This is a genomic window from Actinocrispum sp. NPDC049592, from assembly GCF_040675465.1.
Classification (GTDB): domain Bacteria; phylum Actinomycetota; class Actinomycetes; order Mycobacteriales; family Pseudonocardiaceae; genus Kibdelosporangium.
The window spans coordinates 57,672-285,926 of sequence record NZ_JBFAPA010000017.1; the positions used below are offsets into that span (position 1 = coordinate 57,672).

At 68.7% G+C, this 228,255-nt stretch carries 221 protein-coding genes and 4 tRNA genes (1 of these 225 cut by a window edge); 58 read left to right on the forward strand and 167 right to left on the reverse strand.

All coding sequences use genetic code 11. The annotated features are described in order from the left end of the window. Positions 1–132: 132 nt before the first annotated feature. From AB0J95_RS35185 to AB0J95_RS35195, 3 genes are all read left to right on the forward strand, one after another. Positions 133–933 (forward strand): hypothetical protein, encoded by an 801-nt coding sequence (locus tag AB0J95_RS35185; RefSeq protein ID WP_364767950.1) that lies wholly within the window; start codon positions 133–135, stop codon positions 931–933. Positions 934–1,660: 727 nt separating this feature from the next. Further along, entirely contained in the window at positions 1,661–3,049 is a 1,389-nt protein-coding gene (locus AB0J95_RS35190; RefSeq protein WP_364767952.1) for a serine/threonine-protein kinase, read from the forward strand. A gap of 130 nt (positions 3,050–3,179) precedes the next feature. Further along, positions 3,180–4,784, forward strand: coding sequence for a serine/threonine-protein kinase (locus AB0J95_RS35195; protein ID WP_364768575.1), 1,605 nt, complete (start codon positions 3,180–3,182; stop codon positions 4,782–4,784). 3 nt (positions 4,785–4,787) lie between these two features. On the opposite strand, the gene AB0J95_RS35200 is transcribed toward AB0J95_RS35195, so the two are convergent. After that, entirely contained in the window at positions 4,788–5,690 is a 903-nt protein-coding gene (locus AB0J95_RS35200) for a LysR family transcriptional regulator (protein ID WP_364767955.1), read from the reverse strand. 83 nt (positions 5,691–5,773) lie between these two features. Between AB0J95_RS35200 and AB0J95_RS35205 the strand changes: the two genes are divergently transcribed. Further along, positions 5,774–6,712, forward strand: coding sequence for a DMT family transporter (locus AB0J95_RS35205; RefSeq protein WP_364767958.1), 939 nt, complete (start codon positions 5,774–5,776; stop codon positions 6,710–6,712). A gap of 96 nt (positions 6,713–6,808) precedes the next feature. Here the strand turns inward: AB0J95_RS35205 and AB0J95_RS35210 are convergent, their stop codons facing one another. Both AB0J95_RS35210 and AB0J95_RS35215 read right to left on the reverse strand, forming a co-directional pair. Continuing rightward, on the reverse strand, positions 6,809–7,489 hold the full coding sequence (locus AB0J95_RS35210) for a response regulator transcription factor (protein ID WP_364767961.1): 681 nt from the start codon (positions 7,487–7,489) through the stop codon (positions 6,809–6,811). Then, positions 7,486–8,763, reverse strand: a complete 1,278-nt coding sequence (locus AB0J95_RS35215) for a PspC domain-containing protein (protein ID WP_364768578.1) — start codon at positions 8,761–8,763, stop codon at positions 7,486–7,488. Before AB0J95_RS35215 ends, AB0J95_RS35210 begins: the two co-directional genes overlap by 4 nt. A gap of 117 nt (positions 8,764–8,880) precedes the next feature. On the opposite strand from AB0J95_RS35215, the gene AB0J95_RS35220 reads away from it, so the two are divergent. Together AB0J95_RS35220 and AB0J95_RS35225 are read left to right on the forward strand one after the other, a co-directional pair. After that, on the forward strand, positions 8,881–10,146 hold the full coding sequence (locus AB0J95_RS35220) for a PspC domain-containing protein (protein ID WP_364767964.1): 1,266 nt from the start codon (positions 8,881–8,883) through the stop codon (positions 10,144–10,146). Next, entirely contained in the window at positions 10,139–10,348 is a 210-nt protein-coding gene (locus AB0J95_RS35225; RefSeq protein ID WP_364767967.1) for a hypothetical protein, read from the forward strand. Before AB0J95_RS35220 ends, AB0J95_RS35225 begins: the two co-directional genes overlap by 8 nt. Before the next feature lie 185 nt (positions 10,349–10,533). On the opposite strand, the gene guaA is transcribed toward AB0J95_RS35225, so the two are convergent. Then, entirely contained in the window at positions 10,534–12,087 is a 1,554-nt protein-coding gene (gene guaA / locus AB0J95_RS35230; RefSeq protein WP_364767970.1) for a glutamine-hydrolyzing GMP synthase, read from the reverse strand. A gap of 137 nt (positions 12,088–12,224) precedes the next feature. Between guaA and AB0J95_RS35235 the strand changes: the two genes are divergently transcribed. From AB0J95_RS35235 to AB0J95_RS35245, 3 genes are all read left to right on the forward strand, one after another. After that, on the forward strand, positions 12,225–13,670 hold the full coding sequence (locus tag AB0J95_RS35235) for an aldehyde dehydrogenase family protein (RefSeq protein WP_364767973.1): 1,446 nt from the start codon (positions 12,225–12,227) through the stop codon (positions 13,668–13,670). Between the two features lie 199 nt (positions 13,671–13,869). Next, the gene (locus AB0J95_RS35240) at positions 13,870–14,190 is read left to right on the forward strand and encodes a hypothetical protein (RefSeq protein ID WP_364767976.1); all 321 of its coding nucleotides are present in this window, start codon (positions 13,870–13,872) and stop codon (positions 14,188–14,190) included. Positions 14,191–14,269: 79 nt separating this feature from the next. Continuing rightward, complete coding sequence (locus AB0J95_RS35245) at positions 14,270–16,927, forward strand: CHAT domain-containing tetratricopeptide repeat protein (RefSeq protein WP_364767979.1); 2,658 nt, start codon at positions 14,270–14,272, stop codon at positions 16,925–16,927. On the opposite strand, the gene AB0J95_RS35250 is transcribed toward AB0J95_RS35245, so the two are convergent. Continuing rightward, on the reverse strand, positions 16,909–18,372 hold the full coding sequence (locus tag AB0J95_RS35250; RefSeq protein WP_364767981.1) for an FAD-binding oxidoreductase: 1,464 nt from the start codon (positions 18,370–18,372) through the stop codon (positions 16,909–16,911). The genes AB0J95_RS35245 and AB0J95_RS35250 overlap by 19 nt on opposite strands. Before the next feature lie 62 nt (positions 18,373–18,434). Further along, entirely contained in the window at positions 18,435–19,028 is a 594-nt protein-coding gene (locus AB0J95_RS35255) for a TetR/AcrR family transcriptional regulator C-terminal domain-containing protein (protein ID WP_364767984.1), read from the reverse strand. Positions 19,029–19,097: 69 nt separating this feature from the next. Here AB0J95_RS35255 and AB0J95_RS35260 point away from each other — a divergent pair, with 69 nt between their 5' ends. Beyond that, complete coding sequence (locus tag AB0J95_RS35260) at positions 19,098–19,535, forward strand: ester cyclase (RefSeq protein WP_364767987.1); 438 nt, start codon at positions 19,098–19,100, stop codon at positions 19,533–19,535. A 975-nt stretch (positions 19,536–20,510) separates the two neighbouring features. Next, entirely contained in the window at positions 20,511–20,690 is a 180-nt protein-coding gene (locus AB0J95_RS35265; RefSeq protein WP_364767990.1) for a hypothetical protein, read from the forward strand. On the opposite strand, the gene AB0J95_RS35270 is transcribed toward AB0J95_RS35265, so the two are convergent. From AB0J95_RS35270 to guaB, 4 genes are read right to left on the reverse strand one after another with little or no spacing between them, the layout of a single operon-like run. Further along, complete coding sequence (locus AB0J95_RS35270; RefSeq protein ID WP_364767993.1) at positions 20,664–22,331, reverse strand: GMC family oxidoreductase; 1,668 nt, start codon at positions 22,329–22,331, stop codon at positions 20,664–20,666. The two genes, AB0J95_RS35265 and AB0J95_RS35270, sit on opposite strands and share 27 nt — an antisense overlap. Then, positions 22,318–22,875, reverse strand: coding sequence for a GNAT family protein (locus tag AB0J95_RS35275; protein WP_364767996.1), 558 nt, complete (start codon positions 22,873–22,875; stop codon positions 22,318–22,320). Before AB0J95_RS35275 ends, AB0J95_RS35270 begins: the two co-directional genes overlap by 14 nt. A 23-nt stretch (positions 22,876–22,898) precedes the next feature. Further along, the gene (locus tag AB0J95_RS35280) at positions 22,899–24,032 is read right to left on the reverse strand and encodes a GuaB3 family IMP dehydrogenase-related protein (RefSeq protein WP_364767998.1); all 1,134 of its coding nucleotides are present in this window, start codon (positions 24,030–24,032) and stop codon (positions 22,899–22,901) included. Positions 24,033–24,066: 34 nt separating this feature from the next. Continuing rightward, on the reverse strand, positions 24,067–25,578 hold the full coding sequence (gene guaB / locus AB0J95_RS35285; protein WP_364768001.1) for an IMP dehydrogenase: 1,512 nt from the start codon (positions 25,576–25,578) through the stop codon (positions 24,067–24,069). 120 nt (positions 25,579–25,698) lie between these two features. Here guaB and AB0J95_RS35290 point away from each other — a divergent pair, with 120 nt between their 5' ends. Beyond that, entirely contained in the window at positions 25,699–26,085 is a 387-nt protein-coding gene (locus AB0J95_RS35290; RefSeq protein ID WP_364768004.1) for a DUF5319 domain-containing protein, read from the forward strand. Between the two features lie 518 nt (positions 26,086–26,603). Here the strand turns inward: AB0J95_RS35290 and AB0J95_RS35295 are convergent. The 5 genes from AB0J95_RS35295 to AB0J95_RS35315 all read right to left on the reverse strand — a co-directional run bounded on the left by AB0J95_RS35295 (position 26,604) and on the right by AB0J95_RS35315 (position 31,032). Beyond that, positions 26,604–27,608: an anti-sigma-D factor RsdA gene (locus tag AB0J95_RS35295; RefSeq protein ID WP_364768007.1), complete on the reverse strand. Its 1,005-nt coding sequence runs from the start codon at positions 27,606–27,608 to the stop codon at positions 26,604–26,606. A 93-nt stretch (positions 27,609–27,701) separates the two neighbouring features. Beyond that, positions 27,702–28,274, reverse strand: coding sequence for a sigma-70 family RNA polymerase sigma factor (locus tag AB0J95_RS35300; protein WP_364768009.1), 573 nt, complete (start codon positions 28,272–28,274; stop codon positions 27,702–27,704). 244 nt (positions 28,275–28,518) lie between these two features. Continuing rightward, complete coding sequence (locus tag AB0J95_RS35305; RefSeq protein ID WP_018682728.1) at positions 28,519–29,115, reverse strand: response regulator transcription factor; 597 nt, start codon at positions 29,113–29,115, stop codon at positions 28,519–28,521. Next, positions 29,112–30,092, reverse strand: a complete 981-nt coding sequence (locus AB0J95_RS35310; protein WP_364768012.1) for a hypothetical protein — start codon at positions 30,090–30,092, stop codon at positions 29,112–29,114. Before AB0J95_RS35310 ends, AB0J95_RS35305 begins: the two co-directional genes overlap by 4 nt. Then, on the reverse strand, positions 30,085–31,032 hold the full coding sequence (locus AB0J95_RS35315) for a MerR family transcriptional regulator (RefSeq protein WP_364768014.1): 948 nt from the start codon (positions 31,030–31,032) through the stop codon (positions 30,085–30,087). The genes AB0J95_RS35310 and AB0J95_RS35315 overlap by 8 nt, the downstream gene beginning before the upstream one ends. 220 nt (positions 31,033–31,252) lie before the next feature. Here AB0J95_RS35315 and AB0J95_RS35320 point away from each other — a divergent pair, with 220 nt between their 5' ends. Beyond that, positions 31,253–31,558, forward strand: a complete 306-nt coding sequence (locus AB0J95_RS35320) for a WhiB family transcriptional regulator (protein WP_364768017.1) — start codon at positions 31,253–31,255, stop codon at positions 31,556–31,558. A 347-nt stretch (positions 31,559–31,905) separates the two neighbouring features. Here the strand turns inward: AB0J95_RS35320 and groL are convergent, their stop codons facing one another. Further along, a complete protein-coding gene (gene groL / locus AB0J95_RS35325; RefSeq protein ID WP_364768020.1) occupies positions 31,906–33,528 on the reverse strand; it encodes a chaperonin GroEL in 1,623 nt (540 codons plus the stop codon). Between the two features lie 73 nt (positions 33,529–33,601). Next, entirely contained in the window at positions 33,602–33,895 is a 294-nt protein-coding gene (groES, locus tag AB0J95_RS35330; protein WP_125728378.1) for a co-chaperone GroES, read from the reverse strand. A 263-nt stretch (positions 33,896–34,158) separates the two neighbouring features. Here groES and AB0J95_RS35335 point away from each other — a divergent pair, with 263 nt between their 5' ends. From AB0J95_RS35335 to AB0J95_RS35345, 3 genes are all read left to right on the forward strand, one after another. Further along, positions 34,159–34,794: a hypothetical protein gene (locus tag AB0J95_RS35335; RefSeq protein WP_364768023.1), complete on the forward strand. Its 636-nt coding sequence runs from the start codon at positions 34,159–34,161 to the stop codon at positions 34,792–34,794. Positions 34,795–34,888: 94 nt separating this feature from the next. Beyond that, positions 34,889–35,332: a hypothetical protein gene (locus tag AB0J95_RS35340; protein ID WP_364768026.1), complete on the forward strand. Its 444-nt coding sequence runs from the start codon at positions 34,889–34,891 to the stop codon at positions 35,330–35,332. A 126-nt stretch (positions 35,333–35,458) separates the two neighbouring features. Continuing rightward, positions 35,459–37,387: an N-acetylmuramoyl-L-alanine amidase gene (locus AB0J95_RS35345; RefSeq protein ID WP_364768581.1), complete on the forward strand. Its 1,929-nt coding sequence runs from the start codon at positions 35,459–35,461 to the stop codon at positions 37,385–37,387. Positions 37,388–37,390: 3 nt separating this feature from the next. On the opposite strand, the gene tsaD is transcribed toward AB0J95_RS35345, so the two are convergent. Genes tsaD through tsaB form a run of 3 tightly spaced genes read right to left on the reverse strand, consistent with a single transcriptional unit; the run spans position 37,391 to position 39,536 of the window. Continuing rightward, complete coding sequence (gene tsaD, locus AB0J95_RS35350) at positions 37,391–38,440, reverse strand: tRNA (adenosine(37)-N6)-threonylcarbamoyltransferase complex transferase subunit TsaD (RefSeq protein WP_364768029.1); 1,050 nt, start codon at positions 38,438–38,440, stop codon at positions 37,391–37,393. Further along, positions 38,437–38,898 carry a ribosomal protein S18-alanine N-acetyltransferase gene (rimI, locus tag AB0J95_RS35355; protein ID WP_364768032.1) on the reverse strand — a complete coding sequence of 154 codons (462 nt, stop codon included), beginning with the start codon at positions 38,896–38,898 and terminating at the stop codon, positions 38,437–38,439. The genes tsaD and rimI overlap by 4 nt, the downstream gene beginning before the upstream one ends. Then, entirely contained in the window at positions 38,895–39,536 is a 642-nt protein-coding gene (gene tsaB / locus AB0J95_RS35360; RefSeq protein ID WP_364768035.1) for a tRNA (adenosine(37)-N6)-threonylcarbamoyltransferase complex dimerization subunit type 1 TsaB, read from the reverse strand. The genes rimI and tsaB overlap by 4 nt, the downstream gene beginning before the upstream one ends. A gap of 65 nt (positions 39,537–39,601) precedes the next feature. Here tsaB and AB0J95_RS35365 point away from each other — a divergent pair, with 65 nt between their 5' ends. Together AB0J95_RS35365 and trxA are read left to right on the forward strand one after the other, a co-directional pair. After that, entirely contained in the window at positions 39,602–39,979 is a 378-nt protein-coding gene (locus AB0J95_RS35365; RefSeq protein ID WP_364768584.1) for a MerR family transcriptional regulator, read from the forward strand. Further along, positions 39,967–40,302: a thioredoxin gene (gene trxA, locus AB0J95_RS35370; protein WP_364768038.1), complete on the forward strand. Its 336-nt coding sequence runs from the start codon at positions 39,967–39,969 to the stop codon at positions 40,300–40,302. The genes AB0J95_RS35365 and trxA overlap by 13 nt, the downstream gene beginning before the upstream one ends. A 171-nt stretch (positions 40,303–40,473) precedes the next feature. Here the strand turns inward: trxA and AB0J95_RS35375 are convergent, their stop codons facing one another. Further along, the gene (locus AB0J95_RS35375; protein ID WP_364768041.1) at positions 40,474–41,040 is read right to left on the reverse strand and encodes a TetR/AcrR family transcriptional regulator; all 567 of its coding nucleotides are present in this window, start codon (positions 41,038–41,040) and stop codon (positions 40,474–40,476) included. A gap of 116 nt (positions 41,041–41,156) precedes the next feature. On the opposite strand from AB0J95_RS35375, the gene AB0J95_RS35380 reads away from it, so the two are divergent. After that, positions 41,157–42,086, forward strand: coding sequence for an SDR family NAD(P)-dependent oxidoreductase (locus AB0J95_RS35380; protein WP_364768044.1), 930 nt, complete (start codon positions 41,157–41,159; stop codon positions 42,084–42,086). A gap of 46 nt (positions 42,087–42,132) precedes the next feature. Further along, positions 42,133–43,533 carry an acyl-CoA synthetase gene (locus AB0J95_RS35385; protein ID WP_364768047.1) on the forward strand — a complete coding sequence of 467 codons (1,401 nt, stop codon included), beginning with the start codon at positions 42,133–42,135 and terminating at the stop codon, positions 43,531–43,533. Here AB0J95_RS35385 and AB0J95_RS35390 read toward each other — a convergent pair. Continuing rightward, on the reverse strand, positions 43,530–44,897 hold the full coding sequence (locus tag AB0J95_RS35390) for a DHA2 family efflux MFS transporter permease subunit (RefSeq protein WP_364768050.1): 1,368 nt from the start codon (positions 44,895–44,897) through the stop codon (positions 43,530–43,532). The genes AB0J95_RS35385 and AB0J95_RS35390 overlap by 4 nt on opposite strands. Before the next feature lie 94 nt (positions 44,898–44,991). Between AB0J95_RS35390 and AB0J95_RS35395 the strand changes: the two genes are divergently transcribed. Then, positions 44,992–45,951: an AsnC family transcriptional regulator gene (locus AB0J95_RS35395; RefSeq protein ID WP_364768053.1), complete on the forward strand. Its 960-nt coding sequence runs from the start codon at positions 44,992–44,994 to the stop codon at positions 45,949–45,951. On the opposite strand, the gene tsaE is transcribed toward AB0J95_RS35395, so the two are convergent. From tsaE to AB0J95_RS35415, 4 genes are read right to left on the reverse strand one after another with little or no spacing between them, the layout of a single operon-like run. Continuing rightward, positions 45,948–46,391 carry a tRNA (adenosine(37)-N6)-threonylcarbamoyltransferase complex ATPase subunit type 1 TsaE gene (tsaE, locus tag AB0J95_RS35400; protein WP_364768055.1) on the reverse strand — a complete coding sequence of 148 codons (444 nt, stop codon included), beginning with the start codon at positions 46,389–46,391 and terminating at the stop codon, positions 45,948–45,950. The two genes, AB0J95_RS35395 and tsaE, sit on opposite strands and share 4 nt — an antisense overlap. A gap of 20 nt (positions 46,392–46,411) precedes the next feature. Next, complete coding sequence (locus AB0J95_RS35405) at positions 46,412–47,497, reverse strand: alpha/beta hydrolase (protein ID WP_364768058.1); 1,086 nt, start codon at positions 47,495–47,497, stop codon at positions 46,412–46,414. Further along, positions 47,494–48,576, reverse strand: coding sequence for an alanine racemase (gene alr, locus AB0J95_RS35410; protein ID WP_364768587.1), 1,083 nt, complete (start codon positions 48,574–48,576; stop codon positions 47,494–47,496). The genes AB0J95_RS35405 and alr overlap by 4 nt, the downstream gene beginning before the upstream one ends. Before the next feature lie 30 nt (positions 48,577–48,606). Continuing rightward, on the reverse strand, positions 48,607–49,494 hold the full coding sequence (locus AB0J95_RS35415; protein ID WP_364768061.1) for an SMP-30/gluconolactonase/LRE family protein: 888 nt from the start codon (positions 49,492–49,494) through the stop codon (positions 48,607–48,609). Between the two features lie 84 nt (positions 49,495–49,578). On the opposite strand from AB0J95_RS35415, the gene AB0J95_RS35420 reads away from it, so the two are divergent. Beyond that, complete coding sequence (locus AB0J95_RS35420; RefSeq protein ID WP_364768064.1) at positions 49,579–50,040, forward strand: MarR family transcriptional regulator; 462 nt, start codon at positions 49,579–49,581, stop codon at positions 50,038–50,040. Between the two features lie 287 nt (positions 50,041–50,327). Next, on the forward strand, positions 50,328–50,960 hold the full coding sequence (locus AB0J95_RS35425; RefSeq protein WP_364768066.1) for a helix-turn-helix domain-containing protein: 633 nt from the start codon (positions 50,328–50,330) through the stop codon (positions 50,958–50,960). Here AB0J95_RS35425 and AB0J95_RS35430 read toward each other — a convergent pair. The 12 genes from AB0J95_RS35430 to rplM all read right to left on the reverse strand — a co-directional run bounded on the left by AB0J95_RS35430 (position 50,947) and on the right by rplM (position 61,316). Further along, positions 50,947–52,335: an NAD(P)H-hydrate dehydratase gene (locus AB0J95_RS35430; RefSeq protein WP_364768069.1), complete on the reverse strand. Its 1,389-nt coding sequence runs from the start codon at positions 52,333–52,335 to the stop codon at positions 50,947–50,949. The genes AB0J95_RS35425 and AB0J95_RS35430 overlap by 14 nt on opposite strands. A 10-nt stretch (positions 52,336–52,345) precedes the next feature. After that, the gene (locus AB0J95_RS35435) at positions 52,346–53,116 is read right to left on the reverse strand and encodes an alpha/beta hydrolase (protein ID WP_364768072.1); all 771 of its coding nucleotides are present in this window, start codon (positions 53,114–53,116) and stop codon (positions 52,346–52,348) included. Positions 53,117–53,209: 93 nt separating this feature from the next. Next, the gene (locus AB0J95_RS35440) at positions 53,210–53,524 is read right to left on the reverse strand and encodes a hypothetical protein (protein ID WP_364768074.1); all 315 of its coding nucleotides are present in this window, start codon (positions 53,522–53,524) and stop codon (positions 53,210–53,212) included. A 37-nt stretch (positions 53,525–53,561) separates the two neighbouring features. Beyond that, positions 53,562–53,864, reverse strand: a complete 303-nt coding sequence (locus AB0J95_RS35445) for a hypothetical protein (RefSeq protein ID WP_364768077.1) — start codon at positions 53,862–53,864, stop codon at positions 53,562–53,564. Then, positions 53,861–55,279, reverse strand: coding sequence for a WXG100 family type VII secretion target (locus AB0J95_RS35450; RefSeq protein WP_364768080.1), 1,419 nt, complete (start codon positions 55,277–55,279; stop codon positions 53,861–53,863). Before AB0J95_RS35450 ends, AB0J95_RS35445 begins: the two co-directional genes overlap by 4 nt. Positions 55,280–55,281: 2 nt before the next feature. Next, on the reverse strand, positions 55,282–55,614 hold the full coding sequence (locus AB0J95_RS35455) for a hypothetical protein (RefSeq protein WP_364768083.1): 333 nt from the start codon (positions 55,612–55,614) through the stop codon (positions 55,282–55,284). 19 nt (positions 55,615–55,633) lie between these two features. Beyond that, positions 55,634–56,182 (reverse strand): hypothetical protein, encoded by a 549-nt coding sequence (locus AB0J95_RS35460; RefSeq protein ID WP_364768085.1) that lies wholly within the window; start codon positions 56,180–56,182, stop codon positions 55,634–55,636. Positions 56,183–56,198: 16 nt separating this feature from the next. After that, the gene (locus AB0J95_RS35465; protein WP_364768088.1) at positions 56,199–58,493 is read right to left on the reverse strand and encodes a hypothetical protein; all 2,295 of its coding nucleotides are present in this window, start codon (positions 58,491–58,493) and stop codon (positions 56,199–56,201) included. Further along, positions 58,493–58,819, reverse strand: a complete 327-nt coding sequence (locus AB0J95_RS35470; protein ID WP_364768091.1) for a hypothetical protein — start codon at positions 58,817–58,819, stop codon at positions 58,493–58,495. Before AB0J95_RS35470 ends, AB0J95_RS35465 begins: the two co-directional genes overlap by 1 nt. Positions 58,820–58,948: 129 nt before the next feature. Beyond that, positions 58,949–60,280 carry a phosphoglucosamine mutase gene (gene glmM / locus AB0J95_RS35475; protein WP_364768094.1) on the reverse strand — a complete coding sequence of 444 codons (1,332 nt, stop codon included), beginning with the start codon at positions 60,278–60,280 and terminating at the stop codon, positions 58,949–58,951. An 89-nt stretch (positions 60,281–60,369) separates the two neighbouring features. Continuing rightward, complete coding sequence (gene rpsI / locus AB0J95_RS35480) at positions 60,370–60,858, reverse strand: 30S ribosomal protein S9 (protein WP_364768590.1); 489 nt, start codon at positions 60,856–60,858, stop codon at positions 60,370–60,372. A gap of 14 nt (positions 60,859–60,872) precedes the next feature. Beyond that, complete coding sequence (gene rplM, locus AB0J95_RS35485) at positions 60,873–61,316, reverse strand: 50S ribosomal protein L13 (protein ID WP_364768097.1); 444 nt, start codon at positions 61,314–61,316, stop codon at positions 60,873–60,875. A 239-nt stretch (positions 61,317–61,555) separates the two neighbouring features. On the opposite strand from rplM, the gene AB0J95_RS35490 reads away from it, so the two are divergent. Then, positions 61,556–62,542 (forward strand): hypothetical protein, encoded by a 987-nt coding sequence (locus AB0J95_RS35490; protein WP_364768100.1) that lies wholly within the window; start codon positions 61,556–61,558, stop codon positions 62,540–62,542. 50 nt (positions 62,543–62,592) lie between these two features. Here AB0J95_RS35490 and AB0J95_RS35495 read toward each other — a convergent pair whose 3' ends face one another. The 7 genes from AB0J95_RS35495 to eccCa all read right to left on the reverse strand — a co-directional run bounded on the left by AB0J95_RS35495 (position 62,593) and on the right by eccCa (position 72,153). Next, entirely contained in the window at positions 62,593–62,886 is a 294-nt protein-coding gene (locus AB0J95_RS35495; protein WP_364768103.1) for a WXG100 family type VII secretion target, read from the reverse strand. A gap of 60 nt (positions 62,887–62,946) precedes the next feature. Continuing rightward, complete coding sequence (locus AB0J95_RS35500) at positions 62,947–63,261, reverse strand: WXG100 family type VII secretion target (RefSeq protein WP_364768106.1); 315 nt, start codon at positions 63,259–63,261, stop codon at positions 62,947–62,949. Positions 63,262–63,450: 189 nt separating this feature from the next. Beyond that, a complete protein-coding gene (locus AB0J95_RS35505; RefSeq protein ID WP_364768108.1) occupies positions 63,451–63,651 on the reverse strand; it encodes a hypothetical protein in 201 nt (66 codons plus the stop codon). After that, positions 63,652–65,367 (reverse strand): type VII secretion-associated protein, encoded by a 1,716-nt coding sequence (locus AB0J95_RS35510; protein ID WP_364768111.1) that lies wholly within the window; start codon positions 65,365–65,367, stop codon positions 63,652–63,654. Between the two features lie 51 nt (positions 65,368–65,418). Then, the gene (locus AB0J95_RS35515) at positions 65,419–66,078 is read right to left on the reverse strand and encodes a response regulator transcription factor (protein WP_364768114.1); all 660 of its coding nucleotides are present in this window, start codon (positions 66,076–66,078) and stop codon (positions 65,419–65,421) included. Further along, positions 66,075–67,124 (reverse strand): histidine kinase, encoded by a 1,050-nt coding sequence (locus AB0J95_RS35520; protein ID WP_364768117.1) that lies wholly within the window; start codon positions 67,122–67,124, stop codon positions 66,075–66,077. The genes AB0J95_RS35515 and AB0J95_RS35520 overlap by 4 nt, the downstream gene beginning before the upstream one ends. Positions 67,125–68,157: 1,033 nt before the next feature. After that, positions 68,158–72,153: a type VII secretion protein EccCa gene (eccCa, locus tag AB0J95_RS35525; protein WP_364768120.1), complete on the reverse strand. Its 3,996-nt coding sequence runs from the start codon at positions 72,151–72,153 to the stop codon at positions 68,158–68,160. 161 nt (positions 72,154–72,314) lie between these two features. Between eccCa and eccD the strand changes: the two genes are divergently transcribed. Genes eccD through AB0J95_RS35545 form a run of 4 tightly spaced genes read left to right on the forward strand, consistent with a single transcriptional unit; the run spans position 72,315 to position 76,515 of the window. Next, positions 72,315–73,712 carry a type VII secretion integral membrane protein EccD gene (eccD, locus tag AB0J95_RS35530; protein ID WP_364768123.1) on the forward strand — a complete coding sequence of 466 codons (1,398 nt, stop codon included), beginning with the start codon at positions 72,315–72,317 and terminating at the stop codon, positions 73,710–73,712. Next, a complete protein-coding gene (gene mycP, locus AB0J95_RS35535) occupies positions 73,712–75,106 on the forward strand; it encodes a type VII secretion-associated serine protease mycosin (RefSeq protein ID WP_364768126.1) in 1,395 nt (464 codons plus the stop codon). The genes eccD and mycP overlap by 1 nt, the downstream gene beginning before the upstream one ends. Positions 75,107–75,163: 57 nt before the next feature. Beyond that, positions 75,164–75,460 (forward strand): hypothetical protein, encoded by a 297-nt coding sequence (locus AB0J95_RS35540; protein ID WP_364768129.1) that lies wholly within the window; start codon positions 75,164–75,166, stop codon positions 75,458–75,460. Then, the gene (locus AB0J95_RS35545; RefSeq protein ID WP_364768132.1) at positions 75,457–76,515 is read left to right on the forward strand and encodes a WXG100 family type VII secretion target; all 1,059 of its coding nucleotides are present in this window, start codon (positions 75,457–75,459) and stop codon (positions 76,513–76,515) included. The genes AB0J95_RS35540 and AB0J95_RS35545 overlap by 4 nt, the downstream gene beginning before the upstream one ends. A gap of 7 nt (positions 76,516–76,522) precedes the next feature. On the opposite strand, the gene eccB is transcribed toward AB0J95_RS35545, so the two are convergent. Beyond that, positions 76,523–78,139, reverse strand: a complete 1,617-nt coding sequence (gene eccB, locus AB0J95_RS35550) for a type VII secretion protein EccB (RefSeq protein WP_364768135.1) — start codon at positions 78,137–78,139, stop codon at positions 76,523–76,525. A 356-nt stretch (positions 78,140–78,495) separates the two neighbouring features. Here eccB and eccE point away from each other — a divergent pair, with 356 nt between their 5' ends. From eccE to AB0J95_RS35570, 4 genes are all read left to right on the forward strand, one after another. Then, positions 78,496–79,674 (forward strand): type VII secretion protein EccE, encoded by a 1,179-nt coding sequence (gene eccE, locus AB0J95_RS35555; RefSeq protein ID WP_364768593.1) that lies wholly within the window; start codon positions 78,496–78,498, stop codon positions 79,672–79,674. A gap of 32 nt (positions 79,675–79,706) precedes the next feature. Further along, on the forward strand, positions 79,707–80,402 hold the full coding sequence (locus AB0J95_RS35560; RefSeq protein ID WP_364768596.1) for a hypothetical protein: 696 nt from the start codon (positions 79,707–79,709) through the stop codon (positions 80,400–80,402). Positions 80,403–80,616: 214 nt separating this feature from the next. Further along, positions 80,617–81,798, forward strand: a complete 1,182-nt coding sequence (locus tag AB0J95_RS35565; protein ID WP_364768138.1) for a S8 family peptidase — start codon at positions 80,617–80,619, stop codon at positions 81,796–81,798. Between the two features lie 82 nt (positions 81,799–81,880). Beyond that, on the forward strand, positions 81,881–82,705 hold the full coding sequence (locus tag AB0J95_RS35570) for a GNAT family N-acetyltransferase (RefSeq protein ID WP_364768140.1): 825 nt from the start codon (positions 81,881–81,883) through the stop codon (positions 82,703–82,705). Position 82,706: 1 nt separating this feature from the next. On the opposite strand, the gene truA is transcribed toward AB0J95_RS35570, so the two are convergent. The 40 genes from truA to rpsL form a co-directional block, all read right to left on the reverse strand. Next, positions 82,707–83,489, reverse strand: a complete 783-nt coding sequence (gene truA, locus AB0J95_RS35575) for a tRNA pseudouridine(38-40) synthase TruA (protein ID WP_364768599.1) — start codon at positions 83,487–83,489, stop codon at positions 82,707–82,709. A gap of 59 nt (positions 83,490–83,548) precedes the next feature. After that, on the reverse strand, positions 83,549–84,205 hold the full coding sequence (locus tag AB0J95_RS35580) for a L17 family ribosomal protein (RefSeq protein WP_364768142.1): 657 nt from the start codon (positions 84,203–84,205) through the stop codon (positions 83,549–83,551). Between the two features lie 36 nt (positions 84,206–84,241). Then, a complete protein-coding gene (locus tag AB0J95_RS35585; RefSeq protein WP_364768145.1) occupies positions 84,242–85,306 on the reverse strand; it encodes a DNA-directed RNA polymerase subunit alpha in 1,065 nt (354 codons plus the stop codon). 85 nt (positions 85,307–85,391) lie between these two features. Further along, positions 85,392–85,997, reverse strand: coding sequence for a 30S ribosomal protein S4 (gene rpsD, locus AB0J95_RS35590; protein ID WP_364768148.1), 606 nt, complete (start codon positions 85,995–85,997; stop codon positions 85,392–85,394). Between the two features lie 23 nt (positions 85,998–86,020). Next, positions 86,021–86,431, reverse strand: a complete 411-nt coding sequence (gene rpsK / locus AB0J95_RS35595; protein ID WP_364768151.1) for a 30S ribosomal protein S11 — start codon at positions 86,429–86,431, stop codon at positions 86,021–86,023. A 15-nt stretch (positions 86,432–86,446) separates the two neighbouring features. After that, entirely contained in the window at positions 86,447–86,641 is a 195-nt protein-coding gene (locus AB0J95_RS35600; RefSeq protein WP_364768153.1) for a hypothetical protein, read from the reverse strand. Beyond that, positions 86,641–87,021 (reverse strand): 30S ribosomal protein S13, encoded by a 381-nt coding sequence (gene rpsM, locus AB0J95_RS35605; RefSeq protein ID WP_364768155.1) that lies wholly within the window; start codon positions 87,019–87,021, stop codon positions 86,641–86,643. The genes AB0J95_RS35600 and rpsM overlap by 1 nt, the downstream gene beginning before the upstream one ends. A 155-nt stretch (positions 87,022–87,176) precedes the next feature. Then, a complete protein-coding gene (gene rpmJ, locus AB0J95_RS35610) occupies positions 87,177–87,290 on the reverse strand; it encodes a 50S ribosomal protein L36 (protein WP_010148647.1) in 114 nt (37 codons plus the stop codon). Positions 87,291–87,325: 35 nt separating this feature from the next. Then, on the reverse strand, positions 87,326–87,547 hold the full coding sequence (gene infA, locus AB0J95_RS35615; protein WP_005166804.1) for a translation initiation factor IF-1: 222 nt from the start codon (positions 87,545–87,547) through the stop codon (positions 87,326–87,328). Positions 87,548–87,710: 163 nt separating this feature from the next. Further along, the gene (locus tag AB0J95_RS35620; protein ID WP_364768158.1) at positions 87,711–88,118 is read right to left on the reverse strand and encodes a DUF1707 domain-containing protein; all 408 of its coding nucleotides are present in this window, start codon (positions 88,116–88,118) and stop codon (positions 87,711–87,713) included. Positions 88,119–89,231: 1,113 nt separating this feature from the next. Then, entirely contained in the window at positions 89,232–90,005 is a 774-nt protein-coding gene (map, locus tag AB0J95_RS35625; RefSeq protein ID WP_364768602.1) for a type I methionyl aminopeptidase, read from the reverse strand. Between the two features lie 41 nt (positions 90,006–90,046). Then, on the reverse strand, positions 90,047–90,607 hold the full coding sequence (locus AB0J95_RS35630; protein WP_364768161.1) for an adenylate kinase: 561 nt from the start codon (positions 90,605–90,607) through the stop codon (positions 90,047–90,049). Next, positions 90,604–91,908 (reverse strand): preprotein translocase subunit SecY, encoded by a 1,305-nt coding sequence (secY, locus tag AB0J95_RS35635; RefSeq protein WP_364768164.1) that lies wholly within the window; start codon positions 91,906–91,908, stop codon positions 90,604–90,606. The genes AB0J95_RS35630 and secY overlap by 4 nt, the downstream gene beginning before the upstream one ends. Before the next feature lie 189 nt (positions 91,909–92,097). After that, the gene (gene idi / locus AB0J95_RS35640) at positions 92,098–92,649 is read right to left on the reverse strand and encodes an isopentenyl-diphosphate Delta-isomerase (protein WP_364768167.1); all 552 of its coding nucleotides are present in this window, start codon (positions 92,647–92,649) and stop codon (positions 92,098–92,100) included. Positions 92,650–92,658: 9 nt separating this feature from the next. Beyond that, the gene (locus tag AB0J95_RS35645) at positions 92,659–93,255 is read right to left on the reverse strand and encodes a hypothetical protein (protein ID WP_364768170.1); all 597 of its coding nucleotides are present in this window, start codon (positions 93,253–93,255) and stop codon (positions 92,659–92,661) included. A gap of 283 nt (positions 93,256–93,538) precedes the next feature. Then, entirely contained in the window at positions 93,539–93,982 is a 444-nt protein-coding gene (gene rplO / locus AB0J95_RS35650) for a 50S ribosomal protein L15 (protein WP_364768173.1), read from the reverse strand. Beyond that, complete coding sequence (rpmD, locus tag AB0J95_RS35655) at positions 93,982–94,167, reverse strand: 50S ribosomal protein L30 (protein WP_054297492.1); 186 nt, start codon at positions 94,165–94,167, stop codon at positions 93,982–93,984. Before rpmD ends, rplO begins: the two co-directional genes overlap by 1 nt. A 2-nt stretch (positions 94,168–94,169) precedes the next feature. Next, entirely contained in the window at positions 94,170–94,814 is a 645-nt protein-coding gene (gene rpsE, locus AB0J95_RS35660; RefSeq protein ID WP_364768177.1) for a 30S ribosomal protein S5, read from the reverse strand. Positions 94,815–94,851: 37 nt separating this feature from the next. Continuing rightward, a complete protein-coding gene (gene rplR / locus AB0J95_RS35665; protein ID WP_364768179.1) occupies positions 94,852–95,253 on the reverse strand; it encodes a 50S ribosomal protein L18 in 402 nt (133 codons plus the stop codon). A 1-nt stretch (position 95,254) separates the two neighbouring features. Continuing rightward, positions 95,255–95,794: a 50S ribosomal protein L6 gene (rplF, locus tag AB0J95_RS35670; RefSeq protein ID WP_364768182.1), complete on the reverse strand. Its 540-nt coding sequence runs from the start codon at positions 95,792–95,794 to the stop codon at positions 95,255–95,257. Positions 95,795–95,806: 12 nt separating this feature from the next. Next, the gene (rpsH, locus tag AB0J95_RS35675; RefSeq protein ID WP_364768185.1) at positions 95,807–96,205 is read right to left on the reverse strand and encodes a 30S ribosomal protein S8; all 399 of its coding nucleotides are present in this window, start codon (positions 96,203–96,205) and stop codon (positions 95,807–95,809) included. Positions 96,206–96,301: 96 nt separating this feature from the next. Further along, a complete protein-coding gene (locus AB0J95_RS35680) occupies positions 96,302–96,487 on the reverse strand; it encodes a type Z 30S ribosomal protein S14 (protein WP_364768188.1) in 186 nt (61 codons plus the stop codon). A 2-nt stretch (positions 96,488–96,489) separates the two neighbouring features. Further along, positions 96,490–97,053 carry a 50S ribosomal protein L5 gene (gene rplE, locus AB0J95_RS35685; protein WP_364768191.1) on the reverse strand — a complete coding sequence of 188 codons (564 nt, stop codon included), beginning with the start codon at positions 97,051–97,053 and terminating at the stop codon, positions 96,490–96,492. Between the two features lie 2 nt (positions 97,054–97,055). Continuing rightward, positions 97,056–97,370: a 50S ribosomal protein L24 gene (gene rplX, locus AB0J95_RS35690; protein WP_364768194.1), complete on the reverse strand. Its 315-nt coding sequence runs from the start codon at positions 97,368–97,370 to the stop codon at positions 97,056–97,058. A 76-nt stretch (positions 97,371–97,446) separates the two neighbouring features. After that, positions 97,447–97,815: a 50S ribosomal protein L14 gene (gene rplN / locus AB0J95_RS35695; RefSeq protein ID WP_033384214.1), complete on the reverse strand. Its 369-nt coding sequence runs from the start codon at positions 97,813–97,815 to the stop codon at positions 97,447–97,449. A gap of 105 nt (positions 97,816–97,920) precedes the next feature. Continuing rightward, on the reverse strand, positions 97,921–98,205 hold the full coding sequence (gene rpsQ / locus AB0J95_RS35700) for a 30S ribosomal protein S17 (protein WP_364768197.1): 285 nt from the start codon (positions 98,203–98,205) through the stop codon (positions 97,921–97,923). Continuing rightward, positions 98,202–98,444 carry a 50S ribosomal protein L29 gene (rpmC, locus tag AB0J95_RS35705; RefSeq protein WP_364768200.1) on the reverse strand — a complete coding sequence of 81 codons (243 nt, stop codon included), beginning with the start codon at positions 98,442–98,444 and terminating at the stop codon, positions 98,202–98,204. Before rpmC ends, rpsQ begins: the two co-directional genes overlap by 4 nt. After that, complete coding sequence (gene rplP, locus AB0J95_RS35710) at positions 98,444–98,863, reverse strand: 50S ribosomal protein L16 (protein ID WP_364768203.1); 420 nt, start codon at positions 98,861–98,863, stop codon at positions 98,444–98,446. The genes rpmC and rplP overlap by 1 nt, the downstream gene beginning before the upstream one ends. 3 nt (positions 98,864–98,866) lie before the next feature. Continuing rightward, entirely contained in the window at positions 98,867–99,697 is an 831-nt protein-coding gene (gene rpsC / locus AB0J95_RS35715) for a 30S ribosomal protein S3 (protein ID WP_364768206.1), read from the reverse strand. Next, positions 99,697–100,149 (reverse strand): 50S ribosomal protein L22, encoded by a 453-nt coding sequence (gene rplV / locus AB0J95_RS35720; RefSeq protein WP_364768209.1) that lies wholly within the window; start codon positions 100,147–100,149, stop codon positions 99,697–99,699. The genes rpsC and rplV overlap by 1 nt, the downstream gene beginning before the upstream one ends. 40 nt (positions 100,150–100,189) lie before the next feature. Beyond that, positions 100,190–100,471, reverse strand: coding sequence for a 30S ribosomal protein S19 (gene rpsS / locus AB0J95_RS35725; RefSeq protein ID WP_033384221.1), 282 nt, complete (start codon positions 100,469–100,471; stop codon positions 100,190–100,192). Between the two features lie 17 nt (positions 100,472–100,488). After that, a complete protein-coding gene (rplB, locus tag AB0J95_RS35730) occupies positions 100,489–101,322 on the reverse strand; it encodes a 50S ribosomal protein L2 (RefSeq protein ID WP_364768212.1) in 834 nt (277 codons plus the stop codon). A 21-nt stretch (positions 101,323–101,343) separates the two neighbouring features. After that, a complete protein-coding gene (rplW, locus tag AB0J95_RS35735) occupies positions 101,344–101,643 on the reverse strand; it encodes a 50S ribosomal protein L23 (protein WP_364768215.1) in 300 nt (99 codons plus the stop codon). Further along, the gene (gene rplD / locus AB0J95_RS35740; protein ID WP_364768218.1) at positions 101,640–102,323 is read right to left on the reverse strand and encodes a 50S ribosomal protein L4; all 684 of its coding nucleotides are present in this window, start codon (positions 102,321–102,323) and stop codon (positions 101,640–101,642) included. The genes rplW and rplD overlap by 4 nt, the downstream gene beginning before the upstream one ends. Positions 102,324–102,325: 2 nt before the next feature. After that, complete coding sequence (gene rplC, locus AB0J95_RS35745; RefSeq protein ID WP_364768221.1) at positions 102,326–102,976, reverse strand: 50S ribosomal protein L3; 651 nt, start codon at positions 102,974–102,976, stop codon at positions 102,326–102,328. A gap of 39 nt (positions 102,977–103,015) precedes the next feature. Then, positions 103,016–103,321 carry a 30S ribosomal protein S10 gene (gene rpsJ, locus AB0J95_RS35750; protein WP_003938093.1) on the reverse strand — a complete coding sequence of 102 codons (306 nt, stop codon included), beginning with the start codon at positions 103,319–103,321 and terminating at the stop codon, positions 103,016–103,018. A 389-nt stretch (positions 103,322–103,710) separates the two neighbouring features. Continuing rightward, a complete protein-coding gene (gene tuf / locus AB0J95_RS35755; protein WP_364768224.1) occupies positions 103,711–104,904 on the reverse strand; it encodes an elongation factor Tu in 1,194 nt (397 codons plus the stop codon). A 143-nt stretch (positions 104,905–105,047) separates the two neighbouring features. Further along, entirely contained in the window at positions 105,048–107,147 is a 2,100-nt protein-coding gene (fusA, locus tag AB0J95_RS35760; protein ID WP_364768227.1) for an elongation factor G, read from the reverse strand. A 42-nt stretch (positions 107,148–107,189) separates the two neighbouring features. Continuing rightward, a complete protein-coding gene (gene rpsG, locus AB0J95_RS35765; RefSeq protein ID WP_364768230.1) occupies positions 107,190–107,660 on the reverse strand; it encodes a 30S ribosomal protein S7 in 471 nt (156 codons plus the stop codon). Position 107,661: 1 nt separating this feature from the next. Further along, positions 107,662–108,036, reverse strand: coding sequence for a 30S ribosomal protein S12 (gene rpsL / locus AB0J95_RS35770; RefSeq protein ID WP_025361387.1), 375 nt, complete (start codon positions 108,034–108,036; stop codon positions 107,662–107,664). 448 nt (positions 108,037–108,484) lie between these two features. Between rpsL and AB0J95_RS35775 the strand changes: the two genes are divergently transcribed. From AB0J95_RS35775 to AB0J95_RS35800, 6 genes are read left to right on the forward strand one after another with little or no spacing between them, the layout of a single operon-like run. Further along, on the forward strand, positions 108,485–109,006 hold the full coding sequence (locus AB0J95_RS35775; protein WP_364768234.1) for a YbaB/EbfC family nucleoid-associated protein: 522 nt from the start codon (positions 108,485–108,487) through the stop codon (positions 109,004–109,006). Positions 109,007–109,026: 20 nt separating this feature from the next. Next, complete coding sequence (locus AB0J95_RS35780) at positions 109,027–109,332, forward strand: WXG100 family type VII secretion target (protein ID WP_364768237.1); 306 nt, start codon at positions 109,027–109,029, stop codon at positions 109,330–109,332. Position 109,333: 1 nt separating this feature from the next. Then, positions 109,334–118,138, forward strand: coding sequence for an ADP-ribosyltransferase domain-containing protein (locus AB0J95_RS35785; protein ID WP_364768240.1), 8,805 nt, complete (start codon positions 109,334–109,336; stop codon positions 118,136–118,138). Continuing rightward, positions 118,135–118,713, forward strand: coding sequence for a hypothetical protein (locus AB0J95_RS35790; RefSeq protein ID WP_364768243.1), 579 nt, complete (start codon positions 118,135–118,137; stop codon positions 118,711–118,713). The genes AB0J95_RS35785 and AB0J95_RS35790 overlap by 4 nt, the downstream gene beginning before the upstream one ends. Before the next feature lie 58 nt (positions 118,714–118,771). After that, complete coding sequence (locus tag AB0J95_RS35795; RefSeq protein WP_364768245.1) at positions 118,772–120,625, forward strand: hypothetical protein; 1,854 nt, start codon at positions 118,772–118,774, stop codon at positions 120,623–120,625. Position 120,626: 1 nt separating this feature from the next. Continuing rightward, a complete protein-coding gene (locus AB0J95_RS35800) occupies positions 120,627–121,679 on the forward strand; it encodes an ADP-ribosylglycohydrolase family protein (protein WP_364768248.1) in 1,053 nt (350 codons plus the stop codon). 22 nt (positions 121,680–121,701) lie between these two features. Here the strand turns inward: AB0J95_RS35800 and AB0J95_RS35805 are convergent, their stop codons facing one another. Beyond that, positions 121,702–122,301: a response regulator transcription factor gene (locus AB0J95_RS35805; protein WP_364768251.1), complete on the reverse strand. Its 600-nt coding sequence runs from the start codon at positions 122,299–122,301 to the stop codon at positions 121,702–121,704. After that, entirely contained in the window at positions 122,298–123,437 is a 1,140-nt protein-coding gene (locus AB0J95_RS35810) for a histidine kinase (protein ID WP_364768254.1), read from the reverse strand. The genes AB0J95_RS35805 and AB0J95_RS35810 overlap by 4 nt, the downstream gene beginning before the upstream one ends. A 93-nt stretch (positions 123,438–123,530) precedes the next feature. Between AB0J95_RS35810 and AB0J95_RS35815 the strand changes: the two genes are divergently transcribed. Together AB0J95_RS35815 and AB0J95_RS35820 are read left to right on the forward strand one after the other, a co-directional pair. After that, positions 123,531–124,418, forward strand: a complete 888-nt coding sequence (locus AB0J95_RS35815; RefSeq protein WP_364768257.1) for an ABC transporter ATP-binding protein — start codon at positions 123,531–123,533, stop codon at positions 124,416–124,418. Beyond that, complete coding sequence (locus tag AB0J95_RS35820) at positions 124,418–125,110, forward strand: hypothetical protein (RefSeq protein WP_364768260.1); 693 nt, start codon at positions 124,418–124,420, stop codon at positions 125,108–125,110. Before AB0J95_RS35815 ends, AB0J95_RS35820 begins: the two co-directional genes overlap by 1 nt. On the opposite strand, the gene AB0J95_RS35825 is transcribed toward AB0J95_RS35820, so the two are convergent. The 18 genes from AB0J95_RS35825 to AB0J95_RS35910 form a co-directional block, all read right to left on the reverse strand. Continuing rightward, positions 125,054–125,929 (reverse strand): alpha/beta hydrolase, encoded by an 876-nt coding sequence (locus AB0J95_RS35825; RefSeq protein WP_364768263.1) that lies wholly within the window; start codon positions 125,927–125,929, stop codon positions 125,054–125,056. The two genes, AB0J95_RS35820 and AB0J95_RS35825, sit on opposite strands and share 57 nt — an antisense overlap. A 730-nt stretch (positions 125,930–126,659) precedes the next feature. Then, the gene (locus tag AB0J95_RS35830) at positions 126,660–126,842 is read right to left on the reverse strand and encodes a DUF6247 family protein (protein WP_364768266.1); all 183 of its coding nucleotides are present in this window, start codon (positions 126,840–126,842) and stop codon (positions 126,660–126,662) included. Between the two features lie 75 nt (positions 126,843–126,917). Then, positions 126,918–130,817, reverse strand: coding sequence for a DNA-directed RNA polymerase subunit beta' (locus tag AB0J95_RS35835; RefSeq protein ID WP_364768269.1), 3,900 nt, complete (start codon positions 130,815–130,817; stop codon positions 126,918–126,920). Between the two features lie 94 nt (positions 130,818–130,911). Then, complete coding sequence (locus AB0J95_RS35840; protein ID WP_364768272.1) at positions 130,912–134,397, reverse strand: DNA-directed RNA polymerase subunit beta; 3,486 nt, start codon at positions 134,395–134,397, stop codon at positions 130,912–130,914. A gap of 283 nt (positions 134,398–134,680) precedes the next feature. After that, positions 134,681–135,229 carry a hypothetical protein gene (locus AB0J95_RS35845; protein WP_364768275.1) on the reverse strand — a complete coding sequence of 183 codons (549 nt, stop codon included), beginning with the start codon at positions 135,227–135,229 and terminating at the stop codon, positions 134,681–134,683. A gap of 1,367 nt (positions 135,230–136,596) precedes the next feature. Further along, the gene (locus tag AB0J95_RS35850; RefSeq protein WP_364768278.1) at positions 136,597–137,160 is read right to left on the reverse strand and encodes a DUF2017 family protein; all 564 of its coding nucleotides are present in this window, start codon (positions 137,158–137,160) and stop codon (positions 136,597–136,599) included. Positions 137,161–137,254: 94 nt separating this feature from the next. Next, the gene (locus AB0J95_RS35855) at positions 137,255–138,250 is read right to left on the reverse strand and encodes a hypothetical protein (RefSeq protein ID WP_364768281.1); all 996 of its coding nucleotides are present in this window, start codon (positions 138,248–138,250) and stop codon (positions 137,255–137,257) included. 22 nt (positions 138,251–138,272) lie between these two features. Beyond that, positions 138,273–138,803, reverse strand: coding sequence for a hypothetical protein (locus AB0J95_RS35860; RefSeq protein ID WP_364768284.1), 531 nt, complete (start codon positions 138,801–138,803; stop codon positions 138,273–138,275). Beyond that, a complete protein-coding gene (locus AB0J95_RS35865) occupies positions 138,803–140,059 on the reverse strand; it encodes an MCE family protein (protein ID WP_364768287.1) in 1,257 nt (418 codons plus the stop codon). The genes AB0J95_RS35860 and AB0J95_RS35865 overlap by 1 nt, the downstream gene beginning before the upstream one ends. Then, positions 140,053–141,231 (reverse strand): MCE family protein, encoded by a 1,179-nt coding sequence (locus AB0J95_RS35870; RefSeq protein ID WP_364768290.1) that lies wholly within the window; start codon positions 141,229–141,231, stop codon positions 140,053–140,055. Before AB0J95_RS35870 ends, AB0J95_RS35865 begins: the two co-directional genes overlap by 7 nt. Then, the gene (locus AB0J95_RS35875) at positions 141,228–142,397 is read right to left on the reverse strand and encodes an MCE family protein (protein ID WP_364768293.1); all 1,170 of its coding nucleotides are present in this window, start codon (positions 142,395–142,397) and stop codon (positions 141,228–141,230) included. Before AB0J95_RS35875 ends, AB0J95_RS35870 begins: the two co-directional genes overlap by 4 nt. Further along, complete coding sequence (locus AB0J95_RS35880) at positions 142,394–143,377, reverse strand: MCE family protein (RefSeq protein WP_364768296.1); 984 nt, start codon at positions 143,375–143,377, stop codon at positions 142,394–142,396. Before AB0J95_RS35880 ends, AB0J95_RS35875 begins: the two co-directional genes overlap by 4 nt. Next, positions 143,374–144,399, reverse strand: coding sequence for an MCE family protein (locus tag AB0J95_RS35885; RefSeq protein ID WP_364768299.1), 1,026 nt, complete (start codon positions 144,397–144,399; stop codon positions 143,374–143,376). Before AB0J95_RS35885 ends, AB0J95_RS35880 begins: the two co-directional genes overlap by 4 nt. After that, on the reverse strand, positions 144,396–145,727 hold the full coding sequence (locus AB0J95_RS35890) for an MCE family protein (protein WP_364768302.1): 1,332 nt from the start codon (positions 145,725–145,727) through the stop codon (positions 144,396–144,398). The genes AB0J95_RS35885 and AB0J95_RS35890 overlap by 4 nt, the downstream gene beginning before the upstream one ends. Further along, positions 145,724–146,548: an ABC transporter permease gene (locus AB0J95_RS35895; protein ID WP_364768304.1), complete on the reverse strand. Its 825-nt coding sequence runs from the start codon at positions 146,546–146,548 to the stop codon at positions 145,724–145,726. Before AB0J95_RS35895 ends, AB0J95_RS35890 begins: the two co-directional genes overlap by 4 nt. A 6-nt stretch (positions 146,549–146,554) precedes the next feature. Beyond that, positions 146,555–147,349, reverse strand: a complete 795-nt coding sequence (locus tag AB0J95_RS35900) for an ABC transporter permease (protein WP_364768307.1) — start codon at positions 147,347–147,349, stop codon at positions 146,555–146,557. Further along, entirely contained in the window at positions 147,346–148,506 is a 1,161-nt protein-coding gene (locus tag AB0J95_RS35905; protein ID WP_364768310.1) for an ABC transporter ATP-binding protein, read from the reverse strand. Before AB0J95_RS35905 ends, AB0J95_RS35900 begins: the two co-directional genes overlap by 4 nt. A gap of 182 nt (positions 148,507–148,688) precedes the next feature. Beyond that, entirely contained in the window at positions 148,689–149,600 is a 912-nt protein-coding gene (locus AB0J95_RS35910) for a YafY family protein (RefSeq protein ID WP_364768313.1), read from the reverse strand. Between the two features lie 43 nt (positions 149,601–149,643). On the opposite strand from AB0J95_RS35910, the gene AB0J95_RS35915 reads away from it, so the two are divergent. Beyond that, complete coding sequence (locus AB0J95_RS35915) at positions 149,644–150,081, forward strand: VOC family protein (RefSeq protein ID WP_364768316.1); 438 nt, start codon at positions 149,644–149,646, stop codon at positions 150,079–150,081. A gap of 251 nt (positions 150,082–150,332) precedes the next feature. On the opposite strand, the gene rplL is transcribed toward AB0J95_RS35915, so the two are convergent. Continuing rightward, positions 150,333–150,719: a 50S ribosomal protein L7/L12 gene (gene rplL, locus AB0J95_RS35920; protein WP_364768319.1), complete on the reverse strand. Its 387-nt coding sequence runs from the start codon at positions 150,717–150,719 to the stop codon at positions 150,333–150,335. Positions 150,720–150,758: 39 nt separating this feature from the next. Beyond that, positions 150,759–151,319, reverse strand: coding sequence for a 50S ribosomal protein L10 (gene rplJ / locus AB0J95_RS35925; protein ID WP_364768322.1), 561 nt, complete (start codon positions 151,317–151,319; stop codon positions 150,759–150,761). A 248-nt stretch (positions 151,320–151,567) separates the two neighbouring features. On the opposite strand from rplJ, the gene AB0J95_RS35930 reads away from it, so the two are divergent. Beyond that, complete coding sequence (locus AB0J95_RS35930) at positions 151,568–152,362, forward strand: hypothetical protein (RefSeq protein ID WP_364768325.1); 795 nt, start codon at positions 151,568–151,570, stop codon at positions 152,360–152,362. Between the two features lie 60 nt (positions 152,363–152,422). On the opposite strand, the gene rplA is transcribed toward AB0J95_RS35930, so the two are convergent. The 5 genes from rplA to AB0J95_RS35955 form a co-directional block, all read right to left on the reverse strand. Continuing rightward, entirely contained in the window at positions 152,423–153,142 is a 720-nt protein-coding gene (rplA, locus tag AB0J95_RS35935) for a 50S ribosomal protein L1 (RefSeq protein ID WP_364768328.1), read from the reverse strand. A gap of 122 nt (positions 153,143–153,264) precedes the next feature. Further along, the gene (gene rplK / locus AB0J95_RS35940) at positions 153,265–153,696 is read right to left on the reverse strand and encodes a 50S ribosomal protein L11 (RefSeq protein WP_364768331.1); all 432 of its coding nucleotides are present in this window, start codon (positions 153,694–153,696) and stop codon (positions 153,265–153,267) included. A gap of 87 nt (positions 153,697–153,783) precedes the next feature. Continuing rightward, positions 153,784–154,542, reverse strand: a complete 759-nt coding sequence (gene nusG / locus AB0J95_RS35945) for a transcription termination/antitermination protein NusG (protein WP_364768334.1) — start codon at positions 154,540–154,542, stop codon at positions 153,784–153,786. 53 nt (positions 154,543–154,595) lie between these two features. Next, complete coding sequence (gene secE, locus AB0J95_RS35950; RefSeq protein ID WP_364768337.1) at positions 154,596–155,039, reverse strand: preprotein translocase subunit SecE; 444 nt, start codon at positions 155,037–155,039, stop codon at positions 154,596–154,598. Positions 155,040–155,079: 40 nt separating this feature from the next. Then, positions 155,080–155,152: transfer RNA gene (locus AB0J95_RS35955), tRNA-Trp, on the reverse strand. Positions 155,153–155,335: 183 nt separating this feature from the next. On the opposite strand from AB0J95_RS35955, the gene AB0J95_RS35960 reads away from it, so the two are divergent. Then, complete coding sequence (locus tag AB0J95_RS35960; protein WP_364768340.1) at positions 155,336–156,562, forward strand: pyridoxal phosphate-dependent aminotransferase; 1,227 nt, start codon at positions 155,336–155,338, stop codon at positions 156,560–156,562. A 96-nt stretch (positions 156,563–156,658) separates the two neighbouring features. Here AB0J95_RS35960 and AB0J95_RS35965 read toward each other — a convergent pair whose 3' ends face one another. From AB0J95_RS35965 to AB0J95_RS36000, 8 genes are all read right to left on the reverse strand, one after another. Beyond that, positions 156,659–157,066: a MaoC family dehydratase gene (locus AB0J95_RS35965; RefSeq protein WP_364768343.1), complete on the reverse strand. Its 408-nt coding sequence runs from the start codon at positions 157,064–157,066 to the stop codon at positions 156,659–156,661. Further along, positions 157,063–157,530, reverse strand: a complete 468-nt coding sequence (locus tag AB0J95_RS35970) for a MaoC family dehydratase N-terminal domain-containing protein (protein ID WP_364768346.1) — start codon at positions 157,528–157,530, stop codon at positions 157,063–157,065. Before AB0J95_RS35970 ends, AB0J95_RS35965 begins: the two co-directional genes overlap by 4 nt. A 10-nt stretch (positions 157,531–157,540) precedes the next feature. Then, complete coding sequence (rpmG, locus tag AB0J95_RS35975; RefSeq protein ID WP_033384328.1) at positions 157,541–157,705, reverse strand: 50S ribosomal protein L33; 165 nt, start codon at positions 157,703–157,705, stop codon at positions 157,541–157,543. 158 nt (positions 157,706–157,863) lie between these two features. Next, a tRNA-Met gene (locus tag AB0J95_RS35980) sits at positions 157,864–157,936 on the reverse strand. Between the two features lie 47 nt (positions 157,937–157,983). After that, positions 157,984–158,056, reverse strand: a tRNA-Thr gene (locus tag AB0J95_RS35985). Between the two features lie 54 nt (positions 158,057–158,110). Continuing rightward, a complete protein-coding gene (locus AB0J95_RS35990; RefSeq protein ID WP_364768349.1) occupies positions 158,111–160,714 on the reverse strand; it encodes an EAL domain-containing protein in 2,604 nt (867 codons plus the stop codon). Positions 160,715–161,283: 569 nt separating this feature from the next. Further along, a complete protein-coding gene (gene rfbA, locus AB0J95_RS35995; protein WP_364768352.1) occupies positions 161,284–162,171 on the reverse strand; it encodes a glucose-1-phosphate thymidylyltransferase RfbA in 888 nt (295 codons plus the stop codon). Beyond that, positions 162,168–162,659, reverse strand: a complete 492-nt coding sequence (locus AB0J95_RS36000; protein ID WP_364768355.1) for a YajQ family cyclic di-GMP-binding protein — start codon at positions 162,657–162,659, stop codon at positions 162,168–162,170. Before AB0J95_RS36000 ends, rfbA begins: the two co-directional genes overlap by 4 nt. A gap of 115 nt (positions 162,660–162,774) precedes the next feature. Here AB0J95_RS36000 and AB0J95_RS36005 point away from each other — a divergent pair. Next, positions 162,775–162,855: transfer RNA gene (locus AB0J95_RS36005), tRNA-Tyr, on the forward strand. Positions 162,856–163,124: 269 nt separating this feature from the next. Here AB0J95_RS36005 and htpX read toward each other — a convergent pair. The 3 genes from htpX to ddaH all read right to left on the reverse strand — a co-directional run bounded on the left by htpX (position 163,125) and on the right by ddaH (position 165,653). Further along, positions 163,125–163,979, reverse strand: coding sequence for a zinc metalloprotease HtpX (gene htpX, locus AB0J95_RS36010; RefSeq protein ID WP_364768358.1), 855 nt, complete (start codon positions 163,977–163,979; stop codon positions 163,125–163,127). 76 nt (positions 163,980–164,055) lie between these two features. Further along, positions 164,056–164,823 (reverse strand): siderophore-interacting protein, encoded by a 768-nt coding sequence (locus tag AB0J95_RS36015; protein ID WP_364768361.1) that lies wholly within the window; start codon positions 164,821–164,823, stop codon positions 164,056–164,058. Between the two features lie 23 nt (positions 164,824–164,846). Beyond that, entirely contained in the window at positions 164,847–165,653 is an 807-nt protein-coding gene (gene ddaH / locus AB0J95_RS36020) for a dimethylargininase (protein ID WP_364768605.1), read from the reverse strand. 117 nt (positions 165,654–165,770) lie between these two features. Between ddaH and AB0J95_RS36025 the strand changes: the two genes are divergently transcribed. The 3 genes from AB0J95_RS36025 to AB0J95_RS36035 all read left to right on the forward strand — a co-directional run bounded on the left by AB0J95_RS36025 (position 165,771) and on the right by AB0J95_RS36035 (position 169,381). Then, entirely contained in the window at positions 165,771–166,223 is a 453-nt protein-coding gene (locus tag AB0J95_RS36025; RefSeq protein ID WP_364768364.1) for an Lrp/AsnC family transcriptional regulator, read from the forward strand. A 198-nt stretch (positions 166,224–166,421) separates the two neighbouring features. Beyond that, positions 166,422–168,329, forward strand: coding sequence for a 2-oxoacid:acceptor oxidoreductase subunit alpha (locus AB0J95_RS36030; RefSeq protein ID WP_364768367.1), 1,908 nt, complete (start codon positions 166,422–166,424; stop codon positions 168,327–168,329). Beyond that, a complete protein-coding gene (locus AB0J95_RS36035) occupies positions 168,326–169,381 on the forward strand; it encodes a 2-oxoacid:ferredoxin oxidoreductase subunit beta (protein WP_364768370.1) in 1,056 nt (351 codons plus the stop codon). Before AB0J95_RS36030 ends, AB0J95_RS36035 begins: the two co-directional genes overlap by 4 nt. A 54-nt stretch (positions 169,382–169,435) precedes the next feature. Here AB0J95_RS36035 and AB0J95_RS36040 read toward each other — a convergent pair whose 3' ends face one another. The 23 genes from AB0J95_RS36040 to AB0J95_RS36150 form a co-directional block, all read right to left on the reverse strand. Next, the gene (locus AB0J95_RS36040; RefSeq protein ID WP_364768372.1) at positions 169,436–170,191 is read right to left on the reverse strand and encodes an ESX secretion-associated protein EspG; all 756 of its coding nucleotides are present in this window, start codon (positions 170,189–170,191) and stop codon (positions 169,436–169,438) included. Further along, a complete protein-coding gene (locus tag AB0J95_RS36045; RefSeq protein WP_364768375.1) occupies positions 170,191–171,762 on the reverse strand; it encodes a hypothetical protein in 1,572 nt (523 codons plus the stop codon). Before AB0J95_RS36045 ends, AB0J95_RS36040 begins: the two co-directional genes overlap by 1 nt. Before the next feature lie 65 nt (positions 171,763–171,827). Continuing rightward, on the reverse strand, positions 171,828–172,406 hold the full coding sequence (locus AB0J95_RS36050) for a DUF3558 family protein (protein WP_364768378.1): 579 nt from the start codon (positions 172,404–172,406) through the stop codon (positions 171,828–171,830). Between the two features lie 41 nt (positions 172,407–172,447). Then, positions 172,448–172,855, reverse strand: a complete 408-nt coding sequence (locus AB0J95_RS36055; RefSeq protein WP_364768381.1) for a hypothetical protein — start codon at positions 172,853–172,855, stop codon at positions 172,448–172,450. A 111-nt stretch (positions 172,856–172,966) separates the two neighbouring features. Next, a complete protein-coding gene (locus AB0J95_RS36060; RefSeq protein WP_364768384.1) occupies positions 172,967–174,232 on the reverse strand; it encodes a GGDEF domain-containing protein in 1,266 nt (421 codons plus the stop codon). Between the two features lie 217 nt (positions 174,233–174,449). Then, a complete protein-coding gene (locus tag AB0J95_RS36065) occupies positions 174,450–175,829 on the reverse strand; it encodes a hypothetical protein (protein WP_364768387.1) in 1,380 nt (459 codons plus the stop codon). A gap of 62 nt (positions 175,830–175,891) precedes the next feature. Then, positions 175,892–176,917 carry a polyprenyl synthetase family protein gene (locus AB0J95_RS36070; protein ID WP_364768390.1) on the reverse strand — a complete coding sequence of 342 codons (1,026 nt, stop codon included), beginning with the start codon at positions 176,915–176,917 and terminating at the stop codon, positions 175,892–175,894. A gap of 169 nt (positions 176,918–177,086) precedes the next feature. Then, complete coding sequence (gene nuoN, locus AB0J95_RS36075) at positions 177,087–178,652, reverse strand: NADH-quinone oxidoreductase subunit NuoN (protein WP_364768607.1); 1,566 nt, start codon at positions 178,650–178,652, stop codon at positions 177,087–177,089. Positions 178,653–178,668: 16 nt separating this feature from the next. Beyond that, complete coding sequence (locus AB0J95_RS36080; protein WP_364768393.1) at positions 178,669–180,261, reverse strand: NADH-quinone oxidoreductase subunit M; 1,593 nt, start codon at positions 180,259–180,261, stop codon at positions 178,669–178,671. After that, positions 180,261–182,171, reverse strand: coding sequence for an NADH-quinone oxidoreductase subunit L (nuoL, locus tag AB0J95_RS36085; protein ID WP_364768610.1), 1,911 nt, complete (start codon positions 182,169–182,171; stop codon positions 180,261–180,263). The genes AB0J95_RS36080 and nuoL overlap by 1 nt, the downstream gene beginning before the upstream one ends. Before the next feature lie 56 nt (positions 182,172–182,227). Further along, entirely contained in the window at positions 182,228–182,569 is a 342-nt protein-coding gene (locus AB0J95_RS36090) for a hypothetical protein (protein ID WP_364768396.1), read from the reverse strand. Next, positions 182,569–182,868 (reverse strand): NADH-quinone oxidoreductase subunit NuoK, encoded by a 300-nt coding sequence (gene nuoK / locus AB0J95_RS36095; protein WP_042182552.1) that lies wholly within the window; start codon positions 182,866–182,868, stop codon positions 182,569–182,571. Before nuoK ends, AB0J95_RS36090 begins: the two co-directional genes overlap by 1 nt. Further along, complete coding sequence (locus tag AB0J95_RS36100; RefSeq protein WP_364768399.1) at positions 182,865–183,704, reverse strand: NADH-quinone oxidoreductase subunit J; 840 nt, start codon at positions 183,702–183,704, stop codon at positions 182,865–182,867. Before AB0J95_RS36100 ends, nuoK begins: the two co-directional genes overlap by 4 nt. Then, positions 183,701–184,231 (reverse strand): NADH-quinone oxidoreductase subunit NuoI, encoded by a 531-nt coding sequence (nuoI, locus tag AB0J95_RS36105; protein ID WP_364768402.1) that lies wholly within the window; start codon positions 184,229–184,231, stop codon positions 183,701–183,703. The genes AB0J95_RS36100 and nuoI overlap by 4 nt, the downstream gene beginning before the upstream one ends. Further along, a complete protein-coding gene (gene nuoH / locus AB0J95_RS36110; RefSeq protein ID WP_364768405.1) occupies positions 184,218–185,513 on the reverse strand; it encodes an NADH-quinone oxidoreductase subunit NuoH in 1,296 nt (431 codons plus the stop codon). The genes nuoI and nuoH overlap by 14 nt, the downstream gene beginning before the upstream one ends. A gap of 43 nt (positions 185,514–185,556) precedes the next feature. Beyond that, the gene (locus AB0J95_RS36115) at positions 185,557–188,019 is read right to left on the reverse strand and encodes an NADH-quinone oxidoreductase subunit G (protein ID WP_364768407.1); all 2,463 of its coding nucleotides are present in this window, start codon (positions 188,017–188,019) and stop codon (positions 185,557–185,559) included. Further along, entirely contained in the window at positions 188,016–189,305 is a 1,290-nt protein-coding gene (nuoF, locus tag AB0J95_RS36120; RefSeq protein ID WP_364768410.1) for an NADH-quinone oxidoreductase subunit NuoF, read from the reverse strand. Before nuoF ends, AB0J95_RS36115 begins: the two co-directional genes overlap by 4 nt. Positions 189,306–189,312: 7 nt before the next feature. Continuing rightward, positions 189,313–190,071: an NADH-quinone oxidoreductase subunit NuoE gene (nuoE, locus tag AB0J95_RS36125; protein ID WP_364768612.1), complete on the reverse strand. Its 759-nt coding sequence runs from the start codon at positions 190,069–190,071 to the stop codon at positions 189,313–189,315. A gap of 101 nt (positions 190,072–190,172) precedes the next feature. Then, a complete protein-coding gene (locus AB0J95_RS36130; protein ID WP_364768615.1) occupies positions 190,173–191,546 on the reverse strand; it encodes an NADH-quinone oxidoreductase subunit D in 1,374 nt (457 codons plus the stop codon). After that, positions 191,543–192,232 (reverse strand): NADH-quinone oxidoreductase subunit C, encoded by a 690-nt coding sequence (locus AB0J95_RS36135; protein ID WP_364768618.1) that lies wholly within the window; start codon positions 192,230–192,232, stop codon positions 191,543–191,545. Before AB0J95_RS36135 ends, AB0J95_RS36130 begins: the two co-directional genes overlap by 4 nt. 67 nt (positions 192,233–192,299) lie before the next feature. Beyond that, positions 192,300–192,857 carry an NADH-quinone oxidoreductase subunit B family protein gene (locus AB0J95_RS36140; protein ID WP_364768413.1) on the reverse strand — a complete coding sequence of 186 codons (558 nt, stop codon included), beginning with the start codon at positions 192,855–192,857 and terminating at the stop codon, positions 192,300–192,302. Between the two features lie 16 nt (positions 192,858–192,873). Next, positions 192,874–193,281, reverse strand: a complete 408-nt coding sequence (locus AB0J95_RS36145; protein ID WP_364768416.1) for an NADH-quinone oxidoreductase subunit A — start codon at positions 193,279–193,281, stop codon at positions 192,874–192,876. 759 nt (positions 193,282–194,040) lie between these two features. Then, on the reverse strand, positions 194,041–195,330 hold the full coding sequence (locus AB0J95_RS36150; RefSeq protein WP_364768419.1) for a geranylgeranyl reductase family protein: 1,290 nt from the start codon (positions 195,328–195,330) through the stop codon (positions 194,041–194,043). Between the two features lie 104 nt (positions 195,331–195,434). On the opposite strand from AB0J95_RS36150, the gene AB0J95_RS36155 reads away from it, so the two are divergent. Further along, entirely contained in the window at positions 195,435–197,420 is a 1,986-nt protein-coding gene (locus tag AB0J95_RS36155; protein WP_364768422.1) for a hypothetical protein, read from the forward strand. After that, a complete protein-coding gene (locus tag AB0J95_RS36160; protein ID WP_364768425.1) occupies positions 197,413–198,873 on the forward strand; it encodes a hypothetical protein in 1,461 nt (486 codons plus the stop codon). Before AB0J95_RS36155 ends, AB0J95_RS36160 begins: the two co-directional genes overlap by 8 nt. On the opposite strand, the gene AB0J95_RS36165 is transcribed toward AB0J95_RS36160, so the two are convergent. From AB0J95_RS36165 to AB0J95_RS36180, 4 genes are read right to left on the reverse strand one after another with little or no spacing between them, the layout of a single operon-like run. Continuing rightward, on the reverse strand, positions 198,820–199,785 hold the full coding sequence (locus AB0J95_RS36165; protein WP_364768428.1) for a hypothetical protein: 966 nt from the start codon (positions 199,783–199,785) through the stop codon (positions 198,820–198,822). The two genes, AB0J95_RS36160 and AB0J95_RS36165, sit on opposite strands and share 54 nt — an antisense overlap. Next, positions 199,782–200,489, reverse strand: a complete 708-nt coding sequence (locus AB0J95_RS36170; RefSeq protein WP_364768431.1) for a demethylmenaquinone methyltransferase — start codon at positions 200,487–200,489, stop codon at positions 199,782–199,784. The genes AB0J95_RS36165 and AB0J95_RS36170 overlap by 4 nt, the downstream gene beginning before the upstream one ends. A 9-nt stretch (positions 200,490–200,498) precedes the next feature. Beyond that, positions 200,499–201,608, reverse strand: a complete 1,110-nt coding sequence (locus AB0J95_RS36175) for a glycosyltransferase family 1 protein (RefSeq protein ID WP_364768434.1) — start codon at positions 201,606–201,608, stop codon at positions 200,499–200,501. Further along, positions 201,608–202,711, reverse strand: a complete 1,104-nt coding sequence (locus tag AB0J95_RS36180) for a glycosyltransferase family 1 protein (RefSeq protein WP_364768437.1) — start codon at positions 202,709–202,711, stop codon at positions 201,608–201,610. Before AB0J95_RS36180 ends, AB0J95_RS36175 begins: the two co-directional genes overlap by 1 nt. Before the next feature lie 154 nt (positions 202,712–202,865). Between AB0J95_RS36180 and AB0J95_RS36185 the strand changes: the two genes are divergently transcribed. Then, entirely contained in the window at positions 202,866–203,699 is an 834-nt protein-coding gene (locus tag AB0J95_RS36185) for an inositol monophosphatase (RefSeq protein ID WP_364768440.1), read from the forward strand. 22 nt (positions 203,700–203,721) lie between these two features. Here the strand turns inward: AB0J95_RS36185 and AB0J95_RS36190 are convergent, their stop codons facing one another. From AB0J95_RS36190 to menD, 3 genes are all read right to left on the reverse strand, one after another. Continuing rightward, positions 203,722–204,186 (reverse strand): DUF3592 domain-containing protein, encoded by a 465-nt coding sequence (locus AB0J95_RS36190; protein WP_364768443.1) that lies wholly within the window; start codon positions 204,184–204,186, stop codon positions 203,722–203,724. Between the two features lie 189 nt (positions 204,187–204,375). After that, positions 204,376–205,887 carry a M1 family metallopeptidase gene (locus AB0J95_RS36195; RefSeq protein ID WP_364768446.1) on the reverse strand — a complete coding sequence of 504 codons (1,512 nt, stop codon included), beginning with the start codon at positions 205,885–205,887 and terminating at the stop codon, positions 204,376–204,378. 97 nt (positions 205,888–205,984) lie between these two features. Continuing rightward, positions 205,985–207,658, reverse strand: a complete 1,674-nt coding sequence (menD, locus tag AB0J95_RS36200) for a 2-succinyl-5-enolpyruvyl-6-hydroxy-3-cyclohexene-1-carboxylic-acid synthase (protein WP_364768448.1) — start codon at positions 207,656–207,658, stop codon at positions 205,985–205,987. A gap of 18 nt (positions 207,659–207,676) precedes the next feature. On the opposite strand from menD, the gene AB0J95_RS36205 reads away from it, so the two are divergent. The 4 genes from AB0J95_RS36205 (at position 207,677) to AB0J95_RS36220 (ending at position 211,825) form a co-directional block, all read left to right on the forward strand. Beyond that, positions 207,677–208,588, forward strand: coding sequence for a 1,4-dihydroxy-2-naphthoyl-CoA synthase (locus AB0J95_RS36205; RefSeq protein WP_364768451.1), 912 nt, complete (start codon positions 207,677–207,679; stop codon positions 208,586–208,588). Beyond that, positions 208,588–209,685, forward strand: coding sequence for an o-succinylbenzoate--CoA ligase (gene menE / locus AB0J95_RS36210; protein ID WP_364768453.1), 1,098 nt, complete (start codon positions 208,588–208,590; stop codon positions 209,683–209,685). Before AB0J95_RS36205 ends, menE begins: the two co-directional genes overlap by 1 nt. Before the next feature lie 71 nt (positions 209,686–209,756). Beyond that, positions 209,757–210,938, forward strand: a complete 1,182-nt coding sequence (locus AB0J95_RS36215) for a hypothetical protein (protein ID WP_364768456.1) — start codon at positions 209,757–209,759, stop codon at positions 210,936–210,938. Positions 210,939–210,955: 17 nt separating this feature from the next. Further along, on the forward strand, positions 210,956–211,825 hold the full coding sequence (locus tag AB0J95_RS36220) for a 1,4-dihydroxy-2-naphthoate polyprenyltransferase (protein ID WP_364768459.1): 870 nt from the start codon (positions 210,956–210,958) through the stop codon (positions 211,823–211,825). Between the two features lie 5 nt (positions 211,826–211,830). On the opposite strand, the gene AB0J95_RS36225 is transcribed toward AB0J95_RS36220, so the two are convergent. Continuing rightward, the gene (locus AB0J95_RS36225) at positions 211,831–212,919 is read right to left on the reverse strand and encodes a PLP-dependent cysteine synthase family protein (protein ID WP_364768462.1); all 1,089 of its coding nucleotides are present in this window, start codon (positions 212,917–212,919) and stop codon (positions 211,831–211,833) included. Between the two features lie 63 nt (positions 212,920–212,982). On the opposite strand from AB0J95_RS36225, the gene AB0J95_RS36230 reads away from it, so the two are divergent. Continuing rightward, on the forward strand, positions 212,983–213,981 hold the full coding sequence (locus AB0J95_RS36230) for a DUF2330 domain-containing protein (RefSeq protein ID WP_364768464.1): 999 nt from the start codon (positions 212,983–212,985) through the stop codon (positions 213,979–213,981). A gap of 114 nt (positions 213,982–214,095) precedes the next feature. Further along, positions 214,096–215,730, forward strand: coding sequence for an MFS transporter (locus tag AB0J95_RS36235; protein ID WP_364768465.1), 1,635 nt, complete (start codon positions 214,096–214,098; stop codon positions 215,728–215,730). Here AB0J95_RS36235 and AB0J95_RS36240 read toward each other — a convergent pair. The 3 genes from AB0J95_RS36240 to AB0J95_RS36250 are packed head-to-tail and all read right to left on the reverse strand — an operon-like array spanning position 215,678 to position 217,476. After that, positions 215,678–216,697, reverse strand: coding sequence for a mechanosensitive ion channel family protein (locus AB0J95_RS36240; protein WP_364768468.1), 1,020 nt, complete (start codon positions 216,695–216,697; stop codon positions 215,678–215,680). The genes AB0J95_RS36235 and AB0J95_RS36240 overlap by 53 nt on opposite strands. 46 nt (positions 216,698–216,743) lie before the next feature. Beyond that, a complete protein-coding gene (locus AB0J95_RS36245) occupies positions 216,744–217,013 on the reverse strand; it encodes a DUF4229 domain-containing protein (RefSeq protein ID WP_364768470.1) in 270 nt (89 codons plus the stop codon). Between the two features lie 10 nt (positions 217,014–217,023). Beyond that, entirely contained in the window at positions 217,024–217,476 is a 453-nt protein-coding gene (locus AB0J95_RS36250) for an Lrp/AsnC family transcriptional regulator (protein ID WP_364768473.1), read from the reverse strand. Between the two features lie 170 nt (positions 217,477–217,646). On the opposite strand from AB0J95_RS36250, the gene AB0J95_RS36255 reads away from it, so the two are divergent. Together AB0J95_RS36255 and AB0J95_RS36260 are read left to right on the forward strand one after the other, a co-directional pair. Continuing rightward, the gene (locus tag AB0J95_RS36255) at positions 217,647–217,847 is read left to right on the forward strand and encodes a BldC family transcriptional regulator (RefSeq protein WP_364768620.1); all 201 of its coding nucleotides are present in this window, start codon (positions 217,647–217,649) and stop codon (positions 217,845–217,847) included. Positions 217,848–217,939: 92 nt separating this feature from the next. After that, positions 217,940–218,134, forward strand: coding sequence for a hypothetical protein (locus tag AB0J95_RS36260; RefSeq protein WP_364768623.1), 195 nt, complete (start codon positions 217,940–217,942; stop codon positions 218,132–218,134). 353 nt (positions 218,135–218,487) lie between these two features. Here the strand turns inward: AB0J95_RS36260 and AB0J95_RS36265 are convergent, their stop codons facing one another. From AB0J95_RS36265 to AB0J95_RS36305, 9 genes are all read right to left on the reverse strand, one after another. Further along, complete coding sequence (locus tag AB0J95_RS36265) at positions 218,488–219,828, reverse strand: AAA family ATPase (protein ID WP_364768626.1); 1,341 nt, start codon at positions 219,826–219,828, stop codon at positions 218,488–218,490. A 636-nt stretch (positions 219,829–220,464) separates the two neighbouring features. Beyond that, complete coding sequence (ccsB, locus tag AB0J95_RS36270) at positions 220,465–221,439, reverse strand: c-type cytochrome biogenesis protein CcsB (RefSeq protein WP_364768629.1); 975 nt, start codon at positions 221,437–221,439, stop codon at positions 220,465–220,467. Further along, positions 221,436–222,926, reverse strand: a complete 1,491-nt coding sequence (locus AB0J95_RS36275) for a cytochrome c biogenesis protein ResB (RefSeq protein WP_364768632.1) — start codon at positions 222,924–222,926, stop codon at positions 221,436–221,438. The genes ccsB and AB0J95_RS36275 overlap by 4 nt, the downstream gene beginning before the upstream one ends. A gap of 38 nt (positions 222,927–222,964) precedes the next feature. Next, positions 222,965–223,735, reverse strand: a complete 771-nt coding sequence (locus tag AB0J95_RS36280; protein WP_364768476.1) for a cytochrome c biogenesis CcdA family protein — start codon at positions 223,733–223,735, stop codon at positions 222,965–222,967. Positions 223,736–224,005: 270 nt separating this feature from the next. Continuing rightward, positions 224,006–224,584 (reverse strand): TlpA disulfide reductase family protein, encoded by a 579-nt coding sequence (locus AB0J95_RS36285; RefSeq protein WP_364768478.1) that lies wholly within the window; start codon positions 224,582–224,584, stop codon positions 224,006–224,008. Then, complete coding sequence (locus AB0J95_RS36290) at positions 224,581–225,210, reverse strand: histidine phosphatase family protein (RefSeq protein WP_364768481.1); 630 nt, start codon at positions 225,208–225,210, stop codon at positions 224,581–224,583. Before AB0J95_RS36290 ends, AB0J95_RS36285 begins: the two co-directional genes overlap by 4 nt. Next, positions 225,207–226,517, reverse strand: a complete 1,311-nt coding sequence (gene hemL, locus AB0J95_RS36295; RefSeq protein ID WP_364768483.1) for a glutamate-1-semialdehyde 2,1-aminomutase — start codon at positions 226,515–226,517, stop codon at positions 225,207–225,209. The genes AB0J95_RS36290 and hemL overlap by 4 nt, the downstream gene beginning before the upstream one ends. Positions 226,518–226,644: 127 nt before the next feature. Then, positions 226,645–227,181 carry a hypothetical protein gene (locus AB0J95_RS36300; protein WP_364768486.1) on the reverse strand — a complete coding sequence of 179 codons (537 nt, stop codon included), beginning with the start codon at positions 227,179–227,181 and terminating at the stop codon, positions 226,645–226,647. Between the two features lie 10 nt (positions 227,182–227,191). Next, positions 227,192–228,255, reverse strand: partial view of an ABC transporter permease gene (locus tag AB0J95_RS36305; RefSeq protein WP_364768489.1) — the 3' portion only. Its footprint extends 133 nt past the window's final position; 1,064 of the gene's 1,197 nt are visible here — the last part of the coding sequence; its start codon lies beyond the right edge, outside the window — the gene reads right to left on this strand; it ends in the stop codon at positions 227,192–227,194.

Here is a 228,255-nt window from a genome sequence, read left to right on the forward strand (position 1 = left end):
GAGCTACAGGCTGCGCCGCTACTCAACCCGAACGGGTGAAGCACCGGTCACCGGGTACTCGACACCAAGCGCAGCAGACACACGAGCAAGGAAGTACTACCAGTGGAGCGTCCGACGTCTGGTCGCCGGCACATGCGAGCCGGGTCGATCACCGTTGCGGAGCTGATCAAGAACCGGCCGACCCCGGTTCGCCTGCCCTCCCGTGACGACGAGCCGCAGACCGAGGAAATGGTCATGCGCGAGCCGGAGCCGTCACGCCAGGACCCGGCTCCCAACACGCACCGGCGCACGCCCGCCCGCACCAAGCAGCTGGCCAAGCTGGCCGGCCTGGGCGTGGCGGCCGCAGTGCTCTGCGCGTCCGTCGCCGCGGCCTCGATCATCACCACCAAGCGCCAGGCCGCGACCGACGCAGCCGCCCGGCCCGCCATCGAGATGACCGATGAGCAGGCCATGCTGCCGAACCTCTTCACGCTGGGCACGGCCACCGGTCCCGAGCGCAAGGTGACCACCGAGCTGCCCGCCCCGAACACCGGCTCGGCCGCCGCGTCGGTCGACAGCCCCGGTGCGGGCCGGGTGGCCCAGCCGGAGCCCAAACGGCCGGTCACCGGCCACCAGGTGACCCAGGAGCCGGTGAACGCCGAGCTGGTCCGCCGCTACTACGACCTGCTGGCCAGCCAGCCGAGCCAGGCGCTCGGGCTGCTGGACAGCGTGCTGCGCACCAGCGACCTGTCGCACTTCGTCGACTCGTGGACCCAGGTCCGCGGCATCAAGGTGCTGGACGTCCAGCAGCGCACCGACGGCACCCTGCTCGCCGTCGTGTCGATGGTCCTGCCCAACGGCGGGACCGCGCGGGTCCAGCAGCTGCTGCGGCTGACCGAGACCATGCCGCAGCGCATCACCGGCGCCGAGATCATCTCCGCGCAGCAGAGCTGAGCTTCTCCCCTGGTGGAGGCCATCCGGATACGAACCGGGTGGCCTTCACCACATTTATTTGTCCTCGCTCGCTCGGACGGGCTTGGCCGCCGGGAGCCGGTCATTCCGGCCCGCGCTGTGCTGGATTGCCCTCGCTCCGCTCGGGCGCGGCTTGTCCGCCAGAAGCCGGTCATTTCCGGCCCGCGCCACGCGGCCAGCCTCGCTGCACCAGCGTGTGATGGTTCTCGGCGGGGCGAGGCTGCGCGTGTCGCGGCCGGAAACGACCGGCGCGGCCAAGCCAGGCGCAGCGGGGTGAGGCGGAGTGGACGGGGCGTCAAGCGGGCGGCGGCCCAGGGGGAATGAGGGCCGCGGCCGAGTCAGGGCGTAGTTGGAGTTGGTGGCCGGGGCCAGGTGGGTGAGGCTGGAATATGGGGTCATCCGGATCGGTGGTCCTCTCACCCGACGTGGGGGCGACTTGGGCGGAATGGGTACCTCGCGTCACCACCGCTCCCCCCGTTCGGGCTAAGCTGGGCGCGCTCGAGCGATCGGGCCCGTGTGGCGTTGGTCTCATCTCGTGGCCAGGGCGCTACGTGACCCCGATGTGCTTCGTATCCAGGTAACGGTCTTCTGGCCGCGCGCGAAGAGTGAGCGCATAGCCTGGAGGCCCGTTGCCCGCATCCGGGGCGCAACGGGGAGTCAGCCTGTCTGGGAAGATCGCCGGCGAGCTGTTCGCGGGCAAGGAGGTGTCGTGAGCGACGAAGGCCGACTGGTCGCCGGTCGCTACCGGCTACTGCACCGCATCGGCACCGGCGCGATGGGGGTGGTCTGGCAGGCGCGCGACGAGCGGCTGAACCGGGTCGTCGCCGTCAAGCAGGTGCTGCTGCAGTCGGGCCTGTCCGCCGACGAGATCGACGAGGCGCTGGAACGCACCCAGCGTGAGGGCAGGATCGCCGCGAAGCTGCACCACCCGAACGCCGTCACGGTGTTCGACGTCGTCGACGAGGACGACGCCCCGTGGCTCGTGATGGAGTACGTGCCGAGCCAGAGCCTGGCCGCGGCGATGAAGGAGCGCGGGGCGCTGGCGCCGCAGGAGGTCGCCGCGATCGGCGCGCAGATCGCCGCCGCGCTGGCCGCCGCGCACGCCGCCGGGATCGTGCACCGGGACATCAAGCCGGGCAACATCCTGCTGGCCGACAACGGCGCGGTGAAGCTCACCGACTTCGGCATCTCCCGGGCCAGCGACGACGTCACGGTCACCAAGACCGGCCTGATCGCGGGCACGCCCGCCTACCTGGCCCCCGAGGTCGCCTACGGCAAGGACCCGACCCCGCCGACGGACGTGTTCTCCCTGGGCTCCACGCTTTATGCCGCGGTCGAGGGCGAGCCGCCGTTCGGCCTGTCCGAGAACACGCTGGGCCTGCTGCACGCGGTGGCCGCGGGCAAGATCAACCCGCCGCGCTACGCGGGACCGCTGGCCCCCGTGCTGATCTCGTTACTCGCGACCGAGGCCGAGGAGCGCCCGACCGCCGCGCAGGCCCGCGACATGCTGGCCGCGGTGGCCCGGGGCGACCACCCGGAGGTGCCCGAGACCAGGACGTTGTTCGCCGCCGGACCCGGCACCGACCCGAGGACCAGAGCGATCAACCCGGGTTCGCAGCGGTCGCGTCCCGCGGTCCGCCCGGCGTCGCCGAACTCACGCACGGGCGTCCGGCCCGCCGCAGGACCTGGTTCGCGGACCGGTGTCCGCCCGGCCGCGGCGCCGCCGCCCACGTCGTCGAAGCGTCCGCTGATCATCGGCGGGGTGGCGCTGGCGCTGGTCATCGCGATCAGCGGTTACCTGATCGCTGCCCGGCCGGGCAAGAGCGAGAACAACGGCCCGTCGCCGGTCAACAGCAGCCAGACCACGACCAGCCAGCTGCCGACCTACACCACTCCGGAGTCGACGACCGAGACGACGTCCACCACCACGAAGGCGCCGCCGAAGTCCACCTCGTCCAAGACGACCACCACAACGACGACCACCACAACGACAACGACCACCACAACGACGACGACCACGAAGTCCACTCCGACGTCGTCGGGAGCTACCTCGTCGTCCGGGCCTCCGCCGGGTGGCGGCAATCCTGGTGGCGGCTGACACGGTGGCCGACCCAGGGCAACCTGGACCCGATCTCAAACGACATACTGATAACCGAGTTATCCAGCCGTACAGGAGTTAGGCGTTGCCCTCCGACGAACACCGCCTGGTGGCGGGTCGATACCGACTGGTGCAGCGCATCGGCAGCGGTGCCATGGGCGTCGTGTGGCAGGCACTTGACGAACGGTTGCATCGCACGGTCGCCGTCAAGCAGCTGCTCACCCAGCCCGGTTTGACCGCCGCTCAGGCGGAGGAGGGCCGGCTGAGATCGATGCGGGAGGGCCGGATCGCGGCCCGCCTGCAGCACCCCAACGCCATCACCGTCTACGACGTGGTGGACGAGGACGGCCAGCCGTGGCTGGTCATGGAGTACTTGCCGTCCCGCAGCCTGGCCGCCGTGCTGGACGAGCGGATGACGTTGCCGCCCCAGGAGGCCGCCCGGATCGGCGCCGAGGTGGCGACCGCGCTGGTGGCCGCGCACGCCGCCGGGATCGTGCACCGGGACATCAAGCCCGCCAACGTGCTGCTCGGTGACGACGGCAGCGTGAAGATCACCGACTTCGGCATCTCCCGCGCGGTCGGCGACGTGACCGTGACGGCCACCGGCATGCTCGCCGGGACCCCCGCCTACCTGGCCCCCGAGGTCGCCAAGGGCATGGAGCCCTCGTCCGCGTCGGACGTGTTCTCCCTGGGTTCCACGCTGTACATCTGTGTCGAGGGGCACTCCCCGTTCGGGTTGAGCGAGAACACGCTGGCGCTGCTGCACGCGGTCGCCGCGGGCAAGATCACCCCGCCGCGCCAGGCCGGGCCGCTGACCGCGTTGCTGATGCGGTTGCTGCGCACCGACCCCGAGGAGCGGCCGTCGATGACCGCGGCCCGGGAGGCGCTGACCGCGATCGCCGCGGGCCGTCCCGTGCCACCTGGCCTGCTGTCCGGCAGCTACGACGGCCCGACCGTGGCGCACCGCCCGAACCCGATCCCCGCGCCGATGCCGCCGCCGGTCCCGCCGCAGCCGTCGGCGAAGCACCCGGTCACCCGGCTGGACGCGAACCCGCTGGCGGAGCCGCGAAGAACACCGCCCGGCGGGTTCGGCCCGGTCAACGCGAGCGGCACCGGCCGCCCCGTGCCGCCGGTGAGCCACGAGCCGCCGCAGCAGCCCGGCTCCGACCAGAAGTCCACGGACATCCGCAAGATCCTGTTGACCGTGCTGGCGATCGTCGCCGCGGCCGCGTTGGGTGTGCTGGTGGCCAGCCTGTTCACCAACTCGTCGAACACGAACGCGTCGACCGGCGCCACGACGCCCACGCAGCAGACGGTCACCCAGACGCTGCCGCCGTCGACGCCGAAGAGCTCGACCAAGACGACGACGTCCTCGACCACCACGACGACCAGCTCCACCACGACGACGACCGAGGACGAGGACGCGTTCGCGGACGGCGAGAACTTCGTCAAGCGGTACTACGACAAGCTTCCGGAGGACCCCGACTCCGCCTGGGCCGACCTCAGCCCGAAGGCCCAGGCCAAGAGCGGCGGCAAGAAGGCGTTCTTCGACTTCTACGCCAAGTTCGACGACGTGCGGATCAGCGACACCAGCCAGAGCGAGAACACCGTCACCGGCACGCTGCGGTTCCACGGCAAGGACGGCTCCGAGGAGAAGCCGCGGTACAAGTTCTTCCTGGTCAAGCAGGGTGACAAGCTGCTGATCGACGACTGGCAGATCCTCAGCCAGGGCTGAGCCTCAGGCAGGCACCGCCTTGGCGACCTCCTGCAACGCGGTCAGGAACGCCCGCACCGCAGGCGTTTCCGCGTTCGCCTCGCGCACCGCGGCGTAGATCTCCCGTACCGGCTCCGGTTTGCGCACCCGTCGGACGATGACACCCGAATGTGTGGTGTCCAGCCCCAGCCGGGGGATGAGCGCCAGGCCAAGCCCGGCGGCCACGAATCCTTGCGCGGTCGCGTAGTCCTCCGCGTCGACGACGACATGCGGCGCGAACCCCGCCGCGGCACAGGCGTCCGAGATGATCTCGTAGCAGGGCCCGGCCTGCCCTTCCGCGCTGATCCACGGCTCTTCGGCCAGGTCGGCCAGGTCGAGCACGCGCTTGGCGGCCAGCCGGTGCCCGCGCGGCAACACGGCCCGCAGCGGATCCCGCAACAGGTGCACGAGCCGCAGCGAGCTGGACGTCTTGAGCCGGGGGTGCAGCACGATGGCCACGTCCGCGTTGCCCGCCTCGACCTCGGGCAACGGGTCCTCGGGGTCGATCAGCTTGAGGTCGATCTGCACGCCCGGGTGGTCCTTGCGCAGGCGGGCGAGCGACGGCGGCACCAGGGCGACACCGGCCGTGGCGAAGTAGCGGACCGAGAGGCGTCCGGTGCGGCCCGCCTTGAGCTCCTTGAGCGCGGTCTCGGCGTCGCTGAGGTTCCGGCTGAGGATCTCGGCGTGCTCGGTCAGCAGCCGGCCCGCGGCGGTCGGCCGCACACCCCTGCCGACGCGTTCCAGCAAGGGCGTCCCGGCTTCCCGTTCGAGCACGGCCAGCTGCTGGCTGATGGCGGACGGGGAATAGCCGAGGTTGCCCGCGGCCGAAGTGACCGAACCGCTGGTCACGACGGCTCGGAGCAGCTGCATGCGGCGAACGTCGAGCATGACCTGATCGTACAGTTCTGCTTAAAGGTTAGTGCACTTATATTCACTTGTCCTGCGTAGTTAGCTGCGGCACCGTTGGTGCCATGGGCAGCAGGGGCACCTTGATCCGGATGATGGTTCTGGCGTTGGTGTGGGGATCCAGCTTCTTGTGGATCAAGTTCGCACTCCAGTCGTTCGCGCCCGCGCAGCTCGCGCTGCTGCGGATCGCGCTGGGTACCGCGGTTCTGCTGGTGATGTGCTGGATCAGCCGCGACCGGCTGCCCAGGGGCGGCAAGGTCTGGGCGAAGCTGGCCGTGGCCGCGTTCTTCGGCAACTCGCTGCCGTTCTTCCTGTTCGGCGTCGGTGAGCAGACCGTTGACTCCGGGGTCGCCGGGGTGCTCAACGCCACCACCCCGCTGTGGGCGGTGCTGATCGCCGTACTCCTTCGCGACGAGCGCAAGCTGTTCTCGGTGCGGATGCTGGGCCTGTTGCTCGGGTTCGCCGGCACCCTCTTGATCTTCGCGCCGTGGCAGTCGCACGGCCTGGCGAGCTGGGGAGCGCTGGCGATCCTCGCCGCGGCGGCCAGCTACGCCGTTGCCTACATCTACATCGCGCGGCAACTGTCCGGCCGGGGCAGCACGCCGATCGCGTTGTCCGCGGCGCAGTTGGTGCCCGCGACCGGGTTGAGTGTGCTGGCGCTGCCGATCGGCGGCTTCGCCCCGGTCACGCTGCACCCGTGGAGCGTCATCGCGGTCGTGATCCTCGGGGTCTTCGGTACCGGCGTCGCGATCGCGGTGAACTACCGGCTGATCGCGGACGAGGGCCCCGTCACCGCTACGACTGTTGGCTACCTGCTGCCTGTGGTGTCAGTGCTGCTTGGTGCCGTCGTGCTACACGAGCCTGTCACGCTGCGGGTGATCGCCGGAATGGTGGTCGTCCTGGTCGGCGTCGGCCTGACCCGCTGGCAGCCGAAGCCGCGCCCGGCCGACCTCGTGCCGGAGCAGCCCATGGTGGGCGCCCAGGTCGACGCCCACCAGAGCTGACGGCTCAGCCGCCGATGTTCTGCCGCACCCACGCGGCCGGCGCGGACACGTCGACGTAGATCGACGGGCCGGTCGCGTTCGCTTGATCAACGAGCACTACACCAAACGGCGATCCGACGCCCACCGGGACAGCTCGTACCGGTTCGACAGCTGCGTCTTGCGCAGGACGCTGGACACGTGCGTCTCCACCGTCTTCACCGAGATGTACAGCTCGGACGCGATCTCCTTGTAGGCGTAGCCGCGCGCGAGCAGCCGCAGCACGTCCCGCTCGCGCGGGGTCAGCAGGTCCAGTTCGGGGTCGCTGATCGGGGCCGCGCCGGGCCGGTCGGCGAACGCGTCCAGCACGAACCCGGCCAGTCGCGGCGAGAACACCGCGTCGCCCTCGGCCACCCGCACGACCGCACGGACCAGTTCCTGGCTGGAGATGGTCTTGGTGACGTATCCGCGGGCGCCGGCGCGGATGACCGCGATGACGTCCTCGGCGGCGTCGGACACCGACAGCGCCAGGAATGTGATGGCCGGGTGGGTCTGCCGCATCTGGCGCAGCACCTCGGCCCCGCCGCCGTCGGGCATGTGCACGTCGAGCAGCACGACGTCGGGCAGCTTCGCGGAGATGCCGGCCACCGCCTCACCGACCGTGCCCGCCTCGCCGACCACCTCGACCTCGTCGGTGATCGAGTCCAGCTCGGTCCGGACCCCGGCCCGGAACAACGCGTGGTCGTCCACCAGGAAGACCCGCACCCGCCTGGTGCCGCTCTCGGTCTCGGTCTCGCTCACGCCTTGGCCTCTCTTCCCGCGGTCCGCACCGGGCTCCTGGGCATCTCCAGGTGCACCTCGGTGCCCTCACCGGGGGCGGTACGCAGCCGGACCGATCCCCCGTTGCGGTCCATCCTGCCCCTGATCGAGTCGGCCAGGCCATGCCGGTCCTCACCGACCGCCTTCTCGTCGAAGCCCTTGCCCCGGTCCCGGACGAAAATGTTCACCCGATCGTGTTCGACCTCGGCGTACACGCTCACCTCTGGCACCCCGGCGTGCTTGGCCGCGTTGACGGCCGCCTCCCGGGTCGCCTGCACCATCGCGGTCAGCGCCTCGTCCAGTTCACAGTCGCCCACGACCACCTGCTGGACCTTGACCGCGAAGGTGTCCTCGACCTCGCCGCAGGCGATCTCGATCGCCTCGGACAGCAGGCTCGGCCCGTTGTTCACGTTCTCGTCGCGGCCGTACCCGGAGGGGCCGTAGAGCCAGGTCCGCAGCTGGCGTTCCTGGCCGCGGGCCAGGCGCAGCACCTCGCGGGGCGCGTCGGCCTGCTTCTGGATCAGCGCGAGCGTCTGCAACACCGAGTCGTGCAGGTGGGCGGCGATCTCGGCGCGTTCCTCGGTGCGGATGCGGCGGCGGCGCTCGTCGCTCAGGTCGCGCATCAGGCGCAGCCACCACGGGACTGTGATCACCGCGACACCGACCAGCACGGTCAGCACCACCACGATGAACAGCTGCGGCGTGTTCAGGTTGCCGGCGGCCTCGAGCAGGAACCCGACCACACCGGTGATCACCAGGGCGACCCCGGACAGCACGCGCACCAGCACGGACCGGCCCGCGCCGGAGAACATGTGGCCGTCTTTGTCCTTGCGGCGCTGGGCCTCGTCCGCCTCGCGCCAGATGATCGCGCCACCGACGACGGTGATCACCAGCGCGGCCGCGGCCCAGCCGCTGACCGTCCCGCCGAACGAGCCGATCGCCAGCGCCGCACCCACGGCCAGCGCGATCAGGCCGATCGCCTGCTGGCGTTCCCGCGTCGACACCGGCGCGGACTCGACATCGGGGTCCTGCTGCCGCACGAACGCCCAGAGCAGCCCGTAGGCGATCACCCCGGCGCCGCCCGCGATCGCCGCGGCGGCGAACACCAGGCGCACCCAGAGCACGTCGACACCCAGGTGATCGGCCAGGCCACCGGCGATCCCGGCCACCGTCCGGCCGTTTCTCCTGCGGTAGAGCCGTTGGATCTCCGGGACCGTGGGGTCCGCGGCCAGGTTGGTGTCGCGTCGGAGCTGCAAAGCCACATGTAGATGGTCACACGCCGGGGCAACCCGGTCATCAGGGAACGCCCCGGGGACAAGCTCAGGGGCGTGCCCTGATGTGGTCAGCGGGCCTTTCGCTGCATCCTGGCTACCGTGAGTGGAACGCAGCGACAGCAACCCCATCCGCTGGCCGGCGCGGAGGACACGCTGAAGGACTTCTGGAACAGCCGGCCGCGCAGGCCGCGCCGCGGCCGGAAGCTGGCGGGTGTCGCGGCGGCCATCGGCAACCGGTACGCCATCGACCCGGTGATCGTGCGGGTCGCGTTCGTAGTGACGGCCTTCTACGGCGGTGCGGGCATCCTGCTGTACCTGGCCTGCTGGCTGTTCTTCCCGGAGCAGAACGACGAGGAAGCGCCCTTCATGGGCATGATCAACCAGGGTCGCAGCAGCACGTCGACGTTCTTCACGGTGCTGTTGTGCCTGACCGCGATCGGGTTCTCGTTCTGGACGTTCAGCGGCACGGGAACCGGCCTGGTGGGCCTGATCCTGTTGCTCATCGCGCTGTACCTGTTGCACCGCAGCCGTTCCTCGCTCGGCCAGCAGACCTCCGCGCGGCCCACGGACCCGGTGCCACCCCAGCCGACCCTGCCGTTGGGGATGCCACAGACGGACGCGCCGACGGTCACCCTGCCGGAGCCGCCGCGCACCAGCCCACCCGCGTGGGACCCGCTCGGCGCCGCGCCGTTCGCGTGGGACCTGCCCGAGCCTGCCCCCGCCACACCAGAACCCGAGCCGCCCGTTAAACGGCGCCGCTCGACGAAGGTCGGCGGGATCACCCTCGGCGCGGCACTGGCCGTCGGCGGCGGGCTGTGGCTGGTGTCCCCGTACACCGGTTACCTGACCGCGCCGCACATCGTCGGCATCGTGCTGGCGGTGCTGGGGATCGGGATGGTGTTCGGGTCGATGGTCGGCGGCGGCCGGGGCCTGATCGGTCTCGCGGTTCCGTTGGCGCTGGCCGGGTTCGTCCTGACCAACACCACCGGCCCGGACGGCCGCAACGTCCTGGACGAGCGCTGGGGCAACATCTCGTTGCGCCCGACCACCGCGCAGGAAGTGCTGCCGTCGTACGACATCGGCGGCGGCTCCATCGACCTCGACCTGACCAACATCACCATGGGCACGGTCGTCACCGACCTCAACGTCGGCCTGGGCAACGTCTCCGTGCGCGTGCCGGCCAACGCGGACGTCCAGGTGATGTGCGACACCAGCTTCGGCTCCGTCGAATGCCTCGGCCAGGAGCAGAACGGCGCGGACATCCACTTCAGCACCCAGGACAACGGCACCGACGGACTCGGAGGCCCGACAATCACCATCAACGCCCGCGCCAGCTCAGGAACCGTGGAGGTGCACCGTGGCTGACCCCGACGAGACACCGGAGCGCAAGCGCCTCGACCTGCTGACCCTGCTGGCCGGCGTGGCGACCTTGCTGATGGCCGCCTACGTGTTGACCGACGGCCGGACCTGGCTGCCCTCGTTCGACCCCCGGTGGCTGCTCGCCGGCGGTGCGGTCCTCGTGGGCCTGCTCCTCCTCGGCAGCTCCGTCCGCCGCCGAAACCGCTAGTACACAAGCAAAAGACCCCTGGTGGCACCGCCACCAGGGGTTTTGCTTTGCCATCGCGGAACACACACGCCCCCACCCACCTCGGGCGGGCGCCCCGGTGCCAGTCTATCGAGGTGGGAGGGGGTGGAGGGGGAATGAGGCGTGCGAGTGGGCCGTTCGCACGGGGTTCGCTCGGATGGGCGAAATTATTCCCATTCGATGGTGCCGGGGGGTTTGCTCGTCACGTCGAGGACTACGCGGTTGACTTCGGGGACCTCGTTGGTGATGCGCGTGGAGATGCGTTCGAGGACGTCGTAGGGCAGGCGCGTCCAGTCGGCGGTCATGGCGTCCTCACTGGACACCGGCCGCAGCACGACCGGGTGCCCGTAAGTCCGCCCGTCTCCTTGCACGCCAACGCTTCGCACGTCGGCCAGCAGCACAACGGGGCACTGCCAGATGTCCCGGTCGAGGCCCGCGGAGGTCAGCTCCTCGCGCGCGATGGAGTCGGCGGCGCGCAGGATGTCGAGGTTGTGCTGGGTGACTTCGCCGATGATGCGGATGCCGAGGCCGGGGCCGGGGAACGGCTGGCGGTGCACGATGGTCTCCGGCAGCCCGAGTTCCAGGCCGACGCGGCGCACCTCGTCCTTGAACAACGTCCGCAGCGGCTCGACCAACTGGAACTTCAAGTCGTCCGGGAGGCCGCCGACGTTGTGGTGCGACTTGATGTTCGCCGCGCCCGCGCCGCCGCCCGACTCGACGACGTCGGGGTACAGCGTGCCCTGCACGAGGAAGTCGACGCCGCCCTCGGCCTTGATGTCCCGCGCGGCCTGTTCGAAGACGCGGATGAACTCGCGGCCGATGATCTTGCGCTTCTCCTCGGGGTCGGTCACGCCCGCCAACGCGGTGAGGAACCGCTCCCGCGCGTCGACGGTCACCAGGTGAACCCCAGTGGCCGCAACGAAATCACGCTCGACCTGAGTCCGTTCGCCGGTCCGCAGCAACCCGTGGTCGACGAACACGCAAGTCAACCGGTCGCCGATGGCCCGCTGCACCAATGCGGCCGCCACCGCCGAGTCGACGCCACCAGACAGACCGCAGACCGCGCGCCCGGAACCCACCTGCTCCCGGATCGCGGCGACCTGATCCTCCACAATAGACGCGACAGTCCACTGTGGCCGGATGCCCGCGATCTCGTGCAGGAACCGCCGCAGCACCTCCTGCCCGTGCGGCGAGTGCCCGACCTCGGGGTGGTACTGCACCCCGGCGAACTTCCGCGAGACGTCCTCGAACCCGGCCACCCGGGCGCCGTCCGAGGTCGCCGTGACCGTGAACCCCGAAGGGACCTTGGTGACGCTGTCGTTGTGGCTCATCCACACCGGGTGCTTGCCGGGCAGGTCCTCGTGCAGGACCCCGCCGGACACCGTCAGCTCGGTCCGCCCGAACTCGCGGATCCCGGTCGGCTCGACGGTGCCGCCCAGCTCGCGGGCCATCGCCTGGAACCCGTAGCAGATGGAGAACACCGGTATGCCGGTCTCGAACAGGGCCGGGTCGACCGCGGGCGCGTCCTCGGCGTACACGCTGGCCGGCCCGCCGGACAGGATGATCGCCGCCGGGTCGCGGGCGACCAGCTCCTTGACCGGCTCGGTGTGCGGCACGACCTCGGAGTAGACCTGCGCCTCACGCACCCGGCGGGCGATCAACTGGGCGTACTGGGCGCCGAAGTCGACCACGAGCACGGGCCGGGCGTTGGCGTCGGACACTGCACCACTCCTCCGCGGAAAACTGGATGTACGCAGGTCAAGCATCCCAGCCTGGGCAAAAGATCAACCGTGTGGGGGGTAAGCGTTTACTGGGAGTGCCTGAAAGAGCACTCGGTGGAGTGACTACCGTGCACATTATGGATGCGTACACGCCCACGCCCCGCCCGTGTTGGATCGCCGGACACCCTGAGCAGGGCGTTCACGCATTGACCGTCACCCACCCGTTCGATGGATCGGAAGTGGCGTCCGTGGCCGTGCCCGGACCCGACCAGATCGAGCGGGCGGTGGCCGCGGCGGACGCGGTCGCCAAGGAGTTCCGCGCCACCCCCGCGCACCTGCGTGCCGAGGCGTTGGAGCACGTCTCCCGTGGTCTGGCCGCCCAGGCCGAGGAACTCGCCGAGCTGATCACGGCCGAGAACGGAAAACCACTCAAATGGGCGACGGTGGAGGTCCGCCGGGCGGTGTCGACCTTCCGGTTCGCCGCCGAGGAGGCCCGCCGGTCCGGCGGTGACCTGCAGCGGCTGGACACCGAGCCGGGCGCCGAGGGCCGGGTCGCGCTGGTCCGCCGGTTCCCGTACGGGCCGGTGCTGGGCATCGCGCCGTTCAACTTCCCGCTGAACCTGGTCGCGCACAAGGTCGCGCCGTCCCTGGCGGTGGGCGCGCCGATCATCATCAAGCCCGCGCCGCGCACCCCGTTGTCCGCGCTCGTGCTCGGCGAACTGCTGGCCGAGACCGACCTGCCCGAGGGCGCGTTCTCCGTGTTGCCGGTGGGCAACGAGGAGACCGCCGCACTGGTGCGCGACGAGCGGCTGCCGGTGGTGTCGTTCACCGGGTCGGGCCCGGTCGGCTGGTCGCTGATGGACATGGCCCCGCGCAAGCGCTTCGTGCTCGAGCTCGGCGGCAACGCGGCGGCCGTGGTCTGTCCGGACTGGACCGACCTCGACTTCGCCGCGCGACGGATCGCCACGTTCGGCAACTACCAGGCCGGCCAGTCCTGCATCGCGGTGCAGCGCGTTCTGGTCACCCGCGAGCACGCCGACGAGTTCATCGGCAAGCTCGTCGACGCGGTGCGCGCGTTGCCCACCGGTGACCCGCATGACCCCGAGGTCGAGGTCGGCCCGGTCGTCGACGTGGCCGCGGCCGAACGCATCACGGAGTGGGTCGCGGAGGCTACGTCCCGTGGCGCCAAGGTCCTCACCGGCGGCGGCCACCACCGGACCACCGTTGACCCGACGGTGCTGGTGGATGTCCCGCACGACAGCAAGGTGTGGGCCGAGGAGGTCTTCGGCCCGGTGCTCGCGGTGTCCGTTGTGGACAGTGTGGACGAGGCCTTCGCGCAGGTGAACGAGTCCGCGTACGGCCTGCAGGCCGGCGTTTTCACGCACGACATCCAAACCGCCACACGTGCGGGCGCGCAGCTCGATGTCGGTGGGGTGATCATCGGTGACGTTCCGTCGTTCCGCGCGGACCAAATGCCCTACGGCGGGGTAAAGGGATCCGGGTTCGGCCGCGAGGGCGTTCGCTCGGCCATGAACGACCTCACCGAGCAGCGGATAACGGTTCTGACAAACGTTAGCCTCTGATCGGCGCGATTTCGTCACAATCGGAGTAAACGAGCCCAGATCTCATTGCTCCGAGTAATTCCCATGCCTCCATTCGTGCGGTAGATTCGCAGTGGTTCCGTTGGGGGGAACCGGATGTGATCACTTTGCGTCGTACCGCCGCCCACGACGCGATATCGGGGAGAGCCGCTCACAGGACGGCGAACGAGGGAGGAAACGCATGTCCAACCCCACCACTGAATCCGAGGACTTCGACCTGGAATTGCCGGGCAAACCGACGAACCCGGACGTGCCCACGCGGCCGCAGGGCCCGGTGAGCCACGACGACATTCAGACTCTGGTCGCCAAGACCGGCACGCCGACCCGGCCCACGGGCCCGGTCAGCCACGACGTCGTGCTCCCCGCGGGGGACCGGATCGACCGGCCGATGGGGCCGGTGAGCCACGACGGCCCGGAGCCCGGGGACGGCGACGGGAGCGGTGACGGTGGCGCCACCACCGACGGTCCGGTCAGTCACGACACCGACCCGACCGGCCCCTGAGATCATTGACCCGTCCGGTGCCAGTCGATCACTCGATCGACTGGCACCGTCCGTTTCCCCGGTGTGTTCTGATAGACAGGTGTCCGCGCCGCATCGTCGTACACCCCAGCGCCCACTGACTGCGGCACAGGCCGTCGAGCAAGCCAGGGAGCTGCACGCCCGCGGGCTGGATGCCGGTCACGCCGGCCGGGAGACCACCGAGCACCGGCTGCTGCTGCGGGCGCTGAAGATCCTCGAGTCGGCGGTCTCGGCCGATCCGGAGTGGGTCCGGACCTGGATCCGGTTGCAGGTCACGCTGGCCTTCGTCGAGGCCGAACTCGGCAAGACGGGCGACGGCATCGCCCGGCTCGACGCGATCCGCCCGCAGGTCCTGGCGCTCGAGGACGAGCCGATCCGCTCGGAGCTCAACGGGTTCGTGGACGGCAACCACGCGGGCATCCTGGTGCGCGCCGGCCAGTACGACGAAAGCATCCCGCTGTTCGAGTCCGCGCGGGCGCACAAGGAACGCGCCCTGCGGATGGGCACCGAGGACCCGCGGCAGATGACCGACTCGCTGGTGGGCACGATCACCAACCTCGGGCTGGCCTATGTGGAGCTCGGCCGGGTGGATCCGGCGATCAGGAACCTCACCCGGGCGATCCGGCTCGGGCAGAACCATGGCTTCGCGATGAAGCTCGCCTACGCCAAGCATGTCCTGGGTGACCTGCGGCTGCGGACCGGCGACGTGCCGGCTGCGCTGCGGTGCTACGAAGAGGCCGAGCGCACGTATCTCGAGATCGGCCCGGACATGCTGGGGCGGCTGCGGATCGACCAAGGCCAAGCCCTGCTGACCGCCGGTCTGGCCGACGAGGCCGGGCGTGGGCTCGACGAGGTGCTGCCGCAGATGCGCGAGCAACGTGTTCAGCAGGACCTGGCCGAGGCCGAGGCGGTCCGGGCCACCGCGGCCTTGCTCGAAGATGATCTCGGACTGGCGCGGCGGCTCGCGGCGTCCGCGCGGCGCCGGTTCAAGCGGCGCGGCAGTGACGCGTGGGCGGCGCTGGCGGCGCTCATCGAGCTGCGGGTGGATGTGGCGCGGGCGTTCACCGAGAAGAAGGTCCCGGCGAAGCTGCCGGCGCGGGCGGTCGCGATGGCCGCCGAGCTGACCGAGTTCCGCCTGTTCGACGAGGCCGCGCTGGCGCAGACCCTCGCAGTGCGCCTGGAGTTGCGGCGTGACAACGTTGACAGGGCCAACGAGCTGCTGCGTGGGCTGCGCAAGCCGGGGCCGTTGACCACGATCGACCAGCGCATGCTCGTCCGGCTGAGCCGCGCGGAACTGGCTGTGGCGGAAGGCAACCGGCGCAAGGCGTTCGCGCAGGCACTGGCCGGGCTGGCCGAGCTGGGCCAGGCCCGCGACCGGATGGGCGGGCTGGAGTTGTTGTCCGGTACCGCGATCCACGGCCAGGAGCTGGGTGACCTGGCGGTCCGGCTGGTGCTGGACGGCGGCGACTCACCGGCCGAGGCGCGCCGCATGTTCGGCTGGCTGGAGCGCACGCGCGCGCAGATGTACCGCTACGAGCCGGTCTCCCGGGCCGACGACCCCGAACTGGTGGAGGTCATCGCCGCGATCCGGCACCTCGGGCACACGCTGCGCCAGGCGCGGCTGGACGGGCGCCCGGTCGGCAAGCTGCAGGCCCGGTACGCCGAACGCAAGCGCGCGGCGATGCGCCTGGGCTGGCACGCGGCGTCGCGGTGGGGCAAGCCGCGGCCGGTGGCGGATGTGGACGACGTCAGCGCGGACCTGGGCGAGGGGGTGCTGATCAGCTTCGCCGTATCGGGTGACTCGCTGCTGGCGGTGGTGCTCGTCGACGGCGCGGTGCGGCTGATTCCGTTGGGTTCGTCGTCGCACGCCATCGAGAACGCACGACGGCTGCACGCGGATCTGACGGCTATAGCCCCAGATGTACTGTCGCAGCCGTTGTTCGAGGCGGTCTCGGCATCTGCGCGCAAGCATGCCAACGCATTGGACGCGCAACTGTTGCAGCCGTTGAGCCGGATCATTGCCGACAGGGACGTCGTGATCATCCCCACTGGCGCACTGCATGCAGTGCCGTGGGGTGTGCTGGGGTCCCTGCGGTCGCGTCCGGTCGTCGTCGCGCCGTCCGCTACAGCATGGCTGGGGGCAGTGCGGTCAAAGCCGCGCGCCAACGGTGGGACCGTGCTCGTGCGCGGGCCTGGGTTGTCCGCTGCGGTCGGTGAGATCGACAAGTTGGCGGCACACCACGACAACGCCATCCTGTTGGCGGACAACGAGGCTGACGTGGCCAGCGTGATGATCGCGTTGGACGGCGCCGAACTGGCGCACATCGCGGCGCACGGCGAGCACGAGGCCGACAACGCGCTGTTCTCCCGGCTGGAGCTGATCGACGGAGCCTTGTTCGCGCACGAACTGAGCCGGTTGCAGCATCCGCCCCGGCAGGTCGTGCTGGCCGCGTGCGAGCTCGCGTTGAGCCGGATCCGGCCCGGGGACGAGGCGCTCGGGTTCGCCGGTGCACTGCTGGCCGGGGGCGTGGACACGGTCGTGGCCGCCGCGTCGAAGGTCGGTGACCTGCCCGCGGCCGCCGCGATGGACGACTACCACCGCGCTTTGGCCTCGGGCGCGACTCCGGCCGTCGCGCTGGCCGACGCGGTGGCGGTGGACCCGTTCCGGCGGCCGTTCGTGTGCCTGGGCTCCGGGACCGGTCAGCGCGGGATGGCCTGAGCGAACGCGAACACCGAGTCCGGGTCGTACTGTTTGACGATCTTCTGCAGGCGCGGCAGGTTGTCGCCGTAGTACGCCTTGGCCCAGTCCGGCATCGACGGGTCGATGTAGTTGACGTACCCGGTCGGGCCGGTGATCGCGCCCAGCTTGTCCCGGACCTCGCCGACCTCGGCGGACGCGGAATCCACCCGGGCCGGTGGCGTCTTGAGGTAGATCTGGGCGCTGGCAAGGGCTTTGCGGTACGGGAAGGCGCTCGCGGACGGCTCCGGCTCGGCCACCGCGCCGCCAAGGCTGTCCAGCAGGATGTCCATTTCGGACTTCCCGGCGAGCAGGTTCGCCACGGCGGCGGGGTCGGGCACGGGTGCGTTGAGGACGCGTGATGAGGCCACAAAGGACTCCCGCTGCGGCGGGCCGCCCGCGAAGTACTTCATCGCATCGAGGTATCCCTTGGCCTGCACGAACTTCGACGTGGGTTTGGCGGACGGCTTGAAGGTGGCGAGCAGGCCGTTGAGCTGGCTCACGGTTCCGGCGAAGCAGCCACCGACGCGGCACGTGGGTGGGCTGCCGCCGGTGATGACCAGGTTGGTCCACAGCTCATTGGGGATCTGCGTGAGCCATTGTTGCCACGCGCCAAGGACGTTCGCGGCCGACCCGGCCGGGAACCGCATCGAGAACACGACAAGGTCGGGCGCTGGCTCGGTGGTGAAGATGAACTCGGTGGCGATGCCGAAGTTCCCGCCGCCACCGCCGCGCAGCGCCCAGAACAGGTCCGCGTCGCTGCCTTTGCTGGCCATCACGACTTTGCTGTCCGGCGTGACCACGGTGACCGCGTCGAGCCGGTCGCAGGTGAGGCCGTACTTCCTTGCCAGCACACCGATTCCGCCGCCGAGGGTGAGCCCGGCGATGCCCACCGACGGGCACGACCCGCCAGGCAGGCAGCGGCCCGCCTTGCCCAGCGCCGCGTAGATGTCGCTCAGCTGCGCGCCCGCGCCGATCCGGACCGTCCCGTCCGGACGGACCTCGACCCCGGCCATGTTCTTCAGGTCGACCTGCAGGCCTTTGTCCGGCGTGGAGTAGCCGGCGTAGCTGTGGCCGCCGCTGCGTGCCGCGATGGGCACTTTGGACTTCGCGGCGACCTCCACACAGGCCTGGACGTCCTCCACCTTGTGGCAGCGGGCGATCGCCGCCGGGATGCGGCTATCGCGCGCGGGATTGAAGCCCTGGTAGGTGAAGTTGCCCTCACCCGCGAGGGTGAGGTTGCCCGATAGCCTGGCGCGCAAGGTCTCCCAGTCCGGCGGTCCGGGCGGGAGGGTGACCGTCGAGGTCGGCACGGACGGCGTGCTCGACGGCGAGGCCTGCGGCGGCGTTCTCCCGGCCGAACATCCGGCCGCGAGCACCACACCCGTCATCCCCGCCGCCCGCAAAAAGGCGCGCCGATCCATCATCCCCGACTCCTCCCGACCTGCCCATCATCGAACGCCCGGCGGTTATTCGCACAACTTTGTCGTCACGTGCATAACCGCCGGTCGAAGCCGTCGAGAAGGGCGCCGATCGCGAAGTCGAAGCGTTCCGCGTCGTCATCGTGACCCGCACCGGCCGCCACCGCGCGGGCGATCAGCGGATATCCGCCCGGAAACTCGGGCGGGTGCTGACCGGCCCGGCCGGCCTCGGCCAGCACGTGGCCCAGTACGAATGTCGTCACGCTATTGAAGACGTGCACGGCTTGCTTTGGTTGGAATGAACCGAGGACCTCCAGCGCGGTCTCGAACGCGCCGAGGAATGCGGGCGTCATCACATCGCGGGTGGCCAGCAGCGGCAGCAGGGCGGGATGCCTGGTCAGCACCGCCCGCATCGCGTGCGCGAACCGCCGTAGCCACTCCTGCCAGGGCAGTTCCCGATCCGGCAGCTCATCGGTGAGCGCCTCGGTCACCCGCTCGACGAGACCGTCGAGCAACGCGTCCTTGTTGGGCACGTAGTAGTAGAGCGCCATCCCCTCGACCCCAAGGGAAGCACCCAGTTTGCGCATTGACAGCGCCTGCACACCGTGCTCGTCGACGAACCGCAAGGCCGCGTCGAGCACCACATCCCTGCTGAGCCGCACCAGCACCCCTTGACATTTTTACACCGTAAGAGAACCATACCGTTTTACACCGTAAAAGGAGAACCCACAGTGACCGTCCTGGCCCGCTTCGTCGAAATGATCAACACCCACACCCTCACGAACGCCCACGAGCTGATCGACGAGAATATCGTCGAAGAAGGCCCCATCGTGGTGGACGCGCCCACGGGCGGAGGCCTCCAGACCTTCCTCGAAGGCTGGACCCAGATGCTCGAGTCCTTCCCGGACATCCACATAGAAGTGACCGACACCATCACCGAAGGAGACCGGACAGCAGCCCGAATCTCCTTACAAGCCACCAACACCGGCCCCTACCGAAGGACGCAGGGAACGAACACGCACGCCACCTGGACCGGAATCCTGTGGCTGACAACAAAAGGCGGAAAGATAACCCACTTCGCCGCCATGACCGACCGCCTGTCGATCCTCCAGCAACTGGGCTTCATCGGCACCGACGACGACCTGGCCGAAGCCGTCAACTCCCGCTAAACACCCGATCCCACAAGGAGAACCCCTCCGCGGTCCACCCCAACCCCCATCCGCCCGGGGCGACCGCCCTCCCGCGCCCCCGCCGCAAAACCGGCCCAGCGAGCGGAAACGGCCGCACGATGGTGGTGCGCGCCCAGGCTCCGCTTCTGAAACATGGCCCAAGCCTGAACAGAAGGGGAAGGCCCGAGCGTTGTTTCGTCCGCGTGCCCGCGCACCACAGCTCGCCCTCGCGTTCTCTCCCTCCCGTATGGCCTGGCGCTTGCGCAACCGCATCTGTCAAGGGGGGCGCCAACCCATCGCCGGTCCGCCCTCCCAAAGCAACCACGCTGGAAGCCATACAGACCCATTCGCTCAACCGATCCACCCCCCGAAGGCGCCTTGCCCCAACCCCACCTCAACGCTCCCATGCCGACCCAGACAACCAGACCCCTGCGACGCAAAACACCATCAGCCAGAAGCGCGTCCAACCCACGCACACCACAATCCGCCGCACACCAGGCCAGCAGACCGCGGGTCCAACGAAGAGGCACCACACCGACCGCATCCGACAAACCGGCCCCCGCTGCCCGGTGCGCAAATCGACCTGGAGCTGACCCGCCACCAGCCTGAAGAAAGCGCCCACACCCGGATGACACCTCAGGATGACCAAGCGTGAGCCACCCACCCCACCGCGGCTGAACTCCTCACACCCCACCCGCCCCAACCAGCGAAACCCGCCCCACCACGGGAAACCAAACCCCCACCCACCTCGGGGGGCGTCCCCGCTCCAGCCTACCGAGATAGTGCGGGTGGGATAGGGGTTGAACGTGATGTGTGGATAACCGGAGGGGGTGTGGATAACTCATATGTGCAGGTCGACCTGCGGAAACATCGACCGCGCGGGGGTAGGTTGGTGTCTGAGCGAGGGTTCTGCGCAGTTGGACGGGTGGTGGTAGCGGGATGATCGGACGAGTCGCTACGCATGGGGAGTCAGTCATGAGCGAAAAGGCGCCCACGCCGGTGGAGGCGTTCTGGGCCGGGTACCGCCAGCAGCTGGGGCGGCCGACGGATGTCGAGGTCATCGACTTCGAGGCGGCGGCGGGCACGGGGTTCTGCCTTGGTCAGGTCACGGTGCCGCGGCACCGCAGGTCAAAGCCGAAGCGCACCTGGGGCTGAGGCGGGCACGGCGGGAGCATCCGGCGGGATGGGGGCGACGCGCACGTAGGGATCGCCGGGTGCCGGCCGGGTGTCGGCCGCGCCTTTGTTGGGCCACATGGAAAAGGCGCGTTCGGCCTGGGCGGTGATGGTCAGCGAGGGGTTCACACCCAGGTTCGCGGTGATGGCCGAACCGTCCACAACAGACAGTCCCGGATGACCGTGCACCCGGTGGTACGGGTCGATCACGCCTTCGTCCACAGTAGAACCGATCGGACAGCCGCCGATGAAGTGCGCCGTCAACGGAATGTCGAAGATCTCGCCCCAGGTCCCACCCGCGATCCCGCCGATGTGCTTGGCGGTCAACTGGGTCGCCTCGTACCCGGCGGGGATGAAGCTGGGGTTGGGCTCGCCGTGGCCCTGTTTGGATGTGTACCTGCGCCGTCCGAACAGGCCACGGTCCAGATAGGTCGTGATGGAATTGTCCAGTGACTGCATGACGAGCAGGATCACCGTGCGCTCGCTCCACCGGTAGCCGTTGAGCAGCCTCGCGGTCTGCACGGGATGCCGGAGCATGAACCGCAAAGCCTGCCGCCAGCGCGGAACCTCCGAAGCGCCGTCGGTGGAGATCGTCTGCAGCAGGCTCATCGCGTTGCTGCCCTTGCCATAACGGACCGGCTCGATGTGCGTGTTCGCGTCCGGATGGAACGACGAAGTGATCGCAACGCCCTCGCTGAAGTCCCGCGAAGAGTCCACAGTGAACCTTCCGGCGCCGACGATGGCCTCGGAGTTCGTGCGGGTCAGCTCACCGAGCCGCGGAGACAACCGAGGCAGCGCACCGGAATCCTTCATCCGGTGCAGCAACTGCTGTGTCCCCCAAGTCCCGGCCGCCAGAACCACGTGCGAAGCGGTCAGCGAATGCTTGAACCGCTTGCCAGTCTTGCGAAGAGCAACCGTGAACGTGCCGTCCGCACGCTCGGTCACGCCCGTCACGGTGGTCAGCGGAATGACCCGCGCACCGCCCTTTTCGGCCAGGTACAAGTAGTTCTTGACCAACGTGTTCTTCGCGCCCACCCGGCACCCGGTCATGCACGACCCGCACTCGGTGCACCCGGTCCGCGAAGGCCCTGCGCCACCGAAGAAAGGATCCGGCACCGAGGCTCCGGGCTTGCCGAAGTACACGCCGACCGGCGTCGAGTGGTACGAGTCGGCGACGCCCATGTCCGCGGCGACCTTCTGCATGACCTCGTCGGACGGCGTTACCGTCGGGTTGGTCACCACGCCGAGCATCCGGCTCGCCTGGTCGTAGTGCGGCTCCAGCTCGGCGCGCCAGTCGGTGATGTGCGCCCACTGTTTGTCCGCGTAGAACGGCTCCAAGGGGCGGTACAAGGTGTTCGCGTACACCAGCGAACCCCCGCCGACCCCCGCACCGGCGAGGACCATGACGTCCCGCAGCAGGTGGATTCGCTGGATGCCGAAGCAGCCGACCGCGGGCGCCCACAGGTAGCGGCGCAGGTCCCATGACGTCTTGGCGAACTCGTCGTCCGCGAACCGCCGGCCGGCCTCGATCACGGCCACCCGGTAGCCCTTCTCGGTCAGCCGGAGCGCCGCGACGCTGCCGCCGAACCCCGAGCCCACGATGATGACGTCATAGTCGACCATCCTCTGAGGCTAGTTCGGCGGACGCGTTCTGACTAGCGGTAAGTTTCTCGTCGGTAACATCGGTTCGGAGCAGGCTGTACCCGATCAGGTCATGCCGGACCCCGGCTCGTTCCTGGGCGCCTCGCAGGACACCCTCCCGCGTGAAACCGGCCCGCTCAAGGGTGCGCTGGGCTGGCACGTTGGTGACGTCCGTGCTGGCCTCCAGCCGGTCCACCTCGGTCGTCTCGAACAGGTACCGGACCAGCAACCGCACCGCCTCAGCACCCACCCCACGGCCCCGCGCGGCAGGCAGGAGCCCGATGCCCAGGTTCCACGCCACCGAGCCGAAGTTCGGGCCGTACGAGACCGCGTGCCAGCTGACGTTGCCGAGTACCTCGTCACCTGCCGCGATCACCAGCCGGTACGCCTGCACCTGCAGCGGCATCGGTCGCTCATCGCGGTCGACATCGTAGGCGCCGTCGTTGTGCGCCTTGAGCCACTCCAGGTCACCGTCCTGCCACTCGGCCAGCTCGACGCCGTCACCGCGCACCACAACGGACCGCATACACCACCCCCAGTCTCACGGCACTACCCGCGAATGGTGAGGCCGACCTTCTGGAACTCCTTGAGGTCGGAGTAGCCGGTCTTGGCCATCGCCCGGCGGAGCGCGCCGAACAGGTTCAGCGTTCCGTCGGCATCAGTGGACGGGCCGAACAGCAGCGTCCGCAGGTCCACCTCGTTGTCGGCGGCCGGGACGACGCGGCTGCGCGGAAGGGAGGGGTGTGCGGCGGCTGCCGTCCAGTAAAGGCCCTGGCCAGGGGCTTCGGTGGCGCTGGCGAGCGGGGCGCCGAGCATGACCGCGTCCGCGCCGCAGGCGATGGCCTTGGCGATCTCGCCGCTGGTGTCGATCCCGCCGTCGGCGAGCACGTGCACGTACCGGCCACCGGTCTCGTCGAGGTAGTCCCGGCGGGCGGCGGCAGCGTCGATGATGGCGGTCGCCATCGGGACGCCGATCCCCAGCACGCTGTCCGTGCTGGTCACGCCGCTGCTGTAGCCATAGCCGACGATCACGCCCGCGGCGCCGGTCCGCATGAGGTGCATCGCGGTGCGGTAGTCGTGCACGCCGCCCGCCACGACGGGAATGTCGAGGCCCTCGATGAAGCTCTTGAGGTTCAACGGTTCCCCGTCGCGGGCCACGTGCTCGGCGGACACGATGGTGCCCTGCACGATCAGGATCTCCACGCCCGCGGCGATCAGGTCCGGGGTCAGCTCGGCCGCGCGCTGCGGCGAGACCCGGACCGCCACGGTCACGCCCGAGTCGCGGACCTCCTTGATCGCGTTGGCGATCAGGTCGGCCTGGATCGGCGCCGCGTGCAGGTCCTGCAGGACCTTGGTGACCGCGCTGGTCTCGGACGCCTCCTCGGCGGCCTCGATCAGCCGGAACAGCGCCTCCTCGACGTTGGCGTGCCGCGCCCACAGGCCCTCGGCGTTCAGCACGCCGAGACCGCCGAGCTCGCCGATCGCGATGGCCGAACGCGGCGACACCACCGCGTCGGTCGGGTGGGTCACCAGCGGGATGTCGAACCGGTAGGCGTCCAGCTGCCAGGCCGTGGAGACGTCCTTGGACGACCGGGTCCGCCGGGACGGCACGATCTCGATGTCACCGAGCTCGTAGGCACGCCGGGCGGTCCGGCCCATGCCGATCTCGACAAGGTCCCGCACTGTGAGTTGTCCTTCCCCGATGACCCGAGAAACTTCAGCGGGTCGTGTAGTTCGGCGCTTCGACGGTCATGGTGATGTCGTGCGGGTGGCTTTCCTTCAGGCCGGCCGCGGTGATCCGGACCAGCTGGGCGTCCTGCAGCTCGACGATGCTGCGCGAACCGGTGTAGCCCATGCCCGAACGCAGGCCGCCGACCAGCTGGTGCACCACGTTGGACAGCGGGCCGCGGAACGGGATGCGGCCCTCGATGCCCTCCGGCACCAGCTTGTCCTCGGCGAGCACGTCGTCCTGGAAGTAGCGGTCCTTGGAGTAGGACTTGCCCTCGCCGCGCGACTGCATCGCGGCCAGCGAGCCCATGCCCCGGTAGGTCTTGTACTGCTTGCCGTTGTGCAGGATCAGCTCGCCAGGAGACTCGGCGGTGCCCGCGAGCAGGCTGCCCAGCATGACCGAGCTGGCGCCGGCCGCGATGGCCTTGGCGATGTCACCCGAGTACTGGATGCCGCCGTCGCCGATCACCGGGACGCCCGCCGGCCCGCAGGCCAGGTTCGCCTCGTAGATCGCGCTGATCTGCGGCACGCCCACCCCCGCGACCACCCGCGTGGTGCAGATCGAGCCGGGACCGACGCCCACCTTCACGCCGTCCGCACCCGCCTCGACCAGGGCCTGGGCACCCGCCCGGGTGGCGACGTTGCCGCCGACCACGTCCACGACGTCGCCGAGTTCCTTCTTCAGCCGGGAGACCATCTCGACCACGTTGCGCTGGTGGCCGTGCGCGGTGTCCACCATCAGCACGTCCACACCCGCGTCCACCAGCGCCATCGCCCGCTTGTGCGCGTCGTCGCCGACCCCGATCGCGGCCGCGCACAGCAGCCTGCCGTCCGGGTCCTTGGTGGCCATCGGGTACTGCTCGGTCTTGACGAAGTCCTTGACCGTGATCAGGCCGCGCAGCTTGCCCGCGCCGTCCACGATCGGCAGCTTCTCCACCTTGTGCCGGCGCAGCAGGCCGAGCGCGGCCTCCGCCGACACCCCCACCTGGGCGGTGACCAACGGGCCCTTGGTCATCACCTCGGCGACCTTCTTGGTGTGGTCCAGCTCGAAGCGCATGTCGCGGTTGGTGATGATCCCGACGAGCTTGCCCGTGGCGTCGGTCACCGGCAGGCCGGAGATCCGGTAGCGCGCGCACATCGCGTCGACCTCGGCCAGCGTGTCCTCGGGCGAACAGGTGACCGGGTCGGTGACCATCCCGGCCTCCGACCGTTTCACCGTCTCGACCTGGCCGGCCTGCACGTCGATCGGGAGGTTGCGCTGCAGCACCCCGATACCACCCTGACGGGCCATGGCGATCGCCATCCGCGCCTCGGTGACGGTGTCCATGGCCGCGGAGGCCAGCGGGACGCGCAGGGTGATGTTCCTCGAGAGCCGGGTGCTCGTGTCCACTTCGCTGGGGACGACATCCGACTCCGCCGGTAGCAGCAGGACATCGTCGAAGGTCAGGCCGAGCATCGCGAACTTGCTCGGTACCTCGGGGGAGGTGAGCTCGCTGGTCATGGTGGGTGGCGGGCCTTCCTACGCCTGACGTGCGCCTCGCCCGACTGTTTTCCCAGGCGAGGCCGTTGACACCATGGTATCTGGACAGTGTCCGGGGCCCGTTCGGTACCGTGCGAGACCGTGCCGCACGACTCATTGCCCCCAGACCCCTTCGCGGGCGACCCGGACGACCCCGCCCGGGCCATCGCCGACCCCGAGGACGAGATCGGCCCGCCCATGGCCGAGGAGGAGCGGGCGGAACTCCTCACCGACCTCACCGACCTGGCCGTGTACCAGGCGCTGCTCGAACCACGCGGGATCAAAGGCGTGGTGGTCGACTGCGCGGAGTGCCAGGAACCGCACTACCACGACTGGGCACTGCTCCGCGCCAGCCTCGAGCAGCTGCTGAACGACGGCCGGATGCGGCCCCACGAGCCCGCGTTCGACCCGGATCCCGGCGCGTATGTCAGCTGGGAGTACTGCCGTGGGTTCGCCGACGGTGTGACCGCGACCGAGAGCGCCCGCTAGGCCTGGTTGGCGCTGTGGGGCGGCCGGTGGTCTCTTCGGGGACCCCGGGGTGCGGCGTGTTCACGGTGCCTGGAATCTGGGGTTCTGGGCGGCTCGGCTGGGGCATGTGACTCTTCTGCGGCCTGCGCCTGGCTGGGCTTGCGGTCTTGTCTGGGGGTGGGCCGCTGCCGGGCTGGGGGCGGTTCGATCTGCCTGGCCTTGGTGGTGGCTTCGTGGCTCGCGAATCTGGATGCTGACCAGGTCGGCTTCGGGATGCCGGACGCGGCCTCGTGGATCTGGATCCTGGGCACGTGATGTGGGGTCGCGAATCTGGACCGGTGCTGGGGTCAGCCAGTCAGAATCCAGCTCGCGACTGGAGTTGAGCCGCCGAAGCGACCCCCCTATCCACAAGCTATCCACAGGCCTTGTCCACAGGCCTGGAATGTCGCCCCCATCGTTGAGCCTGAATGCAATCCCGGCGAACGCAAAGGCGCCGCCCCGGGTGGGGGCGGCGCCCTGGGAGAGAAACCGGGTGGGTGTCAGGTGCCGGAGGGGGTTTGGTCGCCTTGGCCGACGTTGTTGCTGGACACGCCGTTGGGGCTCGGGCTGTCGCTGCGGCCGGGGCCGCCGCCGACTGGGGGCGGGGGTTCCTCGGTCGCGGAGTTCGGCCCGGTGGGTTGGCTGGAGGGTGGCGTGGCGCTCGAGGTCGGCGGCTGCGACGGGGTGTCGCTGGGCTTCACTGAGGTGGGTGGCGTCGGCGTGGTCAGCACGGAGCTCGGCGGCGCCGGGGTGGTCTCGGACCGCTGGGTGGCCGGCGGGACCGTCGGCGTGAACGGGGCGGTGCTGGTGAGCTGCTCGAGCAGGGACTCGTGCTTGGCCTTGAGGTCGTCCTTGCCGTCCTCGCTGGACACGGCGGACAACGCCGAGCCGGCGGCCCGCAGGGCGTCCTTGGCCTCGTCGATCTTGCCTTGCTGCAGGGCGGTCTGCGCGTCGTTCAAGTCTGTGCGCACGGACTGGGCGGCTTCGACCGACCGTGCGTGATCCGCGTAGAGGACCTTGCTCAAACCCCAGAGCGCGTCGCCCGGCTGGGCGTCCCGCGCAAGCATGCCTACCCCTGCGAACCCGATGGCGACGACGGCGGCCGCGACCGCGATGGGCACCAGCAGCCTGGGTCTACGGCGGCGCGCGGACTTGGCCGCGGTCACCGTGGCGACGGCTGTGTGGGTGTCCACGATCTCGGGGACGGGAACGCTGTCGACGTCCTGGCGCCAGGCGACCAGCAGCGCGTTGAGCTGTTCGTCGTCGAAGTCCACACCGCGCTGATCCACACCGCGCTGGTCCGGCCCCGGGCCGTCCACGCCCGGCTCCTCGGCCGCCCTGAACTGGGCCGCGAGCGCGTCGAGCAGGGCGTCGTCGGACCTGATCTGGGCCAGGTCCTCCGGCTCGCCGTTCTCGAGCTCCTCGTCGCTCAGATCGTCAAGGTCGAGGGCCGAAAAGTATTCATTTTCTGCGGAAACGTGGGTATCGTCACGTTCCGTGGACATAGCGCCCGAGGTGATCGGGTGAGGTTCACCCGATCGGCCGGTCTGCGGCGACTCGGGTGACTCTCTGCCGTCACTTTCGTGCCGGTCGGCCATTCAGACCACCTCCTCCGCTGACAGAGTCTTGCGTAGCCGTGCGAGGGCACGGTGCTGCGCGACCCGGACCGCCCCCGGAGTGGAACCGACCGCCTCGGCGGTCTCCTCCGCGGACAGGCCCACGACCACACGTAGCACCACGATCTCGCGTTGCTTGTCGGGCAGGACGTCCAACAGTTGCTTCATGCGCCTGGTCAGCTCGCCCTGCATTGCTCGTTGTTCCGGACCCGCGTCGGTCTCCGGTTCGTCAGGAACGTCCGCCACCGGCTCCGCGCGGTTGCGAGCGGCCGCCCGGTGAGCGTCCGCCACCTTGTGCGCGGCGATGCCGTACACGAAGGCCAGGAATGGTCGTCCCTGGTCGCGGTAGCTGGGCAAAGCCGTGAGCACCGCGAGGCACACCTCCTGGGCGACGTCGTCCGCCGAAGCGAAGGAACGTTCCTGCCTACCGACCCGTGCGCGGCAGTACCGCACCACGAGGGGACGAATGGACTCCAATACACGACCGACCGCGCGAGGATCTCCCTCGACGGCAGCGCTCACTGAAGCGTCCAGTCCGTCCCCCAAATTCGTCATCGCAGACAACAGCCTTGGCGTTACTCGTAGGCATCCGACAGTGACGGCCCCCGTGCGCGGAGTATTCCCCGTCACGGTGACAGCTTCTCCACCGTACCGGTCACCCCCAAGCGGACTAACCGCCGGATGGGGATTCGTGGTCGGATCCGACCAAGAGTGACCAATACAACATCTCGAACATGCGTAACGGCCCGAAGGTAGCACCCCCGGGCCGTGACACGTCCTATTTGGTCCCGCGCCGGTGTCAGGAGACCAGGCCGCGGCGGAACCCGTGCGCCACCGCCTGGGCCCGGTCGCGCACGCCGAGCTTGCGGAACAGGCGCCTGGCGTGGGTCTTCACGGTGTCCTCGGACAGGTACAGCTCACGGCCGATCTGGCCGTTGCTCTTGCCCTGGCTCATCCCGCGCAGCACCTGCAGCTCGCGGTCGGTGAGCTGGACGCCCGGGTCCGACGGCTGCCGCGGCGCCGGCACCGAGGTGCTGGCCAGCGTGTGCGCCAGGGCGGCGACCAGTTCGGGCCGGGACGCGTCCCAGCGGAGATAGCCGCGCGCACCACCGGCGATCGCCGCTGCGATGCTTCCCGCGTCGTCCGGGGCACCGAAGACGATGACATTTGCCTGGGGGTTGGCCGAGACGAGCCGCCGGGTGGCCTCCACCCCAGTCGGCACGGCGCGCTGGGTACCAACCAGTACGACGTCCACCGGCTGGCGGGAGAAGCGGGCGAGCAACTCGTCACCGTGCGCTACGCAGTCGATGCGACTGACCCCGGGCACCGCAGACATGACGCGGGTGAGACCTTCCCGCACGCTGCGGCGGTCGTCGCAGATCAAGACCGTCGTCACGGGGACTCCTTCCTGCAGCCGAGTGACGTTCCACCTCCCCTATCGGACGCTTGCGGCCCGACCTTGACACGATCTGGTGGTAATTCTGTGAACGAGTTCGCCCGGATGCCTGCCTGGGCGGCCTCGAGGGGCACCACCAGCGTGTTCGGCACCCAAGGGGAGGACGCGGCCAGGCGTCGCGCGATCGGGTCGCTTCGTCGTAACACACAGTGCAACGCTCCGGCCGCCCGGCGGCGGTGGCCGTCAGCCCCTAGGGGGTCCAGATCAGCCAGTAGGAGTGAGCAAGGCCACACCAGGGGCAACAAACCGAACTCGATGGCCCGATCCACCACCCCTTCGGCGAGGTCCCGGGCCCGTTCACGTTCCGTGACCCCGCCGCATGCCGCGAGTGTCGCCGAGAGGACCATTTCGGACTTGGCGACATGCCGGGCCGCTTCCGCCGCCCGAGCCCGCCGGAGTGCGGCTTCGGCGTGCGGCAACGCCGCGTCCGGGTGACCACTGGCCAGTTCGACCTCGGCGCGTACCCATCGCAGCCGGACCTGTCCGCGCCAGCCGACATCGCCCAAGGCATCCGCAGCCGATATGAGCCGTCGTGCCGCCGTCAAACGGCCTACACCCAACGCGTCCGCTGCGAGCCCCAGCAATGCATCCGAACGGGCCCCCAGGAGATCCACACCGTCCCGGTCGCCGTCGGTGGCGGCCGCCGGGAGCCTGGCGAGGGCCGCCGCGTCCAGGCGCCGCGCAGCGTCGTGTCCGCCGACCTGGCGCCGGTGGGACCCGAGGGTGCTCGCGGCGAGTGAGGCCAGTACCGGATCGGGGTCGGTCAGCAACGCTGTGAGCAACGCCGACGCGGCCGCGTACCTGCCTTGACCGCCGAGGACGACAGCTGTCAACCACTGGTCCTTAGCAGTGCCCGTTGCGGTGACGTGAATGTCGGGCCGGTCGCCGAAGGCTGCCCGGCGGAGCTCTTCAGTCACCGACCACCACCGCTTCGAGGCGGTCGACCGCGTCCTTGAGCGCGTCGAGGCGTTCGACCTGACTCGGCAGCCGGGCACTGGCCCAGCCGGGGCCGCATCCGAACATCCGTACGCGCTGACGAGTCCGCGGCACTTGGTTGAATACCGTCGGGTCACCACAGCGCGGTAGCTGTGCCCACACGACGACGGCCGCTGGGGCTGTGCGTCTAACGGCGGCTGCCAGGGCGTCTGCGGGCAACGCGGCGCCGAGCATCTGGGTTCCGACCTCCCGGCGTGCCAGTGCGGCGCGCAGTACGTACAGCGGCAAGCTGTGTCTTTCCTCCGGCGCGCACGACAGTAGTACCGGCCGTGGGTTGCGTGTGGGCCCCAGCAGCGGCGTCGCCCCGATCATCGCCGCGAGCACACACTCGTGGAGCAGGTGCTCGACTTCGACCGACTCCCCGGAGTGCGCCCAGCGCCCGGCGACTGCGGTGAGCACAGGGCGGATCACCCGATCCCAGGACGCGATCACCCCATCGGTGCGTATCGCGTCGATGAGCAGCTGCTGGACCGCGGCGGTGTCCATCGCCAGCGCGGCACGGCCCAGACCTTTGGCCAGGGCGGCGCCTCCGGGCGTCTCCGCCAGGGGTGTCGCGGGTGGCTCCTCCTCGCGGACCTGGCCGTGGGCCTTGAGCGCGTACTCGGCGGCTTCCGCGGGTGAGGCGCCACGGACCAGGGCTTTCTGCATCAGTTCGAGGCGGGCTACGTCGTCCGGGCCGTAGCGCCGGTGCCGTCCGGTCTTGTGCCCGCGGGGGCCGAGCCCGTACCTGCGGTCCCAGGTCCGCAGGGTCGACGGCGCGATGCCGAGCCGGCGGGCGACCGCGGCCACCGGCAAGGACGGCTCCGGCACATCCCCCGTAGGGGGTATGCCGTCCAGCGTGGAATCCGGCCCCGTCGCCACCCGCCCATCGTCAGGTCGCACCGGGATACCGGCAACCGGGGAGCAGCAACCACTACATACAGCCAGCAAGTCGATCACCCAGTGCTCTGTGTAGTGGACCGGTTACTGGATTGGGTGATCTCTAGGTGATCACCCTTGAACAAGTATTGACGCGGTTCTACTGTCGCCATCGTTGGACCGAATGGAGTACTGACGTCCTCGAACGAGGAGGCAGGCCACGATGGCAGACACGCGCAGGCTTCCCGGCCCCAATGCGGACGTGTGGGACTGGCAGCTGGAAGGTACCTGTCGCGGCATGGACAGCGCCTTCTTCTTCCACCCCGACGGTGAGCGGGGTCCGGCACGCAGCAGGCGGGAGGCGCGGGCGAAGGCGATCTGCCACGCCTGTCCGGTGCTGGAGATGTGCCGGAAACACGCGCTGGCCGTGCACGAACCGTACGGGATCTGGGGCGGCCTCTCGGAGTCCGAACGCGACAACATCATCAAATCCCGCAAACGCACCCTCGTCGTCACCACCAGCGCCTGACCCCAGCCCGCGCCGAGGCTGCCCACCCATCAGCCTCGGCGGGGCGACGCTTGCCGAGCAATACGCCACGCAGGGGTGCCGATTGAGCGAGGGCATCCGGGGTACGGCGGCCCAGCGAGGCAACAAGAATCAGATTGTGTTCGCGGGACGCACCATCAGAGCGCTGCCGGGCACGGAAGCTCCCTCAGGGCAATGGAAGAAGCGCTCCCAGCGCAGCGCAGGCTGCCGCCCATCAGCGCGAAGCAAGCACGAAGTCCTTGCGCGCCAGCGCAAAACCGGGTCTTCGCGTCCTCTCCACAAGAAAAGGCCCCGGCACACAGCCGGGGCCCCTTCCCGCAGAACGAAACTCAGTGACCGTGCCCATGCCCGTGACCGTGACCGGCCGCGGCAGGAGCCTCTTCCTTCTTCTCCACCACGGAGCTCTCCGTGGTGAGGACCATCCGCGCGATGGAGGCCGCGTTGGCGACCGCCGACCGGGTCACCTTCACGGGGTCGACCACACCGTCGTCGATGAGGCTGCCGTAGGTGAGCTTGGCGGCGTTGAAGCCCTGGCCCCAGTCGAGCTCGCGGACCTTGTGCACGACGACGGCGCCCTCGAGGCCGGCGTTGCTGGCGATCCAGTGCAGCGGGGCGGAGAGGGCCTCGCGGACGATGGCCACGCCGGTGGCCTCGTCGCCGGTCAGGCCGAGGTTGCCCTCGAGCTCCTTGGCGGCGTGCACGATGGCGGTGCCGCCACCGGGGACGATGCCCTCCTCGACCGCTGCCTTGGTGGCGGCGACGGCGTCCTCGATGCGGTGCTTGCGCTCGGCCAGCTCGGTCTCGGTGGCCGCACCCACGCGGATCACCGCGACGCCGCCGGACAGCTTGGCCAGCCGCTCCTGCAGCTTCTCCCGGTCCCAGTCGGAGTCGGAGGCCTCGATCTCCTTGCGCAGCTGCTCGGCGCGCGCGGTGACCTCGGACTTCTCACCCCCGCCGTCGACCAGGGTGGTCTCGTCCTTGGTGACCACGATCCGCCGGGCGGAACCCAGCTGGTCCAGGGTGGTCTCGGACAGCTTGGCGCCGATCTCGCTGGAGATCACCGCACCGCCGGTGACGATGGCCAGGTCGTCCAGGAACGCCTTGCGGCGGTCACCGAAGAACGGCGCCTTGACCGCGACGGCCTTGATCGTCTTGCGCACGGAGTTGACCACCAGGGTGGACAGCGCCTCGCCCTCGACGTCCTCGGCCACGATCAGCAGGGACTTGCCCGCCTGCACGACCTTCTCCAGCACCGGCAGCAGGTCCGCCAGCGCGGAGATCTTCTCGCGGTACAGCAGGATGTACGCGTCCTCGAGGACGGCCTCCTGCGCCTCCGGGTTGGTGGCGAAGTGCGCGGAGATGTAGCCCTTGTCGAACTGCACACCCTCGGTGATCACGAGCTCGGTGGCCATCGTGGAGGACTCCTCCACGGTGATCACGCCGTCCTCGCCGACCTTCTCGATCGCCTCGCCGAGCAGGGCGCCGATCGAGGCGTCCCGGGAGGTGACGGTGCCGACCTGGGCGATGTTGTCCCGGCCCTTGATCGGGGTGGCCTTGGCCTTGAGGGCCTCGACGACCTTGTCCACCGCGGCCTGGATGCCCCGGCCGATGGCGGTCGGGTTCGCACCCGCGGCCACGTTGCGCAGGCCGACCCGCACCAGGGCCTGGGCCAGCACGGTCGCGGTGGTGGTGCCGTCACCCGCGACGTCGTTGGTCTTGGTCGCGACGCTCTTGGCGAGCTGCGCGCCGAGGTTCTCGTAGGCGTCGTCGAGCTCGATCTCGCGAGCGACGGTGACGCCGTCGAGCGTGACGGTCGGGCCGCCGAACTTCTTGGCGAGCACGACGTGCCGGCCGCGCGGGCCAAGGGTGACCTTGACCGCGTCGGCGAGCTTGTTCACCCCACGCTCGAGTGCCCGACGAGCGTCCTCGTCGAAGCTGATCTGCTTGGGCATTTACTACCTCTCTGTATGACAAACACCCCGGGCCCCGGTAAAGGGGCGCCGGGGCGTCTGGCGTTAGAAGGCGTCAGTTGATGACGGCCAGCACGTCGCGGGCCGAGAGGATCAAGTACTCCTCGCCGTTGTACTTGACCTCGGTGCCGCCGTACTTGGAGTAGATGACGACGTCGCCGACGCTCACGTCCAGCGGGACGCGGTTGCCGTTGTCGTCGATGCGGCCCGGGCCCACAGCCAGAACCTTGCCCTCCTGGGGCTTCTCCTTGGCCGTGTCCGGGATGACGAGACCGGAAGCCGTCGTGGCTTCAGCCTCGCTGGCCTGGACAACGATCTTGTCCTCGAGCGGCTTGATGTTCACGCTCACCGGTGTGACCTCCACGGGTCGTCGAAAGCGTTGGCAGGTACCTACAGCGGCTCCTGCCACCCCGCCGTCGCGGGTGCCGGGGCGGTGTTGGTGCCGTGCAACTAGCACTCTACCCAGTCGAGTGCCAGCCGTTCAATCGCCCCCTCGGGACCTGTGGACGACGGGGGTTACCCATCCAGGTGACGGGCATTTCCGAAATCCTGCGGAACCGATCCGCCGTGGTTAGTCTCCAACCGAAACAGAGATCCAGCTGGGGGCTTTCAATGAGCTATCCGCCACAGTACGGACAACCGCAGCAGGGTGGTTACCCACAGGGTTATCCACAGCAGCAGGGTTATCCACAGCAGGGCTATCCGCAGCAACCTGGCGGGTACCCGCCACCGGGTTATCCGCCGCAGGGGCCCAAGAAGAACACCGGCCTGATCGTGGCCCTGGCCGGCCTGGCCACGGCCGCCATCATCGCGCTGGTCCTGGTCATCGTCCTGCAGCCGGACGACAAGACCACGCCCGCCGCCGACGGCAAGCCCACCGGCGGCATCCCGGAGGCCACCCTCCCGCCGCCCAACGCGCCGAAGACCAAGTCGAGCGGCAGCGGCAGCAGCGGCAGCAGCAGTGGTGGCAGCGCCGAGACGCGTGCGCTGGCCGAGAAGGCGGTCGAAGTGATCAACTCGCGGTCCACCAGCGAGATCGGCGACTACACGTGCGACTCGAACGCCACCAGGGAGCTCACCAGCGCGATGAACACGCTGCCGTCGAGTGCCAAGGCCACACTGTCCGGGGTCAACGAGTCGGGCACGTACGCACAGGGCATCATCAAGATCAACATGGGCAGCCAGACCCAGACCGTGAGCCTGGAGATGTCCAAGAAGTCGTCGAAATGGTGCATAGCGGGCCTCTAGCCGCAGGTTCACCCGCGGCTCACCTCAAGGAAAGTAGAGGTCATTCCCAACGAGAAGGGTGATCGGCCAGTGAACCCCTGACCAGGAGGTTGCTGTGCCGATCCGCAGGCCGACTCCCACCACTCCCTCTCGACGGACGATCCTCCCAGGCGGCGTGGCGGCCGCCGGGCTGACCGCGCTCGACGGCGCGCCCGCCTCGGCCGCCCCCGGCAAGCTCACCGACCCGTCCGCGCTCGGTGTGGCGTCCGGTGACCCGTACCCCCGACAGTGTGATCCTGTGGACCCGGCTCGCCCAGGACCCCTTCGCCGGAACGGGCTCGGCGGCATGCCCGGCCGTCCCATCCCGGTGCAGTGGGAGATCGCCACCGACGAACGGTTCCGGCACGTGGTCCGCCGCGGCGAGGATCGCGCAGGCCTAGGCACTGTCCGCAACGGCGTCGTGCTGACGGGGGACGTACACCGGCACTGGGCCGCGGAGATCAAGACCGCGGCAAGTTTCGTAGTGGAAGATCGCAAACCGGCTCTCAATCCGGTGTAAGTCCTACACATACTAGCCCGATTGGCTGCAAGTTATTGACCTGTGGGACGCCGCGGCGTAAAGCTGTCGTGTCCCACAGCCTTCATTTCTGGGGAGCTCTCCATGGGCCCTGCCCGCATCACGGCCATGGTTGCCGCAGCCTGTCTGGCCTGCGGCGTTACCACGGCAGCAGCAGCCGCCGAACCCACCAACCAGTTACGCCAACAAGCCTTCACGGCGGCCGCCAAAGAGTTCGGTGTGCCGACGAGTGTCCTGCTCGGCGTGTCGTATTTGGAGTCCCGCTGGGACACCAACGCGGGGACTCCGAGCACGAGCGCCGGCTATGGCCCGATGCACCTGACCGACGTGCGGACCGCGAACTCGGGCGGCTCGCACCACGACCAGGGCAAGGAGGACCCTCGCGGCGACGAGGCCCGGCAGATCCTGTTGCCCAAGGCAGGCGCACCGGTCCAGCCCGTCCCGCAACTGCAGACGGTCGACGCCGCTGCCGCCCTGACGGGCGTGGACAAGGCCGTGCTGCGGTCGGACGCCACCCAGAACATCCGCGGCGGCGCCGCGCTGCTCGCCAAGTACCAGCGGGACCTGGGCGTGACCAGCGCCAACCCGGCCGACTGGTACGGCGCGGTGGCCAAGTACGGCAGCGCGGCGGACACCAAGACCGCGGCGGCCTTCGCCGACGAGGTGTTCAAGACCATCTCGTCCGGCGCCGACCGGGTCACCGACGACGGCCAGCACATCAAGCTCGCCGCCACCGCGGTCAAGCCGAACACCGCGCAGCTGGGCAAACTCGGCCTGCGCGCGGCCAACGCGGACGGCACGGAGTGCCCGGCCGACCTGGGCTGTGAGTGGATTCCCGCGCCCTACCAGCAGTTGCCGAACAACGACTACGGCAACCACGACCTGAGCAACCGGCCGGACAACCAGCAGATCAACTACATCATCATCCACGACACCGAGGGCTACTGGGACGGCGTGCTCAAGCTGGTCCAGGACCCGACGTACGTGAGCTGGAACTACTCGCTGCGCTCCAGCGACGGGCACGTCGCCCAGCACGTCCTGGCCAAGGACGTGGCCTGGCACGCCGGGAACTGGTACGTCAACGCGAAGTCGATCGGCCTGGAGCACGAAGGCTTTGCGGCGCAAGGAACCTGGTACACCGAGGCGATGTACCGGTCGTCCGCGAAGCTGGTCCGCTACCTGGCGGCCAAGTACCGGATCCCGTTGGACCGAGCGCACATCCTGGGCCACGACAACGTTCCCGGCACGATCCCGAGCACGGTCCAGGGCATGCACTGGGACCCGGGTCCCTACTGGGACTGGGCGCACTACTTCGACCTGCTGGGCGCGCCTTTCTTCGGCCTGCCCGGGTACAACACCGGTCTGGTGACGATCAAGCCCGACTTCGCGTCGAACCAGCCCGCGTTCACCGGCTGCTCACAGGCCGGCCAGCCGTGCCCGCTGCGGGGTTCGTCGTCGGTCATCCTGCACACCGAGCCGCGCGCGGATGCCCCGCTGCTCAAGGACATCGGCCTGCACCCGGACGGATCCGCCACCACCATGGGGGTTTCCGACCACGGCAGCCGGGTGGAGAGCGGCCAGCGGTACGCCGTCGCGGGTGTGATGGGCGACTGGACCGCGATCTGGTACCTGGGCCAGAAGGGCTGGTTCTACAACCCGCGCAACCACCCGACCGCGCTGGGCACGCTGGGTCTGGTCGTCACGCCCAAGCGTGGCAAGGACACCGTGCCGGTCTACGGGCGGGCGTACCCGGAGGCGTCCGCGTACCCGGCGGGCATCCCGGCGCAGGCCGTGACCCCGTTGCAGTACACGTTCTCCGCCGGGGAGAAGTACTCGCTCGGCGAAAAGCTGACCTCGGAGTACTACTACGCCGTCACGTTCGACCAGGCCACGCACGCGGTGGTGCGCGGCCAGACGCAGTACTACCAGATCCAGTTCGGTCACCGGGTCATGTTCGTCAACGCCGATGACGTGGACGTGCAGCCCGCGTTCGTGCCGTACGGCACGGGGACGCTCGGTGATGGGCGCCACTGGTAGCAGCTAGACGTAGATGGTGTCCACCGGGAGGCCGGGGTCGGTCGGCAGGTCCAAACTGGACGGACGGACCCCGGCGGCCACCAGGTGGGCGCCCAGCGCGGCGATCATCGCGCCGTTGTCCGTGCACAGCCGCGGCCTCGGCACGCGCAGCTCGATCCCGGCCTCCGCACAGCGGTCCGCGGCCAGGGCCTTGATCCGGGAGTTGGCCGCGACCCCGCCGGAGATCACCATCGTGCCGATCCCCAGCTCGGTCGCGGCCCGCACCGCCTTGGCGGTCAACACATCCGCCACCGCCTCCTGGAAGGACGCGCAGACGTCCTCCACCGGCACCGGTTCGCCGTCACGCTCGCGGGCCTCGACCCAGCGCGCGACCGCGGTCTTCAGGCCGGAGAAGGAGAAGTCGAACTTCGCGTCCCGGGGACCGGTGAGGCCACGCGGGAACGCGATCGCCTTCGGGTCGCCTTGTTGCGCCGCCTTGTCGATGGGCGGGCCGCCCGGGTAGGGCAGGCCGATGATCCGGGCGACCTTGTCGTAGGCCTCGCCCGCGGCGTCGTCGATGGTCGAGCCGATCTCGGTGATCTTCCCGGCCAGGTCGTCCACCCGCAGCAGCTGCGTGTGACCGCCGGAAACCAGCAGTGCCAACGTTTCCGACGGCAACGGCCCGTGCTGCAGGGTGTCCGCGGCGACGTGTCCCGCGAGGTGGTTCACGCCGTACAGCGGCACATCCAGCGCGGCCGCATACGCTTTCGCCGCCGACACACCGACAAGCAGCGCGCCCGCGAGGCCCGGCCCGCAGGTGACCGCGATGGCATCCACATTGGACAGGCTCAGCCTGGCCGCGTCGAGGGCGCGGTCCATGGTCGGGATCATCGCCTCGAGGTGCGCCCGGCTGGCCACTTCCGGGACCACGCCGCCGAACCGCACGTGCTGCTCCACACTGGACGCGACCTCGTCGGCGAGCAGCTCGATCGCGCCGTCGCCGCCGAGCCGGACGATGCCGACCCCGGTCTCGTCGCAGGAGCTCTCGATACCGAGAATGATCTTGTCAGTCACTCCGGCCTCCTCGGCCTGGCCATGGTGTACGCGTCGGCGCCGGACGGCTGGTAGTACCGCCGCCGCAGGCCGATCTGGGTGAAGCCGTGTTTCTCGTACAGGGTGATCGCGGGCACGTTGTCGGTGCGGACTTCCAGGAACACCGGGGCCCGCACCTCGTCGGCGCGTTCGAGCAGTGCCTCCAGCAACGCCTTGCCGATCCCCTGGCCCTGGAAGCGCGGGTCCACACCGATCGTGTGCACCTCTGCCTCGACCGCGCCGACCGGCCCGAGCAGGGACAACCCCGCGTAGCCGATGAGTTCGCCGTCCACGTACGCGCCCAGGTAGTAGTTGCCCGCGGCCAGTTCGGAGCTGAACGCCTGCTCGCTCCACGGGTCCTCGTCCGGGAAGAGCACCCGCTCCAGCTCGGCGCACCGAGCCAGTTCCTCGCCGCGCAACAGGTCCAAATGGACAGTCACGCCCGGCTCACTCGCTTGCGGGCACCGGGTTCCACCGCGTCCGGGCGGCGCAGGTACAACGGGGTCAGCGGTGGCGGGGTCTCCTCGCCCAGCAGCATCGGGCTCGCGGCGCGCACCAACCCGGCCGGAGTCGGGTAACGCGGTTCCTCCACCGGCCGGTCCAGCAGGTCCGCGCCGACGATCATGTCGACATCCCCCGGCACCTCGGTCGGCTTGTCGACATTGGGCCCATCCACCCGGTGCCCGTTCTCGTAGCGCGCCCAGTAGACCTCTTTGCGGCGCGCGTCGGTGAGGACGACCAACCGGTGCGCCACCACATCGGCGGCGATCGCGTCCAACGTGCACACCGGGTAGACCTGCTTGCCCAACGCCTGCCCCAGCGCGGCCGCGGTCACCATCCCCGCGCGCAGACCGGTGAACGGCCCCGGCCCGGCGCCGACCACGATCGCGTCCAGGTCGGCGAACCCGACCTTCGCCTCCGCCAGCGCCTCCTGGGTGTGCGGCGTGAGCAGCTCCCCATGCGCCCGCGCGTCGATCGTCACCCTCCCGGCCAGCGTTTCCACGGCGCCATGGGGCGCCAGTTCGACGACCCCCGCGGTGACCGCCGGCGTCGCAGTGTCCAGGGCGAGTACAAGCACGAGCCAAGCCTACGAGGTCCGTTCCTGGACTTGACGTCGGTGTCAAGACCTACGGTGAGGACATGATGCGGATCGGAGAGCTCGCCCAGCTGGCCGGCACGAGCACACGGTCACTGCGGTACTACGAAGCACAAGGTCTGCTGCCTGCCAGACGTGCGCCCAACGGCCACCGCGAGTACGACGAGTCGGACCTCAGGCTGGTCCAGGAGATCAGGAGCCTGCTGGAGATCGGCTTCGCCCTGGAGGAGACCCGCCCGTTCGTGGAATGCCTGCGAGCGGGCAACAGAGCCGGAGACGTCTGCCCCGCATCAATAGAGGTCTACCGAAGGAAACTTGCGGAGCTCGACAAGGGGATAACCCGCCTCAACGAAATAAGAAGCCGCCTCGCCGCCCAACTGGCAGCAGTACAAGAAAGGCCGCACCCCCACCAATGCGAACACTGACGGACACCACATTCCGGACCCACCTGAACGAAGCGGAAAAGCCGGTCCTCGTCGACTTCTGGGCCACCTGGTGCCCACCCTGCCGGATGATAGAGCCGGTGCTGAGGGAAATCGAGGAGGAGCACAAGGACATCCTCGAGGTAGTGAAGGTCGACGTCGACGCCAGCCCGGTCACCGCGGCCGAGGAAAAGGTCATGGGCATGCCCACCCTCAGCCTCTACCAAGACGGAAAACTGGTCTACCAAATCGTCGGAGCCCGCCCCAAACAAGCCCTCCTCCGCGAACTGGCCCCCTACCTCCCCCAACTCACAGCAACCCACTGACCGCCGCCGCACCTGATTGCTCGAACCTCGAGCGCAAAGCAACATCCGGCGCTTTTGCGCGCGAGCGCACCGGATCTTCCTGTCCTGTCCCGCCGGTGTGGCCTGCCCGGTGGGACAGGACACGGTCCCCCTCTGGGAGGCGCTGCAGCGCGGCGAGCGCAACAAACGCCCCTAACGGCCAGCGCGAAACCTCAACCCATCCATCAACAAATCCAGCAACCGCCCAGCCTGCGCGGGATCCCCGGAAGCGGAAGTCAACGAAACCCCACTAGCACTGACCACAACATCCCAAGCCGGAACATCCCCCCGCACAGTGCCCTGAGCGACAGCCGCCTCAAGCAAAGTCGACATAGCCTGCGACAACCGCGCCCTGGAATGCTCAAAAGGATTCCCGCCGGAGGCGATCACGGCCTTCAGCGCATCCCCCATCCCATGCTTGGTGGCCATGTAGTCCACAAAAGCGGAAAGCCAAGACCGCAAAGCCTCATCAGCAGGCTTGACCCGCAACAACTCCGGCGCCGCATCACATAGCTTCGTCAACTCATTCCGGTACGCAGCCTCAATAAGAGCCTCCCGCGTCGGAAAGTGCCGGTAGAGAGTCCCGATCCCCACCCCCGCGTCCTTGGCGATCGACTCCAGCGTGACATCGGCGCTCGCCGTGAACGCACGGACAGCAGCCTCCACCAGACGGTCGCGGTTGCGCTGGGCGTCGGCGCGCAACGGCTTCGGTGCCGACACGGAGTCCTCCCTTGTGGTGCAGCTCACTTGCCTACCGGAGGTTCCTCCGCTTACAGTCGGAGACATAGCGGAGGTTCCTCCGCTTCTATGGTACCGGCTGCAGGGAAGTAAGAGACATGACTGTCACCACCCCCTTCGACAAGGACTCGACAGCCGCTGAGGTCCTCCAGGGTGTCGATCTCTCCGGCAAGCGCGCGGTGGTCACCGGTGGCGCTTCGGGGATCGGGATCGAGACCGCCCGGGCGCTGGCGGGGGCGGGCGCCGACGTCACGCTCGCGGTCCGCGACCTGGACGCGGGCAAGCTGACCGCTGAGGACATCGTCGGCACGACGGGCAACCACCAGGTCCACGTGGCCTGGCTCGACCTCGCCGACCAGGCGTCGGTCCGAGCGTTCGTGCGCACCTGGGACGGACCGCTGCACATGCTGGTCAACAACGCCGGGGTGATGGCGATGCCGCTGGCCCGCACGCCCGAGGGCTGGGAGATGCAGTTCGCCACCAACCACTTCGGCCACTTCACCCTCACCACCGGCCTGCACGACGCCCTCGCCGCGGCCAATGGCGCGCGGATCGTGTCGGTGAGCTCGTCCGGGCACCTGCGCTCGCCGATCGTGTTCGACGACATCCACTTCACCAACCGCGAGTACGAGCCCTGGTCGGCCTACGGCCAGTCGAAGACCGCGAACGTCCTGCTCGCCGTCGAGGCGACCCGGCGCTGGGCCGGCGACGGGATCACAGCGAACGCGGTGATGCCGGGCGGGATCAGGACCAACCTGCAGCGGCACGTGTCGATGGAGCAGATCGAGGCGATTCGCCGGCAGATGGGCTCCGCCGTGACCGAGTGGAAGACCCCGGAGCAGGGCGCGGCCACGTCCGTGCTGCTCGCGGCCTCACCGCTGCTGGACGGCGTGAGCGGCAAGTACTTCGAGGACTGCAACGAGGCCCAGCCCAACCAGCCCGGTACCCGCACCGGCGTCGCCGCCTACGCGCTGGACCCCGAGGCCGCCGAGCGGCTCTGGCAGATTTCAGTGGAAACCCTGGTGTGAGGTCGTTCATGACGCGCTGAACCTGCCGAACCCCAACAATGGGGTCGTGTTCAGCGAGCTGACCCCCGGCAACGACCGCCCCGCCCTGCGTTTCGGCGCCACCGCGTTGACCTACGGCGAACTCGCCGGGGTCGCGGGTGGCGTCGCCGCCCGGATCCGCGACAAGGCCCGGGTGGCGGTGTGGGCGACGCCCAGCATCGAGACCGCGGTGGCCGTCACCGGGGCGCTGCTTGCTGGTGTGCCCGTGATCCCGATCAACCCCAAAGTGGGCACCAGGGAACTGGAGCACATCCTGTCGGACAGCCGGCCGGACGTGATCATGGCCGGTCCCGGCACCGCCACCCCGCCGGGCGTCGAACGCCTCGAGGTGAAGCTCGGTATGCACGATGTATACAACGTGCACACCGGTGGTGAACACCCTGCATTCATCGTGTACACATCCGGTACAACGGGACCACCAAAGGGAGTCGTCCTGCCGCACCGGGCCATCGAGTCCAATTTGGACGCTCTGGCCGAGGCGTGGGAGTGGACCCGGGACGACGTGCTCGTGCACGCGCTGCCGCTGTTCCACGTGCACGGGTTGATCCTCGGGATCGTGGGACCGTTGCGGCGCGGCGGTTGCGTGCGGCACCTGGGGAAGTTCGACAGCGCGGCGATCGCGGCCGAGCTGACCTCGGGCGCCACGATGGTGTTCGGCGTTCCCACGATGTACCACCGGCTCGCGGCCGATGTGGAGCGGGATCCCGCGCTGGCCAAGGCTTTCGGGCAGGCCCGGCTGCTGGTGTCCGGCTCGGCGGCGTTGCCCGCGAGCGACCACGAACGGATCGAACGCGCCACCGGCCAGCGGATCGTCGAGCGCTACGGGATGTCCGAGACATTGATGAACTGCAGCGTCCGGGCCGCGGGCGAGCGCCGTCCCGGCGCGGTCGGCCCGCCGGTGGACGGGGTGGACGTGCGGATCGTCGACGAGCAGGGCGCGCCGGTGGCCCAGGGTGAGGTCGGCGAGATCGAGGTCCGCGGCCCGAACCTGTTCCTGGAGTACCTCAACCGCCCGGACGCCACCACCGAGGCGTTCCGGGACGGCTGGTTCCGCACCGGTGACGTGGCCACCGCCGACCCGGACGGCTATGTCCGGATCGTCGGCCGCCGCGCCACCGACCTGATCAAGAGCGGCGGCTACAAGATCGGCGCGGGCGAGATCGAGAACGTCCTGCTGGAGCACCCCGACGTGGCCGAGGCCGCGGTCACCGGCGAGCCGGACGAGGACCTCGGCGAGCGGATCGTGGCCTGGATCGTCCCCGCCGAGGGCCGCACCCCCGCCGAACAGGACCTGATCGACCACGTCGCCCGCCTGCTCACCCCGCACAAACGCCCCCGGATCGTCCGCTTCCTGGATGCCTTGCCCCGCAACGACATGGGCAAGGTGACCAAGCGCGCCCTGGGTTAGACCTCCGCCGGGACGGCCTTCCCGGACTCCGCAACGGTCCTGCGGGACCGGATGAGCAGAACCGACAGCAGCGCCACGACGATCCCGCTCACCCCGGCGACCACAAAGGAGTCCTCCAGCCCGGACGTGAACTCCTTGCCGCCACGGACAACCGTGCCCAGCACGGCGACGCCGAGCGCGAAACCCAGCTGGCGGAACGTGTTCAGCGCACCCGAGGCCATGCCCGCGCGGTTCTGCGGGACCGTGGCCATCATCGAACCCGGCAGCGCCTGACCGATCACGCCGACGCCGAGACCGGCGACCGCGAGCCCGGGCAGGACGGCGACCCAGCTGGAACCGGTGTGCAGCAACAAGGCGCCGACGCCGATGCCGAGCAGGCCGAACCCGATGGTGAACCGGGCCGGGATCGAGTGCAGGTGCCGGCCGACGGTGCTGGACACCAGGAACGACGCCACGCTCATCGGCAGCAGGGCGAGACCCGCGGCGAGCGGCTTCATGCCCAGGCCGTTCTGCAGCCAGATCGACAGGAACGGCGAGTACGCGAACGCGGAGAACGACATGAACACCGCGGCGAGCAAGGTGACGGTGAACGCGGGATTGGCGAACAGCTTGAGGTCCAGCATCGCGTGGTCGCTGCGCAGTTCCACCACCACGAACACGATCAGCGCCACCGCGCCGCCGATCAGCCAGGCGAGGGTGCCCGCCGCGGTCCAGCCATCCTCACCGGCGAGGATCAGGCCGTACGTGATCGCGCCCGCGCCGACGGTGAAGCTCACCACGCCAGGCACGTCGACGCCGAGCGCGTGCGGGTTGCTGGACTCCGGGATGGCGCGGGCGGTCAGCCAGACCGCGATCGCGCTGATCGGCAGGTTCACCAGGAAGATCGCCCGCCAGTCCAGGTACTCGGTGAGCACGCCGCCGAGCACTGGCCCGGCCGACGCGGCCACCCCGATCGTGGCGCCCCAGATGCCGAGCGCGATCCCGCGCTCCTTGCCGTGGTAGGTCACGTTGATCAGCGCCATCGTGGTCGCCAGCATCGCCGCGCCGCCGATGCCCTGCACGACCCGGGCGATGATCAGCACCTCGGGTCCGGGTGCGATGCCGCAGACCAGCGAGGCGACGGCGAAGACGAGCAACCCGCCCAGGTAGACCTTCCGGCGTCCGATGTGGTCGGCCAACGAGCCCGCCCCCAGGACCAACGCGGACAACGCCAGCGCGTACGCGTCCAGCACCCACTGCAAGCCCGTGAACGACGCCTGCAGGTCGCTCGCCATGTCCGGCAGCGCGACCGTCACGATCGTGACGTCCACAAGCAACATGAACGCACCAACACACACCGCTACCAGCGGTGCCCACTTACCCATGACTCTCACCCCGCAGACTCTGATCGATCAACGGGCGCGATTGCCACAGAGTCGGCCCGGGTGCAAGTTCTCGACATTGAGTTACGCTTCGACGGTGGAACTCGACACGATCGACCGTCAGCTGATCCATGCGCTCAACCTGGACGGGCGGGCGCCGTTCAGCCGGATCGCCGAGGTGCTGGGCGTCTCCGACCAGACCGTGGCCCGCCGGTACCGGCAGCTGCGGGCAACGACGACCGCCCGCGTGGTCGGGTTGACCTACCCGTGGCGGGTGCAGGAGACCCGGTGGTACCTGCGGATTCGATGCGCACCGGATGTGTCCGTTTCGGTCGCTTCGGCGTTGGCGCACCGGCCGGACACGTACTGGGTGCGGATGTTGTCCGGGGGGACCGAACTGGACTGTGTCGTGCAGGGGCGTCATCAGGAGCCGGGGACGTTGCTGCTGCAGAAGTTGCCGCGCACGCCACGGGTTCTGGACGTGAGCGCACACAGTCTGTTGCACGTGTTCCTGGGTGGGGCGGACGAGCACTGCGGGATCATGCGCTACCTGACCCCCGAACAGGCGGATGCGTTGCGGTACAAGGTGTCCACTTCGGACGAGATGGTTGTACTGGAGGACGCGGACCATCGGATGCTGGCGGCGCTGGAACAGGACGGGCGGGCGAGTTTCGCCGAGCTGGCCAAGGTGACCGGGTGGTCGGAGTCGACGGTGAAGCGGCGGCTGGACCACCTCCGGGAGATCGGCGCGTTGTACTTCGACGTCGACATGGACATGCGGGCGCTGGGGTACCCGGTGGAGGCGCGGCTGTGGATGTCCGTGCCGCCCAGCAAGCTCGAGGAGATCGGCCGGGCGGTCGCGCGGCACCCCGAAGTGACTTTCGCCGCCGCCACAACGGGTTCGCGCAACCTGGTGGCGTCGATCGCCTGCCCCAGCACACCGGCGTTCTACACGTACCTCGTCGAGAAGCTCGGGGCGTTGAAGACAGTCGAGAACCTGGAGACCGCGCCGGTCATCCGGACCGTCAAACGCGGCGCGACCCTCCTGGCCGGCTAAAGGCGGGATTTCCAGCTGCCGTGGGGTTCGAGGTGGGCCGTGCGGGTGTCGTCGGGGTGTCGTTCGAGGCGGATCAGCAGGTAGTCCGTGGACAGCTGCTCGGCCAGGCCCTCGCCCCACTCGATGACGACCGCCGCGTCGGTCAGGTCGGTGTCCAGGTCGAGGTCGTCGACTTCCTCGATGTGGCCGATCAGGCGGTAGGCGTCGACGTGCACGAGCTGCACGCCCCGCCCGTCCGGGCCGGGTTTGTGCACGCGCTCGATCACGAAGGTGGGCGAACTGACCCGGCCCATCACCCCGAGGCCTTCGGCGATTCCGCGCACCAGAACGGTTTTGCCCGCGCCGAGGGGGCCGGCGAGCAGCACCAGGTCGCCCGCGGTCAGCAGTGCGCCGATCTTCCGTCCGAACTCGACGGTGTCCTCGACGAGAGGGAGTTTCATGCTCGTATCCGTGTTCGTGCTCATGCCCTGCGCCGCCACCATCTCCGACCCGCTCCACGACCGCTCGCACACTGCCGGACCAGGTCCATCAGGCTGATGTTGACCACGTCCGGCTGTTCCATGATGACCATGTGCCCGGCGCCGCGCACCCGGACCAGCTTGGCGTCCGGGAGCTCGGCGGCCATCCGCTCGGCGTGCGAGAACGGGGTCATCCGGTCCCGGTCACCGCTGAGCACAAGCACATAGCAGTGTTGCAGACCCGCTAAGGCCGCGTACCTGTTGTGGCTGCCCAAAGTCTCGATGAAGTCGGCGAGCACCCGAACCGGGGTGACGTCGAGCATGTCCATCAGGAAGTCCACCAGCCGGGGCGAGACACTGCGGCTGCCGAAAGCCAGCAGGCGCACGGCGCGGCGGGTGAGCTGGCCGCCTGCGGCGCGCACTAGCTCGACCAGACCTGGTTGCCAGTCGGCCAAAGTGCCGACGCTGCGGGTCAAAGGGTTGTAGCGGGACAGGATCGGCCGCGGCAGGCCGCTGGATCCGATCTCCCCCGCGGAGGTTCCGACCAGTGCGACGCCACGGACCCGGTCGGCGAACAGCTCGGGCTTCTGCTCGGCCAGCGCCATGATCGTCATCGCGCCCATCGAGTGTCCGACCAGGACTATCGGGCCTTTCGGGACCACCGCGCGTAAAACCGCGTCCAGGTCGCGGCCGAGCTGCTCGATCGTGCTGGACTCCTCGGAGGCCCGGCCGGACCGGCCGTGGCTGCGCTGGTCGTAGAGCACCTGCCGGACCCGGGGCTGGGTCTGTTCGGCGAACATCCGGCGCTGGAAGTGCCAGCACAGCCGGTTCACCGCGAACCCGTGCACCAGGACCACGGTGATCTCGGGGGTTCCGCCGTCGTCCGGGTCGATTTCCTCGACGGACAAAGGAACACCGTCGTCAGCCGCGACGGTGCAGGTACGGGTCGGTTTGAGCAGACCGAACGGCTCGTCGGCGTACAGGTCCTCGATATCGCGCCGCCTCGAGCGGACCGCGGCTCCTATGGCCGCACCAGTTGCCACGACACCCAATACCCCGCCGATCAGCCCGGCAACCCGCCCGTTCACTTCACCCCCAGATAGCGGCGGCGCACGCGTGGACGGTACATGTTCGTGACGATCTCGTAGTCGATGGTGCCCAGCAGGTCAGCCCACTCGGTGGCGGTCGGCTCACCGCGGTCGCCCGGGCCGAAGAGCAGCACCTCATCACCGGGTTTGACGTCGTCGTCCCCGCAGTCCACGACGATCTGGTCCATGCACACCCGGCCGACGACGGGTTTGCGCATGCCGTTGACGAGAACCTCAAGCCGCCCCGACAAACCGCGTGGTACGCCGTCGGCGTAACCGACCGGCACGAGCGCGAGCGTCGTGTCCCGCTCGGCGGTCCAGGTCTGGCCGTAGGACACCGATTCGCCCGCAGGGGTCCGCTTCGCGTGCACCACACTGGACCGGAACGTCATCACCGGACGCAGATCCTCGGGCTGCGGCACGGGGTTGAGCCCGTACATCGCGATACCGACCCGGACCATGTCGTAGGACAGGTCCGGGCGGGTCAGCGTGGCCGCCGAGTTCGCGAGGTGCCGCAACGGGGTCAGGCCGGCCTCCTGGGCGACCTCGTAGGCCCAGTCGAACCGGGCGCGCTGGCGCTCGATCGACGGGTCGCCGGGCTCGTCCGCGCTGGCCAGGTGCGACCAGATGGCGGCGACGTTGTGGTCCTTGGCCGCGTTCACCAGCTCGCGCCACAGCTCGGGCGGGCAGCCGTTGCGGTTCAGCCCGGTGTCGATCTTGAGGTGGATCCTGGCGCCCTCGGCCGCCTTGAGCTCGTCCAGGCTGGCCACGGACAGGTCCACGCCCGCCGCGACGGCCGCGCTCAGGTCCTCGCCCGCCGTGTAAAGCCAGGCCAGGATGGGCGCCTCGATGCCGTTCTCGCGCAGGTGCAGGGCTTCCGGGGCGGAACAGGAGCCCAGCCAGGTCGCGCCGCCCTGCAGCGCGGCCCTGGCGACGGGCACGGCGCCATGGCCGTAGCCGTCGGCCTTGACCACGGCCATGACTTGGGCGTGTGCGCGCCCGGCGAGCAGGGCGACGTTGTGCCGCAGGGCGTCGAGGTCGACGACCGCCTCAGCACGTGGCGCGTTCTGGTCGGACATAACGTCGCCCATGGTCGCACACGGCGAATGTCAGGCTCGGGTGAGGAAGAACTCGTCCGTGGTCCGGCCCTCGAGAATCAGCCAGTCGAGCCTGCCGTTCAGCACATAGTCACCGTATGGGGTGACGGCCACGGTGGTCGGCGCGGAGATCGGCCACGCCCGGTGGCTCCGGGTCGTCGCGGCGCTCCACCGGCCGACCGGGTCGAGCACGCTCACCGCGTCCACGCCCGGGCCGCCGAACGAGTTGGTCACCGCGATCAGCGACCCGTCCGGCCGCAGCGCCAGGCCGTCCCCGCCGGTCAGCGGCCGGTCCAACCGGACCTCGTCGATCCGGCCGGTGCCGGTGGCGATCCGGAACAGCTTGCCGGTCGAGTAGTTGACCACCAGCAGGAAGCCCAGCGGGTGCCAGACGATGCCGTTCGCGCCGATGTCCGGCGAACCGAGCCTCGGGTCGGTGACGAGCGGCGTCGCGCGGCCCTGCGGGTCGACGCGGGTGATCGTGGCGGAGTGGATGTCGGTGACGTAGGCGTTTCCGGCCCAGTCGATGGCCAGATCGTTCGGCGATGTACCGAATGTGGCCAGGTGCAGCGTCCGGCCGGTGCGCAGGTCGAAGATGCCGACGCCGGTCGAGGTGGCCGCCAGGATCCGGTTGCGGATGGCGTCCACGTGGACGCCAAACGTCTGCGTGACCTGCGCGTCGTGCACGAGGGTGCGGGTCTGGCCGTCGGGCCGGACGACGGAGATGTCGCCGTGCTGGAACGAGCCGATCAGGAACGCCTGCCTGCTGGGATCCCATGTCACACCTTCGGGGTGCAGCGTGGGGCCGTGCCCGGCGATCGCACTCGGGTACCGGCCGGCCACCGCGGGGCCGCAGACCAGCATCACCCCGGCCAGCACCAGGAGTAACAGCCTTCTCATCAGAACTCCTCCTAGGTTCAGTGTGCTCACCATAATCAGAGTTCTGATATCTATCAAAGTATTTACCGCACGTAGGCTGTTCTGATGCGGATGCCGGTCCCTGAGCGCCTCGGCGGCGACTTCAAGCAGGTCGTGGACGATCTGATGACGGCGAAGCAGGCGGCCGTGAAACCGGCCGGGCTGACCGTGCCGCAGTACTCGACGCTGCTGTTCCTGGTGGACAATCCCGGCATCTCGGCCGCGGCGCTCGCGCGGATGTGCCGCGTGACCCCGCAGACGATGACGACCATCCTGCACAACCTCGAGGCCGCCGGGCTGATCGTGCGGACGCCGCATCCCTGGCACCGCAACATGTTGGAGACTCGGCTGACCGAGGCCGGCCAGGCCGCGTTCGACGTCGCGGACCGGCGGGCGGTCTCGGTGGAACGACGGCTGGCCGCCGGGTTCAGCGACGAGGAGCTGGCGCTGCTGCGATCGTTACTGGCCCGCGCTTCCACGATCCTGACCGACGAGACTCCCGCCTGGGAAACGGAATTCGCCGACTAGGACCCGGTTGTGCACACCTCGTACACACCCTGTGTACTACCGATATACAACGTGCATACCGGTTGTGTACATGTTGCCTGGCAAGACCTCCACCCTTGACATACCCACTTCGTTCCAAGCCGGACAAAGTCCGCGCGCGCCCTGCCGGAAACGCCTGGTGGCGACACTGATGACCGCGTGCGCGAGGAGGTGTGTCCGGCGCCGTTCGTATCAAATCGAGCGACATTTTGGTGCGGATGTGACCAACTTGGGCCTCACTCAGTTGGGGGATACTGTAAGTTCGTTCAGTGGCGCAAGACAGGGCGGTCCGCCGGCGGGCGGCGCATTTGGGCCCGGAGAAACGACGGCCCCTCATTCTTGACTCCGCCCTGCAGGTGTACCTCGCACATGGCTACCGAGGCACATCCATGCAGGCCGTCGCCGATGCTGCGGGAGTTACCAAACCCGTGGTGTACGAGTGTTTCAAGAACCGCGACGAGTTATTGCTGGCGCTGCTGAGCCGCGAGGAGAAAAAACTGTTCGACGCGGTCATCGCGGCGCTGCCGAAGATGCCGTCCTTCGAGGACGTCGAGGCGCTGATCAGCTCCGGGCTCACCGCGTTCCTCAAGGCGGCCACCGAGGCCCCCGACTCGTGGCGCGTGGTCTTCGAGTCCTCACGCAACTCCGAGTCCGCGGTGGCCCGCCGGGTCCGGGCGGCGCGCGACACCATCCTGGGACGGTTGCGCGACCTTGTGATCATGTACCTGTCCACCATCGACGTTGCCGACACCGAACGCAAAGCGCCTGTGCTGGCCGAGTTGCTGGCGTCGATCTGCGAGAGCTGCGGCCGGATGATCGTCGTGGACAAGATGCCGTGGACGCCCGAGGACCTGGCGAACTACGTGTCGCGCCTGATGACGTTGGGTGTCACCAAAGCCTGACCTCGCGGATGGCGTCCGGGATCGCCGCCGCCACAGCGGAAGCGGGCGCCGGGGCGCCGCTGGCGGCGAGAGTCCCGGCGAGGCCGTGGATGTAGGCGGCGCAGCCCGCGGCCAGCCACGGGTCGACGCCCGCGGCCAGGACCGCGCCGAGGATTCCGGAAAGGACATCGCCGGAGCCCGCGGTGGCGAGCCAGGCCGAGGGAGCCTGGTTGACCAGCACGCGGCCGTTCGGGTCGGCCACGATTGTGTTGTAGCCCTTGAGAAGCACGACCGCGTTGAGCTTGGCCGCAAGCGCTTTCGCCGATCCCACACGGTCTTTGCCCAACTGGCCGAGCCGTGCGAACTCGCGGTCGTGCGGGGTGAGGACGACGGGGGTGTCGGGATCCCTGCGGTCCCACAGGTTCGGGTTCTCGGCGAGCAGGGTGATGCCGTCCGCGTCCACGCAGACCGGAACGCCGACGCCGAGGATGTGGCTGAGCAGTTCGCGGCCCGCGGTGCCGGTGCCGATCCCCGGGCCGACCACCCAGGCCTGGACCCGCCCGGCGTCGTTGACCGAGCCGGTGCTGACGATCTCCGGCCAGCGCTGCTGGACGTTGTCCGCGGCGGTCCCGGCGTAGCGGACCATCCCGGAGGTGGCGAGCACCGCGCCGCTCGCGGAAAGCACTGCGGCGCCTGGGTATGTGGCCGAGCCGGCGGCGATTCCCGTTACGCCCTGGGTGTATTTGTCGTCCGCGGGGCCGGGGATGGGCCACGCCTCGGCGACGTCCTCGTGGTCGAGGACGATCATGTCCGGGTCGTCCAGGGCTTGGGTGAGGCCGATGTCCAGGACCCGGACCTCGCCGCAGCGGGTGCTCAGCACGTGCACGGGTTTGCGGCCGCCGAAGGTGACCGTGACCGTCGCCGTGACGCAGGGGCCTTCTTCCGCGCCGGTGTCCGGATCGACGCCGCTGGGCTGGTCGATCGCGATGACCGGCGCGGTGATCCGCTCGACGATCGCCGCGGCTTCCGGTCGCAGGGCGCCTTTGCCTGAGATGCCAACGATTCCGTCGATGACGAGGTCATGGCCGGCCGGGGCGTCGACGATCCGGCCGCCCTTGGCCGTGAAGGCTTTGAGGCCTTCCTGGTGGGCGCGTTCGGGTTTGAGCAGGATCGCGTCGACCGCGATGCCCCGCCTGCGCAGGAACGCCCCGGCCCACAGCGCGTCGCCGCCGTTGTTGCCCGCGCCGACCAGGAGCAGTACCTTGCGCGGCTTGAACTCCGTGGCGCACACCGCCACACCGAACGCCGCCCGCTGCATCAACTTGGGCTCTGGCAGGGTTTTGAACACCTCTTGTTCGGCTGCCCTGACCCGGTCGGTCCGCCATACACCGCGCATGGGTGTCCTCTCAGGTTGCTAGCGGGGCGCCCTTGATGTCTTCCTCGAGGAACTCGGCGTAGGTCCTGTCGCCGGCGAGGTGGGTCCGGAAGAACGCGGTCAGCAGGGCGCGGGCGTAGCGCTGGGTCTTGCGTTCCGGTTTGCCCTGTACGAGCAGCTGGCTCCAGTGCCGGCCCTCGGTGAAGCCCAGGTGGCCGGCTTTGGGAAGTTCGCGCAGCTGGACCGGGCCGGCCCAGTTCTGGGCGATCAGGTCGGCGTTGCCCACGCCGGGTGCGACGAGATCGCGGCCCGCGGTGACGTGCAGGCCGGGCATGCGGCACTGCTGCGCGGCCATCGACGCCGACGGCCGGGACTCCGCGGCCGCGAGCGTGGCCACCGCTTTGATCCGCTCGTCGGCCGCGGCCGCGAGCACCGCGCTGCCACCCCCGAACGAATGCCCAGCGACCCCCAGCCGCTCGGGCGAGACCCGCACGTCCCCCAACCGCACCCCGATGGCCGCGTCCAGCGCCGCACTCAGGTCCGCCGCGAACAACCGGTGCGACCCGAACGGCCCCGTGTGCGTCCCGGGCGCGGCGACCACGATCCCCCACGACGCCAGATGCCGCAGCAACCCGTGGTAGCGCAACGGCGGCTGCAACCACCCGTGCCCGAACGCGATGGCGGGCAGGTCCCGCCCAGTCTTCGGGGTGAACACGACCCCACGCAGCCCGACCAGCCCCAAGTCCCCCCTCATCACCGTATGAGGTCCGGGCAACGACAGCTCGTACACCAGGCTCGCCATGCGCCGACGTTATCCGATCTCCGCCCCGCCCACCGCCCGGCCCCAGACAGCCCATCGTGAGTGGTTCCAACCGGCACAACCACTCACGATGGGCTATCCAGGCAGGAGGGGGCGTTTGGCCTTCCGAGGCTGGCCGGGCCATTTCAGGCGGATCGCGCACACCAGGACTAGGCCTTCCTCGCGGTCCTGGTACACCGTCACGATGAACATCCCGGCCCGCGCCAGCCGCCGGTCGAGGTAGTCCTCGGCGCACGCGCGGGTGTACGTCGTGAGCCAGGCCTGGTGCAGGGCGGGTGGGTGGGTGAGGCACCAGCCTTGGTCCTGGACGGTCTCGACGTATTCCAGGGTGCGGGAATCGCCGGTTACGCGGCGGTACTCGACGCGGTGACGATAGTTCCACCCGGCCATTCCGCGGATGATGTCCTGCGGAAATCAGCGTCAGGAATCAGGAATTCCGCATCCAGGTGTTCTGGTAGTACCCGGTGTCCGTGCCGTCGTCCTCGTCGGACGGTTTCGGCGGCGGAGGGCTGTTGCGGCGCGACAGCCAGGGGTTCTTCGGCGGAGGCGGCGGGGGTGGGGTCGCCGCGGCTGCCTGGCGGCGGGCGGTCTCCTCCTGGCGCGCCTTGTTCTCCGCCTCGCGCGTCTCGTACTGCGCCATGGCCTCGGTGATGCCCTGCCGGTGCCGCGTGGTGATCTGCTCGAACTCCGCCTTCATCGCCACCACGGCCGGGTCGGACTCGTCGATCATTTCCGCCCCTTCGGCTTGGTCTCGTACGGGTCCACGTCACCGATGACCATCGGCACGACCTCGGGCGCCGCGTCGGACAGCAGGTCACCCTGGATCCGCCACCGGCTCGGCTTGCGCTCCTGGTCACCGCCGCCCTGCCCGGCCCCCATCCCGCCCATCGGCATGCCACCCATGGGCGAGCCACCACCAGGCGGCGCTCCACCGGCAGCCGCGGCGGCCGCGTGCCCGGCCTGCTGCGGTTCCTGACTTGCCGCGGGCTGCTGGGCACCCACCAACGAACCGGGCCCAGCAGGCTGGTGCGAAGTGGCCGAACCGCCACCGCCTCCACCGCCGCCGGAGCCACCGCCCCCGCCACCACCAGAACCAGCCCGGCCGCCACCACCGCCGCCGCCCCCACCGGAGGGAACGGAGGCAGGCGGCGGCTGAGCGGTCAACGGCTGAGCGGCCCCAGGATGGTCAACGGTCAGGCTCAACCGCCCCTGGGCATCCCGCTCGGTGGTGATCCGCCGCTGCCCATCCTCGATGGTCACCGATTCCGGCGCTCCCGAGGGCGTGGTCCCAGCAGGCTCACCGGCCTTCACCCCGGCGAACGGGTCGAGATTCCCGCTGTGCAGCTTCTTCAACGCATCGTCCAAAGTGGACCAAGAGTCCGCGATCGCCTTTGACGTCTCGGAAAGCAGCTTACGCAACCCGTCGATGGCGCTGGAGTAGCTGTCGCACATGGCATCCAGCGCGTTGATGGCCTCGTGGCTCCACCACTTCTCCACGTTGCCCGCGTTGAGGTCCACCAGGTTCGGCCGCTGCAGTTCCGCGGGCGACAACGGACGCCCGAACGGCTGCTGCCCGGCCATGGCCTGATCGATGCGCCGGATCTGCTCCCGCCGCAGCTCCACCCCACCGGCCAGCTCGAACCGCCGCAACCCGCTGTGCTGCAAGCTGACGATCGCCTCACGCGTGGTGAGCCGGGCCAGGTCCAGCGCCGCGGCGAACTGGTTCAACGTGTCCCGGTAGACCGCGGCGGCCTTGCCAAGCTGGTCGAACGCGTCCACGGCGGCCTGCCCGGCCGGGCCGGACCAGGCGTCGTGCAGACGGCTGCGCATGCCGTCCGCGCCGATCCGCAGCTCCTCCGACGCGCCCCTCAGGTTCGCGAACCGTTGCGCGTCAGCGAAAAGAGGCCCGAACTCGATCCCGTTCAGCTCGTCGAACAGCCGGTCGTCCTCGGCACCCCACGGCTGGGCGGTCCACCCGCGCGCGGCCGGATGGTTGCGCCACGACTGGTAGATCTCGCCGTACCTGCCGGTCCTCGCCGACAGCATGTCGCGGAACCAGCCGAACGCGTTCTGCAGCTCGGGCCCGGAGCTGATGTCCTTGTCCACCACCGGTTTCAGCGCGGCGTTGAGCTCTGGCGCGGGCATGCTCAGAAGCTCCCGTCGACCTTCGCGATGTTCTGCTTGACGTCGGCGTCCGTCTCCGTCAGCAGCTTCTGTGAGGACGCCAGCGACCGGCTCATCGCCTCGACGATCGGACCGGCCTTGTCCAGCGCGTTGCGCAGCTGCTCACGCAGCTGGACATAGGTCTGCCCCACACCGGAACGCTGGGCCAGCACACCGAACTTGTCCGCGGTCAGGCCGTCGTCGCTGTGGGCATACTCGCGCACCGCGGCCACCGCGTCGGCGAACGCCGCCAGGTCCTTGCCGACCTCGGCGACCACCTCGTGGTCCATGCCGATGTCGTTCTTGCCGGTCACCATTCGTGCCCCCACACGTCAGCTAACTGAGCCAGCTCTGGCTCGACATGTCCTCGTCGTCGTCCTCCTGGCGCCTGCGGCGGCCCGGGCGGGGCGCCTGCGGCTGCTCCTGGTGGACGGGCGGCGGAGGCGTCTCCGCCTCGTCGTCCTCGAAACCGAACGACATCACCGGCTGCTCGGACGTACCGCGGAAGTGCTCCGGTTCCGGGATGGGATCCGGAATCGGCGGCGGGGGCGGGAACCCCATCGGCGGGGTCGGGCTGGACCAGGTGCTGGACGGCCGCTCCTCGTCCTCGAACTCGCCGAACGACATCACCGTGCTGACCTCGCGCGGCGCGGTCCACGGCGAGTCCGGGTCGGCAGCGGGCTGCGTCCGCGCCTTGCGGGCCGCGGCCGCCTGCTGGGTCAGCTCCTCCGCGCGGGCGTCCTTCTCCTGCTGCTCGCGCATCTCCTTGCCGCGCTGCTCGTCCGCGGCCAGCGCGCGCTCGTGGTCGGCCCGGTAGACCGCCGCGATCTCCTCGAACCGGATCCGGACCCGTTGCGCCTCAGGGCTTTCGTAGTACTCGAACACCCGCGGTCCCCCTCACTCAGCGCGCTTCGTTGTCCAGCAGCCCGGCGATCTGCGCCGCGTCCGCCGGTCCGTCGTCGAACAGGTCGCCCTGGGTGCTCCACTGGCTGGGGCTGCGTTCCTGTTCACCGCCGCCGGGCGCGCCCATGCCACCCATCATCGGCATCCCGCCACCCATCGCACCGGCCTGCATACCACCCGGCTGCTGGTGGTGCGCGCCGTCGTCCGGCAGCGTGGCCAGACCGGCCTCCCCGGCGGCGGGCGCCACCTGGTCGTGACCGCCGCCGTCGGCCAGCAGGTCGCCCTGGGTGGACCAGGTCGTGTCGGACAGGCCGTCGGTCCCGCCGCCGAAGTCGAACCCGACCGACTGCGTGGCCGTCAGCTGCGACGGCGCGGCGGCGGTGTCCGCCAGTGCGTGCTGCGGGCCGGAGTCCTGCGCGGTCGCCAGGTTCGACGAGTCCGCGTTGGCGAACCCGTGCTGCCGTGGGTCGTCCTGCGGCAACGAGTGCGCACCGCCGGTGGCGTTGTCGGCCGGGGCGGGCAGCGTGTGGGCCTGGCTCGGGTCGGTGTTCGGCTGGCCGATCACCGGCTGGGCCGGGTCCGGCGTGCCCGGGGTGAGGTGTCCCTGCCCCTGGGCGTCGTAGTCGATCAGGTACGTGGTCGGCTTGCCCGACCCGTCGTCGATGGTCAGCTTGACGTTCTCCGAGCCCGGCGGGTTCTGCTCGGCCGTGATGGTCACGTTGCCGTCGTGCAGGACCACCTTGCCGTCCGGCCCGGCGACCGCGTGCTGCACACCATCGGCGCCGGTGACCGGCTGACCGTCGGGACCCAGCTGCTGACCGGCCGGGCCGAACTGCTGGTTCTGCGGCGGCTGACCGTCCGGGCCGAGCTGCTGCTGCACGGGACGGCCATCCGGGCCTAGCTGACCGGTCTGCAGCGGTTTGCCGTCCGGGCCGACCGCCGCGTGCTGGCCCTGGGTGGCGTCCGGCTGGCTGAAGTCCATGTCGTAGGACTTCGGGTGGCCGGACCCGTCGTCCACGGTCATCTTGACGTGACCCTGGCCGTCCGGGCTGTTGACGGTGTACTTCTTGCTGCCGTCCTCGATCGTCACCGACTCGGGGTGCTGCTGCTGCCCGTTCTTGGTCGGGTCCTGCGAGGGGTCGACCGGCATCCCGGTGTCCACACTGGACGGATCGGTGCCGTCCTGCGGGTTGGCCTGCGGCTGCGACTCCTGCGGCTGCGGCTGTTCGATGGGCGGCGGCTGGTAGCTCTGGCTCGCGGTGCCGCCGGAACCGGTCTGCTGCGGGTAGCCGTTGCCATTCCCGTTGCCGTGTCCATTGCCGTTCCCGTCGCCATGGCCGTCCTGCGGCTGCTGCTGTTGCTGCTGGCCGCCGGGCGGCTGCAGCACGTCGAACGGGTTGGCGGTGGTGGGCATGGCGTCGGTGAAGGCCTGCATACCGTCGCTGACCGACTTGTGCGCGTTGTTGATCAGCGTACGGAACGACTCCATGGCGTTGCGGTAGTACCGCGCGAACTCGTCCATCTCGCGGATGAACGAGTCGGCGTAGATCTCCCAGCCGTGCCCCTCGTTGATGTCGATCAGGCCGGGTGTGTTGCGCAGGTCGTTCCAGGAGATCTCACCGGTGCCGTCGCCGTCGTCGTCGACGTCGTTGGTCCCCGACCAGTCGCGCCCGTAGGTGTGCGCCCGGTCGAGGTACATGATCAGCGTGCGCTTCTGGTTGAAGTCGAGCGAGTGGTACTTGTCCTTCATGTTCTTGATGTTCGGCATGTCCAGCTGGGACAGGTTGTAGATGGGCACCCGGCAGGCGCCCCACAACCCCTTGGCCGCCTTGGAGATCGTGTCGGCGGCGGTGCCGAAGTCGGTGATCGGCTTGGCGATCTCGTTGAACTTGTCCGCGGCCGCCGCACCGGTCTTGTCCGTCCACGCCGAGTGGATCCCGTTGACCCCGTTGGTCACGCTGGTCGATGCGGCGGCGGCGACCTTGGACAGGCTCTCGTAGCGGCCCGTCGCGTCCCAGAGCAGACCCATGTTGATGCCGCGCATCTCCGGGATCTTGGTCTTCTCGGCGGCGTCGTCCAGCATCGCGCGCTGCGGGTTCTTGGGGAACCGGACGTCGTCGGCGGCGGCGGGGTGCTCGCACCAGATGTTGTAGAGACCGCCCATGTCGTTGCCGGACATGAACGTGATGAACGAGTTCACCCGGTCGAGCAGCGCGTCCGAGGTGTCCGAGGAGTCCACCCCGGCCGGCTGGACGATCGCGTCGACAACGGGCTTGGCCAGAGCGTCACTCATCAGGCACCCCCGTCGGCCTTCGAGATGTTCTCCTTGTTCGACTGCTCGGTGCTGCCGTGCTGGTCGGCGGATGCCTTCAGGGTCGCGGCGACACCGTGGATGAACGCGGCCCCCTTGCCGAGCGACGCCTGCATGGCCGTGGCCAGCGCCTGGAACGCCTGACCGGCGATGTCGGACTTGCCGACGATCTTGCCGAAGTGCTCGGCCTTGGTCGGGTTCTGCGTGGCGTACTGGGTCACTCGGTCGAACGCCGTCCCCAGCGCGTCGATATCCGCGGCAACGGACCGTAGCTGGTCGGGTTTGATGTCCGTCTTCCCGTCCGGCATGGTCCCCCCTCTCCCTCTACTCCTGGCTGACATCCGGTTCGACGCACGCGGGCGCCACTCGGTGCCATTCACGTCCGGTTGAATGTACCGACGTCAGCAGCGGTGCGAAGGATGAACAGCCCGATTGGTTCACACCGAGGAGACGACCCCCGCCAGTCGCTGGGCGGCGGCCTCGGCGGCGGCCTGGTCGGTGGCCTCGACCATCACCCGGACGAGCTGCTCGGTGCCCGACGGGCGCAGCAGGACCCGGCCGGACTCGCCCAGCTCGGCCTCGACCGCGGCCACGGCGTCGTTCACCGAAGTGGCCCGGGCCACCGCGGCCTTGTCGGCGACCTTGACGTTCACCAGGACCTGGGGCAGCCGCTGCATCACACCGGCCAGCTCGGCCAGCGCCCTGCCGGTGGCGGCCATCCGGGCCATCACACCCATCGCGGTCATCAGGCCGTCGCCGGTGGTCGCGTGACCCGGCACGACCACGTGCCCGGACTGCTCGCCGCCCAGCGAGTAGCCGCCGTTGCGCAGCTCCTCCAGCACGTAGCGGTCGCCCACGGCGGTCGTGCGGATGTTCACCCCGGCGGCCCGCATGGCCAGGTGCAGGCCCAGGTTGCTCATCACGGTGGCGACCAGGGTGTCGGCCACCAGCTCGCCGCGGTCCTTCATGGCGATGGCCAGGATGGCCATGATCTGGTCGCCGTCCACCAGCTCACCGGCGGCGTCCACCATCAGGCAGCGGTCGGCGTCGCCGTCGTGCGCGATGCCCAGGTCGGCGCCCTCGGCCAGGACGGCCTTCTGCAGCGAGTCGATGTGGGTGGAGCCGCACTCGGCGTTGATGTTCTCGCCGTCGGGCAGGGCGTGGATGGCGATCACCTCGGCGCCCGCCTCGCGGTAGGCGCGGGGGGCGGCGGCCCAGGCGGCGCCGTTCGCGCAGTCGACCACGACCTTCAGGCCGTCCAGCCGCTGCGGCGTGGCCTGCAGCAGGTGCGCGATGTAGCGGTCCAGGGCGTCCGGCACGTCGTAGATGCGGCCGACACCCGCACCGGTCGGGCGGACCGGGGTGCCGGCCATGCCGGCCTCGATCTCGTCCTCGATCTCGTCCGGCAGCTTGTGCCCGCCCGCGGCGAACAGCTTGATGCCGTTGTCCGGCATCGGGTTGTGCGAGGCGGAGATCATCACACCCAGGTCGGCACCGAGATCGGCGACCAGGAACGCCACCCCGGGCGTGGGCACCACGCCGACCTGCAGCACGTCCGCCCCGGCGGCGGCCAGCCCGGCGGCCACGGCGGCCTGCAGCATCTCGCCGCTGGCCCGCGGGTCCCGGCCGACCACGGCGACCGGCCGGTGCGACCGGTCGTGCTCCGCCAGCACCCGGGCCGCCGAGGTGGACACCGAGAGCGCCAGCTCCGGGGTGAGGTCGACGTTCGCGAGCCCGCGGACCCCGTCGGTGCCGAACAGCCGTGCCATCCGCTGCGTCCCTTCCTAGCTCCTGGCGGGAAGACGAACGGGAGCAGCAGAAGAATCCTGCTGCTCCCGTCCGGTCGAGCGTTGTCGCGTCAGCGCTTGCTGTACTGGGGCGCCTTGCGGGCCTTCTTCAGACCGTACTTCTTGCGCTCCTTGACCCGCGGGTCACGGGTCAGGAAGCCGGCCTTCTTCAGGGCCGGGCGGTCCTCCGGGTCGAGCTCGATCAGCGCGCGGGCGATAGCCAGGCGCAGCGCACCGGCCTGGCCGGTGATGCCGCCGCCCTTGAGGTTCGCGCGGACGTCGAAGACCTCGGGCTTCTCCAGGATGACCAGGGGCTCACGGATGAGCTGCTGGTGCACCTTGTTCGGGAAGTACTCCTCGAGGCTCTTGCCGTTGAGCCGGAACTGGCCGCTGCCCGGGGTCAGCCGGACCCGCACCACGGCCTCCTTGCGGCGGCCGACGGTCTGGGCGACCTCGCCGGTCAGGCGGATGACCGGGGCGGCGGGCGCCTCGGTGGTCTCCTCCTCGATGGCGGGGACCTCGGCGTCGAACTCGGCGCCCTCGGTCTCCGGGGCGCTCACGATGTCTTCTTCACTCACTGGGCAACCTTGGTGATCTCGAAGGGCACCGGCTGCTGTGCCGCGTGCGGGTGGTCAGGGCCGGCGTAGACCTTGAGCTTCTTGCCCTGGGCGCGGCCGAGCTTGTTCTTCGGCAGCATGCCCTTGACGACCTTCTCGACCAGCCGGTCGGGACGGGTGTCGAGCAGCTCACCGAAGGACTTCTTGGAAAGCCCGCCGGGGTAACCACTGTGCCGGTAGGCGAAGGCTTGGTCCCGCTTGGCGCCGGTCAGGACGACCTTCTCGGCATTCACGATGACAACGAAGTCACCGGTGTCCACATGCGGGGCGAAGGTGGGCTTGTGCTTACCGCGCAGCAGGGTGGCGACCTGCGTGGCAAGGCGGCCGAGCACCACGTCCTCGGCATCGATCACATGCCAGGCGCGGGCCACCTCGCCGGGCTTCGGGCTGTACGTGGGCACGGATCTACCTCATCGTCACTTGCGTCTGGAGTGCCTGTGCGGGCCGGACCCACGGCAGGTCGGACCCACCAAGGGCGCGAGTGGTCACACGCCGCTCCGCACAACAACGATAGAGATTACCTGGCGCGGTATCGCAGGGTCAAAACGGCCCCCCTTTGCGCGATCGCGGGCGCCCCCACCAGCACCTACGTTACCCTGCCGACCTGCGGAATCCGCTTGTCCGGAGGGGTGGAGCTCACATGGGCGGGACACGGATCTGGCCACAGTCCGGCCGGCGCCCGGTCACAGCCGGTAACCCGATGATCACGGGGATCCCCGGCCGTACCGGCGAACAGATGTTCAAGATCACCATCCGGACCCGATGGCTGCTGGTGCCCCTGGCCGCTCTCGGCCTCGCGGCGTGCGGGCAGGCGGTGTCAGGCAGCCCGGCGCCGAACCCCGAGGCGGCCAGGCAGGCCGCGGACCGGACGCTCGACCAGGGGGTGGCCGCCATGGGCAAGTACGTCCAGACGTCGGCGAACTTCCGCGGCACGGTCTTCCGCTACGCGACCATCGACGACAAGGGCAGCGGCTCCGAGGTCGAGGTCAGCCGGATGGGACAGCCCGCCGCGGTGATGACCAAGATCCATTCCACTTCGCACAGCGGCTTCGACTACGACGTCTTCCACCCGGCCGGCAGTGCGCTGGACTACGTGCGGCTCGGCCCCGGCTACGCCAAGCTCGCCCCTACCAAGTGGGTGTCCATGGCGGCCTTCTCGGCCAGCGACTTCAGCTGCGCCATGCCCGGCCTGCAGACCCTGTGCAAGCTCACCGACACGATCGACGCCACCAGGAAGGCGGCGCCGCCCGGGCTGAGCACGGAGACCCGGCGGCTGGACGACGGCGGCACCGACATCGAGACCTCGATCACGCTGAAGGCGTTCCTCGACGCCACGGTCATCCCGATCCCCGCGGACATCACCACCCGGATCGACCCGGACATGACCGGGAAGCTGATCCCGGTCCGGCTGACCCTCAACAGCGACGGCACCTTCCGCCGGATCGAGGTCAACGGCGCGGTGCTGGGCAAGGCCGGGAAGGTCCAGCTCCAGGTGGGCTACGAGACGAAGGGGCCGTCGGCCTCGGACGACTACCCGCCCGTGCCGCAGCCCGCCGAGGTCACGGCGCTGCCGGACAAGGCCGCGGTCGACGACTTCTGGGCCAGGCTGGGACAGATCCGCGGATAACGCTATAAGGGCCCCGGCACGAGTGCCGGGGCCCTTCAGTCAGCGGGCTGTCACTGCCCCCAGAGACGCTTCACGCCGTGCTCGGTCTGCTGGTAGTCCTGGGCGGCCTGCGAGACGGCGGTGCCGATCGAGGACAGGATCTGGGCCAGCTCGGCCATGGACTTCTCCCAGTCGCGCTGGACGTTGTCCCACGCGACCTGCGCCTCACCGGTGTAGGCGGCGCGCAGCGGGGCCAGGTTCTGCTTGAGGGTGTCCAGCTCGCTGGTCATCTTGTTGAACGTCGAGGTGATGTCGGAACCGGCGGCCTCGACCGCGGCGAAATCAACCTTGATGCCGTCAGGCATTTCGATCCTCCCGAAAAGTCTTTGCTACAGGTTGGCTTGGGTGCGTACAGCGGGAAATGGTCAGAACGAGAAGTTGCCGGAGATCTTGTTCGCGGACGACTTCGTCTCTTCTTCCTGGTGGCCGTAGTTCTTGGCGGCGGTGCCCAGGCTCTCGCTGATCACGCCGAGGTCGTTGAGCAGCTTGTTGGCGGCGGTGTTGAACCGCTCGAAGAGCTGCTGGAAGGCCGTGGCGGCGTCGCCGCGCCAGGCCGACTCAACGGTCTGCAGCTGGCCGCGCAGGTGGTTGATGTGACCCTGCGTGTGGCCCTTGATCGTGTCGGTGTCGACGGAGGCCTTGTGCAGGTCCTCGGCCTTGACCTCATAACCAACCGGCATTGGGAGTTACCCCCTAGGTCGAAGTTCGGGTTGTGCGTTCTTTGTTCGTACAACCCCTCCGACGCAGACCCTGCCAGCTTCGGTTCCACCTGTCCCGGGGAATGTTCCAAGTACTTGCACCTGTAAACGCTCATACGTGGAACCGCTCCAATAAAGGGCGCCCTACCAGGGGGTTTACTGCTGCGAACACTAGTCACTCGTCATGATTTGCTTTTGCGAGAAGTCCTCGTCGTCGTCACCCGATGGGGTAACGGGTTCTTCTTGCGGGGGCGCGAGTGCCGCGCGCAGCTTGGTGTTCTGCTCGCGGACCTCGGCGGCCGCGCGCCGGGCGCGGGTGATGGCGTCATCGACCGCGGCGGAGAACTCCGGGAGGCCAAAGTCCTGGGTCATCTAGTTCACCTTCATCGTGCGGACCACGGTGTCGCAGGCGCTCATCACCCGATCGCGGCCGGTGTCGGTGTGCTGGCACCCGATGCTGACCTGAGCGTGGCTCTCGAACAACACGAACCACTCGACTGTGCCCGTCTCGATACGCTGTTTGTAGGACACGACGTCACGCCCCGCGAACGTCGCCTTCTCCTGCAGGTCCGACAGCCGCTGTGAGCCGGACTGCTCGTACTTGGTGCGCAGGTCCCGCACCGCCCGGTCCCGTTCGGACGTCGCGTCGAACGACAACGCCAGTTCCTGCACCACGATCAGGTCGTCCCCGGTCTCCGCGCCGGCCGGTTTGGCCCGCACCTCGCGGAAGTCCGTGTTGGCGCTGACCTGCGTCCAGTCCGCCGGGAGGGTGAACTGGTAGTCGAACTGGGCGATCGTCTTGCCGGCCGGTGGAGTGTCCTCCGAGGACAGTATGACCACCAGGGTCACAGCGACCGCGAACACGACCGCCGCGGCGCCGAGCAGCAACCCGATCTTGCGTTTGTTCCTCGGCGGTGGGGGCGGCGCGGGCGGTTGTATGGGTATCGGCATGTACTGCGGGACAACAGGAGGAGGCAGCGGGACGGCCACCGGCATCGACGGCGGCGTCCGCATCGTGCGCTCGGAATCGGCCCGCCTGGGTTCGGGAATGGCGAGCAACGCGCCCCGTGCGACGACGGTCTCCGGCTGGTCGAGCGTGGTGGGCATGATGCCGACCCGTTCGTGCACCAGCCGCGCCACCATCGGGATCCGGCTCGTCCCGCCGACCAGGAACACCGCGTCCACCCTGGGCAGACCCGACTCCTTGATGGCCGCGGCGGTCAGCTCGACGGCCCGGCCCAGCGGCGCGGCGATCAACGCCTCCAGGTCGGCCCGGGTGACGTGCGCGTCGGCGAACGGCGGCGGCATGGGCACGTCGGTGTAGGTGTGCCGCGACAGGGTCTCCTTGGCGCCCTGGACATCCTGTGAGACCACCCGGCGACGGCGGCGGTCGGCCAGCCCACGGCCTTCCATGAGACCGCGCCAGGTCTCCGGGTCCGTGGCGGACACGACCTGACCGATGTGTTGCAGCAGCGCCTGATCCACGTCGGCGCCACCGAACGACGGGTCGCCTTTGGTTGCCAGTACGTGAAAACCTTGACCCGGCGTCCGCCGGACCACGCTCACGTCGACGGTTCCGCCGCCGAGATCCAGCACCGCCAACGCGTCGCCGGGGTTGTTGCCCGCGTGGAACACCGCCGCGGCCACGGGTTCGGGCAGCAGGGTGATCTGCGTGGCGAGGCCGTTCGCGGCCTGGCGCAGCACCCGCGCCCGGATTCCGCCCCAGTCCGCCGGATGGGTGAGTACCAGCAGGTCAATGGCTGCGCCACCGGCAAACCTGCGGGCCTCCTCAACGGCCCGGGTGAGCACCGCGCGGATGACCTCGCGGACCTGGATGACCGTGTTGCCCAGCAACAACTCGGGCTCGTCGATGCGGCGTTTCGGGTTCGGCTCGAACCGGGATGGGTCGACCGCGGCCTGCCGTTCCGCCTCCAGGCCGACGAACAGCGTGCCGTCGGTGGCGGCGTAGACGGCGGACGACATCACCGGGCGCCCGTCGATGGCGACGACCTCGGGCGCGCGGCCGTTCACCGAGACCGCGATGCACGTGCTCGACGTGCCGAAGTCCACCGCGACCCGCAGCGCCATCTAGTCCGTCACCCCCAGAAGTCTCGGCGTCAGGAGGATCGTAGGGGGCGCTCAGTCCTCCTGGTCGAGCAAGCCCGCGTCGTGCACCAGCAGCGCGATCTGCACCCGGTTGTTCAGGCCGAGCTTGGTGAGGATGCTGGAGACGTGGGTCTTCACGGTCGGCACGCTCATGTACAGCACGGCCGAGATCTCCGCGTTGGACTTGCCCTGGCCGACCGCCACCGCGACCTCGTGTTCCCGTGTGCTGAGCCGGTCCAGCCTGGTCTGCGCGCGGTTGCGGTCCTGGTCCTCACCGGCGACGCGGGCGATCAGCCTGCGGGTGACCGCGGGTGACAGGACCGGGTGGCCCGCGGCGACCTGCATGACGGCGTTGACGATCTGGGCGGGTGGCGTGTCCTTCAACAGGAACCCGGCGGCGCCCGCGCGCAGGGCCCGCAGCACGTGGGCGTCCGCGTCGAACGTGGTCAGCACGATCACCTCGGGCGCGTCGCGGCGGGCGCGCAGGGCCTCGGTGGCGGTCAGGCCGTCCATCACCGGCATCCGGATGTCCATCAGCACCACGTCGGGGGCGTGCCGGTCGACCAGCGGCTGGACCTCGGTGCCGTCGGCGGCCTCGGCGAGCACCCGGATGTCCGGCGCGCCGCCGAGCATCATCGCCAGGCCGGCCCGGACCAGCGGGTCATCGTCCACAATGAGCACACCAACGGTCATGACGGCCACGGTAGACAGGCCCGTACCCGCCAGCCGCCGCCGGTCACCGGTCCGTGTTCGAGGGTGCCTTTGGCCAGCGCGACTCGTTCCGCCAGGCCGATCAGGCCTTTGCCGTTGCCGGGGGTGGCGGGCCGGGCCGGTTCGGTGTTGTGCACCTCGATGGTGAGGCCTTCGCCTGGGGCGCCTCGCAACCGGACGCGGACGTCGGTGCCGGGGGCGTGTTTCCGGGCGTTGGTCAGGGCTTCCTGGACGATGCGGTAGGCCGGGCGGCCCAACCGGTCGGGCACGGCGTCCGGGACGTCTTCGTGCAGTTCGACGCGCATGCCCGCGGTGCGGGAGTCGGCGATCAGTTCGGGCAGGTCGGCGAACTTGGGCTGGGGCAGTTCGTCGACGGGCGCGCGCAGGACGCCGATCACCTCGCGAAGGTCTTGCAGGGCTTGATGTGCGCTCTCCCGGATGACCGTCGCGGCTCGCGCGATGTCCTCTTTGGACGCTGCTTGGTTGAACTCCAGCGCGCCCGCGTGCACGCTCAACAGCGACAGCCTGTGGCCGAGGACGTCGTGCATCTCGCGGGCGATCTCGGTGCGGGCTTCGCGGACCGCACGGTCGCGTTCGGACCGGATCAGCTCACGCCGGTTGTGGATGTACAGCCCCCACCCCACCGCCGCGCCCTGCACAGCGACCCCGAACCCCCACCAGAACCACGGCGTGAGCTCAGGTTCGGGCCGCAACTGCGAGTAGACCGTCGCCGCGGCCACACTGACGCCGAACACCATCAACGTGACTTTCGGCGGCCGATGCACCGCGACGAAGAACAGGGACAGCAGCATCGCCCCGGAGATCAACTCCGAGAACGTCGACAACGCCATCACCACCAACGCGACGTGCACGGGCCACCGCCGCCGCATCCACAAAGCCAGACACCCCAACACCCCCGCGAACTGATCCACGTCGAACAACCACGGCGGATCCGGCAACGCCCGCAACCGCGCCCCCGCCAACACCAACCCGAAAACCACAGCAACCACAAACGCGAGCGAATCCACCACCCAATCCCGCCCCGACCGCCGCACACCCATACCTCGGGACCCTAGCCGGACCAGCGACGACGCTCTTCATACTTTGGTCTCGCTCTGGCGGGGGCGGGTGATCTGGGCCGCTCTCGATGCCGAGGAGTTGGCGGGTGTGGGGGCGCCGGGCCGGCGTCGCCGTGCGGGGCCAGGGCCGTGGTTCGGACCAGGTTCGGCGCCAGGCGACCACCAGCGGGGCTGGTCGAACGCGGCACTAGGGAGGCACCTGTACGGCGACCAGGGCGACGGCGGCATCGGAGACGGCGGTGGCGGGGCGGGGGCAGCGGGGGCGGCGGGCAGCGGCTGCGAGCAGCGGGCGGCGAGGGCTGCGGGCAGCGGCGGATGGTGGCGGATGGTGGCGAGGGCGGCGACGAAGGCCACGGGGTCGCCGGGTGGTGATGGTAGCGGTGAGGGGCAGTGACGGTGGTGGTGCAGCGGCCGTGGTGCAGCGGCCGTGGTGCAGCGGCCGTGGTGCAGCGGCCGTGGTGCAGCGGCCGTGGTGCAGCGGCCGTGGTGCAGCGGTCGTGGTGCAGCGGTCGTGGTGGTGACTGGGGCTGTTGGCGATGGGGCTGCGGTGGGTGGGGGCAGTGACGGCGGCGCGGGAGGCTGCGCAATTGCGGTGCAGGGAAGGCATGTGGACGCCCCGGGGGGCACGATCACGGCGCTGGTGGACAGGCCGCGGCGGCTACGTACGTGTTGCGGACGTGGGTCTCCACGAGCGCAGTGCGGGAGGCGCGATCGCGAAACGTGGCAGGTTCCATTGCGGTGCCTGGTGATCGAACCGCCCCAACCATCAACTAGGCGCCGCCCCAACCCACGAAGGCGCCACTGTGGGGTGGCCATTCCGAAGACGCAGCGCGATCAGCGGGCCGCCTTCCGCGGTGTGTTCCTCAACGCCATCAACGGGTTCGTGAGCCCTCGACTCGCTTTCCTCGATGGCTACGAGGTTTTCGCCAAACCGCGATGGGTGTGATCACCCGCCCGGGCCGGGGCCCGGGCGGGTGAAAGATCAGTCCTGGATCCAGGCGACGTGGATGACCTGCTGGCCCAGTTTGCGGCTGACCATGGTGCCCCGCCCGGGTGGCAACGGCTTGGTTTTGTAGGTACCCATCAGGATGCCCTCGTCCTTGCTGCCGCTGCCCACCATGCCCGGGCTGGACAGTTCCTTCAGTTTGCCGAGGATGGGGTCGTACGACGCCCGGGAGGCGCCACCGCTGCGCCGCGTGACGATCATGTGCATACCGACGTCCTTGGCCTGCGGCAGGAACTCCTGCAACGGCTGCAGGGGGTTGCCGCTGGAGGTCGCCACGAGGTCGTAGTCGTCGACGATCACGAACAGCTCGGGACCCGACCACCAGGACCGGTTCTTCAGCTCCTCCTGGGTGGTGTCCGGGCCCGGCAGTCGTTTGCGCAGCGACCCGAGCACGTCGCCCATCATCTCGTTCAGCTGGTTCGCGCTGACCGCGTAGCCGAGCAGGTGGTTGGTGTTGATGAATCCCAGCATCGTGCGCCGGTAGTCCACCAGCAGGATGACGACGTCGTCCTCGGAGTAGCGGTCCATGATGCCGCGCACGATGGTGCGCAGCAGGTTCGTCTTGCCGGACTCGCCGTCCGCGAACGCCAGGAAGTGCGGCTCGGCGTCGAAGTCGAGGTACACCGGGGCCAGTTCGTCCTCGTTCACGCCGATCGGGATCAGCTTGGTGTTGCGGTACTTGTCCTGCTTGAGCAGGTCGTCGTACGGCAGCAGGTCGGGCAGCAGCCGGACCGGCGGCGCGGCCGGGCCCCGCCAGCAGGACCGGATCTTGGCGATCGCGTCCTGCACACCGGCACCGACGTCCTCCGCGCTGCTGGAGTTGTCGATCCGCGGCAGGCCCACCAGGAAGTGGAGCTTGTCGCGGGACAGGCCACGGCCGGGGCGCCCCGGCGGGATGTTCACCGCGACCCGCCGGTCGATGTCGGACTCGGTCGGGTCACCCAGCCGCAGCTCGAACCGGGTGCCCATCAGGTCCTTGACCGCGGGCCGGATCTCCGCCCACCGGTTGGCCGCCACGATCACGTGCACGCCGTAGGACAGACCCTGCGAGACCAGGTTGACCACCTGGGCCTCGAGCGTCTCGAACTCCTGGCGGAAGTTCAGCCAGCCGTCCACGATCAGGAACACGTCGCCGAACGGGTCGTCCGGGATCTCGCCGCGCCGCTTGCGGTTGCGGAACTCGACCATCGAGTCGATGTTCATGTCCCGGAACCGCTGCTCGCGCTCGGCGATCAGCGACGACACCTCGGCCACCATCCGGCGGGCCAGGTCCGGGTCGAGCCGGGACGCCACGCCACCCACGTGCGGCAGGCCGCGCAGCGAGGCGAGCGTGCCACCACCGAGGTCGAGGCAGTAGAACTGCACTTCCTGCGGGGTGTGGGTGAGCGCCATGGACATCACCATGGTCCGCAGCAGCATCGACTTGCCCGACTGCGGCCCGCCGACGATGGCCGCGTGGCCCGCCGCACCGGAGAAGTCCGCGATCAGCAGGTCACGGCGCTGCTCGTACGGCTTGTCCACGATGCCCAGCGGCATCTGCAGGCGGCCGTTGAAGTAGTTGCCGGGCACGGTGAGCCCGCGGTCGTCGGTGGGCTGCAACGGGGACAACAGGTCGTCCAGCGGGCTGGACAGGTCCAGCGGCGGCAGCCACACCTCGTGCGCGTCCGGGCCCTGGCCGACCAGCCGCTTGACGATCACGTCCAGCTCGCTGACCTCGGTGCCGCCGCCCTCCGGCTTGTTCTCCTTGGGCTGCTCGGCGGGCTTCTCCGGCTCCCGGGGGATCTCGATGAAGTCCGGCACGAACAGCCGCGGCCTGCGGTCGCTCGTCACCGGCGCCGACGGGCCCGCGGGCTGCATGCCGCCCGGCCGGTACGCGCCGGACACGTACGAGGCCTTGAACCGGACCATCGTGCTGGTGTCGAACTTCAGGTAGCCCGATCCGGGGATGGACGGCAGCTCGAAGGCGTCCGGCACGCCGATCGCGGCCCGCGACTCGGCGGCCGAGAACGTCTTGAGGCCGATCCGGTAGGACAGGTGCGAGTCCAGGCCGCGCAGCTTGCCCTCCTCCAGGCGCTGCGAGGCCAGCAGCATGTGCATCTGCAGCGACCGGCCCAGCCGGCCGATCGCGACGAACAGGTCGATGAAGTCGGGCTTCGCCGAGAGCAGCTCGGAGAACTCGTCGACCACGATGAACAGCGCGGGCAGCGGGTCGAGGTCGGCGCCGTTCTCCCTGGCCTTCTCGTACTCCCACACGTTCTTGAAGTTGCCGCCGTTCTTCAGCGCCTCCTGGCGCCGGTTCATCTCGCCCGCCAGCGCGTCCTTCATGCGGTCGACCAGGGTCAGGTCGCCCTGCAGGTTGGTGATGGTCGCGGCCACGTGCGGCGCCTCGCCCAGACCGAGGAAGGTCGCACCACCCTTGAAGTCCACCAGGACGAAGTTCAGGTTCACCGACGAGTGCGTGGCCAGCATGCCCAGCACCAGCGTCCTGAGGAACTCGGACTTGCCGGAACCGGTGGCGCCGATGCACAGGCCGTGCGGGCCCATGCCGCCCATGGCCGCTTCCTTGATGTCCAGCTCCACCGGCTGGCCCTGCTCACCGACGCCGAACGGCACCCGGTAGCGGTCGCCGACCGGCCGCGGCCGCCAGGCCTGCTGCACGTCGAACGTCATCGGGTCGCCCGGGATGCCGAGCAGCTCCAGCAGCGTCGGGTTGGACAGCAGCGGCTCCTCGTCGCCGGTGTCCGCCGCGCCCACGCCGACCCGGTACGGCGACAGCTTGCGGGCCAGCGCCTCCGCCTCGGCGACCGACAGCGTGTCCGGGGCACCGAACCACTCCACCCCGCTGGCACTGCGCGCACCCAGCCGGGACGGCTCGACCACCAGGCGCAGGCCACGCCGCGCGGTCAGGTTGCCCAGCGAGTCGGACAGGTCCAGCAGGGTGACCCCGATCAGGCCCTCCATCAGGACGATGTTCTCCTCGCGGGTGATGTCGCCGTCGTCGATCACGATCACGATGTGCGGCTGGTCCGGCTGCGGCGGCGCGTTGCGGATGAACCGGTCGCGCTTGCGCAGCTCCTCGTCCAGCCAGGCCTCGACCTGGCTGAGCGAGCCGGCCATCAGCCGCATCTGGCCGATGCCGTCGACCATGGTGGGGTGCTGGGCGTGCGGCAGCCACTTCGCCCACTCCCACTCCTGCTTGGCCCGGCCGGTGGTGACCACCGCGATGATCACGTCGTCCGGGCTGTGGAAGGTGGCCAGCTGGCCGACCATCGCCCGGGCCAGGCCGCGGGTCAGCGCCTTGTCGCCGGTGAACCCGACCGCGGCGAAGTTGCGGATGGCCAGCGAGATCGGCAGGTCTGGCACGATCGAGTGGGCCCGGACGAACCGGCGCAGGGCCAGCGTGGCGATCGGCTCCAGCTCGTCGACCGGGCCGGTCTGCGGCGGCACCAGGCGGGTGGCCAGCCGGGTCGAGGCGCGGCCCACCCGCAGGTGGCAGAAGTCGGCGTCGGCCTGGCGGCGCTCCCACATCCGGCGGCTGGTGGCCATCGACCACAGCGCCTCCGGGTCCGGGTGCACCCACTCGCGCTCGGCCCGCTGGTCGCGGGCGGCCTCGCGGGCCCGGTCGCGCATCTGGCCGAGGTAGCGCAGGTAGTCCTTGCGGTCCTCGTTCATCTCGGCCTTCTTCTGCCCGCCGCTGCGGCCACCGCCGCCGGCGAACATGCCGACCATCGAGAACATCATCATGACCGGGAACAGCAGGGCCATCGGGCTGCGCCCGGCCGGGCCGCCCAGGGTGAACATCATGACGACCATGCCCAGCATGGCCAGCACCATCACGGCCGGCATCAGCTTCATCACGATGCTGCCCGGGATCACGCGCGGCACCTCGGGCGGCGGCTCCAGGTGGACCTCGCCCCCGGGCGGTCGCGGCGCTTGCAGGCGTGGCAGACGCTTGAACTGCAGCGTGCTCACGGTTCTCCGGCCCCTCTTCGTCGGTCTTTGTGCCGGAACCGCCAGCGGAGCAGATCCCGGTGCGGCCATACTAAGGTCGCCCACCGACAGGGGTGCGCCATTCGGTGAATAAGCACCCGGCCTTGTGGGCAGACGGATGGACAGCTCGAAGGGGGCAGGCGGTGGCTACCGGTACCACGGTGTTCAGCAGGGTGACGGTCGTTGCGCCCAGAACGCGCATCGACGTCGCACTTCCTGCTGACGTGTCAGTGGCTGACCTGCTGCCCATGCTGCTGGACATGGCCAAGGAGGCCACGCCGGACGGTGGCGCGCGGCACGGCGGCTGGTGCCTGGCCAAGCTCGGCGACAGCCCGCTCGACCCGAGCCGCACGCTCGGCTCGCTGGGCATCGTCGACGGCGACATGCTGCAGCTGCGCCGACGCAACGAGAACCCCCCGCCGCCACTGTATGACGACGTCGTGGACGCGATCGCCGAGTCCGCGCCGGACAGCTTCCGGCCCTGGACCAAGCAGACCGCGAACCGCATCGGGTACGTCGCCGGCGCGCTCGCCTTGTTCGCCGCCTCGGTAGCGGTGTTCCTGGGTGGCCCCGTCAGTGGGGGCAGTGCGTTGGCGGCAGCTGTGGCCGCGGGTGCGACGGCAGTGATAGCAGTCGCCGCGGGTGCCGTCGTGGCCCGTGGGTACCAGGCGACCACGGCAGGCGTGCTCATCGCCGCCGCAGGTGGGCTGCCGATGGCGTTCGTGTCCGGCCTCTACATCGTGCCGAACGGCCTCGGCGCGGCGAACTTCCTGCTCGGCTGCGCGCTGATGGGGATCGTCGCGTCCGCCTCGATCATGCTGCTCGGCGCGGGCGTCACGACGTTCGTGGCGGCAGGCACCGCGTCGGTGTTCGGCATCCTCGCGTTCGCCGTCGGCACCCTGATCGACCACCCCGCGCCGGGCATCGCCGCTGGTACGGCCGCCGCCGCGCTGGCCGGCATCTCGATGCTGCCGCGGCTGACCATCCAGCTGGCCAAGCTGCCGCTGCCGAACGTGCCGGGCAGCGCGGAGGACCTCAAGGAGGACTCCGGGTTCCCCGACTACCGGTCGATCGAGCGGCGCGCGGGCCTGGCGCACGAGTACATGACCGGCATGATCATCGGGTCCGGCGTGGTCGCCGCGGTCTGTGCCGTGATCGCCGCCAGCGCCCCCGGCATCTGGGGCGTGATCCTGGCCGTTCTGGTGACCCTGGTCCTGCTGCTGCGCGGCCGTACGTACGCCAACGGCAGCCAGGCGGTGGCCCTGCTGGCCACGGGCATGCTGTCCGGCGGCGGTGTGCTCATCGGCTGGCTCGTCTCGACGACCGCCTCGAACCGGCTGCTGTTCGTGTTCGGCGCGCTGGTGCTGATCGGCGCGCTGGCGCTGGTGCTCGGTGTGGTCTTCCCGGAGCAGAAGTTCTCGCCGCCGCTGCGGCGCAGCGTCGAGGTGGTCGAGGCGATCTGCATCGCGTCCGTGCTGCCGGTGGCGCTGGCCGTGATGGACCTGTACGCCACGCTGCGGCACCTCAACTTCAAGATCTGATGCGCACCCGGTCGAAGCTCGCGATCGTCACGCTGGTGGCCGGCCTGGCCACCGCGCAGCCCGCGTTCGCGCAGGCCCCCGGGTCCGGCGCGACGCCGCCGCCGGTCGAGCTGGGCCGCGCCCCGGTGACCGACACCCAGAAGCCGCCGGGCAACGTCAAGTACGAGAAGAAGACCGAGTGCACCGGCTCGCTGAGCACCGGCGACATCGTCCTGCCGAACAAGCCGTGGGGCCAGCAGCAGCTGCGGATCGAGGAGGCGCAGAAGTTCGCCACCGGCAAGGGCCAGGTGGTGGCGGTGATCGACACCGGCGTGCGGGTGCACGACTTCCTGCCCCGTGAGCGGCTGATCGACGGCCCGGACTACGTGAACACCACGGCGAACTCGACCGAGGACTGCGACGGGCACGGCACCGAGGTCGCCGGGATCATCGCCGCGCGCACGCCGGACTCGACGCAGATCGGGTTCACCGGGGTGGCGCCGGACGCCAAGATCAAGGCCATCCGGCAGTCCAGCGAGAAGTACCGGGGCACCCCGCAGCCAACGACGGACAACCCGCAGCCGCAGGAGCAGAACGCGGGCGACCTGAACACGCTCGCGCAGGCGATCCGCAACGCCGCCGACGACCCGGCGGTCACCGTGATCAACATGTCGGTGGACAGCTGCCGGTCGTCGGCGAAACCGATCTCCGACGCGGAGCGGGACCTGCAGCGGACCCTGCGGTACGCGGTGGACCACAACAAGGTGGTCGTGGCGTCGGCGGGCAACAAGGGCAACAACTGCCCGGACCCGAACAACGGCCGCGACCCCAACAACCCCGCGTACATCGTCACGCCGCCGTGGTTCGCCGACGACGTGCTCTCGGTGGCCGCCGTGGACCGCAAGGGCAACCTGGCCGACTTCAGCGTGCAGGGGCCGTGGGTGAGCGTGGCCGGGCCGGGCACCGAGATCATCTCGCTCGACCCGTCCGGCAAGCTGGCGAACCTGACCATCGACGGCGGCAGGTCGATCCCGATCCAGGGCACCAGCTTCGCGGCGCCGTACGTGGCCGGGGTCGCCGCGCTGGTGCGGGAACGGTTCCCGAAGCTGACCGCGCGCGAGGTGATGAACCGGATCAAGGCCACCGCGCAGCACCCCTCCGCGCCGGGCGGCCGGGACAACCGGGTCGGCTACGGCATGATCAACCCGATCGCCGCGCTGACCGCGATGATCCCGTCGGAGTCCGGGATCGCGGCGGACAAGGCGGTGGCGCTGCCGCCGAACATGCCGCCGTACAAGCGGAAGGACTGGTCGGCGATGAACGTGGCGCTGATCGGCACCGGCGGCGGGATCGTGCTGCTGCTGTTGACCATGTTCATCATGCACACCCTGCGCCGCAACAAAAAGGTGTCCTGAGGGAACCGCTGCCGGTTCTCCCGCGTCGGAGCGCTATCCGACCTTGGAGGTACCGGCGTGAAGATCGACCCGGACTGGGTGAGCGCGTACGCCAAGACCGCCGTCAAGGGCGCCGACCAGCTGTCCGCGGTCGCCGTCGGGGACCCGTTGGGCAGCGACGCGTTCGGTGAGCTGGGCCGCCAAGTGCACACGGCGGAGGCGTACACCCGTGCGGCCGCGGCCCTGCGCTCCCAGCTGACCCGCGCCATCGAGACCCTGCACTCGGCGTCCGACAGCCTGAACGAGGTCGTCTCCAGATACACCGACAACGAGCACGGCAACGTCCGCACGATCAAGCGGGCGGAGCGGACATGAACTCGTTGGAGTACCTGTCGTCGTTATGTGAGCGCCTGGGAGTGCCGGACCCGGTCGAGGAGTACCTCGCGCCCGTGGTCGGCCGGTGGAGCGCCATGCGCGAGGAGGCCTCCCGCTGGCGTGCGGCGGGCAAGGCGGCCGACCAGGTGTCGGCGTCGCTCACCTCGTCCTTGGGCGCGCTGGACGCGAACTGGGAGGGCGAGACCGCGGACTCGTTCATCGCGTACATGCAGAACGTCGGGCTCGCGGGCAACGACATGTCCGACGCCATGAACGCCATGGGCGAGGTCCTGGACAGGACCGCGGACGGCATCGAGACGATCGTGACCGAACTGGCTTCGGTCCTCGAGGACACCTCCGCCACGAGCGCGCAGTCGATGATGGTCGCGGGCGAGGAACGGACGCGAGCCCATCTGTCCACTGTGCACGGACCCACGCGCGGGCTGTTCGAGTCGGTTCGCCAGGTGCTGGAGGCTTTTGTCCAGCTGTGCAACGGGATCGACGGGACCAAGCCGTTCGCGGCCGTGTCGATGACGCACACCATGCCGGCCGCGAACTGGGCGGTGCCGGAGGTTCCGGCCGGCGTGATGAGCGTGACCGGCCAGCCCAGCGCTGATCACCCCGCCGCGGATCACCCCGGCCCCGCCGGGGCTTCCGGATCGGCTGGTTCTGGTTCTTCGGGCTCGGCCGGTTCTTCCGGCTCCGCTGGCTCGGCTGGATCCGCTGGTCACGGTGGCGGCAGCTCGGCCGGGCACGCGACTCCGACGCCGGCTCCGGCTGCGAAGCCCCTGACGCCTGGCGCGAGTACCGCTGTCGGGGAGATCGCGCCAAGTCCGCCTGCGGCCGCTTCGCCTGCCGCGGCTGCCGCTCCGGCTGCGGCCGCAGCGGCCGCTGGTGGGATGGGCGGGATGATGATGCCGCCGATGATGGGCGCCGGGATGGGCGGCGGTTCCCAGGACCACAGCGGCAAATCCCGCCTCGTCGCCCCGCTCGAGGAGATCTTCGGCGACCCCCTCGACGGCGCCCCCTCAGTCATCGGCGAAGACGACGACTGAGCCCCGGCTAGTTGCCGCCGGGCTGGGCTGATGGGGTGGCTATGGTGCCGGCGTTGGGGTTGATGGGGACCGTGTCGTAGCTGCGCATGACGTCTTTGGTGTTCAGGCTGGCGCCGTCGGGCAGCAGCCGGATGATGGCGTCGGGCGCGGGGCTTTGTTTGGCGAGGCCGAGAGCGCCCGCGGTCTTGACGTCCGGGATCCCGTATTTCACGCCCCTGTCTGAGATCAACGAGATCGAGCCGGTCTCGAAGTCCAGTTTCGACGAGGAGGCCCGCGCCACCGCCGCGCGGCCCGGGGGCATGAAGAACTGGTCGATCTTGGTCCCGTCCGCGCTCGGCGTCGAGATCCTGACCGGGGCCATCTTGTTGCCCTGCGCGTCCTTGGGGGTCGGCAGGTCGCCGCTGATGTGCAGCGAGGTGTGCTGGTCGCGCGCGGTTCCGGTGCCCTGGAGGCTCCATTCGAGGCAGGCCACCGAGTTGCCCGCGGCCTGCGCCTCCAGCACGTCCGGCACGGCGTCCGGGGAGGCGGAGTCGTCGATGGTGGTCCTCGGCTGCAGCGCGCTCATCCGCTCCGGGGCGATGTCCGGGATGTTCGGGCTGGCCGACTTCTCGTACCGGATCAGGTCGGCGGTGGTCTGCTTGATCTTGTCGATGTGGTCGGACTGCACCACGTAGTACTCACGCTGGTTGCCCGCGCGCGGCACCGCGAACACCGCGCCCAGCGGGAGCCCGAGGTTCACCGACGTGCTCGTGCCGGGGATGTTCGGCGCGGCCAGCGCCTTCACCTCGGGGATCGCGTTCAGCAGACCGGTGCTGATCTCGCGGACGCTGTTCGGCGACAGCTTCAGCGCCTGCACCACCGACGACTTGTTCATGTCGACCTCGGCCCGCACCGCGTTGGAGTTCTGCTGGTTCACCGAGGTCGGCGTGCGGTAGATCAGGTACGTCCGGTTGTTCTTGGCCTTCACCAGCAACGACTCGCCCTCGCGCAGCTCGCGGTCGTACGAGTCGACACCGGCCAGCACGGTCGTCTCGATACCGGTCTTGGACCGCTCCTGCGGCAGCGTGCTGTCGATCAGGATCCGGTCGCAGACACCCCAGTCGTCCTTGATCCGCTGGTCGTCCGACGGCAGCAGCTGCGGCCCGTTCGGGATGCCCGCCAGGCGCGCCTTCGGGATGTCCTTGAGGTTGTCGTCCGAGATCACCGTCGGCGTGCCCGGGGCCTGCGCGGGGGTGCCGGAGTCGTCGTTGGCCGCGGGCGGCGGCGCGGCCTGCTGCCCGTTGCCCTGCTCCTGCTGGGCCAGCAGCAGCAACCGGGCCGAGGCCAGGTTGAACGTCGGCGTCAGCGTCTTCGGGTTGCCGGAGACCACGTACACCGTGCCGGACGGCTCGGCGATGATGATCCCGCTGTCGGGCACCTGCGGCGCGGGGGACAACAGCCCCACGATCACGAAGCCGAGCACGCCCACGGCGGCCAGCACGACCCCGACCATGGTCGCGCGCGAGTGCGTGCGCATCGGGTCGTGCAGCATCACCGCGTCCTTACGGACCAGCGCCGACTGCATCCTGCGCAGCACGAACCGGTACGCCTGAACCTGTGATTTCGTCGTCGGTGTTGAGGGCATTCTCGGCCTGCAGCTCTCCCTGTCGCGGTACGGTTCCGCAGGATAGCCGTACCGGAGACGCCCGGCCCGCGCTTTGGCAGAACCGGTGCTGACCAGCGTGATCGAGGGGAAGAGACGGAACAGGGATGTCGGTGACAACGCCTCCACGACCTGGCATGCCACCGCCTGGGGGACGCCCGCCAGGAGGTGGCCCGCCGCCGGGCGGACGCCCGCCGGGCCCGCCGCCCGGCCCGCCACCGGGGGCTCGTCCGCCGGGCAGCACGGGTCCGATGCCCGCGCCCACGCCGCCGGGGCCGCCCCGGGTGCCGATCCACGCCAGGCGCCGCACCGGCGGCGCCAGCCTGGGCGCGCTGCCCGTGTCCAACCTGGTCGTGGTGGAGATCGGCCTGGCCATCGGGCTGATCCTGCTCGCGGTCGACACCGGCCTGCTCTACGTCGCCATCGGCGTGCTCGTGCTGGCGCTGCTGTTCGCGTTCATCCGCTGGCGCGGCCGCTGGTTCCCCCAATGGGTGAACCTGACGACGAAGTACACGTTCCGGTCGCACTCCCGGGTGACCAAGCCCACGCCTCCGCCGATGCCGGTCGAGCCCGACAGCGAGACGACCGTGACCGGCCCCGAGGACCCGCGGGTCAGCCTGCTGCGGCTGGCCGTGCCGGACCTCGTGGTGGCGCACGGCAGTGACCACGAGCGCAACCCGCTGGGTCTCGCCTGGCACAACGGCACGTGGACCGCGGTGCTGCTGGTCGACCCGACGCCGAGCCTGGTCACCCAGGTGGGCTCGACCCCGAGCCTGCCGCTCGGCGCCCTCGGGCCCTGCCTGGAGGACCGTGGCGTGGTCCTCGACGCGATCCAGGTGATCTGGCACTGCTACCCCGGCAGCACCGCCCTGCCGCCGAACTCGCCCGCGCTGGCCTCGTATCTCGAAGTGCTGGGCCCGCTGCCCGCGGTCGCCCGCCGGACGACGTGGGTCGCGGTGAAGCTGGACCCGAGCCGGTGCCCGGCGGCCGTCCGCGAACGTGGCGGCGGTGTCGTCGGCGCCCATCGCGCGTTGATCGGCGCGCTTTCCCGTGTTCGCAACGCATTGGAGTCCCGTGGCGTGCCGACGCGCCCGCTTGACCCGGACGAGTTGTTGCGAGCGGGCATCTCCGCGGCCGAGCTCACCGCGGTGGCGGGTACGAACAACCGGGTTTCCTTGCAGGAACGGTGGACCGGCGTGACCGCGGCCGGTGTCGGGCACGCGAGCTACGCGATCACCGGCTGGCCGAACGGCAAGATGGCCAACAGCCTCAACGCCCTCACCAGCGTCCGCGCGCTTTCGTCCACTGTGGCCTTGTCGCTCTCGCCGGGCAGCGAGGACGACCAGATCGGCGTGCGCGGGCTGGTCCGGGTCAGCGCCCGCACCCCGGGTGAGCTGGACCAGGCCGACGAACGGCTGGAGGCCATCTCCGACCGGATCGGCATCACCCTGACGCCGCTGCGGGGCCTGCAGGTGGCCGGGCTCGCGGCGACCCTGCCGCTGGGAGGTGCGGTGTGAGCGGATCCAGCCGGTTGCTCGACACGCAGGGCATGAACAAGGGCGTCGCCCCGGAGTTCCTGCTGTCCCCCGCGATGCTGGACCAGGTCAGCCCGTCCGGCGACCGTGGCGGCGTGCTGCTCGGCCAGGGGCCGCAGGGCGAGCCGTTCACCATCTCCGCGCTGCGCCCGGCGCCGACCAGGATCGTGCTGGTCGGCGGGCTGTACCTGGCGCTGCAGACCGCGTTGCGGGCGATGGCGGTGGGCGCGTGGGTGGTCGTGGCCACCGGGCGCCCGGCGAAGTGGCAGGTGCTGGCGAAGGCGGCCGGGACCACGCCGGACGGCCGCCCGGTTCCGCTGGTGCAGATCCGCCGGCTCAGCCCGGTGGAACTGCCGACGCCGAGCGAGGACAGCCCGCTGCTCGTGGTTCACGACGGCGGGCCGACCCCGCAGGAGATATTTCCGCCGCGAACTCCGTGGCAGACGACCATTTACGTTTTGCCATATTTGCATCCCCAGGCCGGTGCCACCGCGAATGCCGCGGACATCGTCCTGATGCAACGGCTTCCCGCCGGCCAGGCCCAGCTGGCCGCGCGGATCTGGCGATTGCCGCCGCAGCTGGTGAATCAGCTGACCGGGCTCGGTGACGACCAGATCGTGGCGCTCGGGCAGAACACCTGGAAACCGATCCGGCTCGTCACCACACAGCGTGAGCAGCAGATTCTCGGCCCCATCCGGCGCGGCGACTGATCAACACGCCGTTCGGTTAGCCCGTTTGCCGCAGCGGAAACCGGCAGACGGGCTAATTCATTCCCAGGGAAAGAGTGACAGCTCGAAGTTACTCGGCTCTCTTGCGTAATGACGTTCTGAAGGACAACTCTGGTGTCCGTTCCTTCCGATTTCACGGGAGTGGCGGCGAGGGCGATCAATGCCACCCCGTGCCCTGCATGAAGGAGACCAGAGAATGGCTGTATCCAAGGCTGCCCGTTTGGCGGGGACAGCCGGTGCCGTTGTCCTGCTGGCCGCGACACTGGGCCTGGCGGCGCCTGCCCAGGCCGCACAGGGCCAGATTCTGGGCCTGGACCTGCCGACCGCGGTCAAGGGCTCGTACATCGTGGTGCTGAAGGACTCGGCGAAGACCGCCACCACGATGACCTCGAAGTACGGCGGTACCGTCAAATACCAGTACTCGGCGGTGTTCCAGGGCTTCGCGGCGGACATGAGCGAAGCGCAGGCCCGCAGGCTGGCCGCCGACCCATCGGTCGCGTCCGTGGAAGCCGACCAGGTGATGAGGATCGACGCCACCCAGACGAACCCGCCGTCGTGGGGTCTGGACCGCATCGACCAGGCGAACCTGCCGCTCAACAACGCGTACAACTACTCGACGACCGCGTCGAACGTGCACGCGTACATCATCGACACCGGCATCAAGTTCACCCACACGACGTTCGGCGGCCGGGCCACGCTCGGCACGGACGCGGTGACGCCCAGCACGGGCGGGGTCGACTGCCAGGGTCACGGCACGCACGTCGCCGGCACCGTGGGCGGTAGCCAGTACGGCGTGGCCAAGGCCGTTCAGCTCGTGGCCGTCCGGGTTCTGGGCTGCGACGGCTCCGGCACCACCGCCGGTGTCATCGCCGGCGTGAACTGGGTGACGCAGCACGCCATCAAGCCGGCCGTGGCCAACATGAGCCTCGGCGGCGGCGCGAGCACCACTCTGGACACGGCGGTCCGCAACTCGATCGCGTCCGGTGTCACCTACGCGATCGCGTCCGGCAACTCCAACGCCAACGCCTGCAACTCCTCGCCCGCTCGGGTGACGCAGGCCATCACGGTGAACGCCACCCAGAGCAACGACGCCCGCGCGTCGTTCTCGAACTTCGGCACCTGCACCGACATCTTCGCGCCGGGCGTGAACATCACGTCCTCGTGGGGCGTCGGCAGCAACACCGCGACCAACACCATCAGCGGCACCTCGATGGCCACCCCGCACGTGGCCGGCGCGGCCGCGCTGTACCTGGCCAAGAACCCGACCGCCTCCGCGGCGACCGTCGCGTCCCAGCTGATCGCGAAGGCCACCCCGAACAAGGTCACCAACCCCGGTTCCGGCTCGCCGAACCGCCTGCTGAACACCAGCACCCTCTAGAAAGCCCTGCGGCCAGGCGGCTCCCGACCCTGCACGGGAGCCGCTTCGGTCCGTGCGGGGCCGTTTCCGGCATCATGCGGCCATGCGTTCGGACGACTGGCACACCACCGGGGACATCACCGAGTTTCTCGCCCACGCCGGGGATTTCTTGCGTTCACAGCCCGCCCGGCACACCACTCCGCTGACGACGATCGAGAAACTGCGGACACAAGGGACGGATGCCGTCTTTGGTTGGCTGGGGAGGGGAAACGAAGTCAGCGCGTTCTTCTACCACCGTCCGAACCAACGCCTGACCGTCTCCCGCTTGTCGGCTGAGGAGTCCGGCGCCCTCGCCGCCCGGCTGGCCGGCGTCACTCTTTCCGGTGTCACAGCGGAGAACGACACCGCAGCCGCCTTTTCCGAGGCGTGGCAACGGCTCACGGGCGCGGCGGCTGTTCCCACCGTGCAGGTGCTGCTCTACCGGCTCGGCACGCTCACCCCACCGGAGCCGGTTCCCGCGGGCTGGGGTCGCGTTGCGGAGCCGCAGGACCACGAGCAGGTCGTCCGTTGGTGCGACGCTTTCCGCGCCGATGTCGAGGAGGCTCCCGCCGAGTCCTGGGCGGTCTCGCGGTTCGCCGACAAGCAGTTCACGTTCTGGGAGACCCCGGACCGCACTCCCGTTTCGATGGCGGGCTCGACGCGGATGGTCGGCGGCATGGTCCGGGTGGATCCGGTCTACACCCCTGCTCACCTGCGGGGGCTCGGCTACGCGGGTGCCGTGACGGTCGAGGTGAGCCGGGCCGCTTTGGCCGCGGGTGCGACGGATGTCGTGCTGTTCACGAACCCCGCCAACACCACCAGCAACGCGCTCTACCAGCGCATCGGCTACGTCCCGGTCACCTCCTTCACCGGGTACGACTTCTTGTGAATCAGTCGAGGGTGCGGACGTTGCGGGTGAGCTCGGCGCGGCTGGCGAGCTGGTCGTCCGGCGGGTAGTCCACGGCGGTGAGCACCAGGCCGTGCGCAGGGGCCACTGTGACGCCGCTGGCGCGACTTTCGGCCGTCAACAGGGACACTGGCCAGTCGGCGGGTTTGCGGCCCTCACCGACGGCGAGGAGGGCCCCTACGAGGCTGCGGACCATGGAGTGGCAGAACGCGTCGGCGGACACCCGGGCGAGCAGGACGTCGCCGTCGCGGTCCCAGTCGAGCCGCTGCAGCTCACGGATGGTCGTGGCGCCTTCGCGTTTCCTGCAGAACGCCACGAAGTCGTGCGTTCCCAGGAGTTTCGCGGCGGCGAGGTTGAGCGCGTCCAGGTCGAGCGGGCGCGGCCAGCCGACGATGTGGTTGCGCTGCAACGGTTCCACCACCGCGTCGGAGACCCGGTAGGTGTAGTGGCGGCGCATCGCGGAGAACCGGGCGTCGAAGCCGGACGGCGCCTGCCGCACGCCGAGGATCCGGACGTCGCCCGGCAGCGCGCGATTCAGCCGGTACCACAGGCGATCCGGCTCGACGTCGACCGGAAGGTCCACATGGGACACCTGCCCGGTGGCGTGCACACCGGCGTCGGTGCGGCCCGCGACGGTCAGCCGGGGCGGTTGGCCGCGCAGGATCTGGCCGAGCGTGTCCTCCAGGACGCCGCAGACCGTCCGGCGTCCGGGTTGACGCGCCCACCCGGAGAAGTCCGTGCCGTCGTAGGAGATGTCGAGACGCACACGCACGAGCCCGCCGTCCCCAGTGGGAACGACGGGCTCGTGCCGGTCGTGCTGAGCCGTCAGGACTCGTCCTTCTTCTCGGACTCGTCCTTGGCGTCGGCGCCCTCGGCGGGCTCCTCGGCCGCGTCCTTGGTCGCCGACTCCGGCGCCTCGGCGTCGGTGTCCTCGACCTCGGGCGCCTCGGTGGCGGCCTCGGCCTTGGGCTCCTCGGCCTTCTTGGCAGCGTCCTTCTTGGCCGCCGCCTTCGTGATCTTCTCGGCGTCACCGGCGACGAGCTTCTCGTTCACCAGCTCGATGATCGCCATCTTGGCGTTGTCGCCCTTGCGCGGCAGCGTCTTGACGATGCGGGTGTAGCCACCGTCACGGCCGACGAAGAACGGGCCGATCTCGGCCAGCAGGCGGTGCACCACGTCCTTGTTGCGGATCACCTTGGTGATCTCGCGGCGGTCGTGCAGCGCGGCCGGGCTGACCTTGTCGTTGCCGTGCTTGTCCTTGCGCTCGGTCTCCGGTGCCGTCTTGGCGAACTCCTCGTTCGCCAGGTGGGCGTGCTTGGCCCGGGTGATCAGGCGCTCGGCCAGCGGACGCAGCCGCTTGGCCTTGGCCTCCGTGGTGGTGATCCGGCCGTGCGTGAACAGCGAGGTGGCCAGGTTGGCCAGCAGCAGCCGCTCGTGCGCCGGAGACCCGCCGAGGCGACGGCCCTTCGTGGGGGTGGGCATTCCTTGCTCCTAGTCGAATGTGCTCCAGCCAGGGGCCTAGAGCTGCTCAGTCTCCGCGTAGTCGTGGCCGTCGTCGTGGCCCGTGTCGAGGCTGGTGTCCGTCGCCCACGAGGTCTCCCCGGCGGACGGGTAGTCCGACGCGGCGGCACTCGGGTCGAACCCGGGCGGGCTGTCCTTCAGCGCGAGGCCGAGGCTGACGAGCTTCATCTTGACCTCGTCGATCGACTTCGCACCGAAGTTGCGGATGTCCAGCAGGTCCGCCTCGCTGCGCGAGACCAGCTCACCCACGGTGTGGATGCCTTCGCGCTTGAGGCAGTTGTACGAGCGGACCGTCAGGTCGAGGTCCTCGATCGGCATCGCGTAGGCCGCGATCGTGTCCGCCTCGGCGGGCGACGGGCCGATCTCGATGCCCTCCGCGTCGACGTTCAGCTCACGGGCCAGGCCGAACAGCTCGACCAGGGTCTTGCCGGCCGACGCGACGGCGTCACGCGGCGTGATCGACGGCTTGGACTCCACGTCCAGGATCAGCTTGTCGAAGTCGGTGCGCTGCTCGACACGGGTGGCCTCGACCTTGTAGGTCACCTTGAGCACCGGCGAGTAGATCGAGTCGACCGGGATCCGGCCGATCTCGGCACCCGCCTGCTTGTTCTGCACCGCGGGCACGTAGCCGCGGCCCCGCTCGACGACCAGCTCGATCTCCAGCTTGCCCTTGCCGTTCAGCGTGGCGATGTGCAGATCGGGGTTGTGCACGGTGACACCGGCCGGGGGCACGATGTCGCCTGCGGTGACCTCACCAGGGCCCTGCTTGCGCAGGTACATGGTGACCGGCTCGTCCTCCTCGGAGCTCACCACGAGCTCCTTGAGGTTCAGGATGATGTCGGTGACGTCTTCCTTCACGCCCGGCACGGTGGTGAACTCGTGCAGGACGCCGTCGATGCGGATGCTGGTGACCGCCGCCCCCGGGATGGAGGACAGCAGGGTCCGGCGCAGTGAGTTGCCGAGCGTGTAGCCGAAACCGGGCTCCAGCGGTTCGATGACGAACCGGGACCGGGTCTCGCCCACTGGCTCTTCGGCAAGGCTGGGACGCTGAGAGATAAGCACTTTCTTTTTCCTTCCCTAAGGCACCCGCTATTTGATGCCTGCCGCGGGAGGCCCGGCGCCATCGGAACGCCGGGCCGTCAACGTCTTACTTCGAGTAGAACTCGACGATCAGCTGCTCCTGCACCGGAGTGTCGATCTGCGCGCGCTCCGGGCGCTGGTGCACCAGGATCCGCAGGTTCGACGGCACGACCTGCAGCCAGGCCGGCACCGGGCGGTCGCCGTAGGTCGCCTTGGCGACCTCGAACGGCAGCGTCGGCAGCGACTTCGGCTTCACGTCGATGATGTCGAACTTGGTGACCTGGAAGCTGGGCACGTTCACCCTGTGGCCGTTGACGATGAAGTGCCCGTGGCTGACCAGCTGGCGCGCCTGGCGCCGGGTGCGGGCCAGGCCCGCGCGGTACACCACGTTGTCCAGCCGCGACTCCAGCAGCTGCAGCAGGACCTCACCGGTCTTGCCCTGCTGGCGCACGGCCTCCTCGTAGTACTTGCGGAACTGGCGCTCGAGCACGCCGTAGGTGAACCGGGCCTTCTGCTTCTCCTGGAGCTGAAGCAGGTACTCGCTCTCCTTGATCCGGCCGCGGCCGTGCTGGCCGGGCGGGTAGGGGCGGCGCTCGAAGGCCTGGTCGCCGCCGACGAGGTCAACCTTGAGCCGGCGCGACTTGCGCGTGGCTGGTCCCGTGTAACGAGCCATCTTGAGTTACTCCTCCCCGTGCCTCAGACCCGGCGCCGCTTGGGCGGGCGGCAGCCGTTGTGGGGCTGCGGGGTCACGTCCTGGATCGTGCCGACCTCGAGGCCGGCTGCCTGCAGCGAACGGATCGCGGTCTCCCGGCCGGAGCCCGGGCCCTTGACGAACACGTCGACCTTCTTCATGCCGTGCTCGGCGGCCTTGCGGGCGGCGTTCTCCGCGGCCATCTGCGCGGCGAACGGGGTCGACTTGCGCGAGCCCTTGAAGCCGACGTGGCCGCTGGAGGCCCAGCTGATCACGTTGCCCTGCGGGTCGGTGATCGACACGATCGTGTTGTTGAACGTGCTCTTGATGTGGGCGTGCCCGTGGGAGATGTTCTTCTTTTCCTTGCGCCGGACCTTCTTGACGGCACCGGCGCCGGTGCGTGACTTGGGTGGCATTACTGGGGGTGTCTCCTACTTGGAAGCGCTGGGGGTCGGCTCGGGAGAGGTGATGGCCTGACGGCGGATCCGGGAACCCGCGTCGAGGTAGAGGTCCCGCAGCGCCGCCGGGCGGGCGTTCTGCGGGGCGACCAGCGTGGCCCGCATGGCGGACCGGCCGCGCCGCGGCTGCGTGACGAGCTTGAGACTCCGGCCGCAGTACGCGTTCATCACTTCTTACCGGCCTTCTTCTTGCCGGCGACCGTCTTCTTCGGGCCCTTGCGGGTGCGGGCGTTGGTCTTGGTCCGCTGACCGCGGACGGGCAGACCGCGGCGCCACCGCAGGCCCTCGTAGCAGCCGATCTCCATCTTGCGGCGGATGTCGGCCTGGACCTCACGGCGGAGGTCACCCTCGACCTTGAAGTTCTCCTCGATGTAGTCGCGCAGCTTGAGGACGTCGTCGTCGGACAGGTCCTTCACGCGCAGGTCCGGGGAGAGACCGGTCGCGCCCAGCAGTTCCTTGGAACGGGTACGCCCGATGCCAAAGATGTAGGTAAGCGCGATCTCCAACCGCTTCTCGCGGGGGAGGTCTACGCCAGCGAGTCGTGCCATTTCGGCGTTGTCTCCTTGATGTTGTCTCCAGGTCTGCTCCCTGACCGCCCCGGGCCGACTCGTCTGATGAGCCCGGGCCCCGGCCTGAAGTCCGGGGGTACGCCGGATCCGTGTGATCCGGCAGGTGCTGGGAGGTCCTCTTGGTTATAAGTCGATCAGCCCTGGCGCTGCTTGTGACGCAGGTTCTCGCAGATCACCATGACGCGACCGTGCCGGCGGATCACCTTGCACTTGTCGCAGATCTTCTTGACGCTCGGCTGGACCTTCACGCCTCAGCTCTCCTGTTCAAGCCTGGTGGAGGTCACTACTTGTAGCGGTAGACGATGCGCCCACGGGACAGGTCGTAAGGAGAGAGCTCCACGACGACCCGGTCCTCCGGCAGGATACGGATGTAGTGCTGCCGCATCTTGCCGCTGATGTGTGCGAGAACTTTGTGGCCGTTCTCCAGCTCAACGCGGAACATCGCGTTGGGTAGGGGTTCGACCACGCGACCCTCGACTTCGATGGCCCCGTCTTTCTTGCCCATGTCCTCCGCGTTTCGTGACTAGATGACTGGCTTCTTGCCCGGCACGCGCGAGAGCCGGGCACGCGAGGGCAGCTGATGAAATAACCGCACGACGAGACCGGCGCTACGAGCGCGCCACTGACCTAGTGTACGCACCGTGCGCCCAGCGCCCAAATCGGGGTCCCTACCTGCGCGGACGGAGCATCGCGGCGATCACGCCCAGCACCACGCCCGGGGGCAGCAGGACCCAGATGAACCAGGGGTAAACAAGGGTCGCAGTCGTGACGCAGACAATCAACCAGATCGTCGTGTTCACGGCGGAGAGACTGAGCCAGATGGTGGCGAGCACCTTCAGCGCGACACTCGGCTTGGGCTCCGGCTTGGGGACCGGCGCGGGCGGCAGCACCGGCAGGTCCAAGGTGAGCAGGCGCAGATCCCCGCGGGTGCGGCTCTGCCAGAGACCGAGCAGGCGCTCGTCCAGCTCGGTGAGGGTGAGGCTGCCGTTGGCGTGCGCGAGCCGCAGCCGGGCCTCCACCGCCTGCCGGTCCAGGTCGGTGACGCGAATGCGATCCGGAGTGATGCCCTCTGTCACCCATCCATGGTCCCAGCCCAGGGCCCTAGAACGGATGGCGCAGACCCCACATTTGAGGTAGGGCCAGCCCCACCATGCCCGGGCCCCACCGTTGCCTCCGGCCCCCGAATCCCACGCTACCAACGAGCACCGACACTCCCGGAGCAGCAAGATCGACTTGGCACCGGTTGTCCACAGGCGGGGTGGTGAACGGATCGGGCAGCCGGGTGCTGGGCGCGCGGAGAAAACACAGCCTCGATCAGCGAGCCAGGACACCAACTGAGTCGCCGAGCCCACTGGAACCAGGCGACGCAGAGAATCGCGAAGGCTTTGTTGGCCAATTCTCTATGTCGAACCGCGCCCAGGTGGGTGTGGGGAGCACTGAGCGCGGTTCGGTGTTACATGGGTGGCGGCGGCCCTAAGCTTTCCAGCGCGGCAGTCCCGACCCGGCCTGCATCGACCGCGAGCACTAGCCCCAATTTGGACCTGCCCGCATACCTGCCGCAGGGCCGCCGACGGGACCCATGTCAAACCGAACCGCGCCCCAGCCACAAAACCGACCTGCGCCAAACCTCAAAGCCGACCCAGCCGACCTAGCCACAAAGCCGACCTCCGGCCCGCCAAGGCCAACCTGGCCCGCACGGCCGATCTCCAGCTCACCAAGGCAGACCTGACTCAGCCAGGCTGAGCTGACCCACAAAGCCGACCTTCAGTCCCCAGGCCGATCCGGCCCATACAAGCGGATCCGGCCCGCCGAGGCCGACCTAGCCCGCACAAAGCCAACCTCCGGCTCACCAAGGTCGACCTGCGCCAAACCGCAAAGCCGACCCAGCCGACCTAGCCACAACGCCAACCTCCGGCCCGCAATGGCCGACCTGGCCCGCACGGCCGATCTCCAGCTCACCAACGCCGACCTGGCACAAGCCGACCTTTGGCCCACCAAGGCCAACCCGGTCCGCACACGGCCGATCTCCAGCTCACCAAGGCCGATCTGGCCCACACAAGCGGACCTCCAGCCACCAAAGCCGACCTGGGCCACACACGGCCGATCTCCAACTCACCGAGGCCGACCTGGCCACGCAAAACCAACCTTCAGCCCACATGGGCCGACCTCGTCCACAAAGCCGAGGTGAGCTAGTCCTCAGGCGCGGTGAGAATCCACGGCCCGTCATCGGTCACAGCGACACTGTGCTCCCAGTGCGCCGCCCGAGACCCGTCGAGTGTGACGACCGTCCACCCGTCATCGAGCTCATCGGTCTTGTTCCCACCGAGGGTCAGCATCGGCTCGATGGCGATCGCCATGCCCTCGATGAGGCGCGGGCCCTTGCCTGGTTTGCCGTAGTTGGGCAGGAACGGTTCCATGTGCATCTCGGTGCCGATGCCGTGGCCGCCGTAATCCTTGACGATGCCGTACTTCACGCCGTCCTTGGTGGCCGACGTGAGGATGGACTGCTCGATGGCGTGCGAGATGTCGGACAGCCGGGCGCCGACCTGGATCGCTTCGATGCCCGCGAACATGGATGCGCGGGTCGCTTCGGAGAGGGCCGCGTCTTCGGGGCGGATCGTGCCCGCGCACACGGTCACGGCCGCGTCGCCGTGCCAGCCGTTGAGGATCGCGCCGCAGTCGATCGAGATCAGGTCGCCTTCGGCGAGCACCTGGGTGGGCGCCGGGATGCCGTGGACGACCTGCTCGTTGACCGACGCGCAGATGGTCGCGGGGAAGCCGTGGTAGCCCTTGAAGGACGGCACCGCACCCGCGTCGCGGATGGTCTGCTCGGCGATCTCGTCGAGTTCGGCGGTGCTCACGCCCGGCTTGACCGCTTCGGTGACCAGGGCGAGCGCCCGCGCGACGACGATGCCCGCGGCGCGCATCGCCTCCAGCTCACCGCGGGACTTGATCTCGATCATGCTGCGGCGCCCACGCAGTCGCCCGAGCACACCACCCGTGGTCACGCCTGTCCGTCTGGGTCCAGCGCCTTGAGGACGCGGGAGGTGACCTCGTCGACGTCACCGACGGCGTCGACGGTGAGCAGCAGGTCCCGGTAGTAGTTCAGCAGCGGCTCGGTCTCCGAGCGGTACACGTGCTGACGGTGCCGGATGACCTCTTCGGTGTCGTCCGTACGGCCACGGCCGAGCAGCCGCGCCACGACGACGTCCTCGTCGATCTGGAACTCCACGACCGCGTCCAGCTTGTGCCCGGACTCGGCGAGGATCTTGTCCAGCACCTCGGCCTGCGCGATGTTGCGGGGGAACCCGTCGAGCAGGAACCCGTCCTGTGCGTCGGCATCGGCCAGCCGTTCGCGGACCATCTCGTTGGTGACCTCGTCCGGGACGAGCTTCCCGGCGTCGAGGTAGCCCTGAACGCTGCGGCCGAGGGCCGTTCCGTCCCCGATGTGGGCACGGAACAGCTCGCCGGTGGAGATGTGAGGCACGCCGAGCTTCTCGCTGAGCGTCCCGGCCTGCGTGCCCTTGCCCGCGCCTGGCGGGCCGACCAGAACGAGTCGTGTCACCTGAGGAACCCTTCGTAGTTACGCTGCATCAACTGGCTCTCGATCTGCTTCACGGTGTCGAGGCCAACGCCGACCATGATCAGCACCGCGGTACCGCCGAACGGGAAGTTCTGGTTCTGCCCCTGTCCGGTGATGGACAGGAAGAAGTTGGGCAGGATGGCGATGATGCCGAGGTAGATCGAGCCGGGCAGGGTGATGCGGCCAAGCACGAAGCTCAGGTACTCAGAGGTCGGGCGCCCCGGGCGGATACCCGGGATGAACCCGCCGAACTTCCGCATCTCGTCGGCACGTTCGTTCACGTTGAACGTGATCTGGATGTAGAAGTACGTGAAGAAGATGATCAGCGCGAAGTACACCAGGATGTGCACCCAGTTGTTCTGCTGCACGAGGTACTGCGCGATGAACCGCTGCCACCAGGAGTCCTGGTTGCCGCCGACCAGGCGCGAGATCAGGTCGGGCAGGTAGAGCAGCGAGGACGCGAAGATCACCGGGATGACACCGGCCTGGTTGACCTTCAGCGGGAGGTAGGTCGAGGTGCCGCCGTACATCCGGCGCCCGATCATGCGCTTGGCATATTGGACCGGGATGCGGCGCTGGCCCTGTTCCATGAACACGACGCTGGCGATGATCGCGAGACCGAACAGGCAGATCACGGTGAACGTGATGGCGCCCTTGTCCCAGATGATCTTGCCCTCGGCCGGGATGCGGGCCGCGATGTTGACGAACATCAGCAGGGACATGCCGTTGCCGATGCCGCGCTCGGTGATCAGCTCACCCAGCCACATGATCACGGCGGTACCGGCGGTCATCGTGATGACGATGACGGCCAGCGGCCAGATGCCGTCGCCGGGGATGATGTCGAACTCGCAGTTGCCGAACAGCTGCTTGCGGTCGGCCAGCGCGACGATGCCGGTGGCCTGCAGGATCGCGAGCGCGATGGTCAGGTAGCGGGTGTACTGGGTCAGCTTGCCCTGACCCGCCTGCCCTTCCTTCTTCAGCTGCTCGAACCGCGGGATGACCACGGTGAGCAGCTGGATGATGATGCTCGCGGTGATGTACGGCATGATGCCGAGCGCGAAGACGGACAACTGCAGCAAGGCACCGCCGCTGAACAGGTTCAGCAGCGAGTAGATCCCGCTCTGGTCGGAGATGTCCGCCATGCACTTCTGCACGTTCGGGTAGGACACGCCCGGCGAGGGCAGGAGGGCTCCTACCCGGTAGAGCACGATGATCCCGAAGGTGAACAGGATCTTCTTGCGTAGATCCGGCGTCGCGAGAGCCGAGCGGAAGGCGCCTAGCACGCAAGACCTCCTCGCGTCACCGGCGCGCGGCCGGCGAACGAATGGGCCGGTGGTGGTTCACAACCGGCGGGAACACGGCCTGGCCGGACAAGCCAGGAACGCTTCGGGGCACAGTTGTCCCGAAGCGTGTCCCGAACTTTAACAGTACCGAGGTGCGACTCCGCACCCCCCGTCCGGCGCATTGCGTCACTAACTGGCCGCAGGGGGCAGTTCTGTGGCCGGCGCCACCGGCCACCTGCGCGGATCCGGCCCCAGTTGGGCCAGTTGGCCTAACTGCTCGACGGCCCACGGAGACAGTTCGCGGTCGCGCGGCGGCCACTGAACCCATTCGAAGTCCATGACCTCTTCGGGGTCCGGCCGAGGATCACCCGCAGCGGTTACCCGGTAGACGGGACACATTTCGTTCTCGACGACACCGTCCGGCATCTCCGCTCGATAGCGGAACCGGGGCAGCACGAGATCGACGGGTCCGGCGTCCAGGCCGAGCTCGTCCTTGAGCCGGCGGGCGATGGCGTCCGGGAAGGCCTCACCGGGCCCTGGATGGCCGCAGCAGCTATTGGTCCAGACCCCTGGCCAGGTTCTCTTGGTCTGGGCCCTGCGGGTCAGCAGGAAGCGATTCTGGGCGTCGAACACGTACGCGGAGAACGCGAGGTGCAGCGGCGTCTCCCGGTGGTGCACGGTTGCCTTGTCAGCGGTGCCGATGGCCTGCCCGGCCTCGTCCAGTAGGACGACCAACTCCATGCGCCGACACTAACCCGGCTCGGCCGGGGTTTCGGGTGCGGTGAACCCGGTTTCGGGCAGGGGGAACCCGAATGGCGGAGTGGGCGGGTCCACCGGCCGGGCGGGGAGCGCGGTCACGATGGCGCCGGCTATGCCCACCACCGCGCCGAGGATGAGTCCCCAGAAGCCGAGACCGAGCGCGGCGTCGGTGATCCGGACGCCTGTACCGGTCGGCCGGAAGCTGTCCTCCCACGAAACCGCCTCGAGGCCGACGGTGAGCGCGGTCGCGGAGGTGAACGAGGCGCCGACAGCCATGAGGACAACGGACGCGCGCCGGCTGAGGGGAGTGGGGTCGGTCCGCGCGGCGACAAAGGCCGTCACGGTGCCGACCAGCAGCAACACCACGGAGACGATCATCGGATAGGCGTTCACCGGGATGGCGCCGACCTGCGTCGCGCCGGTCCCGGCGGCCTTGAAGCCCCACGGCGTGGCCGTCAGCGTGATCCGCAGCCGCCCGTTCCCCACCGACCCACTGAACAGCGGAAAGAAGGTGGCGACCAGCACCAGCACCGCCCCCACCAACCCGAGCCCCACCCCAACGAGCCTGCGCCCAACCCACCCAGTCATGCCCGGATCGTGGCACCCCAACAACACAAACCGGTCACGCCTAACAATCCGCCCCAACAGGAACCAGAGAGTCACAATGTTGACAGAAGGTGATCAACCGGGTGGGCAGACCAGGTGTTCATCAAGGACAGCGGCGCCTGGCGAGCGTGCTCGAGTTCGCCGCGGACACGAAGAAAGCATGTGACCTGGCGTTGCGGGTGACGAAGTTGGTTGAGGCGCGGTTGCCTTGGGGCACAAAGAAAGGCCCGCCGGGATCCGGCGGGCCTTTCTGGGTACTGCGGGGCTACTGCTTGGTGGTGGTGCCGCCGGCGGCGGTGATCTTCTCCACGGCGGAGGCGGAGAAGGCGTTGGCGGTCACCTCCAGCTTGGTGCCCTTGATGTCACCGTCGCCGAGGACCTTGACGAGCTGGCCCTTGCGGACGGCGCCCTTGGCGACGAGGTCGAGGATGCCGACCTTGCCGCCCTCGGGGAACAGCTCCACGAGGTCACCGATGTTGACGACCTGGTACTCCACGCGGAAGCGGTTCTTGAAGCCCTTCAACTTCGGCAGCCGCATGTGGATGGGCATCTGCCCACCTTCGAAGCGGGCCGACACGTTCTTGCGGGCCTTGGTTCCCTTGGTACCGCGACCGGCGGTCTTGCCCTTGGAGCCCTCACCGCGACCCACGCGGGTCTTCTCGGTCTTGGCCCCCGGCGCCGGGCGCAGGTGGTGGATCTTGATGGCCATCAGTCGTTGACCTCCTCGACGACCACCAGGTGCCGGACCGTGTGGATCAGGCCACGGACCTGGGGGGTGTCGTCACGCACCACGCTCTGGCGGATCTTGCGCAGCCCGAGGGTGCGCAGCGACTCGCGGTGGTTGTGCTTGGTGCCGATCTTGCTCTTGACCTGGGTGATCTGCAGCTTCGCCATCGTCAGGCTCCTTGCTGTGCGCGGGCGCGCAGCATGGCGGCGGGGGCGACGTCCTCGAGCGGCAGCCCGCGGCGGGCGGCCACCTCCTCCGGACGCTGCAGGCCCTTCAGTGCGGCGACGGTCGCGTGCACGATGTTGATGGCGTTGTCGCTGCCCAGCGACTTCGACAGCACGTCGTGCACACCGGCGCACTCCAGCACGGCACGCACCGGGCCACCGGCGATCACACCGGTACCGGCGCTGGCCGGACGCAGGAGCACGACGCCGGCGGCGTCCTCGCCCTGGATCGGGTGCGGGATGGTGCCGGCGATCCGGGGCACGCGGAAGAAGTTCTTCTTGGCTTCCTCCACGCCCTTCGCGATCGCGGCGGGCACCTCCTTGGCCTTGCCGTAGCCGACACCGACCTGGCCGTCGCCGTCGCCGACGACCACCAGCGCGGTGAAGCTGAAGCGCCGGCCACCCTTCACGACCTTAGCGACGCGGTTGATCGCGACCACGCGCTCGAGGTGCGGGGTCTTCTCCTGGGCCGCTCCGCCCCGGCCACCGTCGCGGCGGTCGCGACGGTCCCGGCGGTCACCGCGGTCGTTGCCGCCCTGACCACCCTGGCCGCCGCCGAAGCCGCCACCCTGCCGTGTACGTCCCGGCATCAGGCGTTCCTTCCGTTCTCGATTGCTTCGCGGGTCATCAGAACTCCAGCCCCGCCTCACGGGCCGCGTCGGCCAGCGCCGCGATCCGGCCGTGGTAGTCGTAGCCACCCCGGTCGAACACGACCTTGTCGACACCCTTGTCCTTGGCGCGGGCGGCGATCAGCTGGCCGACCTTGGCGGCCTTGGCCTTCTTGTCGCCTTCCAGCGCACGCACGTCGGCCTCGAAGGAGGTCGCGGCGGCGATGGTGTGCCCGGCCAGGTCGTCGATCAGCTGCACGGCGATGTGCCGCGAGGACCGGTTGACGACCAGCCGCGGACGGGCCGGCGTGCCGCTGATCTTCTTGCGGAGCCGGAAGTGACGACGCGTACGAGCGACGCGGCGGCGGGTGGAGATGTCCTTGCCCACCGGCTTGCGCTTGGTAACAGTTGCTTCGCTCATGTCACTTACCCGTCTTTCCGACCTTGCGGCGGATCTTCTCGCCCGCGTAGCGGACGCCCTTGCCCTTGTACGGGTCGGGCTTGCGCAGCTTGCGGATGTTGGCCGAGACCTCACCGACGAGCTGCTTGTCGATCCCGCTGACCGAGAACCGGGTCGGGGTCTCCACCGTGAAGGTGATGCCCTGCGGCGGGGTCACCTTGATCGGGTGGCTGTAGCCCAGCGAGAACTCCAGGTCGCTGCCCTTGAGCGCGACGCGGTAACCGACACCGTGGATCTCGAGCTTCTTCTCGTAGCCGGCGGTGACGCCGACGACGAGGTTGTTGACCAACGTGCGGGTCAGGCCGTGCAGCGCACGGTTCTGACGCTCGTCGTTGGGCCGCTTCACCTGCAGGGTGCCGTCCTCGGCACGCTCGAGGCTGATCGGCTCGACGATGACGTGCGTCAGGGTGCCCTTGGGGCCCTTCACGTTGACCGTCTGACCGTCGATGTTGACGTCGACCCCGGCGGGGACGGTGATCGGCAGCTTTCCGATGCGGGACATGCCTCTCCTCCCCTACCAGACGTAGGCGAGGACTTCCCCGCCCACACCCTGCTTGTTGGCCTGCCGGTCGGTCACCAGGCCGGTCGACGTGGAGATGATCGCCACGCCGAGGCCACCGAGGACCTTCGGAAGGTTGGTCGACTTCGCGTAGACCCGCAGGCCCGGCTTGGAGATCCGGCGGAGTCCGGCGATGCTGCGCTCACGGTTGGGGCCGTACTTCAGCTCCACGATGAGGTTCTTGCTCTTCTCGCCCTGCTCCGCGCGGTAGCCGGCGATGTAGCCCTCACGCTTGAGGATCTCGGCGATGTTCGCCTTGATCTTCGAGTGCGGCAGCACGACCTCGTCGTGGTACGCCGAGTTGGCGTTGCGCAGACGCGTCAGGAAGTCTGCGATCGGGTCGGTCATCGTCATGGTGACCTGTCAACCTTTCTCACCGGGGTTCCCCGTGTCGTTTCCGCCGGGGCCTACGGCGATGTGGGAGGTAAAAGGCTTCTGTTGGTGAGCCGATTACCAGCTGGACTTGCTCACGCCCGGCAGTTCGCCCCGGTGCGCCATCTCCCGCAGGCAGATCCGGCACAGGCCGAACTTGCGGTACACCGAGTGCGGACGCCCGCAGCGCTGGCAGCGGGTGTAGCCACGAACCTGGAACTTCGGCTTCTTCGCGGCCTTGTTGATCAACGCCTTCTTGGCCATCGTCAGTTCTCCCTGAACGGGAAGCCCAGGTGCTTCAGCAGCGCCCGGCCCTCGTCGTCGGTGGTAGCGGTGGTCACGACGGTGATGTCCATGCCACGCTGGCGGTCGATCGAGTCGGGGTCGATCTCGTGGAACATCGACTGCTCGTTGAGACCGAACGTGTAGTTGCCGTTGCCGTCGAACTGCTTCGGCGAGAGGCCGCGGAAGTCACGGATACGGGGCAGCGCGATGGTCAGCAGCCGGTCGAGGAACTCCCACATCCGGTCGCCGCGCAGCGTGCAGCGCGCACCGATCGGCATGCCCTCGCGCAGCTTGAACTGCGCGATGGACTTGCGGGCCTTGCGCACCTCGGGACGCTGGCCGGTGATGATGGACAGGTCGCGGACCGCGCCCTCGATCAGCTTGCCGTCGCGGGCGGCGTCGCCGACACCCATGTTGACGACGATCTTGACGACGCCCGGGATCTGCATGACGTTCTCGTAGGAGAAGTCCTTGTGCATCGCCGGGGCGATCTCGGACCGGTAGCGGGCCTTGAGCCGCGGGATGGTCTTCTCAGCAGTAGTCATGATCAGATCTCCTTCCCGTTGCCCTTGCCGCGCGCGACGCGCACCTTGCGGCCGTCCTTCTCCTCGTAACCCACGCGCACGGCCTTGCCGTCGGCGACCACCATCACGTTGCTGACGTGGATCGGGGCCTCCTGGGTCACGATCCCGCCGGACTGGGCGCCACGCTGGGTCTGGGTGATCTTGGTGTGCTTCTTGATCCGGTTGACACCCTCGACGAGAACCCGGTTCTCCTTCGGGTAGGCCTGGATGACCTTGCCCTTGGCGCCCTTGTCCTTGCCGGCGATGACGACGACCGTGTCGCCCTTCTTCACCTTCACCTGGTCACCTCCAGCACCAGAGTGGAGATCGCCGCTCCGACGACCGTGTCGTACTCCGTTCCATGCACCTTCATGGTCAGAGCACCTCCGGTGCCAACGAGATGATCTTCATGAACTTCTTGTCACGCAGCTCGCGGCCCACCGGGCCGAAGATGCGGGTGCCACGCGGCTCGGTGTCGTTCTTGATGAGCACCGCGGCGTTCTCGTCGAACCGGATGTACGAGCCGTCCGGCCGACGGCGCTCCTTGGCGGTGCGAACGATGACGGCCTTGACGACGTCACCCTTCTTCACGCCCGCACCCGGGATCGCGTCCTTGACGGTGGCGACGATGATGTCGCCGATCCCCGCGTAGCGACGGCCGGACCCGCCGAGAACACGGATGCAAAGGATCTCCTTGGCACCTGTGTTGTCGGCGACGCGCAGCCGCGACTCCTGCTGAATCACTTGGTCTCCCTGACCCGTTGTGGCCTGTCAGATTTCCGACCTGACAAGCGCGGTCACTGTGCTTTTCCGCCCCCAAGGGGGCCCGCCCCACCGCGGGGACTTTTCTTACTTGGCCTTCTCGAGGATCTCCACGAGCCGCCAGCGCTTGGTGGCCGACAGCGGGCGGGTCTCCATGAGCAGAACGCGGTCGCCGACGCCGGCGGTGTTCTCCTCGTCGTGCGCCTTCACCTTGGTGGTGGTGCGCAGGACCTTGCCGTACAGCGCGTGCTTCTTGCGGTCCTCGAGCTGGACGACAACGGTCTTGTCCATCTTGTCGGACACCACGTAGCCCTCGCGGACCTTGCGGCGGCCGCGCGGCTCGGCGGCGTCGTTCTTAACAGGCTCGGTCATGCGGCACCTTCATCCGTAACTGTCTCGTCAGGGGAAGCCGACAAGCCCAGTTCGCGCTCCCGCATCACTGTGTAGATCTTGGCGATGTCGCGGCGCACGGTCCGCAACCGGCGGTTGTTGTCCAGCTGCCCGGTCGCCATCTGGAAGCGCAGGTTGAACAGCTCTTCCTTGGCCTCGCGCAGGCGGAGCACCAGCTCCTCCTCGGTCAGCTCGCGCATCTCCGAAGCGGTCACTGCCATCAGAAGTCACCACCTTCACGCGTGACGATGCGGCACTTCATCGGCAGCTTGTGGATCGCGCGGCGCAGTGCCTCACGCGCCACCGCCTCGTTCGGGAAGCTCATCTCGAACAGCACGCGACCCGGCTTGACGTTGACCACCCAGTACTCGGGCGAGCCCTTACCGGAACCCATCCGGGTCTCGGCGGGCTTCTTGGTCAGCGGACGGTCCGGGAAGATCGGGATCCAGACCTTGCCACCACGGCGGATGTGCCGGTTGATGGCGATACGGGCGGACTCGATCTGCCGGTTGGTCACGTAGGACGGCTCCAGCGCCTGGATGCCGTACTCGCCGAAGTTGACCTTGGTGCCACCCTTGGCGGCGCCGTAGCGCTTCGGTGAGTGCTGCTTGCGGTGCTTGACCTTCCGTGGGATGAGCACGGCTCAGCCCTCCCCGTTTGCCGTGGCCTCGGGAGCCGCCGGAGCGGTCTCGGCCGGAGCCTGCGCGGCCTCGGCAGCGGCACGCCCTGCCTCGGTGCTGGTCGCGGTGGTGCCGGTGGCACCGGAACGACGAGCCCGGTTCGGACGCTCGCGGCGCGGGGCGCGCTCCTGCGTGGCGTTCTGGGCGGCGTCGTGCTGGCGGCGGCCGCCGACAACCTCGCCCTTGTAGATCCAGACCTTCACGCCGATGCGGCCGAAGGTGGTGCGGGCCTCGAAGAAGCCGTAGTCGATGTCCGCGCGCAGCGTGTGCAGCGGGACGCGACCCTCGCGGTAGTGCTCCGAGCGGGACATCTCGGCGCCGCCGAGACGGCCACCGCACTGCACCCGGATGCCCTTGACCTGCGGCGAGCGCATGGCCGACTGGATGGCCTTGCGCATCGCGCGCCGGAAGGCGACGCGGTTGGACAGCTGCTCGGCGACGGCCTGGGCCACCAGCTGGGCATCCGACTCGGGGTTCTTGACCTCGAGGATGTTCAGCTGGACCTGCTTCTTGGTGAGCTTCTCCAGCTCACCGCGAATGCGGTCGGCCTCGGCGCCGCGGCGGCCGATGACAATGCCCGGACGCGCGGTGTGGATGTCCACCCGCACGCGGTCACGGGTCCGCTCGATCTCCACCTTGGAGATGCCCGCGCGCTCCATGCCCTTGGACAGCAGCTTGCGGATCTTGACGTCCTCCGCCACGTACTCCGCGTACTGCTTGTCCGCGTACCAGCGGGACTTCCAGTCAGTGGTGATACCCAGGCGGAAGCCGTGCGGGTTGATCTTCTGACCCACTAGCTGGCACTTCCCTTCTCACTGGTCTCGGTCTTCTTCGCGGCGGCCTTGCGGGCCGGCTTCCGCGTCGCCGCGTCCTTCTTCGGGCGCGACTCCACCTCGACCGTGATGTGGCTGGTGCGCTTGCGGATGCGGTACGCACGGCCCTGCGCGCGCGGCCGGAACCGCTTGAGCGTCGGGCCCTCGTCCACATACGCGGCGCTCACCCAGAGGGTCTCCGGGTCGAGGCTGAGGTTGTTCTCGGCGTTGGCCATGGCGCTGGCGAGCACCTTCGCGACCGGACCGCTAGCGGCCTGGGGCGCGAACCGGAGCACGGCCAGGGCCTCGCTGGCGTTACGGCCCCTGATGAGCTCGATCACGCGGCGCGCCTTCATCGGCGTGGTGCGCACGTAGCGAGCCCGGGCCACGGCGCGAGGAAGCTCCTCCACCGTGGCCTCGTTACGGGCGTTCATCGCTGCTTACCCCTTGCTGGTTCGTGATCTGGCGCGCCGCTCAGCGGCGGCGGGACTTCCGGTCGTCCTTGATGTGGCCCTTGAAGGTCCGGGTCGGGGCGAACTCGCCCAGCTTGTGCCCGACCATGGCCTCCGAGACGAACACCGGGACGTGCTTGCGGCCGTCGTGCACCGCGATCGTGTGACCCAGCATGTCCGGGATGATCGTGGAACGACGGGACCACGTCTTGATGACGGTCTTCTTACCGGACTCGTTCAGCGCGTCGACCTTCTTCAGCAGGTGGTCGTCAACGAACGGGCCCTTTTTCAGGCTACGCGGCATGGTTCACTCCCTCCTGCTCAGCGCTTCTTGCCGGTACGGCGGCGACGGACGATCATGCTGTCGCTCGCCTTGCGGCGACGGGTCCGGCCTTCGGGCTTACCGGCCGGGTTGACCGGGTGCCGACCACCGGAGGTCTTGCCTTCACCACCACCGTGCGGGTGGTCGACCGGGTTCATGGCCACACCGCGGACGGTCGGACGCTTGCCCTTCCACCGCATCCGGCCTGCCTTGCCCCAGTTGATGTTCGCCTGCTCCGCGTTGCCGACGGCACCGATGGTGGCGCGGCAGCGGACGTCGACGTTGCGGATCTCACCGGACGGCATGCGCAGCTGCGCCAGCGCGCCCTCACGGGCGACCAGCTGCACGCTCGCACCGGCCGACCGGGCGATCTTGGCGCCGCCACCGGGCCGCAGCTCGATGGCGTGGATCACGGTGCCCACCGGGATGTTGCGCAGCGGCAGGTTGTTGCCCGGCTTGATGTCGGCCTTGGGGCCGTTCTCGATCGGGTCGCCCTGGCGCAGCTTGTCCGGCGCGATGATGTAGCGCTTCTCGCCGTCCGCGTAGTGCAGCAGCGCGATGCGGGCGGTGCGGTTCGGGTCGTACTCGATGTGTGCGACCTTGGCCGGCACGCCGTCCTTGTCGTTGCGCCGGAAGTCGATCAGCCGGTACGCGCGCTTGTGACCGCCACCCTTGTGCCGGGTGGTGATCTTGCCGTGCGCGTTGCGGCCGCCCTTCTTGTTCAGCGGACGGACCAGCGACTTCTCCGGGTGGTCCCGGGTGATCTCGGCGAAGTCCGAGACGCTGGAGCCACGACGGCCCGGCGTCGTCGGCTTGTACTTGCGGATGCCCATCTCTTCGAGTTCCTCGTTCCCTTAGGCGGCCGGGCCGCCGAAGATCTCGATCGGCTTGCTGTCGGCGGAGATCGTGACGATGGCGCGCTTGGTGTCCTTGCGCTTGCCGTAGCCGGTGCGGGTGCGCTTGCGCTTGCCCTGCCGGTTCAGCGTGTTCACGCTGATCACCTTGACGCCGAACACCTTCTCGACGGCGATCTTGATGGCCGTCTTGTTCGCGTCCGGGGACACGACGAAGGTGTACTTGTTCTCCTCGAGCAGCCCGTAGGACTTCTCGGAGATGACCGGCGCGCGCAGGATGTCGCGGGGGTCGGGAATCACTTGTCCTCCTCCTCGACCTCACTCGACCGAGCGGTGGCCTTGGCGGAGCGGCCGCTGATCGGGCCGGCGACGAAGGCCTCGTAGGCGTCCTTGGTGAACACCACGGCGAAGTTGTTGATCACGTCGTAGGTGTTCAGCTGGTCCGGCCACAGCACGTGGACGTTGTCCAGGTTGCGCACCGACAGCAGGTTCAGCTCGTCGTCCCGGTTGAGCACGACCAGCACGCGCCTGGCGTCGGTCAGCGCGGCCAGGGCCTTGCGGGCGTCCTTGGTGGACGGCGTCTCGCCGGTCACCAGCGAGGACACGATGAACAGCTGCTCGTCACGGGCCCGGTCGGACAGGGCACCGCGCAGGGCGGCGGCCTTCATCTTCTTCGGGGTCCGCTGGGAGTAGTCGCGGGGAGTGGGGCCGTGCACGACGCCACCGCCGACGAACTGCGGCGCCCGGGTCGAACCCTGGCGGGCGCGGCCGGTGCCCTTCTGGCGGTACGGCTTCTTGCCACCACCGCGAACCTCGCCGCGGGTCTTGGTGTCGTGTGTGCCCTGGCGGGCGGCGGCCTGCTGGGCCACGACGACCTGGTGGATCAGCGGGATGTTCGCCTGGACATCGAAGACGGCCGCGGGCAGCTCGACGCTGCCATCGGTCTTGCCGTCCGGGGTGCGAACGTCAACGCTGGTCATCTTCACGCACCACCCTTCGCGGCACTCTTGAGGAACACGAGGCCGCCCTTGGGGCCGGGCACCGCGCCCTTGATCAGGATCAGACCGGACTCGGCGTCGACCCGGTGCACGGTCAGGTTCTGGGTGGTCACCTTGACGTGACCCATCCGGCCGGCCATGCGCAGGCCCTTGAACACGCGGCCCGGGGTGGCGCAGCCGCCGATCGAGCCCGGGGAGCGGTGCTTGCGCTGGGTGCCGTGCGAGGCGCTCAGGCCCTTGAAGCCGTGGCGCTTCATCACACCGGCGTAGCCCTTGCCCTTGCTGGTGCCGGTCACGTCGATCTCGGTGCCCGCCTCGAACACCTCGGCGGTGATCTCCTGGCCGACCGTGTACTCGCCGGCGTCGGTGGTCCGCAGCTCGGCGAGGTAGCGCCGAGGGGTCACACCGGCCTTGCTGAAGTGCCCGGTCTCGGGCTTGTTGACCTTGCGCGGGTCGATGGCGCCGAAGGCCAGTTGCACCGCGACGTAGCCGTCGGTCTCCTGGGTGCGAACCTGGGTCACCACGTTCGGCCCGGCCTGGACGACGGTCACCGGGACGACCCGGTTGGCCTCGTCGAAGACCTGGGTCATACCGAGCTTGGTGCCCAGAATGCCCTTCACTTGCCTGTCAGACATGGTCTCGTTCTCTCCGCTGCGTTTCTCGCGCGCAGGCGCTTACTGGATGTTGACGTCGACGCTGGCCGGCAGGTCGATGCGCATGAGCGCGTCGACCGTCTTCGGCGTCGGGTCGAGGATGTCGATCAGACGCTTGTGCGTGCGCATCTCGAAGTGCTCGCGCGAGTCCTTGTACTTGTGCGGCGAGCGGATGACGCAGTAGACGTTCTTCTCGGTCGGCAGCGGCACCGGCCCGACGACCCGGGCGCCGGTACGCGTCACGGTCTCGACGATCTTGCGCGCGGAGGCGTCGATCGCCTCGTGGTCGTAGGCCTTGAGCCGGATGCGGATCTTCTGTCCCGCCATGGTGGCTTTGCCGTTCCTTCCGTGATGTCCCTTGTCAGAGCTCTGACCGGCCAGGATGGCCGATCTGGAGACTCCGCTCCCCTGTTCACAAGTCATGGTCCCCGGTCCACGAGGTCGGGCGTGTCGCCGTAACACTCACAGACCGGTCCCACTGTCGTTTTCGTCCTCGCGGGGAGAACCTGACGTCTGTGGGACGGGCGGCCGGAAGCTCAACAGAATTCCCGGCATAACCCTTGGTTGTCCAACGTGGCGGTGTTCTAGCTCCACCGCCCTCGCGCGGAGGCGGCCGGTTTCCGCGAGGAAACCCGGCCGCCCCACGACGAGCAACTTATACAGGATGCCATACCGAAATATGGCGTCCAAATCGGGGTCCGAAAATCGGACCTAGATCACTTGATGATCTTGGTCAGCGTTCCGGCGCCCACGGTCCGGCCACCCTCACGGATGGTGAACCGCATGCCCTCGTCCATCACGATCGGCTGGATCAGCTGGACGGACATCTTGGTGTCGTCGCCCGGCATGACCATCTCGGTGCCCTCGGGGAGGGTCACGACGCCGGTCACGTCGGTGGTGCGGAAGTAGAACTGCGGCCGGTAGTTCTGGAAGAACGGCGTGTGCCGGCCACCCTCGTCCTTGGACAGGATGTAGACCTGCGCCTCGAACTCGGTGTGCGGGGTGGAGGTGCCGGGCTTGGCCACGACCATGCCGCGCTCGACGTCCTCGCGCTTGACACCGCGGACCAGCAGACCGACGTTGTCACCGGCCTGGCCCTGGTCGAGCAGCTTGCGGAACATCTCGACGCCGGTGACCGTCGTCTTGGTGGCCTTCTCCCGGATGCCCAGGATCTCGACCTCCTCGTTGACGTTGATCACGCCGCGCTCGATACGACCGGTGACGACGGTGCCACGACCGGTGATCGTGAAGACGTCCTCGATCGGCATCAGGAACGGACGGTCGGTCTCGCGGACCGGCTCCGGGATGTTCTCGTCGACGGCGTCGAGCAGCTCGAGCAGCTTGGCCGACCACTCGGGGTCACCCTCGAGGGCCTTCAGCGCCGAGACGCGGACCACGGGGACGTCGTCGCCCGGGAACTCGTACTCGGACAGCAGCTCGCGGACCTCGAGCTCGACGAGCTCGAGGATCTCCTCGTCGTCCACCATGTCGGACTTGTTCAGCGCGACGATGATGTACGGCACGCCGACCTGACGGGCGAGCAGCACGTGCTCCTTCGTCTGCGGCATCGGGCCGTCGGTAGCGGCGACCACCAGGATCGCGCCGTCCATCTGGGCGGCACCGGTGATCATGTTCTTGATGTAGTCAGCGTGACCCGGGCAGTCGACGTGCGCGTAGTGCCGCTTCTCGGTCTGGTACTCGATGTGAGCGATCGAGATGGTGATACCGCGCTGCTTCTCCTCCGGCGCCTTGTCGATCTCGTCGAACGGCGTGAAGGGGTTGAGGTCCGGGTACTTGTCGTGCAGGACCTTGGAGATGGCCGCGGTAAGCGTCGTCTTGCCGTGGTCGATGTGACCGACGGTGCCGATGTTGACGTGCGGCTTGGTCCGCTCGAACTTCGCCTTCGCCACTGGATTGTCCTCCTGGACTTGTTCTTATCCGATGGGGCGAAACAATAGATTTCGCCTCGCCCCGCCGGCTCATCAGGGTCGGTTGTGCGGACCCCGGGGGAACCCCGGAGAGCCCACACGTTGTGTGGTGCTCCGGTGAGGGGTTATTCCCCCGTCGCCTTTGCGATGATCTCCTTCGCGACGTTCGTGGGAACCTCGGCGTAGGAGTCGAACTGCATGGAGTAGTTCGCGCGGCCCTGGGTCCGAGACCGCAGGTCACCGACGTAGCCGAACATCTCCGACAGCGGAACGAGCGCCTTCACGACGCGCGTGCCACTGCGCTCCTCCATGGCCTGGATCTGGCCACGGCGGGAGTTCAGGTCACCGATGACGTCGCCCATGTAGTCCTCGGGCGTGGTCACCTCGACGGCCATCATCGGCTCGAGCAGCACCGGGTTGGCGCGCTTCGCGGCCTCCTTCAGCACCATCGAACCGGCGATCTTGAACGCCATCTCGGACGAGTCGACCTCGTGGTACGCACCGTCGAGCAGGGTCAGCTTGAGACCCACCAACGGGTAGCCCGCGAGCACGCCGTACTGCATGGCGTCCTGAGCACCCTGGTCGACCGACGGGATGTACTCGCGCGGGACGCGGCCACCGGTGACCTTGTTCTCGAACTCGTAGAGCGCGCCGTCCGTGGTGGCCAGCGGCTCCAGCTTGACGAGCACCTTGGCGAACTGGCCGGAACCACCGGTCTGCTTCTTGTGGGTGTACTCGACCTTGTCCACGGTGTTGCGGATGGTCTCGCGGTACGCCACCTGAGGCTTGCCGATGTTGGCCTCGACCTTGAACTCGCGGCGCATGCGGTCCACCAGGATGTCCAGGTGGAGCTCGCCCATGCCGGCGATGATCGTCTGGCCGGTGTCCTCGTCCAGCTTGACCTTGAAGGTGGGGTCCTCCTCGGCCAGCTTCTGGATCGCGGTGCCCAGCTTCTCCTGGTCGGCCTTGGTCTTCGGCTCGATGGCGACCTGGATGACCGGCTCCGGGAAGGTCATCGACTCCAGGATGATCGGGTTCTGCGGGTCGCAGAGCGTGTCACCCGTGGTGGTGTCCTTCAGGCCGATCGCCGCGTAGATGTGGCCGGCGATGGCCTCGGTGACCGGGTTCTCCTTGTTGGAGTGCATCTGGAAGAGCTTGCCGATGCGCTCCTTGCGCTCCTTGGTCGAGTTGATGACCTGGGCGCCGGAGGGGATCTGGCCGGAGTAGACCCGGATGTAGGTCAGCTTGCCGAAGAACGGGTGCGCGGCGATCTTGAACGCGAGCGCGGAGAACGGCTCGTCGACCGACGGCTTGCGCGTGGCGACCGTCTCGCCGTCCAGCAGCGTGCCCTCGACGGCCGGCACGTCCAGCGGGGACGGCAGGTAGTCGATGACCGCGTCCAGCATCGGCTGCACGCCCTTGTTCTTGAACGCCGAGCCGCACAGCACCGGGTAGGCCTCGCGGCCGATCACCAGCTTGCGGATGCCGGCCTTGATCTGCTCGATGGACAGCTCCCCGGAGTCGAGGTACTGCTCCATGAACTCGTCGTCGGTCTCGGCGACGGCCTCGACGAGCGCCTCGCGGTACTCGTTGGCCTTGTCCAGCAGGTCGGCCGGGATCTCCTCGATCGAGTAGTCCACGCCCTTGGTGACCTCGCCGCGCCAGGTCAGCGCGCGCATCTCAACCAGGTCGATGACGCCGATGAAGTCGTTCTCGGCGCCGATCGGCAGCTGGATCGGCAGCGGCTTGGCGCCCAGGCGCTCCGAGATGGTCCGCACGGTGAAGTAGAAGTCCGCACCGAGCTTGTCCATCTTGTTGACGAAGCAGATCCGGGGCACGTCGTACTTGTCGGCCTGCCGCCACACCTGCTCGGACTGCGGCTCGACGCCCTCCTTGCCGTCGAAGACGGCTACGGCGCCATCCAGCACGCGCAGGTTGCGCTCCACCTCGACGGTGAAGTCCACGTGGCCCGGCGTGTCGATGATGTTGATCTGGTTGTTGTTCCAGTACGTGGTGGTAGCGGCGGAGGTGATGGTGATACCACGCTCCTGCTCCTGCTCCATCCAGTCCATCGTCGCGGCACCGTCGTGCACTTCGCCGATCTTGTAGTTGATCCCCGTGTAGAAGAGGATCCGCTCGGTCGTCGTGGTTTTGCCCGCGTCGATGTGCGCCATGATCCCGATGTTGCGGACCTTGGCAAGGTCGGTGAGCACTTCGAGTGCCACGAGAATCTTCCCCTGTCTTGCAGAGCTCGAGACTGGTCTACGTCACCAGCGGTAGTGGGCGAAGGCCTTGTTCGACTCGGCCATCTTGTGCGTGTCCTCGCGCCGCTTGACGCTGGCGCCGAGACCGTTGCTCGCGTCGAGCAGCTCGTTCATCAGCCGCTCCACCATGGTCTTCTCCCGGCGGCTGCGGGAGTAGCTGACCAGCCAGCGCAGCGCCAGCGTGGTGCTGCGGCCCGGCTTGACCTCGATCGGCACCTGGTAGGTGGCGCCACCGACGCGGCGGCTCTTCACCTCGATGGTGGGCTTCACGTTGTCCAGCGCGCGCTTGAGCGTGACCACCGGGTCGGTGCTGGTCTTCTCGCGGGCGCCCTCGAGGGCGCCGTAGACGATCTTCTCCGCGACGGAGCGCTTGCCGTCCCGCAGCACCTTGTTGATCAGCTGCGTGACCAGCGGCGAGCTGTAGACCGGGTCGGAGATCAGCGGCCGCTTCGGGGCCGGTCCCTTGCGGGGCATGTCAGCTCTTCTCCTTCTTCGCGCCGTAGCGGCTGCGCGCCTGCTTGCGGTTCTTCACGCCCTGCGTGTCCAGCGAGCCACGGATGATCTTGTAGCGAACACCGGGGAGGTCCTTCACACGACCGCCACGCACGAGCACCATCGAGTGCTCCTGGAGGTTGTGACCCTCACCGGGGATGTAGGCGGTGACCTCGATGCCGCTGGTCAACTTCACACGGGCGACCTTGCGCAGCGCCGAGTTCGGCTTCTTCGGAGTGGTGGTGTACACGCGTGTGCACACACCGCGCCGCTGCGGGCTCCCCTTGAGCGCCGCGGTCTTGGTCTTGGCGACCTTGTCCTGGCGGCCCTTTCGGACCAGCTGCTGGATCGTGGGCATGGACCGGCTTTCTCTACGACTGCATCTACTTGGCGTTGTCCCTGGTTACAGCGCTTCCGCCCTGGCCCCGCCGTAACCCGAGGTCGGGCGTGTCGCCTGCCTCGTACGGCCCGTGCGGGACTGCGCCACCTGAACAACTGCGGCATCCCAACGGGGTTTGGGAGGACTCCGACGTGCGACCCGAGGCTTTCACACACTCGATGGCACACGGAGCGGCCCGACATCAGTCGGGCACGGTTAGCAAAGATACCCGGCCTGATCGCCGGATCAAAACCGGGGCCCCCTGACCAAGTGCGCGATGGCGTTTGCCCAGGCCGAGGGGGTGGGTCACGAGATCGTCACGGCGGGCGACACCGCACAGCACTGTACGCAAAACCACCCGGACTGTCAGACCGCCCGGGTACATTCCGTCACGACAGAGGACCCGACAAGCCGGGGGGCGAGGGGTTTGTCCGCACCGGACGACGAGTACGCGCAGCTGGCCGCGCGCAACGCCGCCATGCGCAGCCAGGTCGACGACATGATGGCCGACCTGCGGCGGCGCACGGAGGAGCTCAAAGAGGCCCAGGAGCGGATGGCCCAGCTGACCGGCGAGGCCAGCTCCGCCGACGGGATCGTGACCGCCCAGGTGGACCGGACCGGGCTGCTCACCTCGCTGACGCTGTCCTCGCGCGCGTTCGACCGCGGTACCCCCGAGCAGCTGGCGGCCGAGATCACCAGGGTGGTCCGCAAGGCCGCGGCGAGCGTGCGGGTCGAGGTGACCCGTGAGGTCCAGGCACTGACCCCCGGCGAGGACATGGTCGACCTGCCGGACCTCGTGCCGGGCGCCCCCTCGCTGCGTGAACTGTTCAAAGTGGACCTGCCGGAAGAGGACGAGGAAGAGCCCGAGGGCGACGTCGCGGACGACGACTACTACGCCAACCAGAAGATGTGGAACCGCGACGAGCCGCAGAGGCCGAACGAATGGTGACATCGGGCTCGGGGTCGCCGATGGAGATGGACCCGGACGGCGTCCGGGCGGGCGCGGGCAGGCTGCGGCCGGCCGGCACCGAGTTCCAGGGCAAGGCGGCCGCGTTGCTGCGCAAACTCCAGGCCGAGGGCCCCTGCTGGGGTGACGACGAGACCGGGCAAGCGTTTGCGAAGGACTACGTCCCGGCCGCGGACGCGATCAGCCAGGCAGTGTCCGATGTGGCCAACGCCCTGGTCCAGATCGCCGACAACCTCAAGACCCAGGCCGACCGGACCCAGCAGACCGACCAGGGCGCGGCGCAGACCTTCAAGAACCAGCAGGTCTGACATGGGCATCGAGGTTCCGGAGTTCGTCAAGACCATCTCGCCATGGGTGCTGGGCTCCGACTGGCCGAAGGGTGACGAGACGGCGGTCCTGCGCCTCGCCGACGCCTGGGACCAGGCCGCCCGCGACGTCGAGTCGGCGATGACCGCGGCCACCTCGGCGGTCCGCGACGCCCGCAGCCACATGGAAGGCGACGCGGCCAAGGCCTTCGACGAGTTCTGGGCGAAGTTCGTCAACGGCGAGGACGCGGCGTTCCCCCAGCTGAAATCCGGCTCCGAGCAGCTCGCCAAGGCCTGCCGCAACTGCGCCATGGAGATCGAGTACGCCAAGCTCTCGATCATCGCGTCGCTGATCGCCCTGGTCATCCAGATCGCCGCGATGATCGCCGCCGCGTTCGCCACCTTCGGCGCCTCCACGGCCGGTATCCCGGTCGCGCAGATGGGCTGCCGCCAGGTGATCATGACGATCATCCGCAGGCTGATCAAGGCGGTCGGCGACCAGGCGGGCAAGAGCCTGCTGCGCAGGCTGGCGGTGGGCGTGGCCACCGAGGTCGCCTCGAACGTGGCCATCGACGGGGCCGTGCAGCTGTTCCAGATGGCGGAGGGCACCCGGCAGGACTTCGACGTCAGCAAGACCCTGGACGCGGCCAAGTCCGGGGCGATCTCGGGTGTGGTCGGCGTCGGGGTCGCGGCCGGGATGGGCAAGACCTTCGGCAAGGTGCTCGGCGAAGAGGGCAGCCACATCGCCGCCGACGTGGCCGAGGGCGGGCTGGGCAAGGCGCTGCCCGGTATCGGCAAGGCCATGGTCCGCGAGGGCATCGAGGAAGGCGTCACCGGCGCCGCGTCGACCGCGGTCGAGGGCGCCATGTCGGGGAACTTCAGCCTGGAGGACGTGGCCAAGGGCGCCACCTCCGGTGCCGTCAGCGGCGCCTTCGAGGGCGGCAAGGGCCACATCTCGGACATCCACACGGCGAAGACCACGGTCCCGGACGTCAACAGCGGCACGAACATCACCAGCCGCATGGACCCCACCGGGTCTACTCAGGACAACACCGAGAACCCGTCGGCGTCTTCTGCCTCGACGTCCTCCTCGTCGCCCTCGCCTTCGTCCTCGTCCTCCGCGTCGTCGCCGGAGTCCACTCCGGACCCGCGTCCGTCCAAAGACGACTCGGTGGCCACCTCGGGCTTCGCCCCCGAACCACCCCCAGACACCCCCGCGCACAACCAACCGGCCGAGACCGCCACCCCAGGCGCCACGGCCAGCGCCCCCTCCGGTGCGGCGCCACCAAGCAATGCCGCACCGGCAGCCTCCAGCAGCGGGACACCCTCCAGCAGTGCGGCACCCTCCACCAGCGGCACCCAATCCTCTGGCGGCAGCCCCGCATCCAGCCCTGGCAACCCTGCATCCAGCTCCGGCAGCCCCGCATCCAGTCCCGGCAGCCCTGCGCCCAGTCCCGGCAGCCCTGCGCCCAGTCCCGGCAGCCCTGCGTCCAGCGCTGGCGGCCCGTCACCCACCAGCAACACCCCGTCTGCTGGCAGCCCAGCGTCCTCCGCGACTGGCACCGGCAGTCCCTCTCCCACCAGCAGCACTTCCTCTCCGGGTGGCAGCCCCGCATCCGGCTCCGGCAACCCGTCGTCGCCGACAACCGGCGCCACGCCCGCCACCACTTCGCACCCCGGCAGCAGTCCTGCGGGTCCCGGCAGTCCATCGCCCACCACCAGCGCAACACCTGCACCTTCGGTGGGCAGCACCCCGCATCCCAACGGCAGCCCCTCGTCCTCCGCCACCGGCCCCGGCAACCCGCCACCCACCAGCAGCACTCCATCTCCAGCTGGCAGCCCCGTATCCGCAGCAGCCGGTCCCGGCAATGCGCCGCCCACCAGCAGCGCAACACCGCCGCCTTCAGCTGGCAGCACCCCGCATCCCGGTGGCAGCCCGTCCTCCTCCGCCACCGGCTCCGGCGGCCCGTCACCCACCAGCGGCACATCGACCCCGGCGCCGTCACCCGCCAGCCACCCTCCAGCGCCTGTGGCAGGTACGCCTGGTCCCCCTACGCCATCCACGGGTGGTCTTAGTCCGCACACGACCGGCGGCCCCGCCAGGACGACCGGGCCGGAGGCGTCCCACAGAGACGAGCAGACCCGCCAGGATGTCAGTGCGCAGTCGGTAGCGCCCCCGCAGGGGCTTGCGGGTCCGCGCGGTCCACAAGAGACGCCGACGCGCCGCCCCGATGCCGCTGCGATGGGGGAAGGGCCGTCGCCTGTAGGGGATCCCGGTGGCCAACGGCCAAGCCCGTACCCGCGCGCAACGGCAACTCCCGCGCAGCCGGTTCACCGGAACGCACCTGACCAGTCGCCAAGGCCTCAGCCAAGCCCAGCAACACAACCACCCGGCGCTCCACCACGGTCCACAACGGACACAGGCCAGCGCCCCAGCCCACACCCCCGCTCGTCCGCTCAGGACACAGGCAACAGGCCGGGCCCACAGTCCACACCGGACGCCGGACAGTCCCGCACCACACCGGACCCCCGACGTCAGCCCGGCCCAGACCCCCGCGACACTCCGAGCATTGGACAACGCCCCAGTCCGGACTCTCGCATCCCGCCAGACCCCACCCGCAGGCCGGGACCAGACCCACGGAACACCCCCGCCGGTCCGGACTCCCGGGACACCCCAAGCGCCGGACACCAACCCGGTCCAGACTCCAGGACCACACCCGACCCCACCCGCCAGCCGGGGCGGGACACCGCGGGCACCGAACAACATCCCGGCCCCGCACCGGATTCCGCCCACCGGCCCAGCCCAGACCCCCGCGACACCCCCAGCGCCGAACGACGACCCGGCCCAGACTCCCAGGACACCACGGGCACCGGACATCCAGAGCCTGGTTCGCCGCATCAAGGTGATCCGCCGACGCCGGGTGGGCCTGCGACGGGGTTCGCTGGGGATGCACAGCCGCCGGCGGGGCACGAGCCTCGGCGCGCGCCGTTGCTGGACGATCCGGTCCGGATGCCGGAGCACCTCAAGGATCTGGAGCCGCTGATCCGGCGGACCCCGTCCGGCATCGTGTTCCACCAGCACAGCCACAACTTCCCGGCGTTCAGCCAGTCCGCCCAGCGGGTCGCGCACCCGACGCACTTCGTGGTCGACGGCCATGGCTCGGCCGATCGGATGGTCGCGGGTGAGCGGGGGATCAGCGCGCGGGAGACCGCTGAGGCGATCAAGGCCGCGGGCTGGGACGGTGAGCAGCCGGTTCTGCTCCTCGGCTGCCGGACCGGTGAGAAGGAAAACGGGTTCGCCGCGCAGGTGGCACGGGAGCTCGGCGGCAATGCCGAGGTCACCGCGCCCACCAAGGACGCGTGGACCGACGAGAACGGAAACGTGTTCGCCAGCTCGTCCATCCTGGACGGCAAGCGCACGGACTTCCGGCCCGGCTGGCCGCCCGACGGGGAGTGGGCGACCTTCAAGGCGGATGGCAGCCGGACACCGCACACCCAGCCGCATGCGCCGGGCACCACACCGGACTGGCGCAACATGCGCGAGGACGGTCCGCGCAACGCGCATCGCCGTGGTGAGCACATGCCGGGCACGGACATGGACCCGGAGAAGTTCTCCCCGCCCATCACCGACCGGCTGAACCCGTCCCAGCACGCGCAACCCGACCCACCGGACCCTGAACCGACCGTCCACAAGGACGACCTCAGCGACTTCGGCAAGTCGGAGCCCGCGCCACTGGCGCCCGCGGACGCCCCGCTGTTCTTCGAGAACAGTCACGACTTCCGCGCCACCCCCGACGATGTCGCCCAGATGCGGGCCGGGTACGGCGACGAGTTCTGGGACCGGGACGCGGAGAAGATCGACGAGATCATCGCGCGTAACCCGCACCTGCAGCACATCCCCAAGGACCAGTTGATCGCGTTGCGCGGGTACACCGCGCACCACTCGTTCGACGAGATCAACCGGGCACTGCGGGAGAACAACCTGCCTGTGCTGCAGAGCAAAGAAGCGATGATCAAGGTGGTGAACTCGGCGCTCAACCAGCTCCCGCCGTACCGGGGCCAGGTTGTGCGCGGGATCCGCACCAGGCACGGGGCGCTGCGTGCCGCCCTCTACGAGCAGGGCACGATCGTCACCGAACGGGCGTTCCTGAGCACCAGCAAACCGGGCCACAAACCCTTCCCCGGCCCGGTCGTGCTGTACGTCAACTCGCTCACCGGCCGCGACATCTCGATGGTGTCGCACAATCCCGGTGAGGGCGAGGTGCTGTTCCCGAGCGGCACGCAGTTCAAGGTCATCGGCCGCGGTGGCCCGGACGCCAACGGCGTGTACCACATCCAGCTGCAGGAAGTCCCTGCCGCAGCGGCACACCAGCCGTCAGGCCAACACCAGGTCCCGAGTCCTTACCAACCTCCACGTGGCCAGTCGACGACGCAAGGCACGGACCAGCGTCAGCCCGGTCGGCCGTCCTACCAGCCCAGGCCGCAACCGGGGTATCCGCAGGCGCAACCGGCCCAGCACCAATACCAGCCACAGCAAGGTCTTCAGCAGCAGCCGGGACAGCAAGGCCAGTACCAGCAAGGCAACCAGGTTCCATCCGGCCAGCAGTACCAGCCCCAGCAAGGCAACCAGCCGACATACGGGCAGCAGCCCGGCGGCCAGTACTCGCAGCAGGCTCAACGCCCCTGGCCGGGAAACCAGCCTCCCACCCAGGTACCGCCTGCCCAGCAACGCCCACCCGCACCGCAGACCGGACAGCCGCAGCAGCAACAAGGCCAACCCCAAGCAGGACAACCACAGGGCCGACCTCAGGCAGGACAACCGCAGCAACAGCCAGGTCAGCCTCAGCAACAGGGTCAGCCTCAGCCAGGCCACCCGCAGCAGGGGCAACCGCAACCGGGCCAACCCCTAGCGGGACAGCCGCAGCAACAGCCTGGTCAGCCGCAACCTGGCCAGCCTCAGTACGGGCAATCGCAACAACCAGGCCATCCCATGGCGGGACAGCCGCAACAACCAGGCCAACCTCTGGTGGGACAGCCGCAGCAGCTAGGGCAGCCCCAGCCTGGACAGCCGTATGGGCAGCCGCCGCAGGGCCTGCCTGGCCAGCAGGGGCAACAGCGCGTGCCCGGGCAGGGTCAGTTCCAGGGGCAACAGCCTCACCCGGGCCTGGGACAGCAACCTCCGCAGGGGCAGCAGGCACCGTCCTCGCACGACCGTCGGCTGCCGTATGGCCAGCAGCCACCTCCGCTCCGGCAGACCCAGCAAGGACAACACCGCGCCCAACAACCGTGGCAGAGCCCGCAAACACAACACCCACAGCACGGTGCTTTGGAACAACAGCGCGCTCAGCAGGGTGCTCCGGCCCAGCAGATGGGGCAGACACAAGGCGGTCCAGAACAACAGCGCGCCCAACAACCGCAACAGGGTCTGCGGACGCAGCCAGACGCCCAACAGTCCCAGCAGGGCGCGCAGGCACAGCAACGCACTCAACAGCCGCAGCAAGGCCCTCAGACCCAACAACCGTGGCAAGGTTCGCAGACCCAACGGCCAACGCAGGGTTCGCACGCACAGGACCCCACCCAGGGGCCGCACGCACAGCAACCCACCCAGGGGCCGCAGACACAGCATCCCACCCAGGGTTCGCAAGCACAGCAGCCCGTCCAACAGCCATGGCAAGGTTCGCACGCACAGCAACCCGCTCAGGGGTCGCAGACGCAGCACCCCATCCAGGGGTCCCAAGCACAGCAACCCACCCAACAGCCATGGCAGGGTTCGCAGGCGCAGCAGGGCACGCAGCAGCCCTGGCAGAGTCAGCCGGTTACGTCTCAGCAGCCGGTCGGCGAACCGCGGCAGCAGCCGTCCGCGCAGCAATACCAGGCCCAGCCGTACCAATCCCCACAACCGGGTGTCTACAGTGGACAGCGGCGGGATTGGGATGGCGGGCAGTCGTATCCGTCTGGGCTTTCCGGGCCGTGGCAGGGGCACTCGTTCGGGCCGACTGGGTCGGAGGGTCTTGCCGACACGGTCACTGGCTCGGACGAGCCCACCCTCGTCCACGCCCGTTACGACGCGCCTGTGGAGGTGCCGGGGACTGGTGATGCCGGTGCTCCTCGGCGGTTCGAGTCGGCGGTTGTCGAGCGGCCGCGGTCGGAGTCGCTCACCCCGTTGGGTGATGAGCTGACGCTTCCTCACACTGAGGGGGCGGACGATCGGTTCCTGCCGGATGATCTGCGGGGTCATCCGATGAACGCCATTCGCGACTATGTGTGGCGCAGCCCTGCGGGGATGGCTGTGTTTGATCGGCCTGGGTCGCGGGACCATGGTCAGTACGGGACTGCCAGTGGGGTCCGGAATGTCGACGGGCAGTTCGTGGTCGATCTGCACGGCAACGAGACCAGTACCCGTGCGGGTGGCACGCCGATCAGTCCCGAGCATCTGTGGAACATGATCGACGGCAATCCGTACTTCCCCAAGCATCCTCCGGCCGACATCGTGCTCACCGGGTGCAATACCGGGAAGCTGCCGGATGGGTTCGCCGCACGGCTCTCCGAGTTGTCCGGGCACCGGGTCATCGCGCCCACCACGGACTCGTGGGTGGACAACGAGGGCAACACGTTCGCGGCGGACAACATCTCCATCGACGACCACAACCCCAAGCCGAAGTGGCCGCCGAACGGGGCGTGGCGGGTCTTCGAGAACGGTCACACGGCCGACACCCTGCACCGGCCGTTCCCGCCCGGCCGCCCGCCGACCTGGGGCGGCGAACTGCCCGCAGAGGCACCCACCGCCTACATCCGCGGCGACGAACCGGCCGGCGCATCGGACCCAGCCATCCCGCACCAGCCAGACCCCGAGCACCAGCCGGATGCCGAGCACCAGCCCGACGCTCAGAACCAGCCGAACGTCGAGCACCAGCCGGATGTCCAGCACCAGCTCGACACCCAGCACGAAGCCGACACCCAACATCAGCCCGACGCCCAGACCCAGCCGGACGTCGAGCACCAGCCGGATGCCCAGCACCAGCCCGACACCCAGCACGAAGCCGACACCCAACATCAGCCCGACGCCCGGCACCAGGTGGATGCCGCGCCTCAACCGGAACACCGCGACGAGCCGCGACCGGCGTGGGACATCGACCCGGAGCCCCCGGCGAACATCCCGCACGAGTGGCCGTCCGACCCGGGCAACGGCTACGTGATCAAGCAGCGGGACCTGGACTTCATCGGGGTCACCGAAGACCAGGTGAGTGCCTGGATGGCGCGGGAGGCGCCGCTGGGTATGACCAGGGAGACCTACCGCGAGTGGCGGGTCGAGCTGCTGGAGGCGTTGCGCCGGGATGGGATCGACCCGAACCGGGTGGATATCCGGATGCGAGGTTCGGGGGCGGAGTTCTTCTCGGGTGTGCACAAGCCGTTGGACTGCGACGAGGTGCGCAACAGTCCCGAGGCCCAGGCGAAGCTGCGGGAGTGGCTGGGCGACGACCCGGACCGGCCCACGAGCCGCCCGTTCGACGCCATGCACAAGCTGGGTCTCGACGAGCCGAGTGACTTCGACCTGAACATCTCCTCGCGCGAGATGTTCGACCGGGCCGCGGCCGCGTACGACCCGGAAACCACCACCAAGCCGTTGACGAAGGACCACGGGTACCTGCTGAAGGAGCTGGTCGAGCGCGAGTACCCGCATCTGTTGCGGTGGAAGCAGGAATGGACCGCGCGCACCGGCCGGGACATGTCGTACGCCGTCTTCAACGAGGGCGGCCCGCTGGACATGTCGCACAAGGGCTTCTACGTGCACTTCCAGGACACGGACTGGATCGTGCAGCGGCCCGAAGGGGACCTGCCGCCCGGCGGTGGCGGTCAGCCGGCCGAGCCCGGCCCGGCCGACGCCGTGCCGCCGGAGTCGACGGCGCAGCGGGACTGGTCGCGGGACCTGAGCAGGGACATCGTCTACCAGGACGGCACCGTGACGCGGTCGGAGGAGGCGAAGACCAAGGTCATCCAGTCCGTCACCGACCGGATGACGGCGCCGCTCGACAAGTTGCTGCCCGCCGCCGCGGAGAAGCACGTGAACCCCGAGACGCTGCACCGCATCGGCGACGGCGACTACGTGCTCGCGATGCGCAACCCCGCGTATCCCTCGATGGGCGGTGAGCTGCTGCACCGCTCCGAGCTGGATCCGGAGAACCCGCGGCACGCCGCGGACCACCTGCGGCCGATGGACGATCCGGGGATCGAGCGGCTGCTCAGGGAGATGGCGGTCAGCGAGCTGATCATGTCCTGGGCACACGACTCGAACGGCACGAACGTCCGGTCGCTGGCGATCCAGGAGGCAGCGGTCGCCGAGTTCGGCCTGCGCCGCACGCAGGACTGGCGGATGAGCGACGAGCTCAGCGGCCGGGTCCAGGAGGAGGTCGCCGCGCACGGCGACGTGCACCGGGAACTGTTGCGGGTCCAGTACGAGCAGACCCAACGGGCGCTGGCCGAGCGGGGTGTCAACAACCTCGTCCTGTACCGCGGCTACTCGTGGAACCTGGACGAGCGTCCACAGTGGGCACTACAGCAACCAGGGACCGCCATGGAAATGCCGCCGCAGCGGCCGCTTTCGGCGTGGACCGGTGACCGCCAGGTGGCGGCGGACTGGCTGGAGAGCCACGAGCGGTTCGGCGTGATCATCGCCGCCCGCGTGCCCCGCGAAGCGATCCTGGCCTATCCACAGACCGGCATAGGCTGCCTGTGGCAGATCGAGTTCGTCGTGCTGGCCGGGACGGGATCGGCGACGCTGGACATCGTGCACGAGGTCGGAGACGCATGAGCAAGCGGAAACTACGGTTGGTGCTGAACCTGACCGGGCGGCTGGACCAGGAGGGGCTGACCGCCCTGCGCGAGCGGCTGGGGTTGCGGCGGGCCGGTCGGCTGACCGACCTGGAGGACGAGCAGTTCGGTTCGCGCGACTACCCCGACAACGGCAGCCCCGCAGCGAACATCGACTCAACGTCACTGACGCTGTGGCGGGACTCCGTCGATCACTGGCACTTCAGCGTGGACGCGCCCGAAGACGCCGACGTGCCGGACGAGGAGATCGCGAGGCTGGCCGACGAGGCCGCCGCGGCGGCCGGCTCCGTGGGGTTCTACGTGGCCGGACGCCGTACGTTCCCGGTCGAGAAGCGGCCCAGCTACGAGACCGAGTGGCGCAACGAGAACTGGCTGCGCACGACAGGCTGGGACCTGCCCGCGCGCACCCTGCGGGACCTGTGGCCGGTGCTCGGCCTGTCGGCTTCGGATCCGGACGAGGACAAACGGGCCGCGCTGGGCAGGTTCACCGCCTCGCCGACCTGGGAAGCGGCCCCGCCGGGGCTTCGCCGGGAAGCGGAGGAGTTCCTGCGATGACGGTCATTCTGGATGGACACCGCCCAGCACTGGGCCTTAGCGGAGGAAACGAAGTCTGATGGGGACCGCGGGGGAACCTACCGGCGATGAGGTCCGGACCAGCACCGCGCACCTGGTGATGCATCGCGGCCAGTTGTACGCGTACCGGACCACCGAGTCCGAGGGAGCCATCGACCTCGTCGCCCCGGCGGGGTCGACCCCGTCGAGTGAGTTCGAGCAGCTCGACGACGGCACCTTCGTCCTGCGGGCCGGGCTCGGCCTGCACGAGTCGATCTTCCAGTTCACCGTCCTCGGCATCGAGCATCCCGACCCGATGCAGGGCGTGCTGTCCGGTGAGCTGGTCGTGCAGCGGCGGACCCTGGCCGAGGTCACGCACGTCCGGCCCCAGTTCCCCATGGCGGTGAACGTCCGCGAGGAACCGCCGGTGCCGAACACCGACAGGCTGGTCACCGACCTGACCGTGGCGGTGGCCGGTGGCGCCCCCTCGGGCTGGCGGCGGGTCGAGATCGAGTGCGCGGCGGCGGGCCGGGAGATGACGCTGACCGCCAAGATGACGCTCGCGGACGGCACCGAGTCGTACTGGTCGCCGCCGGCGATCGTCGGCCAGTGGTTCCACCGGCTGCGGATGATGGCCTACCGCCCCGGCTACGGCTCCTGGTTCACCGCGAAGTACGCCGTGGACAGCGGTGCCCCGGCGACGATCGAATACGGCCACGACGAGCACCCGGGACTGTCCGCGGCCGACTACTTCGAGGATCTTCGTTACCTGCCAAGGAAAGCGAGCGCCATCCCGGACTGGCTGCGGGAGCGCGCGCTGCTCGGGTACGAGGATCTGCTCGGTGTCACGCCGCCCTACGCGCCGCCGGTACCGGCTCCGGAGAAGCCGTACTCCCTGGAGACCAGGCTGTTCGACGGCATGGACGCGCACAACCGCCCGTACCACTACCGCCCGGCCATCTCCGCGGCCGAGCAGGAGGCGCTGCTGTCCTACATGGACAACGGGTTCGTCGTGATGGCCTCGCGCGGCCTGGTGACCGACCTGCTGGACCCGGAGCGCAGGGACAACGTCCCGATGGCGTTCCTCACCGACGGCAAGTGGGTCTGGTCGGGTGCGGCCGCGTACTACCTGCGTACGTACCAGGTGCCACCGCCGCCGGACTTCGTCGACCACATCCGGTCACGCAACTACGAACTGCCGCGCTCGGTGACCCGCATCGCGATGGACCGGGCGAACTCGGTGGCGTGGGACCGGCCGGAGAACGAGGCGACGGTCAAGGACGACCTGGACCGCGCCCTGTACGTGGTGGCCGACTTCGCCATCCGCTACCAGATCAGCCGTCGCCGCTACAGCATCGGCAAGGTCCGCGACCAGGCCTGGTGCCTGCTCCGCGAGGGCGACCACTACGTGGCTTTCTGGTACTGGGAACGCGACGACCGCCGCGAGTTCGAGACCGTGTTCGACACGGCGTCGATGGCGTCGGTGTACCTCATCGGCCAGCTGTACCACAACTACCCGGACCTGCAGCGCGATCCCGGCGAGATCATGCAGTCGTGGGAGGTGCTGGCCCAGCCGACACCGCCCGACCCGCACCTGAGCTACTTCACCGAGTTGCACTACATCAACGTCGAGGACTTCGAAGCCGACGTGTTCGGCACCGACGAGACCGCGTACATCTACGCCGTGGGCACGCCGTTCGACCGGATCCTGCCGCCGGAGGGCGACATCTCCCCGGTGCCGCGGCGGATCCGGTTGAACGGCAAGTGGAACCTGGTCTCCTGTGTGCTGCCGCCGACCGAGCAGCAGCCGCACGGGGCGCAGGCGTACCTGTTGCCGCGCCGGATGTCGGCGTACCTGCCGGCCGGGCAGATCGTCGTGCTGTCCGAAGCCGCCGCGGGCCCGGAAGGCCAGTGACGTGCCGATCAAGGAACGCGACCGGATCTGGGGCTGGCTGTACGGCGGCGCGGTCGGCGGGGCGCTGGGCGCGGCCGTCCGGTTCGACGAGCCGGACGCCATCGTGCGCAAGTACGGCGAGTCCGGCCCGGCGGAGTTCACCGGCGTTCTCGGCAGGCCGGGCGCGCTGATCACGCCGGTGCAACAGACCCTGATGGGCGTCGACGCGATGATCCGCGCGCACCTGCGCACGACGTGGTTCCGGTATCGGACGGACCCGTGGTACGAGGTGATCCACGCGCTGCGCCGGTGGTTGCTGGCCGAGCAGAACGGCTGGCTGCCAACGCACACCGAGCTGTACGTGCGCCGCTGGGCGGACCGGACCACCCTGGAGGCCCTGCGCGCACGGGTGCTGGACGACCTCGAGGGCATATCAGACGAGCCGGTCAACTCGTCCCAGGGCAACGCGGCCCTGAACGTCGCCGGCGTCGCCGCGTTGTGGAGCGACGACCCCGAGTTCGTGTTCGGCCTCGGCGCCCGGATAGCGATGCTCACCCACGGGCACCCCAACGCGTACCTGTCCGCGGGTGCGTACGCGGTGATGGTGAACTACCTGATGTCCAGCAACCACCGGTTGCGTGCCGTGGACGCGGCCCGGGCGGTGCTGGTGAAGTGGGACCACCACGAGGAAGTGCTTGCCGCGCTGACGAAAGCCGTCGACGGCGTGCTCACCGACCAACGGCCGCTCACCCCGGAGGTGCTGGCGGAACTGGGCGACAGCAACACCGCGATGGGCGCGTTGGCGATCGCGATCCGCGCTTCGGAGAGCGACCACCGGTTCCACCCCACGGTGGCCAAGGCCATCACCATCTCCGGTGACAGCGCCACCACTGGCTTCCTCACCGGTTCCCTCGTCGGCCTTTCGTGCGAGTACGCCACGATCTCGGCGGACCTGGTCGGGCAGCTGGAGCTGAGCAAGGAGATCGGCACGCTGGCCAACTGCGCGTTCGACGAGTTCGCCGGGGAACCGGACCGCTCGGAGTCCTTCCTGGAGAGCTTCCCGTTCAGCAGTTAGGGCCTGGCGCCCGCGCGGGACACTAGATCCAGCCGTGGTCGCGGGCAATGGCGGCGGCGTGGTTCCGGTTGCGGGCGTTGAGTTTCGTCATGGCGGCGGAGATGTAGTTGCGCACTGTGCCGGCGGAGAGGTGCAGGGCGCGGGCGATGTCGGTGGCGGTGCGGTCGTCCTGGGCCATGCGGAGGATCTCCAGCTCACGGTCGGTGAGGGGGCAGTCGACCTCGGCCAGGGCGGAGGCGGCGAACTCGGGGTCGACGTAACGCATTCCGGCGTGGACGCGGCGGATCACGTCCGCCAGCAGTGAGGCGGGCGCGGTTTTGGCGAGGAAACCCTTGGCGCCCAGGGACAACGCTCTGCGCAGGACACCTGGGCGGGCGTGGCGGGTCAGCATCACGCCACGCACTGTCTGGTCGCCCAGCAGTTCCAGCGTCTTCAGGCCGTCCATCGTGGGCATTTCGAGGTCGAGGACGATGATGTCGGGTTTGTGCTCGGCCACCGCCAGGAGGGCTTTGGCGCCGTCGTCGACGCCGGCGACCACTTCGAGGTCCGGTTCGAGGTTCAGCAGGGTCTCCACCGCCTGGCGGGTGAGTTGCTCGTCGTCGGCGAGCACGATGCGGATCACGCCGGCACCGTCGCGATCACTTCGAAGGACTCCGGGGCGACCGGCCCGGCGGTGAACGTGCCGCCTGCCTCGCCGACTCGGCGGGCCAGCCCGGTGAGGCCGGAACCGTTGCCCGCAGCCGTTTCTGGGGCTCCGTCGTTCCACACCCGGAGGGTGGCCTCCGCGTTGGTGACCACAAGGGACACTCCGCATTTGCGGGCATTGGCGTGGCGCAACAGGTTCGTCACCGCCTCGCGCAGCACCCGGCCGAGCAGCTCGCGTTGGCTGACCAGATCGGCGTTCGCGTCGAACGCACACTCGATTCCCGCTGAGGTCAACAACTTCCGCGCGCCGATCAGCTCGTTCCCGAGGTCCGTCGGGCGGTTTCCCTGGACCAGCGCGCGCACGTCCTCGAGGGCGGTGCGCGCCAGGTGTTGGACCTCGACCATCTCCGCCAGCGATCGTTCCTGGTCGACGGGGCCGAGGCGGACCGCCAGCTCGCTCTTCAACGACACCACTTCCAGTGCGTGCCCCAGGATGTCGTGCAGATCCTCGGCCAGCCGCAGGCGTTCCTTGGTGGTCGCCAGCTCGGCGGCCTGCTGACGGGCCTTGTCCAGCAACAAGGTCCGCTCCCACTGCCGGAACGCGATCGAGATGCAGTACGAGGAGAAGACCATCACCCCGGCGACCGACAAGCCCATCACCAGCGGGTAACCATCGGGAGCGAACAAGGCCACCGCGGTCGCCGCGACGACCCCCTCGGCCACCGCCGCGCTCCCCATGTGCAACCAGGCCGTCCGCCAGTCGCGGCCGATGGCGAACTCGGTCGCCGCCAACCCCACCAGCAGCACAGACATGATCCCGATCTGCACGTCCAGCCAGAAGCCGTAGAAGCTGAGCGCCATCACATACACCAGCTGCGCCCACGACTGCCAGGCAGGGAACGGCACCCACGGCCCGCGCACCGCCCGCGACAGGCGGAACCCGTGCAGGGCCAGGAAGACGACGACCCCGCCGAGCAGAAGTGCGGTGTGCAGCGGCCCCGGGTAGTGCGAGGTCAGCGCGAGGGTCGGCAGCGCACCGAAGGTGAGCACGGTGACCACGAGCGTGTTCCTCGTGGACCGCCGCAGCGGCTCCAACGCGTTCGTCTCGGACACGACACCGACCGTAACACCACATGACACGTGTAATGCCAGCTCATGACGCCGGGGACTGCCCCGCGACCGGGCCGCTCCGGCAGGGTTCATGGCATGAACGTGATCGAGGTGTCCGGTCTGCGATACCGGTACGGCTCGTTCGCCGCGGTGGACGGGATCGACCTCACCGTGCGCGAGGGGGAGATTTTCGCGCTGCTCGGCACGAACGGTGCCGGCAAGACGACCACACTCGAGGTGGTCGAGGGGTTCCGGTCGCCCGCGGGTGGCCGGGTGCGGGTGTTCGGCCTGGATCCGGTCACCGACCGGACACGGCTGAGCGCCCGGACCGGGGTGATGCTGCAGAGCTCCGGCCTGGTCGGTGAGCTGACCGTGGCCGAGACGTTGGACCTGTGGGGTGGACTGCGCAGCCGCACCGACGATCCTGAAGCACTGCTGTCCACAGTGGAGCTTCTGGGGCGGCGGGATGTGGCTGTGGACAAGCTGTCCGGGGGTGAGCAGCGGCGGCTGGACTTCGCGCTGGCCGTGTGGGGCCGGCCGCCGCTGCTGATCCTGGACGAGCCCACTACCGGGCTGGATCCCGAGTCGCGGCAACGGCTTTGGCAGACCGTGCGGGCGTTGCGCGATTCGGGCAGCACGATCCTGCTGACCACGCACTACCTCGACGAGGCGCAGTCGCTCGCCGATCACGTGGCGATCATGCACCAGGGCCGGATCCAGGTCGCCGGGCCGCTGTCCGACGTGCTCGCCGGGGCGCCGTCTAGGATCACCGCGTCGCTGCCGTTCGACGTTCCCGCTTTGCCCGCGTTCCTGGGACGATCCACTGTGGATGGTCAGACGCTGGTGGTGGAGACGCGGCAGGTGCAGGAGGACCTGTACGCGCTGCTGCGGTGGGCCGACCGGTACGGGGTGCGGCTGCCGGACGTTGCGGCTTCGCAGGGTTCGCTCGAGGAAGTGTTCCTCGCGGTCAGCAAGGGGGCGTGATGACACTGCATCTGGCGTTGTTCGAGCTCAAGTTGTTGCTGCGGCGGCGGATCACCGCGTTCTCGGTGTTCGGGGTGCCGGTGCTGATGTGCGCAATGACCTGGTTCAGCAAGGAGGGGATGCCGCCGGACCGGTGGGGATCGTTGCTGGGCAGCCAGTTCATCATCGTGATGATGCTGTCGGTCTACATGGTGAGCACCACCGTGTTCACCGCGCGGCGGCAGGCTCTGGTGTTGAAGCGCTTGCGTACCACCGAACTCACCGACAACGACATCTACATCGGCGTGGGCGCACCGATCGCGCTGGTCGGGACGGTGCAGACGGTGGTGTTCTTCGGGTTCTGCCTGGCGGTGGGGGCGCCGATGCCCGGGAACGTGCTGCTCGTGCTGGTGGGTGTGCTGGCCGGGGTCGCCGTCGGGATGCTGGGCGGGATCGCGACCGCCGCGTTCAGCCGGAGTGTCGAGGCCACGCAGGTCACGGCCGTCCCGGTGCTGATGGCCGGGGTCGGCGGGCTGATTCTGGTGCAGACCCACGAGTTCGGCGGGTTGCTGCCGGTGGTCGGCGCCGGTGAGCTGGTGACCAAGGGCTGGTCCGGTGGGTCACCGGTGATCGGCGCGGCCGGCTGCGTGTTGTGGCTAGTGGTGTTCGGGGCGGTCGCGGTCCGCTACTTCCGGTGGGAACCCCGCGCCTAGGAAGGCATCCACCGCCTCGCGGAACTCCTTCGGCCGCTCCACCCACGGAAAGTGGCCGCACCGGTCGATCAACGCGATGCCACCCCGCGGGAACAACATCGACAACGCGACAACCTGACTGACACCCGTTGTGCAGTCGTCGGCTCCGGCGATGACCAGGACCGGCGACTGCACTTTCCTGAGCCGGTCCGGGAAATCCTCGGGCGGGTCGACGCTGAAGTAGTTCAACGCCGCCTGCAGGCTGAACTTCCCGATGCGGGAATGCTCCTGCTCCACCTCGGTCCACGCGGCGTACCCCACCATCGCGCCCGCACGATGCCACTCGTTGAAGGCGTCGTCACCGGCGTTCACATCCGGGCCCTGCGCTTTGGTTTTGAGCGCGGCCGCGAACCCCGGTTCGTCCTTTCGCTTGTCCAGCAAGATATCCACGTCACTGGGCACGTCGACCACATAAGCCGACGGCGGTGTGATCAACACCATCGGCCCGACGGGATACTGTGCGGCGTAAGCCAACGCGAGCCTCGTCCCGGCCGAATGCGCGACGATCGTCAGCAACTCCAGGCCAAGGTGCTCGCGCAGCAGCTCAAGATCCCGCGCCTGGCGCCAGTACGACCCGTCCAGCGGATCGGCGGGCAGCGGAGACCGCCCAACACCCCGCAGCTGAACGACAATGAGCTGATACCCAGCACTCAACCCAGCCAAATCCCCCAGATACACGGGATCCAGCCCAGCCCCACCATGCAAAACCACAACCGGCGCCCCCACCCCCACCACCTCATAGTGCAGCGAAGCGCCATCCACCCCAGTAAAAGTCGGCACCCCCGGACCCTACCCGTTCGGGCTCGACCGCCGACCCGATTCGCGATGCCGGACTGAGGCTGCCGGACCCACGGGGGCTCGATTCTGGGCGAGGGCGGCCCTCGGCCCCCCGATATCCAGCCTAGTGATCGGCACCGACAGTTCGGCGGCGGAGACGATGGGTTGTCCACAGCGTTACGAACACAAGGGAAGCTGTGGACACGGAGAGAGCGTCTAACAAGGTGTGCCGATGGGCTGGCGGCGCCGTTTCGGGCGCCGATGAGGTGACCCGATCCGCGTGCACCACCCAACTCCCCACCGCCAATGAACTGGGCGCGCGGTGGGTGAGGCACGGATCGGGCGCACTGGACTGGGCACGCAGAGGGCTGACGGCGCAGTTCTGGGAGTCGATGAGCGAGGCACGATTCGCGTGCACCGCCTGATACCAAGCGCCAGCGCGCTGGCGGTGCCGTTCGGGACGCGGATGGGCTGAGCGTGGTTGAGGGCGCCGAAGGGCTGGGCGTGTGGGTTCGGTTGGGATGGTGCTGGTCTTCGAGGATCAGATACGTCACCACACCTGTGCCCTCGGGCCCGAACACGAGCCGGCGCATGGGCCCGTCCGGCTTCGCCCGGTTGTAGGGCTCGGCGCGAGTTCAAGCACACCAAGGACTTCGGCGTAGCAGGCAAAGGCTTTTGCGGGCAGCGCGACGATGTCGTTCATCGCCTCGCTGTCCGTCAGGACGCGATACACCTAGCGGCCCAGCCGCTCCTGGATCAGCGCCTGCACCTCATCGGCCGAGACCGCGCCAGGTGGTTCTTCCCCGGTGCGCAACGTCTGGTCGGCACGCCGCAGCATGCGGCGATGCGCGTCGGGATCCGCCTGGGGTGTGGTGCCCGGCTCCTCCGGCCCTTGAGGCAGTGCTGATGCGAACATGTTCCGGCCATATAACGGGCGACGGCCCCCAGCGTCTCAGCACGCTGGGGGCCGTCGCCCTCGATCAGATGTGGATCAGCGGTAGTCGCGGCCGAAGTCGTAGTCGTCCAGGGGGACGGCTGCGCCGGTGCCGGTGCCGAAGACATCCGGGGTGTAGTAGCCGTCGTCGTAGGACGGGATCGCGTAAGCGGCGACCCGCGCCTCCTCGGTCGGCTGGACCTGGATGTTGCGGTACTTGTTGATGCCCGTACCAGCCGGGATCAACTTACCGATGATCACGTTCTCCTTCAGGCCGATCAGCTTGTCGGAGGCGCCCTTGATGGCCGCGTCGGTCAGGATCTTCGTGGTCTCCTGGAAGGAGGCCGCCGACAGCCAGGACTCGGTGGCCAGCGAGGCCTTGGTGATACCCATCAGCACCGGACGGCCGGAGGCGGGCTCGCCGCCCTCGGCCACGATCCGCCGGTTCTGCGACTCGAAGTCGGCGCGCTCGGGCAGCGAGCCGGGCAGGAAGTCGGTGGAACCGGAGTCGATGATCGTCACCCGGCGCAGCATCTGCCGGACGATGACCTCGATGTGCTTGTCGTGGATGGACACACCCTGTGCCCGGTACACCTTCTGGACTTCCTCGACCAGGTGCAGCTGGGCCGCACGCGGACCCATGACGCGCAGCACCTCGTGCGGGTCCGGCGTACCTTCCAGCAGCTGCTGGCCGACCGACACGTGGTCGCCGTCCGCCAGCGGGCCGTCGGGCGTCGCGGCCAGCCGCTGACGCTTCGACAGCTTGTCGAAGATGATCTCCTCGCTGCCGTCGTCCGGGATCAGCGTGATCTTCCAGAACCGGTCGCCGTCCTCGATCCGCACGCGGCCGTCGACGTCGGCGATCGGCGCCTTGCCCTTGGGCTGACGGGCCTCGAACAGCTCCTGGACACGCGGCAGACCGGTGGTGATGTCGTCACCGGCGACGCCACCCTGGTGGAACGTACGCATGGTCAGCTGCGTACCGGGCTCACCGATCGACTGGGCGGCGACGATACCGACGGCCTCACCCACGTCGACCAGCTGGCCGGTGGCCATCGAGCGGCCGTAGCACATGGCGCAGACACCGACGGCGGACTCACAGGTGAGCACGCTGCGGACCTTCGCCTTGACGATGCCGGACTCGATCAGCTTGGCCAGCGCCGGGTCGCCGAGGTCGTCACCGCGGTTGACGATGATGTTGCCCTCGCCGTCCAGGATGTCCTCGGCCACCGTGCGCGCGTAGACACTGGTCTCCACGTGCTGGTCGCGCAGGACACGGCCGTCGGCACCCTTCTCACCGATCGGCATGATGATGCCGCGGCTGGTGCCACAGTCGATCTCGCGGACGATGACGTCCTGCGACACGTCCACCAGACGACGGGTCAGGTAACCCGAGTCGGCGGTCCGCAGCGCGGTGTCGGCCAGACCCTTGCGGGCACCGTGCGTGGCGATGAAGTACTCACCGACGGACAGGCCCTCGCGGAAGTTGTTCTTGATCGGCCGCGGGATGTACTCACCCTTCGGGTTGGACACCAGACCACGCATACCGGCCAGCGACCGGACCTGGGTCATGTTGCCCGCCGCGCCCGACTTCACGATCGTCGGGATCGGGTTGTCGTCGGGGAAGTAGTCCTCCATGGCCTTGGCGACCTCGTCGGTGGCCTGCGACCAGACCTTGACCAGCTCGTTGTTGCGCTCGGCGTGCGAGAGCTGACCGCGCTGGTAGCGCTTCTCGACCGCCTCGGCCTTGAGCTCGTACTGGTCCAGGATCTCCCACTTGTTCGGCGGCACCACGACATCGGAGATGGCGATGGTGACACCGGAGCGGGTGGCCCAGTGGAAGCCCGCGTCCTTCAGCTTGTCCAGCGTCCGGGCCACGGTGACCATCGGGTACCGCTCGGCGAGGTCGTTCACGATCGCGGCCTGACGCTTCTTGGGCATCGGCTCGTTGATGAACGGGTAGTCCTCGGGCAGCAGGTCGTTGAACAGCACCCGGCCCAGCGTCGTGGACGCCAGCCACGTGCTGCCCGGCTCGTAGCCCTCGGGCTGCATGCCCGGGCCCGGCTGCCGGTTCTTGATCCGGATCTTCACCGGCGCCTGCAGGCCGATGACCTTGCGGTCGAAGGCCATGATCGCCTCGGCGGGCGAGGAGAACGCCAGGCCGGCGCCCGGCGCCTTCTCGTCCAGCCGGGTCAGGTGGAACAGACCGGTGACCATGTCCAGACGGGGCATGGCCAGCGGACGGCCCGACGCGGGCGAGAGGATGTTGTTCGACGACAGCATCAGGATCCGGGCCTCGGCCTGCGCCTCGGCCGACAGCGGCAGGTGCACCGCCATCTGGTCACCGTCGAAGTCCGCGTTGAACGCCTCACAGACCAGCGGGTGCAGCTGGATGGCCTTGCCTTCCACCAGCTGCGGCTCGAAGGCCTGGATACCGAGGCGGTGCAGCGTCGGTGCGCGGTTGAGCAGCACCGGGTGCTCGGTGATGACCTCTTCCAGCACGTCCCACACGGCGGGGCGGGCCCGCTCGACCATCCGCTTGGCGGACTTGATGTTCTGCGCGTGGTTGAGGTCGACCAGCCGCTTCATCACGAACGGCTTGAACAGCTCGAGCGCCATCGCCTTCGGCAGGCCGCACTGGTGCAGCTTGAGCTGCGGGCCGACCACGATGACCGAACGGCCCGAGTAGTCGACACGCTTGCCGAGCAGGTTCTGGCGGAACCGGCCCTGCTTGCCCTTCAGCAGGTCCGAGAGCGACTTCAGCGGCCGGTTACCGGGACCGGTGACCGGACGACCGCGGCGGCCGTTGTCGAACAGCGCGTCGACGGCCTCCTGCAGCATCCGCTTCTCGTTGTTCACGATGATCTCGGGCGCGCCGAGGTCGATGAGCCGCTTCAACCGGTTGTTGCGGTTGATCACCCGGCGGTACAGGTCGTTGAGGTCCGAGGTGGCGAACCGGCCACCGTCGAGCTGGACCATCGGCCGCAGGTCCGGCGGGATGACCGGGACGCAGTCCAGGACCATGCCCATCGGCGAGTTGCGGGTCACCTGGAAGGCCGCGACGACCTTGAGGCGCTTGAGCGCGCGCAGCTTCTTCTGGCCCTTGCCGCTGCGGATCGTCTCGCGGAGGTTCTCCGCCTCGGCGTCCACGTCGAAGTTGCCGGCCAGCGTCTTGATGGCCTCGGCGCCCATCGAGCCGGTGAAGTAGTCGCCGTAGCGGTCGACCAGCTCGCGGTAGAGCAGCTCGTCGGCGATCAGCTGCTTGATGTCCAGCTTGGTGAAGGTGCTCCAGATCTCGTCGAGCCGGTCCAGCTCGCGCTGGGCCCGGTCGCGCAGCTGGCGCATCTCACGCTCGCCGCCCTCCTTGACCTTGCGGCGCACGTCGCTCTTGGCGCCCTCGGCCTCCAGCTGCGCGAGGTCGCCCTCGAGCTTCTGGGCCCGCGCCTCGATGTCGGCGTCCCGCTTGGCCTCGACCTGCTTGCGCTCGACCCCGATCTCGGACTCCAGCGTGGGCAGGTCGTTGTGCCGCAGCTCGGTGTTCACACCGGTGATCACGTAGGCCGCGAAGTAGATGATCTTCTCGAGGTCCTTGGGCGCCAGGTCCAGCAGGTAGCCCAGCCGGGACGGCACACCCTTGAAGTACCAGATGTGCGTGACCGGGGCGGCCAGCTCGATGTGGCCCATGCGCTCACGGCGGACCTTCGCGCGGGTCACCTCGACGCCACAGCGCTCACAGATGATGCCCTTGAAGCGGACCCGCTTGTACTTGCCGCAGTAGCACTCCCAGTCGCGGGTCGGACCGAAGATCTTCTCGCAGAAGAGCCCGTCCTTCTCCGGCTTGAGGGTGCGGTAGTTGATGGTCTCCGGCTTCTTGACCTCGCCGTAGGACCACTGACGGATGTCGTCCGCGGTGGCCAGGCCGATTCGGAGCTCGTCGAAGAAGTTGACGTCCAACACGTCGGTTCTTCTCCCCTTTGGTTGTAAGACAGCAGATTCGGGGGCTCGGGCCTGGGGCGGGGGCACGCTCGCACGTGCCCCTGCCCCGGCGAGGTCAGTTCACGACGTCGTCAACGGACGGTGACTCGTTGCGGGACAAGTTGATCCCGAGGTTCGCGGCGGCGCGCTCCAGGTCCTCGTCGTCCCCGTCGCGCATCTCGATCGCGGCGCCGTCGGAGGAGAGGACCTCCACGTTCAGGCACAGCGACTGCAGCTCCTTGAGCAGCACCTTGAAGGACTCCGGGATACCCGGCTCCGGGATGTTCTCGCCCTTGACGATCGCCTCGTAGACCTTCACGCGGCCCACGACGTCGTCGGACTTGATCGTCAGCAGCTCCTGCAGGGTGTAGGCGGCGCCGTACGCCTGCATCGCCCAGCACTCCATCTCACCGAAGCGCTGGCCACCGAACTGCGCCTTGCCGCCCAGCGGCTGCTGGGTGATCATCGAGTACGGGCCGGTCGACCGGGCGTGGATCTTGTCGTCCACCAGGTGCAGCAGCTTCAGGATGTACATGTAGCCGACCGCGACCGGGTACGGGAACGGCTCGCCGGAGCGGCCGTCCAGCAGGACCGCCTTGCCGTTCTCCTGGACCATCCGCTCGCCGTCCCGGTTGGGCAGGGTCGAGCCGAGCAGACCGGTGAGCTCCGCCTCGCTGGCGCCGTCGAACACCGGGGTCGCGGTGTTCGTGTCCGGCTCAACGCTGTAGAGGTCCTCGGGCAGCTTGGACGCCCAGTCCGGGTTGCCGTCGATCTTCCAGCCCGTCTTGGCCAGCCACCCGAGGTGCGTCTCGAGGATCTGGCCGATGTTCATACGACGGGGCACACCGTGCGTGTTCAGCACGACGTCGACGGGGGTGCCGTCGGGCAGGAACGGCATGTCCTCCGCGGGGAGGATCTTGCCGATGACGCCCTTGTTGCCGTGCCGGCCGGCGAGCTTGTCGCCGTCCTGGATCTTGCGCTTCTGCGCCACGTACACGCGGACCAGCTCGTTCACGCCCGGGGGCAGCTCGTCCTCGTCCTCGCGGGAGAACACGCGGATGCCGATGACCTTGCCGGTCTCGCCGTGCGGCACCTTCAGCGAGGTGTCGCGCACCTCGCGGGCCTTCTCACCGAAGATCGCGCGCAGCAGCCGCTCCTCCGGGGTCAGCTCGGTCTCGCCCTTCGGGGTCACCTTGCCGACGAGGATGTCGCCGTCGCGCACCTCGGCACCGATCCGGATGATGCCGCGCTCGTCCAGGTCCGCCAGGACCTCCTCGGAGACGTTCGGGATGTCCCGGGTGATCTCCTCGGCGCCGAGCTTGGTGTCCCGCGCGTCGATCTCGTGCTCCTCGATGTGGATCGAGGTCAGGACGTCGTCCTGGACGAGACGCTGCGACAGGATGATCGCGTCCTCGTAGTTGTGGCCCTCCCACGGCATGATCGCGACGAGCAGGTTCTTGCCCAGCGCCATCTCGCCGTCCTCGGTGCACGGCCCGTCCGCGATCACCTGGCCGACCTCGACCCGCTGCCCCTCGTTGACGATGGGCTTCTGGTTGATGCACGTGCCCTGGTTGGAGCGGCGGAACTTGTGCAGGCCGTAGGTCTGGCGGGTGCCGTCGTCGGCCATCACCGTGATGAAGTCCGCGGACAGCTCCTCGACCACACCGGCCTTGCCCGCGACGACCACGTCACCGGCGTCGACCGCGGCACGCAGCTCCATGCCGGTGCCGACCAGCGGCGACTCGCTGCGCAGCAGCGGCACCGCCTGGCGCTGCATGTTCGCACCCATCAGGGCGCGGTTGGCGTCGTCGTGCTCGAGGAACGGGATCATGGCCGTGGCCACCGACACCATCTGGCGCGGCGAGACGTCCATGTAGTCGACACCGCTCGGCGCGATGAACTCGACCTCACCGCCCTTGGTGCGGACCAGGACGCGCTCCTCGATGAAGTTGCCGTCGGCGTCGGTCGGCGAGTTGGCCTGCGCCTTGACGTAGCGGTCCTCTTCGTCGGCCGTCAGGTAGTCGATCTGGTCGGTGACCCGGCCGTCGACGACCTTGCGGTACGGCGTCTCGATGAAGCCGAACGGGTTGACCCGCCCGTAGCTCGACAGCGAGCCGATCAGGCCGATGTTCGGGCCTTCCGGCGTCTCGATCGGGCACATCCGGCCGTAGTGCGAGGGGTGGACGTCACGGACCTCCATGCCGGCCCGCTCACGGGAGATACCACCCGGACCCAGCGCCGAGAGGCGGCGCTTGTGGGTGAGACCCGCGATCGGGTTGGTCTGGTCCATGAACTGCGACAGCTGGGAGGTTCCGAAGAACTCCTTGATCGCCGCGACCACCGGACGGATGTTGATCAGCGTCTGCGGCGTGATCGCCTCGACGTCCTGGGTGGTCATCCGCTCGCGGACGACGCGCTCCATGCGGGACAGGCCGACCCGGATCTGGTTCTGGATCAGCTCGCCCACGGTGCGCAGCCGGCGGTTGCCGAAGTGGTCGATGTCGTCGACCTCGATCGGCAGCTCCCGGCCGTCCTTGCCGACGAACATCGTCTCACCGGCGTGCAGGCGGACCAGGTACTCGATCGTGGTGACGATGTCCTCTTCGGTGAGCACACCGACGTCGAACGGCTCGGTCAGGCCCAGCTTCTTGTTGACCTTGTACCGGCCCACCTTGGCCAGGTCGTACCGCTTGTCCTTGAAGAACAGGTTCTCCAGCAGCGTCTGTGCCGACTCCTTGGTCGGCGGCTCGCCCGGGCGCAGCTTGCGGTAGATGTCCAGCAGGGCCTCGTCAGTCCCCGCCGTGTGGTCCTTCTCCAGGGTCGCCAGCAGCGTCTCGGAGAAGTGGAAACGTTCCCGGATCTGCTCGGTCGACCAGCCGAGCGCCTTGAGCAGCACGGTCACCGGCTGACGGCGCTTGCGGTCGATGCGGACACCGACGGTGTCGCGCTTGTCGACGTCGAACTCCAGCCAGGCACCCCGGCTCGGGATGATGCGGGTGTCGAAGACGTCCTTGTCGGTCGTCTTGTCGACGGACGTGCCGAAATACACGCCGGGCGACCGCACCAGCTGGGACACCACGACACGCTCGGTGCCGTTGATGATGAAGGTGCCCTTGTTGGTCATCACCGGGAAGTCACCCATGAACACGGTCTGGCTCTTGATCTCGCCAGTGGTGTGGTTGGTGAACTCGGCGGTGACGAACAGCGGTGCGGCGTAGGTCATGTCCTTGTCCTTGCACTCCTCGACGGAGGCCTTGACCTCGTCGAAGCGCGGGTCGGAGAAGGAGAGCGACATCGAGCCGGAGAAGTCCTCGATCGGCGAGATCTCGTTCAGTACTTCCTCGAGACCACCGACGGGGTTCTCGTCACCGGCGTCGACGCGGCGCTGGAACCACGCCTCGGCACCGGTGAACCATTCGAAGGACTGGATCTGCAGGTCGAGCAGATTGGGCACGCCGAGCGGCTCGCTCAGTTTGGCGAACGAGACGCGGCGAGGCGCACCTGGGATTCCGGACATGGAGTTGGTCGCAGCAGTGGCTTCGGTCGCGCGGGAGACTGCCAAGATGCGTCCTTCCAGGACTAATGAGCGGTTGAGCGGCCGCGCTAGCAGGCAACTAACGCAACTGTCAAGGGTGCTTGATGCCCATCATCCTAGCTCTCAGTTACGGGCGCACGGAAAGTGGGCAGAGCAAAGACGCAGTCTAGCCAAAGTAGCGGCGACTGTCCAGCGGCCGTCGTAGCGGCCGCCCGCTCACGTCAACAGCGTGACCCTGCCGTGCCCTCCAGTCAAGGGGCCACGCGGCGTTCACCCACGTGGACGAGCCATTTTCACAGGAAAGGACCAGCTAGCGGGGGATGGACACTACCAGGCGTTCGACCGTTTCGTCGATCAAAGGCGGGCACAGGGAGTGATAGGGCACGCACAGATCCTTGAGTACGGACTCGAGCGCGGAGTCAAAACAACGCACCGGCGCGGCCGGAAAAGGTGACCGAGCCCACACCACGAAGTCGTAGTCGGCGGCCTCCCACGCGACCGTGTCCTCGACCCGGCGCATCACGTGGTGCTGGACGTACTCGTGGCGGAGCTTGCGGGCGGCGCGGTAGCGGGCGAGCTCGTCGATCACCGGCCGCGTGGTGATCACGATCTCGGCGGCCCTCACCGCGGCCGACTCGGCCATCCGCACGATCGTGATGGCGTCCTCGGCGGCCCGGCCGTCGACCTTGATCAGCTCCTCGACGCTCGACTCCGGGTCGGCGCAGGAACGGTTGCCGATCGTCAGGCTGCCAGGACCCAGCCGCTTCGCGAGCGCGTCGGCGACCTCCGCCTTGGCCGCACTGGTGGCGCCGGCAACCGCCACCAGGGTCCCACGATGGGACGGCAGAGCAATTTTCATCGGCGCGCAACTTACTGTCCGTGCACACCCGTGCACAGACCCGAACGTCGGGCTTTACCCGGTCGTGTCCGAACATCACCGCCACGGGTGATCACCCACGAAACCACCCACCCCCACCCGCCATCTCCCCCTCCTCCTCCCCCCGCGTGTCCCCCTTTCCTCCGCCCCGTGTCCCCCTTTCCTCCGCCCCGTGTCCCCCTTTCCTCCGCCGCGTGTCCCCCGTTGGTCGCCCGTGTGTCCCACGTTCGCGGGGGCCGTGTTCCACATTGGTCGGCCGCGCGAGCCTGCGTCAGAGGGTCGGTCCTGACCGGACTCCGCGTCGGCCGAGGACTCGTGTCTGCGCTGCTCTTCGGGCACGTTCACGTACCGACGGCGATGACCCGGCACGATCAGGCAGGCGCTCGCTTGACCGGGCCGCGGGCCATCCGGACTGCTGGATCATCGACAAGGAGACCGAGTTCGCGAAGGCCTCGCGCAGTCGGAGGCATGTCGGCCCGGCACTGGATCCGCGGATCGCAGCCCCGACGCATCACCGGGTACAGCCGCCGAGCTCAACCGGCATCCGGTCAACTGTCCCTGGCCCACCGATCACAGCCTGACACATCGCCAGGTGCAGCCACCGGGCTCGGCCAGCATCTCGTCACCCGGCACTGGATCCGCAAACCGCAGGCCCCTGGCGCTCCGCGGAGTGTGATCGCCCCGCCGGTCGGCCCAGCCCGGATCCGCAGATCGCAGGCCCTCGACACATCGCCAGATGCAGCCACCGAGCCCAGCCCAGCATCCGGTCAACCTGGCGCCGGATCCGCAAACCGCAGGCCTCCTGAAGCATCGCGGAGTGTGATCATCCGGTCTGGTGGGTCGAGCGCTGGATCGCCGGGATCGCAGGCGTCCTGGCGTATCGCCGGGTACAGCCGCGCAGCTCAACCGGCATGCGGACACCCTGGCGGCAGCCCCACAGATTGCGGCCTGACACGTCGCCGGGCTCGGCCGACGTCTGGTCGATCTCCGCGAACCGGCCATGGCGTGCCGGATAGCGCCCGGAATCTGCTTGGTCAGATCGGCGCCGCCAGATCCATACTGGTCAGATCTGCGCTGGTCAGGGGCGGTGTGCTGGTTCGCGTCGAGGTCCGGCTCGGCCGCCGGCCCCCGAAATCCAGCGTATCGGCGGCCACCGACAAAGATCGTCGCTTGCGTTCGTGAGCAGCGCAGTTGTCCACACTCAGACCACCTGTCCACATCCACGCAGTCGGGTCTCAAGGTGCGAGCGGTCCGCATCGTCTGCGATCACCGGCGGGTCCGAACGTGGGACACACGGGCGACCAACGGGGGACACGGGGTGGAGGAAAGGGGGACACGCCGGGGGTGGGTTAGGAGGTGGCGGCGGGTTCGGTGAGTTCGGTGAGGGTGTCGACCACGGTTTTCAGCCAGTCGGTGAGGTGGCGGTCGTGGTCGTGGCGGGTGGGGTCGACTTTGGGCATGGTGTGGCGGGCTTGTTCGGTGCCGGGTGGGATGGGCCAGACGCCGGCGGCCACGGCGAAGACGACGCGCATGTTGAGCACGGCGTACTGCCACGCCTCGATCTCGTGCGGTTCACGCAGGACCACCACGCCGCCGGACTCCGGGAGGGTGTCCAGGACCATGCGCGCGCCCGCGTACAGCCATCGCACCACGTCCGGCTCCCACCACAGCTTCACCGGGTCCGGTTCGTCCGCCGGGATGATCTCGCGCAACGCCGCCACCAATGGCGGGTATTCGGCGGGTTCGCCCGCCACCGGTATTCCGAGTGCCTCCGCGGTCGGGTCCTCGGTGCGGTAGTTGATATACCGCCATTCGAGCAGCTGTTCGTAGCCGGACATTTGCCGGCGCAGCCAGGCCACCGCGTGCGGGCTGAAGACGCCTATGACGTCGTCACCGGCACGGTCCCAACACACGGTGAGGTGCACACCGTCCAGAAATACCCGACGATCTCTTCCTACGCCACCGAATCATCACGGAATTCATTGCGGCAGCACAGGTCTGGACACGTTACTTGCCGTCGAAGAAGTCCAGCTTCACGATCTTCCACTTTCCGTCGGCGCGGTGCATGTCCATCGCGAATTGCGTGGGACCGCCGGCGGGTTGCTTATCCTCGCGCACGCCGATCTGGTCGGCGAACACCAGAACACGCGCGTCGTCGCCGTTCAGCCGCACCACCGCGACGCTCACCGGATTCACGGTGACCTGCAGTTTCTGCGACTGGATCTGCGATGACAACGCTTGCATTGATTTGTCGTACTGGCCGACGGCGTCACCGGCGAGGTACTGCTTCGCCCGCGCGCCCGCCTGGTCCATCTCGTCGAACTTGTACGACAACACGCCGGAAACGGCCTGCTGGGCGGCGCCGACAACGTCCTTGGTGGCGTTCGCATCGGCCAACGCGGTGTTGCCCGAACCCACTCGCGCGTCGGTGTTCTTCATCGTGAACCACCAGCCCAGACCGGCCACCAGCAATGCCAGGACGACCAGGCCGATCGGCAGCAAGAACGAAGGCCGTCTCGGTTCGACAATTTCTTCGACTTCATCAACAGAATCGTCGACGTCCAAGTCGGCGTCGGTCTCCGGGTCGGCCTCGGCGACCGAAGCGGACGCACGGCGAGGCTCCGGCTCGGCGGGCAGCGGAGCGGCGGGCGCGCCAGCGAACCGGCGGCGGCGCTGCGAGCGGCTCGGCCGCTCGGGTACCTCCTCCTCGTCGGGAACCAGCGTCCCGGAGTCACGGGTCTTGGCCGACGGACGGCCGGGCGACCTGGTCAGCCCGATCACGGGGCCGTCGAACGCTGTCTCGGTGGGAGCGTCCTCAACGACCTCGTCCCCACCAGAGGGAGCGTCCGCGGGCGGAACGGGATCGGCGGAATGCCGTGCGGACGGGCCCGAGTCGGCGACGGAGTCGGTGTCCGCGGGGTCGGGCGCGGCATGCCGGCCCAGCCCGGCGACCTTGGGGCGCCGGGCCGGCGACGCGGCGGGTCGGCGACGCGGGGGTGGCACTGTCGATGTCCTTCCTAGACGCTCACTGACCGGTTGCCGAGTAAGGCACCTGACGCAGACCCTTGACCTTCCAGCCGTCGTCGGTCTGGTCCAGCGCCGCCTCGATGCGCAGCCGCTTGACCGGGTTGGGGTCGGGGTTCTGCGCACCGGTCTCGGTGACCTTCGTGTCCACCACGACCAGGATGGTCGCTTCCTTCTTCTGCAGGTTCACGTCCTGGACGGCGGTCTCGCGGACCGAGGAGGTGGTGACCACCTTGCTGTCCCGGATCCGCTTCTTGAAGTCCTCTTGGTTCTTGACGTAGTCGTCGTGCACCGCGCCGGTCGACACGTCCAGGAACCCCTGGTAGACGGCGTCCACGTTCTGGTAGTTCAGCGAGGTCAGGGTGGCCACCGCGGCCGCGCCGGTGGACGCGACCTCCTCGCGGGCGCGGGCGACGTCGGCGTCCGGGCCGGACGCGGTCGCCCACATCACCCCGAAAATCCCGGCGAACACACCCGCGATGACCAGCAACACGATCGACACGATCAGTGCGGGGCGGTACAGCTTCGTCATCATGCTCCCGTGAGACCCAGCAGCTGGATCAGGTTGAGCGGTCCTGGCGGGTTCTGCCCGAACCCGGGCAGGCTCGCCTGCTCGGCGAGCTGTTGCTGCGGACGGCCTGCGTTGCCCTGAACCTGCGCCTGGCTCGGAGCAGCGACCTTACCTCCGAAGGGCGCGTTCTGGGAGCCGCGGACGTTGATCGGGCTGCCGACCGGTTCGGCGCAGTAGGCCTGCTCGTTGGCCGGAGCAGGCGCAACGTCGTTACCGGCGCGGCGCTTGGTCTGCTCGTAGCCCTTCACGCAGGGCGGCGGGTTGAACAGGTTCAGCGCCAGACCGAGGTGCGCGGTGCCATCGCCCGGCGCCACGGTGTGCGACCCGACGGCGACGACTGGGTACGTGACCAGTGCCTGTTCGAGGCCCGCGGTCCGGGTCTCCAGGATGTTCGACGTGGTCAGCAGGTTCGCCAGGACGATGCCCAGCGAGTTGCCGGAGTCGCGCAACAGACCGGAGACCTGTTCGGCGGCCTGCGGGGTGGCCGCGATCAGCCGGCGGATGTCGCCGTCGGAGTTCTTCAGCTGCTCGTTGAGCTGCGCCAGGCTGGCGCTGAAGTCCTTGATGTTGCCCGCTTCGAGGTTCTGCGTGTCCAGCACGGTCCCGGTGGACTTCAACAGGTCCAGGGTCTGCGGCAGGTGCTCGTTCGCGGCGCGGGTGAAGCTGCCGGTCGAGTCGAGCAGCACCTGCAGATCGGGGCCTGTGCCGGAGAACGCCTTGTCCAGCTCGTCCACCACGGTCCGCAACGACCCCGTCGGCACCGAAACGGCCAGGTCGTCGAGGTCCCGCAGGACCTTGTCGGTGGACAGCGGCACGCGCGCCTTGTCCGCGGCGATCACCGACGACCCGGTCAGGTACGGGCTGGTGTCCTTCTTCGGTTGCAGGTCAACGAACTGCTCGCCGACCGCGGACCGGTTGGCCACCACGGCCTCCAGGTCGGCGGGGATGTCCGGCGCGTCCGGCGCGATGTCCAGGTCGACCTCGAGGCCGTCGTGGGTCAGCCGGATCTCGCCGACCCGCCCGACCTGCACGCCCCGGTAGGTCACCTCGGCGTTGGTGAAGATGCCGCCGGAGTCCATCAGCTCCAGCTTGACGGTGTAGCCCTCGTCGCCGAACACCTTGCCCAGCCCGGTGAACCGGAACAACGCGTACACCACGGCGACGATCGCGATCACGAAGAACGCAACGATCTGCATCCTGGTCCGGCGGGTCAGCATTTGTTGCCTCCCAGCAACGAACCGAGCAGACCGCCCGCCCCCGAGTTACACGGCTTCTGGGCCGGTTGCTGGCTGGACAGGTTCGGCACGCCGAGCGGCGGCGGGGTGCCCGGCTGGGTGCCCTCCTTGCCGCTGGTCAGCTGGCCGAGCAGGGGGATGTCCTGCAACGGGTTCTGCCGGCTGCGGCCCAGGTTGTTCACCACTTCCTGCAGGTTGAGGTCCAGCTTGGCGTACAGGTTGAAGTAGTCGCCCTTCACGCCCGCCACCGCGGAGTCCGGGAACGGGAAGCTGAGCAGGATCTGCAGCGCGTTCGGCAGGTTCGTCCCGGCCTCGCTGAGTTTCTGCAGGGTCGGGGTGAGCGCCTTGAGGTCGGCGACCACGTCCGCCTTGCTCTTGGTGATCGTGTCGGTCGCCACGCCGGAGAGCTGGTCGAGGCTCTGCAGCATGGACACCAGCTGCGGCCGCTGCTCGGACAGCACCTTCAGGCCCGGGGTGATCTCGTCGACCACCTTGGCGATCTTGTCTTTCTGTCCATTGAGGACGCCGGACAGCTTGTTCAGGCCGTCCAACGCCTTGGTGATGTCGCCCTTGCGGGCGTCCAAATCGGACACGAGTTTGTTCACATTGGTCAACAGGGCCCGCAGCTGCGGCTCGTTGCCCTCGGTGACCTGGTTGAGCTCCTGCGCGATGGTGTGCAGCTGGTCGACGCCGCCGCCGTTGAGCAGCATGGACAACGCGCCGAGGACCTCTTCGACCTCGGTGTTGCGGTTGGTCCGGTCCAGCCCGATGTACGCGCCATCGGCGAGTTTGCCCTGCTCCTGGCCCGGCGCGGGCGAGGTCAGCTCGATGTACTTCTCACCGAGCAGGCTGGACTGGCGCAGCTGAGCCAAAGCGTTCGCGGGCAGCTGCACGTCCCCGTTGACCCGCAATGTGACTTCCGCGGTCCAGCCGTCCTTGGCCAGCGCGATGTTCTCCACCCGGCCGACCGGGACCTCGTTGACCTTCACGCCGGACTGCGGCACGAGGTCGAGCACGTCCCGGAACTGGGCTTTCACCGTGTACGGATGGTCGCCGAGGTCCGCGCCACCGGGCAACGGAAGGTCATAGATGCCTTCGAAACTGCACGACGACAACGTCAAGATGCCTGCTACGGCGAGAATCAGGCGCCTCACTTGGCACCTCCCGCGAACGGCATCGGCACGTTCCCGCTTTGCAGGCCGTTGATCACCTGCGCGACCGAAGGCAGCGGCAATGCGCCCTGCAGCACCGGCGCGAGCTTGCCGCACGTGTCGGCGAGGATCTGCGGGACGTTCGCCGGGGTCGTCTGTTTCAGCAGACGGCAGACCATCACGATCGGCGGGTTGGTCAGGTCGTTGAGGTCCGCGCGGGCGTCCAGCGTGCCCGAGGACGCGTTGTACGTGTTCAGCACGTTGCCCAGGGCCAGCGGGGCCACGTCCAGGACCTCGGCCAGCGCGGCTCTTTCATCCACCAGCACCTGAGTGACCGAAGCGAGTTTGTCCACATTGGTCTTCAGCCGGGCGCGGTTGTCCTTGATGAACTGCTGCACGCTTTCCAGCGCGGTGGACAGCTGCTGGACAGCCTGCGCGAGGTTGGTCCGTTCCGAGGCGAGGAACTTGCTGACGTCGGCGAGCTGTTCGGAGAACTGCCGGACGTTCTTGTCGCTGTCGGCCAGGGTCCCGGTGAACTTCTGCAGGTTGTCCACTGTGGAGAAGAGCTGTTCCTGGCTGCCGGACAGGGTTCTGGCCGCCTCGCCGAGCTGCTTGATGGTGTCGTGCGCGGCCTCGCCGTTGCCTTCGAGGTTCTTGGCCAGCGTGTTCAGCAGGTCCGACAGGGCGCCGTTCTTGTTGGCACCATTGGGACCCAGCGTCGTGCTGACCCGGTTGAGCGACGCGTAGAGGTCGTCGACCTCCAGCGGCGTCGCGGTGCGGGAGCGGTCGATGGTCGCGCCGCTGCGCAGCTGCGGGCCGCCGACGTAGGCCGGGCCGAGCTGCACGTACCGGTCGCTGACCAGGGACGGCGCCACGATCACCGCGGACGCGTCCGACGGGATCGGGGTGTCGTTGTCCACCAACAGTTCCACGCGCACCTGGTCGCCCTGCGGCTCGACCTTGTCCACGGTGCCGACCGCGACACCGAGGACCCGCACGTCGTTGCCCGCGTAAAGACCAACGGCGCCACCGAAGAACGCGGTGATCCGCTTGTTGTTGCCGTCCCGCAGGACGAACCACAACACGAGTGCCGCCACGAGCGCCAGCACACAGGCGATGGCCACGCCCCGTCCGAGGTCCTGCGACCTGCGCGTCCTGAAAGTGCTCATGGCAGGCACCCCTGCGGGTTGATCGGGCCGACGGACGGCGGGAGCAGGCCGCAGATGTAGTTGTCGAACCAGCGGCCGTTGCCCAGGGTGTTGGTGAACTCCCGGACGAACGGCGCCAGCTTCTCGATGCCCTTGCCCAGGTCCTCCTGGTTGCGCTGGAGCATCGCGGTGAACTGGTCGAGCTGGGTGAGCACCGGGTCGAGCTGCTTGTTGTTGTCGTCCACCAGGCCCTTGAGCTGCTCGGACAGCTTCTGCGTGCCGGTCAGCAAAGCGTCGATGGCCGCCTTGCGCTTCTTGATCTCGTCGAGCAGCAAGTTGCCGTCCGCCAACAGTTTCTGCACCTCGGCGTCGCGGTCGGCCAGCGTCTGGGTGATCTGCTGGGTGTTGTCCAGCAGCTTCGCCAGCTGGTCGTCCCGGCTGGAGATGGTCTTGGACAACGCCGACAGCCCGTCCAGCGCGCCCTTCACGTTGTCCGGCGTGTCCTCGAACGTCTGCGAGAGCACCTCGAAGCTCTTGGCCAGCTGCGGGGTGTCGATCTCGTTGACCGTGTCGGCCAGCCCGCGGAACGCCTCGAGCACGTCATAGGGCGCCATCGTGCGGCTGCGCGGGATCGGCTGGCTGGGGTTCATCACCGCGGTGCCGTCCGGCTCCAGCGCGAGGAACTTCTGCCCCAGCAACGTCTTGATCTTGATCGCCGCTCTGGTCCGGTCGCCCACCCAGGCGTCCTTGACCTTGAACGCGACCACCACGGAGTTGCCCGCCAGCGAGACGTCGGTGACCTTGCCGACCTTCACCCCGGCGACGCGGACCTCGTCGGTCGGCTTGATCCCGGCGGCCTCGGAGAACTCCGCCTTGTACGTGGTGCCGCCGCCGATGATCGGCAGGTCGTCGGAGTAGATCGCGGCCAGCAGCACCAGCGCGATCACCACCAGACCGGTGATGCCGATCGTGATCGGGTTGCGGGAACGGAACGACTTCATGCCTTGCACCTCGGCTGACTGACCGGCGCGATCGGGATGCTGATCGGCTGGGAGATCAACGGCGGCAACGCCACCGACCCGGACGCCGAGCACAGGAAGAAGTTGAACCACGAGCCGTAGCTGGCGGTCCGGGTCAACGCGGTCAGCTTCTCCGGCATGAACTGGAAGAAGTGCTCCACGACCTGCTCGCTGTCGTTGAGGTTCTTGGTCAGGCTGCCCAGTCCGGCGATGTCGTTCTTCAACGGCTCGCGCGACTCGGCCAGCAGCCCGCCGGTGGTGACGGCCAGCCCGGACAACGCCTGGATGGCGTCACCGATGGGCTTGCGGTCCGCGGCCAGGCCCGAAACCAGCTGCTGCAGCTGGACGATCAGGTCCGACAGCTGCGAGCCGTGCGCGTTCACCGTGTCCAGCAGACTGTTCAGGTTGGTGATCACCTCGCCGATCACCTGGTCCTTGTCCGCGATCGCCGAGGTCAGCGTGGCGGTGTGGGCCAGCAGCGAGTCGACCGTGCCGCCCTCGCCCTGCAGCACCTGGATGATCTCGTAGGACAGTTTGTTGACGTCGTCCGGCGAGAGCGCCCGGAACAACGGCTTGAAACCGTTGAACAACTCGGTCAGGTCGAGCGCGGGCTTGGTGCGTTCCAACGGGATCGTCGCACCCGGCTCGAGCAGCCCGGAGCCGGTGCCCTGGCCGAGCGCGATGTAGCGCTGGCCGACCAGGTTGCGGAACTTGATCTGCGCGGTGACACCTGCGGGCAGACGGCGGCCCGCATCGACCGAGAACTTCACCTCGGCCTGCTTGCGGTCCGCAATGGACACATCCTCGACCTGTCCGACCCGGACGCCCGCGATGCGCACATCGTCGCCCGGTAGCAGCGAAGTCACGTCGGTGAACCGCGCCGAGTACGAGTTCGTCGACGACAGGTTGGCGTTCGCGATGGAGATCGCCAGGATGGTCGTGGCCACGACGGTGATCACGATGAACAGCGCCAGCTTCACCAACGGCGCGGCGAGGCCCCTCATTTCGCGGTCACCTCCGCTCCCCGGAACACCGGTGCGACAAGCAAAGTCGTCCAGGTCGGCACGTCATCGGGCGCCATGCCCAGCTGTCCGGCCATGATCGCGGCCACGAACTTCTGCTCCGCCTCGGTGTTCGGCAGTCCGGCGTCCATCGAAGCCGACTGCGGGGACACGACCTGGCCGATCAGGCTCGGCGGCAGCACACCGTCCTGCGCGCTGCGGGCCGGCGGCGGCGACTTGGAGCCGTCCTTGAGCGGCCCGTCCGGCGGGTGCTGCGGGAACGGGGTCGGGAACTTCTGGAAGTCGTAGCACCGCGGGCCGCGCTTGTCCTCGTACCGCGGCTCGTCCTGACCCGCCTTGTAGGCGCCCCGGTTCACCGTGACCTCGATGGTCGCGTGCAGGCCGGGTTCGTTGGTGCCCTTGCCGAAGGCCACGTCCAGCGCGGGGATGGACTCGGTCATCTGCCGCAGGAAGCACGGGTACTCGGGCGCGTACTTGGCCAGCACCTCGAGCGTCGGCCGGGACGAGTCGGCGAACCTGATCAGGTTGTTCTTGTTGACCTGCAAGAAGGTCTGCAGGTCGACCGAGGCGGTGGTCAGGTTTCCGTACAAAGTGGACAGGTTGTCCTTCTGCTCGGCGACGGTCTTGGACGTCACCGTCAGGTCGTTGAGCGCCTGCACGAGCTGCGGCGTCGCTTCGCTGTAGGTGTCCGAGAACTTCACCAGCGCCTGCAGATCGTGTTGCAGCTGCGGGATGTGCGGCGTCAGCTCGCCGACGTACTGGCCCAGCTCGGCGAGGGTGTCACCGAGCGGCTTGCCACGGCCTTCCAGGGCGGTCGAGATCGCGGTCAGCGTGCTGGACAACTTCTGCGGCTGAACCGCTTGCAGCACCGGGAGAAGGTCGTTGAGCGCCTTCTCCACCTCGATCGCGCTGGTCGACTTGTCCTGCGAGATGTGGTCACCGGCCCGCAGCGCGTGCGCCGAGGGCTGCTGCGGGATCTGCAGCGCCACATAGCGTTCGCCGAACAGCGTCTTGGGCAGGAACTGCGCGGTGACGTTGCTCGGGATCAGGTCGACCTTGTCCGGGTCCAGCGCGAGGGTCAGCTCGGCGCCGTGCGCGGTCGGCCGGATGTCCTGCACCGAGCCCACAATCAGCCCGCGCACCTTGACGTCCGAGCGCTGCTGCAGCTGGTTGCCGACCTTGTCCGTGCTCAGGTTGACGGTGACGAAGGACGAGAACGACTTGTTGAAGAAGGCGATGGAGAGCGCGACGAACCCCACCAGCATCGCGATGAACGCGACGCCGAGCAGACGGCGCCTGAGTGTCGTCATCCGGCGATCCTCACCGTCGTGGTGGTACCCCAGATCGCCAGGCTCAGGAAGAAGTCGAGCAATGTCACCGAAACGATCGTCGTGCGCACCGCGCGGCCGACGGCGACACCGACGCCCGCCGGGCCGCCGCTGGCGCGGTAGCCGTAGTAGCAGTGCGTCAGGATGATCAGGACGCTGAAGATCAGCACCTTGCCGAACGACCAGAACACGTCCTGCGGGGGCAGGAAAAGGTCGAAGTAGTGGTCGTACGTGCCCGCTGACTGGCCATAGAAGTACACCGTGATCGTGCGCGCGGCCACGTACGAACTGAGCAGGCCGATGATGTACAGCGGGATGACCGCGATGAACCCGGCCATGATCCGCGTGGTCACCAGGTAGGGCAGGCTCGGCACGCCCATCACCTCGAGCGCGTCGATCTCCTCGGAGATCCGCATCGCGCCGAGCTGGGCGGTGAACCCGGAGCCGACGGTGGCCGACAGCGCGAGCCCGGCGACCAGCGGCGCGATCTCACGGGTGTTGAAGTAAGCCGAGACGAACCCGGCGAACGCGGCCGTGCCAATCTGGTTCAGCGCGGCGTAACCCTGAAGGCCCACAACGGTTCCGACGAACAGGGTGAGGCCGAGCATGACGCCGATGGTGCCGCCGATGACCGCGAGCGCCCCGCTGCCGAAGCTCACTTCCGCGAGCAGGCGCAGGGTCTCGCGCATGTACTTGGTGATCGTCGCCGGGATCCACGCCAGGGCGCGGATGTAGAACGACATCTGGTCGCCGGCCTTGTCCAGCATGTCCAAGGGGCGGCGCAACTGGTCGCGCACGGTCATCTCGCGTCAGCTCCCCTTCGCCGGGACGACCGTCAGGTACACCGTGGTCAGAATGAAGTTCACGAAGAAGAGCAACAGGAACGTGATGACCACGGACTGGTTCACCGCGTCGCCCACCCCCTTCGGGCCGGGCGGCGGGTTGAGGCCGCGGTAGCACGCGACCACCCCGGCGATGAACCCGAAGATCAGCGCCTTGAGCTCACTGATCCACAGGTCCGGCAGCTGTGCCAGCGCGGAGAACCCGGCGAGGTAGGCACCGGGGGTGCCACCCTGCAGGACCACGTTGAAGAAGTAGCCGCCGAGCACACCGACGACGCTGACCAAACCGTTGAGCAGCACCGCGATCAGCATCGACGCCAGCACCCGGGGCACGACGAGTCGTTGCACCGCGCTGACGCCGAGCACCTCCATCGCGTCGATCTCCTCGCGGATGGTCCGCGCGCCGATGTCCGCGCACATCGCCGAGCCACCGGCGCCCGACACGAGCAGCGCGGTGACCAGCGGCGAAGCCTGCTGGATGATGGCGAGCACGCTCGCCGCACCCATGAACGACTGGGCGCCCAGCTGGGTCACCAGCGATCCCAGCTGCAGCGCGATAACGGCGCCGAACGGGATCGCGACCAGCGCGGTGGGCAGGATCGACACGCTCGCGATGAACCAGGACTGCTGGATGAACTCGCGGAACTGGAACGGTCGCTGGAAGAACCCGCGCACGACATCGAGGCCGAGGGCAAACATCTGGCCGGTCTCGCGAAGTGCGCCCGCACCAGGGAATGACGACCTGGTGGTCCTGCTTGTCACACCCCACCACCCTGTCCCTGCTCAGGCGGCCGCCACTGGGTCTCCGGCAGATCGGCCACGCCGAGGTCACCCTGAATACGTTCCCGCGGTGCGGGCGTCGGCCTTGGTCTGTGCCCGGCCGGGACGGTCGCGGCGGCCTGCGCGAACATGTGCGGGCGGACGCCGTAGTGCGCCTGCTCCTCGGGCGTGAGGCTTTCGATGATTCCCTCCTGCGCGGCGGGCGGCAGGGTGTGCAGGATGCTCATCACCCGGTCCTTGCGCCGCCGGATACCCATCCGCTCCGGAAGTCCGGGCGTGACCTGCAGTTGCGGCACCACACCGCGAACGTCCTCTGTGGACCCGTCGTGGTGGCCCTCGTCGGCCATCCGCTGCTCGGCGGCCATCGTGGCGGTGTCCTTCTCCTCGGACATGCCGATCGGGCCAAGCCTGCTGCCGTTGAGGAACTGGCGCACGACGGGCTCGTCGGAGGTCAGCAGGACCTCGCGCGGGCCGAACATGATCAGCTCGCGGCGGAACAGCATGCCCAGGTTGTCCGGCACGGTCCGGGCGAGGTTGATGTTGTGCGTGACGATCAGGATGGTCGCGTCGATCTGTGCGTTCAGGTCGATCAGCAGCTGGCTGAGGTACGCGGTGCGGACCGGGTCGAGGCCGGAGTCCGGCTCGTCGCACAGGATGATCTCCGGGTCCAGCACCAGGGCGCGGGCCAGGCCGGCCCGTTTGCGCATCCCGCCGGAGATCTCCCCGGGGAGTTTGCGCTCCGCGCCGGTGAGACCGACCATCTCCATCTTCTCGAGCACGATCCGACGGACCTCGGTCTCGGACTTCTTGGTGTGCTCGCGCAGCGGGAACGCGATGTTGTCGTACAGGTTCATGGACCCGAACAGCGCGCCGTCCTGGAACAGCACGCCGAAGAGCTTGCGGATCTCGTAGAGCTTGTGCTCGGAGCAGTGCACGATGTCGACGCCGTTGATGATGCAGCGGCCACGGTCCGGCTTGAGCAGGCCGATCATCGACTTGAGGAACACGGACTTACCGGTTCCGGACGGACCCAGCATCACCGAGACCTCGCCGGGCGGCAGGGTCAACGTGACGTCTCGCCAGATGGTCTGCCGACCGAAGGACTTCGTCAGACCTTCGACCACCACTTCGGCGCCCATCGACCCTCCCGAGCTGTGTACACGGCACATGTCGTCGTCAGGTGCAACGAGTCGGACCTGCCGGGGTTACTGCTTGGTACGGGCAAGGTACAGACTCGCCGGCGCCTGGTCGAATCAACGTGCGGTAGGCCACCCGGCCCTGGACAATACGCCGCTCGGATGTACGCGGTTAATGCCCCCTGTCACACCAGCCGGGTCAACCGGTTTGCCAAATTGGCAACGGCCGTTTTCAGTTCCGCCGGTTCGAGGATTTCGGCCTCGAATGGGATCCTCGCCACATACACGGCCATCCAGTCGAGGTCCTCGCCGCCGAAGATGAGGACGTTTCCCTCGACGCGCCCGGCGAGCGGCGGAATGAGTTTCCGGACCTGGTCGGGCGGGGCCTTTATCCGGATCCGGGCGAGATATCGGTAGGGCGCGTCGGTGACGGATCGCTGGACGTAGGCGACCGGGTCGGGGTGGTCGCGGGGTTTGAACCGCCACGTGGTGGTCTTGAGGTCCCGCATGCGGTCGAGGCGGAAGGTGCGCCAGTCCTCGCGGCCGGTGTCCCAGGCCATCAGGTACCAGCGGCGTCCGCCGGTGACCACCCGGACGGGCTCGACCGTGCGTTCCTCGTCGCGGTACCGGAACCGGACTCGCAGGGCGTCTCGGCAGGCGCGCGCCAGGGTCATCAGGGTGTCGGTGTGGATCTCGCTGGAGCCGCCGAAGGTGTCGGTCGCGTTGTGGACGGTGCGGACTTCTTCGCGCAGCCGCGGCGGCATGACCTGGTCGAGCTTGGCCAACGCCCGCAGCGCTGCCTCGCCCACCCCCGCGACCGTCCCACCCGACGCGAGCCGCAGCGACACCGCCGTCGCGATCGCTTCCTCGTCGTCGAGCAACAACGGCGGCAACCTGGTCCCGGCGCCCAGTTGATATCCGCCCGCGGGACCCGCCGTCGCGTGCACTGGGTACCCGAGGGCTCTCAGGCGCTCCACGTCTCTTCTGATCGACCTGTCGGTCACCCCCAGCTCGGCAGCCAGTTCGGCCGCGGTCCACGACGGCCGCCGCTGCAGCAACGCCAGCAACCGCAGTACCCGCTCGGTCGTGCCTTCCATATCTAGGAACGTACCTGTCCGGGTTGTGCGGCAGGCTGTGTCCATGAGTCGCGAAATCCAGGTCACCTTCGACTGCGCCGACCCCGCGGCGCTGGCCGCGTTCTGGGCCGAAGCCCTCGGCTACAAGCTGCAGGACCCACCCACCGGCTTCGCAACGTGGGACGACGCCCTGGAAGCCATGGGCGTCCCGGCGTCACGCCGAAACGACGCCAACGCCCTCGTGGATCCCGCCGGAAACGGCCCCCGGATCTTCTTCCAGCGCGTGCCCGAGTCCAAGCAGGCCAAGAACCGCGTCCACCTCGACGTCCGCGCGGCCCCGGGCCTCCAGGGCGACGAGCGCATGAACGCCCTCGAAACCGAGGCCACCCGCCTCACCTCCCTCGGCGCCACCCGCCTCCAACGCTTCGACCCCAACCCGCCACTGGCAGCGGGAACGATCGTCATGCGCGACCCAGAAGGCAACGAATTCTGCCTCGACTAACCCGGGGTGGGCCGCCGCCTGGGGGTCGACGGCCCACCCGTCCCATTCGACACCCCAACATCCAACGCCATCCCCAACTCGCGGCGCCCACGCCCGAGGCCGCACCCCAAGCGCAATGCGGCGCTGGTGAGCACTGAGCGCGGGGGTCCTGGTGGAGGTCCAGCCTCACGTGAGTGGGTGTGGACAACCGCGCGGGACGCGAAAAGGGCCGCCCCTGACGGGACGGCCCTTCGAGCGTGGGTGACGCTAGATCACTTGAGGGAGATCTTGGCGCCGACGGCCTCGAGCTTCTCCTTGGCGGCCTCGGCGGCCTCCTTGGCGACCTTCTCCAGGACGGGCTTCGGAGCGGACTCGACCAGCTCCTTGGCCTCCTTCAGGCCCAGGCCGGAGACGACCTCGCGGACGACCTTGATGACCTGGATCTTCTTGTCGCCGGCGGACTCGAGGACGACGTCGAACTCGTCCTGCTCCTCGACCTCGGCCGGGGCGGCACCGGCGGGGCCGGCGGCGGCAACGGCGACGGGGGCGGCGGCCTTGACGTCGAAGACCTCTTCGAACTGCTTCACGAAGTCCGACAGCTCCAGGAGGGTCATCTCCTTGAAGGTCTCGAGCAGCTCGTCAGCGGTGAGCTTCGCCATGGTGGCGGTCCTTTCTACTAAAAACGTGTGGGGGTTGGGTCAGCTCTCGGCGGGAGCTTCGGCCGGGGCCTCGGCCGCCGGGGCGCCTGCTGCCTTCTTCTCCTGCAGCGCGGCGGCCAGGCGAGCGAAGTGCGTCGCGGGTGCCGCGAAGGTCGCGGCGGCCTTGGCGAGGTTGCCCTTCATCGCGCCCGCCAGCTTGGCGAGCAGCACCTCACGGCTGTCGAGGTCGGCGATCTGGTCGACCTCGGCGACAGTGAGCGGGCGGCCGTCCATGTAGCCGCCCTTGATGACCAGGCCCTTGTTGTCCTTCGCGAAGTCACGAAGCGCCTTGGCCGCGTCGACGGGCTCGCCGTCGACGAACGCGATCGCGGTGGGACCGGTGAACAGGGCGTCGAGGCCCTCCACACCGGCGTCCTCGGCGGCGCGCTTGACCAGGGTGTTCTTCGCGACGCGGTAGGTAGCCGTCGTGCCGAGAGCGCGGCGCAGCGTGGTCAGCTGCGACACGGAGAGGCCGCTGTACTGCGTGACGACGGCAGCCGAGCTGGTGCGGAACTTGTCCGCGATCTCGGCGACAGAGGCCACCTTGTCCGGCTTCGCCATGTTCGCCTCCTCTCTCTGGGCTGTCGACCGCGAGGTCTGCACTGCCCCGGAAAAGACGAAACGCCCGGCGCGCAGGCACGGGCGTAGGCGAAACAAACTCAACCAGCCACGTTCCTCCTGCGCGGGCCACCCTTCAACGAAGGGATCTTCATCTTCACGGGGAAGAGACCAGCGGTCTTCGGTAGAACTTCGACAAACGATACGGGACGCCCGGCGCGCTCTCCAAATCGCCCCGGCATGATAGTGACGTGGCCGACAACGAGCACCCGCCCCGCCGCGATCTCGAACCGCGCGCGACACCCCCCGTCGACCCCGAGCAGTATCGCCAGTTCGAGCAGTTCCAACAGTTCCAGCAGTTCCTGGCGTTCAAGGAGGCGCAGGGCGAAGGCGGCACCGGCACGATGCCGCCGCAGCTGCCGCCCGGCCGCGGACGCCCGATGTGGAAGAAGATCCTGTTCAGCAAGGCGGTCCGCAAACTGGCCTACCTGCTGGTCGTGATCCTCCTGCTGGTGTGGGCGTACAACTATTTCTTCCCTGGCCCGCAGGACGACGGCCTCGGCACCCAGGGGTCGGCCGGTCCCGGCCAGGAATCCGACACCGGCAAGGGATCCGGGACGCCGGGCGCCGCGGTCGAGTCGCTCTACGAGTACACGAGCCACGCCTCGAAGACCGGGTTCAACCAGCAGCAGGACTTCGCGACGCTGGCGTGCACCTTGTTCACCAAGGAGGCCAAGGCGTCGTTCACCCGCGACCTGGGCGGCTCGGACTGCCCGAACCTGTTGCGCGGCTTGGAAACCAAGGTCGGCCCGTTGCAGAGCACGCCGCTGGTGGACATCACCGGCAAGAACAACGTGCAGCTCAGCTCCTGCCACGACCTGTACCTCAAGCCCGGAACCCAGGGCCTGGGCCTGTTCATCGTCACCAAACGCGGCGACGGCTGGGTCATCTCCGGGCACGAACCGGAACCCAACCCGTGCCCGGCCCCCAGCGCGAGCGGATCCTCAACGCCCACACCAACAGTGCCCACGACGACTTCACGCTGACACGCCGAAAGGGCGGCCCCGCAACGGGACCGCCCTTTCGGAGAACCTGGGAAGCGGGTGTCAGACAGCCGCTTCGTCGGTCAGCAGGTTACGGGTACGAGCCGGGTCCACCGGGATGCCGGGGCCCATCGTCGTGGAGAAGGTGACCTTCTTGAGGTAGCGGCCCTTGGCGGAGGACGGCTTGGCCCGCAGGACCTCGTCCAGCGCGGCGGCGTAGTTCTCCACCAGCTTCTCCTGGTCGAACGACACCTTGCCGATCACCAGGTGCAGGTTGGCCTGCTTGTCCACCCGGAAGTTGATCTTGCCGCCCTTGATGTCCGCGACCGCCTTGGCCACGGCCGGGGTGACGGTGCCGGTCTTCGGGTTGGGCATCAGGCCACGCGGGCCCAGGATCCGGGCGATCCGGCCGACCTTGGCCATCTGGTCCGGGGTGGCGATGGCGGCGTCGAAGTCGAGCCAGCCGCCCTGGATGCGCTCGATCAGGTCCTCCGCGCCGACCGCGTCCGCACCGGCGGCCTCGGCCTCGGCGGCCTTCTCACCGGTCGCGAACACGATGACCCGGGCGGTCTTGCCGGTTCCGTGCGGCAGGTTCACGGTGCCGCGGACCATCTGGTCGGCCTTGCGGGGGTCGACACCCAGCCGGATGGCGACCTCGACGGTCGCGTCCAGCTTGACCTTGGAGGTCTCCTTGGCGAGCTTGGCGGCCTCGAGCGGCGAGTACAGCCGCGCCTTGTCCACCAGCTCGGCGGCCTGACGATAGGCCTTGCTGTGCTTTGCCATGTTGAACTGTTCCTCTGTATTGAACGGCGCCTCAGCGGTCAAGAGAACTTCGGCGCGCGACCGGATCAGCAGTGGTCAGGGCTGACAACGCCCTCCCACGACTTCTCAAGAAAGACTGTGGATTACTCGACCGTGATGCCCATCGAACGGGCCGTGCCCGCGATGATCTTGGCTGCCTGGTCGATGTCGTTGGCGTTGAGGTCGGCCTTCTTGGTCTCGGCGATCTCGCGCACCTGGTCCCAGGTCACCTTGGCGACCTTGGTGCGGTGTGGCTCGCCGCTGCCCTTGTCCACACCGGCGGCCTTGAGCAGCAGCTTCGCGGCCGGCGGGGTCTTGAGCTTGAAGTCGAACGACCGGTCCTCGTACACGGAGATCTCGACCGGCACCACGGTGCCACGCTGCGACTCGGTCGCGGCGTTGTAGGCCTTGCAGAACTCCATGATGTTGACGCCGTGCTGGCCGAGCGCCGGGCCGACCGGCGGTGCCGGGTTGGCCTGGCCGGCCGTGATCTGCAGCTTGATGATCGCCGCAAGCTTCTTCTTCTTGGGAGGCATCTCGTATTCCTGTTTCCTGCGTGAGTCCGCGCGACGAACCTGCCGTTGTCGCCGCGCGGCCGCCGGACCCCCGAGAAGGAGGGCCGGTCAGATCTTGGAGACCTGGCTGAACGACAGCTCGACCGGAGTCTCGCGGCCGAAGATCGACACCAGGACCTTGAGCTTCTGCGCGTCCGCGTTGACCTCGTTGATGGTCGCCGGGAGGGTCGCGAAGGGGCCGTCCATAACTGTAACCGACTCGCCGACCTCGAAGTCGACCTCGACGGTGGGCTTCGCCGCGGTCGATGCGGCCTTGCCCGCGGCGGGCTTGGCCTGCTCGACCTGGGGCAGCAGGAACTTCGCCACCTCGTCGATGGTCAGCGGGGACGGCTTGGACGTGGCGCCGACGAAGCCGGTGACGCCCGGGGTGTTGCGGACCGCGCTCCAGGACGGGTCGTTGAGATCCATCCGGACCAGGATGTAGCCGGGCAGCACCTTGCGCTGCACCTGCTTGCGCTGGCCGTTCTTGATCTCGGTGACCTCTTCGGTCGGCACCTCGACCTGGAAGATGTAGTCCTCCATGTCCAGGGTCTGGATGCGCGTCTCGAGGTTGGTCTTGACCTTGTTCTCGTAGCCCGCGTAGGAGTGGATCACGTACCACTCGCCGGGGGCGCGCCGCAGCGCGTCCTTCAGCTCGGCGACCGGGTCGGCCGGTTCCTCGTCCGCGGCGACGGTCTCCTCGGCGACGAGCTCGCCGTCGGTCTCGTCCGCGTCAGTCCCCGACTCCGCCAGGAACTCCTCGTCCTGGGCATCGACGACCTCTTCGTCGACCGAGCCGTCCAGCCCGGTCCCGTTCTCGGAGGTCACTGTGATCTCGCTTCCTTGGTTGAGCTCGATGTCCGCCTGCCCGCGCCCGGCCGTCAGCCGAAGAGCGCGAACACGCCCTTGCCGATCCCGATGTCCAGGCCGGCGATGACGGCGACCATCACGGCCAGGAAGACCAGGACGACCGCGGTGTAGGTGAGCATCTGCTTGCGCGTGGGCCAGATGACCTTGCGCAGCTCGGCGACCACCTCGCGGAGGTACCGGAAGATCCGCGCGAAGATCCCGGGACGCTTCTCCTTGACGTCCCGCGACGGGGTCGCGCGGCCCTTGCGGTCGGAGGCCTCGGCCCCCTCGGCGGCCGGCTTGGACTTGGGCTTGGCGACCGGCTTGGCCTTCTGCGTCTCGGCCGAGTCACTGGCGCTGTCCTTGCGCGCGGCAGGACGAGTCGCCGCCCGGCGCTCACGCCGCGCGGCCGCGGTGACCGGACGGGACTGGGGCTTCTGCTCCTCGTCCCGCTCCTTGCCCGGCTCCTCGCTCACGCCAGTTCCTCCGCTCGCCAGCTGTGTGCCCGCCTACTTGCAGGGGCGACAGGACTTGAACCTGCAACCTGCGGTTTTGGAGACCGCTGCTCTGCCAATTGAGCTACGCCCCTAAACGACCGGGTTCCCGATCGGTCAGGTGGACGAGATCTACCCTCCCCACTCTGTCACGTCCGACCGTGTGGGGCTAGGTGCGAGCCTGTCCGAACGAGAAGTGTACGGCAAGCCGATCGGGGCCCATCAATCGCGGTCACCCCAGCCCCGTCGACCAGGTGCCGATCTGCGAGTATGCAGGCATGTCAGCAGTCACCTCCGCCGTCGGCCGCTCGCGCGTGTCGGCCAGGATCGGCGGCATCAGCGAGTCGGCGACCCTGGCGGTCGACGCCAAGGCGAAGGCGCTCAAGGCGGCCGGTCGCCCGGTGATCGGCTTCGCCGCGGGCGAGCCCGACTTCCCCACCCCCGAGCCGATCGTCCAGGCGGCCATCGCGGCCGCGTCGGACCCCAAGAACCACCGCTATACGCCCGCCGCGGGCCTGCCGGAGCTGCGGGACGTGATCGCGGCGAAGACCAGGCGCGACAGCGGCTACGACGTCCAGGCGTCGCAGGTGATCGTGACCAACGGCGGCAAGCAGGCCGTCTACCAGGCGTTCGCCACCCTGCTCGACCCGGGCGACGAGGTGCTGCTGCCGGCGCCGTACTGGACCACCTACCCGGAGGCGATCACGCTGGCGGGTGGCGTGCCGGTGCCGGTGATGACCGACGAGAGCACGAACTACCTGGCCACGGTCGAGCAGCTGGAGGCCGCGCGCACCCCGCGCACGAAGGCCCTGCTGCACTGCAGCCCGTCCAACCCGACCGGCTCGGTGTACCCGCGTGAGCAGGTCGAGGCGATCGGCCGCTGGGCGGTGGAGAACGGCGTCTGGGTGGTCGCCGACGAGATCTACGAGCACCTGGTCTACGACGGCGCCAAGGCCGAGTCCATGCCGGTGGTCGTCCCGGAGCTCGCGGACACCTGCGTGATCGTCAACGGCGTGGCCAAGACCTACGCGATGACCGGCTGGCGGGTGGGCTGGATGATCAGCCCCGCGGACGTCACCAAGGCGGCGGCCAACCTCCAGTCGCACCTCACCTCGAACGTGTGCAACATCGCCCAGCGCGCGGCCATCAACGCCCTCTCGGGCCCGTTGGACGCGGTGCACGAGATGCGCACGGCCTTCGACCGCCGCCGCAAGACGATCGTGGAGATGCTGTCCTCGATCCCCGGCGTCGACGTCCCGACACCCCAAGGCGCGTTCTACGTGTACCCCTCGGTGAAGGGCCTGCTGGGCAAGGAGATCCGCGGCAAGAAGGCGGAGACCAGCCTGGACCTCGCGTCGATCGTGCTCGAGGAGGCCGAGGTCGCCGTCGTGCCCGGTGAGGCCTTCGGCACGCCCGGCTACTTCCGCCTCTCGTACGCGCTCAGCGACACCGACCTGGTCGCGGGCGTGGACCGGATGTCGGACCTGCTGCGCGAAGCCCTCTGAGGCCCGCCGAGCGGTTTTCACGGAGGCGCTGTCCCCTGCTACGGGGGCGGCGCCTCTTCGCTTAGCACCGAGATCGCGCCAGCAGGCAGGCGCGGGCTAGGAGAGCTTCAAGAGGGCGTTGGCCTTGCCGAGGACGGTCTTGCCGTCGAACTTCGCCGTGATGTCAACGCGGGCGGTGCCGTCGTCGTTGATGGCCTTGACGGTGCCGGTGAGTTCGACCTCGGCACCCTTGTCGTCGTTGGGGACCACGACGGGGCGGGTGAAGCGGACGCCGTACTCGAGGATCTTGCCGGGGTCGCCGACCCACTGGGTCACCACGCGGCCGGCGAGGGCCATGGTGAGCATGCCGTGCGCGATCACGTCTGGCAGGCCGACGTCCTTGGCGAACTTCTCGTTCCAGTGGATGGGGTTGAAGTCCAGCGACGCACCGGCGTAGCGGATCAGGTCCCGGCGGGTCACCCGGACTGTGAGGGCCGGCAGCTCGTCCCCGACCGCGGCGGTCATGCGGGCACCTCTTCGGGCTTCACGGCCTCGCGCACGACCAGCTGGGCGCGGCTGACCACGACGATCTCGCCGGTGGTGTCGTGCACGTCGGCGCGCATGTTGATGAAGTCGTTGCCCGCGCGGTACATGATGTTCTCGATGTGCACGATCACGTGCAGCTCGTCACCCGCGTGCACCTGGCGGTGGTAGGTGAAGCCCTGGTCGCCGTGCACCATCCGGCTGTAGTCCAGTCCGAGGTCCGGGTCCTGGATCACCACGTTGATCGCGGCCAGGTTGATGATCGTGAGGAACGTCGGCGGGGTGATGACGTCCGGATACCCGGCCGCGCGTGCCGCGGCCGGGTCCAGGTAGAGCGGGTTGTCGTCACCGATCGACTCGGCGAACTCGCGGATCTTCGCCCGGCTCACCTCGTAGACGGGCGACGCCGGGTAGGTCCGTCCGATGTAGGAGGTGTCGAGAGCCACGGGGAAACGCTCAGCGGGTTTCCTTGTGGGCGCGGTGCGTGCCGCAGTTCGGGCAGAACTTCTTCAGCTCGATGCGGTCCGGGTCGTTGCGCCGGTTCTTCTTGGTGATGTAGTTGCGGTGCTTGCACACCTCGCACGCGAGCGTGATCTTCGGTCGCACGTCAGTGGCAGCCACAGCAGTACCTCTCTAGATAAAACGGGTGTCCCGGCCCAGCCCACCGAGCCTGGGGGTCCGGGGGCTCGCCCCCGGGTGGGGTCTGGGGGCCGCGCCCCCAGTGTAATGCGGAGCAGAGACGGCTCGCGCTCTCCGCGAGCACACCTCGCCCATCTGCGTAGCGGTGGCCGGACTTGAACCGGCGACACAACGATTATGAGCCGTTTGCTCTACCACCTGAGCTACACCGCCACATGAGACAAGCCGCGATGCCGATGCATCACGGCTAAGTCCCACAGAGCCCCAATACGGAATCGAACCGTAGACCTTCTCCTTACCATGGAGACGCTCTACCGACTGAGCTATTGGGGCGAGCAAGGAAGACTCTACACACCCTTGCCACCGGTTAAAAACCGGGGGTCCCCTCTACGACAGCAGGGTGAGCACCGTCTCGTCCAGCACACCCGAGGTCTTGGTGGTCCGCGCCTGCAACCAGGCCTCCAGCCGGCTCTCGGACAGCGGCCGCGAGATCAGGTAGCCCTGGATGACGTCGCAGCCCATGGCCGACAGCTGGTCGCGGGCGATGTCCTCCTCGACGCCCTCGGCGACCACGGACAGCCCCAGCGAGTGCCCCAGCTCGACGATGGAGCGCACCACGGCGAGGTCCGACAGGTCCGTGCCCATGCCGAAGACGAAGCTCTTGTCGATCTTCACCTCGTCCACCGGCAGCTGGCGCAGGTACGCCAGCGACGAGTACCCGGTGCCGAAGTCGTCGACCGCGAGGATCACGCCGAGCGCGTGCAGCCGCCGCAGCACCGGCAGGGCCTTCTGCGGGTCGGCCATCACGCCGGACTCGGTCAGCTCCAGGGTCAGCAGCTCGGCGGGTACGCCGTAGCGCTTGAGCAGCTCCGAGACCTGCTCGGGGAAGTCCTGTTCGGCGAGGCTGCGCACGGAGATGTTCACCGCCGCGGAGATCCGCAGCCCGCGGTCCAGCCACTTGCGCACCCGGGTCAGCGCCTGCTCCAGGACGAACCCGGTCAGCGCGCCGACCAGGCCGGCGGCCTCGATGGCGGGCACGAACTCGTCCGGGTCGAGGTTGCCGTACTCCGGGTGGGTCCAGCGGACCAGCGCCTCGACGCCGACCAGGTTGCGGCTGGGCAGCGCGACCTTGGGCTGGTAGTGCACCTTGACCTGGCCGGTCTCCACCGCGTGCCGGAACTGGGTGACCAGCTGGAACCGGCGCAGGAAGATCTGGCCCATGCTCGGCATGTACGCGCGGACCGGCTCGCCACCGGCCTTCGCGGCCCGCACGGCGACGTCGGCGTGCTGCAGCAGCATGTCCACGTCGACGACGGTCGACTCCTCTTCCAGCGCCGCCGAGACGTAGCCGAGGACGGCTCCGGCGTCGAGGGTCAGCCGGTCGACGAGGTACGGAGTGGTCAAAGTCTCACGCAGGCGCTCGGCGAGGGCGTGCATCTCGTCGAGCGGGCGGCTCGGGATCAACGCCGCGAACGCCATGCCCTCCAGGCGGGCGATCATGCTGCCGGCGCCGAGGGTGTCGCGGATCCGGCGGGCGGCCGCGGCCACCATCCGGTCGCCCCACGCGTAGCCGAGCGCATCGCTGACGGTGGACAGCAGTTCCAGGTCGATCCGGACGACAACGGCGTGCGCGTCGGTCCGCAGCGCCTCGGTGGCGGCTTGGCGGAAGCCCGGCCGGTTCAGCATGCCCGTGAGCGGGTCGTGGTAAGCGTCGTGACGGAGCCGCGACAGCAGACGGCGGTTGTCCAACGCGGTCGCCAGGTGACTCGCCATGGTGCCGATCAGGCGCATGTCGGCCGTGCCGAACCCGCGCCAGCGGCTCTGCCGGTCGTGCGCCTCGACAACACCCAGCAGGTGAGACGCGCTGCGCAACGGCACGACGAGCGCCTCGGTGGCGTCCCGGCGGATCAGCGACTGGCGGATCTCGGGCATCGCGTCGATCCGGCGGAAGTGCCGGACGTGCGCGCCGGGCAGCCGCAGCAGCGGGTCGCCCTTCGCGCCGGTGACGTCGACGACCTGGGCTTCTTCGGGCAGTTCGGTCCCGGCGACGACCGTGCGCATCGGGCCTTGCGGGTCGAACCGGATGTGCAGGACGACGCGGGCGGCGCCGAGCTGGTCCTTGATCCGTTCGGCGATCGCGAGCCACTCGTCGCTGGCCACCCCGGCGGACAGATCCTCCAGACCGGTCGCGGGCTTGGCCGCGGCTTGCTGGCCGGACCGCGCGACGATCAGGCTGACCTGGGACAACGCCTCCAGGTCGCGCTGGTCGCGCAGCAGCCCGGAGTAGGCCACATAAAGAGCGCCGAACCCGGACAGCGCCAGCACCACGAGCGGCCAGCCGGCCACCGAGTGCACGCTGACCTCGTAGCCGACGACACCGACGGCGGCGTTGACCATGCCCAGCACCAGGGTCCGGCCGACCAGGAGGATGCCCGCGGACAGCCGCATGCGGCGGCCGAGGACGTGCACGGTGACCAGGCCGAGCAGGGTGCTCGACACCGGCGCGGCGAAGGCGCCCACGAAGACACCGGCCCAGGGCGGGCCGACGCCGTCGAGTCCGAGGTTGAACGCGTGCAGCACGGCGAACGCGGTACTGATCTCAATGATCAGGACGCCCGCGTTGTAGAGGACGCGGTCGTGCACGCCACGGATGACGAGCGTGCTCACACCCGCGACGACGTGCGCCAACAGCACGAGTTCGAAGGGTGCGACGAACAGGCCGATGGCCAGCGGGATCTCAGTGAATGAGATCGACCAGCTGACGCCGCTGCGGACGTCGACGTTGATGGACAGCTGCTCGGCCACCAGGAACCCGAGGACTAGCAGAATCCCGGTCCAGAGCAGGTCAGTATGGGTCGTCGCGGGCAGCCACCACGACACCAGGAACGCGGCGAGCAGGCCGAACACGACCACGCTGACCGAATAGAGCCGGAACCGCCGGACAAGCGGCGTTTCGTCTACCGGCTCAACGGCCGCCGGTCGATCCGCCATGCCGCCTCCTCGTCCGACCGGGGTACGGGCATCTCGGGTACGTCGCGGTATCACCACAGCGTCACCACTGCATCAACGGGCACGTCACTGTACCCCGATCAGGCGAAATAACCATCAGGTTCGCTTTCACAGAGTCCCCGAAGGGTGGGCAGACCGGTGACGACCAGGACCGTTCGGGGGCAACCCGGAAGGTAGCGTTGATCACTTTCCAACCCTTCGGACACCAGGCAAGGTTTGTTCGCAAGATCAGGGAGAAGGCGACGAATCCACGGCCGACAACGGCCGTGACGGCAACTTTATCCGGGTGACACCCACATCGAGACCAACTTGTAACCCCAGCCACACTCAAGTACGCCCGACCGGGGGAACGCTCTGCCCGATGGTCGGAGCAACCCGGGCACGTCACTCGATCGGCGGTAACCCGACCGGACGAATCCCATCCAGTGGGAAATTCAGCCGATGATCACCCGCGGGTCGACAAGTCCACAACCATCGCCGGACCACCGCGGGAATTCACGAAAAAAGGCCTGCGAACCGGCGAACCGCCAGCTCACAGGCCCCTTCGAAAGTCAGGCGAGGTCGTCGGCCCCCGCCGCACGCGCCACGCTCATAACGTATTCGCCGTACCCGGACTTGGCGAGCCGCGCACCGAGCGCGAAACACTCGTCCGCCGAGATGTACCCCATCACCAGCGCGATCTCCTCCAGACAGGCGATCCGCACCCCCTGCCGGTGCTCCAGCACCTGCACGAACTGCCCGGCCTCCAGCAGCGAGTCATGCGTGCCGGTGTCCAGCCAGGCGAAACCGCGGCCCAGGTCGATCAGCGTGGCCCGCCCCTGCTTGAGGTAGGCCAGGTTCACATCGGTGATCTCCAGCTCGCCCCGCGGCGACGGCGTCAGGCCCTTGGCGATCTCGACGACCTGGTTGTCGTAGAAGTACAGCCCGGTGATCGCCTTGTTCGACTTCGGCATCGCGGGCTTCTCCTCGATGGAGACCAGATGCCCGGACGCGTCCACCTCACCGACGCCGTAACGCTGCGCGTCCTTGACCGGGTACCCGAACAGCACCGCCCCGTCCAGCTCAGCGGCCTGCTTCTTCAGGATCCCGGAGAACCCCTGCCCGTAGAAGATGTTGTCGCCCAGCACCAGCGCGACCGAGTCGTCACCGACGAACTGCTCACCGATGATGAACGCCTCGGCCAGACCGTTCGGCGCGGGCTGCTCGGCATAGCTGAACCGCAACCCGAACTGGCTGCCGTCACCCAGCAACCGCCGGAAGTTCGGCAGATCCGCCGGCGTCGAGATGATCAGGATGTCCCGGATCCCGGCCAGCATCAGCACGGACACCGGGTAGTAGATCATCGGCTTGTCGTACACCGGCAGCAGCTGCTTGGAGACCGCCTGCGTGATCGGATGTAACCGGGTGCCGCTGCCCCCGGCCAGCACGATGCCCTTCACCGGTAGTTGGTGAACTGGAGGGCGATCCCGAAGTCCCGGTCCTTCAGCAACGCGATGACCTCCTGCAAGTGGTCCTTCTTCTTCCCGGACACCCGCAACTGGTCACCCTGGATCTGCGCCTGCACACCCTTCGGCCCGTTGTCCCGGATCGCCTTCGCGATCTCCTTGGCCTTGTCCGCCGCGATCCCCTGCACGATCGTCCCGGACGCCTTGTAGATCTTCCCCGACGGCTTCGGGTCCTCCGCCTCGAACGCCTTCAGCGAGATCCCCCGCTTGATCAACTTCTCCCGGAACACATCGATCGCCGCCAGGCAGCGCTCCTCCGTCTCCGCCTGGATCGACAGCGCCTCCTCACCCGTCCAGGCGATCTCCGCCCCCGTCCCCCGGAAGTCGAAGCGCGTCGACAGCTCCTTACCGGCCTGGTTGATCGCGTTCGTCACCTCCTGCCGGTCGACCTTGCTCACCACGTCGAACGACGGGTCCGCCACGATCCACACACCTCCGAGAACCGACCGCTGATGCGCCCAGGATGCTACCGCCGAGCCCCACAAGGGATACCCGATGGCACGGCCCCGAACGCGTTAGGTACAGTTCCCCAAGCAAGGCGGGCTGCCCGAGTGGCCAAAGGGAGCTGACTGTAAATCAGCCGCGCAAGCTTCGGAGGTTCGAATCCTTCGCCCGCCACGCGCTCTGGGCGACCCTGCTCGGTTACTTCGTAACCTCGCCGGGTCGCCCGTCATTATGTTGGGGGGCCGAGCCCCCCAAGCCCCCCACGTGCCGCTTCGCGGCCTTGCTTTTCGCTAGGGGTTCAGCGCGGCTTCGCTGCGGGATAGCTGCGCTGGCGCTTCGCTTTTGGGCTGCGCCCCTTGACGATGGGCTTCGCGGCGGGGTGTCGCGGGCCCTTCGGTGCAGTCCCTTAAAGCCTGGCCCGCGCGGGAGACGCAATCCGAGAATCAGCCGCGACGAGCCATCTCTTCCAACCGCCGAATTCGGTCTGGAATGGGCGGGTGGGTATCGAACAACCGCGCCAAGGACTCGCCAGACCGGAAAGGGTTGGCGATCATCAGGTGCGACTGGGAGACCACCGCGGGTTCGGGAGCGAGAGGGGCGGCGCTTGTGCCGTACTCCAGTTTGCGGAGGGCCGAGGCCAGGGCGAGGGGGTCGCCAGTCAGCTCCGCGCCGGAAGCGTCCGCCTGATACTCGCGGGAACGGCTCACGGCCATGCGAACCAGGCCTGCGGCGACCGGGCCGACGATCGACAGGAAGAGGATCGAGAGGGGGTTCGGGCGGTCGTCGTCGTCTCCGAAGCCGAAGAACATCGCGAAGGTCGCCAGGATGCTGATCACGCTGGCCAGGGCTCCCGCGACCGAGGAGATGAGGATGTCGCGGTTGTAGACGTGTGCCAGTTCGTGGCCCAGGACGGCTCGCAGTTCGCGCTCGGTCAGCAACTCCAGGATGCCCGTGGTGCAGCACACAGCCGCGTTTCTCGGGTTGCGTCCGGTGGCGAAGGCGTTGGGGGCCTGGGTCGGGGAGATGTAGAGGCGGGGCATGGGCTGGCGGGCCGCGTTGGACAGTTCGCGGACGATCTTGTACATCGTCGGCTGTTCCCATTGGGACACCGGGCGGGCCCTCATCGCGCGCAGGGCGATCTTGTCCGAGTTGAGGTACGCGTAGAGGTTCATGCCGACCGCCACCAGGACCGCGATCACCAGGCCGGTGGTGTTGAACAGCGACCCGATCAGCAGGATGACCGCGCTCATGCCACCCAGCAGGAGCGCTGTCTTCAACCCGTTGTAGTGCTTGTGCACGGCCGGTCCCTCCCTTCCGAAGTCCCTGACGGACAACGCTCCCGCGTGGTGGGAAGTTCCTGTTAGGACGCCGGTTTCATGACCCAGCGTGACCCAGTCGCCAGTAGGTCGCCGGGCGCACCCGCGCCCGCTCGATCCCGCACGAGACGAGGTGGTCCCGCACCGCCTGCATCGCCGAACGCTCCCCGGCCGCCCACACCGCGGGCTGCCCCTCGCCGAAGGACGCGGCCGACAACGCCTTGATCAACGGCTCGGCCGAACCCGCGGGCACGCCGTTGCGGTGCACCCAGGTCACCCCGGGCAGGTCCTGCTCCTCAGCAGCGTCCTCGACCTCGATGAACGCCTTCACAACGGCGCCGGGCAACGCGCGGATGATGGCGTCAATAGCAGGCAACGCGGTCTCGTCGCCGATCAACAGGTGCCACGGCGCCGACGGGTCCGGGGTGTACGCGGGCGACGGGCCGACGAAGATCACCTCGTCGCCCGGGACCGCCCGGGACGCCCAGGCGGAGGCCGGACCGTGGTCACCGTGCAGGACGAAGTCGAAGTCGATCTCGTTGGCCGACGGGTCATGTCGCCTGATCGTGTAGCTGCGCATGTACGGCCGGTTGCGGGACATCGCCGTGCGTGCCGACTCCAGGGTCAGCGGGTCGGGCAGGCCCTCGGTGGTCTCGTACAGGTACAGCAACACGTTCTCGTCGGTGCCCGCGCCGGCGAAGTCCGCCAGCTCGGGCCCGCCGACCGTGATCCGCGCCATCCGGGGCGTCACCCGTTCGGTGCGCAGCACCCGGGTGCGCCACAGTTTCGTGGCCTGCCGCCGGGCGCGGCGCCGTTCAGTGCTCATCCATACCAATGTATGGCAGCGCCTCAGCCGCGGATCTCCATGGTGCAGCACTTCGGGCCGCCGCCCGCCTTGCGCAGCTCGGAGATGTCCACGAACACCGGCTCGTAGCCGCGACCGGCCAGTTCGGCGCCCAGCCGGGTGGCCTCCAGCGGCAGGATCACGTTGCGGCCGTCGGACACCCCGTTGAGCCCGAAGCACTCCGCGTCCTCGGCGGTCGCGATGACCGCGTCCGGGAACAGCCGCTGCAGCACGCGCAACGAACCGCCGGAGAACGCGCCCGGGTAGTACGCGATGTTGGGCTCGTCCTCGCTCAGCACGAACAGCGCCGTGTCCAGGTGGTAGTAGCGCGGGTCGATCAGCTGCAGCGACACCACCGGCACGCCCAGGATCTCCTGCGCCTCGGCGTGCGCGCCCGGGTCGGTGCGGAACCCGGTGCCCGCCAGCAGGAACCGGCCGGCCCAGGCGAAGTCGCCCTCGGCCTCGTTGATCCGGGTGGGCATGACGACGTCGTGGTAGCCGTTCTCCAGGAACCAGCGGCGGTAGAAGTCGGCCTCGGCGGCCCGCTCCGGCGCGCGGAACTGGGCGCCGAGCACGCGGCCGTCGATCACGGTCCCGGAGTTCGCCGCGAACACCATGTCCGGCAGCCCCGGCTGCGGCTCGATGGTGTCCACCTTGTGGCCCAGGTCCACATAGGTGTCGTGCAACGCGGTCCACTGCCGCATGGCCAGATCGCGGCTCACCGGCCGGCTCGGGTCCATCCACGGGTTGATCGAGTACTCCACGGCGAAGTACTGCGGCGGACACATCAGATAACGCCTGGTCGTCGGCATGCGCGGCGCGACGACGGGCTGGACCACCGGGGCTGACGTCATGGATCGAAATGTAAATGCCGCGTCGAGTACTGATCAAGCTCGTAGTATTGCGGTTGGACATGCAGAATGTTGCGTGTGGATGCCATAGATCAGCGAATCGTTTCGCAGCTCGTCGCGGACGCCCGGGCGAGCTACGCCGAGATCGGCAAAGTCGTCGGGCTGTCCGCCCCCGCGGTCAAGCGCCGGGTCGACCGGCTGCTGGACCGGGGGATCCTGCGCGGGTTCACCGCTGTGGTGGACCCGGAGGCACTCGGCTGGGGGACGGAGGCGTTCGTCGAGGTGCGCTACCGGGGCAACGTGTCACCCGGTCAGATCCGCTCCAGCCTGGAACCACTACCCGAAGTGGTCGCCGCTTATACCGTCTCGGGGGCGGCCGACGCGATCGTCCATCTGCGGGCGGCCGACATCCATCACCTGGAGGACGCGCTGGAGCGGCTGCGGGGCGTGGACATGATCGACCGGACCGTGTCCACCGTGGTGCTGTCCACCCTGCTGGAGCGCCCACCTGCGCCGGAACCCCAGAAGTAGGTGTTACCGGAGGTAACATATAATTGTGATATGTGACGTAAGCCGCTTCACGGGTATTCACCAGACAGCGGTGCCTACCGTGGACGGCAGGTAAGGCAGACCTTCTCTTCAGCTGGGCACAAGGATGTCTTGAGCGACGAGGACTACGCTGGAAAGAGGGGAAGGCAACTTGAGTCCGGGTTGCAGCAGAGAGGGATCATGAGCACAGGCGTCGAGGGCGAAACCAACGGCCACGCGCTGCGGACAGCCAGGCAGACCGAGATCACCAAGCTGGACCGGGTCGTCATCCGGTTCGCCGGTGACTCGGGTGACGGCATGCAGCTGACGGGTGACCGGTTCACATCAGAGGCCGCGGCTTTCGGCAACGACCTCGCCACACTCCCCAACTTCCCGGCGGAGATCCGGGCACCACAGGGCACCCTGCCCGGCGTGTCCAGCTTCCAGCTGCACTTCGCCGACTACGACATCCTCACCCCGGGAGACCGCCCCGACGTGCTCGTGGCGATGAACCCGGCCGCGCTCAAGGCGAACATCGGCGACCTCCCACCAGGTGGGACGCTGATCGTCAACACCGACGAGTTCAACAAGCGCAACCTCACCAAGGTCGGCTACGACACCGACCCGCTGGAGGACGAGTCGCTGGCCTCATACCAGCTGCACAAGGTCGCGATGGCCACCATCACGCGGGCCGCGCTGGACGGGACCGGGCTGTCCAAGAAGGACGCCGAGCGCGCGAAGAACATGTTCGCGCTGGGCCTGCTGTCCTGGATGTACCACCGGCCCACCGAGGGCACCGAACGGTTCCTGCGCGAGAAGTTCGCCAAGAAGCCGGACATCGCCGAGGCCAACGTGCTGGCCTTCCGGGCAGGCTGGAACTACGGCGAGACGACCGAGTCGTTCGCGGTGACCTACCAGGTGGACCCGGCCAAGCTGTCGCAGGGCACCTACCGCCAGATCACCGGGAACACCGCGCTGGCCTACGGGATCGTCGCCGCGGGGCAGCAGTCGAAGCTGCCGATCGTGCTCGGCACGTACCCGATCACGCCGGCCTCGGACATCCTGCACGAGCTGTCCAAGCACAAGAACTTCGGCATCACCACGATCCAGGCCGAGGACGAGATCGCCGGTGTCGGCGCCGCCCTCGGTGCCTCCTACGGTGGCGCGCTCGGCGTGACCTCGACCTCCGGTCCCGGTCTGGCGCTGAAGTCGGAGACCATCGGCCTCGCGGTGATGACCGAGCTGCCGCTGGTCGTGATCGACGTGCAGCGCGGTGGCCCGTCCACCGGCCTGCCGACCAAGACCGAGCAGGCCGACCTGCTGCAGGCGATGTACGGCCGCAACGGCGAGTCGCCGGTGCCGATCGTGGCGCCGCAGTCGCCCGCCGACTGCTTCGACATCGCCCTGGAGGCTGTGCGGATCGCGTTGACCTACCGCACCCCGGTGCTGTTGCTGTCCGACGGTTCGGTGGCCAACGGGTCCGAGCCGTGGCTGATCCCGGACGTGTCCACCCTGCCCGACCTGAGCGTCCAGTTCGCCTCCGCGCCGAACGCGACCGACGGGTCCGGTGAGTTCTGGCCGTACATGCGCGACCCGGAGACCCTGGCCCGCGAGTGGGCCATCCCGGGCACGCCCGGCCTGCAGCACCGCATCGGCGGCCTGGAGAAGCAGGACGGCAAGGGCTCGATCTCCTACGACCCGGCCAACCACGACCACATGGTCCGGCTGCGCCAGGCCAAGATCGACGGCATCAAGGTGCCCGACCTGGTGGTCGACGACCCGTCCGGCAAGGCCCGCGTGCTCGTGCTGGGCTGGGGCTCGACGTACGGCCCGATCGGCGCGGCCTGCCGCCGGGTGCGCAAGCTCGGCCACGCCATCGCCCAGGTCCACCTGCGGCACCTGAACCCGTTCCCGGCCAACCTGGGCGAGCTGCTGCGGGCGTATGACCGCGTGGTGATCCCGGAGATGAACCTCGGCCAGCTCGCCACCCTGCTGCGGGCAAAGTACCTCGTGGACGCGATCAGCTACACCAAGGTGGCCGGGTTGCCGTTCAAGGCCGAGGAACTGCAAGGGGTCTTGACTGACGTTGTGAAGGGGGTCCCGGCATGACCGCCATCGACCTCGGTCTGCCCGGGTTGGCCGGAGTGCCGACCACGGACGACAAGCAGACCGCCAAGGACTACAAGTCCGACCAGGAAGTCCGCTGGTGCCCCGGCTGCGGTGACTACATCGTGCTCAACGCCGTGCAGGCGTTCATGCCGACGCTGGGCCTCAAGCGCGAGAACATCGTGTTCATCTCGGGGATCGGCTGTTCGTCGCGGTTCCCGTACTACATGAACACCTACGGCATGCACTCCATCCACGGGCGTGCGCCGGCCATCGCGACCGGTCTGGCGACCGCGCGGGAGGACCTGTCGGTGTGGGTCGTGACCGGTGACGGCGACGCGCTGTCCATCGGCGGCAACCACCTGATCCACGCGCTGCGGCGGAACGTGAACCTCAAGATCCTGCTGTTCAACAACCGGATCTACGGTCTGACCAAGGGGCAGTACTCGCCGACCTCCGAGGTCGGCAAGATCACCAAGTCGACCCCGATGGGCTCGCTGGACCACCCGTTCAACCCGATCTCGCTGGCGCTGGGCGCGGAGGCCACGTTCGTCGGACGGGCGCTGGACTCCGACCGCAAGGGCCTGACCGAGGTCCTGACCGCGGCGGCGCAGCACCGGGGCAGCGCGGTGGTGGAGATCTACCAGAACTGCCCGATCTTCAACGACGGCGCGTTCGACGTGCTGAAGGACGCCGACGAGGCCGCGCGGCGGCTGATCCCGTTGCGGCAGGGCGAGCCGATCCGGTTCGGCCCGGACGGGGACTTCGGCGTGGTGCGGTCCGGGTTCGCCGGGCTCGAGGTGGCCAAGGTGTCCGAGGTCGGCGAGGAGAACCTCGTCGTGCACGACGCCACGCTGCAGGACCCGACGTACTCGTTCGCGCTGTCGCGGCTCGGCGGCGAGGACCAGTCCCACACCGTGACGGGCATCTTCCGCAACGTCTCGCGGCCGACCTACGACGACCTCGCGCGTCACCAGGTCGCCGACGCCAAGGCGTCCCGGCCCGCGGACCTGCAGGCTTTGTTGCGCGGCAAGGACACCTGGACCGTCGCCTAGGTTTCTCCACGAACCCCTGTGCGTCCTTTGTGGACGTACAGGGGTTTTTCCTTGTCAGCTCACGGATTTCAGCAGTTCGTTGAGCTGGTGGATCAGGCGGGCGTTGTCGGCGGGGAAGTAGGTTCCGCTGATGGTGTTCTCGGTGTTGTGGTTCTGCACGAGGTAGCGGCCCGCGTCGGTGTCGATCCAGCCGAGACCGGGGGCTTCGACGGTCTTGCCGTGGCGGTCTCGGCCGGTGACCGTGAAGTGGCCGGTGCCGCGGCGTTCCCGGCGGAGCATGTCCTGCGCCATCCGGATCTGCGCCATCGAGCTGCCGCGCGGGATCGCGGCCTGCCGGAACCCTTGCTCCTCAACGGGTTGCCGCGAGTTGGGCTGGGTGATCGTCACCGACTGGCCGGGTCCCGGCTGGGCCGCCGGCAGCAGCGCGACCACCGAGCGGGCCAGCGACTCCGGCCGGACGATCTCGAACTGCAGGATCTGGTCCTGTTGGCGCACAACCATTCCACGGCGGGCGGTGGCCGCGCCGCGAGCGAACACCTTGGTGCCGCCCTCGACGTCGCCCATCACCGCGATCGCCACCTGGTAGTCCGACAGCAGCCGGAGCGCGTCGACCACCTCCGGCGCCAGGTTCTCGTTGTCCGCCAGGCCGCGCCGGATCAGGTCGTTGCGGACGGCCTCGGCGATCCGCACGCGGTCCTCGACGAACTCGCCGAAACTCGGGATCTGGAACGGGTACACCCGGCAGTTGACCCGCAGCCCCTGCGACAGGATGTCGACCGCCGCGAAGGACAGCCCGAACGTGGTGGGCATCAGCCGCCAATCACCGGGGGCGCGGTCATCTCGTCGGTGCCGAACGTGCTGTCCGGGTCCGGCTCGACCAGGTACGAGGCACGCTGGTGTTCCTCGTCCTCGCCGCCCTCACCCTTGTGCGCACCGCCCATCCCGCCCATTCCACCGGCGCCACCGCGACCACCACCGAGGCCACCCATCCCACCCCGGCCCATCGCCGCCTGCTCCGCGGCCAACGCACCGACACCCGCACGGCCACCCGCGCCCGCGCCGGTCCCGCTGCCCGACCCGAACCCGCTTCGGCCGTTGCCTCCGCCGGTTCCGCCTGTGCCGTAACGGGATCCGCTCCGGGTGGCGTCGTCACCGCCGCCGCCGATGCCCGGGCCGCCCATCGGGCCGAACGGGACCGCGTTGGGGTTGTCCGTGGTGGGCTGGTTGAACCCGCCACCGCCCCCACCACCGCCGCCTCCACCACCGCCACCGCGGCCGGGGTTGAAGCTCTGGTTGTCGGTGCCGTTGTCGTTGCCGTTCTCGTTCCCGCCGATACCCGGGCGGGTCTGGTTGGTGTCGTCCTGGTGGTGCTGGTTCTGGTTCTGGTTTTGATTCTGGTTCTGGTTGTGGTCCTGGTTCGGGTTCTGGATGTTGTTGTGGTCGAGGTTCTGGTTCTGGTTCTGGTTGTTGTGGTCGTCGATGGTGTTGTTGTCGACCGAGCTGTTGTGGTCGTTCTCACCGGTGCCGGTCTTTTCCTTGTGCTCCACCGGTTTGGGCTCGATGATCTTCTTCTCGATGCGCTTGCCGCCCATCTGCGGCGGCGTGTCGAACGCGGGCATCGTGCTGGCCCCGTTCAGACTCCGGTCATACGACGTGACCACATCAGCGGCCTCCTGGTGAGCGGCCTGACTGCGCTGGTACTGGATGTTGTACGTGGCGAACTTCTTCATGTAATCGAACGGATCCGTGGTATTGCGCAGATCCGCATTCGCCTTGTCCACATCGAAATCGACCGGCTCCGGCATCGCGTTCGAGGCCTGGCTCAACGCCTGCGAGTGCAGACTCTCCTGCTTACCCGCCAGCTGCGCACTCTGCCCCGCCTTCCCGATGTAGTTCGCGATATCCGCCATGAACTGCCTGGCCGCATCCCCAGCCTCCCCCCGCCAGTTCGCCTCACTAGCCCCAATAGCCCCCACAAAATCCCCCTGAAACCCCACCATCTCGTTGCCCATTTTGATCCAGGAGTCGCTCATGTGCCCGCTCATCCCGGCGTCGGCGTTGTCCTTGACCATCCCCTGCAACTGCCGGTGCTCGTAGGACAGGTACACAGGGCTCTGGAAGTTGGGATTCGTCCGGACCGACACATCCTGGGCGAGCGTCGCGGCGTCCTGACTGGTCTCGTCGCGCACCTGGCTGTTGATGTCACCGTCCTTGAACAACATCCGGTGCAAGTAATCCCAGAAGCCACCGTCGTGTTCACGGTCGTACTGCTGGTTCGCCCGCGTGCGCACCTGGCCGGACGTGTCCGTGGTGCCTCGCATATCCACGTTGTACTCGTCGGCCGTGCGGTTCTGCTGTCCCGGGGTGACCATCGTGTTCATGGTCGAAGACTGCCCAGGCCGGTAAACGGCGTTCTGTTGTTCTCCCGCTCCCATGACGCCCCTCCCTAACTGGACGGCAGCTTCTGCTCGACAGCCTGTGCGGCTGGCAGCGCCAGTTCACAGGACTTCTGCTCGTTGCCGTCGCGTGAGGCGACGACATCCACTCGAGATGATTCGGTGATCTTGATGGCGAAGGCACAGCCGCCGGCACCGGTGTATCCGCGGACGGCCTCGTGCTTGCCGACGGGCATCTGGGTCAGTTGCGTCCGGTCCTGAACGTCGCCGATTCCGTGCTCGTCGTAGATGGCGACCTTGAGCGAGGCGATGAAACCCGAGTAGTGGAAGTCACACGAACGCGAATCCCCGACCGCCAATCCTTCCTTCTGATCCTTCAGCCCCAGCGCGGAAATATCGGACGCGCCGAGCAAAGTGCACGGAGCCGCACCAGCCAGCGGACCTTTCGGAGGTTTGGATGAGGATGGCGTCGAACTGGATTTGGCGCTGGTCGGAAAAGGATCGCCGCTGGGACCGCCCTGACCGGCAGTCGACCCGGCACTTGGCACGCCGGGAGTCTGACTGCTGCACCCAACCAGCGTGGCGACACACGCGACCCCCAGCGTTGCCGCCATAGCAAAGCGCTTCACCCGAACTCCTGATCCCCTCAATCCAGTCGGCCCGACCATCGTCAGACCTCGATGATGTTCGCCTTCGACTTGTTCGCTTCCTCGGTTGCGCGATAATTCTCCATGGCCTTGCCGATCCCCTCTTCCGCCTTCGCCAAGGAGTCGCTCAATGCCCTCAGTTGGGTGACGAAACCCTGACCATCCGTCACCACCTGGTGGATGAACGGCGTCATTGCCTTGGCACCGTAGGTCTCGCCTAGCTTCCGTGTCTGCGACAACTGGTCGAGGTCGTTCCCCTGGTCGGCGACCCACTGCCGGAACTGTCGGATCACCTGGATGAGGTTGTTGCCGCCTTCTTCGCTGATTTCGATGGCGCCGGAGGCGGCCGTGTTCGCGAAGGCGTTGACGCTGTCGAAGATCGACTGTGCGGCGATTACCGGGCCACCGCCCCCACCGTCTGCTATCTGCATCGCATGGTCCCCTTGCCGAGCTGCACACAGTCTCCCTCACGGTAGCAACGCCGTGGTGGGTGTGTCCTGGCTATGACGGAGGGACCACCCGGTTTGGTTCCCGGGGTGAGGTCAGGGGGTGGGGGTGGGGTAGAGGAGGGTGCGGTTGCGGCCGGCGGTCTTGGCGGCGAGGAGGGCGCGATCGGCGGCGCTGACGACCTCCTCGAGGGTGGTGCCGTGCTGGGGGTGGGCGGCGACGCCGACGGAGACGGTGACGGTGTCGACGCCGGCGATGGGGATGGTGGCGATGCGGCGGCGGATACGTTCCGCGATCGCGAGGGCATCCTCCTGGAGGGTGTGGGGCAGCAGGACGACGAATTCCTCGCCGCCGAAACGGCCGACGAGGTCGGTGGCGCGCACTTCGGATTTCAGCACATCGGCCACGCCCCGTAGGTGTTTGTCACCCACCAGGTGGCCGTGGCGGTCGTTGATCAATTTGAAGTTGTCCAGATCCAACATCAACAACGCGGTGGAATGCGAGGACCGGCCCAGTTCCGCGGCGGCGTCCTGGGACCACGAGGCCGAGTTCAGCAACCCCGTTTTGGGATCGGCGCGGGCCTGCTCACGCAACTGGCGCACCAGCACCCCGCGATGCAGCACCAAGGTGATCCCGATGATCAGCAACAACGCGACCGGCCAGTCCACCAACGCCCACGCGAGCAGGATTCCCAGCGCGATGGTGGCCGCTTCCAGCGAGTAGTCCGCCGGCGCGCCCAGCGCGTCCCGCACGCGTTTGTGCGGCGTTCCCAGATAAACGGCCACGGTGATGAGGATTGTGTTCACCGCGAGGAACACCAGGCCGGCGCTCACCACCACGCCGAACGAGGCGATATTCCGCGGCATGTGCGCGAAGTTCTGGTCACTCACCAGCGCGAGGTATGCACTGCTCGCATATCCGGCGACCATCGTCGCGGCCGTCGAGAATGTCCGGCGATACAGCGCGTTCGGGCGGATACGCACCCACCGGAAGAAGTACGAGACGATAATCACCACTGCTGACAGGGCGGGGTGCAGCAGCAGGATCGCGGCGAACATCCAGACGGAATTGAGATCGATGAACGGCGTTCCCTTATAGCGCTCCCGCATCTTCTCAATAGGCCTTGACAGCTCTGTGTAAAGTGCGGCGCAACTGGTAAGAAGGATCAGCGGAACGATGTTGTCGCGATCGATTGCAATAAGTGACAATGACCCGGCGACGCCGAGAACAGCCACCGCGTCGACCGCGAGGACATAACCGATGAGGCTCCTTCTGGGCATCCGCCAGACAGCCCAACGCCGAATCGGCATACGGGCGAACTGGCTTCTGGACATGGTCATCCGCAGTCCGTCCGCCGCCATGGCAGCAACGTAACGGAACGTAGAGTGTGAGTCACTCCGACATTTGGGGACAGCGCGTTCCGCTGCCCGGAACCCTGCGTGAGAAACGAAGGGAGGTGCTCGGCAATGCGTGGACAGAACTGGCGCGGTCAGAACTGGTGACTACGCACCGTCACCGACACAGGGGGCTGTGGCTGCCGGGCCCGTTCCGGCAGCGACTCCCACCACCTGAAGCCCCTTAGGACAGCACCCGGAACCCAACGCGCTCGGCGTCGCTGGGTGTGCGGAACCACACTTCGGCCACGATCCGGTCGAACTGCGGGTTGTCCTGCGTGCAGTACCGCAACGCGGTCACGCTGGCCTTCACGTTGAACTCAGGCGCGGGCGACCCGCCACCGGGCAGCGGCATGGCCGACCCCGGACCGAACGGGCCAGGCGGCACGAACTCGCCGTCCTCGCTGTCCTCGGCCGCACCGCGTTCGGACACCGGCACGACCGACTCGAACAACCCCCGGCTCATCTCCGACTCGGGCGTGACCTGGGCCGGCAACGGCTGCGGGGGCGTGGAGAACCCGCCCTCCAGCTCCGGCGACTCATCGATCGCCGCACCGGCGGGCTCGTCGTCATCGTCGTGGTCGTCGTAGCCGTGCCGCGCGGGCGGCGGCATGGCCTGGGTCAGTTCGGCGGCCGACTGCGGCGGCGCGGCGGCCGGCGGCTGCGACTCGTCCAGCGACCGGATCACATCCGCCGGGATCGGCGTGGTGTGCTCGGTGAAGATGGTGCCGCTCTCGTCGACGTTCTCGTCGTCCTCGACGTCGGTGATGGCGTGCGGGTCCTCGTCCTCCTTGGCGAACCAGTCCTGCCCGCTCGGCTCGACCTGCGGCGGCCGGGGGATCTCCGGCGGCACGAAGACCGTGGTGCTCTCGGTGAACCGCTGGAACGGGTTGTCCGACAGCTCCGTGTCGTGGTCGCCCCCGGACAACGGCGGCTCCGGCGGTGCGGTCGGGCCGGACTCCAGCCGGCTCTGGATCGGCTCCGGCGCCGGCATGGCGGCCGCGACCGGCGGTACAGGCCGGACCGGCAGCGGGTCACCGGTGCCACCCGGGCGGACCGGCAGCGGGTCCGCCGAACCCTGGCGGACCGGAAGCGGGTCCGCAACAGCCTGGCGGACGGGCAGCGGCTCCCCGGAGCCCTGCCGGACCGGGAGGGAATCCCCACGTCCCGGGAGGGAGTCCCCGGCGCCTGGACGCGTGGTCGTGTGCGAGTCGGCGGAGGGCTGGGAGGCGAGCGGGGCCGGCGGGGACGAGACGGACGGCAGCGGCGGCACGGACCGCTTCTGGGTCTCGAACAGGTCGTCCAGGAACTTGTCCGCGGCGTTCGGGCCGGGCCCCCCGGACGAGGACGACTGCGGTTGTGGCTGCAGCTGCGGCTGGTGCGGCGTGTGCACCGTCGGCTCGTGGCCCGCCTTGGGCAGCACCACCGTCTCGGGACGCGCGTTCGCCTCCTCCAGCTCGATCAGCCGCTTGCGGTTCGGCCGGACCAGCAGCAGCCAGGTGAAGAACACCCCGAGCAGGAATGACCCCAGGCTCCATAGCCAGACCTGTCCGAAGATCTGCATCACTCGCTCCCTCGTGGATCCCTACCCGGCGCCCAGCCTAAACGGCCTGCCGTGAGGAGGACCTATCGGCTGCGCTCGATCACGTACCGGGTCAGCAGCTCCAACGCGTCCCGGGCGGCACAGTCGGGCAAGGGCGACAAAGCGGCGTGCGCCCGTTCCGCGTACTGCTCCAGGGTCTCGCGGGACCGGTCCATCCCCTTGGACGACCGCAGCAGCGCCAGCGCCTCCTCGACCTCGGCGTCGTCGGTGATCGGCCCGTCGAGCAGGGTGGCCAGCCGGTCCGCCTCCGGGCCGCCGAGCTGCAGCGCGAACAGCATCGGCAGGGTCTTGACGCCCTCACGCAGGTCGGTGCCGGGGATCTTGCCCGACTCGTCGGCCGGTGAGGCGATGTCGATGATGTCGTCGGAGATCTGGAACGCCGCTCCGATGATCTTGCCGTACAGGTACAGCGCCTCGGTCTGCTCCGGCGTGGCGTTGGAGAACATCCCGCCGTACCGGCCCGCGGTGGCGATCAGCGACCCGGTCTTCTGGCCGATGACCGACAGGTAGTGGTCCACCGGGTCCTCACCGGGCGCCGGGCCGACGGTCTCCCGCATCTGGCCGGTGACCAGTTCGCCGAACGTCTCGGCGATGATCCGGGCCGCGTCCGTGCCCAGGTCGGCCACCAGCCCCGAGGCGTGCGCGAACAGGAAGTCGCCGGTCAGGATGGCGATGGTGTTGTCCCACCGGGCGTTCACGCTGACCGCGCCGCGCCGCATGGTGGCCTCGTCCATGACGTCGTCGTGGTAGAGCGTGGCCAGGTGCACCAGCTCGACCGCGGCCGACGCGGTGACCACCTCGGGCAGCGCGCCGTCGGCGATGTGCGAGGCCAGCAGGGTGAAGATCGGGCGGAAACGCTTGCCACCCGCGTTCACCAGGTGCAACGCCGCCTCGTCGATGAACGAGACGTCGCTGTCGGCGACCCCACGCAGGATCTTCTCCACGTCCGCGAGCGCGATGCTCACCGACTTCACCAGCTCCGGGTCGGCGGCGCTCAGGCCGAGCGGCAGCCGTGGGCCAGGAACGGCAGGCGTTTGGTCAACGGTCACGTCGTCGTCGCTCCCCGAGGCAGTGTCCAACCAGCCACCTCAGCGTAATAGCCGAGGTGGCGCCCGCGCTGACTACCTCATCACGCTGTCACGCCCGTAACACCCTGACCAGTCCTGAAACGGACAGGACCCCCGCGCCGCACCGGCCGGGGGTCCTGTTTTCCGACTTCTAGAACGCGAAGGCTCCGGAGCCGGCCCAGTTGATGGCGAAGGCCGGAACCACCCCGAGCACGAGGGTCACCAGGACGCCGAGGGTGATGGCGACGGTGGTGAAGGTGCCGGGGACGGTGACCGAGGGGCCGTCCGGGGCGGGGTCGCTGAAGTACATCAGGACGATGACCCGGAGGTAGAAGAACGCGGCCACCGCGGAGGCAATCAGGGCGATCACGACCAGGGGGGCCATGCCGTCCTTGATGCCCGCGGAGAACACCACGAACTTGCCGACGAACCCGCTGGTCAGCGGGATGCCCGCCATGGCAAGGAGGAGGAACGTGAACACCGCGGCCAGGACTGGCGACCGTTTGGCGAGCCCGGCCCATTGGGAAAGGTGAGTCGCCTCACCGTTGCTGTCCCGCACCAGCGACACCGCGCCGAACGCCGCGAGGGTGGTGAACCCGTAGGTCAGCAGGTAGAACAGCGTGCCCGAGAGGCCTTCGGGGCGCAGGGCGATCGCACCGACGAGCAGGAACCCGGCGTGCGCGATGGAGGAGTACGCCAGCATCCGCTTGACGTCGGTCTGCGTGAGGCCGAGGACCGCGCCGATCACCATCGAGATGATCGCCACCGCCCACAGCACGCCCCGCCATTCCCAGCTGGTGGTCTGGAAACCCACCGTCAGCACCCGGAGGATGCCGCCGAAGGCCGCGACCTTGGTGCAGGCCGCCATGAAGGCCGTGATGGGGGTGGGGGCGCCCTGGTAGACGTCGGGGGTCCAGGCGTGGAACGGACCCACCGAGGCCTTGAACAGCAGGCCCACCACCAGCAGGCCGAGGCCCGCGAACAGGAGGGTGTCCGAGCGGTCGGTGCCCGCGGCGGCGTTGGCGATGTCGGCCAGCTTGACCGAGCCGGCGTAGCCGTACAGCAGCGCCAGGCCGTACAGGAAGAACGCCGAGGCGAACGCGCCCAGCAGGAAGTACTTGACCGCGGCTTCCTGCGAGATCAGCCGGCGACGGCGGGCCAGGCCGCACATGAGGTACAGCGGGAGGCTGAGTACCTCGAGCGCGATGAACATGGTCAGCAGGTCGTTGGCCGCGCAGAAGATCAGCATCCCGGACAACGCGAACAGCGTCAGCGGGAACACCTCGGTCTGCATGCCGCCGGTGGCCGCCTGCGCCCGGTCCTGCACCGTGCCCGGCCGGATGCCCGCCTGTGGCGTGAACGCGCCACCGCGCTCCACCGTGCGGTCGGCGATCAGCAGCACCGCGCCGAGGCCCAGGGTGAGCAGCGTCCCCCACAGGAACAGCGCGGGCCGGTCGACCGCGATCGTCCGGTACAGCGTGGTCAGGCCGCCTTCGGGCGAGTCGCCGACGTAGACGATCAGCGCGACGCCCGCGCCGATGATCGCCAGCAGCGACAGGGTCACCTGCGCGGCCCACCGGTTGTACTTCGGCAGGAACGCCTCGAACAGCACCCCGAGGCACGCCGCGCCCAGCAGGATCAGCACCGGCAGGATCGCCGGGTACTCGATCTGCGGAGCCGTAATCGGGCCGGGCGACGGCTGTTGCTGCGCCAGCATCAGAAGTCCGGACACGTCACTTGCCTCCCACCGGATCGGCCAGGCCGACCGAACTCAGCGTTGCGTCCACCGTCGGCTGAAGCACGTTCAGCACCGGGGCGGGATAGAAGCCCAGGAACAGGATCAGGGCCACCAGCGGGGCCAGCACCAGCCGCTCCCGGCCGTTGAGGTCCTTCACCGGCACCGTGGCGGGGTCCGGCGCGGCACCGGGGCCACCGGTCAGGCCGACCAGGGCGTTGCCGCGCACCGGGCCCTGGAACACCCGCTGGTAGGCCCAGAGCACGTACAGCGCGGCGAGGATCATGCCGATCGCGCCGAGGATCGCGTAGACCGGCTCGTTCGGGTACGACCCCACCAGCACCAGGAACTCGCTGACGAACGAGTTGGTGCCGGGCAGCGAGAGCGCCGACAGACCGGCGAACAGGAACAGCCCGGCGAGCAGCGGCGTCAGCTTGGACAGGCCGCCGTAGTCGGAGATCAGCCGGGACTCGCCGCGGCTGACCACCATGCCCACCACCAGGAACAGCATCCCGGTGGCCAGACCGTGGTTGACCATGTACAGCGCCGAGCCGGCGATCGACTGCGTCGAGAAGGCGAAGATGCCCAGGCCGATGAACCCGAAGTGGGCGATGGAGATGTACGCCATCAACCGCTTCATGTCGTTCTGGCCCGCGGCCAGCAGCGCGCCGTAGAGGATGCCCGCGACCGAGAGGACCAGCACCAGCGGTGCCAGGTCCTTGCTGGCCGCCGGGAACAGCGGCAGGCAGTAGCGCAGGAAGCCGAACGTGCCGATCTTGTCCAGCACACCGACCAGCAGCACACCGGTGCCGATCGGGGCCTCCGCGGTCGCGTCCGGCAGCCACGTGTGCAGCGGCACCAGCGGGGCCTTGATCGCGAACGCCACGAAGAAGCCGAGGAACAGCCAGATCTGCGTGCCCGTCGGGGCCTCGTGCATCACGCGGGCCAGCGTGGTCCAGTCCAGCGTGCCGACGCCGCCGTTGTAGTCCGCGCTCACCACGTACAGGCCGATCACCGAGGCCAGCATGACCAGCCCGCCGAGCAGCGAGTACAGGAAGAACTTCATCGCCGCGTACTGTCTGCGCGGCCCGCCGAACCGGCCGACCAGGAAGTACATCGGGACCAGCACGGCCTCGAAGAACACGTAGAACAGGAACACGTCGGTCGCGGCGAACACGCCGACCATCCCGGTCTGCATGATCAGCAGCAGCGAGTAGAAGCCCGCCGCGCCGCGGCCCTCGGGCAGCTTGTCCGCCCAGGAGCCGCCGATCACGATCGGGGTCAGCACGCCGATCAGCGCGATCATCGTCAGCGCGATGCCGTCGATGCCGAGCGAGAAGTGCACGCCGAACGACGGGATCCAGTTCACCGACAGCGCCAGCTGCAGGCGGGAACCCGTTGGCACGTAAGTGATCCACGCCGGGATGACCAGGATCAACTCGACCAGCGACACCGTCAGCGCGGTGACCTTCGCCATCCGGTCGTCCTTCAGGAACGCCACCACGATGCCGCCGAGCAGCGGCAACAGCAGCAGCGCGAGGAGAAGTCCGGACCCGCCACCGGAAGTGGCGGCCACAGGCGTGGTGTTCATCAGGAGAACCTCACCATCAGCAGGGCGGCCACGACGAGGATGCCGCTGGCCAGCATGCTCAGCGCGTAGGAACGCACGAACCCGGTCTGCAGCCTGCGCAGTCGCCCTGAGCTGCCACCGAAGGACGCGGCGATCCCGTTCACCAGGCCGTCGACGCCCTTGTTGTCGAAGAACACCAGCGCCCGGGCGAGCCATGTGCCCGGGCGGGCGATCAGCGCCTCGTTCAGCGCGTTGCCGTACAGGTCGCGGCGGGCGGCCTTGACGATCGGCGACACCCGGGCGGGCTTGACCACCGGGACCGCCTTGCGGCCGACGAACAGCCACGCCAGCAGCACACCGATGACCGCCAGCGCGATCGTGATGTACGGGATCAGGTTGTGCGGGATGACCGTGTGCTCGACCTCGACCCGCGCCCCGACCGAGGGGGCCAGCCAGTCGACGAACCTGTCGCCCGCGGAGAAGTACCAGCCGGCGCCGAACGAGCCGATCGCCAGGATGATCATCGGGACGGTCATCACCGAGCCGGACTCGTGCGGGTGGAAGTCCCGGCCGTCCTCGCTCTTGAGCTTCTTCCAGCGCTGCTCGCCGAAGAAGGTCATCAGCACCAGGCGGGTCATGTAGAACGCGGTCAGCCCGGCGCCCAGGATGGCCGCGCCGCCGAAGACCCAGCCGCGCCAGCCCTCCTGGCCGAACGCCGCCTCGATGATGGCGTCCTTGGTGAAGAAGCCGGAGAACGGCGGGATGCCGATCAGGGCGAGGTAGCCGATCAGGAAGGTGATGAAGGTGACCGGCATCAGCTTGGCGAGGCCGCCGAACTTGCGCATGTCGACTTCGTCGTTCATCGCGTGCATGACCGAACCGGCCCCGAGGAACAGCCCGGCCTTGAAGAAGCCGTGCGCGACCAGGTGCATGATGCCCAGCGCGTAGCCGACCGGGCCGAGCCCGACCGCCAGGACCATGTACCCGATCTGGGAGACCGTGGAGTACGCCAGGACTTTCTTGATGTCGTCGTAGGCGCAGCCGATGATGCACCCGATCAGCAGCGTGATCGCGCCGATGATGACCACCACCAGGCGGCCGTCGGCGGTCAGGTTGTAGAGCGGGTTCGAGCGGGCGATCAGGTACACGCCCGCGGTCACCATGGTCGCGGCGTGGATCAGGGCGGAGACCGGGGTCGGGCCCTCCATCGCGTCCGGCAACCAGGCCTGCAGCGGGAACTGGCCGGACTTACCGCAGGCACCCAGCAGCAGCAGGATCGTGATCGCGGTGACCGTGCCCGGCGACAGCTCGCCGACCCGGGCGAACACCTCCGCGTACTGGGTGGTGCCGAGGTTCTTGAACAGCAGGAAGATCGCGACCGCCAGGCCGACGTCGCCGACGCGGTTCATCAGGAACGCCTTCTTCGCGGCGGTGGCCGCGGACGGGCGGTTCTGGTACCAGCCGATCAGCAGGTAGGACGCCAGGCCCACGCCTTCCCAGCCGAGGTACAGCGTCACGAAGCTGTTGCCCAGCACCAGGATCAGCATGGCGGCGACGAACAGGTTGAGGTACCCGAAGAACCGGCGCCGCCCGTCGTCGTCGGCCATGTAGCCGACCGAGTAGATGTGGATCAGCGCGCCGACCCCCGTGATCAGCAGCACGAACGTCATGGACAGCGGGTCGATCCGCAGTCCGAAGTCGACGTTGAGCTGGTTCACGTGGATCCAGGAGAACAGGCTCGCCTCGCGCACCCGGTCGCCCTCGGCCAGCCCCGTGGTGTTGAAGAACAACGCGAGGCCGTAGGCGAAGGCGCCCACCACGGTCAGGATGCCGAGCAGGTGGCCCCACGCGTTCGTGCGCTTGCCGCCGACCAGCAGGACCAGTGCGCCGAATGCGGGCAGCGCGACCAGGATCCACGCGGAACCGGCCAGCCCGGTCGCGGCGTGTACCTCCGGGGCCTGCGCTGCGGAGGCTAGGAGCGTCGGAGTCACGCTGTCCCCTCTACTTCTGCGTCAACAAATCGGTTCCGGCCCAGCAGGGGCGGAACCGCGAGAACGATCATCACGGCGGCGGTGATCTCCATCAGGCCCACCGCGAGCGTGCTCGCCGCGGCGGCGCCGCGGCTGAGTCCCAGCCACATCGAGCCGATCATCGTCACCGGGCCAAGGGCGGCGACGGCGAGACCGATGCTCAGCAGCACCGCACCGCGGCGCTGCCACAACCGCACGGCTGTGTACAGCGCGGCGCCGAGGAGCAGAGCCGCGCCCACCATGAGGGCGAGGTACTGCACCTCGTACATCTCCGCCTCCGGGGCCTTGGCGAGCGACATCAGTACTTCAGCAGGTTGGCGTCGTCCACAGACGCCGTGCGGCGCGTGCGGAAGATGGACATGATGATCGCCAGGCCGACCACGACCTCGGCGGCCGCCACGACCATCACGAAGAACGCCATCACCTGGCCGTCCAGCGAGCCGTTGATCCGGGCGAACGTCACCAGGGTCAGGTTCACCGCGTTGAGCATCAGCTCCACGCACATGAACACGACGATGGCGTTGCGGCGCACCAGGACGCCAACCGCGCCGATGGTGAACAGCAACGCGGACAGCAGCAGGTAGTACGTCGGGGTCACTTCTCCCCCTCCTCAGCGGAACCCTTGAGCGCGCGCGCGTCCGGGCCGGGGACCGCGCCGGCGACCGACTCGACGTCGCCGGCCAGCCGGCGGGACGCGGTGGCCTCGATGATCTCGGACAGCGACTCGGGGGCGACCGAGCCGTCCGGCAGCAGGGCCGGGGTGGCGACCGAGTTGGCGGTGGCGAACACACCCGGTCCGGGCAGCGGCGAGATGCGCGAGTGCTCGCCCCGGAAGCGGGCGTCGGCGGTCTCGCGCTGGCTGCGGCGCTTGGACTTGTCCCGGTAGCCCAGCACCATCGCGCCGAGCGCGGCGGTGATCAGCAGCGCCGAGGTGAGCTCGAACGGGAACAGGAAGTCCTGGAAGATCAGCCGGCCGACGCCTTCGACGTTGCCGGCGCCGGTGGTGTTCGGCTGGTTGAGGCCGACCGGCCTGACCGACGTGAGCGCCTCGGCGACCCCGCCGACCAGCAGGCCGGCCAGGCCGATGCCCAGCAGCGCCGCCGTGACCCGTTGCCCGCGGAGGACTTCCACCACGGAGTCGGAGGAGTCCCGCCCGACGAGCATGATCACGAACAGGAACAGCATCATGATCGCGCCGGTGTAGACGATGATCTGCGCGAAGCCGAGGAACGGCGCCTGCTGGATCATGTACATGATGCCCAGGTTGAGCATCGTCACCACGAGGAACATCGCGGAGTGCACGGCGTTGCGGGCGAAGATCATGCCGATCGCCCCGCCCAGCGCGATCGGGCCGAGGATCCAGAACATGATCGCCTCGCCGGTGGACACCTTGGCCACCTCGGCGCCCTGAGCGAGCAGGAGCTGCCCGGTCATTTGGCTCCCTCCGCTGCCTTCTTGGCCAGCTCGGGACCGTTGACGTAGTAGTCCTGCTCGTTCTCGCCGAGCCGCATCGGGTGCGGCGGCTGCTCCATGCCCGGCAGCAGCGGCGCCAGCAGGTCCTCCTTGGTGAAGATGAGGACCTGGCGGTTGTCGTTGGCAAGCTCGTACTCGTTGGTCATGGTGAGCGAGCGGGTCGGGCAGGCCTCGATGCACAGGCCGCAGCCGATGCACCGCAGGTAGTTGATCTGGTAGTCGGCACCGTAGCGCTCACCCGGGGAATAACGCTCTTCCTCGGTGTTGTTGCCACCTTCGACGAAGATCGCGTCCGCCGGGCAGGCCCACGCGCACAGCTCGCAGCCGACGCACTTCTCCAGCCCGTCCGGGTGCCGGTTGAGCTGGTGCTTGCCGTGGTAGCGCGGCGCGGTGACCTTCTTGACCTCGGGGTACTTCTCGGTCGCCACCTTCTTGAACATCATCCCGAAGGTGACGCCGAAGCCCTTGAGCGGATCAAACAGACCCATCTTCGACCTCCTTTGCGGCCGCGGCGGCGACGGTCTGCCGCCGGCCGGCGCGCGAGCGGGCCTGCCTGGTCCGCTTGGGCTTGCTCGGAATCTGCAGGTCCAGCGGCGGCACCGGGTAGTCGCCGCCGGACAGCGGCACGCGGCCGGTGTCCTTGCTGCGGCGGTCCGGGATCATGAACACCGCGGCGATGATCACCAGCAGGGTCACGCCGAACACCACCAGCGCGTCGCCGCCGGACAGGCCACCGCGCACGTTCCACACCGCCAGCACCACGATCCACACCAGGTTCAGCGGGACCAGGACCTTCCAGCCCAGCTTCATGAACTGGTCGTAGCGGTAGCGGGGCAGCGTGCCGCGCAGCCAGATGAAGACGAACAGCAGGATCGCGATCTTCACGACGAACCACAACATCGGCCACCAGCCGCTGTTGAAGTAGTTGCCGTCGATCAGCGAGATCGGCCACGGGGCCATGTACCCGCCGAGGAACAACGTGGTGCCCACCGCCGAGACGATGATCATGTTGATGTACTCGGCGATGTAGAAGATCACGAACTTCATCGAGCTGTACTCGGTGTGGAAGCCCGCGACCAGCTCCGACTCGGCCTCGGGGAGGTCGAACGGGGCGCGGTTGGTCTCGCCGACCATCGACACCGCGTAGATCAGGAAGCTCGGGAACAGCGCCACCGCGTACCAGAGGCCGTGCTGCGACTCGGCGATGTCACCCAGCGACAGCGACCCGGACTGCAGGATCACCCCGACGATCGACAGGCCCATCGCGATCTCGTAGGAGATCACCTGCGCGGCCGACCGCAGCGCGCCGAGCAGCGGGTACGGCGTACCGGACGACCAGCCGGCCAGCAGCACGCCGTAGACGCCGATCGAGGAGCAGGCCAGCACCACCAGCACGCCGACCGGCAGGTCGACCAGCTGCAGCACGGTCTGTTCGCCGAAGATCGAGACCTGGCCGCCGAACGGGATCACCGAGAACGCGATGAACGTCGGGAACAGCGCGATCACCGGCGCCAGCATGTAGACCTTGCGGTCCGCGGTGACCGGGATGATCTCTTCCTTGAACGGCAGCTTGAGCGCGTCCGCGATCGGCTGCAGCAGGCCGAACGGGCCGACCCGGTTGGGGCCGGGCCGGTTCTGCATGCGGCCGATCAGCCGGCGCTCGCCCCACACGCACATCATGGCGACGAGCAGCGCGAACAGGAAGATGAACACGACCTTGAGCAGGATCAGCCAGATCGGGTCATCGGCCAGCAGTTGTGCCCGGGTCATTGTGGTGTCGCCTCCCCTCGCGAGCGGGTGATCGAGATGGACCTCACGAGTTGCCTCCCGCTTGCACGTTCACCGGTGTGCCGTGGCCGGCGCCGAGGGTGCGGCCGACCGTGCTGCCGTCGGAGTTGCCCGGGAGCCACACGACGCCGTCGGGCAGGTCGGCGTACTCGAGCGGGACCGTGACCGAGCCGCGGGCGGTCGACACCGTCACCGCCTCGGCCTTGTCCACGCCCAGCACCGCCGCGGTGTGCTCGGACAGCCGGGCCACCACGCGCCGGGCGGTGCCGGCCAGGTGCGGCTCGCCGGCCTGCAGCGACCCGTTGTCCAGCAGCTGGCGCCAGGTGGCCAGCAGGACCTGGCCGTCGCTCTGCGGCAGACCCGCCTGGCGGGACTCCAGCGTGGGTTCGGCGGCCTTGCGGCCGGCCGTGGCGCCCAGCCGGGCGAGGTCGCCCGCGGCCGCGGCCGGGGTCTGGGTGAACAGGTCCGCGTCCATCTCCACCGCGAGGGTGTCCAGCACGCGGCAGTCGGGCAGCGCGCCGGTGCCGTCCAGCGTGGTGGCGAACTCGCGGCGGCGGCCCTCCCAGTTGAGGTAGGTGCCTGCCTTCTCCACCGCCGGGGCGATCGGCAGGACCACGTCGGCGTACTCGGTCACCGCGCTGGGCCGCAGCTCCAGGCTGAGCACGAACCCGGCCTTCTGCAGGGCCTCGATGGCCAGGTCGGGGTCGGGCAGGTCGTACGGGTCGACCCCGCCGACCACCAGCGCGCCGAGCTGCCGGTTCGCCGCGGCCTCGAGGATGCCGTGCAGGTCGCGGCCCGGCTGCGCGGGCAGCGTGCCCGGCTCCAGACCCCAGGCCTGCTCGACCTCGGCACGAGCCGCGTCGTCGGCGACCAGGCGCCCGCCGGGCAACAGGTTCGGCAGCGCGCCGACCTCGAGGGCACCGCGCTCACCGGCGCGGCGCGGGATCCAGGCCAGCTGCACGCCGGTCTTGGCGGCCAGCCGCAGCAGGGCGGAGAACAGGCCAGGGATCTGGGCGGCGCGCTCGCCGACCAGGACCACGGAACCCGGCTGCCCCAACGCTTCGGCGACGTCCGGCGCGTGCTGCGCCAGCGCGTCGACCGCGGCGGCCTCGCCACCGGGCGGGGTGGCCAGCAGGGTGCCGTTGGTCTTCTCGACCGCGGGCGAGGTCCACTGTCCGATGTGGAACACCTTGGTCCGGCCCCTGCGGGCTGCCTTGCGCAGCCGCAGGAACACGATCGGCGCCTCTTCCTCCGGCTCGAACGCCACGCACAGCACGGCGGGCGCGGCCTCGATGCCCTGGAAGGTCACGCCGGTCGCCGGGGTGGTGCCGACCACTGTGGACGAAAGGAAGTCCAGCTCCTCGGCGGAGTGCCGCCGGGCGCGGAAGTCGATGTCGTTGGTGCCCAAGGCGACGCGGGCGAACTTCGCGTAGGCGTAGGCGTCCTCGACGGTCAGCCGGCCACCGGGCAGCACACCGACGCCCTTGGCCTTGGCCTCGGTCAGCGCGGTCGCGGCGACCTGCAGAGCCTCCGTCCAGGAGGCCTCCTTCAGCTCACCGGACTCCTTGTCCCGCACCATGGGGCGCAGGAACCGGTCGGCCGCGGTGGTGTACCGGAACGCGAACCGGCCCTTGTCGCAGATCCACTCCTCGTTGACCTCGGGGTCGTTGCCGGCGAGCTTGCGCATCACCTTGCCGCGCCGCCAGTCCGTGCGCTCGGCGCAGCCGGACGAGCAGTGCTCGCAGACACTCGGGGTGGACACCAGGTCGAACGGCCGCGACCGGAACCGGTACGCGGCACTGGTCAGCGCACCGACCGGGCAGATCTGGATGGTGTTGCCGGAGAAGTACGACTGGAACGGCTTCTCCTCGGCGATGCCGATCTGCTGGTGGGCACCGCGCTCGAGCAGCTCGATGAACGGGTCACCGGCGATCTGCGCGGAGAACCGGGTGCACCGCTGGCAGAGCACGCAGCGCTCGCGGTCCAGCAGCACCTGGGTGGAGATCGGGATCGGCTTCGGGAAGGTCCGCTTCTTGTCCACGAACCGGGAGTCCGCGCGGCCGTGCGCCAGCGCCTGGTTCTGCAGCGGGCACTCGCCGCCCTTGTCGCAGATCGGGCAGTCCAGCGGGTGGTTGATCAGCAGCAGCTCCATCACGCCCTGCTGGGCCTTGTCGGCCACCGGCGAGGTGAGCTGCGTCTTGACGACCATGCCGTCGGCGACCGTGATGGTGCAGGAGGCCTGCGGCTTGGGCATCGGCCGACCGCCCATCTCCACCTCGACCAGGCACTGGCGGCAGGCGCCGGCCGGGTCGAGCAGCGGGTGGTCGCAGAACCGCGGGATGGTGATGCCCATCCGCTCGGCGGTGCGGATCAGCAGCTCGCCCTTGGGGGCCACCACCTGGATGCCGTCGATGACGAGAGCGACGTGCCCCTCCGGCACTGGCAATTTCTCGGATGGCAGCTCGTTGCGTTCGGGTGCCACGGTCATCGGCTTGCTCCCGCCAGTGCCGGCTTGCGGTTCTTCTCGCACAGCGCGAGGAACTCGTCCCTGAAGTACTGGATGCCGCTGGTGATCGGGCTGACCGCACCGTCGCCCAGCGCGCAGAACGACCGGCCCAGCACGTTGTCGCAGATGTCCAGCAGCGTGTCGATGTCGGATTCGGTGCCGTTGCCGTCGACCATCCGCTCGAGGATCTGGGTCAGCCAGTACGTGCCCTCCCGGCAGGGAGTGCACTTGCCGCAGGACTCGTGCTTGTAGAACTGGGTCCACTTCATCACGGCCCACGGCACCGACACGGTCTCGTTGAAGACCTGCACGGCGGTGGTGCCCAGCATCGAACCGGCCTCGGCCGCGCCCTCGAAGTCCAGTGGCACGTCGAGGTGCTCCGCGGTGAACATCGGGGTGGACGACCCGCCCGGGGTCCAGAACTTCAGCGGGATGCCGTCCTTCATGCCGCCCGCGAGCTCCAGCAGCTGCCGCAGCGTCGTGCCGAGCGGGGCCTCGTACTGGCCGGGCTTCTCCACGTGACCGGAGATCGAGTAGATCTTCGGGCCGGGCGACTTCTCGGTGCCCATCTTGCGGAACCACTCGGACCCGCCGTTGATGATGTAGGGAACCGACGCGATCGTCTCGACGTTGTTCACTGTGGTGGGTGCCGCGTAGAGCCCTGCCGCCGCCGGGAAGGGCGGCTTCAGGCGAGGCTGGCCACGGCGGCCCTCGAGCGAGTCGAGAAGAGCGGTCTCCTCGCCGCAGATGTACGCGCCCGCTCCGGCGTGGACGGTGATCTCCAGGTCGTAGCCCGAGCCGAGGATGTTCGTGCCGAGGTAGCCCGCGGCCTTCGCCTCTTTCACCGCCTGGTTGAGCCGGCGGATGCAGTGCAGGACCTCACCGCGCACGTAGATGAAGCAGTGGTGCGACCGCATCGCGTACGAGGCGATCACGCAGCCCTCAATCAGCGAGTGCGGGTCGGCCATCATCAGCGGGATGTCCTTGCACGTGCCCGGCTCGCCCTCGTCGGCGTTGATCACCAGGTAGTGCGGCTTGTCCTCGTTGGGGGGCATGAACGACCACTTCAGGCCGGCCGGGAAGCCCGCGCCGCCGCGGCCGCGCAGGCCGGAGTCCTTGACCACCTGCACGAGCTGCTCGGGCGTCGCGGTCAGCGCCTTGCGCAGCGCGGTGTAGCCCTCGAGCTGCTCGTAGGTCTGGATCGACCACGAGCGCGGCGAGAGCCAGCGCTTGGTGAGTACCGGTGTGACGGGGTCAGGTGTGCTCATCCCAGCCTCACTTCTTGTCCAGGTCAGGGAACGCGACGTTCGACGGCATCGCCGGGGCGGTCCAGCCCCGGTCGTTGGCCAGCTGGGCCCCGCGCAACGTCTCGGTCGCCGCGGACGGACCGTCCACATCGGACTCACGGTCGAAGAACCCGGCCAGCTGCAGCGAGGCGTCCTTGAAGTCGGTCAGCGGCGCACCCCGCGTGGGCGCCGGGCGCTCGCCGCGCCGCAGGGCGTCCACCAGCTCGACCGCACTCTCCTCGGTCTGGTTGTCGTAGAACTCGTAGTTCACCTGCAGCACGGGCGCGAGGTCGCAGGCGGCCAGGCACTCGGCGTGCTCCAGGGTGATCGAGCCCCGCTCGCCCGGGGTGCCCACGGTTTCCTCGTGGCCCAGGGGTTTGCCGTTCTCACCCAGGTGCTCGCGCAGCGTCTTGTAGATCGCGTCGCCGCCCATGGCCGCGCACAACGTGTTGGTGCACACCGAGACCAGGTGCTCACCGCACGGCTTGCGCTTGTACATGGTGTAGAACGTCGCCACCGCGCTGACCTCGGCCGCGGCCAGATCCAGTTCCCTGGCACAGAACTGGATGCCGGCCTGGCTGACGTAGCCCTGCACCGACTGCACCAGGTGCAGCATCGGCAGCAGCGCGGAACGGGACTGCGGGTAGCGGGCGATGATCTCGCGCGCCTTCTCGACGATCCCGTCGAACACCGCCAGGTCCTCGCGGACCTCGGTGACCAGCTTGGCGGTCTGCTCCTCGGGGAGCATGGACGCGACCGCGGCCTCGCGCGAGTCGTCCACAGTGGACTGGAAGGTGGGGCCGCCGCCGACGGACGAGCCGCCGTAGGTCTGCCCCGGCCCGGAAGTGGTCATCGGTCCACACCACCCATGACTGGATCGATCGAAGCGACCGCGGCGATCAGGTCCGCGATCAGCCCGCCCTCGGCCATGGCGGGGAAGGACTGCAGGTTGATGAAGCTTGGTTCGCGGGCGTGCACGCGCACCGGCCTGGTGCCGCCGTCGGACACCAGGTGGTAGCCCAGCTCGCCGCGCGGCGACTCGATCGGCACGTACACCTGTCCGGCCGGCACGTGGAAGCCCTCGGTCACCAGCTTGAAGTGGTGGATGAGCGACTCCATCGACTGGCCCATGATCTTGCGGACGTGCTCGAGCGAGTTGCCCATCCCGTCCGGGCCGATGGTCAGCTGCGCGGGCCAGGCGATCTTCTTGTCCTCGACCATGACCGGGCCGGGTTCCTTGAGCAGCTTCATGGTCTGCTTGATGATCTTGAGCGACTCGTCCATCTCCGCCATGCGGATCAGGTAGCGCGCCCAGCAGTCGGCGTCGGTCGAGGTGGGCACCTCGAAGTCGACCTCGTCATAGCAGAGGTACGGCTCGATCTTGCGCTGGTCCCAGGCCAGGCCCGCGGAGCGCAGCACCGGGCCGGTCACGCCGAGCGCGAGGCAGCCGTCCAGCGGCAGGTAGCCCACGTCCTTCAAGCGGTTGCGCCACACGGGCTGCCCGGTGAACAGCTTGTGGTACATGGGGATGCGCTCTTCCATGGTCTTCACGAACTTGGTCAGGTAGTCCTGCCAGTCCTCGGGAAGATCCTGGGCGACCCCGCCGGGCCGGATGAACGCGTGGTTCATCCGCAGGCCGGTGATGTACTCCAGGGTGTGCAGCAGCACCTCGCGCTCGCGGAAGCCGAGCGCGGCCGCGGTGGTGGAGCCCAGCTCCATGCCGCCGGTGGCCAGGTAGACGAAGTGCGAGCTGATCCGGTTGATCTCCAGCAGCAGCTGGCGGATCAGCTGGGCGCGGCGCGGGGCCTCGACGCCGAGCAGCTTCTCCACGCCCAGGCAGTACGCGGCCTCGTGGGACAGCGGCGCCAGGTAGTCCGTCCGGGTGATGAACGTGACGCCCTGGGTCCAGGTCCGGTACTCGCAGTTCTTCTCGATCCCGGTGTGCAGGTAGCCGATCACCGCGCGGGCCTGGGTGACGGTCTCGCCCTCCAGCTCGACCACCAGGCGCAGCACGCCGTGCGTGGACGGGTGCTGCGGCCCCAGGTTGATGATCATCCGCTCGTCGTGCGTGGCGTCCTCGAGGACCTCGTCCCAGTCGCCGCCGGAGACGTTGTAGATCGGGCCTTCGGTGGTCTCACGCAGTTCGGCGTCGTACGGGTCGCCGCCGGTGGAGGCGTCCGAGCTCGTCCCGGTCTGGTAGTCGGAAAGGTTCTCGGTCATCAGGAGTAAGACCTCCGCTGGTCAGGAGGGGGGATCTCCGCGCCCTTGTACTCGACCGGGATGCCGCCGAGCGGGTAGTCCTTGCGCTGCGGGAAGCCGTCCCAGTCGTCCGGCATCAGGATCCGGGTCAGCGCCGGGTGGCCGTCGTAGACGATCCCGAACATGTCGTAGGTCTCGCGCTCCTGCCAGTCCGCGGTCGGGTAGACCCCGACGACACTGGGGATGTGCGCGTCGTCGACGTCCACGCAGACCTCGAGCCGGATCCGGCGGCGGAACGTCATCGATGTCAGGTGGTACACCGAGTGCAGCCGCTGCGGGACGTCCACCCCGTAGTCCACACCGGACACCGAGCTGCACAGCTCGAAGCGCAGAGCGGGCTCGTCGCGCAGCGCCTGGCAGATCTTCACCAGGTGCGCGCGGTCGACGTAGTAGGTGATCTCGCCGCGGTCGACGGTGACCTGCAGGATCGCCTCGGCCGGGATGTTGCGGTGCGAGAACGTCGCGAGCAGCTCGTCGGTGAACTCGTCGAACCAGCCGCCGTACGGCCGCTCCGCCGGGGCGGGGCTGTACGCGGGCAGCCGCAGGCCGCCGAAGCCGGAGGTGTCGCCGGTGCCGGAGACACCGAACATGCCCTGCCGGGTGCGGCCGGACACCACGCCGGGCTTCGGGGTGGCGTCGCGGGGCTCCACCGACTCCTGCGCGTCCTGCGCGGGCCGGTCGACGCTGGAGTGCTCGTCGCCTGGGGTGGTCACCGGCTCAGCCCTTCTTCTTGGCGTAGCGCTGGGACGACGGGATCAGCTCGGTCTTCTGGAACCCGGCCGCCTCCAGGGCCGCGGCGCGCTTGGCGCCCAGCGGCTCCTCCGAGATCCGGGCGTGCAGCTTGAGGATCGCGTCCAGCAGCATCTCCGGCCGCGGCGGGCAGCCGGGCAGGTAGATGTCCACCGGCACGACGTGGTCGACACCCTGCACGACGGCGTAGTTGTTGAACATCCCGCCGGACGACGCGCAGACACCCATCGCGATGACCCACTTGGGCTCGGGCATCTGGTCGTAGATCTGCCGCAGGACGGGCGCCATCTTGTTGGTCACCCGGCCGGCCACGATCATCAGGTCGGCCTGGCGGGGGCTGGCGCTGAACCGCTCCATGCCGAACCGCGCGTAGTCGTAGCGGGCGCCGCCGACGGTCATCATCTCGATCGCGCAGCAGGCCAGCCCGAACGTCGCGGGCCACACCGAGTTCTTGCGCGCCCAGTTCACCAGCTTTTCCAAGCCGGCCAGCATGATCCCGTTGGGAAGCTTCTCTTCGAGACCCATTGGTGGTCAGCCCCCTCTAGTTCCAGTCCAGTCCGCCTCGCCGCCACACGTATGCGTAGGCGAAACCGACGGTCGCGATGAACAGGACGATCTCCACCAGGCCGAACGCGCCCAGTGCCTTCGCGGTGACCGCGAAGGGGTAGAGGAAGACCATCTCGATGTCGAACAGGATGAACAGCATCGCCGTGAGGTAGTACGCCACCGGCACCCGCCCGCCGCCCACGACGGGGTGCGGAGACGGCTCGATGCCGCACTCGTAGGCGTCCATCTTGGCCCGGTTGTACCGCTTGGGACCGACCAGCGACCCCAGCATCGCTGAGACCGCGGCGAACCCCAGACCCAGCAAGAACAGGAACACGAACGGCAGATACGAGCCGAGCTCGGTGCCTCCGCCCTCTGCCAGCAGCACCACGTCGTCCAGCATTGACGTCGCCGTCCTTTCCCCGCGCCTCTCACGCCTCGTCGGCACCCTAAGGGGTGTTGCTCACACCCCTCGTGGTTAGGCAGCCCTAACCTGACACCCGTCCGGTTGGCGTTTGGCCGCCCCAGCCAGCGAGAACGTTCGTCGACCCGCTTGTGAAAGTCTTCACAAGCCATCCCATGAGTTTGTGAAGCGATTCACAGGACATGCGAGAGTCTAGGACCTACCGCACAGAAGGAAACCGGCGGGCACCGAACAACCCCTGTGACCCTCCTCATCCCAGTCTGGACATCCACCCCGATGGCAAGAACCAGACAAAATCGGCGCCCATCGGCAGGCTGGGAACAGTTGGGCGGCGCGGCCGAGAAGCGGGGTGGCCCGGGGAGGAAGCGCCGAAGCTGCCCATAGTTCGGGCCATTCGGGAGCACAGCGCCAGGCGAGCAGTGGGGGCTGGAAGTCGATCGAATGCGCGGACGATCCGGAGGCGAGCACAGCGGAGGCGAGCTGCGGGCTGGAAGTCGGAGGGACCGGGGCAGACGACCCAACCTCAAGCGCATCGTCAGATGCAGCGTCCCCGCACGCAACCCGCAACTGAGCGCGCAAGCGCACCAGACCCCGCCCTCGTGCTCTCTCCCTCCGGTATGGCCTGGGCGAAGCCGGGGGCACCCCGGCACCCCCTCTGGGTGGTCAGCCGCGCGGCGAGCGCAAACCCCACCTAAAGGCCGCGCAACGCAGCCCCACCTAAAGACCAGCGCAGCCCACCTAACGAAGCGCAGGAGCCAACCGGGAAGCAACGGAGATCATCCGGTCGACGACATCCCCGTCCCGAGGATCAAAGCACCCGGACAACCCCTTGTGCACCAAAGGAAGCAGAGCGTTCACCCGCAACCCATACCGGGTGGCGAGCCGCATGATCCGAGGCCGCCCGATGACCTTCGCGAAGATGTTCCCCAACCGGTAGTACCCACCGAGAACATCCCGTATCGCCGCGGGGTAAGCCTCCAGAGCCTTCTCCCGCGACAACCCGGGCCGCCGAGCAAGAGCCTGCACAACACACTCAGCGGCGATCCGAGCGGACTCCATCGCCGCGGCGATCCCCTCCCCGTTGAACGGAGAGACCATCCCCCCAGCATCCCCGATCAACAGGAGCCCGTCCCGATAGTGGGGTGTCCGGTTGAACCCCATCGGCAGCCCAGCCCCGCCGACCTTCCCGAGCGCGTTCTCCTCCCGGAACCCCCACTCCTCGGGAGTCGAGTCCAGCCACTGCCGCAGCAACGCCCGGTAGTCGGTGTTCCGGAACGAAGGCGAGGTCGACAGCGTCCCCAGCCCCACGTTCACGGTCCCGTCCCCCAGCGGGAAAACCCACCCGTACCCGGGCAGAAGCTTGGGGTTCGCGGGGTCGCTCCGGTCCCACAGCTCCAGGTGCCCCTCGATGAAGTCGTCCTTGGACCGCGGCGAAGCGTAGTACCGCCGGACCGCGACCCCCATCGGCCGCGAGTCGATCTTGTCGATCCCCACCGACAACGCCAGCCGCGCGGAAACCCCATCGCAGGCCAGCACCAGCGGCGCCTTGTAGGTCACTTCGGTCCGCGAAGGCCCGATCTTCGCCCGCACACCCACAACCCGCCCCGTGGGGGAGGTCACCGCACCCAGAACGGTGGTGTTCTGCTGCAGACGCGCGCCCGCGCGCTCGGCGGTCTTGGCCAGCAGCTCGTCGAAGTCCTGCCGCGTCCGCGACACCCCGTAGGGCGGCATCGACGACAGCTCCGGCCACGGGAGGTGCAGCACGAGGTCGCCCGCGATGATCCGCAGGGCGTTGTTGTGCACCCACCCGGCTTCCTCGCTGGTGTCGATCCCGAGGTCGACCAGCTGCTTCACGCCTCTGGGGGTCAGCCCGTCGCCGCACACCTTCTCGCGGGGGAACTGGGACTTCTCCAGCAGGAGCACATCCACCCCGGCCCGCGCCAGGTACGTTGCGGCCGTCGAGCCGGCTGGACCGGCGCCGACGACGATCACCTCGGCGTCGTCGTCCGGGTGTCGGCGCGTGCTCATCCGCGGGCTCCTCGCTGTCGATCAGGCTTGTGAAGGCTTTCACGATCTCCGTTCACCCGATTCTAGCTTTGTGAACCGGGTGTGAGCTGCGACACGATAAGGGGATGACTCTGGAACGGCTGCGCTCCGCGCTCTGGCAGACGCCGATCCCGACATCACCGCCCACCGCCAACGCCTACCAGGAGGCACTGGGGCTCAACCTGCTCGCCCTGGCCCTGCGCCTGGAACACGTCGACCGGATGTCCGAGGCCCTCACCCTCGCCGACTCCACCCACATGACCCGCTCGGTCAGCATCGACGTCAACCTGACCGTCCTGACCCCCGACCAGAAACAGGCCCTGAGGTCGGATCCCGACAACACCAAGCAACCCAAGGCCGTCTGGCTCCCCGTCGCCAGGCAGGCCCGGACCGACCAGGCGCCCGTCGTCGTGCGCGACTCCTCGGGCGGGGTCATGCCGCGGGCCACCCACCAGGAGACCGCGCGGGCCCTGACCCACGGGATGTCCAAGGCGTTCCGGATGTTCCTCGAAGCCGACCCGCGGGCGACCGACCCGCACGAGACCCTCTACGGCATCCGCCACGGCCTGCACCGATCCCGGTGGCTGATCCAGGCGACCATCGCGAACCTGATCGACAACGGCGGCCACCACTGGGACCTGCCCGCCGACCACGCCCGCCGCAACCGCAAGACCGACTCGGAGAGCATCCGCGAGCGCGCCGAGGAGGCCCTCGCCCAGCTCTTCCCGGAGGACAGCGCCTTCCTGAGGCTGCTGGACATCGCGTCCTCGGAGTACCTCCTGGTCACCGAGGTCCCGACCGCCAACCCCCAGGTGTTCCTCCAGTTCGAGGCACCCGTCATGCCCGCCTATGCCAACCGGAGGCGGTCACTGGTGTGGGGCGCGATCCCGGAACACGAGTTCACCGTGCGATATCAGACGGTCATCCCCAGAGCCGTGAACTCGTACCACGTCACCATCGAAGTCCCGCCGGAGATCCAGGTCCGCCGGTTCTTCCTGACCAGCGACGTCGACGGTCCCGCGTTGCGAAGCCTCGTCAACGACATCCGTGCGGTCGCCGACGAGTACGAGGACCTGAACGCCGTGTCTCCCAAGCTCCTCGAACAGGAACTGCAGAGCATCGCCTCCCGGCTGGCCGAGTTCGGCCGCCGCAGGCACCGGGATCTGGCTTCGTTCAAGGACTACCTCGCCTACTGCTACACCGGCTTCACCAACCGCCAGCCGCCCTTCCCGGCCAAGGACGAGAACGACCTGCCGGTGACCTGGCTTTCCGGGTTCGCCCAACGCTACGAGGCCGACCACTACCGCAAGCTCGCCGACGGGGTGTTCACCGCGGACGTCCTGCGCCGCATCGCCGACCAGCTCGAGTCCGAGGACATGGACCAGGACCTGTACGTGGACAACGATCCCCGCGACAACGCGGGCCACGCGCACTGGCGCCGCCGCCCGTTCGGCTCGGATCCGCAGTCCGTGGAACCGGTCGAGGCCAACGTGTACATCTCGCTCGCCGACGAACCCTCGTTGGCCAGCAGCGTTTCCACCCTGCTGCTCGGGGTCACGCTGCTGGTGCTCGGCTTCGCGCTGGTCCTGCGACCGCAGTTGTTCGGCGGGATCCCGGTACTGGGCCCGATCGGGGCCAAACTGTCGCCGGATGTCAACGGCGGCAACCCATTGGCGTCGGCGGACGCGGTGGTCACGGTCCTGCTGCTGGTTCCCGGTCTGCTGCTGTCCAGGCTGGCCATCCCATCCCGCCGATCCGTGCTGGGCAGACTGAGACTGTTCCCCAGATATGTGGCCTACGCGGCAATGGCGATCGCGGGTGTGCTGGCTTTGTGTGTCGCGTCCGTGCATGCCGACGGGCTGGCTGCGCCGTTCGCGGTGGCGATCGCCGGTCTTGCCCTGCTTATCCTGTTGCTGCTGGCCGACGCGGTGGCGCGGCGGGCGAAGCGGCGCAACCTGGTGCCGGTCAACAAGGTCAGCCCCGGCTGGCTGATCGCGGAGATCGGCCGCAAGGACACCAAACGGGACTGTGCGGTGAACTTCTCGACCCTGGGACGGGACAGCCGTGGCTGACATCACTCGGCAGTACCCCGCGCTGGCCAAAGTGGCGGCCCGGGCCGCGGGCGCGGCGAGCGCGGCCGTGCGGTTCAACGTGGGCCACTTCGACGACACCGACCGGGAGCCGATGTTCGACACCGCGCCGCCGTCGGACCCGTTGCAGGTGGCCGGGGAGATGCTGGCCACCCAGATCGGCGGCGTCGGGTTCCGGCTGCACACGTGGTCGCCGATGACACCCGGGCAGCCAAGCGCCGGGGTGATCGCGACCGAGGTGGACGACGGGCTCTACGACGGCAGCGTGGTGATCAACCCCGACTTCCTGTACGACTCCACGCATTCCACCGAGATCCTGGTCACCCTCGGGCACGATCCGTGGCGCCCGGACTTCGCCGACTCCCTGATGATCACCAGCGCGTACAAGGCGATGACCGCGGCGGCGGGGCTCGAGGTGCCGATCCTGTTCCTGCAGTCCCCGGTCGCCCCGTACAAGGATCCGCCGCCGCGCTACCGGGCGGACGGGTCCGGCGAGGCGCCCAGGGTGTCCAACGGGATGGCGCTGCGGATGTTGATCGGCCTGGACAGCGGCAACCCGCGCAAACGCCTGGCGCTGGTGCGGAAGATCGCGTGGGTGGCCGCCGAGCACGGGATGGGCCTGCAGGTCACCGACCGGCGGTTCGGCCGGGTGCGCGGCGAGTGGTGGTCGGTGCTGCGGCACGAACCCGATGTGTACCAACGCAAGAAGGTCGAGATGTTCGGCTGGGCCCCGCAGGGCCTGCCGGACACCGCGCACCTGCTGACGTTCGTCGGGCCGGCGCGGATCGGCTCGTCCGGGTCGATCGCGTCCGACCTGATGGCCCGCAACGTCGGCGTCCTCGCGGTGTCCGAGGTGTCGTTGCAGGAGATCGCGTTCATCAACATCATCACGCCGGTCGCGCCCGCCCGCGTCACCGCCGCCACCCCAACGGGCCTGTGCGTGCCGATCAGCGCCGGACTCGGCGCGGTGGCGCGCGACTGTGGTCTCACGCGCCGGCGCGATGCCCGCGCCCCCAGCCCGATCGGCGATACCCCGGCATGCGACTACAAGGTGCTGCGCACCGGCCCAGTGTCGTTGCACGTCAACGACACCGCGGTACATCGGCCGATCTGGACCTCCTGGGAGATGCCCTTGGTCCGCGACGAGACCGGGCGCACGATCGACGTGCCCGAACTCGTGCTGGCCAAACTGGGCACCGGCGGCCGCGTCGACTACTGCCGCGCCCGTATCTCGCCGACCGGAACCGTCCGCGGCAGAGCCAAGATCTCCGCGGCCCTTGACCCGGCCATCAAGCCGGTCGACGTGCCCGACGCGCTGAGCCACCTGTGCGACCGGGCCGAACGGGACGTGCTGACCCACCTGGTCCGGCACGGCCTGGCGCTACACGCGATCCGGCTCGACGTCGCCTGGCGCGAACGCTGGGTCAGTCGCTAGCTCCAGCCTGCTGTGGTCCGCGACGAAAACCAGGTACTGGCCGTTGGGTGAGGCCCAGACCGGGAACCGGTCGCGGTAGGGCGGTGGCTCGGTGTCCTTGCCTGTCACGGCATCGAGCCACAGCGTCGGCAGGCCGTACTCCTGCTCGACCGCGATGAGGTTGCGCAGTGGCAGCGTGGTGAGCCCCAACGGCATGGAGTGCACGCCGTACGAACGATTCTGCTTGAGCAGGTGCGTCCCGCCCACGTCCCGGAGTTCCCCGTCCGCTATCCGCAAGCAGGTCATGGACTGCCACTCGCCGAAGGTGACCAGCAGGTCCGGCCCGCAGAACCAGCCGTAGTGGTCCTCGAACTCGAGTTCCTGCTCCGCGAGCACGGTGAGGTCCGGGCGCAGAACGGTCAGCCAGCGGCCCGGCGCCCAGGGCTTCGGTTTGCTGACCACCGCGATCCGCCCGGTCCCGGCGTGCGCGTCCAGCAGAGTGACCTCGCGGTTCGCGAATTCCGGAACCCCGGCCGGATCCCGCAGCGGGCCGTCCGCGCCGCCGAACAGGAACTCGGCCGCGCGGACCACCACGAACCCGCCGGGAACCGCGCGCAGCCCGACCGAGTGCTCCTCGTCGAACTCGGCGAGGACCTCCCGCTGCCAGTCCGGCGCCCGGTGCCGCACGATCCGCCAGGTCCGGGGGCTCTGCCAGGTCAGCTGTTCCAGGTGCACGACCGCCGCCCCGAGATGCACCACACCCCTCGACCAGGTGTGCACGCGGTCGATACCGGGCAGCGGCAGGCTGCGCACCAACTGCGTCGAGGGCACCTCGTGGATGCCGATGGCCGGCGGCTCGGTACCGGCGATCACCGCCAGCTCGGTCAGGCCGGGCGAGAAGGACAGCTCCGTGCAGTACTGGACCGGGATCATGCGCCGGGCTTGGCCGCCCCGGGTTTGATGGCTCGGTGCAGGGCGACCACGCCGAACGTCAGATCCAGCCACTCCACGTCGGCCCAGCCGGCCTCGGAGATCACCTCGGCCAGCGACAGCTGCGAGTGCCAGTCCTTGATCGACTCGCCCAGGTACCGGTAGGCCTCCGGGTTGGACGAGACCACCTTGGCGATGGCCGGCGCCACGCTCTTCATCCCCCAGTAGAAGATCGACCGGAACGGCTTGAACCGGGGCCGGGAGAACTCGCAGACCACCACGCGGCCGCCCGGCTTGACCACCCGGAGCATGTCCTTCAGGGCGTCCACGGTGCTGTGGAAGTTGCGGATGCCGAAGACCACGGTGACCGCGTCGAACGAGTCGTCCGCGAACGGCAGGTGCATCGCGTCGGCAGCGACTTTCGGCACCTCACGGGCCGCGCCCCCGCGCAGCATGCCCACCGAGAAGTCGGCCGCGACGCACCAGGCGCCGTCCCGGGCGAACGCCACGGTGGAGACCCCGGTGCCGGCCGCGAGGTCCAGGATCCGCTCGCCCGGCTTCGGGTCGAGCACCTTGCGGGTCATCTCACGCCAGCGCCGGTCGTAGCCGAGCGTCAGGACCGAGTTGGTCCGGTCGTACCGCCGGGCGACGCCGTCGAACATCTCGGCGACCTCGTGCGGGTTCTTGTCGAGACTGGCACGGGACATGTGCGCACTCTAGACAAGACTCAGGGCCGCCAGCATGCCGTGTACCGAGGAAGGCCAGCCGAACTCCTCCGCGCGGGCCCGGGCGGCGGCCCGGCGCCAGGGTTCCGGGGCGGCCAGAAGATCTTCGACCGCGCCGGCGAACGCCCCAGCGTGATCGTCCACTGCCGCTCCGCAGTCGGGCCGGACGATCTCGCGCAACGCCGACGAGGCCGACACGACCACCGGTGTCCCCGAGGCAAGGGCCTCCAGCGCGGCGAGCCCGAATGTCTCATGTGGACCCGGTGCCAGCGAGACATCGGCCGTGGCGAGCAACTGGGCCACATCCATCCGCGACTGCACGAACCCGAGGAACGTCACCGGCAGCCCGGATGCCCTGCGGCGCAAGGAGTTCATGCTCGGCCCGTCCCCGGCCACGACGAGCCTGGCGCTGTGCCCCTCGGCGTGCAGCCGCGCGAGGGTGTCCACGCTCCGCTCGACGTGCTTCTCCGGCGACAGTCGTCCACAATGGACCAGAAGGGTCTCCGCATCCGGTGCCAGATCCCGGCGCAGCGAGTCGCTTCGGTTCTGTGGCGCGAAGGTCGCGAGGTCGACGCCGAGCGGGACGCGGCGGACGTTGGTGGTGCCGATCCGGTCGAACTCCTCGCGGGCGAACTCCGTCGTGCACACCACGGTGTCGTACGCGGCGGCCATCCGGCGGTTGGCGAAGTCGGCGACGCTGCGCGCCCACGGCGAGGGCAGCAGGAACTGTTCCAGCAGCCGGTCGAGGCGTTCGTGCGAGATGACCACGCTCGGCACGCCGTGCTCACGTGCCCAGCGGCCCATCCCGCGCAGGGTCAGCCGGTCGGAGACCTCCAGGCGGTCGGGTCTCAGCCGTTCCAGCAGCTTGCGGACCCGCCACGGGTCGACCGCGCGGTAGCCGCCGGTGCCGGGGATCCGCGGCGCGGTCAGCGTGATCCTGCGCACCCCGCCCGCGATCCACTCGTCGGCCGGCCTTGTCCCAGGGACAACGAGGATCACCTCGTGCCCCTGGGCGCTGTAGCCCGCGCCGAGGTGGTGCAGGGCGGTGCGCAGGCCGCCCGACTTCGGTCCGTAGAAGTTGGCGAGCTGGACGACCCGCATCACGCCGCCTGGGCCAGCCGGGTCACCGCGTCGTAGTGACCCATCAGCTCGTCGCAGATCGCCGGCCAGGTGCGGCCCTGGACGGCCCGCCGCCCGGCCGCCGCGAACTGGGCCCGCAGCGCCGCGTCGGCCAGCTTGTCGACCGCGGGCCGCAGCTCGGTCTGCAGGTCGCTGAGCAGGTAGCCGGTCTTGCCGTGCTGAACGAGGTCACGGGGGCCGCCGGAGTCCGGCGCGATGACCGGCACACCCGAGGCCATCGCCTCCTGCACGGCCTGGCAGAACGTCTCGTGCGGTCCGGTGTGGACGAACACGTCCAGGCTCGCGTACGCCTCGGCCAGCGGTTCTCCGGTGCGGAAGCCGAGGAACGCCGCCCGCGGCAAACGTTCGCGCAGCCGGTCCATGTCCGGCCCGTCCCCCACGACGACCACCCGGACCCCGGGCAGGTCGCTGACCGCGGCGAGCTTGTCGACCTGCTTCTCCGGCGCCAGCCGGCCCACGTACCCGACCAGCAGTTCGCCGTGGGGCGCCAGCTCGTCGCGCAGGGCGTCGTCGCGGCGTTCCGGCTTGAACAGGGCGGTGTCGACCCCTCGTCCCCAGCGGAACACGCGGGGGATCCCGTGGTCGACCAGGGACCGCACGGCCTCGCTGGACGGGGCCAGGGTCCGGTCGGCGAACGAGTGCAGGCGTTTGATCCAGCGCCACGCGGCTCTTGCCCCACGGGCAAGCCCGTACGCGGACGCGAACCCCGCCACATCGGTCTGGTAGATCGCGACGGTCGGCACCCCCAGGCGCCGGGCCGCGCGCAGCCCCCCGAACCCCAGCACGAACGGGGACGCCAGGTGGACGACGTCCGGTTCGAAGTCCAGCAGGGCCGTGGTGACCTTCGGCCCGGCCACGCCGATCGGCAGCGACGTGACGACCGGCACGTCCACGGCCATGGTCCGGACGACCGGAGCGTCCAGGTAGTGCTCCGGCCCGGGGCCCGGGGCGACGATCAGCGCCTCGTGCCCGTGTGCCCGCAGGTACTCGACCACCCGCAGAACGGAGTTGGTCACGCCGTTCACCTGCGGCAGGAAGCTCTCGGTGACAATGGCGACTCGCACGGCCTCACGATGAGCCCGGATCCGAGCACTGCGGCGACGGGCGCGTGACCAGCCGGGGAACGAAGCCGAAACTTCCAACGTGTGGTTTTGCCATCCCCCGCTGGACATCTCCCCGTCGCCGGAAGGACACCCAGCGCGGTCACTCTAGGTCGGCATGACCCTCTTGTCATCGCGCCCACCCAGGCCTGTGGAGCCTGGTCTGCTGTCCAGGGCCCTGGAAGTGGCCGGGCGACTGGCCAATGACGCCACAGATGTCATCACAGCGACCGCCGGGCGTGGGGCGCGGCCTGGTGGCAAGGATTCGCCCTTCGACTGGGTCACCGACACCGACCGGACCCTCGAACGGCACACCCGCCGGGTGCTGACCGCCGAGTTCCCCGGGTTCCCGGTGGTGGGCCAGGAGTTCGGCGCGGACCTTGGCTCCGAGGAGGCCGAGTACCGCTGGGTGGTCGACCCGGTGGACGGCACGGCCAACTACGTCGCCGGAGTCCCGTGGTGTGCCTACAGCCTCGCGCTGGTGGACGCCTCCGGGCCGGTCGTGGGCGTCGTGGCCGACCCGTACCGCGGCCAGATCTACGCCGCCGCCAGGGGCCGTGGTGCGCGGGCCAACGGCGTGCAGGTGTCGCTGACCGACAGGTTCACGTGCGCGCGGGCCATCGTGTGCACGGAGCTGACCCGCACCGGGCCGTGGCCGGGGATGGGCGGGTTCATCGAACGCGCGGCCCTCGCGCACGCCGGGGTGCGGGTGCTGGGGTCGGCGGCATTGGCCATCGCTCAGGTCGCACTGGGTCACGCCGCCGCGGCCGTGCTGCACAGCTACCACGAGTGGGACGTGGCGGGCGCTGTCGCTTTGGCGATCGAGGCCGGAGCCGTCGTGTGGGACCGGCACGGCTCGGACACCGCGCTACCCGTCGACGGGCTCCTGGTGGCCGCGCCAGGGGTGTCGGAGGAGGTCCTCAGCTGGTGGCAGGAAACCGCCACCGCCTGAGGACTGGAGGCGGTCTCGGCGGTCAACCGGCCGGTTCGGCCGGAACCTCAGCGGGCCCGGCGGGAGTCCGCGAAGTGGGCTGAGCCGTGCGGCGCAGCAGCCACACCAGCGGAACCACGATCAACCAGGTGAACAGGACGAGCGTGCCGGCCGGCATCAGCGACAGGTACGCCCCGCGCCCCGCGACCTTGACCAGGTCCGGGTGGGCCTCGTCGTACTCCACCTCGACCAGCTGCCCCACCTGCAGGCCGCTGGGGTAGCCCACGCCGTCCGGCGGGAGGTGCACCGCCCCGTCCGGCGTCTCGTACTTCACCAGGGTCCGGTCGAAGGCGACCGAGACCACTTCCGCGGTGGTCTTGACCGACCGCGAGTTGAGCCCGGCGTCCTCCCGGTAGGCCCCGATCACGAGGGTGATCGCGAGCAGCGTGACGACCGCCCCGAGGCTGATCAACACGATCGCCGCGACCCGGCGGACCTTCGCTGCCACGCCCGCACCCTAACCCCCACCCCAACCCACCCCCTCCCCGGCGTGTCCCCCGTTCGCCGCCCCCGTGTCCCACGTTCGCGGACCCCGTGTCCCACATTCGCGGGCCCCGACTTCCCTCGAACGGGGAACTCGGGGCCCGCCAATGGTCGACACACCCCCCACGAATGTGGGACATGCGCGGGGATGGGGTCAGTGCTGCTGGGCGAGGATCTCGTGGGTGTACTGGATCTGGTCGATGGACTTGGGTTTGGCGTGTGCCGCCTTGGCGGACAGGCCCGCGGGGGCCGGGCCGTTCGGACCCTCGGCCGGCTTGCCCTTGGTGAACAGCCAGGTCTGGAAGAAGTCGAACAGCGGTTTGCCGCTGATCTTCTCGGCCAGCGCGATGAACTGCTCGATGGTGGCGTTGCCGTAGCGGTGCTGCGCGGTCCAGGTCTTCAACAACGTGAAGAACGCGTCGTCGCCGATCTTGGTGCGCAGGGCCTGCAGCGTGATGCCGCCGCGGTCGTACACGGCGCCGTTGAACTCGTTGCCGGAGCCCGGTTCGGCCACGACGAACTGCCAGAACGGGTCGTTCGCCGGGTAGAAGTCGTACCAGTACTGGGCGACCTCGGCGGCCGTGCCCTCGTTCTCGTGCTCCGACCACAGGTACTGCGCGTAGGTGGCGAAGCCCTCGTTCAGCCAGATGTTGCGCCAGGTCTGCACCGACACCGAGTCACCGAACCACTGGTGCGCCAGCTCGTGCGAGATGACCGAGGTGTTCGCGCCGCGGCGGAAGAACCGGTCCGAGTACACCGGGCGGGTCTGGTTCTCCAGTGCGAAGTTCAGCCCGGTGCTGGCCACGCCGCCCTGGGCCTCGAACGGGTAGTCGCCGAACACCGACGACTCGAACTCGATGATCTCACCGGTGCGCTCGATGCTGGCGCGCGCCGACTCCGCGTTGTCACCGAGGTCCTCGCCGTAGGCGGTCACGATCGGCTGCCCGTTCGGGGCGGGCTGGGTGCGGATCTCGAACTGGCCGATGACGATGTACGTCAGGTAGGTGGCCTGCGGCTTGAGGCTGCGCCAGTTCCACCGGGTCCAGCCGTTGATCTGCGGGGTGGTGCCGGCGAACGTACCGTTGGAGATCACCTCGGTGCCGTTGGGCACGGCCACCGACACGTCGAACGTGGCCTTGTCGGTCGGGTGGTTGCTGCTCGGGAACCACCACGGCGCGATGTCCGGCTCGTCGACGGCCAGCGTCGTGGTCGGGGTCTTCTTCCAGGCGGTGAACCCGGTGGCGTCCTTGACCGTCGACGGCGTGCCCTCGTACTGCACGACCACGGTGAGGTCGGCGCCGTTGGCCAGCGGCCGCGGCGGGGTCACGACGACCTCGCCGACCGCGGCGGTCCTGGTCTGCGCGGGGAGGTTGTTCACCCGGATGGACTTGATCGGCAGCAGGAAGTCCAGGTCGAAGCTGGACAGCTCCTGGGTGGTCTTCGCGGAGATCGTGGTGGTGCCGGACAACAGGTCCGTCGCCGGGTTGTACGTCAGCCTGATGTTGTAGTGCGAGACGTCGTACCCGCCGTTGCCGGCGTTGGGGTAGTAGGGGTCGCCCGCACCCGGTGCCCCAGGAGCGGGTGCCGCGGCGGCAAGTGATCCGAACAAGACCGTGGCGATTCCGGCCGCTCCGGCGGCCAACGCCAGTCTCGATCGCTGAAACATGGTTATTACCCCTCCAGGTATCGCGAAAGGTTGTTCGAACCTATCCACCTGGACGATGGGTCAATACCTGCCAAAGTACGTATCCCACGGGCTGGAACTACCCAAAAACGGCATCCCCGACGACTGCCCGCATTCGGGCGTGCAGGTCCCGCAAACGTGCCCGATCGGCCCTGACCTCGCACACCTTTAGGCCGTTCGGCGGACTGAGCGCTTCCCTGAGCTGGTCAGGCGATTCGGCCAGGACATAGGGCACGTGGTGGGCGTCGCACAATGAGCGCAAATCGGTGCCGTGCGGGGTGCCGAACACCGTTTCGAAGCTGTCCCGGTACTGCGCCGCGCCTTGTTCCAGCAACGAGAAAATCCCGCCGCCGTCGTCGTTGAGCACGACGATCGTCAGATCCGGCTGGCGTTGTCCCAGTCCAGTCAGCAGTCCATTCGAGTCGTGCAGGAATGTCAGGTCGCCGATCAACGCGTAGGACGGCCGCCCGGACCCGAGCGCGAGGCCGATCGCGGTGGAGACGTTGCCGTCGATGCCCGCCACGCCGCGGTTGGCGTGGATGGCGATGTCCGTGCGGGTCTCGGCGACCAGGTCGACGTCCCGGACCGGGTTGGACGAACCGAGGAACAGCAGCGAGTCCGGCGGCAGCGCGTTCACGACGTCCCGCGCGACCCGCATGCCGGACGGCCAGAGCTCCTCCTCCAGCACCTTGTCCACCGCCGTCGCGGCCCGTTCCGCCGCGGTCCGCCAGGCCATCAGCCACTCCGGGTCATGGCCCTGCACGTATGCCAGGTCGGTGGTGTCCAGCCAGCCGCGCACGTGGATCGCCACGTACTGCGGATCGGTCCACTGTGGATGGTCGCCGATCCCGTACACCGGCGCCTTGCCCATCAGCCCGCGCACACCCCGGGACAACGTCGGCCGCCCGACGACCAGGACCGCCTCCGGCCGCAGGTCCTCGGCCCTGTCCAGCAACCCCAGCAGCAACGGCCCGCAGCGCAGCACGCTCGCGCCGCCGGTGTGCGCGACCGGCTCGGCGATGATCGGCCAGCCGGCCCGCATCGCCACCTGGCACGCGGCCGCGGCCCGGTCGGTCCGGCCGCTGCCGACCACCATCAGCGTCCGGGCCGGCAACGGGAAGTCCACCCGGCTGCCCGCCACCGAACGCGCGGGCGCCGACGTCGTCCAGCGTTCGTTGTCCGGGCGGCCGTCCAGCGACTCCGGCCAGTCGCCGCCGAACCCGGGCAGCAGCGGCTCCCGGAACGGCACGTTGATCTGCACCGGGCGACCGGACTCGGCCTGCGCGATGGCCCGGCAGACCAGCCCGCGCCAGACCGGGTTCAGCCCGGCCCGCCGCTCGGCCACCGGGAAGTCCACCAGGATCGCCGCCGGGGCGAACAGGTTGCGTTGGTCGATGGTCTGGTTGGCGCCGCTGCCGTGCAGCTCCGGCGGCCGGTCCGCGGAGATCACCACGAGCCCGATGCCCGAGTGGTAGGCCTCCAGCACGGCGGGGTGCATGTTCGCCACAGCCGTGCCCGAGGTGCACACCACGGCCGCCGGGCGGCCGGTCGCCCTGGTCAGGCCCATCGCGAGGAACGCGGCGCCGCGCTCGTCCACCCGGACGTGCATCCGCAGGCGCCCGGCCCGGTCGGCCTCGAACAGCGCCACGCTCAGCGGCGCGTTGCGGGACCCGGGGCAGACGACGACATCCCGCACGTCGTTGCGCACCAGCTCATCGATGATCACCATGGCCTGCGCGGTCGACGGGTTCATCGCCTTATCCTCGCAAACGTGTCTGAGAGTGTCGTTTCGGAGTTGTTCGACCCGAAGGCCTGGCGCGCGGTGCCGGGTTTCGAGTTCACCGACATCACCTATCACCGCGCGGTCGGCACCGGCGCCGTGCGGATCGCGTTCGACCGCCCTGACGTGCGCAACGCCTTCCGCCCGCACACCGTCGACGAGCTCTACCGGGCGCTGGACCACGCCCGGATGAGCTCCGACATCGGGTGCGTGCTGCTGACCGGCAACGGGCCCTCGCCCAAGGACGGCGGCTGGGCCTTCTGCTCCGGCGGCGACCAGCGGATCCGCGGGCGCACCGGGTACCAGTACGCGGCCGGTGAGACTTCGGACACCATCGACCCGGCCCGCGCCGGGCGGCTGCACATCCTCGAGTGCCAGCGGCTGATCAGGTTCATGCCCAAGGTCGTCATCGCCGTCGTGCCCGGGTGGGCCGCGGGCGGCGGGCACAGCCTGCACGTGGTGTGCGATCTCACCCTCGCCAGCGCCGAGCACGCCCGGTTCAAGCAGACCGACGCCGACGTGGGCAGCTTCGACGGCGGCTACGGCTCGGCGTACCTGGCCCGCCAGGTCGGCCAGAAGTTCGCCCGCGAGATCTTCTTCCTCGGCCGGACCTACACGGCCGACGACATGCACCGGATGGGTGCGGTCAACGCCGTGGTCCCGCACGCCGAGCTGGAGTCGACGGCGCTGGAGTGGGCGCGGGAGATCAACGGCAAGTCGCCGACCGCGCAGCGGATGCTGAAGTACGCGTTCAACCTGATCGACGACGGCCTGGTGGGCCAGCAGCTGTTCGCCGGGGAGACGACCAGGCTCGCGTACATGACCGACGAGGCCGTCGAGGGCCGGGACGCGTTCCTGGAGAAGCGTTCCCCGGACTGGTCGCCGTTCCCGTACTACTACTGATGCGCCAAGTTGCTGGGATAACGCCGGAAGCGCTGCTGGAGCACCTGCCAGCAGCGCTGGACGGCTCTGGACCCGCACTGCTGCCAGGGGATTCGCCGGGCCCGGCCGGTGTCCTGGCGCCGAACGAGGACTCCCCGCACGACCCGACCGCGGTCCTGGTCCGGACCTCGGGCTCGACCGGGGAGCCGAAGGAGGTTCTCCTGGCCGCTTCGGCCTTGCGTGCCTCTGCGATGGCAACGCACACCCGATTGGGTGGACCTGGGCGCTGGCTGCTGGCCACTCCGGCGCGGTTCATCGGCGGGATCCAGGTCCTCGTGCGGTCGTTGGTCGCCGGGTTCGATCCGGTGGTGATGGACCTCAGTTCCGGCTTCCGCGCGGAGGCGTTCGCTGAGCGGTGCCTTGAGCTGCTTTCGTTGCCGGGAAGGCATTACACGGCGCTCGTGCCCACCCAGCTCGCCCGCCTGCTGGCGGGCCCCGCCCGGGAGGCGTTGGCCGCCCTGGACGGGATCGTGCTGGGTGGAGCACCCCTGAGTCCCGAACTCCGCGCGGCGGCTGAAGGTCTGCCGATCGTGTCGGCGTACGGGATGAGCGAGACCGCCAGTGGCTGTGTGTACGACGGCGTACCGCTCGATGGGGTGAATGTGCGGCTGGTCGACTCCCTGGTGGCAATCTCCGGGCCGGTGCTCGCCCGCGGCTATCGAGGGCGGCCGGACCTGACCGCGAAGTCCTTCGTGGACGGCTGGTTCGTCACCTCGGACCTCGGCCGGTTCACCGGCGGACGGCTGGAGATCCTCGGCCGCGCCGACGACGTGATCAACACCGGCGGGGTGAAGGTGCCTGCCGCCGCCGTTCAACGGTTGCTGGAGCAGCACGTCGACGCGGCCTGTGTGGTCGCGTTGGACGACCCCGAGTGGGGTCAGATCGTCGCGGCCGCGGTGGTCGGTCCGGATGCCGATGTGGACGGTCTGCGTCAGGCTGTGCGTGACTCCCTGGGAGCACCCGCTGTGCCGAAGGTGTTGCGGGTGATCGACGAACTGCCGTTGACCGGGCCCGGAAAGGTGGACCGGATTGCTGTGCGTAGGTATCTGACCGGATGACTGTTCACTTCTTACGCCATTCAGTCCTTCTTGGTTGACACTTAACCATCGACTCCGTTTGGCTCTGCCCCATGAGAAAATGGCTCGCGGCCGCGGTCTTACCGGTCGCATTGGTTGGCTTCTCGGTGCCGGCTTCCGCCAGTGGCACGCTCACCCTCAGCATCCCGGTGGGCTCGTACGACCAGGAAAGCAACAACGTCACCGTCACCAGCGGCACGTTGACCCTCGGGCAGAGCGCGGCGCGGACGTTGACGCCGGTGCGCACCGGGATCGCGTCCTACGCGCCGTTCACCTTGAAGGAACCGGTGAACACGGTGTCCGCCAAGGTGTCCGCGTCGGTGCCGCGCGACTCCGAGCTGGCCGTTGACGTGCGCGGCGTGCAGCCGGACGGCACGTGGACCGAGTGGACGGAGGTCACGTCGTCATCGGCCGCGGTGTTGCCGATGTCCACATCGGTCGTCCAAGCACGCCTAGTGCTGACTACACCCGACGGCAGTGACAGTCCTGCCGTGCGGGGCGTCGACCTCACGTTGTCGCAGACCAACGCCCGGCCGACCGCGGAGATCCAGGCCGCCGGTGTCGCGTACCGGGTCTACGCGACGCGCGAGGGCCTGGTCGGCGGCACCACCGCGAACGGGCACGTCATCACGTCCCGCGACCACTTTGTAGCACTGCCGTCGCGCCGCGGCCTGTCCAGTAAGGGCACGGGCACCTACACCGTGCAGGTGTGCTCGTCGGCGGGTCGTTGCGAGTGGGCGCCGGTCTGGGATGTCGGGCCGTGGAACACCACGGACGACTACTGGAACGCCTCCCGGCAGCGCTGGACCGACCTGCCGCGCGGCAAACCCGAGGCCCAGGCCGCCTACCAGGACGGCTACAACGGCGGGAAGGACGAGTTCGGCCGCAAGGTCGGCAACCCCGCGGGCATCGACCTGGCCGACGGCACCTTCTGGGACGGCGTCGACCTCGCCGACAACTCCTGGGTCACCGTGACCTACCTGTGGACCGGGTCCGGCCCGAACGGCTTCGTCCGCACCGCCAGCGACCCGCTCAATGTCCGGTCGAGCACCAACACCAGCTCGTCGGTCGTCGGGCTCGCCGCCAACTACGCGCAGGTCAGGGTCATCTGCCAGCAGACTGGGGAGTCCGTGTCCGGCAGCCAGGGCACGTCCAACATCTGGTACCGCATCGCCACCGGCAAGTACGTGGCGAAGGCGTACGTAACTGGGGTCACCGGCGCCACAGCCTGCTGAATTGCGACACTGTCCGCATGGCGACAGTCGCGCAGTGGATGGCGGGCGCACGCGTCCGCACGTTGCCCAACTCCGTCTCACCGGTGCTCGTCGGCGCCGGTGCGGCGGTGGCGATCGACGGTTTCGTGTGGTGGCAGTCGGTGCTGGCGCTGCTCGTCGCGGTGGCGTTCCAGGTGGGGGTGAACTACGCCAACGACTACTCCGACGGGATCCGCGGCACGGACACCGAGCGGGTCGGCCCGTTGCGGCTGGTCGGTTCGGGGCTCGTGCCGCCGGGTGCGGTGCGGGCCGCGGCGTTCGCGTGCTTCGGGTTCGCGTGCGTGGCGGGGCTTGTGCTCGTCCTCACGTCCGGGCACTGGTGGTTGCTGATCGTCGGCGTGGTCAGCGTGCTCGGCGCGTGGTTCTACACCGGCGGTAAGAACCCTTACGGCTACTTGGGTTTCGGCGAGCTGGCGGTGTTCCTGTTCTTCGGGCCGATCCCGGTGCTGGGCACGTTGTACGTCCAGAGTGGACGGATCAGCTGGCTGGGCGTGGTCGCTTCCGTTGCCCTGGGGTGTTTCTCGGCGGCGGTGCTGGCCGCGAACAACCTGCGGGACCGGCCGAAGGACGCCGAGGCGGGCAAGCGGACCCTCGCGGTCCGGCTGGGCGACACCCGGACCCGTTCGCTGTACAGCGTTCTGACGTTGCTGCCGTTCGTCGTGACGCTGGGGCTGGCGTTCATCAACCCGTGGATGCTGCTCGGCCTGGTGGCGACGGTGAAGGCGATGCCGCCGGTCCGGACCGTCCTCAGTGGAGCGACCGGCCCGGCGCTCATCCCGGTGCTCAAGGACACCGCGCTAGCGATGCTGATCTGGGCGGTCGCGACCACGCTCGGTGCTGTTCTGTAGCCGGTTTATTGCCACGTTCCCGATTCGAAGAACTCGGCCAGCACGCGGTAGTGCGGATCGAGGTCGAGTCCTTGTTTGGCAAGCCATTCGTCGTTGTAGTAGGTGTGCGCGTACCGTTCGCCGCCGTCGCACAGCAACGTCACGACGCTGCCTTCCCGGCCCGCGGCCAGCATTTCCGCGATGATCTGGAACGCGCCCCACAGGTTGGTACCGGTGGACCCGCCCACCCGGCGGCCGAGAATGCCTTCCACGTAACGGATCGCGGCGATCGAGGCGGCGTCCGGGACCTTGATCATCCGGTCGATCACCTGGCCGACGAACGACGGCTCGACGCGGGGCCGGCCGATGCCCTCGATGCGGGACCCGCGGCAGCCGGTGAGGTCGGGCTGGGTGTCGCGCCAGGCGTCGAAGAACACCGAGCACTCCGGGTCGACGACAGCCAGGTGCGTGCGCATCGACTGGTAGCGGATGTAGCGGCCGATGGTCGCGCTCGTACCGCCGGTGCCCGCGCCGACCACGATCCAGGCGGGTTCGCGGTGCGGTTCCAGGGCCATCTGCTGGAACATCGACTCGGCGATGTTGTTGTTGCCGCGCCAGTCGGTGGCGCGTTCGGCGTGCGTGAACTGGTCCATGAAGTGGCCGTCGAGCTCGTTGGCCAGCCTGCGGGACTCGGTGTACATCGCGCTGGGTTCGTCGACGAAGTGGCACTGGCCGCCCTGGCGTTCGATCAGCGCGATCTTCTCGGTGCTGGTCGACGCGGGCATCACCGCGATGAACGGCAGGTTCAGCAGGCGGGCGAAGTAGGCCTCGGAGACCGCCGTCGAACCGGACGAGGCCTCGATGACCGGGGTGCCCTCGGTGATCCAGCCGTTGCACAGGGCGTACAGGAAGAGGCTGCGGGCCAGCCGGTGCTTGAGCGAGCCGGTCGGGTGGGTCGACTCGTCCTTGAGGTAGAGCTGCACGCCCCAGTCCGCGGGCAGGGGGAACGGCAGCAGGTGCGTGTCGGCGCTGCGGTTGGCGTCCGCCTCGATGATCCGGACGGCCTCGCACACCCACTCGCGGGTTGTCTCGCTACATCGGTCCACAGAGGTCACGGGAGGACAGTAACAATCAGGACACCCTTCCAACCGGGTCCGCGCGCGCTCCGTCCAAGGTTCATGCGCAGCATCCTCGTCGTGGCGTCGGTCGTGTTATCGCTGGTCGGCGTGTCACCGCTGGCCGCGCAGGCGTGTGCCTGCGGCGGGTTCGTGGGGGACCAGAAGGTGCAGGTGCGGCAGGAGACGGCCATCGTCGAGCTGGCGCCCGGCCGCGAGACCGTGACCATGCAGTTCGCCGCGGAGACCACAGCAACTCGCGCGGCCTGGGTGATGCCCGTGCCGGGTCCCGCCGACCTCTCGCTGGGCAACGCGGAGGCGTTCACCTATCTGGCCGATTTCACCAAGCCTTCGTACGAGGACGTGCGCGGGCCTTCGGGCGGCGGCGGCGCCAAAGCCGCTGCCGCCGCTCCCGGTGCCGCCGTCGAGGTCACCCAACAGGTTGACATCGGCCCGTACTCCACGGCGCAACTGACCGGCACCGACTCGACAGCGGTGGCCCAGTGGCTGTCCACGAACGGCTTTTCCCTCCCACCCACCCTCGCGACGGGCCTAGCGCCATATTTGTCCGAGGGCTGGTCGTTGACCGCCGTACGGCTGACCGCCGGGCAAGGAAACCTCCGCGGCAACCTCCCACCCCTCAAGATCACCTTCGCCACCTCGTCGCCGGTCTACCCGATGCGCCTCTCCGGCCAAGCGACCTCCCCACAAGCCCTGCGCCTCTACGTCCTCGCCGACCACCGGATGGACGCCACCTCCCCGGTCCCGGGCTGGACCATGGACCTGTACTTCGCCGGCCGCGACACCACCAGAAACACCTACGTCACCCGCTACGACGGCACCTACCCAGACCCAGCAAGAATCACCCAGGACATCAAGTTCACAAAAGCCCCAACCGACAACCCCCACAAAACCGTCCTGACCAGATACGTCCCGAACACCGGCTCGGAAGCCCCCAGCATGACCTGGCTGTTCGTGGCAGGAATAGCAGTCCTCATCGCAATCCTAATAACAGGGGCAATAACCGCCTACACCCACCGCCGCCGCCTGAACAAAAACTAACCCACACCCACACCCAAGGAATGCCCCGCCCCGCTCTGGCGATGCCCGCAGGCATACACCGGCGACCGATAGGCCCCGTCGCGGCCCCGGATCGGAACGCTGGGGGCGGCACCGATGGCACGTACGCGGCATCGTGTGAGACCATTCTGGCGCCTCCTCACACCACTTCGGCGCCTGGTGCGCCCGCAGCACCGACACTCCAACCACCTCAAGATCACCCACCATCCGGTGGTCCACAGGCGGAGGCGGTTTCAGGCCCCGGCTCATTGGGCATTCGGTGGTGTGAGCACTGGATTACGCACTATTGAAACGGACATTCCCGCCAGGTTGGACCGGTTGCCGTGGTCGCGGTTCCACTGGCGGGTAGTGATCGGACTGGGGACTGTCTGGATTCTGGACGGGCTTGAGGTCACCATTGTTTCGGCGATCGCGTCGCGGCTGACGGAGGCCGGTGCGGGTGTGCACATGACGGCGGCGGATATTGGGATCGCGGCCGCTGTCTACGTTGCGGGGGCGTGTCTGGGGGCGTTGTTCTTTGGGCAGCTTACGGATCGGTGGGGTCGTAAGCGGCTTTTCATGATCACGCTTGCGGTGTATTTGGCCGCGACGGTGGCGACTGCGTTCACGTTCGCGCCGTGGTATTTCTTTGTCTGCCGGTTCTTCACCGGGACAGGGATCGGCGGGGAGTATTCGGCCATCAACTCCGCTATTGACGAGTTGATTCCCGCGGCGAAACGCGGGCGCGTCGATCTCGCTATCAACGGCAGTTACTGGGGCGGTGCGGCGATCGGCAGTATCACGTCGATCCTGTTGCTGAACACCGAGATCTTCGCTCCGGGGATCGGGTGGCGGCTCGCGTTCGGGCTCGGCGGGATTCTCGCGCTGGTGATCATCCTGGTTCGCCGGCACGTGCCGGAAAGCCCCCGGTGGCTGTTCATCCACGGCCGCGAGGACGAGGCCGAACGCATTGTCCGGGACATCGAACGGGAGGTCGGCGGCGAGCTCGCCGAACCCGAAGGCAAAATCGAGATCCGGCAACGCCACCACATCCCGTTCCGGGAGATCGCGAAAGTCGCCTACGAGCGCTACCCGAAACGCGCGATGCTCGGCCTCGCCCTGTTCATCGGCCAGGCATTCCTCTACAACGCCGTCACATTCGACCTCGGCACGATCCTGAACACCTTCTACGGCGTTTCCTCCAGCCAAGCGCCGCTGTTCCTGGCGCTTTTCGCCGTGGGCAACCTGATGGGCCCGCTCGCGCTCGGCCGGCTGTTCGACACGGTGGGCCGCAAACCGATGATCACGGCGACCTATCTGGGTTCCGGGATCATCGTCGCCGTGATCGCGCTGCTGGCCGGGAACCTCACCGTGTGGCCGTTCATTCTGTTGGTGTGCCTGGCTTTCTTCGTCGCGTCGGCGGGCGCCGGGGCCGCGTACCTGACGGTCAGCGAGATCTTCCCGATGGAGACGCGTGGGCTCGCGATCGCGCTGTTCTACGCCGTCGGCACCGCGGTCGGCGGGATCACCGGCCCGCTGCTGTTCGGCGAGTTCATCCACAGTGGACAGATCAGCCAGGTGTCGCTCGGCTTCCTGATCGGCGCGGTGATCATGGCGCTCGCGTCGGTCGCCGAGCTGCTGTGGGGCGTGAACGCGGAAGGCAAGTCGCTGGAACGGATCGCCCGCCCGCTCACCGCGCTCACGAAGGGTCGTAGATCGCACGGAACTGTGGCAGAACCTCAGGGTGATTGACCTTCAGGAAGTCGATCAGCTTCTCCCGCAGCTCACACCGCAGATCCCATGAACTGGGCGCGTCCGCGGCCGAAGCGAGCACCCGGACGACCATTGTGGACGGTGTGGAGTCGACGACCTGAACCACCCAGTCCCGTTGGTCCCACAACGGCGACGCCTCGACCAGACGCTGGGTCTCGGTCCGGATCGCGTCGATGGGCGCGCCGTAGTTCAGGTGCAGCACCACCGCGCCGAGCACGCGGGTCTCGTGGCGCGTCCAGTTCTGGAACGGGTTCTTGGTGAAGTAGGTCGTCGGCAGCACGAGCCGCCGCTCGTCCCACAGGTGCACGACGACGTATGTGAGCGTCATCTCCTCGATCCGGCCCCACTCGTCCTCGACGACCACGACGTCGTCGAACCGCAGCGAGTCGGTGACCGCCAGCTGGATGCCCGCGAAGACGTTCGTCAACGTGGTCTGCGCGGCCAGGCCGCCGATCACCCCGACGATCCCCGCGGACGCCAGCAGTGACGCGCCGAGCGTGCGGAGCTGCGAGAAGGTCATGAACATCGACGCCAGTGCGAGAACCGTCACAGTGGCCGCGGTCAGTCGCCGGACCAGCGCCACCTGGGTGCGCAGCTTGCGGATCCGCCGGTTGTCCGGCACGTCGAGGCGCAGCCGTTGCAGCGCGAAGTCCTCGATGACGAACAGGAACCGGACGACCAGCCAGGCCGCGGCCCCGATCAGGACCAGCAGCACCGCGTGCCGGACGCCGCTGACGACGCGGTCCTCGTTGTCGTACAGGACCGAGTACACCGAGGCCACGACAAGGACCGTGACGAACGGTTTGTGGCAGTGTGAGTGCAGTTCAGTGAGGGTGTGGCGGTAGCGGCGGCGGGCGACGAACCGCACCACGAACCCGACCAGCCACCCCACGACGAGGGCGGCGACCGCGGCCACCGCGACAGCCAGGATTGTTTTCAGGACCACCCATCCCAGCGTGAGGCAAGATCAGCCCGAACGCGAGCCTGGCAGGTCAGGCGTCTTCTTCGTCACCGCGCAACTGGGCGCGCAGCTTGTCCCGCTCGGCCCGGCGGACCTCACCGCGCTCGGCCATCCCGGCCGCCACCCGGTCGTTCAGCCCGCGCAGCAGCACCATGCTCAGCGGGTACGCCGCCACCACGGCAACCGCCAGCGCCACGAGCAAAGGAATCTTGAACATCACGAGCACCGCCGTGACCACGGCGACCAGCGCGATACGGGCGACCGTGTACAGCACGAGGTCGCGGCGGAGACTGCCTTCCACGCCGCTCACCCTACTCGGCGTCCCCGGTGTTCGGACGCCCCTCGAACCGGGTGGACAGCACCACCGTGGTCCTGGTGCGCGCGACGCCGCTGATCCGGCGCAGGCGGCCCAGCGTGCGTTCCAGGTCGTCGACGGTCGACACCCGGACCTTGGCCACGAAGGCCTCGTCCCCGGCGACCGCCCAGCAGGACTCCACTTCCGGCAGCTCAGCGAGGGCAAGGGCGATGTCGTTGTCCATCGCGCCCTCGGCCGGCTGGATGCCGACCAGCGCGGTGACCCCCAAACCTATGGCCCGCGGGTCTACGGTGGCGTGGTAGCCGGTGATGACCCCGCTGGCCTCGAGCTTGCCGACCCGCTCGTGCACGGCCGACGCCGACAGCCCGACCTGGCGGCCGAGCTCGGCGAACGTCGCGCGGCCGTTCAGCCTGAGCTCGGTGATGATGCGACGGTCCAAGTCGTCCACGCGGGCAGCCTACGCGCGCCGCACCGGCTGTCCTTCGTGGGCGTTTTGCCCCTTACTACCTCTTTACTATCACATAGCCGTTCGAGTACCCGATGGTCGAGATGCCACGATGCAACCGGTTCGCCGGAAATCTCGGCGAAGATCTCAAGGAGGCGGATGTGACCACCACCATGGGGCACGTGGGCGAGCGGTTGCTCACCCCTGGCGAAGTCGCGGCCCTGTTCCGGGTCGACCCCAAGACCGTGACCCGGTGGGCGACCGCCGGCCGGATCGGTTCGATCCGCACCCCCGGCGGGCACCGTCGGTTCCGTGAGTCCGAGGTGAAGACCCTGCTGGCGGAGCTGACCACCGAAGCCAGTCATAACGACTGATACCACGTTCCGCCATCGGACGTATGCCTTGGCGGCACGCTGGTGCGAAACGGGCTAACCTCGGGCATGAGACCCGAGGAGGTGGCGGGATGCTGCTGTACTTGCTCGCCGCGGTCGGAGCGCTGACAGTGGCGGTGCTGCTGTGGCGGGCGTTCGGATCGCAGTCGGCCGCCGTACCCACACGGCGCGAGCGCGGCCGCGGCGTCGTCGCCCCCGATGACGACCCGGAGTTCCTGCGCGGTCTGGACGAGCGCAACAAGAAGGCCGGCGACGACCCGCCCGGCTGAGTAAAGAGCAGTCGTGGCGAACCCTCGTGGGTGACCGGAGTGGTCACTTACGAGGGTTCTCTTGTATCCGGCCCTGGTCCCGCCCCAAGCCGTCCTTTACCCAGAGCCGCGTCCTTTACCTCCGCTGTGGCTCTCCCGGCCCTGCGCCCGGGATCTTTCGCCCCGCCACGGCCGGGTGAGGGTGGAGCGGTGGGCGCTGGCTCATGGGCGGCGTGCGAACCATGGCCGGTTCCGTCAAGCGATCCGGTGTCATGTGATCGAGCTGATCCGGGGATTGCAGGCGGATCGGCTTTCACAAGCCCCGCGGAGGCGATGTGGGTGGAGCCAGCCGCTGCCGGCTCCACCCGGGTGGGTTACCTGTCGTGGGGGAAACCGTCTGCGACTGTGGCCGCCATCTCCAGCAGTGCCAGGCGGGTTGCGGGCTGCAGGCGGTCGAGCTCGATCTCCGCGCCTTCTTCCAGGTGAGGATCGAAGGGGATCTGGCACACCGCGCGGCACCGGGCGCCGAAGTGCGCCGCGAGTTTCTCGAGGTCGACGCTGCCGGACTTGGGGCGCACGGAGTTGATCACCGCGACGGACCTGGCCACGAGGTCGCGATACCCGTGTGCGTCCAGCCAGTCGAGGGTCGCCGAGGCACTGCGCGCGCCGTCGACCGAGCCCGACGAGACGACCACGAGGGAGTCCGCGAGGTCGAGAACGCCCTTCATCGCCGAGTGCATCAGTCCCGTGCCGCAGTCGGTCAGCACGATGTTGTAGAAGTGCTCCAGGAGGGCCACCGTGCGGCGGTAGTCGTCCTCGCTGAAGGCCTCCGACACGGCCGGGTCCTGTTCGCTGGCAAGGACTTCCAGGCGGCTCGGGCCCTGTGAGGTGTACGCGCGGACGTCGCTGTACTTGGTCACGCGGCTCGCGTCGCGCAGGAGGTGGCGGACGGTCGCCGTGGTCTCCAGGGGGATCTTCTGGCTGAGGGTGCCCCGGTCGGGGTTCGCGTCCACGGCGATCACCCGGTCGCCGCGCAACGACGAGAAAGTCGACCCCAAGGTGGTGGTGACTGTGGTCTTGCCCACACCACCCTTCAGGCTCAGCATCGCGATCTTGTAGCACCCCCGCAGTGGCTGGTTCACCCGCAGGATCAGCTCCCGCCGCTGCTGGTCCTCCGCGCTCTCCCCGACGTTCACCACACCGCCGGTCGCCGAGTACAACGCCTTGCGCCAGCCGGACTGCGGCCGCCGCTTCTCCTGCTTGATCAGGCGCGAGGTTGCCAGCTCGTGGCCCGGCTGCTGCGGGGCGAACTGTTGCTGCGGCGCATACCCGGGGTGCACGGGAACGGGCCCGGAACCACCCGGAACGGGATAGGGACCCGAACCGCCCTGCTGTACCGGATACGGCCCACTGGGCACCTGGTGCGGACCGGAAGCCCCGGGAACCTGGTACGGCCCCGAGCCACCCGGCACCTGATACGGACCGGACCCGCCGGGCACCTGGTGCGGACCAGAGGCACCCGGAACCTGATAAGGCCCAGACCCACCCGGAACTTGGTAAGGCCCGGAACCGCCGGGCACTTGGTGCGGACCAGATGCCCCAGGCACCTGGTACGGCCCCGAGCCACCGGGAACCTGGTAAGGCCCGGAACCGCCGGGGACCTGGTACGGACCCGAGCCACCAGGAACTTGGTGCGGACCGGATCCACCTTGCACCGGCCCGGAACCTCCCGGCTGGCCGGAGCCCCCAGCGCCGGAAGCGTCCGTCACCTGGTAGGGGCCGGAAGCCCCCGAAGCGTCCGGCACCTGGTACGGGCCGGAAACGGCCGGGCCGCTCTGCGCCGGGACAGCCCCGGAGGACGACCCCGTCTGCGCCGCGTACGACCCGGAAGCCCCGCTCTGCGCGGGAAACGACCCAGATGACGGTCCGGTCTGAGCCGGATACCCCGAAGAAGACCCGGTCTGAACGGGAAAGGCGCCCGAACCAGGCCCGGTCTGCGCGGGGAAGGCGCCCGAGCCGGGTCCGGTCTGAGCGGGGAACGACCCCGAGGTCGGCCCGTTCTCGGTCGGCGGCGCGGCGGGGTAGAGCTGCGAGTCGGTGGCCGGCTCCTCGTAGAGCTCCGGCTGGTTCTCAGCCGTTTCCTCGGTGTCCGCGCTGCCGTCTGGGGGCGGGGCCTGCCAGGCCACCTCGGGTCGCTGGGCGGATTCGTCGTAGCGTCCAGTCACCGCCGGGGTCCCTCCTGCGGACATCAAGGATCGAGACCACCTCGACCATCCCGTGCGACGGTAGTCGCCGGAGTGCTCGCAGGTCGAACAGGGTTGCCCTTTTGGTACTGACGGGTTACCGCCGGGTCAGCCGTTGGCGTACGAGTGCAGTCCGGCGGTGACGAGGTTGATGAAGAACAGGTTGAACACGGTGGCCGCGAACCCGACGATGTTGATCCAGGCCGCCTTGCTGCCGCGCCACCCGGCGGTGGCCCGCGAGTGCAGGTACGCCGCGTAGATCACCCAGGCGACGAACGCGACCGTCTCCTTGGGGTCCCAGCCCCAGAACCGGCCCCACGCGGCTTCGGCCCAGATCCCGCCGCAGATGACGCCGAAGGTGAAGATCGGGAACGCGATGATCGTCATCCGGTAGGCGAGCCGGTCCAGGACGTCGGCCTCGGGAAGCCGCGAGGCGAGTTTCACGAACTTGGTGTCGTCGCCGTCGTACCGCGAACGCACCAGGTAAAGGATGCTGGCCACGCCCGGGACCAGGAACAGGCCGGACGCACCCGCCGCGGCCGACACGTGGATCACGAGCCAGTAGGACTGCAGCGCGGGCTGCACCGGCGCCGCGTTCGTGTACAGCACCGTCCCGGCCAGGAACATCAGGATCACGATCGGCAGCAGCACGAACCCGGTGACCCGGCGGACCGGGAACTTCCGGATCATCACCAGCCAGGTCGCCACGGCCACGAAACACACCGTGGCCATGTACTCGTACATGTTGCCCCACGGCACGCGGCCGGTCGCGAACCCGCGCAGCACCAGCGAACTGAAGTGCAGCACCACGCCGAGGGTCAGCAGCGCGGCGCCCATGCGGCCGAACCGATCGGCGCGGTTGCGCTCGACCCGCCGGCCGCCGGTCGGGCGCGCCGGGGCGACTTCCTCGGTGATGGCCGGGGGGCCGCCGACGGTGGCGAGCTGGCGCGCGACCACCTTCTTGGCGCGCTCCCGGGTGTTGGCCTGCTCCATCACCGCGAAGATCATCGCCAGCACGTAGACCAGGACCGTCGTGGTGTAGGTCCAGTCGCTGAACCGCGCGAGGGTCTCGTTGACCATCAGTGCTTACCTCCAAGGACCTGGCCGGCCAGCCTGGTGAACTCCTCGCCGTATCCGGCCTGGTCGGTGCGGGCGAGCCCGCCGACCTCGACCACGGTACGGCCATCTTCGCCGGGTGCGGCGCGCACCCACAGCCTGCGCCGCCGGATCGTCAGGGACGCGCCGATGCCCAGGATGATCAGGATCGCGAAGATGAGCACGTAGAACTGGCCCGGATCGTGTGAAACCTGCAGGTAGACCCACTTTTTCACGCCGTCGAAACGCACTACGGTGCCGTCGTCGAGCTTGACGTCCTGCCCAGGCAAGAGGTTCTCCCTGGCCACGGACTTGAGCCTGCCGTCGTCGACCATCTGCTGGTCGACGGTGAAGATGTTCTGGCCGCGGCCGTTGTCGATGCCGAGGTCGCCGCGCAGCACCTCGATGGCCACCGCGGGGTTGTCCAGCGCGGGGAAGCTGGAGTCCATCAGCTTGCCCTGGAACACCGCGGTCGGCGCCAGCAAGCCCGTGATGGCCAGCTGTTTGGTCCTTCTTTCCCGCGCGTCGGTGATGCCCGGCGGGTCGAACTTCGTCGCCCCTTCGGACAGCAGCGTGACGTTGTTCGTCGGCCGCCACTGCGTGTCCATCGTGCGCTTCTCGCCGTTGGGGAACGTCACCGTGAACACCGGCGCGTAGCCGTTGCCGAGCAGGTAGATCCGGTCGCCCTCGGTCCGCAGCGGGGAGTTGACCTGCAGCTGGTAGTCGCGCCAGGTGCCGGTGTCCAGGTCGTCGCCGGACTGGTACTGCAGGTGCGCGTTGAACAGCTTGGCCTGGCCGGTCGGCAGCCACTCGGCGTCGAACTGGTTCACCTTCAGGCAGAACGGCGACAGGTCGGTGCCGTCGACGCGCAGGCCGGGGTGGAAGGAGTCGTAGCCGAGTACGCCGGAGTTGCAGAACTCCTGGCTGCCATCGGCTTTCACGATGACCTGGCCCTCGTAGCCGAACAGCTTGCCGACGGCCAGCGCGACGATCAGGCCGAGCATGGCGAAGTGGAAGACGAGGTTGCCGGTCTCGCGCAGGAAGCCCTTCTCCGCCGAGATGGTCCGGGCGCCGCCGTCCTCCTCGCGTTCGACCAGGCGCCAGCCCTTGAGGTTCTGCTTGGCCTGCTCGATCACCGCGGCGGGCTGGTCGTCCAAAGTGGACTCCGCGTGGTGCGGCATCCGGCCGAGGTTGCGCGGCGTGAGCACGGGCTTGGCGCGCATCTGCTTGAGGTACTCCCAGAGCCGCGGCAGCAGGCAGCCGACCAGGGAGATGAACAGCAGCAGGTAGATCGCCGAGAACCAGACGCTGGCGTAGACGTCGTAGAACTGCAGCGTGTTCAGCAGACGGCCCCACCAGCCGTGCTGCTCGATGTAGTCGGCGACCTTGTTGGTGTTCAGCGACCGTTGCGGCAGCAGGGCGCCGGGCAGGGCGCCGAGCGCCAGCAGGAACAGCAGGATCAGCGCGGTGCGCATCGACGTGAGGCCACGCCAGGTGTTGCGCAGGAATGCGATCACAACGGCAGCCTCAGGTCGCTGACGAACGCGTAGCGCAGCCACGCGATGAACTCGCCCCACAGCCCGGTGATCAGCAACACGCCCACGGCGAACATCAGCACGCCACCGAAGATCTGCACCTTCCGGCCGTTGCGGCGCAGCCACCCGGTCGCGCGGACCGCCCAGCGGGCGCCGAGCGCGATCAGCAGGAACGGGACGCCCAGACCGAGGCAGTAGATGAGGACGAGGAAGATCCCGCGCGCCGCGGCGCCGCCGGTCGTCGTGGCGATGGTGAGCACGCCGCTGAGCGTCGGGCCGATGCAGGGCGTCCAGCCCAGACCGAAGATCGCGCCCAGGATCGGCGCGCTGACCAGGCCGCCGCGCGGGAGTTTGTGGAACCGGATGTCGCGTTGCATGCCGGGCACGAACCCGGTGAACACCAGCGCCATCAGGATCATCAGCAGGCCGCCGCCGCGCTGCAGCCAGTCCTCGTTGATCGTGAGCTGGTCGGACAGCCACACGAGCCCGCCGACGGTGATCGTGAAGACGACGGTGAACCCGAGCACGAACAGCCCCACGGCCCCGACCACCCGCAACCGGCCCTTCTTCGCCTCCTCATCGGCGTCGACGGCAGGCGTGTCCGCGCCCACCACCGTCGCGAGATACGCGAGGTAGCCGGGCACCAACGGCACGACACACGGGGACGCGAACGAGATCATGCCCGCGAGCAGCGCCAACCCACTCGCGAACAACAGCGGCCCGGACGCCGCGATCTCGGCCGGATTCACACCAAGGAGCGTAAGCAAGCCCCTTGACACCCTCACCCCCGGCACCCAGGACCAAGGTCCCGCCCGCACCTTTCCCCAGCTCCGCCGCAGAGATCGCCCCTCCGGGCGGACGAGTGACACCCCGCTGAAGTGCGCATATGGGGAGGGCCTGCCCACCGGAGCGGGAGTCAGGAGCCACGTGGGGTCAGGGGCCGGCTGGTGTCCCGCGCCGGAACTCCGGCGCCTTTGTCCGGCGGATCCAGGTTTTCAGGCGGACCTCCGGCGCGGGCACTAGGAGGGTGGCTTCTCGTCGAGGAGTTGTTTGATCAGGGGCTGGATGTCCTTGGCGAGGGTGGCGGTGAGGTAGACGGCGGCTACTTTGTGGTCGCGGTCGAGGATGAGGGTGCTGGGGACGTTGTTGCGGGGGTAGCCCTTGAGGCCCAGGAGGATGCGGCTGCTGGGGTCCCAGATCGACGGGTAGGTCAGGTTCCGGTCGCGCATGAAGTCCTGTGGCTGGCTGCGGATGTCATCGCGGACGTCGATGCCGAGGACCTGCAGGCCCGCGTCCTTGTTCTCGTCGTAGAGCCGCTGCAGTTCGGGGGCTTCCGCCCGGCACGGGCCGCACCAGGCGCCCCAGATGTTCAGCAGCACGACTTTGCCCTGGTAGTCGCTCAGTTTGAGCTGCTTGCCCTCCGCCATCAGGTCATCGCCGGTCAGCTCACCGAGCTTCTTCCGGTCGGCCTGCGGATAGTTGATGATCAGCTGCCCATTCGGCGCGACGAGGTCGAACTCGGTGCCCCGCACCACCGCGTCGTCCCCGGTCGAGCAGGCCGCGAGGAGCAGGACGACCACCAAGAACAAAGCCCTCATGCGCCGGTCACCTTGGGGTCCGTCGCGCCGGCCGGTTCGATGTACGAGATCCCGGTCAGCTCCTCGTCGTCGAACTGGAGGCTGGTGAGCGAGGCGAGCGAACACTGCCGCTGCCGGGGGTCGTGCCACAGCCGTTTGCCCTCCAGGAACCGCCGCAGCGTCCAGATCGGCAGCTGGTGGGACACGCACACCGCCTCATGCCCGTCCGCGGCCGCACGGGCCCGGTAGGCGGCACCAAGCATGCGCCTGGCGATGGACAGGTACGCCTCGCCCCACGACGGCTTGAACGGGTTGGCGAGGTGCTTCCAGTGCCGCGGTGAGGTCAGCGACCCGGCCCCCACCGACACCCGCTCGCCCTCGAACACGTTGGTCGGTTCGATCAGGCGGTCGTCGGTGGCCAGGTCGAGCCGCAGCGAGTCGACGATCGGCGCCGCGGTCTCCTGCGCACGCTGCAGAGGCGACGCCACGACGTGCGTGATGTCCCGGTCGGCCAGGAACTCCGCGACCGTCAGCGCCTGACGTTTGCCCAGGTCGGACAGGCCGTAGCCGGGGATCCGGCCGTAGAGGATCCCGGTGGGGTTGTGCACTTCGCCGTGCCGCAGCAGGTGCACGATGGTCTTGCTCACTTGGTCGCCTCCGCAGCCGCCGTCGCCGCTGCTGGCAACGCGTCGGCGATCACGTCAAAGGCTGCATCGTCCATGGCCGCGTTCACAAACCACGCCTCGTACGCGCTCGGCGGCGGATACACGCCACGCTCCAGCAGCGCGTGGAAGAACGGCGGGAAACGCCAGGTCTCCGAGGCCTTCGCACCCGCGTAGTCGATCACCGGGGACGTGCCGAAGAACACACTGACCAGGTTGCCGGCGAACTGCACCTGGTGCGCGACCCCGGCCTTGGTCAGCGCCTCCTCGAACATCAGCCCGAGCCGCTGCGCGTTCGCGTCCAGCTTCGCGTAGACGTCCGCGGTGGCCGCCCGCAACGTCGCCAGCCCGGCCGCCACCGCGACGGGGTTCCCGGACAGCGTCCCGGCCTGGTAGACGGGCCCTTTGGGGGCCAGCGACGCCATGATGTCCGCGCGCCCGCCGAAGGCCGCCGCGGGCAACCCACCGGACATGACCTTGCCGAACGTGTACAGGTCCCCGGCGACCCCGTCGATGCCGAACCACCCCGACGGCGACACCCGGAACCCGGTCATCACCTCGTCGATGATCAGCACGGCGCCGTGCCGCACGGTCAGCTCACGCAGGCCCTCGTTGAACCCGGGCACCGGCTTGACCGCACCCATGTTGCCCGCGGCCGCCTCCGTGATCACCGCGGCGATCTGGTCGCCCTGTGCCTCGAACACCTCGACGACGGCGTCAATGTCGTTGTACGGCAACACAATCGTGTCGCCCGCCTGGGCACCGGTCACCCCGGGAGTGGTCGGCAGCCCCAGCGTCGCGACCCCGGACCCGGCCTCGGCCAGCAAGGCGTCGACGTGACCGTGGTAACACCCGGCGAACTTCACGATCTTCGTCCGCCCGGTGAACCCGCGGGCCAGCCGGATCGCGCTCATCGTCGCCTCGGTCCCGGAGTTCACCAGCCGGACCTGCTCGACCGGCGCGACCCGCTCGATGATCTCCTCGGCGAGCTCGATCTCCCCCGCGGTCGGCGTGCCGAACGACAGCCCGTTGACCGCCGCCTCACGCACCGCCTCGACGACCGCCGGGTGCGCATGCCCCAGGATCATCGGCCCCCACGAACTCACCAGGTCGACGTACCGCGTCCCGTCCGCGTCCCACAGATACGCCCCGGACCCCTTGACCATGAACCGTGGCGTCCCGCCCACCGCCTGGAACGCGCGCACCGGCGAGTTCACCCCGCCCGGCGTCACCGCGCTCGCGCGCTCGAACAACTGGGCGGAGGTCCTGGCCTGCTCAACACCTGTGTTCACAACCTGCAGTCTTGCAGCGCTCACCCGGCGGAGGCGCCCGGGGCCTCGGTTGCGCCGACCCGTGGCGGCACCCGCGCCGACACCGCCAGGAGTCAGGCTCCCGGCGGTGTCTCCCTGGCGGCGGGGTCTACTGGGCGGGGCGGGTGGTGATGGCCTGTGCGGTGACGGAGTTGTCCTCGCCGCCGCGTTGTCCCTGCACGACAACGGAAGTGCCCGCCTTGAGGTCGCTCAGCTTGCCGGGCTGGGTCAGTTCCACGCGGGTGCTGTCGGTGGTGGTCACCTTGACCTCGGTGCCGTTCTGCATCTTCACGTAGACGGTGTTGCCTTCGACGCGGTCGATGGTTCCGGCTGTCCCGCCACGGAAACCGCCGCCACCCTGCCCGGGCGCGCCGGATGGCGGAGCGCCGCCATTGCCGGGATAGCCGCCACCGCCGAACCGGCCACCATTGCGAGGGCCGCCGGCCGCGGCCGGGGTGTTGGAGTTCGAGGACGCGGTGGCGGAGTGCACCCACACGCCACCGAAGAACGCGGCCACCACCAGCACGCCGATGCCCAGGCCGATGGTGACCTTGCCGTAGCCGCGCTTGGCCTGCTTCAGCTCCTGGTCGATGTCGCCACCGACCGGGGTGCCGATCACGTGGTCCGGGTGTTGGGGTTCGGTCATCAACTCTCTCCTAATCGTGGCGCAGGGCTTCGATCGGGCGCAGCGAGGCGGCCCTGCCCGCCGGGTAGCTGCCGAAGAACAGGCCGATCAGCGCGGACACCCCGAAGGCCAGCAGGATCGAGCCGGGCACGACCACGGGTTTGATGCCCGCGATGGTGAACTGGCTGCCGATCACGCCGGCCGCGACGCCAAGGGCCCCGCCGAACAGGCTGAGCAACGTGGCCTCGGTGAGGAACTGGCCGAGGATGGCGAACTTGGGCGCCCCGATGGCCTTGCGGATGCCGATCTCGCGGATCCGCTCGGTCACGGTGACGAGCATGATGTTCGTGACGCCGATCCCGCCCACCAGCAGGGAGATCGCGGCCACGGACGCCAGCAGGACGGTGAACGTGTCGGTGGCGGTGGTCCGGGTCGCGAGCAGCTGCTCCTGCGACAGGATGCGGAAGTCCGGGTTCTGGTTGGCCGCGATCCGGTGCCGCGCGGTCAGGATCGCGGTGACCTCGGCCTGGGCGGCGGACATCGCGTCCGCGCTCTGCGCCTGCACCAGGATCTGGTTGATGGAACCGTAGCCCGCCAACGAGTTCTGCACGGCGGTCAGCGGCGCGATCGCGGTGTCATCGGCGTTGTTCAGGCCCGAGGAGCCTTTCGACTCCAGCACACCGATCACAGTGAACTGGATGCTGTTGGCCAGCACCTGCTTGCCGACCGGGTCCTGGCCGGGGAACAGCTCCTGCGCGACGGTCGCGCCGAGCACCATCACCTTGCGCCCGTTGGAAACGTCGTCCGCGGTGAACGCGGTCCCGTTGGCCACGACGCTGTTCGAAGTCGTGAAGTACTCCGGATAGGTCCCGACCAGCTGCGGAATGTCGTACGAGGTCCCGCCATAGACGGCAGTGACCGAAGTGGACACCACCGGCGAGGACGCCTTCACGTCCGGCGCGCCACGGGGATCCAGCAGCGCCTGAGCGTCCTGCACGGTCAACGGCCGGGTGACCGCGCCTTGGCCGCCCGCACGGGAAACGGTCAGGACGTTCGTGCCCAGGCCGGCGATGCTCTGCTCGATCGCGGCCGAGG

Bases quoted from the DNA above. Each gene is read 5' to 3' on its own strand.
- rpsM (WP_364768155.1), bottom strand. From the start codon at position 87,021: ATGGCACGACTCGCTGGCGTAGACCTCCCCCGCGAGAAGCGGTTGGAG.
- groL (WP_364768020.1), bottom strand. From the start codon at position 33,528: ATGCCCAAGCAGATCAGCTTCGACGAGGACGCTCGTCGGGCACTCGAG.
- AB0J95_RS35345 (WP_364768581.1), top strand. From the start codon at position 35,459: ATGGTTGCCGCAGCCTGTCTGGCCTGCGGCGTTACCACGGCAGCAGCA.
- AB0J95_RS35205 (WP_364767958.1), top strand. From the start codon at position 5,774: ATGGGCAGCAGGGGCACCTTGATCCGGATGATGGTTCTGGCGTTGGTG.
- AB0J95_RS35895 (WP_364768304.1), bottom strand. From the start codon at position 146,548: ATGACCGTGCGCGACCAGTTGCGCCGCCCCTTGGACATGCTGGACAAG.
- glmM (WP_364768094.1), bottom strand. From the start codon at position 60,280: ATGGCACGGCTGTTCGGCACCGACGGGGTCCGCGGGCTCGCGAACGTC.
- map (WP_364768602.1), bottom strand. From the start codon at position 90,005: ATGATCGAGATCAAGTCCCGCGGTGAGCTGGAGGCGATGCGCGCCGCG.
- nuoF (WP_364768410.1), bottom strand. From the start codon at position 189,305: ATGAGCACACCTGACCCCGTCACACCGGTACTCACCAAGCGCTGGCTC.
- AB0J95_RS36155 (WP_364768422.1), top strand. From the start codon at position 195,435: ATGACTCTGGAACGGCTGCGCTCCGCGCTCTGGCAGACGCCGATCCCG.
- rplE (WP_364768191.1), bottom strand. From the start codon at position 97,053: ATGACTACTGCTGAGAAGACCATCCCGCGGCTCAAGGCCCGCTACCGG.
- AB0J95_RS35455 (WP_364768083.1), bottom strand. From the start codon at position 55,614: ATGGTGACCGGCAAGAACGACATCGGCATGGACCACGAGGTGGTCGCC.
- AB0J95_RS36185 (WP_364768440.1), top strand. From the start codon at position 202,866: ATGACCCTCTTGTCATCGCGCCCACCCAGGCCTGTGGAGCCTGGTCTG.
- AB0J95_RS36030 (WP_364768367.1), top strand. From the start codon at position 166,422: ATGAGCACAGGCGTCGAGGGCGAAACCAACGGCCACGCGCTGCGGACA.
- rplK (WP_364768331.1), bottom strand. From the start codon at position 153,696: ATGCCTCCCAAGAAGAAGAAGCTTGCGGCGATCATCAAGCTGCAGATC.
- menE (WP_364768453.1), top strand. From the start codon at position 208,588: ATGCGCCAAGTTGCTGGGATAACGCCGGAAGCGCTGCTGGAGCACCTG.
- AB0J95_RS35565 (WP_364768138.1), top strand. From the start codon at position 80,617: ATGGCTGTATCCAAGGCTGCCCGTTTGGCGGGGACAGCCGGTGCCGTT.
- AB0J95_RS35320 (WP_364768017.1), top strand. From the start codon at position 31,253: ATGGCAGACACGCGCAGGCTTCCCGGCCCCAATGCGGACGTGTGGGAC.
- AB0J95_RS35390 (WP_364768050.1), bottom strand. From the start codon at position 44,897: ATGGGTAAGTGGGCACCGCTGGTAGCGGTGTGTGTTGGTGCGTTCATG.
- AB0J95_RS35445 (WP_364768077.1), bottom strand. From the start codon at position 53,864: ATGATCGACGAGTCCGACCCGGCCGTGGTGGCGATGAAGGCGGAGTTC.
- AB0J95_RS36090 (WP_364768396.1), bottom strand. From the start codon at position 182,569: ATGTCGCTCGCCAAGGCCCCGGAGGCGGAGATGTACGAGGTGCAGTAC.
- rpsK (WP_364768151.1), bottom strand. From the start codon at position 86,431: ATGCCACCCAAGTCACGCACCGGCGCCGGTGCCGTCAAGAAGGTCCGG.
- rpmC (WP_364768200.1), bottom strand. From the start codon at position 98,444: ATGGCAGTGACCGCTTCGGAGATGCGCGAGCTGACCGAGGAGGAGCTG.
- rpmD (WP_054297492.1), bottom strand. From the start codon at position 94,167: ATGGCGAAGCTGCAGATCACCCAGGTCAAGAGCAAGATCGGCACCAAG.
- AB0J95_RS36100 (WP_364768399.1), bottom strand. From the start codon at position 183,704: ATGACCGGGCAGCTCCTGCTCGCTCAGGGCGCCGAGGTGGCCAAGGTG.
- AB0J95_RS35645 (WP_364768170.1), bottom strand. From the start codon at position 93,255: ATGACTGGGTGGGTTGGGCGCAGGCTCGTTGGGGTGGGGCTCGGGTTG.
- AB0J95_RS35820 (WP_364768260.1), top strand. From the start codon at position 124,418: ATGACACTGCATCTGGCGTTGTTCGAGCTCAAGTTGTTGCTGCGGCGG.
- AB0J95_RS36060 (WP_364768384.1), bottom strand. From the start codon at position 174,232: ATGGCGGCGGACGGACTGCGGATGACCATGTCCAGAAGCCAGTTCGCC.
- AB0J95_RS35570 (WP_364768140.1), top strand. From the start codon at position 81,881: ATGCGTTCGGACGACTGGCACACCACCGGGGACATCACCGAGTTTCTC.
- AB0J95_RS35875 (WP_364768293.1), bottom strand. From the start codon at position 142,397: ATGAGCACTTTCAGGACGCGCAGGTCGCAGGACCTCGGACGGGGCGTG.
- rpsQ (WP_364768197.1), bottom strand. From the start codon at position 98,205: ATGACCGAGCCTGTTAAGAACGACGCCGCCGAGCCGCGCGGCCGCCGC.
- AB0J95_RS35580 (WP_364768142.1), bottom strand. From the start codon at position 84,205: ATGCCCACCCCCACGAAGGGCCGTCGCCTCGGCGGGTCTCCGGCGCAC.
- AB0J95_RS35200 (WP_364767955.1), bottom strand. From the start codon at position 5,690: ATGCTCGACGTTCGCCGCATGCAGCTGCTCCGAGCCGTCGTGACCAGC.
- AB0J95_RS35335 (WP_364768023.1), top strand. From the start codon at position 34,159: ATGAGCTATCCGCCACAGTACGGACAACCGCAGCAGGGTGGTTACCCA.
- AB0J95_RS35785 (WP_364768240.1), top strand. From the start codon at position 109,334: ATGGGCATCGAGGTTCCGGAGTTCGTCAAGACCATCTCGCCATGGGTG.
- AB0J95_RS36175 (WP_364768434.1), bottom strand. From the start codon at position 201,608: ATGCGGGTCGTCCAGCTCGCCAACTTCTACGGACCGAAGTCGGGCGGC.
- AB0J95_RS35680 (WP_364768188.1), bottom strand. From the start codon at position 96,487: ATGGCCAAGAAGGCGTTGATCAACAAGGCCGCGAAGAAGCCGAAGTTC.
- idi (WP_364768167.1), bottom strand. From the start codon at position 92,649: ATGGAGTTGGTCGTCCTACTGGACGAGGCCGGGCAGGCCATCGGCACC.
- AB0J95_RS35545 (WP_364768132.1), top strand. From the start codon at position 75,457: ATGAACTCGTTGGAGTACCTGTCGTCGTTATGTGAGCGCCTGGGAGTG.
- rplO (WP_364768173.1), bottom strand. From the start codon at position 93,982: ATGGCCATCAAGATCCACCACCTGCGCCCGGCGCCGGGGGCCAAGACC.
- rpsS (WP_033384221.1), bottom strand. From the start codon at position 100,471: ATGCCGCGTAGCCTGAAAAAGGGCCCGTTCGTTGACGACCACCTGCTG.
- AB0J95_RS35890 (WP_364768302.1), bottom strand. From the start codon at position 145,727: ATGACGACACTCAGGCGCCGTCTGCTCGGCGTCGCGTTCATCGCGATG.
- AB0J95_RS36080 (WP_364768393.1), bottom strand. From the start codon at position 180,261: ATGAACACCACGCCTGTGGCCGCCACTTCCGGTGGCGGGTCCGGACTT.
- rpsH (WP_364768185.1), bottom strand. From the start codon at position 96,205: ATGACGATGACCGACCCGATCGCAGACTTCCTGACGCGTCTGCGCAAC.
- AB0J95_RS35795 (WP_364768245.1), top strand. From the start codon at position 118,772: ATGGGGACCGCGGGGGAACCTACCGGCGATGAGGTCCGGACCAGCACC.
- AB0J95_RS35965 (WP_364768343.1), bottom strand. From the start codon at position 157,066: ATGACCGCCGCGGTCGGGGACGAGCTGCCGGCCCTCACAGTCCGGGTG.
- rplA (WP_364768328.1), bottom strand. From the start codon at position 153,142: ATGGCAAAGCACAGCAAGGCCTATCGTCAGGCCGCCGAGCTGGTGGAC.
- AB0J95_RS35275 (WP_364767996.1), bottom strand. From the start codon at position 22,875: ATGCGGTCCGTTGTGGTGCGCGGTGACGGCGTCGAGCTGGCCGAGTGG.
- AB0J95_RS36300 (WP_364768486.1), bottom strand. From the start codon at position 227,181: ATGACCGAACCCCAACACCCGGACCACGTGATCGGCACCCCGGTCGGT.
- AB0J95_RS35415 (WP_364768061.1), bottom strand. From the start codon at position 49,494: ATGAGAAGGCTGTTACTCCTGGTGCTGGCCGGGGTGATGCTGGTCTGC.
- rpsJ (WP_003938093.1), bottom strand. From the start codon at position 103,321: ATGGCGGGACAGAAGATCCGCATCCGGCTCAAGGCCTACGACCACGAG.
- AB0J95_RS35450 (WP_364768080.1), bottom strand. From the start codon at position 55,279: ATGCCCGCGCCAGAGCTCAACGCCGCGCTGAAACCGGTGGTGGACAAG.
- AB0J95_RS36140 (WP_364768413.1), bottom strand. From the start codon at position 192,857: ATGGGTCTCGAAGAGAAGCTTCCCAACGGGATCATGCTGGCCGGCTTG.
- trxA (WP_364768038.1), top strand. From the start codon at position 39,967: ATGCGAACACTGACGGACACCACATTCCGGACCCACCTGAACGAAGCG.
- rpsE (WP_364768177.1), bottom strand. From the start codon at position 94,814: ATGCCGGGACGTACACGGCAGGGTGGCGGCTTCGGCGGCGGCCAGGGT.
- AB0J95_RS35380 (WP_364768044.1), top strand. From the start codon at position 41,157: ATGACTGTCACCACCCCCTTCGACAAGGACTCGACAGCCGCTGAGGTC.
- AB0J95_RS35185 (WP_364767950.1), top strand. From the start codon at position 133: ATGCGAGCCGGGTCGATCACCGTTGCGGAGCTGATCAAGAACCGGCCG.
- AB0J95_RS35845 (WP_364768275.1), bottom strand. From the start codon at position 135,229: ATGAAAATTGCTCTGCCGTCCCATCGTGGGACCCTGGTGGCGGTTGCC.
- mycP (WP_364768126.1), top strand. From the start codon at position 73,712: ATGCGCACCCGGTCGAAGCTCGCGATCGTCACGCTGGTGGCCGGCCTG.
- nuoE (WP_364768612.1), bottom strand. From the start codon at position 190,071: ATGCTCCCCGAGGAGCAGACCGCCAAGCTGGTCACCGAGGTCCGCGAG.
- AB0J95_RS36170 (WP_364768431.1), bottom strand. From the start codon at position 200,489: ATGTCCCGTGCCAGTCTCGACAAGAACCCGCACGAGGTCGCCGAGATG.
- nuoN (WP_364768607.1), bottom strand. From the start codon at position 178,652: ATGCTGGCGCAGCAACAGCCGTCGCCCGGCCCGATTACGGCTCCGCAG.
- AB0J95_RS35910 (WP_364768313.1), bottom strand. From the start codon at position 149,600: ATGGAAGGCACGACCGAGCGGGTACTGCGGTTGCTGGCGTTGCTGCAG.
- rplJ (WP_364768322.1), bottom strand. From the start codon at position 151,319: ATGGCGAAGCCGGACAAGGTGGCCTCTGTCGCCGAGATCGCGGACAAG.
- rpsL (WP_025361387.1), bottom strand. From the start codon at position 108,036: ATGCCCACGATCCAGCAGCTGGTCCGAAAGGGCCGCCAGGACAAGGTC.
- rplD (WP_364768218.1), bottom strand. From the start codon at position 102,323: ATGACCAGCGTTGACGTTCGCACCCCGGACGGCAAGACCGATGGCAGC.
- eccB (WP_364768135.1), bottom strand. From the start codon at position 78,139: ATGCCCTCAACACCGACGACGAAATCACAGGTTCAGGCGTACCGGTTC.
- AB0J95_RS35790 (WP_364768243.1), top strand. From the start codon at position 118,135: ATGAGCAAGCGGAAACTACGGTTGGTGCTGAACCTGACCGGGCGGCTG.
- AB0J95_RS35250 (WP_364767981.1), bottom strand. From the start codon at position 18,372: ATGATGGATCGGCGCGCCTTTTTGCGGGCGGCGGGGATGACGGGTGTG.
- AB0J95_RS35265 (WP_364767990.1), top strand. From the start codon at position 20,511: ATGAGCGAAAAGGCGCCCACGCCGGTGGAGGCGTTCTGGGCCGGGTAC.
- AB0J95_RS35905 (WP_364768310.1), bottom strand. From the start codon at position 148,506: ATGGGCGCCGAAGTGGTGGTCGAAGGTCTGACGAAGTCCTTCGGTCGG.
- AB0J95_RS35300 (WP_364768009.1), bottom strand. From the start codon at position 28,274: ATGACGAATTTGGGGGACGGACTGGACGCTTCAGTGAGCGCTGCCGTC.
- AB0J95_RS36255 (WP_364768620.1), top strand. From the start codon at position 217,647: ATGGGGCACGTGGGCGAGCGGTTGCTCACCCCTGGCGAAGTCGCGGCC.
- AB0J95_RS36285 (WP_364768478.1), bottom strand. From the start codon at position 224,584: ATGAGGGCTTTGTTCTTGGTGGTCGTCCTGCTCCTCGCGGCCTGCTCG.
- AB0J95_RS36215 (WP_364768456.1), top strand. From the start codon at position 209,757: ATGAGAAAATGGCTCGCGGCCGCGGTCTTACCGGTCGCATTGGTTGGC.
- alr (WP_364768587.1), bottom strand. From the start codon at position 48,576: ATGTCCGACCAGAACGCGCCACGTGCTGAGGCGGTCGTCGACCTCGAC.
- rplL (WP_364768319.1), bottom strand. From the start codon at position 150,719: ATGGCGAAGCTCACCGCTGACGAGCTGCTCGAGACCTTCAAGGAGATG.
- nuoI (WP_364768402.1), bottom strand. From the start codon at position 184,231: ATGGGTCTGTTTGATCCGCTCAAGGGCTTCGGCGTCACCTTCGGGATG.
- AB0J95_RS36045 (WP_364768375.1), bottom strand. From the start codon at position 171,762: ATGAACACGATGGTCACCCCGGGACAGCAGAACCGCACGGCCGACGAG.
- AB0J95_RS35435 (WP_364768072.1), bottom strand. From the start codon at position 53,116: ATGGCGAGCCTGGTGTACGAGCTGTCGTTGCCCGGACCTCATACGGTG.
- AB0J95_RS35430 (WP_364768069.1), bottom strand. From the start codon at position 52,335: ATGCGCGGTGTATGGCGGACCGACCGGGTCAGGGCAGCCGAACAAGAG.
- nuoH (WP_364768405.1), bottom strand. From the start codon at position 185,513: ATGACCCGGGCACAACTGCTGGCCGATGACCCGATCTGGCTGATCCTG.
- AB0J95_RS35830 (WP_364768266.1), bottom strand. From the start codon at position 126,842: ATGTTCGCATCAGCACTGCCTCAAGGGCCGGAGGAGCCGGGCACCACA.
- AB0J95_RS35865 (WP_364768287.1), bottom strand. From the start codon at position 140,059: ATGCTGACCCGCCGGACCAGGATGCAGATCGTTGCGTTCTTCGTGATC.
- AB0J95_RS35515 (WP_364768114.1), bottom strand. From the start codon at position 66,078: ATGACCGTTGGTGTGCTCATTGTGGACGATGACCCGCTGGTCCGGGCC.
- rpsD (WP_364768148.1), bottom strand. From the start codon at position 85,997: ATGGCTCGTTACACGGGACCAGCCACGCGCAAGTCGCGCCGGCTCAAG.
- AB0J95_RS35880 (WP_364768296.1), bottom strand. From the start codon at position 143,377: ATGAAGTCGTTCCGTTCCCGCAACCCGATCACGATCGGCATCACCGGT.
- infA (WP_005166804.1), bottom strand. From the start codon at position 87,547: ATGGGCAAGAAAGACGGGGCCATCGAAGTCGAGGGTCGCGTGGTCGAA.
- AB0J95_RS35510 (WP_364768111.1), bottom strand. From the start codon at position 65,367: ATGGCGCTGCGGGTCGCGGTGGACTTCGGCACGTCGAGCACGTGCATC.
- AB0J95_RS35490 (WP_364768100.1), top strand. From the start codon at position 61,556: ATGGGCGGGACACGGATCTGGCCACAGTCCGGCCGGCGCCCGGTCACA.
- AB0J95_RS35500 (WP_364768106.1), bottom strand. From the start codon at position 63,261: ATGCCGGTTGGTTATGAGGTCAAGGCCGAGGACCTGCACAAGGCCTCC.
- AB0J95_RS35990 (WP_364768349.1), bottom strand. From the start codon at position 160,714: ATGGCGGATCGACCGGCGGCCGTTGAGCCGGTAGACGAAACGCCGCTT.
- rplV (WP_364768209.1), bottom strand. From the start codon at position 100,149: ATGAACGCCCGTAACGAGGCCACGGTGGAGGAGCTTCCTCGCGCCGTG.
- AB0J95_RS35235 (WP_364767973.1), top strand. From the start codon at position 12,225: ATGGATGCGTACACGCCCACGCCCCGCCCGTGTTGGATCGCCGGACAC.
- rplR (WP_364768179.1), bottom strand. From the start codon at position 95,253: ATGAGCGAAGCAACTGTTACCAAGCGCAAGCCGGTGGGCAAGGACATC.
- AB0J95_RS36235 (WP_364768465.1), top strand. From the start codon at position 214,096: ATGGCACGTACGCGGCATCGTGTGAGACCATTCTGGCGCCTCCTCACA.
- AB0J95_RS35420 (WP_364768064.1), top strand. From the start codon at position 49,579: ATGCGGATGCCGGTCCCTGAGCGCCTCGGCGGCGACTTCAAGCAGGTC.
- AB0J95_RS35815 (WP_364768257.1), top strand. From the start codon at position 123,531: ATGAACGTGATCGAGGTGTCCGGTCTGCGATACCGGTACGGCTCGTTC.
- AB0J95_RS35295 (WP_364768007.1), bottom strand. From the start codon at position 27,608: ATGTCCACGGAACGTGACGATACCCACGTTTCCGCAGAAAATGAATAC.
- AB0J95_RS35495 (WP_364768103.1), bottom strand. From the start codon at position 62,886: ATGCCTGACGGCATCAAGGTTGATTTCGCCGCGGTCGAGGCCGCCGGT.
- AB0J95_RS35365 (WP_364768584.1), top strand. From the start codon at position 39,602: ATGCGGATCGGAGAGCTCGCCCAGCTGGCCGGCACGAGCACACGGTCA.
- AB0J95_RS36145 (WP_364768416.1), bottom strand. From the start codon at position 193,281: ATGCTGGACGACGTGGTGCTGCTGGCAGAGGGCGGAGGCACCGAGCTC.
- AB0J95_RS35860 (WP_364768284.1), bottom strand. From the start codon at position 138,803: ATGACGAAGCTGTACCGCCCCGCACTGATCGTGTCGATCGTGTTGCTG.
- AB0J95_RS36055 (WP_364768381.1), bottom strand. From the start codon at position 172,855: ATGCAGATAGCAGACGGTGGGGGCGGTGGCCCGGTAATCGCCGCACAG.
- AB0J95_RS35270 (WP_364767993.1), bottom strand. From the start codon at position 22,331: ATGGTCGACTATGACGTCATCATCGTGGGCTCGGGGTTCGGCGGCAGC.
- AB0J95_RS36115 (WP_364768407.1), bottom strand. From the start codon at position 188,019: ATGACCGTGGCACCCGAACGCAACGAGCTGCCATCCGAGAAATTGCCA.
- rplC (WP_364768221.1), bottom strand. From the start codon at position 102,976: ATGTCTGACAGGCAAGTGAAGGGCATTCTGGGCACCAAGCTCGGTATG.
- AB0J95_RS35505 (WP_364768108.1), bottom strand. From the start codon at position 63,651: ATGACCCAGGACTTTGGCCTCCCGGAGTTCTCCGCCGCGGTCGATGAC.
- rplF (WP_364768182.1), bottom strand. From the start codon at position 95,794: ATGTCCCGCATCGGAAAGCTGCCGATCACCGTCCCCGCCGGGGTCGAC.
- AB0J95_RS35600 (WP_364768153.1), bottom strand. From the start codon at position 86,641: ATGAACGCGTACTGCGGCCGGAGTCTCAAGCTCGTCACGCAGCCGCGG.
- AB0J95_RS36015 (WP_364768361.1), bottom strand. From the start codon at position 164,823: ATGAGCACTGAACGGCGCCGCGCCCGGCGGCAGGCCACGAAACTGTGG.
- AB0J95_RS35465 (WP_364768088.1), bottom strand. From the start codon at position 58,493: ATGAGTGACGCTCTGGCCAAGCCCGTTGTCGACGCGATCGTCCAGCCG.
- AB0J95_RS36035 (WP_364768370.1), top strand. From the start codon at position 168,326: ATGACCGCCATCGACCTCGGTCTGCCCGGGTTGGCCGGAGTGCCGACC.
- AB0J95_RS35240 (WP_364767976.1), top strand. From the start codon at position 13,870: ATGTCCAACCCCACCACTGAATCCGAGGACTTCGACCTGGAATTGCCG.
- rplB (WP_364768212.1), bottom strand. From the start codon at position 101,322: ATGGGCATCCGCAAGTACAAGCCGACGACGCCGGGCCGTCGTGGCTCC.
- AB0J95_RS35885 (WP_364768299.1), bottom strand. From the start codon at position 144,399: ATGAGGGGCCTCGCCGCGCCGTTGGTGAAGCTGGCGCTGTTCATCGTG.
- AB0J95_RS36150 (WP_364768419.1), bottom strand. From the start codon at position 195,330: ATGAGCACGCGCCGACACCCGGACGACGACGCCGAGGTGATCGTCGTC.
- AB0J95_RS35440 (WP_364768074.1), bottom strand. From the start codon at position 53,524: ATGGCCGGGTGGAACTATCGTCACCGCGTCGAGTACCGCCGCGTAACC.
- menD (WP_364768448.1), bottom strand. From the start codon at position 207,658: ATGAACCCGTCGACCGCGCAGGCCATGGTGATCATCGATGAGCTGGTG.
- AB0J95_RS36195 (WP_364768446.1), bottom strand. From the start codon at position 205,887: ATGTTTCAGCGATCGAGACTGGCGTTGGCCGCCGGAGCGGCCGGAATC.
- rpsG (WP_364768230.1), bottom strand. From the start codon at position 107,660: ATGCCCCGCAAGGGACCGGCCCCGAAGCGGCCGCTGATCTCCGACCCG.
- AB0J95_RS36165 (WP_364768428.1), bottom strand. From the start codon at position 199,785: ATGATCCCGGTCCAGTACTGCACGGAGCTGTCCTTCTCGCCCGGCCTG.
- AB0J95_RS35780 (WP_364768237.1), top strand. From the start codon at position 109,027: ATGGAGATGGACCCGGACGGCGTCCGGGCGGGCGCGGGCAGGCTGCGG.
- AB0J95_RS35560 (WP_364768596.1), top strand. From the start codon at position 79,707: ATGAACAAGGGCGTCGCCCCGGAGTTCCTGCTGTCCCCCGCGATGCTG.
- ddaH (WP_364768605.1), bottom strand. From the start codon at position 165,653: ATGCCGACGACCAGGCGTTATCTGATGTGTCCGCCGCAGTACTTCGCC.
- AB0J95_RS36275 (WP_364768632.1), bottom strand. From the start codon at position 222,926: ATGCGCACCGCGCTGATCCTGCTGTTCCTGCTGGCGCTCGGCGCCCTG.
- guaB (WP_364768001.1), bottom strand. From the start codon at position 25,578: ATGACCAGCGAGCTCACCTCCCCCGAGGTACCGAGCAAGTTCGCGATG.
- AB0J95_RS36230 (WP_364768464.1), top strand. From the start codon at position 212,983: ATGCGCAGCATCCTCGTCGTGGCGTCGGTCGTGTTATCGCTGGTCGGC.
- tsaE (WP_364768055.1), bottom strand. From the start codon at position 46,391: ATGAAACTCCCTCTCGTCGAGGACACCGTCGAGTTCGGACGGAAGATC.
- AB0J95_RS35915 (WP_364768316.1), top strand. From the start codon at position 149,644: ATGAGTCGCGAAATCCAGGTCACCTTCGACTGCGCCGACCCCGCGGCG.
- AB0J95_RS35960 (WP_364768340.1), top strand. From the start codon at position 155,336: ATGTCAGCAGTCACCTCCGCCGTCGGCCGCTCGCGCGTGTCGGCCAGG.
- AB0J95_RS36220 (WP_364768459.1), top strand. From the start codon at position 210,956: ATGGCGACAGTCGCGCAGTGGATGGCGGGCGCACGCGTCCGCACGTTG.
- AB0J95_RS35470 (WP_364768091.1), bottom strand. From the start codon at position 58,819: ATGCCGGACGGGAAGACGGACATCAAACCCGACCAGCTACGGTCCGTT.
- AB0J95_RS36040 (WP_364768372.1), bottom strand. From the start codon at position 170,191: ATGCCCACCACGTTCGGGCTGTCCTTCGCGGCGGTCGACATCCTGTCG.
- AB0J95_RS36065 (WP_364768387.1), bottom strand. From the start codon at position 175,829: ATGCAGATCTTCGGACAGGTCTGGCTATGGAGCCTGGGGTCATTCCTG.